At 68.7% G+C, this 227115-nt stretch carries 216 protein-coding genes, 1 tRNA gene and 5 pseudogenes (2 of these 222 running past the window's edge); 136 read left to right on the top strand and 86 right to left on the bottom strand.

All coding sequences use genetic code 11. From position 1 onward, the window contains the following. On the bottom strand, positions 1–472 hold the 5' portion of the coding sequence (locus F1C12_RS09995) for a Mu transposase C-terminal domain-containing protein (protein WP_185278582.1). It extends 1553 nt beyond the left edge of the window; only the first 472 of its 2025 coding nucleotides appear in the window; the start codon lies at positions 470–472; the stop codon falls past the left edge of the window. Continuing rightward, the gene (locus F1C12_RS09990) at positions 472–1227 is read right to left on the bottom strand and encodes a TnsA-like heteromeric transposase endonuclease subunit (protein WP_185278581.1); all 756 of its coding nucleotides are present in this window, start codon (positions 1225–1227) and stop codon (positions 472–474) included. Before F1C12_RS09990 ends, F1C12_RS09995 begins: the two co-directional genes overlap by 1 nt. 339 nt (positions 1228–1566) lie before the next feature. Between F1C12_RS09990 and F1C12_RS09985 the strand changes: the two genes are divergently transcribed. Beyond that, positions 1567–1902, top strand: a complete 336-nt coding sequence (locus tag F1C12_RS09985) for a helix-turn-helix domain-containing protein (RefSeq protein WP_185278580.1) — start codon at positions 1567–1569, stop codon at positions 1900–1902. 420 nt (positions 1903–2322) lie between these two features. Here F1C12_RS09985 and F1C12_RS09980 read toward each other — a convergent pair whose 3' ends face one another. Continuing rightward, positions 2323–2718: an ester cyclase gene (locus F1C12_RS09980; protein WP_185278579.1), complete on the bottom strand. Its 396-nt coding sequence runs from the start codon at positions 2716–2718 to the stop codon at positions 2323–2325. 81 nt (positions 2719–2799) lie between these two features. Then, positions 2800–3270, bottom strand: coding sequence for a DoxX family protein (locus F1C12_RS09975; RefSeq protein WP_185278578.1), 471 nt, complete (start codon positions 3268–3270; stop codon positions 2800–2802). Between the two features lie 267 nt (positions 3271–3537). On the opposite strand from F1C12_RS09975, the gene F1C12_RS09970 reads away from it, so the two are divergent. Then, the gene (locus F1C12_RS09970; protein ID WP_185278577.1) at positions 3538–5043 is read left to right on the top strand and encodes an MFS transporter; all 1506 of its coding nucleotides are present in this window, start codon (positions 3538–3540) and stop codon (positions 5041–5043) included. Between the two features lie 7 nt (positions 5044–5050). Here the strand turns inward: F1C12_RS09970 and F1C12_RS09965 are convergent, their stop codons facing one another. Continuing rightward, on the bottom strand, positions 5051–5986 hold the full coding sequence (locus F1C12_RS09965) for an AraC-like ligand-binding domain-containing protein (RefSeq protein ID WP_185278576.1): 936 nt from the start codon (positions 5984–5986) through the stop codon (positions 5051–5053). Positions 5987–6327: 341 nt separating this feature from the next. Between F1C12_RS09965 and F1C12_RS09960 the strand changes: the two genes are divergently transcribed. The 17 genes and pseudogenes from F1C12_RS09960 to F1C12_RS09880 all read left to right on the top strand — a co-directional run bounded on the left by F1C12_RS09960 (position 6328) and on the right by F1C12_RS09880 (position 21660). Further along, on the top strand, positions 6328–7080 hold the full coding sequence (locus F1C12_RS09960) for an SDR family NAD(P)-dependent oxidoreductase (protein WP_185278575.1): 753 nt from the start codon (positions 6328–6330) through the stop codon (positions 7078–7080). A gap of 37 nt (positions 7081–7117) precedes the next feature. Beyond that, positions 7118–7714 (top strand): cysteine hydrolase family protein, encoded by a 597-nt coding sequence (locus F1C12_RS09955; protein WP_185278574.1) that lies wholly within the window; start codon positions 7118–7120, stop codon positions 7712–7714. A gap of 20 nt (positions 7715–7734) precedes the next feature. Continuing rightward, positions 7735–8748, top strand: a complete 1014-nt coding sequence (locus F1C12_RS09950; protein WP_219732701.1) for an ABC transporter permease — start codon at positions 7735–7737, stop codon at positions 8746–8748. A 2-nt stretch (positions 8749–8750) separates the two neighbouring features. Next, positions 8751–9704 (top strand): ABC transporter permease, encoded by a 954-nt coding sequence (locus tag F1C12_RS09945; RefSeq protein ID WP_185278573.1) that lies wholly within the window; start codon positions 8751–8753, stop codon positions 9702–9704. Continuing rightward, on the top strand, positions 9704–11302 hold the full coding sequence (locus tag F1C12_RS09940; RefSeq protein WP_185278572.1) for an ABC transporter ATP-binding protein: 1599 nt from the start codon (positions 9704–9706) through the stop codon (positions 11300–11302). Before F1C12_RS09945 ends, F1C12_RS09940 begins: the two co-directional genes overlap by 1 nt. A 32-nt stretch (positions 11303–11334) precedes the next feature. Beyond that, positions 11335–12888 carry an ABC transporter substrate-binding protein gene (locus F1C12_RS09935; protein WP_185278571.1) on the top strand — a complete coding sequence of 518 codons (1554 nt, stop codon included), beginning with the start codon at positions 11335–11337 and terminating at the stop codon, positions 12886–12888. Beyond that, on the top strand, positions 12876–13736 hold the full coding sequence (locus F1C12_RS09930; protein ID WP_185278570.1) for an SMP-30/gluconolactonase/LRE family protein: 861 nt from the start codon (positions 12876–12878) through the stop codon (positions 13734–13736). The genes F1C12_RS09935 and F1C12_RS09930 overlap by 13 nt, the downstream gene beginning before the upstream one ends. Further along, entirely contained in the window at positions 13733–14647 is a 915-nt protein-coding gene (locus F1C12_RS09925) for an SMP-30/gluconolactonase/LRE family protein (protein ID WP_185278569.1), read from the top strand. The genes F1C12_RS09930 and F1C12_RS09925 overlap by 4 nt, the downstream gene beginning before the upstream one ends. After that, positions 14637–15569, top strand: coding sequence for an SMP-30/gluconolactonase/LRE family protein (locus F1C12_RS09920; RefSeq protein ID WP_185278568.1), 933 nt, complete (start codon positions 14637–14639; stop codon positions 15567–15569). The genes F1C12_RS09925 and F1C12_RS09920 overlap by 11 nt, the downstream gene beginning before the upstream one ends. 77 nt (positions 15570–15646) lie before the next feature. Beyond that, positions 15647–17209, top strand: a complete 1563-nt coding sequence (locus F1C12_RS09915; protein WP_185278567.1) for an ABC transporter substrate-binding protein — start codon at positions 15647–15649, stop codon at positions 17207–17209. 55 nt (positions 17210–17264) lie between these two features. Further along, positions 17265–18092, top strand: a complete 828-nt coding sequence (locus F1C12_RS09910; protein WP_185278566.1) for a MoaF C-terminal domain-containing protein — start codon at positions 17265–17267, stop codon at positions 18090–18092. Continuing rightward, positions 18089–18463, top strand: a complete 375-nt coding sequence (locus F1C12_RS09905) for a nuclear transport factor 2 family protein (RefSeq protein ID WP_185278565.1) — start codon at positions 18089–18091, stop codon at positions 18461–18463. The genes F1C12_RS09910 and F1C12_RS09905 overlap by 4 nt, the downstream gene beginning before the upstream one ends. Next, positions 18460–19743 carry an aminotransferase family protein gene (locus F1C12_RS09900; protein WP_185278564.1) on the top strand — a complete coding sequence of 428 codons (1284 nt, stop codon included), beginning with the start codon at positions 18460–18462 and terminating at the stop codon, positions 19741–19743. The genes F1C12_RS09905 and F1C12_RS09900 overlap by 4 nt, the downstream gene beginning before the upstream one ends. A 23-nt stretch (positions 19744–19766) precedes the next feature. Next, entirely contained in the window at positions 19767–20063 is a 297-nt protein-coding gene (locus F1C12_RS09895; RefSeq protein WP_185278563.1) for a twin-arginine translocase TatA/TatE family subunit, read from the top strand. A 2-nt stretch (positions 20064–20065) separates the two neighbouring features. Beyond that, a pseudogene (gene tatA, locus F1C12_RS09890) lies at positions 20066–20224 on the top strand (twin-arginine translocase TatA/TatE family subunit); the annotation flags it as partial. 16 nt (positions 20225–20240) lie between these two features. After that, complete coding sequence (tatC, locus tag F1C12_RS09885; RefSeq protein WP_308458008.1) at positions 20241–21038, top strand: twin-arginine translocase subunit TatC; 798 nt, start codon at positions 20241–20243, stop codon at positions 21036–21038. A 268-nt stretch (positions 21039–21306) separates the two neighbouring features. Then, positions 21307–21660, top strand: coding sequence for a hypothetical protein (locus tag F1C12_RS09880; protein ID WP_185278561.1), 354 nt, complete (start codon positions 21307–21309; stop codon positions 21658–21660). A 56-nt stretch (positions 21661–21716) separates the two neighbouring features. On the opposite strand, the gene F1C12_RS09875 is transcribed toward F1C12_RS09880, so the two are convergent. The 3 genes from F1C12_RS09875 to F1C12_RS09865 are packed head-to-tail and all read right to left on the bottom strand — an operon-like array spanning position 21717 to position 25605. Continuing rightward, positions 21717–23021, bottom strand: coding sequence for an aspartate aminotransferase family protein (locus F1C12_RS09875; protein ID WP_185278560.1), 1305 nt, complete (start codon positions 23019–23021; stop codon positions 21717–21719). A gap of 50 nt (positions 23022–23071) precedes the next feature. Beyond that, complete coding sequence (locus F1C12_RS09870; protein ID WP_185278559.1) at positions 23072–24109, bottom strand: phosphotransferase enzyme family protein; 1038 nt, start codon at positions 24107–24109, stop codon at positions 23072–23074. Next, entirely contained in the window at positions 24106–25605 is a 1500-nt protein-coding gene (locus F1C12_RS09865) for an APC family permease (RefSeq protein WP_185278558.1), read from the bottom strand. The genes F1C12_RS09870 and F1C12_RS09865 overlap by 4 nt, the downstream gene beginning before the upstream one ends. Before the next feature lie 137 nt (positions 25606–25742). Between F1C12_RS09865 and F1C12_RS09860 the strand changes: the two genes are divergently transcribed. Next, entirely contained in the window at positions 25743–26333 is a 591-nt protein-coding gene (locus tag F1C12_RS09860; RefSeq protein ID WP_185278557.1) for a TetR/AcrR family transcriptional regulator, read from the top strand. Positions 26334–26407: 74 nt separating this feature from the next. Here F1C12_RS09860 and F1C12_RS09855 read toward each other — a convergent pair whose 3' ends face one another. Continuing rightward, positions 26408–27817: an aldehyde dehydrogenase family protein gene (locus F1C12_RS09855; RefSeq protein WP_185278884.1), complete on the bottom strand. Its 1410-nt coding sequence runs from the start codon at positions 27815–27817 to the stop codon at positions 26408–26410. Between the two features lie 180 nt (positions 27818–27997). On the opposite strand from F1C12_RS09855, the gene F1C12_RS09850 reads away from it, so the two are divergent. Then, positions 27998–28969 (top strand): AraC-like ligand-binding domain-containing protein, encoded by a 972-nt coding sequence (locus tag F1C12_RS09850; RefSeq protein WP_445626112.1) that lies wholly within the window; start codon positions 27998–28000, stop codon positions 28967–28969. Between the two features lie 18 nt (positions 28970–28987). On the opposite strand, the gene F1C12_RS09845 is transcribed toward F1C12_RS09850, so the two are convergent. Continuing rightward, positions 28988–30433, bottom strand: coding sequence for an APC family permease (locus tag F1C12_RS09845; RefSeq protein WP_219732724.1), 1446 nt, complete (start codon positions 30431–30433; stop codon positions 28988–28990). A gap of 268 nt (positions 30434–30701) precedes the next feature. Between F1C12_RS09845 and F1C12_RS09840 the strand changes: the two genes are divergently transcribed. Further along, complete coding sequence (locus F1C12_RS09840; RefSeq protein ID WP_185278555.1) at positions 30702–32684, top strand: primary-amine oxidase; 1983 nt, start codon at positions 30702–30704, stop codon at positions 32682–32684. Between the two features lie 29 nt (positions 32685–32713). On the opposite strand, the gene F1C12_RS09835 is transcribed toward F1C12_RS09840, so the two are convergent. Then, complete coding sequence (locus F1C12_RS09835; protein ID WP_258046206.1) at positions 32714–33574, bottom strand: SDR family NAD(P)-dependent oxidoreductase; 861 nt, start codon at positions 33572–33574, stop codon at positions 32714–32716. Positions 33575–33693: 119 nt separating this feature from the next. Between F1C12_RS09835 and hpaH the strand changes: the two genes are divergently transcribed. The 10 genes and pseudogenes from hpaH to F1C12_RS09790 form a co-directional block, all read left to right on the top strand. Then, positions 33694–34479, top strand: a complete 786-nt coding sequence (gene hpaH, locus F1C12_RS09830) for a 2-oxo-hept-4-ene-1,7-dioate hydratase (RefSeq protein ID WP_185278554.1) — start codon at positions 33694–33696, stop codon at positions 34477–34479. Continuing rightward, positions 34464–35276 carry an HpcH/HpaI aldolase family protein gene (locus F1C12_RS09825; protein WP_185278553.1) on the top strand — a complete coding sequence of 271 codons (813 nt, stop codon included), beginning with the start codon at positions 34464–34466 and terminating at the stop codon, positions 35274–35276. Before hpaH ends, F1C12_RS09825 begins: the two co-directional genes overlap by 16 nt. 90 nt (positions 35277–35366) lie before the next feature. Continuing rightward, positions 35367–36803, top strand: a complete 1437-nt coding sequence (locus F1C12_RS09820; RefSeq protein WP_185278552.1) for a fumarylacetoacetate hydrolase family protein — start codon at positions 35367–35369, stop codon at positions 36801–36803. Further along, positions 36785–37501 (top strand): GntR family transcriptional regulator, encoded by a 717-nt coding sequence (locus F1C12_RS09815; protein WP_185278551.1) that lies wholly within the window; start codon positions 36785–36787, stop codon positions 37499–37501. The genes F1C12_RS09820 and F1C12_RS09815 overlap by 19 nt, the downstream gene beginning before the upstream one ends. 31 nt (positions 37502–37532) lie before the next feature. After that, positions 37533–39029 carry a 5-carboxymethyl-2-hydroxymuconate semialdehyde dehydrogenase gene (gene hpaE / locus F1C12_RS09810; protein WP_185278550.1) on the top strand — a complete coding sequence of 499 codons (1497 nt, stop codon included), beginning with the start codon at positions 37533–37535 and terminating at the stop codon, positions 39027–39029. 49 nt (positions 39030–39078) lie between these two features. Then, positions 39079–40212, top strand: a complete 1134-nt coding sequence (gene hpaD, locus F1C12_RS09805; protein WP_185278549.1) for a 3,4-dihydroxyphenylacetate 2,3-dioxygenase — start codon at positions 39079–39081, stop codon at positions 40210–40212. 2 nt (positions 40213–40214) lie between these two features. Beyond that, positions 40215–41651, top strand: a complete 1437-nt coding sequence (locus F1C12_RS09800) for an NAD-dependent succinate-semialdehyde dehydrogenase (protein ID WP_185278548.1) — start codon at positions 40215–40217, stop codon at positions 41649–41651. A gap of 201 nt (positions 41652–41852) precedes the next feature. Beyond that, positions 41853–42149, top strand: coding sequence for a LacI family DNA-binding transcriptional regulator (locus F1C12_RS22700; protein WP_308458006.1), 297 nt, complete (start codon positions 41853–41855; stop codon positions 42147–42149). 41 nt (positions 42150–42190) lie between these two features. Beyond that, on the top strand, positions 42191–42946 hold the full coding sequence (locus tag F1C12_RS09795) for a LacI family DNA-binding transcriptional regulator (RefSeq protein ID WP_258046204.1): 756 nt from the start codon (positions 42191–42193) through the stop codon (positions 42944–42946). A gap of 86 nt (positions 42947–43032) precedes the next feature. Further along, positions 43033–43680, top strand: a pseudogene (locus F1C12_RS09790) (Gfo/Idh/MocA family protein); the annotation flags it as partial. Between the two features lie 170 nt (positions 43681–43850). Here the strand turns inward: F1C12_RS09790 and F1C12_RS09785 are convergent. Further along, the gene (locus tag F1C12_RS09785) at positions 43851–44123 is read right to left on the bottom strand and encodes a winged helix-turn-helix transcriptional regulator (RefSeq protein WP_308458011.1); all 273 of its coding nucleotides are present in this window, start codon (positions 44121–44123) and stop codon (positions 43851–43853) included. Between the two features lie 242 nt (positions 44124–44365). Here F1C12_RS09785 and F1C12_RS09780 point away from each other — a divergent pair, with 242 nt between their 5' ends. The 3 genes from F1C12_RS09780 (at position 44366) to F1C12_RS09770 (ending at position 46436) form a co-directional block, all read left to right on the top strand. Further along, positions 44366–45169 (top strand): MBL fold metallo-hydrolase, encoded by an 804-nt coding sequence (locus F1C12_RS09780; RefSeq protein WP_185278546.1) that lies wholly within the window; start codon positions 44366–44368, stop codon positions 45167–45169. Further along, a complete protein-coding gene (locus F1C12_RS09775; RefSeq protein WP_185278545.1) occupies positions 45160–45573 on the top strand; it encodes a nuclear transport factor 2 family protein in 414 nt (137 codons plus the stop codon). The genes F1C12_RS09780 and F1C12_RS09775 overlap by 10 nt, the downstream gene beginning before the upstream one ends. A gap of 410 nt (positions 45574–45983) precedes the next feature. Next, positions 45984–46436 carry a hypothetical protein gene (locus F1C12_RS09770; RefSeq protein ID WP_185278544.1) on the top strand — a complete coding sequence of 151 codons (453 nt, stop codon included), beginning with the start codon at positions 45984–45986 and terminating at the stop codon, positions 46434–46436. A 57-nt stretch (positions 46437–46493) separates the two neighbouring features. Here F1C12_RS09770 and F1C12_RS09765 read toward each other — a convergent pair whose 3' ends face one another. From F1C12_RS09765 to F1C12_RS09755, 3 genes are all read right to left on the bottom strand, one after another. Further along, entirely contained in the window at positions 46494–47030 is a 537-nt protein-coding gene (locus F1C12_RS09765) for an ImmA/IrrE family metallo-endopeptidase (protein ID WP_185278543.1), read from the bottom strand. After that, positions 47027–47395 carry a helix-turn-helix domain-containing protein gene (locus tag F1C12_RS09760; RefSeq protein ID WP_185278542.1) on the bottom strand — a complete coding sequence of 123 codons (369 nt, stop codon included), beginning with the start codon at positions 47393–47395 and terminating at the stop codon, positions 47027–47029. The genes F1C12_RS09765 and F1C12_RS09760 overlap by 4 nt, the downstream gene beginning before the upstream one ends. 576 nt (positions 47396–47971) lie before the next feature. Then, positions 47972–48187, bottom strand: coding sequence for a hypothetical protein (locus tag F1C12_RS09755; RefSeq protein WP_185278541.1), 216 nt, complete (start codon positions 48185–48187; stop codon positions 47972–47974). 296 nt (positions 48188–48483) lie between these two features. On the opposite strand from F1C12_RS09755, the gene F1C12_RS09750 reads away from it, so the two are divergent. From F1C12_RS09750 to F1C12_RS09730, 5 genes are read left to right on the top strand one after another with little or no spacing between them, the layout of a single operon-like run. Next, the gene (locus tag F1C12_RS09750) at positions 48484–48705 is read left to right on the top strand and encodes a DUF2188 domain-containing protein (RefSeq protein ID WP_185278540.1); all 222 of its coding nucleotides are present in this window, start codon (positions 48484–48486) and stop codon (positions 48703–48705) included. A gap of 17 nt (positions 48706–48722) precedes the next feature. Next, entirely contained in the window at positions 48723–49382 is a 660-nt protein-coding gene (locus tag F1C12_RS09745) for a hypothetical protein (RefSeq protein ID WP_185278539.1), read from the top strand. Positions 49383–49394: 12 nt separating this feature from the next. Next, a complete protein-coding gene (locus F1C12_RS09740; protein ID WP_185278538.1) occupies positions 49395–49664 on the top strand; it encodes a multiubiquitin domain-containing protein in 270 nt (89 codons plus the stop codon). After that, positions 49661–50065, top strand: coding sequence for a hypothetical protein (locus F1C12_RS09735; protein ID WP_185278537.1), 405 nt, complete (start codon positions 49661–49663; stop codon positions 50063–50065). The genes F1C12_RS09740 and F1C12_RS09735 overlap by 4 nt, the downstream gene beginning before the upstream one ends. Continuing rightward, positions 50062–51474, top strand: coding sequence for a ThiF family adenylyltransferase (locus F1C12_RS09730; protein ID WP_185278536.1), 1413 nt, complete (start codon positions 50062–50064; stop codon positions 51472–51474). The genes F1C12_RS09735 and F1C12_RS09730 overlap by 4 nt, the downstream gene beginning before the upstream one ends. 306 nt (positions 51475–51780) lie before the next feature. On the opposite strand, the gene F1C12_RS09725 is transcribed toward F1C12_RS09730, so the two are convergent. Beyond that, positions 51781–52344: a hypothetical protein gene (locus F1C12_RS09725; protein WP_185278535.1), complete on the bottom strand. Its 564-nt coding sequence runs from the start codon at positions 52342–52344 to the stop codon at positions 51781–51783. A gap of 1498 nt (positions 52345–53842) precedes the next feature. Between F1C12_RS09725 and F1C12_RS09720 the strand changes: the two genes are divergently transcribed. The 5 genes from F1C12_RS09720 (at position 53843) to F1C12_RS09700 (ending at position 56486) form a co-directional block, all read left to right on the top strand. Further along, positions 53843–54340, top strand: a complete 498-nt coding sequence (locus F1C12_RS09720; protein WP_185278534.1) for a hypothetical protein — start codon at positions 53843–53845, stop codon at positions 54338–54340. A 97-nt stretch (positions 54341–54437) separates the two neighbouring features. Then, positions 54438–55283: an HIRAN domain-containing protein gene (locus F1C12_RS09715; protein ID WP_185278533.1), complete on the top strand. Its 846-nt coding sequence runs from the start codon at positions 54438–54440 to the stop codon at positions 55281–55283. Positions 55284–55378: 95 nt separating this feature from the next. After that, positions 55379–55648 (top strand): hypothetical protein, encoded by a 270-nt coding sequence (locus F1C12_RS09710; protein WP_185278532.1) that lies wholly within the window; start codon positions 55379–55381, stop codon positions 55646–55648. Then, positions 55648–55983: a hypothetical protein gene (locus tag F1C12_RS09705; RefSeq protein ID WP_185278531.1), complete on the top strand. Its 336-nt coding sequence runs from the start codon at positions 55648–55650 to the stop codon at positions 55981–55983. The genes F1C12_RS09710 and F1C12_RS09705 overlap by 1 nt, the downstream gene beginning before the upstream one ends. Positions 55984–56081: 98 nt before the next feature. Then, positions 56082–56486 carry a hypothetical protein gene (locus F1C12_RS09700; RefSeq protein ID WP_185278530.1) on the top strand — a complete coding sequence of 135 codons (405 nt, stop codon included), beginning with the start codon at positions 56082–56084 and terminating at the stop codon, positions 56484–56486. A 187-nt stretch (positions 56487–56673) separates the two neighbouring features. Here the strand turns inward: F1C12_RS09700 and F1C12_RS09695 are convergent, their stop codons facing one another. The 7 genes from F1C12_RS09695 to F1C12_RS09665 form a co-directional block, all read right to left on the bottom strand. After that, positions 56674–57198, bottom strand: coding sequence for a hypothetical protein (locus tag F1C12_RS09695; RefSeq protein ID WP_185278529.1), 525 nt, complete (start codon positions 57196–57198; stop codon positions 56674–56676). Continuing rightward, positions 57195–57764 carry a hypothetical protein gene (locus tag F1C12_RS09690; RefSeq protein WP_185278528.1) on the bottom strand — a complete coding sequence of 190 codons (570 nt, stop codon included), beginning with the start codon at positions 57762–57764 and terminating at the stop codon, positions 57195–57197. Before F1C12_RS09690 ends, F1C12_RS09695 begins: the two co-directional genes overlap by 4 nt. Next, entirely contained in the window at positions 57757–58152 is a 396-nt protein-coding gene (locus F1C12_RS09685) for a hypothetical protein (protein WP_185278527.1), read from the bottom strand. Before F1C12_RS09685 ends, F1C12_RS09690 begins: the two co-directional genes overlap by 8 nt. Beyond that, positions 58145–58540 carry a hypothetical protein gene (locus F1C12_RS09680; protein WP_185278526.1) on the bottom strand — a complete coding sequence of 132 codons (396 nt, stop codon included), beginning with the start codon at positions 58538–58540 and terminating at the stop codon, positions 58145–58147. Before F1C12_RS09680 ends, F1C12_RS09685 begins: the two co-directional genes overlap by 8 nt. Before the next feature lie 2 nt (positions 58541–58542). After that, positions 58543–59655, bottom strand: a complete 1113-nt coding sequence (locus F1C12_RS09675) for a hypothetical protein (RefSeq protein WP_185278525.1) — start codon at positions 59653–59655, stop codon at positions 58543–58545. Next, on the bottom strand, positions 59652–60524 hold the full coding sequence (locus F1C12_RS09670; RefSeq protein WP_185278524.1) for a hypothetical protein: 873 nt from the start codon (positions 60522–60524) through the stop codon (positions 59652–59654). The genes F1C12_RS09675 and F1C12_RS09670 overlap by 4 nt, the downstream gene beginning before the upstream one ends. A gap of 142 nt (positions 60525–60666) precedes the next feature. Continuing rightward, the gene (locus F1C12_RS09665; RefSeq protein WP_185278523.1) at positions 60667–61461 is read right to left on the bottom strand and encodes a FadR/GntR family transcriptional regulator; all 795 of its coding nucleotides are present in this window, start codon (positions 61459–61461) and stop codon (positions 60667–60669) included. A 112-nt stretch (positions 61462–61573) separates the two neighbouring features. Between F1C12_RS09665 and F1C12_RS09660 the strand changes: the two genes are divergently transcribed. The 6 genes from F1C12_RS09660 (at position 61574) to F1C12_RS09635 (ending at position 69793) form a co-directional block, all read left to right on the top strand. Continuing rightward, a complete protein-coding gene (locus tag F1C12_RS09660; RefSeq protein ID WP_185278522.1) occupies positions 61574–62662 on the top strand; it encodes a sugar ABC transporter substrate-binding protein in 1089 nt (362 codons plus the stop codon). Between the two features lie 2 nt (positions 62663–62664). Continuing rightward, on the top strand, positions 62665–64173 hold the full coding sequence (locus F1C12_RS09655) for a sugar ABC transporter ATP-binding protein (protein ID WP_185278521.1): 1509 nt from the start codon (positions 62665–62667) through the stop codon (positions 64171–64173). Then, on the top strand, positions 64170–65174 hold the full coding sequence (locus F1C12_RS09650; protein WP_185278520.1) for an ABC transporter permease: 1005 nt from the start codon (positions 64170–64172) through the stop codon (positions 65172–65174). Before F1C12_RS09655 ends, F1C12_RS09650 begins: the two co-directional genes overlap by 4 nt. Before the next feature lie 2 nt (positions 65175–65176). Continuing rightward, positions 65177–66661, top strand: coding sequence for an amidase (locus F1C12_RS09645; RefSeq protein WP_185278519.1), 1485 nt, complete (start codon positions 65177–65179; stop codon positions 66659–66661). A 2-nt stretch (positions 66662–66663) separates the two neighbouring features. Beyond that, a complete protein-coding gene (pxpA, locus tag F1C12_RS09640; RefSeq protein ID WP_185278518.1) occupies positions 66664–67437 on the top strand; it encodes a 5-oxoprolinase subunit PxpA in 774 nt (257 codons plus the stop codon). Positions 67438–69283: 1846 nt separating this feature from the next. Continuing rightward, entirely contained in the window at positions 69284–69793 is a 510-nt protein-coding gene (locus tag F1C12_RS09635; RefSeq protein ID WP_185278517.1) for a hypothetical protein, read from the top strand. 397 nt (positions 69794–70190) lie between these two features. On the opposite strand, the gene F1C12_RS09630 is transcribed toward F1C12_RS09635, so the two are convergent. Further along, on the bottom strand, positions 70191–70757 hold the full coding sequence (locus F1C12_RS09630) for a cysteine hydrolase family protein (RefSeq protein ID WP_185278516.1): 567 nt from the start codon (positions 70755–70757) through the stop codon (positions 70191–70193). Between the two features lie 205 nt (positions 70758–70962). Beyond that, positions 70963–71839: pseudogene (locus tag F1C12_RS09625) on the bottom strand (fumarylacetoacetate hydrolase family protein). 153 nt (positions 71840–71992) lie between these two features. On the opposite strand from F1C12_RS09625, the gene F1C12_RS09620 reads away from it, so the two are divergent. Then, positions 71993–73351, top strand: coding sequence for an NAD-dependent succinate-semialdehyde dehydrogenase (locus F1C12_RS09620; RefSeq protein WP_185278515.1), 1359 nt, complete (start codon positions 71993–71995; stop codon positions 73349–73351). Between the two features lie 57 nt (positions 73352–73408). Here F1C12_RS09620 and F1C12_RS09615 read toward each other — a convergent pair whose 3' ends face one another. Together F1C12_RS09615 and F1C12_RS09610 are read right to left on the bottom strand one after the other, a co-directional pair. Beyond that, the gene (locus F1C12_RS09615) at positions 73409–73762 is read right to left on the bottom strand and encodes a cupin domain-containing protein (protein WP_185278514.1); all 354 of its coding nucleotides are present in this window, start codon (positions 73760–73762) and stop codon (positions 73409–73411) included. A 20-nt stretch (positions 73763–73782) separates the two neighbouring features. Next, entirely contained in the window at positions 73783–75054 is a 1272-nt protein-coding gene (locus F1C12_RS09610) for a Glu/Leu/Phe/Val family dehydrogenase (RefSeq protein ID WP_185278513.1), read from the bottom strand. 175 nt (positions 75055–75229) lie between these two features. On the opposite strand from F1C12_RS09610, the gene speB reads away from it, so the two are divergent. From speB to F1C12_RS09585, 5 genes are all read left to right on the top strand, one after another. After that, a complete protein-coding gene (speB, locus tag F1C12_RS09605; protein ID WP_185278512.1) occupies positions 75230–76186 on the top strand; it encodes an agmatinase in 957 nt (318 codons plus the stop codon). Positions 76187–76196: 10 nt separating this feature from the next. Further along, on the top strand, positions 76197–77618 hold the full coding sequence (locus F1C12_RS09600; RefSeq protein WP_185278511.1) for an amidase: 1422 nt from the start codon (positions 76197–76199) through the stop codon (positions 77616–77618). Between the two features lie 39 nt (positions 77619–77657). Next, a complete protein-coding gene (locus tag F1C12_RS09595; protein ID WP_185278510.1) occupies positions 77658–78302 on the top strand; it encodes a TetR/AcrR family transcriptional regulator in 645 nt (214 codons plus the stop codon). 125 nt (positions 78303–78427) lie between these two features. After that, entirely contained in the window at positions 78428–79894 is a 1467-nt protein-coding gene (locus tag F1C12_RS09590) for a purine-cytosine permease family protein (RefSeq protein WP_185278509.1), read from the top strand. After that, complete coding sequence (locus F1C12_RS09585) at positions 79891–80670, top strand: MBL fold metallo-hydrolase (RefSeq protein ID WP_219732700.1); 780 nt, start codon at positions 79891–79893, stop codon at positions 80668–80670. Before F1C12_RS09590 ends, F1C12_RS09585 begins: the two co-directional genes overlap by 4 nt. Positions 80671–80753: 83 nt before the next feature. On the opposite strand, the gene F1C12_RS09580 is transcribed toward F1C12_RS09585, so the two are convergent. Then, complete coding sequence (locus F1C12_RS09580; RefSeq protein WP_185278508.1) at positions 80754–81332, bottom strand: helix-turn-helix domain-containing protein; 579 nt, start codon at positions 81330–81332, stop codon at positions 80754–80756. A gap of 242 nt (positions 81333–81574) precedes the next feature. Between F1C12_RS09580 and F1C12_RS09575 the strand changes: the two genes are divergently transcribed. Next, positions 81575–82837 (top strand): acyl-CoA dehydrogenase family protein, encoded by a 1263-nt coding sequence (locus F1C12_RS09575; RefSeq protein ID WP_185278507.1) that lies wholly within the window; start codon positions 81575–81577, stop codon positions 82835–82837. Between the two features lie 79 nt (positions 82838–82916). Next, positions 82917–84389, top strand: coding sequence for a purine-cytosine permease family protein (locus F1C12_RS09570; RefSeq protein ID WP_185278506.1), 1473 nt, complete (start codon positions 82917–82919; stop codon positions 84387–84389). Between the two features lie 61 nt (positions 84390–84450). Here the strand turns inward: F1C12_RS09570 and F1C12_RS09565 are convergent, their stop codons facing one another. Then, positions 84451–85419, bottom strand: a complete 969-nt coding sequence (locus F1C12_RS09565) for a carbon-nitrogen hydrolase family protein (RefSeq protein WP_185278505.1) — start codon at positions 85417–85419, stop codon at positions 84451–84453. Positions 85420–85685: 266 nt separating this feature from the next. Here F1C12_RS09565 and F1C12_RS09560 point away from each other — a divergent pair, with 266 nt between their 5' ends. Continuing rightward, positions 85686–86072 carry a hypothetical protein gene (locus F1C12_RS09560; RefSeq protein WP_185278504.1) on the top strand — a complete coding sequence of 129 codons (387 nt, stop codon included), beginning with the start codon at positions 85686–85688 and terminating at the stop codon, positions 86070–86072. Positions 86073–86489: 417 nt separating this feature from the next. Here the strand turns inward: F1C12_RS09560 and F1C12_RS09555 are convergent, their stop codons facing one another. Beyond that, the gene (locus F1C12_RS09555) at positions 86490–86879 is read right to left on the bottom strand and encodes a hypothetical protein (protein WP_185278503.1); all 390 of its coding nucleotides are present in this window, start codon (positions 86877–86879) and stop codon (positions 86490–86492) included. Between the two features lie 439 nt (positions 86880–87318). Here F1C12_RS09555 and F1C12_RS09550 point away from each other — a divergent pair. Together F1C12_RS09550 and F1C12_RS09545 are read left to right on the top strand one after the other, a co-directional pair. Further along, a pseudogene (locus tag F1C12_RS09550) lies at positions 87319–88492 on the top strand (IS3 family transposase). A gap of 511 nt (positions 88493–89003) precedes the next feature. Further along, a complete protein-coding gene (locus F1C12_RS09545) occupies positions 89004–89708 on the top strand; it encodes a hypothetical protein (protein ID WP_185278502.1) in 705 nt (234 codons plus the stop codon). 74 nt (positions 89709–89782) lie between these two features. Here F1C12_RS09545 and F1C12_RS22885 read toward each other — a convergent pair whose 3' ends face one another. Next, the gene (locus F1C12_RS22885) at positions 89783–90007 is read right to left on the bottom strand and encodes a hypothetical protein (protein WP_374939577.1); all 225 of its coding nucleotides are present in this window, start codon (positions 90005–90007) and stop codon (positions 89783–89785) included. 649 nt (positions 90008–90656) lie between these two features. On the opposite strand from F1C12_RS22885, the gene F1C12_RS09540 reads away from it, so the two are divergent. The 4 genes from F1C12_RS09540 to F1C12_RS09525 all read left to right on the top strand — a co-directional run bounded on the left by F1C12_RS09540 (position 90657) and on the right by F1C12_RS09525 (position 93980). Then, positions 90657–91193: a hypothetical protein gene (locus F1C12_RS09540; protein WP_185278501.1), complete on the top strand. Its 537-nt coding sequence runs from the start codon at positions 90657–90659 to the stop codon at positions 91191–91193. Between the two features lie 716 nt (positions 91194–91909). Further along, on the top strand, positions 91910–92356 hold the full coding sequence (locus F1C12_RS09535; RefSeq protein ID WP_185278500.1) for an FAS1-like dehydratase domain-containing protein: 447 nt from the start codon (positions 91910–91912) through the stop codon (positions 92354–92356). Then, entirely contained in the window at positions 92356–92781 is a 426-nt protein-coding gene (locus F1C12_RS09530; RefSeq protein ID WP_185278499.1) for a MaoC family dehydratase, read from the top strand. The genes F1C12_RS09535 and F1C12_RS09530 overlap by 1 nt, the downstream gene beginning before the upstream one ends. A gap of 47 nt (positions 92782–92828) precedes the next feature. Then, positions 92829–93980 (top strand): UDP-N-acetylmuramate dehydrogenase, encoded by a 1152-nt coding sequence (locus F1C12_RS09525; RefSeq protein WP_185278880.1) that lies wholly within the window; start codon positions 92829–92831, stop codon positions 93978–93980. A 608-nt stretch (positions 93981–94588) separates the two neighbouring features. Here the strand turns inward: F1C12_RS09525 and F1C12_RS09520 are convergent. Continuing rightward, positions 94589–96706, bottom strand: a complete 2118-nt coding sequence (locus tag F1C12_RS09520) for a RecQ family ATP-dependent DNA helicase (RefSeq protein ID WP_185278498.1) — start codon at positions 96704–96706, stop codon at positions 94589–94591. Between the two features lie 209 nt (positions 96707–96915). Here F1C12_RS09520 and F1C12_RS09515 point away from each other — a divergent pair, with 209 nt between their 5' ends. Genes F1C12_RS09515 through F1C12_RS09505 form a run of 3 tightly spaced genes read left to right on the top strand, consistent with a single transcriptional unit; the run spans position 96916 to position 99429 of the window. After that, positions 96916–97089: a hypothetical protein gene (locus F1C12_RS09515; protein ID WP_185278497.1), complete on the top strand. Its 174-nt coding sequence runs from the start codon at positions 96916–96918 to the stop codon at positions 97087–97089. Positions 97090–97099: 10 nt separating this feature from the next. Continuing rightward, on the top strand, positions 97100–98179 hold the full coding sequence (locus tag F1C12_RS09510; protein WP_185278496.1) for a glycosyltransferase: 1080 nt from the start codon (positions 97100–97102) through the stop codon (positions 98177–98179). Next, positions 98176–99429 carry a hypothetical protein gene (locus F1C12_RS09505; RefSeq protein WP_185278495.1) on the top strand — a complete coding sequence of 418 codons (1254 nt, stop codon included), beginning with the start codon at positions 98176–98178 and terminating at the stop codon, positions 99427–99429. Before F1C12_RS09510 ends, F1C12_RS09505 begins: the two co-directional genes overlap by 4 nt. 124 nt (positions 99430–99553) lie before the next feature. Here F1C12_RS09505 and F1C12_RS09500 read toward each other — a convergent pair whose 3' ends face one another. From F1C12_RS09500 to F1C12_RS09490, 3 genes are read right to left on the bottom strand one after another with little or no spacing between them, the layout of a single operon-like run. Continuing rightward, positions 99554–101101 carry a polysaccharide biosynthesis tyrosine autokinase gene (locus F1C12_RS09500; RefSeq protein ID WP_185278494.1) on the bottom strand — a complete coding sequence of 516 codons (1548 nt, stop codon included), beginning with the start codon at positions 101099–101101 and terminating at the stop codon, positions 99554–99556. Between the two features lies 1 nt (position 101102). Further along, the gene (locus F1C12_RS09495; RefSeq protein WP_185278493.1) at positions 101103–101420 is read right to left on the bottom strand and encodes a PqqD family protein; all 318 of its coding nucleotides are present in this window, start codon (positions 101418–101420) and stop codon (positions 101103–101105) included. 38 nt (positions 101421–101458) lie between these two features. Beyond that, a complete protein-coding gene (locus F1C12_RS09490; RefSeq protein ID WP_185278492.1) occupies positions 101459–102562 on the bottom strand; it encodes an ATP-binding protein in 1104 nt (367 codons plus the stop codon). Between the two features lie 278 nt (positions 102563–102840). Between F1C12_RS09490 and F1C12_RS09485 the strand changes: the two genes are divergently transcribed. Genes F1C12_RS09485 through F1C12_RS09475 form a run of 3 tightly spaced genes read left to right on the top strand, consistent with a single transcriptional unit; the run spans position 102841 to position 105910 of the window. Further along, positions 102841–103428, top strand: a complete 588-nt coding sequence (locus F1C12_RS09485; protein ID WP_185278491.1) for an arsenate reductase/protein-tyrosine-phosphatase family protein — start codon at positions 102841–102843, stop codon at positions 103426–103428. After that, entirely contained in the window at positions 103425–104507 is a 1083-nt protein-coding gene (locus F1C12_RS09480; RefSeq protein ID WP_185278490.1) for an LCP family protein, read from the top strand. Before F1C12_RS09485 ends, F1C12_RS09480 begins: the two co-directional genes overlap by 4 nt. Further along, entirely contained in the window at positions 104507–105910 is a 1404-nt protein-coding gene (locus F1C12_RS09475; RefSeq protein WP_185278489.1) for a sugar transferase, read from the top strand. Before F1C12_RS09480 ends, F1C12_RS09475 begins: the two co-directional genes overlap by 1 nt. Before the next feature lie 9 nt (positions 105911–105919). Here the strand turns inward: F1C12_RS09475 and F1C12_RS09470 are convergent, their stop codons facing one another. From F1C12_RS09470 to F1C12_RS09460, 3 genes are all read right to left on the bottom strand, one after another. Further along, positions 105920–106831: a nucleotidyltransferase family protein gene (locus F1C12_RS09470; RefSeq protein ID WP_185278488.1), complete on the bottom strand. Its 912-nt coding sequence runs from the start codon at positions 106829–106831 to the stop codon at positions 105920–105922. Between the two features lie 421 nt (positions 106832–107252). Then, a complete protein-coding gene (locus F1C12_RS09465) occupies positions 107253–107807 on the bottom strand; it encodes a hypothetical protein (RefSeq protein ID WP_258046203.1) in 555 nt (184 codons plus the stop codon). 17 nt (positions 107808–107824) lie between these two features. Then, complete coding sequence (locus F1C12_RS09460; protein WP_185278487.1) at positions 107825–109417, bottom strand: PspC domain-containing protein; 1593 nt, start codon at positions 109415–109417, stop codon at positions 107825–107827. Between the two features lie 115 nt (positions 109418–109532). Here F1C12_RS09460 and F1C12_RS09455 point away from each other — a divergent pair, with 115 nt between their 5' ends. The 9 genes from F1C12_RS09455 (at position 109533) to F1C12_RS09415 (ending at position 117090) form a co-directional block, all read left to right on the top strand. Further along, a complete protein-coding gene (locus tag F1C12_RS09455) occupies positions 109533–110753 on the top strand; it encodes an ATP-binding protein (RefSeq protein ID WP_185278486.1) in 1221 nt (406 codons plus the stop codon). Between the two features lie 4 nt (positions 110754–110757). Next, positions 110758–111429 (top strand): LuxR C-terminal-related transcriptional regulator, encoded by a 672-nt coding sequence (locus tag F1C12_RS09450; protein ID WP_185278485.1) that lies wholly within the window; start codon positions 110758–110760, stop codon positions 111427–111429. A 142-nt stretch (positions 111430–111571) separates the two neighbouring features. Next, positions 111572–111644, top strand: a tRNA-Trp gene (locus tag F1C12_RS09445). A 43-nt stretch (positions 111645–111687) separates the two neighbouring features. After that, complete coding sequence (gene secE / locus F1C12_RS09440; RefSeq protein ID WP_185278484.1) at positions 111688–111960, top strand: preprotein translocase subunit SecE; 273 nt, start codon at positions 111688–111690, stop codon at positions 111958–111960. 54 nt (positions 111961–112014) lie between these two features. Next, positions 112015–112935: a transcription termination/antitermination protein NusG gene (gene nusG, locus F1C12_RS09435; protein WP_185278483.1), complete on the top strand. Its 921-nt coding sequence runs from the start codon at positions 112015–112017 to the stop codon at positions 112933–112935. 119 nt (positions 112936–113054) lie between these two features. Beyond that, positions 113055–113486 carry a 50S ribosomal protein L11 gene (rplK, locus tag F1C12_RS09430; protein WP_185278482.1) on the top strand — a complete coding sequence of 144 codons (432 nt, stop codon included), beginning with the start codon at positions 113055–113057 and terminating at the stop codon, positions 113484–113486. An 80-nt stretch (positions 113487–113566) separates the two neighbouring features. After that, a complete protein-coding gene (gene rplA / locus F1C12_RS09425; RefSeq protein ID WP_185278481.1) occupies positions 113567–114256 on the top strand; it encodes a 50S ribosomal protein L1 in 690 nt (229 codons plus the stop codon). Positions 114257–114451: 195 nt separating this feature from the next. Then, on the top strand, positions 114452–116455 hold the full coding sequence (locus F1C12_RS09420) for a S53 family peptidase (protein ID WP_258046202.1): 2004 nt from the start codon (positions 114452–114454) through the stop codon (positions 116453–116455). A gap of 83 nt (positions 116456–116538) precedes the next feature. After that, positions 116539–117090: a GNAT family N-acetyltransferase gene (locus F1C12_RS09415; RefSeq protein ID WP_185278480.1), complete on the top strand. Its 552-nt coding sequence runs from the start codon at positions 116539–116541 to the stop codon at positions 117088–117090. On the opposite strand, the gene F1C12_RS09410 is transcribed toward F1C12_RS09415, so the two are convergent. After that, positions 117071–118042, bottom strand: coding sequence for an NADP-dependent oxidoreductase (locus F1C12_RS09410; protein ID WP_185278479.1), 972 nt, complete (start codon positions 118040–118042; stop codon positions 117071–117073). The two genes, F1C12_RS09415 and F1C12_RS09410, sit on opposite strands and share 20 nt — an antisense overlap. Positions 118043–118269: 227 nt before the next feature. On the opposite strand from F1C12_RS09410, the gene F1C12_RS09405 reads away from it, so the two are divergent. Then, a complete protein-coding gene (locus F1C12_RS09405; protein WP_185278478.1) occupies positions 118270–119028 on the top strand; it encodes a DUF998 domain-containing protein in 759 nt (252 codons plus the stop codon). Here F1C12_RS09405 and F1C12_RS09400 read toward each other — a convergent pair. The 5 genes from F1C12_RS09400 to F1C12_RS09380 form a co-directional block, all read right to left on the bottom strand. Beyond that, positions 119007–119738 carry a YqaJ viral recombinase family protein gene (locus tag F1C12_RS09400; protein WP_374939565.1) on the bottom strand — a complete coding sequence of 244 codons (732 nt, stop codon included), beginning with the start codon at positions 119736–119738 and terminating at the stop codon, positions 119007–119009. The genes F1C12_RS09405 and F1C12_RS09400 overlap by 22 nt on opposite strands. Positions 119739–119773: 35 nt before the next feature. Then, positions 119774–120805: a Gfo/Idh/MocA family protein gene (locus F1C12_RS09395; RefSeq protein WP_185278477.1), complete on the bottom strand. Its 1032-nt coding sequence runs from the start codon at positions 120803–120805 to the stop codon at positions 119774–119776. A gap of 36 nt (positions 120806–120841) precedes the next feature. Continuing rightward, positions 120842–121579 (bottom strand): ThuA domain-containing protein, encoded by a 738-nt coding sequence (locus F1C12_RS09390; RefSeq protein ID WP_185278476.1) that lies wholly within the window; start codon positions 121577–121579, stop codon positions 120842–120844. Next, positions 121576–122661 (bottom strand): Gfo/Idh/MocA family protein, encoded by a 1086-nt coding sequence (locus tag F1C12_RS09385; RefSeq protein WP_258046251.1) that lies wholly within the window; start codon positions 122659–122661, stop codon positions 121576–121578. Before F1C12_RS09385 ends, F1C12_RS09390 begins: the two co-directional genes overlap by 4 nt. A gap of 169 nt (positions 122662–122830) precedes the next feature. After that, a complete protein-coding gene (locus F1C12_RS09380) occupies positions 122831–124012 on the bottom strand; it encodes an ROK family transcriptional regulator (RefSeq protein WP_185278474.1) in 1182 nt (393 codons plus the stop codon). A 151-nt stretch (positions 124013–124163) separates the two neighbouring features. On the opposite strand from F1C12_RS09380, the gene F1C12_RS09375 reads away from it, so the two are divergent. From F1C12_RS09375 to F1C12_RS09355, 5 genes are read left to right on the top strand one after another with little or no spacing between them, the layout of a single operon-like run. Then, entirely contained in the window at positions 124164–124910 is a 747-nt protein-coding gene (locus F1C12_RS09375) for a sugar phosphate isomerase/epimerase family protein (protein WP_258046201.1), read from the top strand. Next, entirely contained in the window at positions 124907–126007 is a 1101-nt protein-coding gene (locus F1C12_RS09370; RefSeq protein ID WP_185278472.1) for a Gfo/Idh/MocA family protein, read from the top strand. The genes F1C12_RS09375 and F1C12_RS09370 overlap by 4 nt, the downstream gene beginning before the upstream one ends. A 28-nt stretch (positions 126008–126035) precedes the next feature. Further along, on the top strand, positions 126036–127163 hold the full coding sequence (locus F1C12_RS09365) for a Gfo/Idh/MocA family protein (RefSeq protein ID WP_374939564.1): 1128 nt from the start codon (positions 126036–126038) through the stop codon (positions 127161–127163). Beyond that, positions 127163–128191, top strand: coding sequence for a sugar phosphate isomerase/epimerase family protein (locus F1C12_RS09360; RefSeq protein WP_185278471.1), 1029 nt, complete (start codon positions 127163–127165; stop codon positions 128189–128191). The genes F1C12_RS09365 and F1C12_RS09360 overlap by 1 nt, the downstream gene beginning before the upstream one ends. A 41-nt stretch (positions 128192–128232) precedes the next feature. Then, a complete protein-coding gene (locus F1C12_RS09355; protein ID WP_185278470.1) occupies positions 128233–128820 on the top strand; it encodes a pentapeptide repeat-containing protein in 588 nt (195 codons plus the stop codon). A 149-nt stretch (positions 128821–128969) separates the two neighbouring features. Here F1C12_RS09355 and F1C12_RS09350 read toward each other — a convergent pair whose 3' ends face one another. Both F1C12_RS09350 and F1C12_RS09345 read right to left on the bottom strand, forming a co-directional pair. Beyond that, positions 128970–129641 carry an ABC transporter ATP-binding protein gene (locus F1C12_RS09350; protein WP_185278469.1) on the bottom strand — a complete coding sequence of 224 codons (672 nt, stop codon included), beginning with the start codon at positions 129639–129641 and terminating at the stop codon, positions 128970–128972. Positions 129642–129669: 28 nt separating this feature from the next. Then, on the bottom strand, positions 129670–131247 hold the full coding sequence (locus tag F1C12_RS09345; protein WP_185278468.1) for an ABC transporter permease: 1578 nt from the start codon (positions 131245–131247) through the stop codon (positions 129670–129672). A gap of 203 nt (positions 131248–131450) precedes the next feature. Between F1C12_RS09345 and F1C12_RS09340 the strand changes: the two genes are divergently transcribed. From F1C12_RS09340 to F1C12_RS09320, 5 genes are all read left to right on the top strand, one after another. Further along, entirely contained in the window at positions 131451–131747 is a 297-nt protein-coding gene (locus tag F1C12_RS09340) for a helix-turn-helix domain-containing protein (RefSeq protein ID WP_185278467.1), read from the top strand. Continuing rightward, a complete protein-coding gene (locus F1C12_RS09335) occupies positions 131744–132973 on the top strand; it encodes a type II toxin-antitoxin system HipA family toxin (RefSeq protein WP_185278466.1) in 1230 nt (409 codons plus the stop codon). Before F1C12_RS09340 ends, F1C12_RS09335 begins: the two co-directional genes overlap by 4 nt. 61 nt (positions 132974–133034) lie before the next feature. Next, complete coding sequence (locus F1C12_RS09330; RefSeq protein ID WP_308458005.1) at positions 133035–133805, top strand: response regulator transcription factor; 771 nt, start codon at positions 133035–133037, stop codon at positions 133803–133805. Then, a complete protein-coding gene (locus F1C12_RS09325) occupies positions 133802–135472 on the top strand; it encodes a sensor histidine kinase (RefSeq protein ID WP_185278465.1) in 1671 nt (556 codons plus the stop codon). The genes F1C12_RS09330 and F1C12_RS09325 overlap by 4 nt, the downstream gene beginning before the upstream one ends. Then, entirely contained in the window at positions 135469–136293 is an 825-nt protein-coding gene (locus tag F1C12_RS09320; protein ID WP_185278464.1) for an alpha/beta fold hydrolase, read from the top strand. Before F1C12_RS09325 ends, F1C12_RS09320 begins: the two co-directional genes overlap by 4 nt. On the opposite strand, the gene F1C12_RS09315 is transcribed toward F1C12_RS09320, so the two are convergent. The 8 genes from F1C12_RS09315 to F1C12_RS09280 form a co-directional block, all read right to left on the bottom strand. Continuing rightward, positions 136268–137452, bottom strand: coding sequence for a GDSL-type esterase/lipase family protein (locus tag F1C12_RS09315; protein WP_185278463.1), 1185 nt, complete (start codon positions 137450–137452; stop codon positions 136268–136270). The genes F1C12_RS09320 and F1C12_RS09315 overlap by 26 nt on opposite strands. Further along, positions 137449–139560 (bottom strand): hypothetical protein, encoded by a 2112-nt coding sequence (locus F1C12_RS09310; RefSeq protein WP_185278462.1) that lies wholly within the window; start codon positions 139558–139560, stop codon positions 137449–137451. Before F1C12_RS09310 ends, F1C12_RS09315 begins: the two co-directional genes overlap by 4 nt. A gap of 41 nt (positions 139561–139601) precedes the next feature. Next, positions 139602–140426, bottom strand: coding sequence for a carbohydrate ABC transporter permease (locus F1C12_RS09305; RefSeq protein ID WP_185278461.1), 825 nt, complete (start codon positions 140424–140426; stop codon positions 139602–139604). Positions 140427–140434: 8 nt separating this feature from the next. Beyond that, positions 140435–141310, bottom strand: coding sequence for a carbohydrate ABC transporter permease (locus F1C12_RS09300; RefSeq protein ID WP_219732699.1), 876 nt, complete (start codon positions 141308–141310; stop codon positions 140435–140437). Further along, on the bottom strand, positions 141310–142569 hold the full coding sequence (locus tag F1C12_RS09295) for an ABC transporter substrate-binding protein (RefSeq protein ID WP_185278460.1): 1260 nt from the start codon (positions 142567–142569) through the stop codon (positions 141310–141312). Before F1C12_RS09295 ends, F1C12_RS09300 begins: the two co-directional genes overlap by 1 nt. A gap of 146 nt (positions 142570–142715) precedes the next feature. After that, the gene (locus F1C12_RS09290; RefSeq protein ID WP_185278459.1) at positions 142716–144485 is read right to left on the bottom strand and encodes a class I mannose-6-phosphate isomerase; all 1770 of its coding nucleotides are present in this window, start codon (positions 144483–144485) and stop codon (positions 142716–142718) included. Next, positions 144482–145399 (bottom strand): ROK family protein, encoded by a 918-nt coding sequence (locus F1C12_RS09285; RefSeq protein WP_185278458.1) that lies wholly within the window; start codon positions 145397–145399, stop codon positions 144482–144484. The genes F1C12_RS09290 and F1C12_RS09285 overlap by 4 nt, the downstream gene beginning before the upstream one ends. A gap of 75 nt (positions 145400–145474) precedes the next feature. Beyond that, positions 145475–146506 carry a LacI family DNA-binding transcriptional regulator gene (locus F1C12_RS09280; protein WP_185278457.1) on the bottom strand — a complete coding sequence of 344 codons (1032 nt, stop codon included), beginning with the start codon at positions 146504–146506 and terminating at the stop codon, positions 145475–145477. Positions 146507–146658: 152 nt separating this feature from the next. Between F1C12_RS09280 and F1C12_RS09275 the strand changes: the two genes are divergently transcribed. From F1C12_RS09275 to F1C12_RS09255, 5 genes are all read left to right on the top strand, one after another. Continuing rightward, positions 146659–147846, top strand: a complete 1188-nt coding sequence (locus F1C12_RS09275; protein WP_219732698.1) for a DUF4185 domain-containing protein — start codon at positions 146659–146661, stop codon at positions 147844–147846. Positions 147847–148079: 233 nt separating this feature from the next. Continuing rightward, positions 148080–148595: a 50S ribosomal protein L10 gene (gene rplJ, locus F1C12_RS09270; protein ID WP_055917683.1), complete on the top strand. Its 516-nt coding sequence runs from the start codon at positions 148080–148082 to the stop codon at positions 148593–148595. Between the two features lie 52 nt (positions 148596–148647). Further along, a complete protein-coding gene (gene rplL / locus F1C12_RS09265; protein ID WP_185278456.1) occupies positions 148648–149037 on the top strand; it encodes a 50S ribosomal protein L7/L12 in 390 nt (129 codons plus the stop codon). Positions 149038–149278: 241 nt separating this feature from the next. Next, a complete protein-coding gene (locus F1C12_RS09260) occupies positions 149279–149416 on the top strand; it encodes a hypothetical protein (RefSeq protein WP_179607953.1) in 138 nt (45 codons plus the stop codon). A 70-nt stretch (positions 149417–149486) separates the two neighbouring features. Next, entirely contained in the window at positions 149487–150167 is a 681-nt protein-coding gene (locus tag F1C12_RS09255) for a class I SAM-dependent methyltransferase (protein ID WP_258046200.1), read from the top strand. On the opposite strand, the gene F1C12_RS09250 is transcribed toward F1C12_RS09255, so the two are convergent. Next, a complete protein-coding gene (locus F1C12_RS09250; protein WP_185278455.1) occupies positions 150122–151570 on the bottom strand; it encodes an amino acid permease in 1449 nt (482 codons plus the stop codon). The two genes, F1C12_RS09255 and F1C12_RS09250, sit on opposite strands and share 46 nt — an antisense overlap. A 77-nt stretch (positions 151571–151647) precedes the next feature. Here F1C12_RS09250 and F1C12_RS09245 point away from each other — a divergent pair, with 77 nt between their 5' ends. Beyond that, a complete protein-coding gene (locus tag F1C12_RS09245; protein WP_258046199.1) occupies positions 151648–152148 on the top strand; it encodes a MarR family winged helix-turn-helix transcriptional regulator in 501 nt (166 codons plus the stop codon). 59 nt (positions 152149–152207) lie between these two features. Beyond that, positions 152208–153446, top strand: a complete 1239-nt coding sequence (locus F1C12_RS09240) for an MFS transporter (protein ID WP_185278454.1) — start codon at positions 152208–152210, stop codon at positions 153444–153446. Positions 153447–153685: 239 nt separating this feature from the next. Here F1C12_RS09240 and F1C12_RS09235 read toward each other — a convergent pair whose 3' ends face one another. From F1C12_RS09235 to F1C12_RS09215, 5 genes are all read right to left on the bottom strand, one after another. After that, positions 153686–154693, bottom strand: a complete 1008-nt coding sequence (locus F1C12_RS09235) for a LacI family DNA-binding transcriptional regulator (protein ID WP_185278453.1) — start codon at positions 154691–154693, stop codon at positions 153686–153688. A gap of 10 nt (positions 154694–154703) precedes the next feature. Next, complete coding sequence (locus F1C12_RS09230) at positions 154704–154940, bottom strand: hypothetical protein (RefSeq protein ID WP_185278452.1); 237 nt, start codon at positions 154938–154940, stop codon at positions 154704–154706. Positions 154941–154944: 4 nt separating this feature from the next. Next, entirely contained in the window at positions 154945–155859 is a 915-nt protein-coding gene (locus tag F1C12_RS09225; RefSeq protein WP_185278451.1) for a carbohydrate ABC transporter permease, read from the bottom strand. Further along, on the bottom strand, positions 155856–156890 hold the full coding sequence (locus F1C12_RS09220) for a carbohydrate ABC transporter permease (protein ID WP_185278450.1): 1035 nt from the start codon (positions 156888–156890) through the stop codon (positions 155856–155858). The genes F1C12_RS09225 and F1C12_RS09220 overlap by 4 nt, the downstream gene beginning before the upstream one ends. An 81-nt stretch (positions 156891–156971) precedes the next feature. Further along, positions 156972–158258: an ABC transporter substrate-binding protein gene (locus F1C12_RS09215; protein ID WP_185278449.1), complete on the bottom strand. Its 1287-nt coding sequence runs from the start codon at positions 158256–158258 to the stop codon at positions 156972–156974. A 219-nt stretch (positions 158259–158477) separates the two neighbouring features. Here F1C12_RS09215 and F1C12_RS09210 point away from each other — a divergent pair, with 219 nt between their 5' ends. From F1C12_RS09210 to F1C12_RS09170, 9 genes are all read left to right on the top strand, one after another. Next, on the top strand, positions 158478–161036 hold the full coding sequence (locus F1C12_RS09210) for a helix-turn-helix transcriptional regulator (RefSeq protein ID WP_185278448.1): 2559 nt from the start codon (positions 158478–158480) through the stop codon (positions 161034–161036). Positions 161037–161161: 125 nt separating this feature from the next. Beyond that, complete coding sequence (locus tag F1C12_RS09205; protein WP_185278447.1) at positions 161162–161737, top strand: exosortase/archaeosortase family protein; 576 nt, start codon at positions 161162–161164, stop codon at positions 161735–161737. Continuing rightward, a complete protein-coding gene (locus F1C12_RS09200; RefSeq protein WP_185278446.1) occupies positions 161734–163101 on the top strand; it encodes a glycosyltransferase family 2 protein in 1368 nt (455 codons plus the stop codon). Before F1C12_RS09205 ends, F1C12_RS09200 begins: the two co-directional genes overlap by 4 nt. Before the next feature lie 290 nt (positions 163102–163391). Further along, on the top strand, positions 163392–164705 hold the full coding sequence (locus tag F1C12_RS09195) for an Ig-like domain-containing protein (protein ID WP_185278445.1): 1314 nt from the start codon (positions 163392–163394) through the stop codon (positions 164703–164705). A 229-nt stretch (positions 164706–164934) separates the two neighbouring features. Next, positions 164935–166044, top strand: coding sequence for a non-hydrolyzing UDP-N-acetylglucosamine 2-epimerase (gene wecB, locus F1C12_RS09190; RefSeq protein ID WP_185278444.1), 1110 nt, complete (start codon positions 164935–164937; stop codon positions 166042–166044). Positions 166045–166076: 32 nt separating this feature from the next. Next, positions 166077–167366 carry an Ig-like domain-containing protein gene (locus F1C12_RS09185; protein WP_185278443.1) on the top strand — a complete coding sequence of 430 codons (1290 nt, stop codon included), beginning with the start codon at positions 166077–166079 and terminating at the stop codon, positions 167364–167366. Positions 167367–167428: 62 nt separating this feature from the next. Next, positions 167429–167632 carry a hypothetical protein gene (locus tag F1C12_RS09180; protein ID WP_185278442.1) on the top strand — a complete coding sequence of 68 codons (204 nt, stop codon included), beginning with the start codon at positions 167429–167431 and terminating at the stop codon, positions 167630–167632. Between the two features lie 130 nt (positions 167633–167762). Continuing rightward, complete coding sequence (locus F1C12_RS09175) at positions 167763–169640, top strand: ABC transporter ATP-binding protein (RefSeq protein WP_219732721.1); 1878 nt, start codon at positions 167763–167765, stop codon at positions 169638–169640. 83 nt (positions 169641–169723) lie between these two features. After that, positions 169724–170980, top strand: a complete 1257-nt coding sequence (locus F1C12_RS09170) for an Nramp family divalent metal transporter (protein WP_185278441.1) — start codon at positions 169724–169726, stop codon at positions 170978–170980. Between the two features lie 7 nt (positions 170981–170987). Here the strand turns inward: F1C12_RS09170 and F1C12_RS09165 are convergent, their stop codons facing one another. Further along, on the bottom strand, positions 170988–171656 hold the full coding sequence (locus F1C12_RS09165; RefSeq protein ID WP_185278440.1) for a metal-dependent transcriptional regulator: 669 nt from the start codon (positions 171654–171656) through the stop codon (positions 170988–170990). A gap of 85 nt (positions 171657–171741) precedes the next feature. Here F1C12_RS09165 and F1C12_RS09160 point away from each other — a divergent pair, with 85 nt between their 5' ends. Both F1C12_RS09160 and F1C12_RS09155 read left to right on the top strand, forming a co-directional pair. Then, a complete protein-coding gene (locus tag F1C12_RS09160; protein WP_185278439.1) occupies positions 171742–173106 on the top strand; it encodes a cystathionine beta-synthase in 1365 nt (454 codons plus the stop codon). A gap of 39 nt (positions 173107–173145) precedes the next feature. Continuing rightward, a complete protein-coding gene (locus F1C12_RS09155) occupies positions 173146–174291 on the top strand; it encodes a cystathionine gamma-synthase (RefSeq protein WP_185278438.1) in 1146 nt (381 codons plus the stop codon). Here the strand turns inward: F1C12_RS09155 and F1C12_RS09150 are convergent. After that, the gene (locus tag F1C12_RS09150) at positions 174288–175097 is read right to left on the bottom strand and encodes a hypothetical protein (protein WP_185278437.1); all 810 of its coding nucleotides are present in this window, start codon (positions 175095–175097) and stop codon (positions 174288–174290) included. The genes F1C12_RS09155 and F1C12_RS09150 overlap by 4 nt on opposite strands. 38 nt (positions 175098–175135) lie before the next feature. Between F1C12_RS09150 and F1C12_RS09145 the strand changes: the two genes are divergently transcribed. From F1C12_RS09145 to F1C12_RS09135, 3 genes are all read left to right on the top strand, one after another. Further along, complete coding sequence (locus F1C12_RS09145) at positions 175136–175651, top strand: GNAT family N-acetyltransferase (protein WP_185278436.1); 516 nt, start codon at positions 175136–175138, stop codon at positions 175649–175651. A 102-nt stretch (positions 175652–175753) separates the two neighbouring features. Further along, positions 175754–176833, top strand: a complete 1080-nt coding sequence (locus F1C12_RS09140) for a carboxylate-amine ligase (protein WP_258046198.1) — start codon at positions 175754–175756, stop codon at positions 176831–176833. A 72-nt stretch (positions 176834–176905) separates the two neighbouring features. Then, the gene (locus F1C12_RS09135; RefSeq protein ID WP_185278434.1) at positions 176906–177175 is read left to right on the top strand and encodes a hypothetical protein; all 270 of its coding nucleotides are present in this window, start codon (positions 176906–176908) and stop codon (positions 177173–177175) included. A gap of 21 nt (positions 177176–177196) precedes the next feature. On the opposite strand, the gene F1C12_RS09130 is transcribed toward F1C12_RS09135, so the two are convergent. The 4 genes from F1C12_RS09130 to F1C12_RS09115 all read right to left on the bottom strand — a co-directional run bounded on the left by F1C12_RS09130 (position 177197) and on the right by F1C12_RS09115 (position 180686). Further along, entirely contained in the window at positions 177197–178567 is a 1371-nt protein-coding gene (locus F1C12_RS09130) for a sodium/glutamate symporter (protein ID WP_185278433.1), read from the bottom strand. 25 nt (positions 178568–178592) lie between these two features. Further along, a complete protein-coding gene (locus F1C12_RS09125; RefSeq protein WP_185278432.1) occupies positions 178593–180059 on the bottom strand; it encodes a DUF1254 domain-containing protein in 1467 nt (488 codons plus the stop codon). 92 nt (positions 180060–180151) lie between these two features. After that, positions 180152–180358 (bottom strand): hypothetical protein, encoded by a 207-nt coding sequence (locus F1C12_RS09120; protein WP_179607925.1) that lies wholly within the window; start codon positions 180356–180358, stop codon positions 180152–180154. A 166-nt stretch (positions 180359–180524) separates the two neighbouring features. Further along, positions 180525–180686: a hypothetical protein gene (locus F1C12_RS09115; protein WP_185278431.1), complete on the bottom strand. Its 162-nt coding sequence runs from the start codon at positions 180684–180686 to the stop codon at positions 180525–180527. Positions 180687–180789: 103 nt separating this feature from the next. Between F1C12_RS09115 and F1C12_RS09110 the strand changes: the two genes are divergently transcribed. From F1C12_RS09110 to F1C12_RS22595, 4 genes are all read left to right on the top strand, one after another. After that, entirely contained in the window at positions 180790–181758 is a 969-nt protein-coding gene (locus tag F1C12_RS09110; RefSeq protein WP_185278430.1) for an aldo/keto reductase, read from the top strand. Next, positions 181758–182078 (top strand): DUF2316 family protein, encoded by a 321-nt coding sequence (locus F1C12_RS09105; RefSeq protein WP_185278429.1) that lies wholly within the window; start codon positions 181758–181760, stop codon positions 182076–182078. Before F1C12_RS09110 ends, F1C12_RS09105 begins: the two co-directional genes overlap by 1 nt. Before the next feature lie 108 nt (positions 182079–182186). Then, on the top strand, positions 182187–182465 hold the full coding sequence (locus F1C12_RS09100; RefSeq protein ID WP_185278428.1) for a hypothetical protein: 279 nt from the start codon (positions 182187–182189) through the stop codon (positions 182463–182465). Then, positions 182458–182814: a hypothetical protein gene (locus tag F1C12_RS22595; protein ID WP_219732696.1), complete on the top strand. Its 357-nt coding sequence runs from the start codon at positions 182458–182460 to the stop codon at positions 182812–182814. The genes F1C12_RS09100 and F1C12_RS22595 overlap by 8 nt, the downstream gene beginning before the upstream one ends. A gap of 75 nt (positions 182815–182889) precedes the next feature. Here the strand turns inward: F1C12_RS22595 and trxA are convergent, their stop codons facing one another. Then, positions 182890–183273 carry a thioredoxin gene (gene trxA / locus F1C12_RS09090; protein ID WP_185278427.1) on the bottom strand — a complete coding sequence of 128 codons (384 nt, stop codon included), beginning with the start codon at positions 183271–183273 and terminating at the stop codon, positions 182890–182892. Positions 183274–183426: 153 nt separating this feature from the next. Here trxA and F1C12_RS09085 point away from each other — a divergent pair, with 153 nt between their 5' ends. The 6 genes from F1C12_RS09085 to F1C12_RS09060 all read left to right on the top strand — a co-directional run bounded on the left by F1C12_RS09085 (position 183427) and on the right by F1C12_RS09060 (position 191510). Then, positions 183427–184035 carry a glyoxalase gene (locus F1C12_RS09085; RefSeq protein ID WP_185278426.1) on the top strand — a complete coding sequence of 203 codons (609 nt, stop codon included), beginning with the start codon at positions 183427–183429 and terminating at the stop codon, positions 184033–184035. Positions 184036–184127: 92 nt separating this feature from the next. Beyond that, the gene (locus F1C12_RS09080) at positions 184128–185447 is read left to right on the top strand and encodes a glycosyltransferase (protein WP_185278425.1); all 1320 of its coding nucleotides are present in this window, start codon (positions 184128–184130) and stop codon (positions 185445–185447) included. A gap of 2 nt (positions 185448–185449) precedes the next feature. Then, positions 185450–187579 (top strand): glycosyltransferase family 39 protein, encoded by a 2130-nt coding sequence (locus F1C12_RS09075; RefSeq protein ID WP_185278424.1) that lies wholly within the window; start codon positions 185450–185452, stop codon positions 187577–187579. A gap of 165 nt (positions 187580–187744) precedes the next feature. After that, on the top strand, positions 187745–189049 hold the full coding sequence (locus F1C12_RS09070; RefSeq protein ID WP_258046197.1) for an APC family permease: 1305 nt from the start codon (positions 187745–187747) through the stop codon (positions 189047–189049). A gap of 7 nt (positions 189050–189056) precedes the next feature. Then, positions 189057–190076: a LacI family DNA-binding transcriptional regulator gene (locus F1C12_RS09065; RefSeq protein WP_219732695.1), complete on the top strand. Its 1020-nt coding sequence runs from the start codon at positions 189057–189059 to the stop codon at positions 190074–190076. A gap of 48 nt (positions 190077–190124) precedes the next feature. Continuing rightward, complete coding sequence (locus F1C12_RS09060) at positions 190125–191510, top strand: MFS transporter (protein WP_258046196.1); 1386 nt, start codon at positions 190125–190127, stop codon at positions 191508–191510. Between the two features lie 14 nt (positions 191511–191524). Here the strand turns inward: F1C12_RS09060 and F1C12_RS09055 are convergent, their stop codons facing one another. Next, complete coding sequence (locus F1C12_RS09055) at positions 191525–192817, bottom strand: MFS transporter (RefSeq protein ID WP_185278423.1); 1293 nt, start codon at positions 192815–192817, stop codon at positions 191525–191527. A 133-nt stretch (positions 192818–192950) separates the two neighbouring features. Between F1C12_RS09055 and F1C12_RS09050 the strand changes: the two genes are divergently transcribed. Beyond that, a complete protein-coding gene (locus F1C12_RS09050; RefSeq protein ID WP_185278422.1) occupies positions 192951–194054 on the top strand; it encodes a glycerate kinase in 1104 nt (367 codons plus the stop codon). Positions 194055–194299: 245 nt separating this feature from the next. On the opposite strand, the gene xylB is transcribed toward F1C12_RS09050, so the two are convergent. The 3 genes from xylB to F1C12_RS09035 form a co-directional block, all read right to left on the bottom strand. Continuing rightward, the gene (xylB, locus tag F1C12_RS09045; protein ID WP_185278421.1) at positions 194300–195733 is read right to left on the bottom strand and encodes a xylulokinase; all 1434 of its coding nucleotides are present in this window, start codon (positions 195731–195733) and stop codon (positions 194300–194302) included. Positions 195734–195824: 91 nt separating this feature from the next. Further along, positions 195825–197018, bottom strand: coding sequence for a xylose isomerase (gene xylA / locus F1C12_RS09040; RefSeq protein WP_185278420.1), 1194 nt, complete (start codon positions 197016–197018; stop codon positions 195825–195827). Positions 197019–197100: 82 nt separating this feature from the next. Then, positions 197101–198066, bottom strand: coding sequence for an acetylxylan esterase (locus F1C12_RS09035; protein WP_185278419.1), 966 nt, complete (start codon positions 198064–198066; stop codon positions 197101–197103). A gap of 140 nt (positions 198067–198206) precedes the next feature. Between F1C12_RS09035 and F1C12_RS09030 the strand changes: the two genes are divergently transcribed. The 8 genes and pseudogenes from F1C12_RS09030 to F1C12_RS08995 all read left to right on the top strand — a co-directional run bounded on the left by F1C12_RS09030 (position 198207) and on the right by F1C12_RS08995 (position 206761). Next, a complete protein-coding gene (locus F1C12_RS09030) occupies positions 198207–199166 on the top strand; it encodes a LacI family DNA-binding transcriptional regulator (RefSeq protein WP_258046248.1) in 960 nt (319 codons plus the stop codon). A 103-nt stretch (positions 199167–199269) separates the two neighbouring features. Then, complete coding sequence (locus F1C12_RS09025) at positions 199270–200457, top strand: Gfo/Idh/MocA family protein (protein ID WP_258046195.1); 1188 nt, start codon at positions 199270–199272, stop codon at positions 200455–200457. A 122-nt stretch (positions 200458–200579) separates the two neighbouring features. Continuing rightward, positions 200580–201890, top strand: coding sequence for an extracellular solute-binding protein (locus tag F1C12_RS09020; RefSeq protein WP_185278417.1), 1311 nt, complete (start codon positions 200580–200582; stop codon positions 201888–201890). 2 nt (positions 201891–201892) lie between these two features. Further along, entirely contained in the window at positions 201893–202804 is a 912-nt protein-coding gene (locus F1C12_RS09015) for a carbohydrate ABC transporter permease (protein WP_185278416.1), read from the top strand. Beyond that, positions 202804–203711, top strand: a pseudogene (locus F1C12_RS09010) (carbohydrate ABC transporter permease). The gene F1C12_RS09015 and the pseudogene F1C12_RS09010 overlap by 1 nt, the downstream one beginning before the upstream one ends. Before the next feature lie 23 nt (positions 203712–203734). Continuing rightward, positions 203735–204427 carry a ThuA domain-containing protein gene (locus F1C12_RS09005; protein WP_185278415.1) on the top strand — a complete coding sequence of 231 codons (693 nt, stop codon included), beginning with the start codon at positions 203735–203737 and terminating at the stop codon, positions 204425–204427. Further along, positions 204412–205527, top strand: coding sequence for a Gfo/Idh/MocA family protein (locus F1C12_RS09000; protein WP_258046194.1), 1116 nt, complete (start codon positions 204412–204414; stop codon positions 205525–205527). Before F1C12_RS09005 ends, F1C12_RS09000 begins: the two co-directional genes overlap by 16 nt. A 49-nt stretch (positions 205528–205576) precedes the next feature. Beyond that, positions 205577–206761, top strand: a complete 1185-nt coding sequence (locus tag F1C12_RS08995; protein ID WP_185278414.1) for an ROK family transcriptional regulator — start codon at positions 205577–205579, stop codon at positions 206759–206761. Between the two features lie 57 nt (positions 206762–206818). Here the strand turns inward: F1C12_RS08995 and F1C12_RS08990 are convergent, their stop codons facing one another. From F1C12_RS08990 to F1C12_RS08975, 4 genes are read right to left on the bottom strand one after another with little or no spacing between them, the layout of a single operon-like run. Next, positions 206819–208024: a Gfo/Idh/MocA family protein gene (locus F1C12_RS08990; RefSeq protein ID WP_185278413.1), complete on the bottom strand. Its 1206-nt coding sequence runs from the start codon at positions 208022–208024 to the stop codon at positions 206819–206821. 52 nt (positions 208025–208076) lie between these two features. Then, positions 208077–209465, bottom strand: coding sequence for an ABC transporter substrate-binding protein (locus tag F1C12_RS08985; RefSeq protein ID WP_185278412.1), 1389 nt, complete (start codon positions 209463–209465; stop codon positions 208077–208079). Positions 209466–209473: 8 nt separating this feature from the next. Next, entirely contained in the window at positions 209474–210412 is a 939-nt protein-coding gene (locus F1C12_RS08980; protein ID WP_185278411.1) for a carbohydrate ABC transporter permease, read from the bottom strand. 46 nt (positions 210413–210458) lie between these two features. After that, positions 210459–211412 (bottom strand): carbohydrate ABC transporter permease, encoded by a 954-nt coding sequence (locus F1C12_RS08975; RefSeq protein ID WP_185278410.1) that lies wholly within the window; start codon positions 211410–211412, stop codon positions 210459–210461. Between the two features lie 98 nt (positions 211413–211510). On the opposite strand from F1C12_RS08975, the gene F1C12_RS08970 reads away from it, so the two are divergent. After that, a complete protein-coding gene (locus F1C12_RS08970; RefSeq protein WP_185278409.1) occupies positions 211511–212644 on the top strand; it encodes an ROK family transcriptional regulator in 1134 nt (377 codons plus the stop codon). Positions 212645–212722: 78 nt separating this feature from the next. On the opposite strand, the gene F1C12_RS08965 is transcribed toward F1C12_RS08970, so the two are convergent. Next, positions 212723–214990 (bottom strand): alpha-galactosidase, encoded by a 2268-nt coding sequence (locus F1C12_RS08965; RefSeq protein WP_185278408.1) that lies wholly within the window; start codon positions 214988–214990, stop codon positions 212723–212725. Between the two features lie 264 nt (positions 214991–215254). On the opposite strand from F1C12_RS08965, the gene F1C12_RS08960 reads away from it, so the two are divergent. Together F1C12_RS08960 and F1C12_RS08955 are read left to right on the top strand one after the other, a co-directional pair. Continuing rightward, positions 215255–216484 (top strand): multidrug effflux MFS transporter, encoded by a 1230-nt coding sequence (locus F1C12_RS08960; protein WP_258046193.1) that lies wholly within the window; start codon positions 215255–215257, stop codon positions 216482–216484. A 41-nt stretch (positions 216485–216525) separates the two neighbouring features. Continuing rightward, the gene (locus F1C12_RS08955) at positions 216526–217200 is read left to right on the top strand and encodes a phosphatase PAP2 family protein (protein ID WP_185278406.1); all 675 of its coding nucleotides are present in this window, start codon (positions 216526–216528) and stop codon (positions 217198–217200) included. 60 nt (positions 217201–217260) lie between these two features. Here F1C12_RS08955 and F1C12_RS08950 read toward each other — a convergent pair whose 3' ends face one another. Together F1C12_RS08950 and F1C12_RS08945 are read right to left on the bottom strand one after the other, a co-directional pair. Beyond that, complete coding sequence (locus F1C12_RS08950; protein WP_185278863.1) at positions 217261–218106, bottom strand: aminoglycoside phosphotransferase family protein; 846 nt, start codon at positions 218104–218106, stop codon at positions 217261–217263. Then, positions 218106–218933 carry a helix-turn-helix domain-containing protein gene (locus F1C12_RS08945; protein WP_185278405.1) on the bottom strand — a complete coding sequence of 276 codons (828 nt, stop codon included), beginning with the start codon at positions 218931–218933 and terminating at the stop codon, positions 218106–218108. The genes F1C12_RS08950 and F1C12_RS08945 overlap by 1 nt, the downstream gene beginning before the upstream one ends. Before the next feature lie 17 nt (positions 218934–218950). On the opposite strand from F1C12_RS08945, the gene F1C12_RS08940 reads away from it, so the two are divergent. Continuing rightward, the gene (locus F1C12_RS08940) at positions 218951–219559 is read left to right on the top strand and encodes a GNAT family N-acetyltransferase (RefSeq protein ID WP_185278404.1); all 609 of its coding nucleotides are present in this window, start codon (positions 218951–218953) and stop codon (positions 219557–219559) included. 40 nt (positions 219560–219599) lie between these two features. Here F1C12_RS08940 and F1C12_RS08935 read toward each other — a convergent pair whose 3' ends face one another. From F1C12_RS08935 to F1C12_RS08900, 8 genes are all read right to left on the bottom strand, one after another. Beyond that, positions 219600–220166: a hypothetical protein gene (locus F1C12_RS08935; protein ID WP_185278403.1), complete on the bottom strand. Its 567-nt coding sequence runs from the start codon at positions 220164–220166 to the stop codon at positions 219600–219602. After that, a complete protein-coding gene (locus tag F1C12_RS08930) occupies positions 220166–220408 on the bottom strand; it encodes a hypothetical protein (RefSeq protein WP_185278402.1) in 243 nt (80 codons plus the stop codon). Before F1C12_RS08930 ends, F1C12_RS08935 begins: the two co-directional genes overlap by 1 nt. Before the next feature lie 151 nt (positions 220409–220559). Then, complete coding sequence (arfA, locus tag F1C12_RS08925; protein ID WP_185278401.1) at positions 220560–222065, bottom strand: arabinosylfuranosidase ArfA; 1506 nt, start codon at positions 222063–222065, stop codon at positions 220560–220562. Positions 222066–222128: 63 nt separating this feature from the next. Next, entirely contained in the window at positions 222129–223025 is an 897-nt protein-coding gene (locus F1C12_RS08920; protein WP_185278400.1) for a carbohydrate ABC transporter permease, read from the bottom strand. Further along, positions 223022–223984: a carbohydrate ABC transporter permease gene (locus tag F1C12_RS08915; protein WP_185278399.1), complete on the bottom strand. Its 963-nt coding sequence runs from the start codon at positions 223982–223984 to the stop codon at positions 223022–223024. The genes F1C12_RS08920 and F1C12_RS08915 overlap by 4 nt, the downstream gene beginning before the upstream one ends. A 94-nt stretch (positions 223985–224078) precedes the next feature. Continuing rightward, positions 224079–225404, bottom strand: coding sequence for an ABC transporter substrate-binding protein (locus F1C12_RS08910; protein WP_185278398.1), 1326 nt, complete (start codon positions 225402–225404; stop codon positions 224079–224081). Between the two features lie 116 nt (positions 225405–225520). Then, positions 225521–226543, bottom strand: a complete 1023-nt coding sequence (locus F1C12_RS08905; protein WP_185278397.1) for a LacI family DNA-binding transcriptional regulator — start codon at positions 226541–226543, stop codon at positions 225521–225523. A 70-nt stretch (positions 226544–226613) separates the two neighbouring features. After that, positions 226614–227115: the 3' portion of a TetR/AcrR family transcriptional regulator gene (locus F1C12_RS08900; RefSeq protein ID WP_185278396.1), read on the bottom strand. 146 nt of this gene lie beyond the right edge of the window; only the last 502 of its 648 coding nucleotides appear in the window; its start codon lies beyond the right edge, outside the window — the gene reads right to left on this strand; the stop codon is at positions 226614–226616.

Below are 227115 nucleotides of genomic sequence, written 5' to 3'. Positions count from 1 at the left end.
GGCTCTCAGTTCGGATGCTGCGGTTGTCGATGAGGGCGGCGAGGCCGCCGTCCAGGTACTTCTTCCGCTTCCGGTACAGCGTTGAGGGCGACACTTTCCGGCCGAGGGCAGTGAGCTCTTCGGACTTTCGCTCAACTCTCTGCTCGAGCTTCACCGTGCCTGGGTCGTAGTTCGGGTTGACCGGAGCGTCCGTCTCGGACAGGTCTTTCCGTCCGGTGTTCATCTCGTTGAGGTGACCGCCCCAGAACAGTAGTTCGTCGCGGTCATCGTCGGGGATGTTCTCCAACTGCCTCGGGTCGGAGGCGACGCGGGGCGCCGGCTCGGTGAGCCTGGGGACGATGTCGCTGATGTGGATGTTGCGGTACTCGCCGGTGTTGATGTTGCGGAGGGTGTACATGCTGCCGGCGATTTCGGTGATGGTGAAGTCACCGTCGGTGAGGCGGAGGGTGGCGTTGGGGTCGAGGTGGCGCATCAGATGCCTTTCTGGAGGGTGGTGGCGTCGTTGAGGGGTTTGGTGAGGTCGGCGGCAAGTTGGCCCGTCCAAAGCAGGTGGTACAGCTGGGACGTGGTGACGACGGGCGCGATGGGGTTGCGTCTGTCGAGGAGGTCCGTGAGGGTGAGCCCGGGTGCTGTTCTCAGGAGTTCGGCCGCGTCCTCGGGCGGTGGCGCCCAGCGCGGATGCCGGTAGAGGCTGAGCAGGAGGACGTTCTTGAGAAGCACCTGGTCGACGCCGGTGAAGGTCTCGTACTTCCATCCGATGGAGTCGCACACTCTCTTGGTGTTCTCGAACTGCCGTCGGACGCGGTCGTTGATGAGACCGTCGAAGTGGACGTCGAGGATGGCGCGGGTTCCGTCGGCGTGGAGGACGAAGTAGTCCGGCCAGTGGTGGGTTCCGTCCTCGAACTGCACGAGGCACGGTTGCGGGATTACGGCTTCGACGGGGCTGAGGAAGTCCAGGAAGACGAGAGCCCACTTCTCGAGCATTGACTCGTGCCAGACGTGCCGGTTCAGCTGCGCGAACCAGTAAAGGCCGGGTCGGTGACGCTGGCCCCTGTAGTGCACGGGCTCGCGGGCACGGCGGTTGAGCTCGAAGGGCTGGTGGACAATTGCTGGCCCAGCGGGTTCGGTGTGCTTGGTTCCGTGTTTGTCCAGCCATAACACGAGGTTGCGAGTCCGTGGCTCGATGGGCTGGATGGCCTTATAGACCTGCTTGTTCTTTCCTGGCATGACATCTCCTCTGGGGTGGTTACAGAGGTTCTATGCGAGTGGATTATCGGTGGTTGGGCGCTCAATCGGGGACGGGCATCGATGAGAAGATTGTGCTGATCAAGGGCACAATCACACACCCTCCGGTGACGCCGACGGAAACTCAGCGCCCGAGTGTGGTGCAATGTAGCACCGCAACACGCACTCGCGCCAGATGCGTTCGTCTCGGGGCGGCGAAGTGGTCTCACGCAGTTGACATCGGATCGCAGCTCACTCATACTGGTGTTTAGTTGCACCAGATGGGGAGTTGCAACTCGCGTTGCGCTGCCCGGATCCCCGCCACTCGTCTACGCTCGACGTATGCCTCGGCTCAAACGTCAGCGACCTCGTGAGATCGTTGACGATTGGCCGCGCTCACCGTCGTCACGGATCGACGATGCGAAATGGGAGAAAGTGCCCGACAAGCCCCTCGACGAGCGACTGATTGGCCCGGCCCATGCCGCACGGCAGTTCGCATCGAACCTGCGGGAGGCAATCGAAGGGTTCACGATGCGTGACGTCGCTGAACTCTGCCAGCTCGACCACGGACAGATCGTTCGAATCCTGAATGGCGACGTGTGGCCCGATATCGTCACAATCACCCTGCTGGAAGACGGACTCGGAGTCGACCTGTTTCCACGACGGTCCGAGCGATAGCCCATTCTTCACCGAGATTCGCCGACCGCCGGCTCCTCAGTCCCGCCCCAGCGGGCCGCACAACGCTCAGCTGACAAAGAAGGCATGTAGCGAGAGCGTCGTCGGGACCGGGAAGGGAGAAGAGCAAAACTCATCAGCGATGCACGGTCTGGCCCCGAAGTGCAGGGCGGGCTGAACGGTGTGGTTGGCTCGACGACCCCCGCAGCGGTTTGGTTGTGCAGAACAACCGACCACATAGCGACGACAACGGCCGGTCCGGCGCCGGAGCTCAGCCAGGTGTGCGCGTGGGCTTTGGGTGTTGACCAATATCGCCAGCCTGCGACTCGAGGTGAAAAGGAGGCAAGTGGGGCCCGGCTCAGTGGAGACTGTGGGACCGGTCGAGGAGACCGTATGACACCGGTACTCGTCGCGTCGGATCGTCTATTCGTCGGCCAGCTGCTCGGTGTGCTCGTAATGCCACGTCTCGACGATTCGGCCCGCGTGGAGGCGGTGCATGTCCATCGCGGAGAAGCTGCCTTCACGCCCGGTTGGGGGGACGCCCGCGAAAGGCCCGACGAAGCGACCCGTGACGCGTATCCGACACACGATGAGGGAGCCCTGCTCCACCGTCTCTTCGATGTCGACCCGGAGAGCGTTCAGCGCGGTGCGAAGATCCTGGATTCCGTCGAGGAACCCCGAGACGTCCGGAGACCGACCCTCGTCCGCCGGGTGGTTTGTCCACCCGGCGCCCAAAATATTATCGACACGATCCGGCCGTTCCGAGCTGAACAGGTCATAGAAGGCGCGCGTGAGCTCGCGTCCAACTGAGTCTGCCATGTCCCGATAATCCGTCCGTTGGTTGCGGTAAGGTCGGAATCCCCTTCTCGCCCGACTATTCACACACGAATCACTTTCCGGCTAGTCGCTGACGACTGCTGCGCTTCGGCTCCCCCGTCGCCGGGCGATCGGAGCGTCGAGTGAATAAGCGCCGGCTCCAGCGAATGCGAGAGCGAGGCACATCGCGATGATGAGCATGTTGATCTCCCAGCCGCCCGTCGCCGTCTCGGCAAAGAATCCGTGCGGCCAGTTGTACATGACTATCGCGGTGAACATGTCGATCGCAATGGCCGCCGCCGCGATGCGGGTGAAGAGGCCGACGCCAACACAGAGCGCGCCGACGAACTCGACCAAGCCAACCACGACCGCCCATAGCGGGCCAGGGTTCGCGCCGATGGAAGCGAGGAACGCCCCGGTTCCCGAGACACCACCTCCGCCGAAGGCGCCGAAGAGTTTCTGGGATCCGTGGACGACGAAGTCCACGAGCAAGCCGAGCCTCACAATGAGCAGGGAGATGTCGATTCGTGTGGCAGGGTTGAACGGCAGACGCATGGCGCATCCTTTCCGATGTCGAGCGAATGGGACATGAGACGCGGATGCGATGCGACGAGTCGGGGTACACGGCACACACACCGGGTGAGGGGAGTCTCCTCAGACCGATCGCGCCCGGTCAATGACCGAAGCGGCAGTCTGCGCGAAAATACAAGCTCGCTGCGCGGCTGGGCATCGTCTTGGCTCTGGGGCTCAGGTGTCTTGTCCCTCCGGGCAGTACCGCTCCCGTTGACAGAACGCTCGACGTATCCGCGACACGATGCAACCGTGGGCTTTCTCGTTGCAGTCTCGGGCAGGTATCATCGCCGCGGGGCGATGATAGCCGCGATCACGTTGCCTTCGATCGTGGTGTCGATGGACTTCTCGGTGCTGAATCTCGCACTGCCAAAGATCTCAACATCACTTGGCCTGGACGGCGTTCAACAGCTCTGGGTGGTCGACACCTACGGTTTGTTCATCGCGGCGCTCCTCGTACCGGCCGGATCGCTGGTCGACAGCATCGGGGCGAGGCGGACTCTCGTCTGGGGATGCTTCGCGTTCGCGCTGGTCTCCGCCGCGAGTGCGTTCTCGCCGTCCGGGGAGTTGCTGATCGCCTCGCGGGGACTGCTCGGGTGCGTCGGAGCGACCCTCATGCCGGCGACCCTCGCCTTAGTGCGGCAATCCTTCCCCGCGGGACGGGAACGCACGCGCGCGCTGGCCGCGTGGTCGGCAGGGTTCGCCGGCGGAGGGATAGCCGGTCCTCTTCTGGCGGGGGTCCTTCTTGCGAACATGTGGTGGGGAGCGGTGTTCCTGGTCAATGTGCCAGTGATGCTCGTTGTGGTCCTGATGGTCATGACCTCGTTCCGGGTCGTCGTCCGGGGCACCGCAAGGCCAGTGGATGCGGCGAGCGTGCTGCTTCTGATCGTGGGCGGAATCGCCATCCTGTTCAGCATCAAGCAGGTCTTCGCGGACCCCGGCAGCTGGCCAGTGTACGTTCCGACGTCGATGGTGGCCCTCAGCTCCCTCTGGATCCTGGTCCGGCGTCAACGACGGTTGGCGGTGCCCTTGGTGGACCTCCGCCTTCTGCGGCATCCACTTCTTCGATTCGGTGTCGGAGTGAACTCGGCTACTGTGTTCGCGGTTCTGGGAGTCGGGTTCTTCATCCCGCAGATCTTTGAGCTGGTGATGGGCTACGGCCCATTGCAGTCGGCGGGTCTGATGATCCCTGCCGCGTTCGCGCTGATCATCGGAACGAGCCTCGCTTCGCGCGTGCGAGAGCGTTGGACACTCGAAGCGCACATCCTCGTCGGCGCCGTCGGGGTCGTCGCTGGAGTACTACTGCTCCTGCTCGTTCGAGTCGACGGCACCGCATGGTTGATCTCGTCTGCCTATTCGCTGCAATCGTTCGGGTTCGGCGTGATCTCCGTCGTCACAGTGGACGCTGTTCTCGGAAGCGTCCCATCGGATGCCGCCGGCGTCGCATCCGGAGTATCTGAGACTGGTGGCGAACTGGGCGGCGCGCTGGGAACCAGCGTCCTGGGCAGTGTGGCGCTTGCCGTGTATCGATGGATCGGGACGGGAAGCTCGACGCTGCGATCCACCGCGTCGGAGCGGGCGCATGCCCGTGCTGGCCTAGCCGAGGCCCTCCTAGATCCTGGCCTCCTGGGCAGCCGCGCCGAACTCCAGAATGCGTATCTGACAGGTGTGCAGGCTGCTGCCCTCGCGGCCGTAGCCGTTATGCTGATCGTTGTGATAGCGGTCATCAGACGTCGCTGGCGACTCCGGAGGGTCTGACCTGGCGTCAGTGGGCCAGCCGGTAGTCGCGTGGTGAGATTCCATAGGCGGCCTTGAAGACGCGGCTGAACCGCGCTGCGTCCGGGAACCCCCAACGGGCGCCGATCGACCCCACCGGAACCATGTGATGCACCGGGTCGACCAAGTCGCGTCGACACCGCTCAAGGCGACGCTCCAGGATGTACCTGCTCACCGAGCGACCATCCTGTTTGAAAAGCTTGTGGAGATAGCTCACCGAGATATGAATGGTGGCGGCAACGAGCTCGGGACCAAGCTCGGCATCGTCCAGGTTGCGCTCGATGAGATCGTGCGCCCGAACGATGAGGGTCTGGTTAGGGCTGCGCATCACCGGCACCTGAAGGCGCTCGGCGAACAAGATCGCGACCAGGTCGAGAACGTTGCTCGCGAGTCTGCTATTGCTGCTCGGGTCGATCTCGTCGAAGTGCCGCACCAGATTGTTTAGAAGCGGCGAGACCAGAGTCCCGATCCCGGTCGTCCCCGAGTAATGCTCGAGGAGCACGTCCGGGAGCAGATCGCGCGAGAGATTGAGGGCCTGCGGCGGGAACATCATCACGAGCATCTTCGACGGTCCATCGAAGGAGAGCGTGAACGGCCGGTTGGTGTCGTACACCGTCAGATCACCCGGGTTGAGCAGAACCTGCTTCCCCTCCTGCTCGACGCGGCACATGCCGGTGAGCGGGGTGCTGAGCTTCAGATACTCGTTCTCCGCGGACGCGACATGCGCCGAGGTTCGTCGAGCCACGTGCGCGCCCGCCGAAACTGAAGAGATGAACGTCCCGCCGAGCGAATGCTCGAGGATCTCGCCCTGGAAAGTCTCATGTTCCGGCAGAACGGCCTGCATCGGAACGAAGGCATTAGAGAGGAGGTCTCGCCAAGTGTCGCGTCCGGAAGCCGCATCCAGACCCTGAGTGGAGATGAACATGTGCCACTTTCCCTTCGGCGGGCGTCGTCGCCCGTCCTCGGAGGGAGGCTAACGCGACGCTACAGCCGCCGGGCCCCTTTTTCGCGCATCGTGCGGTTGCGGACATGAGTCTTGCACGTGGCGACTAGGGCGTTCACCGCTGAAACAGAGGCTTCACAGAAACGAAACGATCGGGAAATACGGCGGAGCGGGCCGTCGCCGGCTGGCTGAAACGGCAAGGACACCGAGAGTCAAACCCAGGGTCGAGAAAGACAAACGATCGACGCTGTCGCGAATTTAGTGTCGTCCAACAGAACTGCGGACTCGGCGGAAGGCACCGAATGAATACGAGCGGCGCGCCGGTGGCGATCGTCACGGGTGGAGGCACAGGAATCGGCTATGCCACGGCCGAAGCGCTCGTCGGTCAAGGATGGACGACCGTCATCGCCGGTCGCCGAGCCGACCTGCTCTGGGATGCGGCGGAACGGCTGCGCGACGCCGCCGTCGATGGCGCAGAGGTCGCCGCGGTGCCGACGGACATCTCGGTCGAGTCCTCGGTGCGCGATCTAGTCGCCTCGACCGTCGAGTCGTTTGGTCGCATCAATGCCCTGGTGAGCAACGCCGGCATCCTCGACGTCCGACCGTTCGCCGAGATGACTCCTGACGCGTGGCGGACGATGTTCGACGTCGTGGTCACCGGGGCGGCCCTGGCCAGCATGGCCGTCGTCCCCCACATGCGAGCGCAAGGACAGGGCCGCATCGTCCTCGTCGGATCGGTGAGCGGGATCATCAGCGACGCCGGGCTGCCGCACTACAGCGCGGCGAAGGCTGCGCTGCATTCGCTGGCCCGCGGACTCACCGTGGATCTGGCACTGGATGGGATCGTCGCGAATGCGGTCGCCCCGGGCTGGATCAGAACGCCCATGAACGATGTGTTCATCGACGACGTGGACGCGGGTTTCATGCGCCGCCTCAATCCGCTTTCCCGCGCTGCAGATCCGGCGGAGGTCGCTGAGGTGATCCGGTACCTGGTGTCGGAGGCGCCGGCATTCCTCGCGGGCACCACCATCCCGATCGATGGCGGCCAGTCCGCGATGAACCACTACTACGGCTGACGCCGTACCACCTTTCACGACCCCCGAAGGAAGCCCTATGTCGCTCGAACCCCTCAACCCGGCCAGCACTGCGCTTCTCGTGCTCGACATGCACCAAAGCGTCGTCAGCGACGGCCCCGTCGCCGAACACCTCGCGGAGCAGGATCAGGTGAGCCACATCGTCGCCCTTCTCTCCACAGCCAGAGCGACCGGCGCCGAAGTGATCCACGTCCACCACAAGAGCGCGACGGGCATCCGCCCCGGGGGCATGATCACTCCGCTCTTCAAGGAGCTGGCCGAATACGACGACCTGCAGGACGGCGCCGACGGCATGGACGTCGTACCTGGGCTCGAGCCGCTCGACGGCGAGATCGTCGTGCACAAACAACGTGTCAGCGCGTTCACCGGAACCGACCTCGAACTCACTCTGCGCGCAGGAGCGATCGACAGCCTCATCCTCACCGGGACCTACACCAACCTCTCCGTCGAGAGCACCGCGCGTTACGCCGCCGACCTCGGCTACCGTGTCGTGCTCGCCTCGGACGCGCTGAGCTCCGTCAGCGCGGAGTGGCACGAGGGGGCGCTCGCGCACGGTCTCTCGATGCTGTGCGACGTGGCTACCACCGCCGATGTCGTCGAAGCGCTCGACCGCTAGGCGGAGAGAGCGAGTACCTCATGGCAGAGACGACGATCGCCGCAGCGCCCATGATCAAACGGACGAGCCGACGCAGAGGAGCGTCCTGGAACTGGGTCCTCCGGCGACTCGGGCTGGGTGTCCTCGTGCTCTGGGTCGTCTCGGTCATCGTATTCATGGCCACGCAGCTCCTGCCCTCCGATCCCGCGCGCGCGATCCTCGGAAAGTACGCGACACCTGAGCGGGTGGAGGCGCTGCGCGAGACGCTCGGCCTGAACCGGCCCGCGATCGTGCAGTACGGCGACTGGCTCTTCGGGGTGGTGCGCGGCGACTTCGGCACCTCGCTCGCCAGCCGGGGGCCGGTGAGCGACCTGTTGGGTGTACGGCTGACGAACTCGTTGTCGCTCATGCTCATCGTCGCCGTGCTGATGATCATCATCTCCATCGTCGTCGGAATCGTCCTCGCGATCCGCCGCGACGGGGCGACCGACCAAGTCGTGAACGGCAGCTTCCTCGCCATGATGGCGTTGCCGGACTTCGTCATCGGTTCTTTCGTGCTCCTCTTGCTCTCGACCGCCGTCTTCACCCTCTTCCCTGCGGCGTCGATCATTCCGACCGGCGACTCGCCGTTCCAGCATCCCGAGCTGATGGCTCTTCCGGTCATCACCCTTCTGCTGGCGACTGTGCCATTCCTGGCACGTCTGGTGCGCGCATCGATGATCGACATCCTCGATTCCGATTACGTCTCGATGGCTCGGCTTCGTGGGTTGCCGGAGCGCACGGTGATCTGGCGCCACGCCGTGCCGAACGCGGTGGTACCGGCAGCGCAGGGGACCGCGATGATGCTCGGCTACCTGCTCGGCGGAGTCGTGGTCGTCGAGTACGTCTTCAACTATCCGGGACTCGGTGGAGCCCTCAACGCTGCGGTCGCGCAGCGCGACCTCCCCGTGATCCAAGCGGTCACGCTCGTCTTCGCTGCCGGCGTGGTCCTCTTCAACCTGCTGGCCGACGTGGTGACAGTTCTGCTCACGCCGAAGCTGAGAACACGGAGCTGAACATGGCTGCTCGAGAAGCCCCTCCCGTCACCTCCTACACCGAGGTCGTGACCCCTCCTCCGAGCGGCCGGCAGCGGCCGCGATGGCTGAACCTCCAGTTCGTCATCGGGTCGATCGGCACACTCCTCATCGTGCTCGTCGCGGTCGTCGGCCCCTTCATCGCCCCGCACGATCCGACCGAGATCGTCGGGGGCCCCTTCCAAGCCCCAGGCGCCGGCTCCATCCTCGGGACCGACTACCTCGGCGCCGACGTCTACTCGCGCGTTCTGGCAGGCGGCTTCACTGTCGTCTGGATGTCAGCGGCAGCGACTCTCATCGGCGTCCTCCTCGGTGCCGTTCTCGGTCTGATCGCCGGCTACTCGTCGGGACGGGTCGACGCCGTCATCGTGTGGATCATGGACGTCCTGCTCGCGTTCCCCTCGATCGTGTTCGTGCTGCTCTTCGTCTCACTCCTCGGCCAGAGTCAGTTCCTCATCGTCGTGCTGGTCGCGATCGGCTGGAGTCCGGTCGTCGGCCGTCTGGTACGCAGTGTGACGCTCGACACGGTCACGCAGGAGTACGTCGAGGCGGTCGAGATGATGGGAGTACCCCGGTGGCGCATCCTGCTGCGGGACGTCCTCCCCAACATCGCCACCCCGCTCATCGTGCAGACCGGCGCCGTTCTCACCTGGTCGATCGGCGCTATCGCAGGGCTGAGCTTTCTGGGGTTCGGTGTCCAGGCCCCGCTCGCGGACTGGGGACTGATGGTCAACGAGAACCGTTCCGGGCTCACCCTTCAGCCGTGGGCTGCGCTGGCTCCCGTGCTGATGATCGCCCTCTTCACCCTGGCGACGAACACCCTCGGCGAGGGTGTCAGCCGCAGCGTCTCCGGCGTTCGCACAGGCCGGGCTCCCGGCCTGATCCGCAGAACCGGCTTCCGGCCGCCGCAGACCGCCCGCACCGACAAGGAGTCTTGATGAGCGCCGTCCTGGAAATCGACGACCTCCGAGTCGAACTCCTCTCGGGCAGGGAGATCCTGCACGGAGTCTCACTGACGGCCGACGCCGGCGAGATCGTCGCACTCGTCGGTGAATCCGGCAGCGGCAAGACCACCATCGGCACCACCGTGCTCGGACACCTTCGCCCGGGTGCGCAGGTCACCGGCGGCGAGATCCGCATTCGGGGCAGGAACATCTTCGATCTTTCGGACCGCGAGCTGCGGGCGCTCCGGGGGTCGGAGGTCGCGTTCGTCTCCCAAGACCCCGCCTCAGCACTCAGCCCGACCCGGCGCATCGGACGCCACTTCGAGGAGCTCGGCCAAACGCACCTCGCCGACCTCGACCGCGAACAGCTGACCGAACGGATCAGCACGGTTCTCGCGGACGTCAACCTGCCATCCAGCAAGGAATTCCTCCGCAAGTACCCGCACCAGCTCTCAGGCGGGCAGTTACAGCGCGTGATCATCGCCTTGGCCTTCCTCGTGCGCCCTTCGGTGGTCGTACTCGATGAGATCACCACCGGCCTCGACGTCTCGACGCAGTCGAAGGTGCTGGAGACCGTCCGTACGCTGTGCCACAGCAACCAGGTCGTCGCTCTGTATGTCACCCATGACCTCTCCGTCGTGCGTGAGCTCGCCGATCGCGTCATCGTCCTCGAAGAGGGAGACGTAGTCGAAGACCGCGATTCCGTCGAGCTCTTCGGTCAGCCCGCACACGACTACACCAAGCGGCTGCTGGGCGCGATCCCCGACATCGCTGGCCGCCGGCTGCTGACGTCGACGCGGGAGGCCACGGACGGTGCTCCCGCAGTCCTGGAGATCCGAGGCGTCGACGCGTGGTACGGAACTAAGCAGGTGCTGTTCGAAGTGGATCTGCGCGTCACGTCGGGGTCGTGTGTGGCCCTCGTCGGTGAATCCGGGTCAGGAAAATCGACGCTGTCGCGGTCGATCGTGGGTTTGAACTCCAACTGGTCGGGGGATATCGAGTTCGGCGGCGAGAAGCTCGCGACGAAGGTCCGGGCGAGAATCGCATCCGAACGACGCGAGATCCAATACATCTTCCAAAGCGCGGACCGCGCTCTCAATCCGCGCCTCAGCGTCATGGACAGCGTCCTGGTGCCGATTCAGCAGTTCTTCGGTCTGCGTGGTGCTGCAGCACGGGAGAAAGCCCTGGAGGCGTTCGAAAAGGTGGCGCTGTCCGCTTCGCTCGTCGATCGCCGTCCTCGCGAGCTCTCCGGCGGCGAACGCCAGCGGGCTGCCATCGCCCGGGCCATCGCGTGTGAACCGCGAATGCTGATCTGCGACGAGGTGACGAGCGCTCTGGACGTGTCGGTTCAGGCCGTCATCCTCTCGCTTCTCGACAGGCTTCGGGACGAGGAGAAGCTGAGCATGCTCTTCGTCACCCACAACCTCGCGGTGGTGCGCGAGATCGCAAACGATGTCGTCGTGCTCAAGGACGGTCGTGTGGTCGAGACGGGCAGCGTCGACGCGGTCCTGGATTCTCCTCGAGCCGACTACACGCGCCGGCTCCTCGCAGACACACCCTCGCTGTTCCGCACGCTACCCACCCGCCGCTGACCTATCCAGAAGGCACCACAGAACGGACTGACATGACGATCTCACGAAGGAATCTCCTCGTCGGCGCCGCGGCCGGCGGGCTGGCGATCGCCAGCGCCGCAGCCCTGGCCGCATGCACTCCACGAGGACTGGTGACCCCGACGAACGCCGCTACGGGAACTCCTCGGCGGGGCGGGCACTTCACCCACGGCATCTCGGGTGGCGGCTCCTCGGACACCCTCAGCGCGTTCCTCTTCTACTCCGTCCCCGACTACGGGCGATGGATGGCGCAGTACGACACCCTGTTCTATCCCGATCACAACTATGTGGTCCAGAAGCGGCTCGCCGACGAGTTCAGCACGAACAGCACCGCGGACGAGTGGACCATCCGGATCCGCTCCGGGGTGGAGTTCCACAACGGCAAGACTCTGACCGCCGACGATGTCCTCGCAACGCTACAGATGACGCTGGACCCGAAAACGGGTGCAAGCGCCGCCGGCATCATGTCGATCGTCGACCTGGCCAACTCGTCCAAAGTCGACGATCGCACCGTCAAGATCAAGCTGACGCGCGCAGCGGTCGACTTCCCGGAGATGCTCAGCGCCGTGGCGATCGTTCCCGCCGACTACACGGAGGCCAAGCCGATCGGTACCGGCCCGTTCATCTCGAAGAATTTCCAACCGGGCATCCGGTCGGACTTCTCGCGAAACCCCAACTATTGGCTCCCGGGCAAGCCGTACCTGGACGAGCTCAGCATCGTGGGGTTCAACGACGAGAACGCCCGGGTGAACGCCCTGCTGTCGGGCCAGATCTCCGGCGCCGACACGGTCGACTTCACGTTGGTGAAGCTGCTCGACAACCGCTCGGGCGTCACGTATCTGCACCAGCCAACGAACAGCTTCATCCCCCTCCAGATGCGCGTCGATCAGAAACCGTTCGACGACGTACGTGTGCGGCAGGCGTTCAAGCTGATCGCCGACCGACCGGCTCTGAATGCGGGAGCGTACGCGGGCCACGCCCGGCTCGCGAACGACCTTTACGCGCCGAGCGACCCCTTCTACGCGAAGGATCTTCCGCAGCGGCACCAGGACCTCGACAAGGCGAAGCACCTCCTGAAGCAGGCCGGAGCGGAGAACCTGGCGTTGACTCTGACCACCACCGATCTCGGCGCGGGAGTACTCTCGCTCTCGCAGCTGTTCGCCGCGCAGGCCAAGAAGGCCGGCGTGAACATCAGCGTGAACAAGCTGGACAGCACGACGTTCAACGGCCCCAACCTCGGCAGCTACACGTTCTCGCCGAACATCCTGTCGCCGGGCAGCTACCTCTACACCGCGCAACAGCTCGACGCGCCGGTCTCGGTCAACAACTACACCCATTTCAAGGACCCGGAGTTCGACTCCCTCTACCTTCAGGCGTCGGCGCAGACCGACCCCGCCAAACGCAAGGCCATCCAGCATCGGATGCAAGAGATCCAGTACGACCGCGGCGGGCTGATCATCGCCGGCTTCTACGACGCGTTCGACGGCCACACGACCAAGCTCGGCGGTCTGCTCCCGGACATCTCCGGGACGGGCCTGTACCGGTACGCGGACCTGTGGCTCTCGTGAGCCTCTACACCGTGGACGTCCTTGCGGACGGCTTGGGTCACCCCCAAGGTCCGGACCTGCTGCAGGACGGCTCCCTGATCTTCGCAGAGACCTACACGGGGGCGATCCGCAAACTGGCCCCCAATGGTGAACTCAGTACAGTCGCTCGCGTCGGGGGCGGCCCCAACGCTGTGTCGGCGGATCCCGATGGAAGCATCTGGTTCACTCAGAACGGCGGCCAGGCCGGGCAGTGGAGGTCGGCCCACTCCCGAACGCCCTCTCTTTCACGGCTCACTCCCGACCTCGAGATCGAGGTCGTCGCCACCCAGTCCGGAGGCGTGCCCTTCCTCGCACCGCATGACCTCGCCCGCGGAGCGGACGGCTCGATCTACATGACCGATTCCGGCACTTGGGACCCGGAGGATCGTAGCGAGCCGGGCCGTATCATCCGGCGCCGAGTGAACGGCGACGTCGAGACTGTCGCCGAGTTGGGCAACGTGTACCCGAGCGGAGTGGCTGTCGAACGGGACGGCGCGGTGGTCTGGGCCGAGTGCTACACGAATCGCCTCTACCGGAAGTACCCGGGCGAAGCACCTCAGCTGATCAGGACGCTGCCCGGAGACCACGTCCCGGAGTGCATCAAGTCCGGGCCGGAGGGAACCCTCTGGGTCGCAGGGCTCTTCACCGAGGGGATCGCGGTCCTCGATCGCTTCGGACGAGATCTCGACTTCATCCGCACGGGCGGTTTGCCGCTGAACTGCGCCCTGTCCGAGACCGACCTGTTCGTCACCGACCTCGGTCCGTTCGACGAAGAGCTCGACCCCGCCGTCGCCCAGATGGGCGGCCGAATCCTGAGGATCTCGTTATGACCCAGGCCACGCAAGCCCAGACGATCGTCGACCGGTTATGGCATCCGGAATCACCGATCATGCTCGACGACGGCGGGATCCTCTTCGTGGAGGCCGACACCGGACGGGTCGCCGTCCACTACCCCGATGGCCTGCTGGCGACGTTCGCTGTGACAGGAGGCCGGCCGTACGGGTGCCTGTTCGGTTCCGACGGGCGGCTCTACGTCGCCCAGAGCGGATCGGACGGCGTGAATCGCAGAGCTCCTCGCCGCGTTCCACCCTCGCTCCAGCGGGTCTCCTCCGACGGCGCACACGTGGAGACCCTCGCGACCGAAGCGGACGGCATCCCCTTCATCGCCCCGAACTCACTCGTCTGGGACACGGAAGGCCGGCTCTGGATGACAGACTCCGGACACTGGGATCCGGATGAGCGTGCCGATCCGGGCCGCATCTACCGCTTCGACCGTGCCGGACGCGCGCATGTCGCTCACGAGCCGGGCAACGTGTTCCCGAACGGGATCGCCGCAGAAGCGGACGGGTCGATGGTCTGGGTCGAGTCCTACACGCGCCGGATCGGAAGGATTCTTCCCGGGGGCGCGACCGAGATCATCACCACACTCGACGAGGGCCACACGCCGGAGGCGATCAAGCTCGACGCCCGCGGCCGGCTCTGGGTCGCCAACTTCGAAGCGGGCGGCATCGACGTGCTCGAACGCGATGGCACCCCGGTCGAGACCATCAGCACCGGTGGGGTACCGATCAACTTCCTGTGGCACGACGGACTCCTCGACGTGGTCGACTTCGGCACCGAGGACACCGATGTCAACGGGATCCGCCCCGGGCGGATCGTCCGACTCTCGACCTCGACGACCGGCGCCCCGACCTACGAGGGTCTTCTCCCTGAACAAGAAAGGCACACCCATGACAGCTGAACGCGACGCCGCGGTTACAGTGCTCTCGACTGACTTCGCAGAGATGCCGCAAGGCGCCGACACGCTCGAGGACGGCTCCCTCGTCTGTGTCGACGTCAACAACGGCGACCTGATCACCTGGTCACCAGGAAACGGGAAGCTCGTCGTCGCCCGCACATCATCGGGGCCGATCGGCCTGGTGATGGGTCGCGATGAGAACGCCTACCTCGCTCACACCGGCGGCCACATCGGGGACTTCTGGACAGCTCCTGATGCGATCGACCCGTGCATCCAGATCCTTCACCTCGGCACGACCCTGCCGCACACCGTGCTCACCGAGGTGGAGGGACGTCCGCTGATCGCTCCTCACGACATCTGCTGGGGTGCAGACGGCCGGCTCTGGTTCACCGATTCGAACATCTGGCGTTGGGATGAGGAGGAGCGCACCGAGCCTGGCGCGATCATCGCGATCGACCCGGACGGGACAGCATCGGTCGTCGTGGAGACAGGCCCGGACTTTCCCTGCGGAATCGTCGGAGACGCTGACGGGGCGGTCTACTGGGGCGAGTCCTATCGCGACAGGATCATGCGACGCGATCCCGACGGATCCGTCTCGCTGTACTACCAGCTCCCGGAGGGGCATGTACCCCATGCCCTTCGGTTCAGCGCCGACGGGTCGCTGTGGGTCGCATCATTCGGTTCATCGACGGTCGACGTGGTCGCGCCCGACGGTTCGTCGATCCGTGAGATCCCCTTGGGTGACGGCATCCACCCGATGTCGCTCAGCTTCGAGGGCACCACGCTGTACGTCACCGCGTTCCGCGAGATCGAAGGTGACGAGATGGTCGGAGACCTCTTCGCAATCGACGCGGGAATCGCTGGGGCGCCGGTGATCCGCGGATCGCTCATCCAGTCGACTCTTGGTCAAGAGCAGGCCGTCTAGCGCCAAACAGCAATTCCGAACAATCACAAGAATCGAACCAGCGGACGAACCGGGTCCGCATCACCGAGGAGGACGGCATGACGCTTTCACGACGGAGTCTGCTTCAGGCCGGAGCGCTGGGAGGCCTGGCCCTGGCCGCCACGAGCGTCCTGGCCGCGTGCACGCCGCAACACGCGAGCGGAATCGTCGACGTGCAACCGACGGGAACGCCTCGGCGAGGCGGCACGTTCATCCACGGTGCGATGGGTTCGGGATCCACGGGAAGTCTGAGCCCGTGGATCTCGAACACCTCCGCCGACTTCGCCCGCTACATGGCCATGTACGAGACGCTGTGGTACTCCACGGGTGACTACCGGATCAAACCGCGGCTCGTCGACACCTACTCGGTCAACGCGGCGGCCGACGAGTGGACGATCAAGCTCAAGAGCGGGATCACGTTCCACAACGGGAAACCCCTCACCGCGAACGATGTCTTCGCAACCTTCCGTTCCATCCAGGACCCGGCAACAGCGGCGAGCAGTTCAGGGGCGCTGTCGGTCATCGACCTCGGCGCCAGCACCATCGTCGATCCGCTCACGTTCAGACTGAAGCTGAAGACCGGCACGAGCAATCTCCCCGAGATCCTCTCGACGTTCGTCCCGATCGTCCCCGAAGGCTTCGACATCGCGAAGCCGGTGGGGACCGGGCCGTTCAAGCTGAAGAGCTTCGTCCCCGGACAGCAGACCCACTTCGTCCGCTACGAGAACTACTGGCAGATCGGTAAGCCGTACCTCGACGAGCTCGTGATCGTTGACTTCAACGAGGACGCTGCACGGGTCAACGCGCTCGCCAGCGGCCAGATCCTCGGAGCGGACACGATCGACTTCACTCTCAGCCAGACCCTCCGGAACAAGCCAGAGGTCGCGCTCCTGGTGCAGAAGACCAACAGCTTCTACCCGCTGCAGATGAGGATGGATCAGGCTCCGTTCGATGACGTCCGAGTGCGTCAGGCTTTCCGCCTCCTCGTGGATCGCGAGGAGTTGACGCGCGGAGCGTACAACGGATTCGCCCGGTCGGCCAACGACCTCTACTCTCCGAGCGACCCACTGTTCGATACCGGGCTTGCCCCGCGGCACCAGGACCTCGACAAGGCCAAGTATCTGCTCAAGCAGGCCGGCGCCGAGAAACTGCAGGTGACCCTGACCACCAGCGACTTCGGCGCAGGCGTAGTCAGCATGTCCCAACTCTTCGCCCAACAAGCGAAGGCCGCGGGGGTCACGGTGCACGTGAACAAGCTCGACTCCGCCACCTTCTTCGGGTCCAACTACGGGACATACCTGTTCTCGCCGAACGTCGCGCCGCCGTTCAACTACCTCTACACGGTGCAGACGACCGACGGGCCGACCTCCACGTCGAACTACAGCGCATTCAAGGACGAAGAGTTCACAAAGTTGTATGCGCAGCTGGCACCGGAACTCAACCCCACGCGGGCGAAAGAGATCGCCGCAGACATGCAGAAGATCCAGTACGACCGCGGCAGCCTGATCATCCCGAACTACTACGACGCGATCGACGGCCACAGCAAGAAGCTCGGCGGAATCGTCCCCGATGTCTCGGGGCTCGCTCTCTACCGCTATGCCAACCTGTGGCTCGCATCGTAGACGGCGCTGACACCGCCGGCGCACCACGACCGAACGCAACGACAAGGAACATCAGATGACATCATCAGAGCCCACGCCCGTTCTCGCGGCGGAGACATTGGGCCTCGGAACAGGCTTCGCCGCGAACAAAGCGGTGCCGACCGATGAGCTCGCGGGACTGCGGCTGTCGCTGACGGACGGCGATCGCACCACCGAGTACGTCTTCGACTCGGCCACCGAGTTGCGCTGGCGGTCGGGCGGGGATGGTGACCGCTACCACGCCGAAACGTACGAAGCGCTCAAGCCGGCGGTGGGGCTCTACGTCGTCGGCTTCTCCTCCTCGGAGGACAGCTCCTCCGCCGTTGAACTCGCCATCGACGTGACCCACGGGCGGGCGCTCGTCCTCCATCAGCGGCTCGAGGCGACCGCACCGGGAGTCCCTTCGGTGGTCCAGGTGACGGAGCTCCCCTCCGTGACGGGCGGCCCGGCAGGGACGACGACCGCCGAATTCGAGCCCATCGGCCGCTCTAGCGATCTCAACGGCGTGCGCGCACTGTGGGAGTACAGCGCGGACGACGTCTACGAGCACATCTACCTCAATGACGAGTGGTACGTCTGGCATTGTCTCGCCGGAGAGGAGTATCCGCTCGCCGACACCGATCCCTGCCGGGTCTACAAGCTCCGTGACGGCATCTACGCACTGACCTTCTCCGAGAAGGTCCTGAGCATGGGAGCGCTGATGGTGCTCGATTTCGACGGGCTGCGCTCCTACTGCGCCGCCTTCGGGAGCGAGAGCGACGGCAATCGGCCCAGCCACTTCCTCTTCGGCGCGTACGGCCGGATCCTGTCCCGGACGGTCTATCCGCAGCCGCTGTCAGCGCGCGAGGGCGGAGCTGCGGCATGAGCGCCGAGGATGTCACCGCCGTCGTCGCCGCCTACGTCCGAGCCGTGAGCACCGCCGATGTCCCGCTGCTGCAGTCGACTTTCCGCGACGACGCGCGGATGTGGGGATACCTCGGCGACCAGTTCGTCTCCGCTCCGATCCAGGAGTTCTTCGGAGTGGTGGATGCGACTTCCGCGGATCTCGACTGGGTGTCCGGCTACGTCACCCGGATCAGCGTGGTCCGCATCGCAGGCAGAACGGCGACCGCGGTGCTGGAGGAGGCCGGATACGCGGGGTCGTCGTTCGTGAACCTGTTCACCCTCGTGCACGAGGACGAAGGGTGGCGGATCGCGACCAAGACGTTCACGACGGTCGAGGAGGGCGTGCGATGACGTCCGAGCTGGCCGGACTGGCCTCTGACGACCTCCGCTACTTCGAGCACGGCGGGCCCGGTTCCGCTCCCACCGAGCCGTTCATCCTCGAACGCGGCGTAGGGTGCACCGTCTGGGACATCCACGGCCGGGCGTACCTCGATGCCCACGCGAGCGCTTGGCTCTGCCAGATCGGCCACGGGCGCGTCGAAATGGCCGAGGTGGCGGCCACGCAGATGGCCCGGCTAGAGCACTTCACCACGCACGAGGAGTACCGGAACCCGCACGCGGTTGAACTTGCGAGGCGGCTCGTCGAACTCTCTCCGCTCGAAAGCGGCAAGGTCCGATTCAGCACGAGCGGGTCGGAGGCCGACGACGACGCTCTCCAAGTCGTGCGCCGCTATCAGGCCAACCGCGGACTACCGCGGAAGACGACGATCCTCGCGCTGCGCGGCGCGTATCACGGTCACACGTACGGCGGCCTGGAGCTTGCCGGGCGGATTCGTCCGGTCCCGGGGCGCAAGACGATCGGGCTGACGATGCCATTGGAGGGCTCGCAACCGGTGGGCGCGAGTATCACCGACTATTGTCTGGCGGAGCTCGAAAGGGTCATCGCAGAAGAGGGCGCCGAGACGATCGCCGCCATGTTCGGTGAACCGGTGTTCGGACCCGCTGGGATGTTCGCGCCGCCGGCCGACTACTGGCCGCGAGTGCTTGAGGTGCTCCGCATGAACGACATCCTCTTCGTCGCGGACGAGGTGGTGACCGCGTTCGGACGCAGCGGAGCCTGGTTCGGGTGCGAACTGTGGGGGATCACACCGGACGTGATCGTGGTGGCGAAGGGGATCGCGAGCGGGTACGGCGTGCTCTCGGCCGTCATCATCTCCGACGCGATCGCCGACGGCCTGGCGGGCTACCATCACGGGGGATCGTACGCGGGCAATCCCGTGGCGTGCGCGCTCGCTGTGAGGAACCTCGAGATCATCGAACGCGAGTCCCTCATCGCGGCGGCACGGGAGCGGGGTGCGCAGCTCAGGCGAGAGCTCGATGTAGCCGCACTCCTGCAGCCCGCAGTGCTGGCTGTGCGTGGCATCGGCCTGATGGTCAGCGTCTGGCTGGATTCGACACGTGTCCGCGATCGGACGCTGCCGCTGGACCGCGCGATCCGTGAGACGGCGGGCGTCATCGTGATGGGGAACCACTCTCGTATCGTCATAACTCCACCCTTGACGGTCACCGCCGAGGAAGTCACCCGGATCGTCGACGGTCTCTTCGCGACGCTTGCCGAGGTGTTCGAGTAGGACACAGGACGGCGGGTTGAGCGATGTTCGATGGTTTCTCGTTCGAGAAGCTGGTTGTCGTGGCCGTGATCGCAGTGTTCGTGGTCGGGCCGTCGCGGTTGCCGGAGGCCGCTCGTCGCCTCGGGGCGCTGGTCCGTCAGGTCCGTGATCTGGGAGAGCGTGGGAAGTCGCGCCTCCGCGATGAGCTCGGCGAGGAGGTCACGGAGATCGAGTGGCGGCGGCTGGACCCGCGGCAGTACGACCCGCGCCGGATCATTCGTGATGCACTTCTCGACACCCCGGAAGACCGGTCCGGTGTCGACGCTATCGAAAGGAAGTAGTCATGTTCGCTGGACTCACGGGTTGGCATCTGCTGATCATTCTCGCGGTGATCCTTCTGCTGTTCGGTGCTCCGAAGCTGCCTGCACTCGCGAAGAGCATCGGTCAGTCGATGCGGATCTTCAAGGGCGAGGTCGACGGGCTCAAGCGTGACGGGACGGCGCCAAGGGTGTCGCAGGATGCCGGCTCGCGCGAGCCGTGACGGCCGGATGTCGCTGACGGAGCACGTCGCCGAATTCCGCCGGCGGCTGTTCCGTGCCGCCCTCGGCCTCCTCATCGGTTCGGTCATCGGTTTCGTGCTCGCGGGCACGGCGATGGACGCGCTTCGCGGGCCTATCACCGCGGTCGCGCGGCAGACCGGCAGAGCGGCGATGCTCAACTACGACAGCATCACCGGTGCCTTCGACCTCAAGATGCAGGTGGCGATGACCATCGGCGCCGTGATCTCGAGCCCGGTCTGGCTCTACGAGATCTGGGCCTACCTTGTTCCGGCGCTCACGCGGAAGGAACGCACGTACGCGTTCGGCTTCTTCTTCACGGCGGTGCCGCTGTTCCTGGTCGGGGGTTTCGTCGGCTGGCTGCTTGTGCCACATATCGTCAGCCTGCTCACGAGTTTCGCCTCCACACAGGATTCGGCGATCATCGCCGCGAAGGCCTATGTGGACTTCGTGGCCAAGTTGGTGCTCGCGGTGGGTGTCGCTTTCGTGCTGCCGGTCTTCCTGGTGCTCCTGAACTTCACGGGTGTCCTCCCTGCCAGGTCGATCATCGGTTCTTGGCGGACTGCTCTGATTCTCATCGCACTGTTCACCGCGATTGCCACCCCCGCCGCTGACGTGCTCGCGATGTTCCTGCTCGCCATCCCTATGATGGCGCTCTACTTCGCCGCCTTCAGCGTCGCCTGGCTTCACGACAAGCGAGTCATCGCCGCAATCGACTCCATCCAGAGAAGAGGAATCGCACGACCACCATCACCGTAATCGGCGCGTTTGGCTTCGCGGGCTCCGCGATCGTCGCCGACGCTCTGACCCGTGGGTTCACGGTGCGCGCATTCAGCCGGGGCGGCGTAGAGCCGCGTCCGGGACTGGACATCATCACCGGGAACGCGCTGCATCCCCAGGCTGTGGAGCGAGCGGTCTCGGAGAGCGATGTCCGTAATCGGGGCGTTGCCCCCCCCGTGCCGAGCTCGAAGACCGGCTTGCGGAGGCGTACATCGTCCTTCTCGATGCCGCCGTGCGGGCCGGCGCCATGCTCATCGTGGTCGGCGGCTTCAGTTCGCTGCGTGAGGCGCCGGGCGGACCTCGGTTCGCCGACGGCGATCGCGTTCCCCCCGAGTACGCCGGCGAAGCCCGTGAAGTGGTCCGCGTGCTCTCCGTCCTGCAGGGTGTGGCAGCGGACTGGGTGTTCGTCAGCCCGGCGGCCGAGTTCGGGGCGGATGGTCCCGACGACGTGCGCGGCGAGTACCGTCTGCACGGCGATGTCGCCGTGTTCAGCGAGGACGGCGAGTCCGTGATATCGGGAGCGGACTTCGCACAGGGGATCATGGGCATCGCGCTGAGCGATGAACGGCACAGTCGCGAACACCTGTCTCTCTCCTACTGAGGATTCATGCGAATGGGGGCGCGCCGACGGCGCGCCCCCATTCGCATGAATCCTGCTCAGCGTGCGAGCGCCACCGACTCGACGGTCTTCAACGAGTCGGAGAACCTGTCGAGGAGACCATCGAGCTCCGCCGAGTCGATGGCAAGCGGTGGGCGCATCTTAAGCACCGTGTCCGACCGTCCAATGCGGCTGATGAGCACCTGGCGTTCGCGCATCGCCTCCACCACCGCCTTCGTTCTTCGGGGATCCGGCGACGCCTCGTCGTCCAGGACAGAGCGATCGAAGACCTCCACGCCGAAGAAGAGCCCATCGCCCTTCGGCGCCCCGATCCAGGAGTGGTCCCGTCCGAGTTCGTGGAGCGCGGTTCGGATCTTCGCACCGTTGACCTGCGCCCGCTGAATCAGCTCCTCTTCGGCGAGGACGTCCAGGACGGCGTGACCTGCCGCCGCCGAAACCGGATTGCCTCCGAAGGTGTTGAAATACATATTGCGGGGGCCGAACTCGTCCAGCAGGGCTGCGGACAGCGCGACGCCGCCCACGGGATGCCCGTTGCCCATCGGCTTGCCCATCGTCACCAAATCCGGGACGATGCGGTGATTCTGGTGGCCCCAGAAGTTCCGGGCGGTGCGTCCGAATCCCGACTGGACCTCATCTGCGATGACGAGCCCACCGGCCGCGCGGACCAGAGCTGCGACCTGTCGCACGTAGCCGGCCGGGACGCGGTTGAGCCCCTCCGTCGAGAAGAGGGAGTCGAAGAGGATCGCGGCGACGCCGTGGCCGGTCTCCTGGAGGGACGCGATCGCCTCGGCGAGCTCGCGAAGAGCTCGCTCAAGGACCGCGGCCTCCGGGACGCCCGTGTCCGCACCGTCCAGATCGGGGACGCGGATCGTCCGCACGTGATCGCCGAGGCCCTCGTGAGCGGTGAGGCCGGTGGTGACGCGAGCGAGGGCCTGGGTGTGGCCGTGGTAGCTGAAGTCAGAGACGATGATTCCGCTGGAGCGGGAGTGCTGGGTCGCAATCCGGAATGCGAGGTCGTTGGACTCGGATCCGCTGTTGGTGAAGATGACACGGTCGATCTCCGCGTCGAAGGTGCTGAGCAGACGTTCCGCGTAATCCACGACCCGATCGTTGAGATAGCGGGTGTGGATGTTGAGGGTGGCTGCCTGGTCGGCGATGGCCTGGACGACGCGGGGATGCGCGTGCCCTACGTGGGGGACGTTGTTGTAACCGTCGAGGTAGCGGACGCCGTTTACGTCCGTCAGCCAGACGCCGCTCGCCGCGACGAACTCGATGGGGGTGTCGTAGAACAGCGGGCTGTATGGCCCGAGCGTTGCGAATCGGCGGGTGAGTAGATCAGTCATGTGTTGCTTCCATCTCGCGTTCAGTTTGTCGTTCCGGTGACGCGGGTCGGTCAGTTCATAGGGAGGTCGGTCCAGCCGGTGTGGCCAGTCGAAAGGTAGAGCAGGCTGGCGCGGAACGCATGGGGAAGAACACTGTCCAGGTGGAACTGCGTCGCTTCGACCTCCGGTCTGGCGACCGACCAGGCCAGATACGAGAGTGCGCGGGCGAGCAGGAGGGGATGCCACGCCTGTCTGTCCGCCACGCTCAGCGAGCGTTCGCTCTGGTATCCGCGCAGCACCGCGCCCACCATCTCGTCCGCCTCGCCGTGACCAGTGAGGAAGAAGCAAGCAGTCGCGAGGTCGAACAGGTACCAGCCCTCGCCGCAGTCGTCGAAGTCGATCACGGAGAGACCGCGTTCGGAGTCGAGGATGTTCTCGAGCGTGAGATCTCCGTGGATCGGGCCGTAGGTGCTCGGTGTCCGGGGGAGGACGGCGAGGTCCTGCGCCAGCCGCTGCTCAGCCTCCTCGAACGTCACGCGCTGCTCGGGGGTCAGGCCGTTCAGGCGGCTGGCGCGGCCCCACAGCGCGTCCGGGCCGCTCAGCCCGGCGGCGTCCCAGGCGAGGCGATCGTAACCGGCCGGCGTGCCGGTGCGTTCCCAGCAGCGGTGCAGGAGGGCGATGGTCCGCCCGAACTGCAGGAGCTGCGCGTCGGTCGGTCGTGCCTGTCCCGTGAAGGTCAGGGGAGAAGACCCCAGCGGGATCGCGGAGGCGAGCCACCGCTGCATGGTCACTTGGGTGCTGTTTCCGTCGGCATCGGCAACATGCGCCACGTGGCTGTCGTCCGAACGTCGAACGGGAGTCGGGACGGAGACTCCTGCGCCGGTGAGCGTCTCCAGGAGCGCCGACTCGGACTCGATCTCGCTGTCCGTGTGATATCCGGGCCGGTGGAGCTTCAGCGCCCAGTCGTTCCCGTCGGAGGTGACACGGAAGACGATGTTCTCCCGACGGTTGACGAACTCGATCCGGGCCCCGTCCTCGATGTCGAAGAGACGCAGCGAGCGTCGAGCCGTCTGCGCGGCGGGGTCGATGGCGGCGGCGCTGGACGTCATGGCAGCTCCTTCTGCGGCTCGGGGGAACGGGGCGCCTCCACCTCGGACTCCACTTCCGATTCGATGGTGATCCGTTCGATGTCGTCCGCGAGTCGCGCGTACTTTTCGGGGTCCCGCCTCTTGATCACCGCGGCGGCGATGAATCCCGCGATGAGGGCGACGGGCAGCAGGACGGGGAGCAAGGCGATCGCCGGAGCATCGGATCCCGCGAGCACCGGGAAGTTGACGATCGCCAGGATGACGATCGCGGCGAGTCCGATCGCGCCCAAGGACGGGGCGACGAAACTCGAGAGCACAGCCTTGTCGCGTCGACGGCGGAAGAAGACGACGATCGCGATCGCTGCGAGGAGCTGCAGGAAGAGGATGGCCAAGGTGCCGAAGCCGGTCATGCTAGGTACGAGCGAGGCGATCGGGTCGAGCCCGGCGACAGCGAAGATGGCCGCCACGAGCGTCGCGAACGCGAACTGCACGAGCGAGGCGAACTGCGGGAATCCGTTCTTCCGGGTGCGGCTGAGGCGGCGGGGGAGGATCCCGGCGCGGCCGAGGGAGAAGAGGTAGCGCGTTGCGGAGTTGTGCAGTGCCATCAGGGCGGCGAAGAGGCTCACGAGCAGCAGGACCATCATCAGGTCGGTCAGGACAGGGCCAAGATACTTCTCCGACAGTGAGAACACCAGGTCCCCGGTCGCCAGGTGCTTCTGCGCGACGGACTGGGCCTGGGCGGCGCCCGTTGCGCTCACGATGGCCCAGGTGGTGAACGCGGCGAACACTCCGATGAAGATGATCGCGGTGTAGGTGGCTCGCGGAATGGTGCGGAGGGGGTTCTTGGCCTCCTCGCTGAACAGGCCCGTCGCTTCGAATCCGACGAACGCGTTCGCCGCGAACAACAGGGCGACACCGACGGCGCCGGAGAACACGACGGTCGGGGCGAAGACTCCGAAGCTGAACCCGGTGGTGAACAGGACGGAGAAGTCGAAGACCAGCAGGATCGAGACCTCGAGCACGAGGGATACTCCGAGCACCTTGGAGCTGAAGTCGATGCCCTGACGGCTCAGGAGGAATGCAGCCACGACGGAGACGACCCCCCAGACGAGCCACGGGACATTCCAGCCGGTCAGGGTGGCGATGATGGTCTGCATGAAGAAGCCGCTGGTGCCGACCGCGCCCGCGACGAAGAAGTTGTAACCGAGCAGGGCGACGTAGCCCGCGGCGACGCCGGTCGGTCGGCCGAGGCCTTTGACGGTGTATGCGTAGAAACCGCCCGCGCTGACGACTTCCTTGGACATCCGGGCGTAGCCGACGGCGAAGAGCAGCAGTGCGATGGTCACCAGGACGAACGCGCCGACCATTCCGGCGCCGTTGCCGAGTGCGATGCCGATCGCGGCGACGACGACGATTCCGGTCAGGGGCGCCACCGCGGCGAGGACGAGGAAGACGACGCCGGGTACGCCGAGCGAGTTGTGTGCGAGCCGGGAGTGTCCGGCTTCGGTGTTGGTCATGTGAGCCCCTCACGTCGATGTGCGAACTAAACTGAACTGAGAGTATGGTAAATGACCTTGAAGTACAAGTAACGTAACAAGGATTTAATAATCGGCGAAGAAGGCCGAAATCGGGGCGCACGCATAGGGTGGTGGCAATGGCTGATGCGGTGATGACGCTGAGGGAGCGACAGCGAGAACGAACTCGCTCCGACATCCTGGACGCCGTCGTGGAAGTCGTCGCTTCGGACCAGGCGGATGGACCGCTCATCGAGCTGATCTCGACGAGGGCTGGCGTTTCGCGGGCGACGATCTACGCACATTTCCCGGGCGGTGTCGACGAGCTCGTGGAATCGGCGTACGTTCGCGCGGCGCACGACTTCATCGAACTCGTGCGCACCTACCCGAGCGGATCGTGGGAGGAGCGGATCCTCGCGCACGGCCTGGCAATGCTCGAACTGGCCGACCGGGGACCAGCGGGCCGCTTCTACAACGTGGCGGCCGCACAGTTCGGTGCGATCGTGCGTGTGCAGGGCGCGGGGTCGCGGCGCTCTCATGATGACTTCGTGCTGGCCTTGGCCGACGCCGAACGCGCCGGCGAACTCGTGGACATCGATCCGGAGGAAGCCGCATATCTGCTCGCCGGAATGGTCCGGGTGGTCGGCGTTCGAGCCACCGAGTCCCGTGAACGAGGCCGTTCGAGCCTGGCTGCGTTCCGGCGCCTCGTCGAAGGAATTCGCCGGGACTGACCGGCGGAGACTGCCTGGGCGGGCGGGATCCCTCTCGCCCGCCCAGGTGCCGCTGATGCCCCGGGGGGAAGGCCTCAGCCGTTGATGACCTGAGGGACTGCGACGGCCTTCAGGCCCTCGACACCGAATTCGAGGCCGTAGCCGGAACTCTTCACACCGCCGAAGGGGACGAGCGGGTGCAGTCCACCATGCGAGTTGATCCAGACGGTTCCCGCCTGGATTCGGGACGCCACCGCACGTGCCTCGTCGCGGCTGTTCGCCCAGACCGAACCGCCGAGGCCCACGTCGAGCCGGTTCGCCTTCTGGATAGCGTCCTCGACATCGGTGTACCGGATGATCGGCAGCGCCGGACCGAACTGCTCCTCTTCGACGAGCGGGGCGTCGTCCTCGATATCGGCGACGAGCGTGATCGGGTAGAACAGCTCGCCGAGCTCCCTCGCCGGAGAGCCGCCTGTCACGATGCGGGCGCCCCGGCTCTTCGCGTCTTCCACGAGCCGATTCACGATGTCGAACTGCTGTTTGTTCTGCAACGGACCGAGGACGTTTTCCTCATCGAGCCCGTTCCCCATCGGCGTCGTGCGAGCGACCTCCGCCAAGGCTTCGACCACGTCGTCGTAGACGGAGTCGTGGACATAGAGGCGTTTGAGCGCGGCGCAGGTCTGCCCCGTGTTGATGAAGGCCCCCCAGAACAGATCCTGTGCGATCGCCGTGGCGTCGGTGCCGGGCAGCACGATGCCGGCGTCGTTTCCGCCGAGCTCGAGCGTGAGCCGCGCCAAGTTGCCCGCGGAGCTCTCGATGATGCGTCGACCCGTTGCGGTCGAGCCGGTGAACATCACTTTGTCGATGTCGGGGTGGGAGGCCAGGCGGGCTCCGACGTCGCGGCCACCGGAGACGGCGAGGAGCACGTCCTCCGGCAGCACTTCATTCAGGACGTCGATGAGCGCGAGGACGCTGAGCGGGGTGTATTCACTGGGCTTGACGACGACGGTGTCGCCCATCCGCAGAGCGGGGGCGAGCTGCCAGATCCCGATCATCAACGGCCAGTTCCACGGGCCGATGGCGCCGACGACTCCCACGGCGCGGTAGTGGAGTTCGGCTCGCGTGTCGCCGTCGTTCACGAGCACCTGCGGCTCGAGCGCGACGCTGGCGGAGCTGCGAAGCCAGGCCGAGCACGCCCCGACCTCGAATCGTGCGTTCGGACCGTTCAGCGGCTTGCCCTGCTCGCGCGACAGAAGCCGGGCGAGCTCTTCCGCATGGGCGTCCACGGCGTCCGCCGCGGCGAGCAGATACTCGATCCTGCGGTCGTGGCCGAGCGCCTCCCAGGCCGGTTGGGCCGCACGGGCCCTGGCTACCGCATCGTCGAGCACGTCGACGCCGGACTCCGGAGCGTTGCCGATCACCTCCCCGGTGGCGGCATCGTGGATCGGACGACCCGATCCTTCTGGTGCGCTGACGCGAGCGAGCAGGTCGCGGACATCGGTCATCTCGGGCTCCTTCATCGGAATGGTTCCTCCGACACAGCTTCCCTCCGCAGTCTCCCGTCGGCGTTGACCAGACGCGCACCTCCAATGTCCAAAGGTGCACAGCGACAATGCGGAGCGCAGGGTGCTACCATCACCTTCCACGGATCGTATACAAAGTAGTCCCCGGTTCCAGTGAGGTCGATCGTGCTTACCCCCCAACAGCCGGCTCGTGGCGCTCACGGCGTCACCACCGACGCCTCTCATGACTTCAACGCGTTCCGAAACAGTGTGTCGAAGTCGTTTGTTCCCCTGCAGGTCACGAGCGACCGGCCGGAACCGTTCTGGGGCCGTATACGCTCTGCTCAGGCCGATGAGATCCACGTGTCCGAGGTGAGCGCGACGCAGCATGTCGTCGAGCGGACTCCGGAGCTGATCGCGCGGGCGGATCGGCACTATTTCAAGCTGAGCATGCTGTTGTCCGGAACGGGCCTGTTGATCCAGGACGGTCGCGAGGCTCTCTTGCATCCGGGCGATCTGGCCGTCTATGACACGCATCAGCCCTACTCGCTCGTCTTCGAGGACGATTTCCGGACGATGGTCGTGATGTTCCCGAAGCATCTGCTGGGGTTGCCTACGGACTTGGTGTCGCAGCTCACGGCGGTCAGGTTCGATGGCGGGTCCGGCATCTCCGGCATGATAGTTCCCTTTCTCAGGCAGCTCGTCGGCAATCTCGAGGAGCTCTCCGGGACGGCCGGCGGGAGGCTCGCCCATAGTGCGCTCGACCTCGTGTCGACGCTGTTCGCCCAGGAGCTAGATCTCACGACCGATCCCGCGGATACGCATCGCGCCCTGATGCGCCGGATTCAGGCGTACATCGAATCCAATCTTGGTTCCGCCGACCTCGGGCCCAACGAGATCGCGGCCGTCCACTTCATCTCGACCCGGCATCTTCAAGGTCTTTTCCAAGAGCACGGGACGACTGTGTCGTCCTGGATCCGCTCTCGTCGGCTCGAGCGTTGCCGCCGAGACCTGGTGGACCCGCTGCACGCGGCTCTCTCCGTGGCTGCGATCGCCTCGAAGTGGGGTTTCGCCGACGCGGCGCACTTCAGCCGGGTCTTCAAGGCGACGTACGGCCGATCCCCTTCGGACCTGCGGACCGCCGCCTGGTTGTGACCTCCACCGCGTTCCGAGTCACTCGTCGGCCCCGAGTTCCGGTGCGCCAGACTCCTCAGGACCGTGCCCGATCTGAGCGTATACGCGGGGGTTGGACCGTTTGAGGACGACTCCCCAGACGACACCGAGTATGCCGGGGATGATCACGATGGCAGGGAGGATGAAGGTCGTCGCGCTCGGCGGCGCAGTCGGGTCGCTGGTCAACAGCGTGTTGAAGTAGACCAGGATCAAGACGAAGACCACGAGGAGCCCGACGCCGGAGATGACAGGGGCGGAGGTGCGCTGCCAGGAACCGACGGCGTGATGGTTCCGGCGGAAGAACCCGATCACCGCGAACGAGACGATAGCCATCAGGAGAGTCAGGCCCATCGCCCCGGTGTTGGTCAACCACGAGAACAGCGTCAGCACAGGGAACAACGCGGCAGGAGCACCCTTCGGCGGTGTCCACCCCGCGCCGGCGATCGCGAACGCGACGATCACGATCGCCGCGAGAGCGGTCTGCGTCACCGAGCCCGCCCACGGCGCACCGCTGTGGTGCCGGATCCGCGCGAGCCAGGAGGGCATCACGCCCTCCCGCCCTAGCGAGAAAAAGTAGCGCGCGACGGCGTTGTGGAAGCTCACGAGTGACGCGAACAGGCTCGTCACGAACAGCAGCTGTGCGATGTCGCTCATGATCACGCCGACATGGGTCGCCAGGAACGAGAACATCAGGTCGGGGCCTTGCGTCCGCGAATCGGCGATAACCTTGCTCGGGCCAGAGCCGACGACCATCGCCCACGAGGAGAGGGCGTAGAACAGCGCGATGACACCGACGGCCGTGTAGGTAGCTCGCGCGATGGTGCGCTTGGGATCCTTCGACTCCTCGCCGTAGATCGCCGCCGACTCGAAGCCCATGAATGCCGCGATCCCGAATGCGAAGACGGCTCCGACTCCCGGGACGAACAGTGCCGACGGCGTCAGCGGGGCCGCGCTGACGCCTTCCGGCGACACGGCGAAAGCAGAGAAGTCGTACACGATCACGACCACGAACTCGAAGGCGACAAGAACGCCGAGCACCTTCGCCGACAGGTCGACCCGATTGACGCCGAGCAGGGCCACGATCGCGATGCAGCCGAGCACCGGGATCCACCACGGTACGTCCCACCCGAATTTGGTGTCGAGCAACGACGAGACTTGGAAGCCGAACAGTCCGTACACGCCGATCTGCATCGCGTTGTACGAGATCAGCGCGACGATCGAGACCCCCACCCCGGTGGGTCTGCCCAGACCGCGGGCGACGTACGAGTAGAACGCGCCGGCGTTGGTGATGAAGCGGCTCATGGCGGCGTAGCCCACTGCGAAGATCGCCAGCGTCACGCCGAGGATGAGGAACGAAAGCGGAACGCCCAGGACACCGGTAACGGCGAAGGTGGTCGTGACGCCGCCGGCGAGCACCGTGAGCGGTGCGGACGCGGCGACGATCATGAACGTGACGGCAGGGACGCCGAGCCTGCGATGGGCGGCGGTCCGGGTGCCGACCGGGTTGTCGGCGGATTCTGTGGAAGTCAACGGGTCCTCCTCGGCGGGTGCGCGAAACGGTGCACGATTTGACTCGATCCCACAGCCAACAGGAGCCGAGCGGCTTGGCTTCGCACGCACAGAGATTGTCTGAATCGGAACGGTCAGCCGCGACAGGCGGAAAGCGTGAAGGGAAGGTCGATACTGAGTCGACGACCCTGAAGTGAGGATCTCCATGTCCGGTCATGATCACACCACCAGGACGACGACACCCGAAGCCGTCGTCCATCCGCTCGATTCTCTCACCGCGAGTGAGATCGCCGTGGGGCGTCGCGTGCTGGAGGAGTCCGGCCTCGTGACGGTGTCGACCCGGTTCCCGAACGTTCTCCCGGTCGAACCGTCGAAAACAGCGGTCGCCGCGTTCCGGCCGGGCGATGCCATCGAACGCCGCATCCTGTTCGTGATCCTTGACACCACGACCGGGATGGCCGGCGAGGCGATCGTATCGGTGACCACGAGGGAGCTGGTCGCCTACACCGAGCTGGGCACCGCTGAGGCGCCCTACGGGCAGCCTCAGTACCTGTTCGAAGAGTACGAGCGTGCCGAGGAGATCGCCAAAGCCTCGCCCGCGTGGCAGGCTGCGATGACCAGGCGAGGATTGGCCGACCGGATGGAGTTGGCCTTCTGCGCGCCGCTCGCCCCCGGCTTCTTCAACCGTTCCGATGAGGTCGGCCGGCGCGTTATCCGCAGTCTCACGTTCCTGCGTTCGACGCCGGAGGACTCGCCGTGGTCGCATCCTGTTGAGGGCCTCATCGTGCACATCGACCTCACCCGCGGCGAGGTCATCCGCGTCGAGGACGAGGGCGATGTGCCGGTTCCAGCACTCGATGGCAACTACGACGCCGCCACGGTCGGTCCCGCGCGGACGAGCCTCAAGCCCATCGAGATTACCCAGCCGGAAGGCCCGAGCTTCCACGTGGACGGCCAGGCGGTCGAATGGGAGAACTGGTCGTTCCGTGTCGGCTTCAACGCGCGCGAGGGTCTCGTACTGCACGATGTCGGCTTCTGCGACGGCGACGATGTGCGGCCGGTGCTCGCCCGCGCGTCCGTGCCGGAGATGGTGGTGCCCTACGGCGACACCACGCCGACCCGGTTCTGGATCAGCTACTTCGATGCTGGCGAGTACCTGCTCGGCAAGAACGCGAACTCACTGACACTCGGCTGCGATTGCCTCGGCGTCATCCACTACTTCGACGGTGTGGTGGCCGACGATCACGGCAATCCGGTCACCATCCCGCAGGTGGTGTGCATGCACGAGGAGGACTACGGCGTGCTCTGGAAGCACACCGACCTGCTCGGAAAGTCCGAAGTCCGGCGATCCCGCCGGCTCGTGGTCTCGTACTTCTCGACGATCGGCAACTACGACTACGGATTCTTCTGGTATTTCTACCTGGACGGCACCATCCAGGTGGAGGCGAAGGCCACCGGAATCGTGTTCGCCGGTGCCGGTGTCCCGGGTGTGAGCGACCCGCACGCGCCCGAGATCGCGCCAGGCCTGTTCGCCCCCGTGCACCAGCACCTGTTCTGCGCGCGGCTCGACGTCGCCGTCGACGGCGAGCGGAACTCGCTCGCCGAATTGGACGTCGTGGGCATCCCGACCGGTGCGGACAACCCCCACGGCAACGCGTTCACCTGGACGACGACGCCGATCACGCGCGAATCCGAATCCGGCCGACTCGCGAACGCGCCGACCGCCCGGGTCTGGGAGGTCACCAGCTCGACCCGCACGAACGCGGTGGGCAAGCCGACCGCGTTCCACCTGATCCCGCAGCCGAGCGCCACGCTGATGGCACAGCCGGACTCGTCCGTGTACGCCCGCGCGACGTTCGCGACCAAGCACCTGTGGGCCACGCAGTACGACGCGGCCGAGCGCTTTCCCGCGGGCGACTACCCGAACGCGCACGCGGGGGGAGCGGGCATCCCGGCGTGGATCGCCGCCGACCGCTCGCTGGAGGACGAGGACATCGTCCTCTGGCATGTCTTCGGCCCGACCCACGTCCCGCGCCCGGAGGACTGGCCGATCATGCCGGTCGACTACTCCGGGTTCCTGTTCAAGCCGTACGGTTTCCTCGACCGCAACCCGGCGCTCGACCTGCCCGACGGCGCGGCGGCCTCCTCGTGCTGTGGTGGGGGAGACGGCTGCACCTGCCGCCACTAGGGCCCCCGCAGGGAAGCGTGCGCGGACGCTCAGGACATCGAGACGGTGGGCAGATCGACTATGTGGGCCCCACCGTCGACCACGAGTGTGGAGCCGGTGATGTAGCCGGCGTCGGGGGAGGCGAGGAAGCGGATCGCGGAGGCGATCTCCTCCGGTGCCGCGGGTCGCCCCAGCGGAACGTCGCGCGTCACGACGGCGTAGCCCTCCTCGCGACCGGGAAGTCCCGCCTCCGACGCGAACACATCCATCTCCTCGTCCGCCATCGGTGTCCGAACCCAGCCTGGACAGACCGCATTGACCCGAACTCCTCGTCGGCCGTAGTCGCGAGCGAGGCTGCGAGTCAGTCCCAGCAGCGCATGCTTGCCGACGGTGTACCCGGCGACGCCGGGCCCGGCGAACAACCCGGCGAGGGAGGATACGACGACGATGCTGCCTCGGGATTCGACGAGTTCGGGCAGCGCGGCGCGGGCGAGGACGAACGCGGTCGAGACGTTCGTCCGGAACGACAACTCCCACTGGTTGTCGTCGGTCTCCGCCACAGTGCCGACGCCGTGCCCGCCGGCATTCGCGATGACCGTATCCAGGCGCCCGTAGCGCTCGACCACTCGGCTTATCGTCTCTTCCGTCTGCGCACGATCGCTCGTGTCGCAGGGGATCGCAAGGGCGCCGATCTCGGCCGCGACGGTCTCCAACGGCTCACGGCGCCGTCCCAGCAGCACGACATCGGCTCCGTCCTGTGCGAATCGTCGCGCGGTGGCGGCGCCGATGCCGGTGCCCCCACCCGAGACGACGACGACGTGCTTGTTCACGTTTCTCCTCACGGTCCTGACCCCCGAGACACCGGTCGTTGGCCTCTCACGTCCGAGAATCCCGCACCAGGTGCGCGTCACGTAACCACTCGAGTCGAACCGTGCGCTCTCGCACTACCGTCGTTCGCTCTCCGGCAATCTGCGGGGGATGCCGAAACCTATGCTTGCAGGATCGGGCAGATCGACCTGAGGAGACTGCTGTGTTGAACACCTCCATCCACCGCGCGATCGCGGACGAGCTCGCCGACGCCGAGCGCGGGCGCACGACGGTCCCGCTGCTGACGGCCCGCCATCCCGGCATGACGGTGGACGACGCCTACGCCGTGCAGCGCGTCTGGGTCGAGCGCGGGCTCGCGGCCGGGCGTCGGCTGGTCGGCCGCAAGATCGGGCTGACCTCGAAGGTGATGCAGCAGGCGACGGGGATCACCGAGCCCGACTACGGCGCGATCTTCGCGGACATGGTCCACGAGACCGGGGCGGTCATCCCGTTCGACCGGTACTCGAATGTGCGGATCGAGGTGGAGCTGGCCTTCGTTCTCGCTGAGCCGTTGGAGGGGCCGGACGTCACGCTGTTCGACGTGCTCGACGCGACCCGGTACGTCGTGCCCGCCCTGGAGATCCTGAGCTCGCGCATCGAACTGCACGGCAGGACGATCGTCGACACCATCTCCGACAACGCCGCGATGGGCGGCATGGTCGTCGGCGGCCGGCCGGTCGCGGTAGATGCCGTCGACCTGCGCTGGGTGTCCGCGCTGCTGTACCGCAACGAGACCATCGAGGAGTCCGGCGTCGCCGCCGCGGTGCTCGACCATCCCGCCGCCGGCGTCGCCTGGCTCGCGAACAAGCTCGCGCAGCACGGGACACGCCTGGAGGCCGGGGACATCGTCCTCGCCGGCTCGTTCACCCGCCCGCTCTGGGTGGAGCGCGGCGACACCATCCACGCCGACTACGGGACCCTGGGAGCCGTGACATGCCGATTCGTCTAGACGCCACCCCGACCTTCGCCGGCCGCCTCCGCTCGGCCGACCGCACCCTGTACGGGATGTGGTCGTGCGCGGGCAGCCCGCTCGTCGCGGAGATCTGCGCGGGCAGCGGGCTCGACATCCTTCTGATCGACGGCGAGCACTCCCCTGTCGGGCTGGAGTCGATCCTGGCGCAGCTCCAGGCGGCGGCCGCCTATCCGGTCGTGCCGGTGGTGCGGGCGCCGATCGGGGACGCGGTGATCCTCAAGCAGCTCCTCGATCTGGGAGCGCAGAACGTGCTCGTGCCGATGATGTCCAGTGTGCTGGAGGCCGAGGAGATGGTGCGGGCGGTGCGGTATCCGCCGCTCGGGATCCGCGGGGTGGGCAGCGCACTGGCGCGGTCGTCGCGGTGGAGCCGCATCCCGGACTATCTGGCGCGCGCCCACGAGCTGGTGTCGCTGACGGTGCAGATTGAGACCGTCCAGGGGCTGAAGGCCGCGCGAAGCATCGCGGCCGTCGACGGCGTGGACGCCCTGCTCGTCGGCCCTGCAGACCTCGCGGCCTCGATGGGCCTCCTTGGCCAGCAGAACCACCCGGATGTGATGGCGGCGGTCGAGGTCGTCATCGCGGCAGGACGCGTCACGAACACCCCGGTGGGTGTGAACGCGTTCGACCCGGAGACGGCACGGCGGTATGCCGCCGCGGGGGCTGCTTACGTGCTGGTCGGCAGTGACGTGACGCTTCTCGCACGCGCCTCTGAGAGTTTGGCGAAGACGTACACGGGCGACGACTATTCGGGCGATGTGCCGGCCGCATACTGAAATCGCGCGTCCCCTTCCCGCTGGCTTCAAAAATCGTATACAATCTCAAATACGTTCAATCCATCCACCGAAGACGAGGAGCGTCAGCGCGTGAGCGCCATCAGCCTGCCAGGCAAGATCATCGCGGTGCACCTGAACTACCGCTCTCGTGCCGCGCAGCGCGGTCGCACCCCTGCTCAGCCCTCGTACTTCTTCAAGCCGGCCTCGTCGATCTCCGGCACCGGCGCCGAGCTCGAGCGTCCGGCGGGCACCGAGCTGCTCGCCTTCGAGGGCGAGGTCGCCCTGATCATCGGCCGGCCCACCCGCCGGGTCACGCCCGAGCAGGGCTGGGCGGCCGTCTCCGGCGTCACGGCCGCCAACGACTTCGGCCTCTACGACCTGCGTGCCGCCGACCGCGGCTCCAACGTCCGCTCGAAGGGCGGCGACGGCTTCACACCCCTGGGGCCCGCGATCATCCCCGCCGCGTCCGTGCAGCCCGACGCGCTGCGCGTGCGCACCTGGCTGAACGGCGAACTGGTGCAGGACGACACCACCGACGGGCTGCTGTTCCCGTTCGGGCAGCTGGTCGCCGACCTCTCGCAGCTGATGACCCTGGAGCCCGGGGATGTCATCCTCACCGGCACCCCGGCCGGCTCGTCGGTCACGGTGCCCGGCGACGTCGTCGAGGTGGAGGTGGACGCGCCGACCGTCGCAGGCGCCCCGAGCTCCGGCCGCCTGGTCACACGCATCACCGAGGGCACAGCGCCGTTCGGCGACTTCGGGTCGAAGCCGTCCGTGGACGACCTGCAGCGGTCGGAGGCGTGGGGGCGGCGGAGCTCGGGGGCAGCGTTCGAGCTCACCGCCGAGCTCCGCGCCAAGCTCGCCTCCGTCGCCACCGCGACGCTCAGCTCGCAGCTGCGCAAGCGCGGCCTCGACAACGTGAGCATCGACGGTCTCACCTCCACTCGCCCGGAAGCCCGTATCGTCGGCACCGCCAAGACGCTGCGCTACCTCCCGAACCGCGAGGACCTGTTCGCCTGGCGCGGCGGCGGGTACAACATCCAGAAGCGCTCGTTCGACGCCGTCGGCGCCGGCGAGGTGCTCGTGATCGAGGCCAGGGGCGAGCGCGGCAGCGGCACCGTCGGCGACGTGCTGGCCCTGCGCGCCCAGGTCAACGGAGCCGCCGGCATCGTCACCGACGGCGGCGTGCGCGACCTCGCGGTCGTGGCAGCGCTCGACATCCCCACCTACCACTCCGGCCCGCACCCGGCGGTGCTCGGCCGCAAGCATGTGCCGTGGGACGCGGACGTCGCGATCGCCTGCGGCGGAGCCACGGTGCTGCCGGGCGACGTGATCGTGGGCGACGCCGACGGGCTGCTCGTCATCCCGCCCGCCCTGGTCGAGGAGGTCGTGGCCGACGCGATCGAGCAGGAGCGCGAAGAGGAGTTCATCGCCGAGATGGTCGCGGCCGGCGAGCGCATCGAAGGCCTGTTCCCGATGAACGCCGCTTGGAAAGAGAGGTACGCCGCATGGCTGACACAGCGCTGAAGGCCGACACGACTGCGAAGGAGGTCGCGCCGAGCAAGTCGCAGCTCGCCTACGAGTTCATCCGCGAGCGGGTCGAGGACGGCCGGTACGTCTCGGGCTTCCGCCTGGTGCTCGGGTCGATCGCGGGCGAGCTCGGCATCAGCGTCGTGCCGGTGCGCGAGGCGATCCGCCGGCTGGAGGCCGAGGGCCTGGTGACGTTCGAGAAGAACGTCGGAGCCCAGGTCGCGTTCCTGCACCCCACCGAGTACACGTACACGATGGAGACGCTCGCGCTGGTGGAGGGCGCGGCCACGCAGCTCTCCGCCCCGCGACTCACCGCCGAGCACCTGCGCCGGGCGCGCCAGGTCAACGAGGCGATGATCGCGAGCCTCGACGGCTTCGACCCGCACCGCTTCACGCAGCTCAACCTGGAGTTCCACTCCGTGCTGTTCGAGGAGTGCCCGAACCCGCACATCCTCGACCTCGTGCACCGCGGCTGGAACCGCCTGGCCGTGCTGCGCGACTCCGTCTTCAGCTTCGTTCCCGGCCGCGCCCGCGAGTCGGTCGCCGAGCACGAGCACATCGTGTCCCTCATCGAGTCGGGCGCCGAGCCGCTCGAGATCGAGCTCGCCGCCCGCCGGCATCGGCTCGCCACCCTGGACGCCTTCCACGCTTATCAGCGCAGTCACGCGTATCAGGACGAGCACGCCCACCACTGACCACTCACTCCAGAGAAACAGGAGGCCGCGCATGGCGCAGCACTACGTTCCCGAGAACCTCCCCACCACCATCCAGCACTTCATCGACGGGACGTTCGTCGACAGTGTCTCGGGCGCGACCTTCGACGTGCTCGACCCGGTGTCGAACCAGACCTACGTGCAGGCCGCCGCCGGCCAGAAGGAGGACATCGACCTCGCCGTCGCCGCTGCGACCCGCGCGTTCAAGGAAGGTCCCTGGCCGCGGATGAAGCCGCGCGAGCGCGCCCGGGTGTTGAACCGCATCGCCGACGCCGTGGAGGCGCAGGACGCCCGGCTCGCCGAGCTCGAGACCTTCGACACCGGCCTCCCGATCACGCAGGCGCTCGGCCAGGCCCGCCGGGCCGCGGAGAACTTCCGGTTCTTCACCGACCTGATCGTGGCGCAGGCCGACGACGCCTACAAGGTGCCGGGCAGCCAGCTCAACTACGTCAACCGCAAGCCGATCGGCGTCGCGGGCCTGATCACGCCGTGGAACACGCCGTTCATGCTCGAGAGCTGGAAGCTCGCCCCGGCGCTGGCGACCGGCAACACGGTGGTGCTCAAGCCGGCCGAGTTCACGCCGCTGTCGGCCTCCCTGTGGGCGGAGATCTTCCGCGAGGCCGGCGTGCCCGACGGCGTCTTCAACCTGGTCAACGGCCTGGGCGAGGAGGCCGGCGACGCGCTGGTCAAGCACCCGGACGTACCGCTCATCTCGTTCACCGGCGAGAGCCGCACCGGCCAGCTGATCTTCGCCAACGCCGCCCCCTTCCTGAAGGGCCTCTCGATGGAGCTCGGCGGCAAGTCGCCCGCCGTCGTGTTTGCCGACGCCGACCTCGACGCCGCGATCGACTCGACCCTGTTCGGCGTCTTCTCGCTGAACGGCGAGCGCTGCACCGCCGGGTCCCGCATCCTCGTCGAGCGTGCGATCTACGACGAGTTCTGCGAGCGCTACGCCGCCCGCGCGAAGAACATCGTCGTCGGCGACCCGCACGACCCGGCCACCGAGGTCGGTGCGCTCGTGCACCCCGAGCACTTCGAGAAGGTGATGAGCTACGTCGAGATCGGCAAGGGCGAGGGCCGCCTGCTCGCCGGCGGCGGCCGCCCGGAGGGCCTGGAGCACGGCAACTACGTCGCGCCGACCGTGTTCGCCGACGTGAAGCCCGACGCGCGGATCTTCCAGGAGGAGATCTTCGGCCCGGTCGTCGCGATCACCCCGTTCGACTCCGACGCGGAGGCCCTGGAGCTCGCGAACGGCGTGCGCTACGGCCTCGCCGCCTACCTCTGGACCAACGACCTGGAGCGCGCGCACACCTTCGCCCAGAACGTGGAGGCCGGGATGGTGTGGTTGAACTCGCACAACGTCCGCGACCTCCGCACCCCGTTCGGCGGTGTGAAGGCGTCCGGTCTCGGCCACGAGGGCGGCTACCGTTCCATCGACTTCTACACCGACCAGCAGGCTGTGCACATCACGCTCGGCCCCGTCCACACCGCACGGTTCGGCGCCAACTGACGCCGCCGATCCACTGAGACCGCACTCGAAGAAGAGGAAGCACAGCACCATGAGCATCACCCCCGATGGCCCGGAGCCCGTGGTCGGCCTGACCGACCCGATCCCCGCACCGACCGACCGCATCCCGACGCCCCAGGCCGCCCCGCCGGACATCGTGCGCTGCGCGTACATGGAGATCGTGGTCACCGACCTCGAAGCGAGCCGCAACTTCTACGTCGACGTGCTCGACCTCCACATCACCGAGGAGGACGAGGACACCGTCTACCTGCGCAGCCTCGAGGAGTTCATCCACCACAACCTCGTGCTGCGCAAGGGCCCGATCGCCGCCGTCGCCGCATTCGCCTACCGGGTGCGCACCCCCGAAGACCTCGACCGCGCCGTCGCCTTCTATACCGAGCTCGGCTGCCGGGTCGAGCGCCGTGCGGAGGGCTTCACGAAGGGTGTCGGCGACAGCGTCCGCGTGGAGGACCCGCTCGGGTTCCCGTACGAGTTCTTCTACGAGGTCGAGCACGTCGAGCGCCTGGCCTGGCGCTACGACCTCTACACCCCGGGCGCGCTCGTCCGGCTCGACCACTTCAACCAGGTCACCCCCGACGTCCCGCGCGCCGTGAAGTACATGGAAGACCTCGGCTTCCGCGTCACGGAGGACATCCAGGACGAGGCCGGCACCACCTACGCCGCGTGGATGCGCCGCAAGCCCACCGTCCACGACACCGCCATGACCGGCGGCGACGGCCCGCGCATGCACCACGTCGCGTTCGCCACCCACGAGAAGCACAACATCATCGCCATCTGCGACAAGCTCGGCGCCCTCCGACGCAGCGACGCCATCGAGCGCGGCCCCGGCCGCCACGGCGTCTCCAACGCGTTCTACCTCTACCTGCGCGACCCCGACGGCCACCGCGTCGAGATCTACACGCAGGACTACTACACCGGCGACCCCGACAACCCCGTCGTCACCTGGGACGTCCACGACAACCAGCGCCGCGACTGGTGGGGCAACCCCGTCGTGCCCTCCTGGTACACCGATGCCTCCCTCGTGCTCGACCTCGACGGCAACCCGCAGCCGCTCACCACGCGCACCGACGACTCCGAGATGGCGGTCACGATCGGCGCCGACGGGTTCTCGTACACCCGCAAGGACGACGAGACCCACGGCTTCAAGCTGGGGGCGCAGGTTTAGAGATGACTGCATACGAAGGTCCGACTGACCTGTTCATCAACGGCGCGTGGCGCGCCGGCGCGGACGGTCGCCGCTTTCCCGTTCTCGACCCGGCCACCGGTAAACTCCTGGCCTCGTTCGCTGCGGCCGCACTGGAGGACTGCGAGGCCGCGGTCGATGCCGCCGGCGACGCGTTCCCGAGCTGGAGCGCGACGCCCCCCAGGGAACGGAGCGAACTGCTTCGACGAGTGTTCGAACTGATGACGGCGGAGGCTGAGACCCTCGCCGCGATCATTGTGGCTGAGAACGGTAAGGCGTGGCCGGACGCGATCGTCGAAGCCAAGTACTCCGCGGAGTTCTTCCGGTGGTTCGCCGAAGAGGCAGTGCGTATCCCCGGCGAGTATCGAGGTTCCCCCTCGGGTGACAAGCGGATCGTGGTCACTCACCAGTCGATCGGCGTCTCGCTGCTGATCACTCCGTGGAACTTCCCAGCGGCGATGGCGGCACGCAAGATCGCCCCCGCCCTAGCCGCCGGCTGCACCGTCGTCCTCAAGCCGGCCTCGGAGACACCCCTCACCGCCGCGTTCATCGTCGAGCTGCTGAACCGAGCGCGCGTGCCGGCCGGCGTGGTCAACCTCGTCACGCCCAAGCCAGTCGGCCCGGCCGTCGAATCGATGCTGGCGGACGCCCGGGTGAGGAAGCTCTCGTTCACGGGCTCGACGGAGGTCGGCCGCCAGCTGCTCGCCTCCTCCGCCCGTCGGGTCGTGAGCACATCGATGGAGCTGGGCGGTAACGCTCCGCTCGTCGTGCTGCCGGGCGCTGATCTGGACGTCGCCATCGCTGGCACGGTCGATGCGAAGATGCGCAACGGCGGCTCCGCGTGCACCGCAGCCAACCGCATCTACGTCCACGCCTCGTTGCATGAGGAGTTCCTTGCTCGACTCACGGACAGATTCTTGGCGTTCACGCTCGGGCCGGGAAGCACCCGATCGAACACGCTCGGTGCGCTGGTTTCGCAACGGGAACGCGACAAAGTCGCTGAACTCGTCGAGACCGCGGTCGGTGAGGGGGCGACCATCGTTCTCGGTGGCGCCGATGAGTCCAGCGGATGCTTCTATCCGGCGACGATCCTGAAGGGAGTAGCGCACGGTTCCACGATCAACTCGACAGAGATCTTCGGTCCCGTCGCTGCGATCGTGCGGTACGACGATGTTGAAGACGCACTCCTAATGGCGAACGATTCGGAGTTCGGACTGAGTGCGTACGTGTTCGGTCCGGAAGGCGACGCCGTGCGGTTCGCGTTTCGTCTCCAATCCGGGATGGTGGGTGTCAACCGAGGTGTCATCAGCGACCCGGCTGCCCCGTTCGGCGGTGTCAAGCAGAGCGGTCTCGGACGCGAAGGGGGTTTCGAAGGGATCCTGGAGTTTCTCGAAACGCAGTATCTTTCCCTTCCTGCCTAGCCCCAGATCCTGTCCAAAACGACGCGGCCGCCGCGCTTTCCGGTGCGGCGGACGCTGGCGTCGAAAGCGTCCAGCTTTCATTAGGTACTTGAAGCGCTGCTTGCGCGAGCAGGCAACCTGATCGTCGACGGGTTGCGTACACGCGGATCGGCTCACTCGGTCACAAACTGGTTACGGGGAAGCGCTTGCCCATCAAGTGGCGTGGCGAACGTGACTTCATCTTCCACCCCGACCCTGGCTGACGTCGCCGCCCGTGCCGGTGTCTCGTTGGCTACCGCGTCCTGGGCGCTACACCTGTCAGCGAGAACCGTCCTACCTGACCTCAATCAAAGGGTCCAAGATGCGGCAATCGAACTCGGATACAGCGTCAACGCGCAAGCTCAAGCAGTAGCCAGAGGTACGAACAACACCGTAGCCCTCGTAGTCGGCGACATCGCCGACCCCTACTTTGCGGCAATCGCTTCCGGGGGATCGCCGTCGCCAAAACGCAGGGACTGATCGTCACCATCGCGACACTTCCTTACGAGAACGACGAAGACGTGCTTCAGCTCGAAGCCGAAACGTTGACAGCGTTGCGCGCTCAGCGCCCTCGCGCGGTGCTATTTGCAACCAGCCGGCACTGGTCTGCGGATTGGTCGGCATTTGCCAACGTGAATCAACTGGCCGACATCGGTCCCGAACCATCTGGGCTCCGGAGCGTCGTTGTCCCCAACTATGACGGTGCCGCCGACCTAGCCTGCGCCCTCAAGGGGATCGGCTATTCCGACTTCGCGATAGTCGCAGGCCCGGCCGAGTTGTCCACGGTTCGCGACCGAGTCACCGGCTTCCAATCGGAGCTTCCCGGAGTTCCTGTCTATCACAACGCGTTCTCGCGCGATGGAGGCTACTCTGCCACCGCCAAGCTGCTGGCTAACGGGAGACTGCCCGACTGCATTTTCGCGGTCACCGATGTGATGGCGATCGGCGCGATCGCTGCGATTCGGGACGCCGGATTGACACCCGGTGCAGACGTGGCGGTTGCAGGGTTCGACGGTATTCCGCTACTTCGGGACGTCAGCCCTCAACTCACCACAGTGGCGCTGCCGCTTGATTGGATCGGCGCGTCCGCTCTCGAACTGCCCTGGCTGAAGCTGGCAATACGCCACCCACCAGCGCAGTGCAGCACCAGGTTCTCGTGCGCGAGTCGACCCCAGGTAGGGATCGCTGAACAAATCGGCGAAGCCGCGAGTTCTCCCGTAATCGCAGCCCAGGTCGCTCGGACATGGTCGCGAGAACTCACAAACTTGACCTCGTGATGCTGCGCCCTTTAGCACTGGTAAGGGCTTTCCCGTTTACGCAAACTCTAGGGGCACCAGTGTCAAAGTCGACGATCGGCATCATCATGAACGGCGTCTCCGGGCGCATAGGCTACCGGCAGCACCTGCTGCGCTCGATCCTCGCCATCCGCGAGCAGGGCGGCGTGCTGCTCTCCGACGGAACGGGCGTGCAGGTCGTCCCGCTGCTCGTCGGCCGCAACGAGGAGAAGCTCGCCGAGGTGGCCGCACGCCACGGCATCGCCGACTACACCACCGACCTCGACGCCGCCCTGGCCGACGACCGCTGGCAGATCTACGCCGACTTCCTGGTGACCAAGGCGCGGAGCGCGGCGATCCGGAAGGCCATCGCGGCGGGCAAGGCCATCTACACCGAGAAGCCCACGGCCGAGTCCTTCGAGGAGGCCCTGGAGCTCGCCCGGCTGGCCGAGGAGGCCGGCATCAAGAACGGTGTCGTGCACGACAAGCTCTACCTCCCCGGTCTCCGCAAGCTGCGGCGCCTGATCGGCTCCGGTTTCTTCGGCCGCATCCTCTCGGTGCGCGGCGAGTTCGGCTACTGGGTGTTCGAGGGCGACTGGCAGGCCGCCCAGCGCCCGAGCTGGAACTACCGGGCCGAGGACGGCGGCGGGATCGTCGTCGACATGTTCCCGCACTGGAGCTACGTGCTCGAGACCCTGCTCGGCCGCGTGGAGTCCGTCTACGCGGACGCGGCGTCGATCGACCCCTGGCATTCCCATCCGGTGACCCAGGCTGAGATTCCGGTGTCCAGTCGCCCGCCTTCGACGATGCCGTCGCTCGGCGGGCTCTCGCGAATGACTGCATCGAAACGCCAGAAGGCCGCTATGTGGGCGGCCGAATCGCAGCCGACTCTGCGCCTCGATGTGATCTAGACCTTGTCGTAATTTCCGTTCGACGCTTCTATATCGTCGAGGTGTTCGATCGACCAAAGCTCGAGTGCCCGAAGCGGTTCTCGCAAAGTGAGACCTGCGGCCGTGAGCGCATACTCGACTCGCACTGGCACTTCTGGGTACACAGTTCGGCTTACAAGACCGTCTCGCTCGAGAGCTCGAAGAGTTTGGGTCAGCATCTTCTGCGAGATTCCCTCAACGTGACGGCGAACGTCCGAAAAGCGGCGGGTTTCGGTTCCGAGCGCTCCCACGACAAGCACCGTCCAGCGATCTCCAATGCGATCGAGAATTCGACGAGTTGGGCAGCCCGCCAGGTAGGGGTTGCCTCGAAGATCCTTGGTTCCCAAAAAGTGCCTTCTTCCGACAAGAGGATTGGTCTCTTATCGTAACTCTGTCGCACCGATTCAGTAATCGTGGGTGTACTTGGCGCTTGAGCAAGGACCGCGCCACGGGGAACGGAGGCGACGTGGGATAGATACATAGGAGGCTCCACGTGAGTGAATTGACATATACGATCCTCGACTTCGCGGATTCGTCCCTGAACAAGACCAGCGTCTTCATCGCGGGGGAGCGTGAGGCTGTGATCGTCGACGCGGCTTTCACACTCGCGGACGCTCACCGAATCGTGGCGGCAGCGCTCGACTCCGGCAAAACCCCGACGGCGGTTCTGATCACAGCCGGTGACCCCGACTTCTATTTCGGCGCGGAAGTGATCGTTGACGCGTTCCCGGGGATCCGCGTCCTTGCCCCGCAGGATGTTATCGAGCACATCAACCACAGTTTCGAGGCCAAGCTGCAGGCATGGGCCCATCTGGGCGCCAATCTGCCGACGCGACTCGTCGAGATCGAGCCGTTCGAAGGTACCTTCGACCTCGAAGGGCACAGCCTCGAGCTCCGCCGTATCGCAGACGAGCTCGGGGACCGTGGCTGGCATGTCTGGGACCCGGAGTCTCGCTCGACAGTCGGCGGTATCCTTCTCTTCGACGGCCTCCATGTCTGGACCGCCGACACCGCGACGACAGAGTCCCGTGAGGCTTGGCTGAACGCCCTCGATGCTTTCGCGTCGCTGTATCCACAATTCGTCGCGGCCGGCCACCGCAAAGCAGGATCGTCGACTGACGACGCCGCCATTCGGCACACGAGCGAATATCTCCGGAACTTTGAGAAGACTATCGCTGAATCCAAGGACGCAGCCTCGGCTGAGCAGTCACTCCTCGGGCAGTACCCGGATGCAGGGCTCGCCATCGCGGTGAACCTGGGCACGAAGGTTGCGAAGGGAGAACTCTCATGGGGCTGATCTATGCAACGGGTGATGCACCCGCCGATGTCGTCCGCCGTCAGTACATCGCGTCAGCGAGCGGCGACCTCGAGGCGCTCCGCGCCACTCTGGCACCTGATGTCGAATGGAAGGAGATGGCTGGGTTCCCCCTCGCCGGAACCTACCGCACCCCCCAAGGAGTGACTGACAATGTGATGCAGATCCTCGGCCGCGACTGGGACGGTTGGACTGCGCACGACGACACCTACGTCGTGGACGGCGAGAACGTGGTAGTGCTGGCACGGTACACCGCCACCAATAAGGCCACGCAGAAAGCACTCGACGTCCGTGTAGCCCACCACTTCGTCGTGCGTGGCGGCGTCATCGTACGATTCGAGCAGTTCGTCGATACAGCACTGGTAAGAGACGCAGGACGCGCGTGAGCGATGCCGGAGCGGTCGGAGGCCATTGACCGCTCCGGCGTGAATTCGCCTCGGCGGGGCCGTCGCGATCGCTGAAACCGAAATGCAATAGATCGGCGATTTCCTCACTCTTGAGGAGACCGACAACGTCTTAAGTCTGGATCTTCTCGTCTCCGCGCAACACTGGTTGACGGTCGCGCGGATGGTCATCACCTAGCGGCGGTTGTTCACTTGTTGTCGGGTAGAACGCCGTCAGGCTCAATCGGTCGGATGTCCGTCACATATGTGGTCGTCCCCCGGGTGAAGGCAACAGCGGTGTTCTCGCTCAACGACTGGATGTCGAACAACGCTCGCTCCCCAACTTAAGACGAACCACTCGCAGCAGACGCACCGCCCGACGTGCGCCCGCGAAGGTTTCCGATTTCTGCGCCTTGGAGGCCGGCGCCGAATATGAGAGCAAGGAGCCGCGCGGCGTTGTTCTCGGCGATCGTTGCCGGCAGGGCCCGCGTCCAAACCCGGAGTTAGGTCTGTTCAGCTTCGGTGTACGGGGAGACGCGTTCGGATTTGCCGAGCGCGCGTTCCTGGGCGGCGTCGCGGAGATCAGGTACGAGGACTTCGCTGAGGCGGCGCAGCCGGGACGGCATGGTTCGTTTCCCGGCGCGCGTGTAATGGCGGAGCCCGAGCATCACGAACTGGTCGATCGTGTACGGGTCGAATGTGACATCGCGGTCGAGGGGCAGCCCTGCTTGTGTGTGCATCCATACGGCCAGTGGCGTGACGACGGCCTATGGTTGTCGATCCGTGTACGCGGTGAGGTCGGACGCATCGGCGATGACGCCTGTTACGAATGGGCGCAGCTGAGCCAGAAGTTCGGGTCGAGTTGAGGCACGCACGGTTCCATGCGCCGAAGTTGATCCCCACGTCGCTTGGAAGGCGACCGGTCAGCGGCGTCGTTTCCTGGATCGATTGACCAGCATTCGGGCGCCTGACGCGTTCATCCTCCAGGCGGCGGCGTGGACGCTGATCCCGTAGTCGCGGGCGACGACGGCGTCGGGCGTGTTCCGCCATGCGAGTTTCAGAGCGGCGTTGTAGGGGAGGACGAGTTCACCGGCGAGGAACGTCGCTTCGTCTTCTTGGTCGCCGATGGTTGTCCGGCACCCTTGTTCGTCGACGATCGCTGCCGGGAATTCGTGTTCGAGGACCACGTGGGACATTTCGTGGCTTGTGGTGAGTTTGCGGCGTCCTGGCGGTTCGGAGTCGTTGTCGATGATGATGGTGCCTGTCCCGGTTGGTACGAGTGCTCCGGAGATGGCGTCCTTGGGTGCTGTCGCCGGCAGGAGGACGCTGGTGGCCACGACTTCGATGCCGTACAGCTTTGCCAGTTCGTATGGGTCGAACGGGTCCATCAGGTCTAGGTTCAGTTCTTCCCGAACTTCGAGCGCTAGGGCTTTCGCCCGGGTCTTGAAACCACGGATCATCCGTTTGCTGCGGCCCGCGCTCGTCTCACGGTGGCGGAGATAACTTCTTCGATGTAAGCGACGTCTGCGTCGTTCAAGTCTTTCCGGGCTCGCAAAAGGGGCGCCAGTTGGACGACGAGTTCCGGCTCTTCGCGATCGGCGTCTTCGTCGCGATCGGTGAAGAACTGGCTGGCGTCAACTCGCAAATAGTCCACTAACTTGGCGAAGCTGTCTGCGTCTGGTTTGTATCCGTTCGCCATTCTGGAGAACAGCGACGGTCCAACGCCGGTGTCTTTTGCGAGTGTGCGCCATGATTTGTCTTCGGTTCTGCGGGCGGCGTCGAGTGCCGAGTACAGTCCGCGTACGTCGATGCGTGTCGTTTTCATGCTGTCTGCTCTGGTTTCTTCATCTGCTGGTGACGTGATGGTTTCGATGACCGGATTTACTGGATGGCTTCTTAGGCAGCTAATCGGCAGGTTTTATTAGTTATTTGGTTGTTTCAATTCTGCAACAGTATCCCGGTTTGATGGCAGAGGCGATGCTGCGAATTTTGTCAGCGCCAATGTTGGCGTCCTTATCGATCTTCATGTCGCGCGATGATGCGACCTTTTACTGATGCTCTGTTACGCGCGCTTATGCGCGGGATAAACGGCGTTGAGCGCATCCTGGAACCCGGGCACGCTTGCCTCGACGATGTCGGTTGCGATCGCGCGGACGGTCAATGTGGCAAAGTCGCCGAGGTGTCGGTGAACTATCGAGTAGACCGTCAAATGCACTATGCCCGGGCGGTCCTCCGCTTCTTCGAGTCCCACCAAGTCGTGTGGTTCAGGGGTCATTGTTGTGCTCTCCCTCAACCCGACGTGGACTACCTCACCTGCCGTGACGGAGATTCGTGCGACGAGTGACGAGTGTGTGGGGCGATTGCGGTAGTCCTTGATCTCGTTGAGTGATATGCGGAGTGCTCACCAATCTGCCCATGCGTTCATCTGTGGCAATTCCGCCAGCCGGATTACTTTCCCTCCGAAGGTCGTGGCTGGTTTGAGTGAAAGCTTGGTGAGGAGTTCTCCGAGAAGTTGGTCGAGGCCAGCGCTCGCCGCGGTGTAGAGGCCGATGTGCTCGTATATCCGTCTTTGATCTTCGCGGATCTTGTCTATCGACACGGTGGTGCTGGTGATCATGCTTTCACTGTGGCATCGCCGCGGGCTCATTGGCGAAATTCGGCTCGCTGTCCGCACGCTGTGTTCAGGCGTCGACGGGTGAGAACGAGGGCGCGCTCGTGGACTCTCCCGGCGGGCGCGCATCTACTCCACTGATCGCAATCGCGGGCCGGCCGACCGCGACACGCGCCAACGTGTTGCAGAAGTCAAACAATGACGCTAGTCTCGTACATATGTTGCAGAAGTGGAACGCTGATGCATCTAGCGTACGCATCACGCGACGCTCGACACGGGGAGATCCCCAAAAGGAGAAGATCATGGCACGCAAGCGTTTCGACGTCGTCCAGAACGGCGCACAGTGGCGAGTCACCCACGACGGGCGGACCCTGTCCAACCATCTGACGAAGCCGCCCGCGATCGCCGCCGGCGTCGCCGTCGCGAGTGCGAACCAGCCGAGCCAGCTGCTCATCCACAGGCAGGACGGCACCATCGAGGACGAGCGCACGTACGGGAACGACCCGTTCCCTCCGCGCGGCTGAACCGGACGGCGATCGACATGGGCGAGATGCTCGACAGGACGTTGCAGGTCCTCGCAGTGCTGGTACCGATCGTCGCGCTGATCCAGGCGCGCCGCACGCCGGGCCGTCGATACGCCGAACGGGCGCGCATCTCGTTGGAACTCGCCGCCGGGCTCGAGGCCGCCGGGAAAGGTGAACCACCGACATGGCAGGCAACGGACCGGAACGAGTCGGTGGCGCGGCTGCGCGACGACGCCCGGTTCAACGCCGCCCGTTACCTTCACGCGGGCACGTCGCTCGGGCTGCGAGCTCCGCTGATCATGACGGCATCGTTCTACACGGTCGCGTTCGGATGGATGGGGGTGAGCGACCTCGTCGGCACACCGACACGGTCGGATGTGTGGGCAGGCACTGTCCTCCTCGGCCTCAGCGGAGCCGCATTCATCACCTTCCTCATCGGCCTGCGCCGTCGCTACCTGGAGCACTCCGCACGCCGTGCAGCGGGACTGCCGGTGACGACAACGGTGTCGGAGATGCGAGACGCCGCCCGGATCATCCGAAACCGGCTGGTGATCGCCCAGCATCGACGACGCCCACAAGCCGAAACCAAGCCGCTGCTGACCGTCCGGCCTGCAGCACCTCAGAAAGCATCAGGTCGGCCCCGCCGCCGCCAGCGCGATACCGCAACCGCCTCATGAAAGGGGTACGAAATGACAACCACCGAGTCGATCGACGAGTTCGCGAAGGCGAAAAGCGTCGACGTGCTGTTCAACAAGCAGCAGATCGTTCTGCAGCAGCGTAAGTACACCGGTCTCGAACTGAAAGAAGCGGCGATCCGTCAGGGTGTCGCGATCCAGCTGACCTTCGTCCTGTTCGAGCTGAAACACAACGGACGCCGGACCCCGATCGGGGATCACGACACCGTCCAGGTCAACAAGGAATCCGAGTTCGCCGCGATGGACAACGACGACAACTCATGACGATCAACGCAGACGTCGCCCACGCGGTCGACGAGCTCCGCGCAACGTTCCCGGACGCCACCGTGTCAGTGGATGAGACCGGGGACGGCGGCGTCTGGGTGCTGGTCGACTCGATCCCGGTCGGAAATGCGTTCACCGTCCAGCACAGCTGGGTTCGGTTCAGGATCCCGTTCACCTACCCGGAAGCGGACATCTACCCCTTGTTCGTCCGCCCGGATCTGCGCCGCAACGACGGCGCCGAACTCCGGCCGGAGAACGGATTCCAGCAGCCGATCATGTGCGGGCCTCAAGGGGACATCGCATCAACCCAGCTGTCCCGGATCACCCGAAACGTCCGCAGCGAATGGAACAGCGCAGCAGGGAAGCTCCTGAAAGTGCAGCAATGGCTGGAGACACAATGAGCTGGACCGTCACCATCACCGGAGAACACTGGGAGCAGCTTCACGGCCACCTGTTCCCCGGCGACAACGACGAACACGGCGCCGTTCTCCGCTGTGGTCTCGCCGGCACCCGGCTGCTCGTCCGCGAAGTCATCCCCGCGATCGACAGCCGCGACTACGTCTCCGGGACACGCTCCTACCGGCAGTTGAAAGCTGACTTCGTGACCGAGCAGGCGTTACGGTTCGCAGACGACCATTCCATCTACCTCGCCGTTCACAATCACGGCGGCCGAGACCGGGTCGGCTTCTCCGACACCGACATGGCATCTCATGAACGCAGCTACCCGGCGATCCTGCAATTGACCGGCGCGCCCGCTGTCGGCGCGCTCGTATTCGCCGATAACGCTGTCGCCGGGGACATCTGGACCACCGATGGGAGACGTCACCCGATCGAGAAGCTGACCGTCACCGGGCCGGACCGACGCGAGCTTCGACCACAGCCGGAAGAGTCGATCGCAGCTGCACAGGCATATCACCGGCAGGCGCTGATGTTCGGAGACGCTGGCCAGGACATCCTCCGCCGGCAGAGGATCGCGATCATCGGTCTCGGCGGGGCGGGGTCGCTGATCAACGAAATGGTTGCCCGGCTCGGGGTCGGCAACCTGCTGCTGGTGGACCCGGACCGACTCGAGACCAGCAATCTCTCCCGCATCGTCGGTGCACGAAGGTTCGACGCGCACCCGTGGCTGACCGACTCACGCCGGCCCGGCTGGGTACGCCGAATTGGTGAACGGCTGGCGACCCCGAAAGTCCGCGTCGCGAAGCGGGTGGCGAAGCAGGCAGCGCGGGGCGCCCAAGTCGACACTGTGCTGGGGAGCGTCGAAGACCCCGGAGTGTGGAAGCAGCTCCTGGAATGTAACCACATCTTCCTCGCCGCGGACTCGCACACCGCCCGGCTGATCGTGAACGCGATCGCTCACCAGTATTTGATCCCGGTGACCCAGATCGGAGCGAAAGCGAGCATTGACCGTGGGAAGGGCGACGTGAACGCGGTTTTCAGCGTCATCCGGCTAGTCGAACCGGGAGCGACCTGCTTGCGCTGCAACGGGTTGATCACGCCGTCGAAACTCACGGAGGAAGCCACACCCGCAGCCGAACGAAAACGGCAACGCTACGTCGACGACGAAGACGTCCACGCGCCGAGTGTGATCAGCTTGAATGCCGTCGCGGCAAGCATCGCCGTCAACGAGTGGCTGCTACGAACAGTCGGGCTGGCAAAACGGAGCATCATCCCCGACTGGGTCACCGTTGACGCCCTGAACGGCGAGTACGACCTTGACGGGACACGGAAGGACCGGGACTGCCCGTGGTGCGGACCGGCGCGGTTCGGCCGTGGCGATACGGTTACCCTGCCGGTGAAGATCCGCTGACACTCCTTAGATGCCGCACGAGCGGCGACATAGCGAGTGATCAGATTATCGATCCCGCCAGGTCTCTCTGGTCGCGCGGGCGTATGGCGGCGCACCGCTGAAATCTGGCGTCAGGAGTCGCACCCGCGGGGACGCCGGCCGATGATCATCAGACCGCTAGAGCCGTCCGCGCCAGGAGGACAAGTGGAGTCCGAATGCTCACAATGCTTCCGCCGACGGAACAATTGTGAGTCGGTCGTTGACCTCCGCCGCGAGCTTGACGACAGCGGTCGCGAGTTCATTGCTGAAAATCAGGCGTCTGAGAGCCTATTCGCGCTGCTCGGCGGTCATCGCAGCAACCTCAACGAGATCCGGCTCGCCGACCACCTCGTACCACCAGGTCTCCAATGCGACCGCCGCGGCGGACAGGATCTCCTCCGGTGACGCATCCTCACCGCTGAGGTGGAGCTCGCATGTTACGCCGGGCGCCGACGGATGGCTCAGCACTACGGAGGCGTCGTCGAAGGTGTACCCGACGCTGGGTGCCGTAACGACAACCCCGGCCGGGAGGTACTCGCGAACGAACGAGCCGACACGCTTCGCCAGCGAGTCGAAGTCGATGTGCGGGTCGATGACGTTGATCAGCTGGTTGACGAAGTCCTCGAAGTCGTCGACCTCCGGCAGGGCGTCGAACTTCTCGGAAAAAGCCTCCCGCAGCAGCTTCGACTGGCGGAGGGCGGCGAACATGTGGACATCGCGTCGCTGGACGCCCCACTGCTCGCAGTACGTGGTTGCGTGGTCAGCCGCGTCGGTGTCGTGCTCCCAGGTGGTTTCGCTCGCGGTACGGATTTCGTCGGCGTGGGCGAGGAGGAGGTCGAAGGTGGAGGTCATGGTGTCTCTCGGGTTAGGGGTGGTCACTGTTTGCACGTGAACCTTTGCGAGCTTGGCCGAGCCGGTTGGGTGCTCAGATCGCGAGCTGGCGGTGGGCATTGCGCGTGAGGTGATTTCTGCTGACGTTTTCTGTCGTTCGACGGTGATGGGTAGCTGTCGTGTCCATCGGGTTCCTCCGGTGTGTGGGTGGGCGGCGGCGGTCGAGAAGGTAGATGCGGCAACCCTCACCGTGACTGTGTGCGGGGGCACGCGTGAAACCGTGGGTAGCCGCCGAATCGCAGACGTCACAGGCGACTGTGATCCACGAGCGGTTCATTCGAGGCTGTGAACGCATCCAAACGGTTGATGCGGTGGGTAGCCGCTCTCCCCACCCCTGAGCGGCGGTTGGCCGGGCGAGGAACGGGCGGGTCATGGTCATGGTGGCGCTCACTTCCTGTCGAGCGACTAGATGCGGCGGTCGACTGGGTGGGCAGCGATTGGATCATCTGCCCGGTGACAGCGACGACGGCGGAATGAAGCTTGGAGGCTAGCGACCCGCGATCCTGTAGTCCTGCGTGGGCTGGCTAACCCCATCCCGTGGCCATCGCTCAGGCTGGGCCCGCTGACAATCTCGGCGTGGGCGTCGATATCGCCCACCAACACCGGCGTCAGCTCGTCACGCCACGCGGTCGTCGAAGCGGACGGCACGATCGCGGACGTGCCGAAGACGTCGCGCGTCGCGCGGGGTTGGCGAGCCGTCTCCTGGTGGCGGCTGCGGCGTTCTGCCAGCTTTGGGGTCCCGGAGGCGTCGAGCGCTGCTGGGGACGGGCTTGCTGGCGCTGTGGGCGCTGTTGGCTGCGCAGAATGGGCGAGGCGGCGCCTGCGAGGCAGCGGCCTTCTGTGGGCGGTGAGCCTGCGTCTGGGGACGGTGGCGGTCTTCGGCGGGCCGGATCGACGCTTGCCCGGTGGGCGCACTGTGAGGCTGGATTCGTCTTTCGCGTCCCACGGTCGGAAGTAGTGTCGCAGGGTGCGGTGAGACGGGCTGCATCCCAGCGCCTGAAACGGGAGTGGGGGTGGCGGAGGTCGATTGTCTTATGGTTTTCGCCAGATTGGCCCCTATAGGGCTATTGGAGGGTATATATTTCCGGCCCCGGCCCCTTTATATATACTGATTCTTTCTTTTAAGTGATCTATTAAAGATTAAGGTAAGTACAGTAGGGGTTTTGGGGGAGAAAGCCCTGGTCTTTTGGGGTTTTTGTTTGTCTTATCCTGGCTTTGACACCGGATTTCCCTGGGACAGGACCCCGTTTTTGATCGCCGCCGGGGCCACGTCCAGACCCATTAGGTAGCTTTGGTCAACAATTACAATAGCGCAATCTTTGCATATGCGCAGCGATTTTCCCTATCGCAACCTTGATCGACGCCTAGGCCGGTGACGCGCTCGGTTCACCTGAATTCACCGATTGGGGCATAATCGACTTGTCGGTTCACGTGAATTTACCGATCGAGGAGAATACTGATGCTCAAAACAGCCCCGGCGTTGGTGGTTGACGTGCTATCTGCGTTGATTGTCGGTCGGAAGATTCGAGACAGACTGCCTTCCGCTACGGAATTGGAGGGTGCGACCGCAGCAAGTCGCGGGACGGTTGTGGCCGCCTTGGAGCAGTTGCGTCAGCAAGGTTTCGCCGTGAAGGACGAGAACGGGCGTGGGCACGCGATCGTTGTGCCCGCGCGCGTTCGCAACAGCCAACTGTTAGAGCAGGTCAATGAGCTCGCGGAGTTCGCGACGGCGCTTGGGGTCACGTTCCATGATGTGACCGCATTGCTTGCGAGCAGGATGGTCGTCAGCGGGGAGCGGGCAACGGATCGGCGGGGACAGCTCGCGTTGATCACAGAGACCACTGACAGGTTTCGCGACCTGGACCCGCGTGGCCAGAGGAGGACGCTCCCGCCGGCGGCAGCGCCCGAAGGTAACACGATTCGTGAGGAGCTCGAGGATCTCCACCCGGGCGGTTGAGCGTCCATGATCCCGTTGCAGCGGACGGGGCGCCGCAGGTGGATGAACGAGCCCGCTCGACGGCGGAAGGGCGCAAGCTGTCTGCCACAATTCCCGCATGGGCTTACTAGATAAGTTTCGACGGAAGGACGTCGCGGGGCCACCGCCTCGGTCAGCCGTCACCTTCACCACGTCGGCAGGCGCCGTCGGCCTGGAGAAGATCGCCTGCACCACAACGGTCGCGAAGGACTCGGCGAACGCGCTCGAAACCAGGATGGGTTTGGGTGAGAACGGGTACCTCGAGGTCGCCGCGACGCTGCAACGAGAACCGCAGAACCCAGCCGACCCGTATGCAGTGACGGTGAACGTCCACGGCGATCGCATCGGGTACGTGCCGTCTTACGTCGCGGTGACCCTGGACCTCTCCGAACATGCTGCAGTTGTCGCGCCCGTCCAGTTGTTCACTGCGATTACGCCGAAGGGTCTGCGTGTGGAGGGCTGGGTGTGGCTCGGTGGCGGCACGCCGCGATGGGAGTTCTCGTCGTCGCGCAGGCCGCCGATGACTCCGGATGAGAAGCGGAAAGCGGCGGCGCGGGGAACCGACGCGATGATCGCCGCTGCGGTTGCCGGCGGAGGTGCTCGAGCCGCACAGTTCCAGAACGCGAGCGTGAACGGCATCCACTACTTGCAGACCGTGGAGCCCATCAAGCAGCTGAAACGGGAGGGCCGGCTTGAGGAGGCGTTGCAGCTCTGCTATCTGGCGATCGAGGGGGCGGAACGGGATCGCAACGGCCGCGAACCGGCCCCGTGGTACACCGAGCAGGCGGCGATCATACTTCGGAAGCTCGGCCGCCGGGACGAAGAGATCGCAGTGTTGAAACGCTGGTTGGCCGCGTGTTCACCTGACCGCCGGGCGGGCACCGTTTCGGAACGGTTGGCGAAGCTTCAGGGGCTGAAACCCTAACGAGTTCAGCTCACATGGCGGAGGTCGTGGTGTTGCTTCCCCGCGTCGGAGACCTATCATTTACTCGAACATATGTTCGAGTAATGGAGGTAGTCATGAGCCTTGCCCACGCACCTGAGATCGTGTCGGTATGGACCGACGGCGACCGGCCGGCACGGCTCGTGTGGCGTGGAATTCGGTATCTTGTCACCGATGATCCGGAGCCACTCGTACAGGACGTCGTCCATGATGCGCTGACTCATCCAGGTACGCGCGTTGTCGGGTGGAGGTTCCAGGCGACGAGCGTCGTCGATGGTGACGCGCGCGTCTTCGATGTGCACCAGGTGGCCGGTACCCGCTGGCAGCTCACTGCTGTCTTCGTCTGATGGGGACCAACCATCGCTACGACGTCTACTCCCAGAAGCTCGCATCGGAGGCCACGAGTCGGGATCGTCGTCCCAGCCCGGTCAGCCTTCCGGAGGAACTAGTTCGGGCGACGGGCCGCCGCACGGACGAGAAACCGGGAGTTCCCGTCCGGGCGCTGGTCCCCATCCGCGTCGCCTACAACGACGTCGTCGAGATTGACGCGGAGGTGATCGCGTGGACACCTGGCGGAGCGGTTCTTGTGCGTTTCACCCCACCGGGGGAGCGGTTCGCCGAGCACGTGTGGCTGTGGGCGAATGCCGTGCGGCGGAAGGGCTATGACGGCCCAACTCCGTAACGATTTTCGCCGCGGTGACGGCTTGGTTCGAACTGTGCCTCCGATGCCACAGCGACTGAGAGTGGAGGGCTGCTCGTCCTTGCCGCATCTACTCGGACATGACCGAGCTCACTAGCGATCGCGAAGATTTCGACGGCACGAATGGCCGGGCGAAGCCAGTTTCAACTGACGAAGTCCTGTGGGTCATCGACTGGATCGAAGCGAACCTGCCACTTGAAACCACCTACGACGTCGACCGTCACGACGACAGCGCAAAACATGACGGCGGCTGGTACGTCGGAGGTCTGTTCAGGAACGGCGTCGAAGTCGTCGACGTCGTCGAAATCCCTGGATGGGAACGAGCGCGCAGAGCAATTGAACGGCTTGCGGGTTCATCTCTCGAGAACATTCCTCAGAACCCGCAGGGCGGGTACCGCCACGGGCCGTGGACCACATGGTTCATCCGAGTGCACGACATCTGCGCGAGGCGACCCGTGATCGAAGCGGAGCGAGACGCGCGCTGACTTTCGAGCCCGATTACATTCAGAGCCGCCCTCTTGCCAGATCAACTGCCCTATGACACACGTCGGCGGAGAGTACGACCGAAAGGAACCGTCGGCTGGAGGTGTCTGACGAGGCGCGGTGTAGCACCGACCTTCGGTGCGGCCCTCTTCGCGATTGGCGCCGCGGCCAGAACGGTGGTGCCGAGTTCTAGGGCGTGTCTTCGACGTCTGTGACGCGTCGGATCTCGACCAAAAACGTGGTAGTCCTGCGAGTCCAGAGCGCGTCGGGTCGCAGCGGCTCCACGTCGAACACCGCGGGCCGCCCTACTTCCAGCCGGATCACTCGTAGAAGCCGCAAGGTTTCGCCGTCGCGCCGCAGCGTCGACGCGGGAGCGACCTCCGGGTCTTCTTGATCATCTCGTCCGCGGACCCGCTGCAGCGTCCAGTCGATCGTGTCGATGACGTACCGGGATCCCGCCTCGGTGACGACTTCCAGCACCTGCCCGAGCCATTCTTCGGGAGCAACCTTCGTTGGCTGAGTCGTCCGCAGTACGGCGGCGACATGTGCCGTCGCGGCGCCGGCATCGGCTGCCTTCCCTTTCACCTCGGCGATGTGCTGCCGCATCGCTTCTGGTGGCAGCGTGAACGCCGCTGTGGCTTCGTCGTTGTCAGCGGCGGGGACAAGTGCCTCCCGGAGCCTCTGCTCGAGCTCCTCGTCGCGTTCATCGGTCATGAGTAGCCTCGGTTCTGATCTCTCCACGCCCACGCGGCTCTTCCGGCGGCGTTGACAACCCGTGCCTCTTCTCCGTCGCGGAGCAGCTCCCACGGCGCACGATCATCCGCCCATTCCGCTGGGATCGTCAGCCACCGCCAGTGCAACTTCGCGTCGTCGATCCCGTCGGCGAGCTCACCGAGGACGCTCCGCAACCCCGGCAGCAGCTGCCCGTCGACAACTTGGAACGCCGGGTACTTCGCTTCGGTGATGATCCGCAGAACAGTCCGGTCCTCTTCGAAGCCGCGAAGCGTCTCCGGGCCGATCACGAGACGCTCGAGGAGTTCCGCCTCGGTGAGGAGAGGGCCAAGGAACGGCTCTTCCGTGGACAGTTCAGGTTCCGGGACGCCGACCTCGATCGCGCTGATCGGTTTCAACTCCGTGCTCCCGTGCTCAAGGTCGTCGTCGAGGATCGTGACGGTCCCAGTGTGGAAGTCGAACACGAATGCCATGTTCACCCCGGTGGTCACACGCCATACGCCGTCGTCGGTGAGGGTCAGTTGGAGTCGGACGCCGTGCTCAGCCATCCTGAGTCTCCTCGTCGGTGGGAATGCATTTGGGGTCGCGGGTGCGGCCGGTAGGTGTGGGTGCGTCGTCAGTGCGGCCGGTCTCGGAGATTGCCGGTTCGATGCGTTTGACCTCGGACGACCACTGCCACACCTCATCCGGGTCGGTATAGCCGCCGGGGGTGTTGCGGACCCACCATTGGCCTCGCTCGCCAACGCGGAGGTTGATGATCCCGCGCAGCGACTGCAACGAATCGGACGGAGCAGCCACCGGGCGGCGCTCGCCTCCGACTCTCTCGACGGTGTTCTCGATCAGGTTGAACAGGTACTTGCTCTCGCTGCTCGTGGTGACAAGCCAGCACCCGACTGCATCATCGGTGAGTTCAAGCCGCGGCTCCCGGTCAGGCATCGGCCGACTGCCCGTTTCGGTGGTTGGAGGTCGCTGGTGCCTCCGCGCTCGGTGCCGGGGATGCGTGCCCAGCTGTGGTCTCGATGATCGACACGATTGCCGTCGTTCGTTGCCAGTACCAGTCGACATCGGGGTCGTTCGAGTGCATTGTCCAGAAGCCGGGCTCGCCGACAGTGCAGGACTCGACGGTCCGTATCCGGCGAACCCCGTCGTTGACGCTCGGGCTCGCACCGGGCGCCGGAATGCGGGTCACCGTGTAGTCAGCCCGATTAAAGAGGTACCGGGTCCCCGAACTCGTCGTGACGAGGTAGCAGCCGGGCTGATCCGGAAGTCTCAGGAAGCTGTTCCCCGGCTGGACGTTCGCCTCCGAGGTCTCCTTCAATGCCATAGTCAACCGCCCATCTCACCGGTGTGCGGTCGGCGACGCGCGTCCGCTTCGCGCCGGTCCGCTTCCGCCTGGCTGATGGAGTAGTCGACAGGTGTGGTGAGCTCCGCGTGACCCCAGTCGGCGAAGTCGGCGGCGGTGAACTTCGTCCAACCGTACGTCCGCCGATAGTAGAGCTCATCGACCCGCACCCAGCTGTCGGGTTGCTCACGTGGGTTTGCGTGGGTGAAGACGCTGCCGATCGGAAGGGCAGCCAGGAACGCGGGGACGTCCATCGTTTCCTTCCGGGTCTTCTCATTCGTCGGAGTTGAGTCCGGGAAGACGATGTGCCAGCCGCGCCGTTGGAGAGCGTCGCAGCCACCGCATCTGCCGACACGGTCGGAGCCGGCGGGAATGCGGCGCCCGCAATCGCGGCACGTTGCCGCTGTACGCGCGCCGAGGCTCTTCGCGATCGCCCGCCACCGGGACTCGTCGGTGGGAGATGAAAGCGCCGCAACGAGGTGCGATTCGGCACTCTCAAACGTCAGGTCGCCGGCGACGACGCCGATGCCGGCGAAATCAACCAAAGCGGTCAGAGCGGGGTCCGCCCACCCCTCCGGAACCCCCTCCACGTTCTTCCCGAATTCGACCGCGATCGTCACCAACGCCGCCGTCGCCGACCCTGCAATCGGGAGCCGGGGCGGGAACGTCATCTCCGACAGAGGAACACCGCGAACAGTCCGGTACGAGCGGTACAGGTGCCAGTCCACATCGCACAACGACATCAGTGTGTGCACCTGCAACGGGCGGCCTGGGCGGCCGCAGAGTTCGCAGAAAGAGTTCGCGAGACTGCTCGCATTCACCCGGGTGACATAGTCGGGCCCGTGCTTCGGGAGGTGGGTGCCACCAAATGTTCGAAGACGTAGAGCCCCGCCTCGGCTTTCGAATCGCAACGCTGCACCAGGACGGATGCTCAGCTGCTCGACAGCGAGAGCCAACACGGCCGGCGCCCACCCCGGAAAGCACAGCGCCTCAACACCCATCGCCTGCAACGCCTCCGCCGCGAGCTCGCACTCCGGCAACACATTCAGGTGCGGCCACCGGTAGACGCGCGACGTACGCGAAATCTGGCCCGTCATGAGATGGCACCATCAGGGGGTTCAGGTTCCCACGGCTCGTCAGCCGGGATCACATCCCAGCCAAGCGACTGCACCCACAAGCAGCCGGCGCAGATACCCGCCCGGTCAGTCCTGCCGTCGGGGATCGGTCGGCTGCAATGCTGGCACCGCGCTCGCGAATTCACGACCAGCCGCTCACTGAGAGCTTCAACCTCGGCAGGGAACGCACCCTCGAGCGGAACCAACGAGACGGCATCGCCGCGCACCCACAAACGGAAACGAGTCGTCGGCGCAACGTCGTTGAGGTCCCGCAGAGTCGAAGCGACCAGGCGAGACCACCCGATTGGGATTGCTGGCAACGATGCGTTAGCGGAAAGGAAGCGGTGCGCTTCCGCGGCTTGGTCGTCGATGAGGGGGAGGCGTGGCGGGAAGGGGAGTGCGATTGAACCGGTGTCACGCAGGTACCGGCACGCGTCGCACCAGACTCCGACAGGTTCAACGTGTCGCCGCCCGGGTCGGCCGCAGGTTTCGCAGGTGGAGCTTGCGCTGCTTTCAATGACTTCGCGCAAGGCGCGAGCAGTGATGTCGAGGAAGCTAAGATCGGTGCCGCCGGAAACCGTGTAGCGGAGAGTGCCGAACTTTTGCTTCAAAGTAAGACGGGCGCCCGGACGTGCGGCGGACACGACAGAGGCTACGGCCAAGCCGACCTCCGACCAGCCGATCCAGAACTCCGGCTCGATTCCGAGGCGGCGGAGTTGGACGGCGGCGGAGGCTGCTGAGGTGGTGGGCGTGAGGCGGGGCCAAGGAAAGCCGTTCACCGAGCCTCCTACTTTGGTGTGAAGTAACACCAGGATATCGGTATGTGTGCGAGCGCGGAAGACCTGATCCATGCTGTGACTTTCCGGTCTTGCGGAAGCCGCGGCCTGAGTGCGGCTTCCGCTCTCAGGCGATGTGATCCATCGCCAGTACAGGTGCTCGGCTGGGATCCCGACCGGGCACCTCTCTTAGGGGCTTGCACAACGCGGATGAGGTTCAGGCGAGTGGACGCTCCGCGGCCGAGTGGCGGACTGCGGGAAGCGTGGCGACGAGGACATCGGCGGCGCTGGTCTCGTCGAGGGCCTCGCGGCGAGTCTCGTCGAGGTAGCTGACGTGGCGCTGGAACGCCGCCTGGGCGCTTTCGGGGTCGCTTGCCGCGATCGCCTGATAGATCGCATCGTGCTGGTCGGTAACCGCGGCGCGGTCGAGGAACTCGACGAACACCGAGTTGGTCGCCGGCCGCGCCAGGTGGACCGACGTCATCGCGAGCTCCAGGATCTTGTTCTTCGCCGCCTTCGTCACGGCGGTGTGGAACTCGAGGTCGAGATCCAGCCAGTCCGCCATGTCCATCGTGAAGTCGCGGGAGGCTTCGACCGGTCGGCGGATCGCCTCGAGGTCGGCGTCGGTACGCCGTCGAGCCGCCAGGTCGACACAGTGCATCTCGAGCACCCAGCGTGCTTCGTCGACGTCGTGGACGGAGACGTTGCCGGCGCGGTACCAGAGCTGGATCGCGTCGCTGAGCTGCTCTGCGACCTCCTCTGCGTCGGGGATGGCGACGAATGTCCCGCCGTTGCTTCCCCGGGCCGAGACCACCATCCCGGTCGCGGACAGGAGTTTGAGTCCCTCGCGCGCGGTCGCGCGGGCGACGTCGAAGGTCTCGGCGAGCTCCTGCTCGGTGGGCAGTCGCTCGCCGGGCTGCCAGACGCCCTGCGAGATCGCATTCCGCAGCTGTCGGGCGATCTGGCCCGACGCATCCTTTCGGCCCAACTGCTCCGGCTCGAACCCCGTCATGACGGCCCCCTCTCGGACTCAATGGAAACACACTCTTTACAAAGTACAAACACCAAGGTAATAATTCGGATGTTGAATGTTGGACAATGACGTTCGCATGAGGAGAAAATCAATGACCCGAATCAGTGTGCTGTCCGCAGCTACCGTCGCTGCAGCAGCGATCACGCTCGTCGCGCTTGCCGGCTGCTCCGCCCCCACAACGGCGACCACGTCGACGGCGACCGCCGCGGCGGCCAGCTCAAGCGCGATGAAAGATACGCTCGCTTACCTCGATGGGGGGCTCCCCGACCTCGGCGGCGCCCGCATCGCCTACATCGCCGAGTGCGCTGCAGCCAACGCCTACTGCCAGTCCCGGCTGAAGGGCGCAGAGGAGACCGCCGCGAAGGCCGGAGCGAAGCTCACCGTCTTCGACGCGAACTTCGACCCGAACACCCAGCTGAGCCAGGTCCAGGACGCGGTCCAGCGCGGCTTCGACGGCTACGTGTTCTCACCCGTGGCATCCGCCACCGGCTGCTCCGACCTCAAACTGCTCCAGGCGAGCGGCAAGCCCGTCGCGACAATCAACAGCCCGATGTGCGGTAACCCCGACTACACGCCAGGCACCGTCGGCTTCGTCGGGATGCAGACCGAGTCGTTCTTCCAGGAGCACGCCGAGAACGCGTTCAAGAGCTGCACCTCGGCCTGTGAGGCCGTCGCCGTCGGCGGTTACGTCGGCAGCGATCTGTTCACCCGATGGGAAGACGCGATCAAGGCGGCCGCCAAGAAGTACCCGAACGTCACGGTCGTGTCGGACCAGCCTGGCAGCTTTGATCCGAAGGCCGCCCTCGCCGTGGTCCAGGACGCGCTCGCCGCACACCCGAAGGTCAGTCTCGTGCTGTCCTCCTGGGACGACATGACCCGAGGTGTCGAGCAGGCGATCACCGCCGCGGGCAAGACGCCTGGAAAGGACGTGCGCATCTACTCCGTGGGTGGCACGAAGGACGGTATCGCCAGGGTGAAGGCTGGAGCCTGGACCGAGACGAGCGTCCTCCTGCCGTACGAGGAGTCGTCCTACGGGGTCGTCCAGCTGGCCCGCAAGCTGAAGACCGGCAAGGACACCCCCGGCTTCGCCTACCTTGCCGAAGCCCCGAGCGTCGTGAAGGGGCCGGGATCGATCTTCGTCACCGCGAAGAACGCCTCCTCCTTCTCGCCGGAGTACTGACCATGACCGAGACCACAGCCGGAGGCCTCCTCGTGGAAGGCTTGTCGAAGAGCTACCCCGGCGTCGTCGCGCTGGACGCGGTGGATCTGCGCGTGCCCGCCGGAACGATCCACGGACTCGTCGGCGAGAACGGAGCGGGCAAATCGACCCTGCTCAAGTGCGTCGCCGGCGCCATCACCCCGGACGGCGGGACGGTCTCAGTCGACGGCACAGCCATCACCGCGGACCTCCACGCAGCCGAGTTGGCTGGCGTCGCGATGATCTATCAGGAGTTGACGATCGTCCCTGAGCTGACCGCCCTCGAGAACGTATTCCTCGGAGCAATGCCGACCCGGTTCGGCGTCGTCGATCGGAAGGCGGCCAGAGCTCGCTACCGCGAACTCGCGGAGCGCATCGGCGCCAGCGTCCGTCCCGGCACCCGCGCACGCCTGCTCTCAACGAGCGTCCAGCAACAACTCGAGATCATGCGTGCGCTGGCCGGTGAGCGGCGAGTCCTCATCCTCGACGAGCCGACCGCCTCACTCGGGCCGGCGGACATCGCCCGCCTCCACGAGGTGATCCGCCGCCTCCGCGACGACGGCCTCGCCGTCGTCTACGTGTCCCACGACCTGGACGCGGTGCTCGACGTCTGCGACGACGTGACGGTCATGCGAGAGGGAAGCGTCGTGAACCACCGCCCCGCCGACCGATGGACGTCGCGGGAGCTGGTCACGGCGATGGTCGGCCGGGTGCCCCTGGCGACGGCCGGAGCCGAACGGCACCGCCACGACCCGACCCCGATGTTCCTGGTCCAGGACCTGAGGGCACCTGGCGTCGACGTACCGCAGCTCCGGATCGACGCCGGGGAGGTGCTCGGCGTCGCCGGACTCGTCGGCTCGGGACGCACCCGCTTCCTGCGCGCCCTCGCGGGAGCCGATCCGGTCATTAGCGGCACGCTGACACGTGGAGACACCCGGATCGCCTGGCCTCGCACGACCGGAGCAGCCAGGCGGCAGGGGGTGATGCTCGCACCGGAGGACCGCAAACGACAGGGGCTCGTCCTAGATCGGGCAGCCGGCTGGAATGTCTCGCTCGGCCGCTTCGGCCGTGTGGGCGTCATCACACGTTCGCGGCTCAAAGAACAGGCCGGCGCCTCTGCGAGGTCGGTCGGATTCGACACGGACAGGCTGACGGCGGCCGCTGGGACGTTCAGCGGAGGCAACCAGCAGAAGCTGCTCCTGGCCCGCCTCCTCATCAACCGCACGAGGTGCCTGTTGCTGGATGAACCGACCCGCGGCATCGACGTCGGAGCCAAAGCCCAGATCTTCGAGACCATCCGCGGGCTGGTCGACGACGGTCACGCCGTCGTCTGGTCGAGCAGCGACCTCACCGAAGTCGCTCAGCACAGCGACCGCATCCTCGTCATCGCCGGCGGGCGTCTGGTCGCGGAGCTCCCGAAGGGGTCGAGCGTGCAGGACATCCTCGAGCACGCCTTCGCAACCGAATCCGAAGGAACGGAGGCCGTCGCATGACCACCACGCTCGTCCCCCGGCGGCGATCCGCCGACGCCCCGGTTGGAGCACGACTCCGCTCGATCGGTGTCGTCGTGGCCCTGGCGGTGCTGGTCGCGGCCGTGGCCATCGCACAGCCCGACTTCCTAGCCTTCGGCAACCTGATGAACATCCTGAGCCAGTGGGCGCCGGTCGCGATCATGGGCGTCGGGATGACGTATGTCGTCATCACCGGAGGCTTCGACCTCTCCGTGGCTGCGATCTACTCGCTCAGCGCGGTCGTCGCCGCAGCCCTGGGTCAGACGCAGGCCCCGATCCTCGCGTTCGCGGTGGCGATCCTGGTGGGAGGGCTCGCGGGAGCCTTCAACGGCGGTATCGTGACCGTCCTGAAGGTCAACCCGTTTATCGCGACGCTCGGCAGCTCCCTCATCCTGTCGGGTCTTGCTCTCGTGCTCACCGGCAACCGCCCGTTCGTCGTCGACTTCGCGCCCTTCGGCGTGCTCGGCGCCGGACGCCTCGCGGGCGTCCCGTACTCCGGGATGGTCGCCGTGCTGCTCATGGTCGTCGGCGGCCTCGCGCTCGCCTACACCGCCTACGGACACTCGATCTACGCGGTCGGCGGCAACGCCGAGGCCAGCCGACTGGCCGGCATCCGCGTCGGCGCCGTCACCGCCAGCGCGTACACGCTCTCCGGCCTCTGTGCAGGTCTCGCAGGAGTGATCAGCGCCTCGCAGTTGAGCTCCGCCCAGGCGAACATGAATCCCAACCTCGTGTTCGACGTCCTCACGGTCGTCATCGTCGGCGGAACGTCGCTCACCGGCGGCAAGGGCGCGATCTGGCGGACGGCCGTCGGGGTCGGCATCCTGGCGACCCTGCAGAACGGCTTCAACCTGCTCGACATCGACGCCTACTACCAGAACATCATCAAAGGCGTGATCATCATCGCAGCGCTCGCTGCGGTCAAGCTGCCCCGCCTGCGGCGCACGCCGAAGGCTCAGACCACCACGAACAAGGAACACTGAACATGACCATCCAGCGCCCCCTCGACGAGCTCACCATCGCCGACGCCCACGCGGCCTTCCAGAGCGGCGAGTTCACCGCGGAAGACCTCGTCGTCGCCTACCTTGACCGGATCGAACGGATCGACCGGACGGGTCCTGCGCTCAACTCGTTGATCTCGGTGTCGGACACCGCCGTCGACCAGGCCAGACGCCTCGACCGGGAACTGGCCGATACCGGGAAGCTGACCGGGCCCCTGCACGGCATCCCGGTTGTCGTGAAGGACCAGATCGAGACGGCCGACCTCCCCACCACGTTCGGCAGCATCGCATCGGGCGAGTTCCGACCCGATCGGGACGCGACGGCGATCGCCAAGCTCCGCCAGGCCGGTGCGATCATCCTCGGCAAGACGACGCTGCCGGACTTCGCGACCTCGTGGTTCTCGACCTCCTCGCGCAGCGGGGTCACGAAGAACCCGTACGACCTGGCCCGCGACCCGGGCGGTTCCTCGAGCGGGACGGCCGCGGCCGTCGCCGCAGGGCTCGCCCTCGTCGGCGTCGGAGAGGACACGGGCGGCTCCATCCGCCTGCCCGCCTCGTTCTGCGGCCTCGTCGGCCTGCGCGTCACGCCCGGCCTGATCAGCCGCGCCGGGATGTCGTCCCTGGTGAAACCTCAGGACACCGCGGGACCGATGACGCGGACGGTCGCGGACGCCGCGCGCATGCTCGACGTCATGGTCGGCTACGACCCGGCGGACGAGTACACCGCCGCGGCGGTCGTCGCCGGGAGCGGAAGCTCGTACGCGCAGTCGCTTGCAGGGGCGTCGCTCGCCGGTGTGCGGATCGGTGTGCTCCGCCAGGCGTTCCCCGACGGCACCGATCCCGACGGCGCGCGCGTCGCGGAGACGGTGGAGGCCGCCCTGACCTCGTTGCGGGGTGCGGGAGCGGAGCTGGTGGAGGTGACCATCGACGATCTCGACGAGCAGGTCGGGTTCACCTCCCTGTACACGACGCGATCGCAGGCCGACATGGACGAGTTCGTGAGCGCCCGGCCGGCTGCAGGCATCCCCTCGATGCGCTTCCTGATCGATACCGGGCAGTACCACGAGAAGCTCGACCTGCTCGAAGCCATCGTCGCCGGCCCCCAGGACCCGCAGGACGACCCCGAGTACGTCCGGCGCGTGCTCGCGCAGAGCGCGTTCCAACGCCAGGTGCTCGGCGTCATGGCGCAGAACTCGATCGACGTCGTCGTGTTCCCCGACGCGAAGCTGCCCGCGCCCACCCGCCACGACATCTTCGCCGACCGCTGGACCTGCCTGACCTACCCGACCAACACCGTGATCGCCTCGCAGCTGCTGTTCCCCGCCATCACGCTACCCGCCGGCCAGACCTCGGACGGACTGCCGGTCGGACTCGAGCTGATGGCCGCGCCGTACGCGGAGCACGAATTGCTCCGCCTCGCGGCAGCCGCCGAAGCAGCCCTGCCCGCCCGGCGCGCGCCCGTCCTGTAGCCATGACGCCCTCGAACATCACCATCAACTCCGACCTCGGCGAGGCCATCGGCCTCCACTCCTTCGGAAACGACGAAGGACTCCTCGCCATCGTGGACACCGTCAACGTCGCCTGCGGCTTCCACGCCGGAGACCCGGGCACCATGCAACGGACAGTCCGCGCCGCCAGAGCCGCCGGAGTCACCATCGGCGCGCACCCCGGGCTGCCCGACGTAGCAGGCTTCGGCCGGCGTGCGATGGCGCTCACGCCGGCGGAGGCCCGCGACCTCGTCCGCTACCAAGTGGGTGCACTCGTCGGATTCCTCGACGCCCAGGACGTGCCGCTCGACCACATCAAACCGCACGGCGCGCTGTTCGGAATGGCCGCGGCGGACGAAGCCTTGATGCTCGCCATCTGCGAGGTGGCGGTGCAGTACTCCGTCCCGATCTTCGGATTGGCGGGCACCGCGCACGAGACAGCCTGCGCGTCCGCCGGGGTGGAGTTCGTCCCCGAGCTGTACGTGGACCTCGACTATCGCGACGACGGAATGATCATCGTCGAACGCGAGCCGCGCGCGCGCCCCCTCGAAGCTGTTCGCCGCCGCGTCGAAGACGCCGTCGGACGGGGACACGTCGTCTCCCTCAGCGGCTCGACGGTCCCCGTGCACCCGCGCTCGATCTGCGTCCACTCCGACCTGCCGACCGCCGTCGACGTCGCCCGCGAAGTCCGGCGAGTGCTGTCGCAGAGACCCAGCGCGGACGGCGTGCACGCGAACGCTGGCTCCGCGCGGAGCTAGCGCGGAGTCGCCGTGGTCTTTGCTCGGCCGTCGAGACCTCGAAAATCGACCGCGAGGCGCACCCGGTACAAGGGGTGATGCCATACCGGACGACCGTGTGCTCTCAGTGGTCAAGGTCGTGCCTTTCAAACGATGGAGAATAGTGGCAGAACGTTCCCGAGCAGTCACGCCTGATAGGTCTATGCACGCCCGCAGCGAACGGCTGGGCGCTACCACTGGGTCATGCTCACTCGCCGCCGTCCGAGATGACACCCGACCATGTCCGCGCCCACCCTCCAGGGGCGGCCAGGGCACTAGCAGTAGCCGAATCGTTAGACATCTCGGGAAAGCTCATCAGGGTTCCTCCACTTCTGGACGGTCAAACCGTTGGTCGAATCAGTACATGCGGCAACGACAGCCACCTTGTGTGCGGCGCCTCAACGAAAACGCGGGCCAGTCCGGCCCGCAGAAGCCACTCCCGCAGCCCAAAGGCGCGCGGCACGCAAGTGAAGAACGGCGGGCCATCCGGAGCCACCAGCGATTACCTTCATCGGATCGCTACATGCGACCGACAAGCCACCCGACGAAGCCCCACGCCGGATCACGCCCGCTCGGGCACGCAACGGAATGGGAGACTGCGACCGAGGGAACGGCCAAACAACCGCCAACAATCCGATGACGGCTCGTCACAGCGCGCCACCGTCCCGCACCCGCGGCGCGATCTCCGTCACGTCCACGCGAAGTAGGCGTGCTGCTGCTGCGAGCCGTCGTCGACATGAGCGTGACGCTGCCAGATGCCGCCAGGAGGCGGTGCTGGTGGGAGCCGTCGTCCGGATGATGCCGGCTGTTACCAGCCGCGATGGGTGGAGCCTCTGCCGGGGTGAAGTGTGGCGCAGCCAGCTGGGTCCCGATGCGATGCGCTGTCGCGCTGGACTAGGGCGACGTGGTGGCCCGGACCGCGCCCGGGACGAGGCGTGCCCAGGAGCCCGTCACCGGGTGATGAGGTGGCTGGGCGACCCCAAAGTCGCTGAGGCGCTGCTGAGGGTTGTCAGGGCGTTCCAGACCCGAAGGGGGATCAACGCTTCAGAGCTCGGCTCGTCGCGAGGAGCGGCCGTCCAGGGCCCGGGTCGAGGTCTGCGATCCGGTACGGGACGGCGGGCGTGTTGCAGCGAGCCGGTGGTGGTGCGCGTTCGTGGGGTTTGGTTCCCAGCTGGCACTCGGGCAGGGCGGTTTGTTCGGCGCGATCGGGCTGCTGTGATTTGACCAGTTCGGGAGGCGCTCGCGTTGTGGGACTGCGGGCGTGATGGGTGGTGTCGAAGCTGCCTGGTCGTGTCTGTGAGGCGCGTTGAGACAGGTGCTTCCCCAGTCCCTGGCTGGGGTTCGTCCAGTCCGATTCTGGATTGTCTTAGCTTTTTCGCCCAGGAGCCCGCTATAGGGAAAGTTGGGGATGTATATTTCTCTGCCCCCGGCCCCTTATATATACCTTTCTCTTTCTTTAAGAGATCTATATCAAGTTAAGTTAAGTACAGTAGAGGCTTTGGGGCTGGGGGCCCCGGTTTTCCGGGGTTTTTGTTGTCTCATCTCCGCTCTGACACCGCAGTTTTCCCGGGTACAAAGCCCACGTTCAGACCCCGAGCAGACCCAGGTCGGGGTTTGTTGGACTGAGTCCACATATGGGGCAGGGGGCCAGGTTGGCCCAATTCAGCTGGCCCACAAAAATGTCGTCCTGCCTGCGCAGGACGATCGGATGACCGACCCGCGTTCTCTCGCAAACTCGTCCTGCGCAGACAGTACGATCAAGCCTCCGCGATGTCAGAATAGGGGAGCGTTCGCTGGCCCTTCAGCGTCCCGATTTTGAGGAGTGCTGGTGCCAGGATCATCGCCGCAGCTAGTTTTTGACACCCTTGCTGCGCTGATCGCGGGTCGCAAGATTCGTGGTGATCTTCCCTCGTTTTCTGAACTCGCTCGCGCAACCGATGCCGCGGCGAGGTCAACGGTCCCGGCTGGTGTGGAAATGCTTCGCGCTCGGGGCTTCGTCGTGAAGTGGGACAACGGCCGAGGCCACACCATCGTTACCCCACCGCGGCTACAGCACCCACCGCTCCTGGACCTCATCGACGAGCTTGAGCGTTACGCGGCCACCATGAAGGTCGACTACGAAGAGTTGATCGCCCTCCTTGCGAGCAGGATGTTGGTCGAAGGCGACTGGGCCGACGACCGGGACGAGAAGCTTGAACTCATCCGCGCCACGGCGGACAAGTATCGAGCTCGTGAACGCCGGGCGCCCGCGAAGACCTCGAACCGTCCGCCGTCGAGACGAGAGCACGCCGCCGCGGCACGGGAAGAACTCGAAGGAATCCACTCGACGGGGGAGTGACGGAAGCCTTAACCCCGTTCATTCGCGACCGCGGCGACGATCGCTCAGGATGCTGCCGGCGGACTTGTCGGCGCCCTCCACCGTTGCATTCATGGCGCAGGCATCCAGCACCTCGCGGCAGTAAGGAGGACACGAGACCTTGCCGCTCTGTGATCGGGGCGCCTCGGATGGCAGAACATATCGAGGCGCCCTGCCGGTCAGACCTGAGCCCTCGCTCTCACGGCTTCGGCGCTCTCGTCGGCGATCAGCGAGCCAGCTAACTGAGAAGGGCCATTCGCCGCTACCCCAACGCGGGAAGCACCGGAACTACACGTGAACGCAGACCCAGCTGGCTCCGATCGCACCCTGTGAATCCGGGCGCCCCACGTCGATGAGCGGCAAGCAATGCATGAGCCGATCAGTACAGAGCGAGAATCTCGCTGACTGACCGCACGGCAGCGTATCCGTCGGCCAACGACGCCATGTAGGCGGCATGAACATCTGCGGCATCGACCGACCTGTCGTTGAATTGGAGGTTGGAGGAATCGCATGCATCGTGGGCGACGGTGACGTTGTAGCCGAAGTCGGCTGCGGCTCGAACCGTCGCGTCGACGCACATGTTTGACATCATCCCGCAAATCACCAGTGCGCTGGGATGCAGGACTTCCAGCACGGTGGAGAGGCGAGTCTCCAGGAACGCGTTGGGGAACTCCTTGACGACCACTTCTTCCTCGTCGAGTGGGGCGACGAGAGGGTGATGCTCGATTCCGGGCGTGCCCGGACGTAGGTAGGTGGCTTCTGGGGAGTCCCAGACGTGTTTGATGTGGATGACAGGCCAGTTGTTGGAGCGGAAATGGTTAAGGAGTTGCCGTGCCTGCTCGGCTGCGGCAAGCGGCGCTCGCAGGGGCATCTCCCCATCTGGGAAGTAGTCCCGCTGGATATCGATCACGATCAGCGCAGGCGTCGAGCGCTCACTATCAGTCAACTGGCACCCCTTTGCGTCGCAGATGAGCTTGACGGCGCCCGAAGGCGCTCGACATTGGTAGCTTTATGGTAATCAACAGATGCCTGACGGGCAACAGTGAGGGTCTAGCCGCCTTCCGATGGTCGGTGATCGGGTCGCCACCTCATGGATTCGGTATATGACCGCTGCCCGCGGGCGGTCAGAAAGGCAGCGCGTCACGCCCCGTTCAGCGGACCTCGCAGTGGGTGGTGAGGTATCCGATGCCACCGATTGTCACGGTGACGGTAGAGCGATCCCGCAGGAACACGCGCGGATCTCGTGAGTAGCCGGCACCGCCGGGGCTTCCGGTTGAAATCAATGTCCCGGGCTGCAGAGTCGCACTCCGCGAAAGGAATTCGATGATCTCGGCGACCGTGCGAACCATCTCCGCGGTTGACGCGTCTTGAAGGATAGTTCCGTCCAGATTCGTAGTCAGCCAGAGGTCTTGCGGGTCAGCGATTTCGTCCGCTGTGACGACAACCGGTCCGGTGGGAGTGAAGCCGTCAAAGGATTTCGACCTGGACCATTGCGCCTCTGAGAACTGTAGGTCACGGGCGGTGATGTCATTGACGATGGTGTAGCCGAACACATAGTCGAGCGCGTCTTTCGCCGAGACGTCCCGGGTGGGCTGACCAATGACTACGCCGAGTTCAGCTTCGTAGTCAACCGCAGCGCTGAGATCCGCCGGCCAGACCGTGGTGCCTCGATGGCCGGCCAGAGAGTTCGGCCACAGTGAGAACACGGTGGCCGCCGTTTCTGTCCGAAGCTTCAACTCGGAGGCGTGGGCGGCATAATTCGCCCCGACCGCAAATCACCTGAGGTGGGCGGAGCACGGCGGAAGCGTGACGCAGGTCATAGACCGGATGAAGCGCAGCTCCGCCCGTGACGGCGTCTGCGACTGTCGTTCGCACATGTGCGAGTTCGGAGGGGCCCCGTTCAATGAATTCTTGCAGATCGCGAGGAGCGCCCGCCATCACGTCGTCGACGAAAAGGGCACCGTCGCCGATGACAGCTGCGAGTCGAGGCGACTGGCCCGGATTGTTGCTGAGGTGTGAAAATCTCACGCGAATTCCTGAAACGAGTTATCTAAACGCCTGCCAGATCAAGGTCTAAGCAGTGCGCGCGGCATGGTAGCGTGCGCACACCCATAGTATCTCTTTAGTAAACAAATGTAGCCTGAAAGGCGACTCTCGCTCTTACAAGGAAGTGATCACCCGATGCGATATGCAGTTACCAATCCCGCCACCGGTAAAGCAGGTCTGTCATTCGACACGCTGACCGATGCTGAACTCCACTCGAAGATTGCCGCGTCCAACGCCGCCTTCGCTGACTGGGCGCGCACCCCTCTTCGTGAGCGGGCGTCGATTGTGCGAAGGGTAGGCGACCTGCACATCGAACGTCGGGACGAGCTGGCAGACATCATCGTGCGGGAGATGGGCAAACCGCTTGAACAGGCGCTCATCGAGGTCGACTTCGCCGGTGCGATCTACCACTACTACGCGGACAACGCCGAAGAGTTCACGCGAGACGCCCCGATCGACATCGCCGGAGAAGGTAGCGCGTTCATGCGGAAGTCCGCGCTTGGCGTCCTGCTGGGCATAATGCCGTGGAACTTCCCGTACTACCAGGTCGCCCGTTTTGCTGGCCCGAACGCCGTCATCGGGAACACCATCCTGCTCAAACACGCAGAGCAGTGCCCTGAATCTGCGGCAGCGATCGAGGCAATCTTCCAGGCAGCAGGCGCCCCCGACGGTGTCTACCTGAACCTCTACGCATCCCACGATCAGCTGCGCGATGCCGTCGCCGACCCCCGGATCCAAGGAGTGTCGCTCACAGGATCAGAACGCGCAGGCGCGGCCGTAGCCGAAAACGCCGGTAGGCACCTAAAGAAGGTCGTACTCGAACTCGGAGGTTCCGACCCGTTCATCCTGCTGTCAACCAACGACCTGGACGCGACCGTGAGGGATGCCGTCGACGCGCGCGTCGACAACAACGGGCAAGCCTGCAATGCGGCGAAGAGATTCGTCGTTATCGACGCGCTCTACGACGCCTTCCTCACCAAGTTCGTCGAGCAGCTCTCGTCGATCAAAACCGCAGACCCGGCTAAGGCTGACACAATTCTTGGCCCGCTCTCGTCAGTGAAGGCAGCGGAGGGCTTGGAAGACCAGGTTCGGCGTGCAGTGGAGAACGGGGCGACACTGACGTACGGTGGGCAGCGGGACGGCGCCTACTTCGCAGCAACTGTCCTCACCGACATCGAACTGTCGAACCCGGCCGCGCACGAAGAGTTCTTCGGGCCCGTAGCGCAGGTGTTCCGCGCGCGTGACGAAGCCGACGCGATTCGCATCGCCAACGACACCCCGTACGGGTTGGGATCCTACGTGTACAGCACCGACCCGGAGCAGGCCCTCCGCGTAGCCGATCAGGTTCAGGCGGGCATGGTGTTCGTCAACGTGATCCGGGCAGACAGCCCAGAGCTGCCCTTCGGCGGCATCAAACGTTCCGGCTCGGGTCGCGAGCTCGGGGCATACGGTGCGGACGAGTTCGTCAACAAGAAACTGATCCGCATCGGCTGAACGCGCAATGAGAACGGGGCCGTCGCATCGGCTGCGGCGGCCCCGTTCCCGATTGGTCTACTCGTCGAAAACGCCGACGAACACTTTTCGGACGGGTTCAAGGACGTACAGGTAGCCGTTGAAGCCCTTCGGGATCAGGAACGCCCGACCCTCTCCGAACTCGGATCGTTCACCGTCGAGTGACTCAACGGCGATGCGGCCGCTTAGAATGACGCACACCTGGTGGTAAGGCCAGTCTTTGATGTACGCCCAACCAGATTCAGCTTCCCAGACGCCGCCAACGGCACGGTCGGCAGGAAGGGTAACCCGGTGCTCCTTTACGGACCACCACGGTGAACTCGTCGTGAAATGCTCCGGTCTCGCCGTCAAACCGTTGGTTGAAGTGATTTCGGTAACCGTAAGCTTCTCCATCCTCTTATCCCTCCGCTCGATTACGGGTACAGACCGCGGAGCCGATGTGCTTCAGCGACGCGCTCGACAGCAAGGGCGGTAGCCGCCGACCTGAGCGACAGATTCCGGGAGTCGGCATAGCTGTTCACAGCCTGCCAAGACGCGAGCATCCGGTCAGCGAGACGAGATTCAACATCCGCGACGTCCCACCGATAAGCCTGATTCGCCTGCGCCCATTCGAAGTACGAGACGACGACGCCGCCGGCATTCGCAAGAATGTCGGGCACCACGAGGATGTCGTTGGCCTCGAAAACCTCGTCCGCAGCAGTTGTCGTTGGGCCGTTCGCGCCTTCGACGATGACCCGTGCCTGCACCCAGGCCGCGTTCTTCTCGTTGAGCACTCCTTCCACGGCTGCAGGGACAAGCAAGTCCACCGGCAGTTCGAGCACCGACTCGCCCAGAAGGTCGTCTCCACCGTCAAAGCCGGGGACACGACCCGTGGAAGAGACATGCTCGGACAGGTTTGCAATGTTTAGGCCACCCCAGTTGACGACAGCGCCGTACTGGTCGGCGATCGCAACAACCCGAACGCCAGCCTGGCTCAGGAAAAGTGCCGCGTCCCGGCCAACCTTTCCGAACCCCTGCACGACCGCCGTAGCCCCATCAGGATTGATGCCCTTCTTCCGCAACGCTGCGAGGGCGATATGGGTGACACCTCGAGAGGTCGCGGTGGACCGGCCAAGGGAACCGCCAAGGCTGACCGGCTTCCCAGTGACGACCGCGGGAACCGTAAACCCGATAGCTGACGAGTACGTGTCCATGATCCAACTCATCGTGCGCTCGTCAGTTCCGATATCCGGAGCGGGAATGTCACGCTCCGGTCCGAGAATCGGCAGAATCTCGCTGGTGTAGCGGCGGGTGACCCGCTCCAACTCACCGATCGAATACCGGCGAGGGTCGATAGTCACACCGCCCTTGGCGCCGCCGTAGGGCACGTCGACGAGAGCACACTTCCAGGTCATCCACATCGAAAGAGCGCGGACCTCGTCCAATGTCACATCCGGGCTGAAACGCAGTCCACCCTTGGCCGGACCGCGGGACAAATTGTGCTGGACGCGGTGGCCGGTGAAAACGGCAACCGTACCGTCATCGCGGCGAAGCGGGACGGCGACTGTCATCTCGCGACGTGGAGTCGCGAGCATACGGTGCATGCCCGAGTCGAATCCCAACTGGTCGATCGCCGCGGTCAACTGCCGCTGCGCCTCTTCCCAAGCCTTGGACCCGGCGTGGGTCTGCGGCAGCGTCGTTTCCATCAAGCCTCCTTGGTTGTGTGGTAATGCAGACAAGATAGGCGCGCAGCCGGCACCGCCGAACCAGCCATCTCGTCGAAAACGATGCTGTCAATCCGACACGCTGTCGAGTGTGCCATGATTACTATAGGTAACTGTTTGATTCACCACGAGAAACATCTGCACGAGGAGGTCGCCGATGGTCTCACGCATCGGACCCATCGATTCATCCAAGACTCCGCGCTATGCCGGCCCCGCCGGATTCGCGAGGCTCCCGCGCCTGGACCAGGTGGGCCACGCCGACATCGTCGTCGCTGGAATCCCCTTCGACTCCGGTGTCTCCTACCGTTCCGGCGCCCGATTTGGGCCGACACACATCCGAGAAGCCTCCCGCCTCCTGCGCCCATATAACCCGGCGCTCGACATCTCACCGTTCGAAGCCGCCCAAGTGGCCGACGCTGGCGACATCTCAGTCAATCCCTTCGACATTCACGAAGCGATCGAAACCGTCCAGGCGGCCGCATACGACCTCACATCCGACGGAACCCGGCTGGTCACCCTCGGAGGTGACCACACGATCTCGCTGCCGCTGCTACGCGCGGCAGCCGAACGGCACGGACCGGTCGCGCTCCTGCACTTCGACGCGCACCTCGACACCTGGGACACCTACTTCGGCGCCGAATACACGCACGGCACCCCATTCCGTCGGGCGTTCGAAGAAGGCATCATCGACACTGAGGCGCTCAGCCACGTCGGCACCCGCGGGCCCCTCTACGGCAAGAAAGACCTCGAAGACGACCGCCGCTTCGGATTCGGTATCGTCACCAGCGCCGACGTCTACCGGCAAGGCGTCGACGAAGTCGTCGCCAAACTGCGGGACCGAATCGGAAACCGCCCGCTCTACATTTCAATCGACGTGGACGTCATGGACCCCGCGCACGCACCCGGAACCGGGACGCCCGAAGCCGGCGGGATCACCAGCAGAGAACTCCTGGAAGTCCTCCGCGGATTCGACGGTCTCAACCTCATCGGCGCCGATGTCGTAGAGGTCGCCCCCGCCTACGACCACGCGGAAATCACCGGCGTCGCAGCCTCCCACCTCGCCTACGACCTTGTCTCACTTCTCGCCCGCAAACACCAGAACTCGGGGGAGTAAGGCCGAGCAGATGGTAAACGGCGTTGCAACCACGCTTCCTGAACTCACCCCCGGAATAGAATCCGGGGTCCTGCGGCGCCTGATCGACGACGTTCGGTTCGGGCGCGTAACGTCCCGAGAACTCGTCGAACGGTGCGTCACCCGGATCGACCAATCGCATCACCTCGGCGCGGTCGTCGCGGACCGCCGCACCGACGCTATTAAGGAAGCGGAACAGATCGACTCCGCACGGCTGATAGGGGAGCCGCTGCCCCTGCTGGCTGGAATACCGTTGCTCGCAAAAGACAACACTGACGTGCGCGGCCTACCAACATCACACGGCTCGCGATGGCACGCGGACGCTAAGCTCGCCATCAAAGACGGCGACGTCATACACATCCTCCGCGACGCCGGCGCTATACCGATCGGCAAAACCAACGTCCCCGAGTTCTGCATCGAGGGGTTTACCGACAACCTCCTGTTCGGACCAACACTGAACCCGTGGAACCCTGACTACTCCCCAGGCGGGTCGAGCGGCGGCTCCGCCGCCGCGCTCGCAGCCGGAATCGCACCGATCGCCACTGGAACCGACGGTGGCGGATCAGTGCGCATCCCCGCAGCGTTCTGCGGACTACTCGGATTCAAACCAACTAACGGTCTGATCGTCAACCAAGAAACCCCAGACTGGATCGACTTCTCAACCGACGGTGTGATGGCAACATCAGCCGACGACCTTCGGCTGATCACCAACCTGCTCACCAGCCCCAACACCAGACCGCTCCTATGGTCGATGACACCGAAGCGGATCATCATCGCAGAGCGAACCGACGACCTCGGGCCGCTGCCCCCAGAGATACGCGACACATTCCACCAGTCTGCAGACCGCCTAACGCAACTACTCGGCGTGCCAGCACACCACCTAGAGCCGGGCGCGCTAAGCCCAGGGTGGAGCCCAGACCAGGACTGGTTCGTCATCGCCTCCGCCGAACACTCACAAGCCATCGGAGCCGCACGGATCACCTGGCAGGCGGACACGCTCCACCCGAACACGCGTGACTTCTTATCCCGCGGGATCGAGATCTCCATCGACGACTACATCGCGGCGAGATGGAGACGCTACCAACTGATCACCCGCCTCGAAGGGCTGCTCGGAAACACCGGCCTCCTCGTCACACCGACAGTCGCCGTCCCCGGGTTCACCCCAGATGGACGAAACGCCGACGGCGAAGGCGGCCTGCTCGGCGCAGACGTCTACTCCACAGCGCTCCAAAACATGACCGGGCTACCCGCAATCAGCCTTCCCGCAGGTCGCCTCCCAAATGGGATGCCATACGGCCTGCAAGTCACCGCACCGCGATGGGCGGACACAGCGCTCATCAAACTAGCCGAAGCGTGGGAGCGCCAGTTCCCGTGGCCACGGGTTGCCGACGGCTGGTCAGCCTTCGACGCGTAAACCCACGCGCTCCGCTGTGAAGCTACATAGAGTGAGCACATGGCACAGACCACAGCTGCCGCTACCCAGGTGCGACGAAAAGAACGCGAAGACCGCCGCCAAGAGATCCTCGAAACCTCAGCCGCCATCGCACTATCCGAAGGACTCGGACGCGTCACAGCGCGACGCGTCGCCGAACGCGTCGGAGTCCGGCCGGGGCTCGTTACTCACTACTTCGCCGCGGTGGATGAGCTTCTCGCGTCTGCGTTCTCCCTGCTCGTGATAGCGGACCGTGAAGCACTCAATGAACGTGCGAGCGAGCATTCGACGCCGATCGCTCAGATGAAGGCGATACTCGCCGCATACACCAGTTCAGATCGGGACCGGATGGGGCTGCTCTGGCTGGACGCGTGGCGTCAAGCCGCCGACCGTCAGCAGTTGCGCGAAGCGGTAATCGCTCAGATGGAGCTCGACAACGTCAACCTTGCGGGCGTCATCGACGCGGGTATTACAAGCGGCGACTTCAATGTCTCAGGATCCCGGGTCGCGGCGATGCGAATCCTCGCGCTTCTCGACGGTCAAGTCGCGGCATCAGCGGTCCGGGTCGCTCTCGCTGGCTCGTCGCTTGACTACCCGGCGGTCGAAGAAATGGTCGTTGCCGGTGCTGAACGTGAACTCGGGCTCGCTCCAGGAACACTCGCATGAACTCGATGCCAGCGAACTGAACTTTGTTGTCAGCTCCCAGTTGTACTTGAGACCAATAAGAGCTATTGTTCCCTCAGGTTTGGCCTATTGGTCTCTAGACCAATCAACTCGCAAGGGAGCGAACGATGTCCTCAATAGAGGTGTTAGACAAAGACCGTGCCGGTCGGATCGAATCGCACGGCACCGATTACGTCAACGACACTGAGCGTCGCGGGAAGCCGCGCGAGCTTTTCGGCGTGTGGGCCGGATCCAACGTCGCGTATCTGTACTTCGTGCTCGGTAGCCTCCTGATCATCTTCGGACTCAATGTCTGGGAAGCGATCGCGGTCGTCCTGGCAGGCAACCTCCTCTGGGTTGGCGTCGGCTATCTCGCAACCAGCGGGCCAGCAGCTGGAAGCCCCAGCGAGGTCATCGCTCGAGCATTCTTCGGTGTGAACGGGAACCGAATCGTCGCGTTCATCAGCGGTTGGATGGTGGGCGTCCTTTACGAAGCGATCAACCTCAGTGTCGGCGCGCTCGCCGGATTCGCGTTCGTCCAACAGTTCGTTGGAACCGCGCCCGCCTTCGTCAAGATCAGCATCGTCGTCGCACTGGCCATCGCCACGTTCACCATCAGCGTCTTTGGACACGGAACCATCATCAAGCTCGGTCCGTGGTTCACCTGGATTCTTCTGACCGCCCTGATCGTCCTCGCTTGGTTTGTCATCACTCACGCCAACTTCGGCTACGTCCCCAAGGGTGGTGGCCTCTCCGGCGGCGCCTTGTGGGCAACGGCCGCTGCTGGCTTCGCGATCATCGCATCCGCCCCACTCTCGTGGCCGGTCGGCGCCGACTACTCCCGTTACCTTCCTCGGACGACGAGTGCGAAGAGCGTCGCGTTCTGGACCGCATTCGGCGGCTTCATCCCCGCCACTGGTATCGCAATCCTCGGCGTTCTCGCTGCGACCGTCGTGGACATGAGCAACCCGGAAACCGCAATCGCTGGCCTGGTCCCGTCCTGGTTCTACGTGATCTTCCTGCTCGTGATTATCCTCGGTTCCGTCTTCAACAATGCGCTCACCGCATACAGCACCGGGCTTGCGCTGCTCGCGGCGGGAATCCCGTGGCGCCGTTCCCGGACGGTCATCTTCGACGCCGTCGTTGCCGTCGGAGTGACACTGTACGCACTCTTCATCTCCAACTTCCTGGATACGCTGAGCGGCCTGCTCGAAGTCAGCATCACCGTGCTCGCACCGTACATGGCGATCTACGCGGTTGACATTTACCTTCGCCGCAACCGCTACGACGGCCCAGGGCTCCAAGACATGACCAGAAAGAGTGCCCACTGGCACACCGGCGGATTCAACCTCGCAGGCTTCATCGCTCTGCTCGTCGGTGCTGTCGGTTCCCTCATGTTTGTGAACACCACCTTCTGGGTGGGGCCGCTTGCGTCCGCACTCGGGGGAGCTGACCTGTCGGTGTTCGTCGGAGGCATCCTCGGCGGCGGCATTTACGCTGCGGCAACCGCTCGGAAGCTGCGCGCGCACTCCGACGCTGCTCTGCACGCCACCGTTCGACCGCAGCCGGCCGGGGATGGCCAGGTGACCCTGTGAGCCGTCTCCAGCCCGCCCGCGACGCCTGGTTCCGCGCGACCGCCATCAAACCGGGCATGACGCTCATCGAAGAACCGCATGTGCACGAGTTCGTTCGTGCCAACATCTGGCACGTCAAAGGAACCGCCCGCGACCTCGTGGTTGACGCGGGCATGGGTATCGCATCATTGCGCGAACGAGTGCCCGAGATTTTCGACAACGACCCGATCCTTGTGGTCACGCACGCCCACCTGGACCATGCTGGCTCTGCATACGAGTTCACCGACCGGCGAGCATACGGTGAGCACTCGCTGTCCGTCGCCCCGAAAGCGTCACTGTACGGGGCGGAGCTCGCGCAACTGCTCGGGTTTCACGACTTCGAGCTGCCCCACCTCCTTATCGATGCACTTCCCGAACCTGGCTACCAACCAGCGCTCTACCGGGTCTCATCCGCGCCGGTAACCACCGCTCTGAACGACGGGGATGTGATCGACCTGGGCAACCGCCAATTCCGAGCGCTCCACCTGCCAGGGCACACCGGCGGATGCATCGGGCTCTTCGACGAGGAAAGTGGGGAGCTCTTCAGCGGGGATGTCCTCTATGACGACGTTCTACTTGACGATCTGCCCGAGTCGGACGTCACCCAGTACATCGCCAGCCTCCGACGGCTTGCTGCCCTGCCGGTCACCACCGTGTACCCAGGGCACCGTGACATCTTCGACGGTATTCGCCTCCGTGAACTCGTTGACGAGTACGTCGCTTCACGGACGGCACCGCAAGGAGTCGGAGCCCACTAGACCTCGGCGGCTCTCTCACGACGACGTGGGCGCGACTCGTGGGAGAGCTGCCGAGCACCACCAAGTCTCGGCGGTCAGGGATCTCAGCTCGACCAGAGCGCTGGGACCAGAACCCAGATCACCTCGGCGACCTCATCGCCCAACACCCGCCAGTTATGCGGTTCGTGTCCGCTGAACGTCAGCGTGTCCCCTGGGCCCAAATCCCAGACGTTGTCGGAAAACTGAACCTGAACCTGCCCGGCAAGCACATGGAGAACGTCGACGTCGGCTGCGACCGCATAGAGATCGTTGCCCCCGTTGCCTTCGGGGTTGATGGTCGAACGAATGACTTGAAGTCTGCCCTCACCGCGAGGCGAAACCAGCCGCTCCACGGTATCCACGCCCCCGAGATTGACCTTCGGACCGTCGCCGTCCCGCACCAGTTGCACGTCCGGCTGCTCAAAGAGGGTGCCGATCTGTATGGAGAGGACATCGCAGATGCTCACCAGGCTTGAAACGCTCGGTGAAGTCATGTCCCGCTCTACACGGGAGAGAAAGCCCTTGGTCAGATCGGTTGTTCTCGCCAACTCCTCGATGGTCATCCCGCGTGCTTGACGCGCAGCGCGAAGCCGGGGCCCCAGCGGGACCTTACGTTCGGAAGGCTCGAGCGGCATTGGTCGCATAGCAGTAAAGGTATCCGATTGGGCAACCGAATTTGCCGAACGGAACAAAAAGTAGATAAGGGAGCAAAAAAGATTGCATATAGAGAAACAGGGAACTATCGTTGGCACATCGCAGTTCCTAACGGGGCGTGAGCGCAACGACGGCTCCTGGCCCGCCCGACGCGATGTAGGACAGAACCGGTAACGGTGGCGACGGTGCAGTAACCGCAGGCCGCCCTAAGCACGCGAAGAGTGACTTTCATATGACCATCGATTTCACCCTCACTGACGAGCAGCGAAAGGCCCGACAAGAAACCCGAGACTTCGCTGCCAAGCACCTCAGCGGTGTCGAAGCGCTGATCGCTCCGTATCAGACACCTGAGGAGAGGCTTCTCGCCACCAAGCCCATCTACGAGGAAATGGTCAAGGCGGGCCTGCTGCGCAGCCTGATCCCCCAGCGTGACGGTGGCACCATGACCTCGCTCTTGGAGACGGTAGTGACGGGCGAGGAACTCTCCACCGGTGACGTCAGCGTCACCTGCGGCCTGTTCTCGACCGGACTCGGTCTCTACCCGATTGCGATCGGAGGCAACGCAGAGCAGCGTAGGAAATTCCTCACCCCGTTCCTCACCGATGAAGGCGCTCCGATGGCGTCACTCGCCTTCAGCGAAGCGGGTGGCTCCGCAAACTTCGACGACCCGAACCCCGACGCCGGTGTTCGCACCATTGCACGCCGCGAAGGCGACGAATGGGTCATCTCCGGCCACAAGGCATTCACGACAAACGGATACGGATGGCAGGGTGAGGGGCCGGACCTCTTCACCGTCGCGTGCCGAGTCGACGCGTCCCTGCCGCCCGCGCAATCGCTCGCGCTGATCGTCGTGCCTCGTCCGACGAGCGGGCTCAGCTTCGGCACTTCGCTCGACACGATGGGGCACCGCGCGTGCCTGTCGCCGCGGGTCAACTTCGACGAGGTTCGGGTGCCTGTCTCGAACGTCCTCGGTAAGCCGGGCGACGCCGAAAGTCTCCTCTCACGCACGTTCACCTGGTCCGGTGTCACCGTCGGTGCTGAAGCGGTCTGCATCATGCAGCAGGCGTTCGACGCCGCGCTCGAGTTCACCAAGACCAACAATCGCAACGGTTCGGTGCCGATCATCGAGCACCAGAACGTCGGGTTCATGCTCGCCGATATCAAAATGCGTCTCGAAGCGGCCCGCTATCTTGTCTGGAAAGCCGCCCAGATCTTCGACGACAGCCAGGGCGCAGATCTCGAACTTCCCAACATGGCGAAGATCTACTGTTCCGAGCTCGCAGTCCAAGTCGTCTATGACGCGATGCGGGTCGTCGGCGTCGAAAGCTACGCGAACGAGCTTCCCTTCACTCGACTGCTCCAGGACGTGCTCGCACTTCCCCTCTATGACGGTGGAAACCTCGGCATGCGCCGCCGGCTGCTGCACGACATCCTCAAAGACCCGGACTACGACTCGCGCGCTGCCGCGGAGAACAAACTGCGAACCACTCGCTGATCCGGCGGTGCGGGCTGTCGTCGTGGGCGGCCCGCACCATTCGCTCGACCCCCACCCCCCCCCGAAAAAAGAGGCGCCCATGTCGACGAAGACAACCTCCCCAGCTCCATCTACGCAATCGATCCTGATCGAGCGACGCTCGATCGACTATGTCCCCTTGTCGGAACGACGCGGAAAGGTTTGGCATCAGGGGCCGTTCTGGTTCACCGGCAACTTCGTGTTTCAGACTCTCGTTGTCGGCTTCGTCGGTCCGAGCCTCGGCCTCGGGATGCTCTGGAGCGTTCTCGCGGTGACCATCGGTGCAGCATTCGGCACCTTCTTCATGGCGTTCCACGCCAACCAGGGCCCGCGCATGGGTCTACCGCAGATGATTCAGTCCCGCGCCCAGTTCGGACGTAAAGGCGCGATCATCCCCTTTATTGCGACGATCTTCGTCTACGTTGGATTCATCGCCTTCGGCATCATCCTTGTTACCCAGGTGATCGACCTCTACGTGCCGGCATCGAAATGGGTTTGGTACCCAATCGTCGTTGCGATCGCCATCATCATCGCAATCGTCGGATACGACCTGCTGCACTTCATCCAACGATGGCTGTCCTACATCCTGGTCCTGACGTTCGGACTGCTGACGATCACCGCGTTCATCGCGCTTCCAACGAGCGCTCACGTGATCGTCCCTGGTGGATCCTGGAACGCCGCGGCCTTCCTGATCCAGCTGTCCGTCGCGGCAGGCTACAACATCAGCTACGCGGTGTATGTGTCCGATTACTCCCGGTACCTCCCGGCTGACGCCTCCGCGCCGAAGCTCATCTTCTGGACCTACCTTGGCGCTGCACTGTCAGCGATCTGGCTGATGTCTCTCGGTTCCGTCCTCGGCAGCTACATCGCCGGCGGCGACGCGATCAAATCGTTGCAGCAAGCTGGCGATCTCTGGTTCCCCGGCTTCGGACTGATCGTCGTCACTGTCGGAGCAGTCGCTCAGCTCACAATCACTGCCGTCAACTGCTATGGGACCATGCTCACCGGTGTCAGCGCCGTCGACGGATTCAAACCTCTCGCACCGACCCGGCGGCTCCGCATCACGGGCCTGATCATCGTCGGGATCTTCTCCACTGGCATCGCGTTGTCCATTCCCGACTCGTACCTTTCGACCTTCAACGGTTTCGTGCTGCTGATGCTGTACTTCCTCGTGCCGTGGACCGCGGTCAATCTCGTCGACTTCTACTTCGTCCGCCACGGAAAGTACGCAATCACCCATATCTTCAAGCCCAACGGTGTGTACGGAATCTGGGCATGGAGAGGCATGGTTTCCTACGTTGCCGGCTTCGTCGCGATGGTCCCGTTTTTCTCGCTGCCGTTCTACGTCGGACCCGTCGCCCAAGCGCTCGGAGGCGCGGACATCTCATTCATCCCGGGACTGATCGTCTCCGGCGGTGTCTACCTGATCCTCGCCCGGTCGATCGACCACCAAGCGGAGGCGGAAGCGCGCCTGCGCAGCGAACGTGACCTCGGAAACATTCCAACCGAGAACCCGGAGATCCCTCTGGTGTAACAAACACAGCAAGAAGCGCCCGCCCAATCAGATTGGGCGGGCGCTTCCGTTTGTGGACTAATCAGACTCGCGTCACCGACCGGCGGCGCTCCGTGTCGATGAACAGCTCGAACACGTCCGACCGGGAGTAATGGCCGGCGACGTCCACGTCGTGCTTGTAAGCGATGGTGTCCTTGATCGGGACATCGGCGATGATCGTCGTCGCCCGACCGTACACAGGCTCCGTCAGCCACGTCCCATCTGGCGCCAGGACTCCCGAACCACCGGCGAAGAGAACGTCTGATTCCAGGTCGACGTTGCCAAGCCCAGTGCGGAACACGTCCACCAGCTCTTCAGGGACGTCATCCTCGGTCAGATACTGGGCGGCGACAACGACAAAGCACCGACCTTCGATCGCGTACGACCGTGACATCGTCTCGTGCTGCGACGACATGTCCGGCCACGACGCGATGTGGATCTGCTCGTACTGATCATGCAGCGCATGGCGGGCGAGCGGGTGGAAATGCTCCCAGCAGATTAGCCCACCGATACGAACACCGTCGGCGTCCACAGCCTGCAAACCGGCGGCGTCACCCTGCCCCCAAATGATCCTCTCCGTGTGGGTCGGTGTGAGCTTCCGGTGAACGTTTATGACCTCGCCGCTGCTGGCGATAGTGACCTGGCTGTTGAACAAGGATCCGCCGAACCCGCCGTCACGCTCATTGAGACCGATCACGATCGTCGTACCGGTTTCGCGAGCTGCCGTACGCAGGGGAGCGAGGTCGTCGTTGAAGTCGTCCGGTGCGCCGATGACGATGCTGTCCTCCACCAGGAGGCGATACCAACTCCGAGCGACCGCATCATCCCACCCGGCCATCCCGAAGAACCACGCCGGATAACAGGAAAGCCACGACTCGGGAAACGCGACGATCCTTGCGCCCTCCGCCGCTGCGTCAGCGACATGCTGGACAGCTCGACGAAGCGACTCGTCCTTATCGAGCACACGTGACGGTTGCTGCACGATCGCGACACGAACCGTGTCAGGGGACATATGAATACCTCCTTGGATTCTGAAGTTATTCCAAGGTAAACACATGATCCCTAAAAGTAAACTATCAATCTGAATCCTACGAGTGTCTTTGGTGACGATTTGGGCGCGGGCGCTTCGACTGGTCAATGCCACCGGAACTCGATCGCTCGCGTCCTCGTCGTGGAACCACACCCCACCTTCGCTGGCGGCTCGGCGCGAAGGCCAGAGATTCACCTATGCTGAACTGAGTTTGCTGAAAAGAAACACAAGTTGCGTGGAGGAAATCAGTGTCGAGCCTCATTGTGGCGGTCGGATTGGTATCTGTGACCGTGGGAGCAATCTCCGGGTTCGCACTCATGCTGGCTGTAGAACGGCCCCAGATGCTTCGAAAGTTTGGCATCGTTGATCCGGTGCGAGTGCGACAGGCGCACCTCGACTGGATAATGATGGGCGTCGTCCTGATCGCCGTCGGACTCGCAGTTCCCGGTCTGAACCCACTCGCCGCAGTCCTCATCGCCTTCGGCGGCATCGTCAACCCGGCTAGCTTCGTCCCGATGGCCTTCTCGAAGGCTGTCGCCGATACGGTTTGGTTCCGCGTCATATCGTACGTGTCGTTCACGGCGCTCTCTGCCGGCCTGTTAATCGGCGCGGTTCAATTCTTCACCCAGCTCTGAAATGTCAACAGATACCTCTGCGCAGACCTCTGTCGGGACAGGGCAGAAGATCAGGCAGCGGTAACCAGGGTGCGGATGCGCCGTGACCGCCTTTCGCGTCGCCGGTACAAAGGCGAAGTAGCCCGTGATAGAACACGCGACGCGCGTTGGCGATCGCAAATGAAGCCACAGCAAGTCCGTGAGAAGCCGCACTTAGCGGAGAGCGCCTAGTCTCCGCAAGCGTCCGGAAGCAGGTCAAGAGCGGTGTCCGCCGATACAGGATTTCGGTCGCGCGAATGAACACCGCCGGCAGTGGCCAACCGTTGTTCGGTCCTACTAGAAGTGTCACAGCGCATGGTGTGGGTCGGCTTTGTCTCCTCGCCACCCCGTTTCCATAGCTCGTGCCATACCTGATCGACCCAGTTGAACGTCGACGGGTCACAGCTGACGTATCTCCAGCACATACGTCGACGTTCCGCGCGTGAATCCAACAAGCGGGTTCGCACTCAGCGATTCAATGTCGAACACTGCTCGATCGCCGACTTTCAGATGCGCCACCCGAAGCAGCCGAACCGCGCCTCTGTCGTGGTCGCGCAGCTTCGACGGGAACGCCACTTCCTGGTCGGCTGGCTGTTCCGTCCCTCGGATTCGAGTCAGCAGTTCGAGGTCCAGGTCGAGGATGTAACGCGACCAATTCAGCCTGACGCCAAGGATGGGAGATCCAGCGCTACCACGCTCCTCGAGATCGCCGGCACCCAGGGCACACCAGCAGTCCCAGTCGATTGCAGTCGCAGGCTGGATGTCGCCTCGAGCCACTGCGTAGTGCACGGGGTTGAAGGGTGCGGCTCGTCCCCATCGATCAGCTGTAGCACGGCACCGAAACCCCAACCGACCGGGAGCACTATTGATCGCCGATATCATCGCCATGCTCACCGAAGTGCTCGCCGACCCGAACAGGCGAGCGCCGAAGAGACTCCAGCCCCTATCACGCTGCGACGGCCCTCAACTGGGCCGCCGCCGCCCGAGCAGACGACTGCCGCTACGCGGAGGTGGCCGCAACTGCCCGGCGGGCAGGAACAATGCTCCAACTCTTGTTGAAATCCGGGAGCCGGTCGCGGCGCGTATGTGGGCGTGTGGCTGTTGTCTGCCGGTAACGGATACATGACGGTCTCGGGATTGGCGTGCGCTGATTGGTCGGCGGGTCTGCTGAACGGATAGGTGACACCTGATCTGTGGTGCCGTGTGGCATCGCTGGGAGGATGTCATCATGCCCAAGCCTTATCCCCGCGAGTTCCGTGAGGACGTTGTCGCGGTTGCTCGTGATCGTGGTCCGGGGGTGCCGTTGCGGAAGATCGCGGCGGACTTCGGGATCAGCGAGACCTGTTTGCAGAACTGGATGCGTCAAGCCGATGTCGAGGCCGGCGCCCGGCCCGGGGTCACGAAGGCGGAAGCCGACGAGTTGCGGGAGGCGAAGAAGCGGATCCGTTTGCTGGAGCAGGAGAACGAGGTGTTGCGGAAGGCGGCGGCGTATTTGTCGCAGGCGAACCTCAAACTCGGCGGCTCCCCAAAATGATCTACCCGCTCGTCCGCGAGCTGGCCGCGGGCGGCATCGCCGTCGCGGTGACGTGCCGGGTGTTGAAGATCGCGCGCCAACCGTATTACCGCTGGGTGGCCTCGCCTGTTTCCGAGCGGGCGTGGGATCAGGCCCACCTGGTCAACGCGCTGCGCGACGCGCATGATGAGGACCCGGAGTTCGGGCACCGCTTCCTCGCTGACGAGGTCCGGGATGCGGGGTTCGTCGTGTCGGACCGGACGGTGTGGAGACGATGCTCGGAGAACGGTGTGTTCTCGGTGTTCGGGAAGAAGCGCGGGAAGAACGGCAAGGCCGGCCCGCCCGTGTTCGATGACCGAGTCCAACGCTCCTTCTCCGCCTCCGCGGTCAACGAGTTGTGGTTGACGGACATCACCGAGCACCACACCGCCGAGGGCAAGCTCTATCTCTGCGCCGTCAAAACGTCTGCTCCAACCGGATCGTCGGCTACTCGATCAGCGACCGGATGCGCTCGAGCCTGGCTGTTCAAGCGATCGAGAACGCCGTCGCCCGCCGCGGCGAGGTCGCCGGATGTGTGGTTCACAGCGATCGAGGCAGCCAATTTCGCAGCCGGCGTTTCGCCAGCGCACTTCACCGGCACGGCCTGATCGGATCGATGGGTCGCGTCGGCGCAGCCGGCGACAACGCGGCGATGGAATCCTTCTTCGCCCTGCTTCAGAAGAACGTCCTGAACCGGCGCTCGTGGCGCAGCCGGCAAGAACTGCGCATCGCGATCATCACCTGGATCGAACGCACCTACCACCGACGCCGCCGACAAGCCCGCCTGGGCCGTTTGACCCCGATCGAGTTCGAGACCATCATGAACCAGAACCTGGCCCTCGCGGCCTAACCGAAACTGTCACCTAAACGCTCAGCAGACCCGGTCGTCGCTAACGTGGGCTGAAGTCGAGTGGAAGGCGTACGCATGCTTCGCGTAAACGGTGCGTGGACGGGCTGGGATGGGAAGACCGTTGTAACCCTCACCAACGGATCCAAATGGGAACAGGCCGAGTACTTCTACCAGTACCGCTACGCGTACCGACCCGAGGTGAGCGTAGTAGACGGGAAGATGCTGGTAGCCGGAATGCGCAAAGCAGTTCGGGTTCGCCGCATCCACTAAATGCCAGCAGGCCCGGCGTCGATTGGAGCGGATCGATGTCAGAAGAAGTGTAAAGCCGCAACGCGAACGCAGAAGGTAAGCGTCTTCGCGCCCACCGCCCGTCGCCGCGAGCCCCCGACGTTGAAGGACCTCGCTCCAAAGCCTCATACGATTTGAAAGAGGCAGCGCCCCCGCAGATCGCGTCAGCTATTTCACCCTATATAGTCAGGTTCCATTCCGATTCGGCTGACGGAGGGAAGCGATGCGCGCTCTAATCAATGCACCCGTTGTCGATATTGAGACGAAGCAGCAATTGATCGACTTGCTTGAGCCGACTGGGTGGCTCGTACGGCCATCGTCGGACGAAGGCGTCGATGACGCACTTACCCAGTCGCTTCTGGAGAAGTTTTCACCGCATGCGAGAACCCGCCTTCAGCTCGCGGACCGAGTCCTTATCGATGTCGGAAACAATGAGTACGGCATGGCGTCGTTGGAGAACGTGGGAGCCATTCATTTCCGTGTGGTGAAGGACAACGCTCGGCACGAGGAGATGCAGCATCTGGTTGAAGGAGTCTGCAAGACTCTCATTCCGGTGCTTGAGCCCAAAACGCCCGTCAGCCAGCCTGTGTTCACTCGCATTGAACTTCTTGAGGCCAACTCGTCTAGCCCTGCAGCGTCGGGGACGATGCAGAACATTCACTCCTATGGGTTTAGGCAGTTCGTCCGATTCGAGCGGGTTACCGAGTATCGCCTGTTCTGGTTTCTCTTGGTCGCATTCGCACTCACCTTCGCCGTCAGCATCGGACTCGCGTTCTTCGGAGGAGCGGACGCCACCGTTGTTGAAATTAAGGGATGGGTTGAACGGATTTCGTCCGCGTTTCTCGTTTCCACATTGACCTCGATCATTACCTTGGCCATCCAGTACCAGCGTTGGAGAAGCGTCGACGTGCGGATCGAATGGTCGTAGTAGCCATATGCGCTAGCGCCATTTCCCGGCACGCTGCGGCAACGGAGCGCACCCGCAACCAGAGTCACCTTGAGTTAGCGGCAAACGCGGCCATCAGGGCATGAGTTTCTTTGCCGGCCACAGCCCGACGCTGTGTCGTAATTTGAACGCTTCGGTTTCGTCAGCGAACTCCGGCAAGCTATCTCCTTTCTCAGGAGAACTTCGCGGACCTCGGTGGGAGTCGCGACGACGGACTCCTTTGGCGGGTTCGCCCGGTTCAGAGCCCGGTCAGCGAAGTGCTGGTGGAACTCGGCCTCCAGAGCGACGGCATCGTTCGAGAAGTGGAAGGTATGGAAGTCGAACCGGAACTGGGCGGAGGCTCCGCTGAGCTACACGCCGGAACGGCGGGACGAGGAGTCCCTCGATCGTGATCAGCGTGCTGGTCTCGCCCGCGCCGTTCGGCCCGAATGTCTCACTGCGCTCGATCCGCAGCGCGATGCAAGCGACCCCGCCGGCGACACGGCTGCCGTAGGCGAATACGAGGTCGTCGACGCTCAACGTCGGCGGCAGTGCCGGCACGACCGGATCGCTCGTCACCACCCGCATCCGACATCACGGCAGGCGGCCCGCGGCGTTTCTGAAGGCTGAGCGGATTGGCCGAGAGCAGCGCGACGGATTTCGCGACGTCCGCCGCATCTATGCCCTCATGACCTGGTGGTTCGTGAAAGCCGTTAAGATGAGTTCTGTGAGGCTGCTTCAGGTGGGACGTGCGCAAAGCCACAAACTCTTGCGCCTACGATCGCCGCGCGTTCGCGAGCCTCGGAAGCTCCGGCGTCGTCATCAAGGAATCGTGCTCCGCCGGGTTCGGAACCATCGCGAGTACCTCGCGGATCTGCATGCTGCGATGAACGATCCTCGAATCGTCGCTCGGACGCTAGAGCTCTGGCCCGAGTTGTCATCAGATTCGCGTTGACGGAGTGGGTATCGGCGTCCCGGGAGGATCGGCGCCTGCTGAATGAATTTGTCTGCCAGCCGGAACTGCCGCCTGTGGCGGTAGTCAAAAAATGGCGTAGGCCGGAATCAGCGCCGTGGCTGAAGACCGTCGAGGGGATGGTGCGCGACTTGCGGCCACCGCTCCGGCGGCCTGACTGCGCGATCTTGGCCAAGTCCGGCAACGAAAATGCCATCGAGGCGATCTTCGTTCTGGAGCTGGAGACAAAACGCGTTGCGGGTGTAGGAACGCGGCTGGCGCTTTCCCTTGCCGCACGACATCTCGGCTCCCGTGGGGCTGGTTGGGGTGACCGGATTCTTGAGGAATTCACGCACGAATGTCGACTGGTCATCCGTGAACGCGGTGAAGCGAATGCGTTGGCTGTCGCTTCGGTCCACGTACGGAATGAGCCAATGCGGTCACTGCTGAACAGAAACGGATGGCGCGAAGATCGAGGCGACGTCGGCCAGCAGTACACGCAGTGGAGCCTCGCGATATTCGCCAGGACAAGCTGAGCGCTGGCAACAGTTTGCACCGCGCAAAGCAATGGAAGGATGTTCCGCGAAACCTGATGCGTCAGCAACCGCGAAAACTGCCTCCTCGTGAAACCGCCGATGCCGTAGATGACCAGGCAAGCGAGGTTGAAAATGACCTTGCATCTGCCGGCCTAGCTGCTCCTGAAGACACAAACACGTCTGGGTCGCCCCCGTCTGGATCAATCAGCGGACGACACGCCGCGGCACGCCGATCGAGACGTCGTAGAGAGGGCGGACGTATCTCAAAGTGCGAGGAGTGTGGCTTGAACACTCGAAAGCGTGAGAAACGGGCAAAAAGTGCAGCTGACCTGCGACAACGGACCGGTACCGTGAGACAACTTGCACGGAAGCTGAGACCTATCATGCCGCGTAAATTCAGGGGTGTGGGAGAAGGTCCCGAAAAAATCCCCCAAACACTACATGTAGTGGAATGACAATCGTGTCATTCGGGTTATATAGTGGGTAAACACCGCGAGACGCGCTGGTGACAAGACTTCAGGGGAGGCCATCATGGACTACGAAAACGACACTGTCGGCGGCTACGCAGTTCCCGTCGACCCGATGGACCTGCTGCAGTGCGACAGCTGCCAGTAGTCCGCTGACGACAGCTTCGAGAACCCCGGCGCCGCGTGCGCCGGGGTTCTCCTTTTTGTGCGGCGACCGGGCCAGAACAACCGCTTGCGTAGAATCGACGGGTGCCAGTGAATCCAGAGCTCGTGGGGCGCAGCTTCCCGCCCACCCCTCCGTATCTCGTCGGGCGTGAGAAGGTGCGCGAGTTCGCCGCCGCCGTGCTCGCGACGGATCCGATCAGCTTCGATGTGGCCGCCGCGCGCGCCGCGGGTCACGCCGACATCGTCGCGCCGCCGACCTTCCCCGTCGTGGTCCAGCAGCTCACGCTCGACCAGCTGCTCGCCGATCCGGAGGCCGGCATCGACTTCAGCCGCGTGGTCCACGGCGACCAGCGGTTCACGTTCACGCGGCCCGTCGTCGCGGGCGACGAGCTGACGGCGACCCTGACCGTGACCGCGGTCAAGTCGCTCGGCGCGCACTCCATGGTCACCGCCGAGACGGTGATCGTGGACGACGCCGGCGAGCACGTCGTCACCTCCGTTTCCACCCTGGTCGTGCGAGGAGACGAGTGATGGCCGCCCCCGATTTCGCAACCCTGACCGTCGGGGACGTCGTCGCCGAGCGTTCGTTCGACCTCAGCCGCGACACGCTCGTCCGGTACGCGGGCGCTTCGGGCGACTTCAACCCCATCCACTACCGCGACGACATCGCGACGTCGGTGGGCCTGCCGGGCGTGATCGCGCACGGGATGCTCACCATGGGGCTCGCCGTCCAGCCGGTGGTCGACTGGGCGGGCGACCCGGCACGCGTCGTCGACTATCAGGTGCGGTTCACCCGACCCGTGGTCGTGGACCCGGCGGAGGGCGCGACCGTCCAGGTGACCGCCAAGGTCGGACAGCTCGACGCGGATGCCCGGGTCGCGCGCATCGACCTCACGACGACGTTCAACTCCGAGACCGTGCTCGGCAAGGCGCAGGTGCGCGTCTCGCTCGCGTGAACGACGAGATGACCCCGGGCGACGGCCTGACAGCAGGCGACGGGCTGATGGGCGCCGATGGGCGCGCCGCGACGCCGGCGCTGTCGGAGCTCACGACGATGCGCGTCGGCGGCGTCCCGGAGACCCTGATCGCGCCGGCCGACACCGATGCGCTCGTGGCTGCGGCCCGGGAGGTCTGGGCGTCGGGCGAGGACTGGCTGCTCCTGGGCGGCGGGTCCAACACGGTCGCGAGCGACGAGGGATTCGACGGCACGGTGATCCGGGTGGTCACCCGCGGCGTCGAGCGTCTCGAGGCGCCGGACGGCCGCGTGCGCCTGCGCGTGCAGGCCGGCGAGCCGTGGGACGACGTGGTGGCGCTGACCGTGCGGAACGGCTGGTCGGGGATCGAGGCGCTGTCCGGCATCCCGGGTTCGACCGGCGCTGCTCCCGTGCAGAACATCGGCGCGTACGGCCAGGAGCTCGAGTCGGCGCTGCTCGGGGTGGAGTTCCTCGACGCCGGCAGCGGGGAGGTCCGCGGCCTGTCCCGCGCGGACCTGGACCTCGGCTATCGGACCTCCATCCTGAAGCGCGGCCTGCTCGGCGTGGTGCTCTCGGTGGACCTGGAGCTCGCGGACAACTCCGTGCCCGGTGGCTTCGGGGCGCCGCTCAGCGCCCCCGTGGCGTACGCCCAGCTCGCCGACTCGCTCGGTGTGGCGCTGGGGTCGCGGGTGCCGGTGGCGGAGCTCCGCCGGGCCGTGCTCGCGCTGCGCGCCTCGAAGGGGATGGTGCTCGACCCGGCCGACCCCGACTCGGTCAGCGCCGGAAGCTTCTTCACGAACCCGATCGTCTCGGAGTCGTTCGCCCGCAGCCTCCCAGCGAACGCGCCCCGCTGGCCGGTCACCCCTCCGGAGCCGGACATCGTGATCGGCCTCCCGGCCGGCGGCGTGCACCCGCTGGACATCCCGCCGCTCGCCGACGGCCCCTACGATGTCAAGCTCTCCGCGGCCTGGCTGATCGAGAACGCCGGAATCCGCCGGGGCTTCTCGCTCCCGGGCTCGGGCGCCGCCATCTCGTCCAAGCACACGCTCGCGATCGTCAACCGCGGCCACGCGACCGCGGCGGACATCGGCCAGCTCGCCTCCTTCATCCAGTCACGCGTCCAGGCGGAGTTCGGAGTGCTGCTGCGCCCGGAGCCGATCCTGGTCGGGCTGGTGCTGTAGCCGCGCGCGGAGTCGCGGCGCGGGGCCCTGGGGCCCCGGCGTGGGTGGCCTGGTATGCCACGCGGGTCGGACCCGGCGGCTGCTGCCGCCCGGCGCGCGGTGTCCCTCGCGATCTTGTCGCTTCCGGCGGCTGGCGGCACGGATATCCGATCCCATCCGGCAGCCGATGGTCCTGGCGATCTGGACGCACCCGACAGCCGGTGGTTCTCGCGGTCTCGGCCCGCCGCCGGTTGGTGGCCCCACGGATCTGGTTGCACCGCCGGCCAGTCGTCCTCGCGATCTCATCCCCACCGGCGGCCGGTGGCCCCACCGATCTGGTCACACCGCCGGCAGGTGGCTCGTACTGCCCGGCGACGCCCGGCCAGCCGATTCGTCCGGCGAACCGCTCACACCACCCGCCTCCCAATCCGGTCGGGCCGGTGATGCTTCACGCCCCGCCAACCGACAAGGCCCGGCACACGAGCGAACCGGTCATGCCGTAATCCGATCACGCCCCCCAGCCTTCAGGACGGCCTACCACTCACCCCGGCCGCCGCCCCACGCCCTTCACATCCTTCACCCCCGACCACCTGACCACACCCGCAGAATCCGCCCGGCCGACCCACCGATCACGCCCTCAGCGCCGCCGCGAACGGCAGCACGGCCCCCGCACCCGCCAGGCGCAGCTCGCGCCCGGCCACGGTGACCGTCCAGCGGCTGTCGATCAGGTCGTCCACGAGCAGCACCGGCGCCCCTGCAGGGACATCGAGCGCCGTCGCGTCGAATCGGTTCCAGACGCCCGCGAGGCGGTACGTGCTGTTGCCGCCGGGGCCGCCGGACGGGCCGCCGCCGCGGAGCCCGAGGGGGCCGAGGTGCGGGAGGCGGCCGATCTGGGCGAGCCCGCGGGCCAGGCTCTCCGTGAAGCGGGGCCGGCCGCGCGACGGCATGGCGACCACCGCTGCGGGGCGGCTCGCCCAGTCCCAGTCGGCGAGGACCGTGACGCACGCCGCGAGAATCTCCGGGGGACACTCGGCGTCGGGCACGTCGGCGTCGAGCAGCTGGCGCAGGCGCCCGCCCCAGCCGAGGTCGGTGAGTCGGGCGAGCACGCGGCCGGTCTCGACCTGCTCGGCCGGCGCGATCTTGCCGCGGACGGGCACACCGAGACTGTCGGCGCCTGTCGGCCACAGCTTGCGGGGTTCGACGGGGACGCCGACCCGGTCGAGTTCGGCCGCGATCGACTGGCGGGTATCCGGCGCCACCGCCGCCGGATACCATTCGCCCGCACACCGGTCGCAGCGGCCGCACGGACCGGCGTCCGGGTCGTCCAGCTGCCGTTGCAGGAACTCCATGCGGCAGCCCGCCGTCGCCTCGTAGTCGAGCATCGCCCGCTGCTCGGCCTCGCGCGCGGCCGCGATGCGCTCGTAGCGATCGCGGTCGTACACCCACGGCTGTCCGGTCGACACCCAGCCGCCCGGGACCCGCCGGACCGCGCCGTCGACATCGAGCACCTTGAGCAGCAGTTCGAGCGTGGACGAACGCAGGTCGACACGGCTCTCCAGCACCCGCGTGGACTGCGTCTGCTCGCTCAGCGCCACGAGCAGCGCCGTCGCCTTCTCTTCCGTGGGCATGGCCGCCGTCGCGAAGTAGCGCCAGATCGCGCGGTCCTCCGGCCCCGGCAGCAGAAGCACGTCCGCCGACTCGGTGGCGCGCCCGGCCCGGCCGACCTGCTGGTAGTACGCGACAGGGGAGGACGGCGCTCCGAGGTGCACCACGAATCCCAGGTCGGGCTTGTCGAAGCCCATTCCGAGCGCGCTGGTCGCGATCAGCGCCTTGACCTCGTTGCGTTTCAGCCGGCCCTCGAGCTCCTCCCGTTCGGCCGGATCGGTCTGGCCGGTGTAGGAGGCGACATCGTGGCCTGCTCGGCGCAGGACCCGGGCCGTGTCGTCCGCAGCCGACGCGGTCAGCGCGTACACGATCCCGCTGCCGGGCAGGTCGGCGAGGTGGCCGGCGAGCCAGGCCAGGCGTGCGGTGGCGTCCTCGAGCGCGAGGACGCCGAGCCGCAGGGAGCGGCGCGCCAGCGGACCGCGGATGGTGCGCACCGCCGCCGGGAGGGTCGAGCCGCCGAGCTGCTCCTCGACGTCGGCGACCACCCGCTGGTTCGCGGTCGCCGTCGTCGCCAGCACCGGGATGCCCTCCGGCAGCGCGGCGACGAGGTCGCGCAGGCGGCGGTAGTCCGGCCGGAAGTCGTGACCCCAGTCGGAGATGCAGTGGGCCTCGTCGATGACGAGCAGGCCGCATCGTTCGACCAGGGCCGGGAGCTGCTGGTCGCGGAAGTCCGGATTGTTGAGGCGCTCCGGCGACACCAGGAGGACGTCCACCGTGTCCTCGCGCAGCCGCGCGGCCACCTCGTCCCACTCGTGCCGGTTGGCGGAGTTGATCGACAGGGCGCGGACGCCCGCCCGCGCCGCGGCCTCCACCTGGTCGCGCATGAGCGCGAGGAGCGGGGACACGAGGATGGTCGGCCCGGCGCCCCGCTCGCGCAGCAGCATCGTCGCCACGAAGTACACGGCGGACTTGCCCCACCCGGTGCGCTGCACGACGAGCGCCCTGCTCCGGTCGTCGACGAGTGCCGACACGGCCTCGTACTGGCCGTCGTGGAACTCCGCGTCCGGTCGGCCGACCAGCGCGCGGAGGCGGCTCAGGGCTCGATCACGGGTGGTCTCGGGGGCGGTGTCGGTGGTGCTCATGCAGCCATCGTTCCAGACGGCGCCGACGTCGGAAGCGCCGCACGCGAATCTGTGGAAAGGTCGCCGGAATCGCGTTCTGTGGAGGACTTCGCGCGCACTACTGCGCGGCCCGGTGCCGGGTGATCGCGGAGATGAAAAGTCCGCGCCGACCCGCGAGCCTGACGCGGATCGCGCCTGACGGACGCCGAACGCGCACCTACAGTTTCCGGGTGTCCTCTCGTACCCGAACCCGCGCACAGGCTCCGCTCCGCCCGTTCGAGCTGCGGCTCCGCCTGCCGAACGGCTCGTCCGCCGTCGTCGTGATGGACGCGCGCAACGTCGGCGAGGCGCTCGACATGGCCCGCAACGCGCTCGGCGACGTCCAGGTCATCGAGTCGCGGTGAGCCGTCGTCCGTGACAGCCGACTCCACGGGCCGCGGCCCGCTCCGCGTGATGCACGTGGTCGACAGCATGGGGCACGGCGGAGCTCAGCAGGTGGTGGTCGACCTCTCCAATTGGCTGGCCGTCGGCCAGGGTCTGAACGTGTCGGTGTTCGGCGCCGGAGGTGACGCGACCGCCCGGTTGACGCCGCCGGTCCGCTTCATCGAGCACGAGGGAGGCGGGTTCCTCGGTCGGACGCGAGGGCTCCTGCGTGCCGCGCGAGAGGCGCGAGCGCAGGTGCTCCACGCCCACCAGCGCAGGGAGGCGCTGCAATCGCTGGTGGTGGGGCGGCTGCTCGGGATCCCGGTCGTCGAGCACGCGCACACGCGGCTGCCGAGCGTGCGGCCCCGGATCCTGTCGTTCCGCAGCCGGGTCGTCTTCGCGGTCGGCCCCGCCGTCGCCGAGATGGTCGTGCTCGACGCCGGGCGCCCGGCCGAGCGCGTCGTGATCGTCGGGAACGCTCCCGCTCAGCGTGCCGGCGCGGCCGACCCCGTCGCGAACGACGTCACTTCCCCGCTCCGTCTGCTCGCGCTCGGCCGGATGGCCGAGCAGAAGAACCCGCTGAGATTCGTCCGGGTGGTCGCGCATCTCGCCGCTCAGCGCCCGGTCGAGGCGACATGGGCGGGCGACGGCGGACTGCGCGACGCCGCGCGCGCTCTGGCGAGCGAGCTCGGCGCGCCGATCGACTTCCCCGGCCAGGTCGACGACGTACCCGCACGTCTGGACGCCGCGCACTTCCTCGTGATGACCTCCCGGTGGGAGGGCACTCCGCTCGTGCTGCTGGAGGCCTTCGACCGCCGCCGCCCGGTCGTCGCCACGGCGTCCGCCGCGAACGGCCTGCTCTCCGATGGCCGCGGTTTCGAGGTCCCGGACGACGCGGCCGACGCGGAGTTCGCGGCCGCCATCGCCGGAGCGGCGGACGACGCCGCCAGGCGGGCCGCCGCCGTCGCGACCGCCAAGCGCTGGGCCGACGCCGAGGCGTCTCCCGACCGCGTCTTCGGCCCGGTGCTCGGCGCCTATCGCCGCCTCACGGGTCCGGCCGCCCGATCGTGAACCCGCTGCTGCTCTTCGGCGGCGCGATCGCGATCCTCGCGGTCGTCCTGCTCATGATCGCCGTGCCCGCCCGGCTCATCCGTGGTGTCGCGGTGTCTGCCGCGGTCGTCTCCGCAGCGTTCGGACTCACCACGTTCGCCGAGGACGCCAACATGCCGGCCTACTCGCTGGCCACGATGGGAATCCTTCTCCTCGCACTCGTACGCTCCCGAGCGAGTCGGTCCGGAGGCGTCGGATTCGGCGCGGTGGCGGCCTGGTGGACGTTCGTCTCGCTCGGAGTGCTGATGGGCAGCTACTACGGCTCCGTCCGCGTCATTCTGTACTTCGGCCTCGCAACCCTCGTGGCGTACGTCGCGTCGTCGCTCGCCACCGAGGAACTGCGGATGGTGTACGGGACCATCGCGGGGGTCGCAGCTGCCCAGGTGGCGATCGCAGTCGTCGAGATCCTCGTGCTCCCCGAGCCGATCCACGGGTACAAGGGCGGGATCCGATTCAATCCGTTCGTCGGCGACCTCTACGCGCGCGCCCAGGGCACGTTCGAGCATCCGATCGTCTTCGCGGTGTTCTGCGGCATCGCCGTGGTCGTCGCGTGGTCGAATCCCGCACAGTGGTCTCAGAAATGGCGGATCATGAACCTGTCCGTCGCGACGGCCGGCCTCGCGCTCTCCGGGACACGGAGCGCGATCGCCGCGGTCGCCGCTGCGCTGCTCGTCCACATGATGCTCAACCGTTCGTTCACCGGGTGGATCAGGTCGGCGCTGGCGGTCGGAGCAATGATCGTCGTGATGCTGAACATCGACATCGGAATCGCGACCCTCGTCACCAACCTGATCCAGTCCGGGTCCTGGTCGCACCGGCTCGGTGCGCTCGAATCGCTGCCTCAACTGCTCTCCCGCCCGCCGCTGGAAGCGTGGTTCGGTTACGGGTTCGGAAGCCAGAACGCGCTCTATGACCGTGGCCTCATGCAGCAGACCTACATGCGCGCGGTGGACAACATGTTCGTCTACGCGCTCGGGACCATGGGCATCGTCGGATTGGGCGCGCTCCTCGCGTTCTGGGCCGTGGCGTTCGTCGTCGCCGACCGTCTGCGCAGGGCGCTTCTCGCGCTGCTGTTCGCGATGTTCTTCTCGTTCGACCTCTTCACCTGGATCAGCATGGGCGTTCTCGCGAGCATGATGATCGCGCTTCCGCGCACCGACTCCCGGAGCCCGGTCGTGTCTGTGCGGCAGCAGCCCGCGCTGGCGCCCTGACACAGCGAGGCGAGCGGCCCTTCCGAGCGCGCCCCCCAGGCGTCCAGCCCCTCAGCGGTGCCCGGCAACTCAGCGGTGTCCGGCAACTCAGCGGTGCCCGGCAACTCAGCGGCGTCCGGCAGCCTCAGCGGCGATCGGAACGGCTCCGGCCACGGCTCGGCTGCGCGGACCGGCGGGTCGGGACGACGTCCTCGGCCACCGGCTCCGGCGCCGCCTCGTTCGCGGGCGCTTCGATCGCTGCCGCCTCGTTCGACGTGTAGTAATCGTTGCGGTAGTAGCCGTAGTCGTGCGAGTCGACGCCGTTCGGCGGGATCTTGTTCAGCACGGCGCCCAGGACCTTGCCGTTGACTCGGCTGACCGAGCGGTACGCCTTCTGGAGCTGCTCGGCGGTGACCTGCTTGGCGCCGACCGTGATCACGACGCCGTCCGCGATGGTGCCCAGGATGGCCGCGTCCGTCACCGAGAGCAGCGGGGGAGCGTCGAGGATCACGGTGGCCACGCCGGACAGTGCGTCGATCAGCTCGCGCATCGTCCGCGAGCCGAGGAGCTCGCTCGGGTTCGGCGGCACCCGGCCGGCGCCGAGCACGCGCAGGTGGGTGCTCTCCGACGGCGCCTGGAGGGCGTCGCCGAGGGCGACCCGACCGCTCAGCACATCGGTCAGGCCCACGCCGCCGCGCAGGTTGTACAGGGTCGACTGCATCGGACGCCGGAGGTCGCAGTCGATGATGACCACATTCGCATTGCCCGAGGCGATGGCGTCGGCGAGGTTGGCCGTCAGAGTGGACTTGCCCTCACCCGGGATCGAACTGGTCACCACGATGACCTTCGGCGGGTTGTCGACGTCGATGTAGCTCAGGTTCGTGCGCAGCTCGCGGAGGGATTCGGAGATCGCGAAGAGCTGCACGGAGTCCGCCGAGCCGTCCTGCTCGACGACGCGTCTGCGGTCGGAGAGCGCGGGACTGGCCGGGACGGTGCCGATCACGGGCGCGTCGAGCAGGCGCTCGATCTGGTCGACCGACCGGATCCGCCGGTCGAAGTACTGGCGGAGCAACGCGTAGACCAGGGCGAGCGCGCAGCCGGCGAGCAGCGCGAGCACGAGCGCCGTCTGGATGTCGGGCGACGACGGGAAGTACGGCGCGCGTGCGTTCGCCAGCGGGACGAACGAGATGGCCGGGTCGCCCACCGAGCCCTCCGGCGACTCCAGCGCCTTCACCTGGTCGGTGAGCGCGGTCGACCAGGCATTGGCCAGCTTCGCGGCGCCGTCGGGCGTGCCCGCTCTCGCAGTGATCTCGATGATCGCGGTGTCCGCGGGAAGGGTGGTGGTGATGTGCCCGAGCAGATCGGAGATGGAGCGGTCCGTGTTGAGGATGTCCTGCGCGCGCTTGGCCACCGCATCCGACTTCGCGACGCGGACATACGACTCCGCGCGCGACTTGGCGAGGCTCTCACCCGCGAACGCCATGGAGAGGCTCTCGCCGGTCGCCGCCTGGGTGAGACCGGTCGCTGTGGACTGGTAGACCCGTGGCTGCAGGGCGGTGAACCCGGCCACGAGGCCGATGGTGGCCAGCACGATGATCGCCTCGCCGAGCCAGTAGCGCCTGATCATCCGCACGAAGTCGCGGAGATCCCTGCCCTTCGACTGGTTCTCCGTGTTGTCCGTCGGCGTGGTCATCTCACAGCTCCATTCCGGCGTCGTCTGCCAGGTCGTGGTCGGGTTCGGGGTGTGCGGGTTCGAGCAGCCGGAGCCGCACCAGCTCGTCGATCAGGGCTCGGCAGTCGGCTCGGGCAGTGTCCGGATGCCCGGGGAACGCCGCGAGCACGTGCTCGACGATCCCGCCGTCGCTCGTGTGCCCATCGAACGACCGCCAGAGCAGCCCGGACGTGCCATTGAGGACGAACTGCCGGAAATCGGCGACGTCGGCCACCGCCCAGCGGGCCGCCGTCGTCTCCACCCACACGACCGAACGGGCGTGACGGTGCACTCGGCGCATCGGTTCACCTTCGATGTCACCCGCCCGGTCGGCGCACATCACGTCCGCCACTCGAGCACACCCGCGTTCAGGAGGACGTCGACCGTCTCGCACAGGGCCGACTCGTCGCCGGGTGCTGCGCCGTAGGCGTCGCGCAGGAGCTCGAGGAGGTCGGCCTCGGAGCGGGCTTCCGCGGTCGCCAGCCAGATCGTCTTCGCGACGCCCGCGAGCACGCGGACGTCGTTCCCGTGGGCGAGCACGAGCAGGTCGCCGGCGACGAGGGCGTCGCCGGCGGGTGTGCGGAGCAGGCCGGAGGCCGCGGAGGCGTGATCCGAGCGGCCGCAGTCGACCGCGGTGAAAGCGAGCTCCTCGGCGGACAGCCGCGGCGGCTCGGGCGGTCCTGCGATCGGGTCGAGGTCTCGTGCGTCTGGATAGCCGAGGAGCTCGATGCCGCCCACGCGCCGGATCAGCTCCGCGATGGCGCGAAGCGGCGACGGGTGGTGCTGCAGCGACGAGATCTGCGGCACGAGCGCGCGCAGGCTCTCCACGAGATCGAGACGCCGGGACCGTGGCCGTCCGGGGGTTCCTGCGTCGCGGTCCAGGACGATCACGCGCGCCACCTCGTGCGGGCCCTCGGCGTCGCGGAGGCCGAGCCCGGCAGGTGTGAGCTGCGCCTTGGCGGGTCCGCCCCGGTCGACGGAGAGCGGCTTGGGGTACGGCAGCACGATTCCGTCGGCGTCCACGAAGGCGGTCTCGTCGGTCAGGTATCCGTGGGCTCCTGCAAGACGCGTGATCGCGGTGGTCTTGCCGGCGCCGGACGGGCCGACCAGGAGGATCGCGCGGCCGTCGGGGCCGACGGCCGCGCCCGCGTGCAGCATCAGTCTCCGCCCGGTGTTCAGGTCGATCAGCGCCCGCGTGATCAGAGCGCTCGCGTTCGCGAGTGCGACGGCGATCGTGTCGGCGTCGGCCGTCGCGGCTCCGACCGTGACCTCGGTGTCGGATCCGCCGTCCGGGCCCAGCAGCAGGTGCGCCCAGGCGCCGGCGAACGCGGCGGCGAAGGTGTCGGCGCCCGCCCCGCTGATGCGGACCCGCACGCGTCGGCCGAGCGCGCCGACGACGAAGCCGCCGTCTGTCTCGTGCGGGGCAGGCGGGTGGGCAGGCATGATCTCCTCCGGGGCGATCGGGTGGGGGAAAGACCCAGTATCGGAGCCCTCCCCGCCCCGGTGTCGCGCGCGGTCTCCTGCGTGGCCGACCCGTGCACGGGTGATGTTTTACCCGCGACCAGGTGATACTCGGTCGATTTCCCGGGTGAAGAACGGTTCCCGGTACCGCTCCTCGGCGTCCGAGGTGTCCGCGTGCCGACCTGCGTCAGGCGATCCTGTCCGTCTGCATCTTCGGCCGCGGCGTCCCCCACCGTGGCTTCGACCGAAGGGAGTCCTCTATGCCAGGGAGCGGGTTCTCCGTCCTGTTCGTGTGCACCGGCAACATCTGCCGGTCCGCGATGGCCGAACGGCTCCTGACGGCGCGAATCGGCGACTCCGCGTCCGGCCGCCGCGCGGGCGAGGGGGAGGTCGTGGTCCGGAGCGCGGGAACCCGCGCGGTGGTCGGCCGGTCGATGTCGTCGCAGACGCGTCCTCGGGTGCGCGCGTTCGGCGGCGATCCGGACGGCTTCGTCGCGACCCAGCTCACCGAGTCCTCGATCGCCGCGGCCGACCTCGTCCTCGGCCTGACGCAGGACCACACGACGCGCGTCACAGCGCTCGACCCTGGCGCGTTCTCCCGCACGTTCACACTGCGGGAGTTCGCCCGCGCGGTCGAGGGGTTCGCCGAGGGCGATCCCCGCGATCCCGCCCGGTGGCGCGAGCTCACCGACCGCGCCGTGGACGCCCGGCGCCACGGCCGGCTCCCGCCGCGCGCGGACGATGACATCGACGACCCGTACGGCCGGCCGGACGAGGCCTTCGACGAGATGGCCCGCCGGCTCGTCCCGGCGATCGACATCCTGGCCGGGCAGCGGGCGACCGCATGACCGTGTCCGACAGCGACGGCGACGACGGCTCCCCGGTTGCTGCACGGTCCTCGCGACGGCAGGAGCGGCGTCGCGCGGAGCGCAAGCGACGGCGCCGGGTCTGGATCTGGATCACCGCAGCCGCGCTCGTCATCGTGCTGCCGGTCGCGATCATCGGCGGGTACCTGCTCTGGCTCGGGTCGTCGTTCGACGACACGGTGGGACGCATCAGGAACGCCTTCCCGAAGGACGCCGGCCGCCCGGCCGCAGTGGCCGGCGCGACCAACTTCCTGCTCATCGGATCGGACTCCCGCAGCGGTCTCCACGACTCGCTGTCGGGTGCGCCGACGGGCGAGCGGTCCGACACGCTCATGCTGGTCCACATCCCGGCGGACCGCTCCGGGATCGTCATCGTCTCGCTGATGCGCGATCTGTGGGTCCCCATCCCCGGCCACGGCGAGGCCAAGCTCAACGCCGCCTTCAGCTGGGGAGGAGTCCCGCTGACCGTGCAGACGGTCGAGGGGCTGCTCGGCGCGCGGATCGATCACGTGATGGTCGCGGACTTCGGAGGGTTCGGCGCGATCTCCACAGCGCTCGGCGGCGTGAAGGTCTGGTCCGACAAGGCGTTCACGTCCAAGAACATGCCGGGCTACAGCTTCGAGAAGGGCGAGAACCGGCTCGAAGGATCGGCCGCTCTCGCGTTCGTCCGCGAGCGGTACTCATTCGCCGACGCCGACTATCAGCGCGTCCGCAACCAGCAGGCCTTCGTGCGCGGCACGCTCCAGGGCTTCATCAGCGCCGGGACCCTGACGAACCCGGGCCGGACGCAGTCCTCGATCTCGACCCTCGCGCGGTATCTGGCGGTCGACGAGGGGATGACCGCGTCGGTCGCCGGGTCGCTCGCGCTCGGCTTCCGTGGCCTGACATCCGACGCGATCCACACGCTCACGCTGCCCACGGCCGGAACGGGCACGTCCCCGGACGGGCAGTCGATCGTCTACGTCGACGAGGCGCGCGCCGTGACCCTCAGGAAGGCGCTCGCCTCCGACGACGTCATACCGGCGATCACGAGCGGCGCGCTCGGCGACGGAAGGAACTGATGGCCCGGCCGGACTCACAACGCCCGCAGACGCTGACGGGCCGCCTGCGCGCCGCGCGCGTCCTCGTCCTCGCGGACGCGCTCGTCGTCGGAGGCGTGCTCGCCACCGCGCACCTCGTCCGCTTCGGCAGCCGCAACGACGCCTTCTGGATCGGTCCGCTCGACACGTCGTATGTGGTGGTCTCGATCCTGATCGGGGTGATCTGGCTCGCCATGGTCGCCACGCTCAACGGGTACGTGTCGTGGCCGAAGCGGCTCAACGGCCCCTCCTACTGGCCCCCGGTCAGGGCGACGGTCTGGCTCGTCGCCCTCCTCGCGGTCGGCTCCCTCGTCATCCAGCTCGACCTGTCGCGGGTCTACCTGGCGTTCGCCATGCCGCTCGGGATGCTCGGCCTGCTCGCCGTCCGCTTCGTCTGCCGGTCCTGGATCTACGCGCACCGCGCACGCGGACGCTACATCCGGCGCGCGCTCGTCGTCGGCACGCCGGAGCGCGTCGCGGAGCTCGCGGCGGTCTTCGCCGAGCGCGCGGCGCGGGTCGCGGTCGATGTCGTCGCGACGACCGGCATCGAGAACGCCCGCGGGCCGTACCTGCGCCGGCTGGTCGAGCGGTACCGGGTCGACATCATCGTCCTGACCGAGGAGCGCGACGGGGCGAACGTCCGCCAGCTGCTCTGGGACGTGGAGGGCGCAGGCGCCGTGGTCTGGCTCTCCATCGACGTGCCGGAGCTCGCCGCGCCGCGCGCCGAGTACTTCCCGATCGACCGGCTCCCCATCGTGGAGGTCGCGCCCGCCGATCGCTCCATCACGCGGCGGCGGGCGAAACGCGTGTTCGACGTCGTGCTGAGCGGTGTCGCGCTGACGCTGCTGCTGCCGGTCATCGCCGTCTGCGCCGTGGTGATCCGGCTCGACAGCCCCGGCCCCGCCTTCTTCCGCCAGGCGCGGGTCGGACGCGACGGCACGCAGTTCGGCATCGTGAAGCTCAGGACCATGCGGATGAACGCCGAGAAGGAAGTCGCGGACCTTCTGCACAGGAACGAGGCCGCAGGCCCCCTGTTCAAGATCAAGGACGACCCACGCGTGACCCGCGTCGGCACGTTCCTGCGCCGCACCTCCATCGACGAGCTCCCGCAGCTCTGGAACGTGCTCAGGGGCGAGATGAGCCTCGTCGGTCCCCGTCCGCCGCTGCCGTCCGAGGTGGCGGAGTACGACCGGGACAGCCACCGCCGGCTCATCGTCAAGCCGGGCATGACCGGGCTCTGGCAGGTGAGCGGGCGCTCCGACCTGTCCTGGGAGCAGGGCGTGCGGCTGGACCTCTTCTACGTGGAGAACTGGTCGGTGGCCGGGGACCTCCAGATCCTGTTCCAGACGGTCGGCGTGGTGCTCCGTCCGAACGGGGCGTACTGAGGGCCGGCGTCAGCCGTCGCGCCGGCCGCTCGCCCGCATCACGGCCAGCGCCTTCGGGAGCGCTCTCGCTCCGCGGATCCAGCGCCGGACGTACCGCCCGACGAGCTGCGGGAGCCCGAGCCTCTGCTGCGTGGTCTCCTTGATGAGCGCGGAGGGCGGCGGGAAGAGCGCGAGACGCAGCTTGCCGAGCCGCTCGCGCGGCGACGCCTGTTTCCACAGCAGCGCTCGCCGCTGCGACGACTCGGGGAACTCGGTGCGCAGCCGCCACTCGGCGGAGGCCTCGCCCCAGTCGTAATCCGCCTCCCACGGCTTGAGGCGCTCCAGGAACGGCCGGGCGGTGGCGAGCGCGCCGAGCTCCTCCGCACGTTCCAGGAGGAGCGTGACGTCCATGGCGGAGCAGCGCCCGACGAGGAATTCGAGCTCCTCGCGGTGCCGCCGGAAGAAGCGCGACCGGATCGCGTGGACCGCGCCGATCATGATCGCGTCGGCCAGGCTGGGGAGGCAGACCGGCTGGTTGCCGCACCACACGGTCGTGCGCTGTGCCCAGACCCGTTCGAAGACGCCGGCGGCCTCCAGGCCCGGATAGCGGAAGTGCGCGTCGATGTCGGCCGCCCACTCGGGGTGGAACATGCTCGCGCTGTGGAGCGGAAAGGTGTCGACGTCCGGGTCGTGGGGCCGCCGGCGCCAACCGCGGGCCTCCAGCGTCGCGAGCAGAGTGACGTGGTCGTCGGGGGATACGAGCACGTCGACGTCGCTGCTGACGTGCCGGGGGCGGAGACCGTACTCGTCGGCGGCGATCCCTTTGATGACGATCAGCCGGACGCCGATCGAGGCCGCCAGCCGCGCGACGGCGGCGGTGAGCAGCAGGGTCGGATCGGGAACCGCCGGAGGGGCGGACGGGACGCCGGCCTCTTTCACCATGCTTTTCACTCCAGGTCGTCCGATCGGCGAGGGCGGAGGCGCGTCGTCATGGTCGACCCCGTCCCGTCTCGCCGGGATTCCGCGGGGATCGCGCGCGATCGCGCCGGCCGCCCGCGGCTGTTCACCACCCATAGTCACCCGCGGAGTCACGGGTGTCCGCGTGCCACGACTCGACGGTCGCGCCAGGTGAGCGTGCAGGTGATCCTGCCGGACGGCTGCCGCGGGATTCCGCGGGCGTCCCCTGACCGGGCCTCGCCGCGTCCGCCTTACTGGAGTCCTGCGGTCGCCGCTTCCGGTACGGGTACCCGGAGCCGCGCCGCCAGCGGGTGGTCGAGCGTCGTCGCGTCCCATTGCGTGACGCCACCCACCCCAGGTGCCGGCTCGCTCATTCGGGTTGAGCGGCCGGCACCTTCTCCTTCGGTCAGGTCGCGCGCCGCCGGCGGTTGCGCTGGGCGGCGCTGATCGCGCCGAGCAGCGCCGAGACGACGATCACGAGGCCGAGCGCCGCGATCCACACGGCGAGGGCCGCGCCCGGCGTCAGCGTCGCGAGCCACACGGTGACCCCGGCGACGCGCGCTGGCGAGGAGACGATCACCAGCATGGCGAGGGCGAGCAGGATCATCAGCGTGCCCCACACGATCCCGCCCCAGCGCACGGACGGCCGCCCGGACGGCACGGGGCGCGCCGGGATCGTATAGGCCGGCTCGGCGAGCCACGGCTCGGCCGGCGCGGCGGGCGGAGCCGCGGCCGTCGTGGGCGCAGCGGTCGACGGGGTCGATGCCGTCGACGTCGTGGGCTCCTCCGCAGCCGGGATCACGAGCGTGTCGGCGGCGTCCGCATCGTCGGCCGCTGTGGGGATCACCAGCGTCTCCGCGTCGTCGGATCCGGCGTCGGCCGCCGGCGCCGGCATGGGCGTCGCGGAGGCAGCGTCGTGCTTCGTGGTCTCGTCGTCCGGCTGGTCGGCGTTCGTGGTCATGTCGTTCTCGCTCTCGTTCACTGCTGGACTCGCTCGACGTGGATGGCGTCGATCTGCGCGACGCGGACGATGGCCTCCGGAGCGCCGGCCGGCCCGACCACCAGGTTCGTGGAGCAGCCGCCGAAGGGCGCGGCTTCGCACTGGTGCACCTGGGTGTCGCCGGAGGGGTCCGTCACGGTCACCGCGGAGACCGTCGCGGCCTCCAGGCGCACGGTGGCGTCCGCGGGGACGATCACGGTGGTCCGCCCAGGACCCTTGGCGAGGTTCACTTCCGGCGTCCCGGAGGCCGTCACGGCCTTCGAGAGGTCGAGGGTGGTGTCGCCGACGGCCTGGAGGTAGCTCGCGCTCGCGGTGGGGGTCGCGGAGAGCGTGCTCCCGGTGGCGACGCTCGCGTCCACCCTGGCTGCCCGGGAGGTCGGCAGCAGCGCGGCCAGCACGGTGAGCGCTGCGAGCAGGATGCCGAGGAAGATCAGGAACCCGCTGCGCCGGCGGGCGATCCCGGCGATGAGGACGGTGAGCCCGAAGACCAGCGTCGCGGCGGCCAGGGCGGCGGTCAGGCCGTAACCGGGAAGGCCGGTGAGCGGGCCCCAGAGCGCCCACGTGAGGGCCCCGGCGACCAGCGCCAGCCCGACCGACAGCCAGCCGATCGCGGCGCCGACCCTCGGGTTGGCGGCGCGGTAGGCCACGCGCCGGGAGGCCGCCTGGGCGTTGGCCGCGGACGCCTGCGCCCGGAGCTGGGCCGATCGCTGCGCCTTCACGGCGCGCATGTCCTCGGAGAGGCGCTGCTTCCACTGGTCGTGCTCGGCCTTCCACTGCGCCTGGCGGGCACGCCAGTCGGTGACCTCCTGCTCGCTCGCGCCGGCGGCCGGGGCGGGAGGCGCGGTCGGCTCGGCGACCGTGGCGACGGCGGGCGCCGGGGGGACGGCAGGGGCCGCCGGGGCCGCGGCCGTGTCCGGCACGGTCGCCGCGGCCGCGGCCGACGGTGCGCCGGATGCGGGCGTCGTCCCCGATGCCGTCCCGGCGGACGGCGAGGTCGCGCCTCCAGCGCTCCCGCTCCACGACCGGCGGTCGGCCTGGCGTCCGGCGAACACGACCACCGCGACGGCGGCCGCGAGGACGATCAGCGTCCAGACGATCCGCCCGACCGCGTCGCCCCATCCCGGGTCGTGCCCGAACGAGGCCCCGAACCACCAGATCCCGTCGGACCACGGCAGCAGCGAGAGGACCACGAGCACCCCGATCGCGACCATCGGGGGCTCGAACTCGCCCTCGAACAGCCGCTGCAGGTGGATGCGGCCGTCGCGGTCCGGCAGCAGCGCCCAGGCGAGGGCGTAGAAGAGGATGGCGGGCGCGCCGAGCAGTGCGGCCACGACCAGGATGCCGCGGACGATCAGCGGGTCGATCCCGATGCGGTACGCGATGCCAGCGCAGACGCCGCCGATCCAGCCGTCCGTGCGCGTGACGCCGAGGCTGCGCATCCAGTCGAAGAAGCGGGTGCCGCGGCCGGAGAGCCCGGACTGCGGGCCGCCGTACGGCGCCTGCGCGCCGGCGGCGGAGCCGTGCGGCGGGACGCCGTCGGACGGAGGAGGGGTCGTGCTGTCGTTCACCATGACTCGATCGTGGCGTGCGGCGACATCCGGCCGCTATCGGGGGACACCCTGACCGCACCCTGATTCCCGCCGCATGCGCTGTGCGGGAGGGGCCGGGTCTGCTTGGATTCCAGGTATGGCCAGCACTCCCGCGACCCCCTCCGGCGCGGTGAACCCGGGGCGCACCCCGCGCCCTCCGCTCGCGCGCCCGCGCGACTGCCTGGTCGGCGGCGTGAGCGTGGCGCTGGCCGACCACCTCGGCTGGCCGGTCACCGCCGTGCGCTGGATCTTCGTCGGCACCGCCCTGCTCAGCGGCGCCGGCGTTCTGCTCTACCTCTGGCTCTGGGCGCTGACGCCGCTGCGGGAGGCGGCCCCCGGCGACCCGGACGAGCCCGTCACCCGGCGCGTGAACGTGCCGTGGGTGCTCGCCGCGATCGGTGCGGCCGCGGGGGTCGCGGCGATCGTCCTGGTCTCCGCCGGCGCTCCCGGCTCGGCGTTCGGCGCCGTCCTCACCTCGATCCTGCTGGTGGTCGCCGCGGTGGTCTGGGACCAGCTCGTGGACGACCAGAACCTCGTGCCGTCGCCGCTCGCGCCCGCGACCTTCCGGCTCGCGGCGGGCGGTTTCCTGGTCGCGCTGGCCCTGGTGCTCAGCGGGATGCAGGCCGGCCGTTCGTCGGGATACCTGTGGCTCGCCATCATCGGCGCCACCTTCGCGGGCGCGGCCGTGCTCGTCGCGCCCTGGGCGCTGCGGCTCTGGCGCGAGCTGATCGCCGAGCGGACGGCGCGCGTCCGCGAGGAGCAGCGCGCCGAGATGGCGGCGCACCTCCACGACTCCGTGCTGCAGACGCTCGCGCTCATCCAGAACCGGGCGGGGGCCTCCAGCGAGGTCGGCCGGATCGCGCGTGCCCAGGAGCGCGAGCTGCGCGACTGGCTGTATGCGGAGGGCGCGGACGGCGTGGCGCAGGAGGCCTCCGACCTCGCGACGGAGCTCCGCGAGGTGGCCGCGGCGCTGGAGGTCGACCACGCCGTCCACTTCGACGTGGTGAGCGTGGGGGAGCCGGTGCTCCGTGCTCCGGCCGAGCTGGCGGCGGCGGCCAGGGAGGCGATGCTCAACGCGGCCAGGCACGCCGGAGGCGATGTCTCGGTGTACGTGGAGTCCGGCGCCGGCGCCGCCGACGTGTTCGTCCGCGACCGCGGTCCCGGCTTCGACATCGCCGCGCTCCCGGAGGGCCGGCTGGGCGTGCGCGAGTCGATCGTCGGCCGGATGCGCCGGGCGGGAGGCCACGCCACCGTGACGTCCCGGGAGACCGGCACCGAGATCCACCTGACCGTCGAGCTGCCGGCCGAGCGAGAATGAGACCATGACCGACGCCACCGCACCGCGCCCGATCACGGTCGTGATCGTCGACGACCACTCGATCTTCCGCTCCGGCCTGCGGTCCGACCTCGACGACCGCCTCCACGTCGTCGCGGAGGCGCAGGACGTCGACGGCGCTGTCGAGGCGATCCTGCGGACGCAACCGGACGTCGTGCTCCTCGACGTCCACCTGCCGGGCGGCGCGGGTGGAGGCGGCGCGGAGGTGCTCCGCCGCACCGCCGCAGAGCACCACGGCACCCGGTTCCTGGCGCTCAGCGTCTCCGACGCGGCGGAGGACGTCGTCGGCGTGATCCGCGGCGGCGCCCGCGGCTACCTGACCAAGGGCAGCTCCGGGCGGCAGGTCAGCGACGCGGTCGTGGCTGTGGCGGGAGGCGACGCGGTCTTCTCGCCGAAGCTCGCCGGCTTCGTGCTCGACGCGTTCGGCGCGGCCGCGGGGGAGCAGGCGGAGAGCACCGACGAGCTCGACCGGCTCTCCGCGCGCGAGCGGGAGGTCATGCGGCTGATCGCGCGCGGCTACGCGTACAAGGAGGTCGCCGCCGAGCTCTTCATCTCGGTGAAGACCGTCGAGACCCACGTCTCGGCCGTGCTCCGCAAGCTCCAGTTGTCCTCCCGGCACGAGCTCACCGCGTGGGCGCTCGAGCGCAAGCTGCTCTGAGCCGGGCATTTCGCTCGGGGCGCCGCGTTTTTGCGAGGCGCTGTGGCGTCCCGTACACTTGGTGGCGGTGGTTGAATCCGCCAAGCTTTTCTGCGCCTATTTTTCGCGAATGCCAGGAGGGTTCCCCGGGTTCACGATCCCTAGGGCGGTAGCTCAATTGGCAGAGCAGCGGTCTCCAAAACCGCAGGTTGCAGGTTCGATTCCTGTCCGCCCTGCAAACCGGCATCCCGGATGCCGGTCCACGAAAGGTGTAACGAGGTGGCCCGAAAGGTAATCGACGAGCCGAGCGAGGAAGTCGTCGCCAACGCCAAGAAGGAGCGTGCCGCGAGGCGCAACCCCTTCGCGCGGATCGCCCTGTTCATCCGGCAGGTCATCGGCGAACTCAAGAAGGTCGTCACGCCGACGCGCAAGGAGCTCCTGAGCTACACCGGCGTCGTGCTCGTCTTCGTGGTGATCATGATGGCGATCGTGTCCCTGCTCGACTGGGTGTTCGGCCTCGGCGTGGTGTGGGTCTTCGGGAATCCGAAGTAATCCGCGCATCCCGACCGGCCGCACGGCCATACCGACAGAAATGGAATGAATTCAGTGTCTGAGACGAACCGCGACGACGTCGACTGGGCGACCGCTGCCGAGCAGTCCTCCGAAGACGACGAGGCGCAGACGGGCAACGTCCTGGAGCGCGACGAGGAGTCGTCCGACGCCGCCGAGCACGAGGCGCTGCACATCGTCGCCGAAGACGGCACCGAGATCGACCTGGACGCGGTCCTCGACGCGATGGCCGAGGCCGTCGACCCCGAGGCCGACCGCGCCGTCGACGAGGCCCTCGAGGTCGACTCCGCCGAAGAGGCCGAGGCCGCTCAGGAGGCCGTCGAGGACGAGGACGAAGTCGCCGCCGACCCGTACGAGGAGTTCCGCGCCGAGCTGCGCGCGAAGTTCGGCAAGTGGTACGTCATCCACTCCTACGCCGGCTTCGAGCGCCGCGTGAAGTCCAACATCGAGAACCGCATGGTCTCGATGAACATGGAGGACTTCATCTTCGAGGTCCAGGTCCCCATGGAGGACGTGGTCGAGATCAAGAACGGCCAGCGCAAGATGGTCAACCGCGTGCGCATCCCCGGCTACGTGCTGGTGCGCATGGACCTCAACGAGGACAGCTGGTCGGTCGTCCGTCACACCCCGGGTGTGACCGGCTTCGTGGGCAACGCCCACAACCCGACCCCGCTGCGCTTCGAAGAGGCCTTCTCGATGCTCAAGAGCCTCGTGCAGGTCGAGCAGGCTCCGGCCAAGGGCGCCGCGAAGGGCCAGAAGGCCGCCGCGCGCGTCATCCCCGCCGAGGTCGACTTCGAGATCGGCGAGACCATCACCATCAAGGAAGGCTCGTTCGCTGGCCTGCCTGGCTCGATCAGCGAGATCAAGCCGGAGAGCGGCAAGCTCACCGTGCTCGTGTCGCTCTTCGAGCGCGAGACCCCGGTCGAGCTCAGCTTCGACCAGGTCACGAAGCTCTAGGGAACATCCAGAGCCTCCCCACTGTTTTTCAGGACACCGGGTCTCGGAAGGGCCGAGAAACCGGGAGAGCGACGCGGGTTTGACACCCACGTGCTCGAATACACAAAGAAGGAAGAGACATGGCACCGAAGAAGAAGGTCACCGGTCTGATCAAGCTTCAGATCAAGGCCGGCGCCGCCAACCCGGCCCCGCCGATCGGCCCGGCCCTGGGTCAGCACGGCGTGAACATCATGGAGTTCTGCAAGGCGTACAACGCCGCGACCGAGGCCCAGCGCGGCAACGTCATCCCGGTGGAGATCACCGTCTACGAGGACCGTTCGTTCACGTTCATCCTCAAGACCCCGCCGGCCGCCGAGCTGATCAAGAAGGCCGCGGGCGTCCCCAAGGGCTCCGGCGTGCCGCACACCACCAAGGTCGGCAAGCTGACCAAGGACCAGGTGCGCGAGATCGCCGAGCAGAAGATGGTCGACCTCAACGCCAACGACATCGACGCGGCGTCGAAGATCATCGCAGGCACCGCCCGTTCGATGGGCATCACGGTCGAGGCGTAAGCCCGACCTCCCCGTCACCCCAGACATCACCGTGGCAGAGCCGGCCAGGCTCGCACCACATTCTCGTTAGGAGAAATCTCATGGCACAGAAGTCCAAGGCCTACCGGGCCGCGGCCGACAAGATCGAGGCCGGCAAGTTCTACACCCCCACCGAGGCCGTCACCCTCGCGAAGGAGACCGGCTCCGCCAAGTTCAACTCGACCGTCGAGGTCGCGCTGAAGCTCGGCGTGGACCCGCGCAAGGCGGACCAGATGGTCCGAGGTACCGTCATCCTTCCTCACGGTACCGGCAAGACCGCGCGCGTCATCGTGTTCGCGACCGGCCCGGCCGCTGAGGCCGCCATCGCCGCGGGCGCCGACGAGGTCGGCGGCTCCGACCTGATCGAGAAGGTCGCCGGCGGTTACACCGACTTCGACTCGGCCGTCTCCACCCCGGAGCTCATGGGCCAGGTCGGCCGTCTCGGCAAGGTGCTCGGCCCGCGCGGCCTGATGCCGAACCCGAAGACCGGCACGGTCACCCCGGACGTCGCGAAGGCCGTCTCCGACATCAAGGGCGGAAAGATCGAGTTCCGCGTCGACAAGCACGCCAACGTCCACTTCGTGGTCGGCAAGGCGGGCTTCACCGCCGAGCAGCTCGACGAGAACATCAAGGCCGCCCTCGACGAGGTCGTCCGTCTCAAGCCGTCCGCCGCGAAGGGCCGCTACATCCAGAAGGGCGCCGTGTCGACCACGTTCGGCCCGGGCATCCCGCTGGACGTCAACGCGATCTGATCGCGTCACGCTCTCGAAGGGCCGGCGCCGCGCACGCGGCGACCGGCCCTTCGTCATGCGCGGGCGCGGACGGGTCTCGTGCGACGGACCTGTCTACCCCATCTTGCGGGAGGTAGAACGCTTGGGCTACGTTCGCTTCTGTCGCGCGTCGCGCGTCGGCTCGATGCAGAGCCAGTCTCAGCGAAGGGGAACGTTGTGAAGCAACCTCGCACCATCCGAATCCTCCACAAGAGGGCCATCGGCATCATCGCCACCACGTCAGCCGTGGTGGCGTTGTCATTGGCGGGAGCATCCGCGGCGAACGCCGACGGCACGGTCACCTACTCCGGGTCCGTCCCGTCGTGGGCCACCGCCCAGAACGACGCGGGCGCGGCGCCGGCCGACGAGACCGTGCAGGGTGAGATCTACCTCCCGCTGCGCGATCGGAAGGGCGCGGAGAACCTGGCGAAGCAGGTCTCGAACCCGTCGCAGTCCGGCTACCGCAGGGCGCTGAGCCCGGCGCAGTGGATCGCGCGGTTCTCGCCGTCCCAGGCCGACTACGCGGCGGTGCTGTCGTTCCTCAAGACGGCCGGCCTCACCATCCAGGGCACGCCGGACAGCCGGCAGTACGTGGTGTTCCGCGGGACGCCGCAGCAGCTCGGCTCGGTGTTCGGGACGTCGCTGCACGCGTACGACTACGCCGGGCACCGGCTCGTGGCGCCGTCGTCCGCGCCGTCCCTTCCTGCCGCCATCGGCGCGAAGGTCTCCGCGATCAGCATTGAGCAGTCCCGCTCTCTGACACGGCCAGACTCGATCAAGCAGGGGGATATCGGCGCTTCGGCGACTCCGCAGATCTCCCGCAAAGCCGCGGCAGCGCCCGTGGTCCAGACCCCGTGCTCGCACTACATCGGCGAGAACACCGTGACGGTGCCGGCCGCGTACAACGGGCAGACGACCTACAGCACCTACAACTGCGGCTACACGCCTCAGCAGCTGCGGAGCGCGTACGGACTGACCGACCTGAGCCGCCGCGGGATCAACGGCTCCGGCCAGACCGTCGCGATCATCGACGCCTACGCGAGCCCGAGCATCCTGCAGGACGCGAACGGCCTCGCTCAGCAGAACGGCGAGCCCCAGCTGACGGCGTCGAGCTACCAGCAGCTCGTCCCGCCGGCGTCGCAGTTCACCGATCAGGCCGCGTGCCAGTACCCGAGCGGATGGCAGGGCGAGCAGACCCTCGACGTCGAGTCCGTCCACTCGGTCGCTCCCGGCGCCCGGATCCTCTACGTGGGCGGCACCGACTGCAGCGGCGGTCTCGACATCGCGATGTCGAAGATCCTGGACAACAAGCTGGCGAACATCGTGAGCAACAGCTACGGCAACGTCGGCGAGGCGGTCCCCGCCGACGTCATCCAGGGCGAGGTGAACCTCCAGCTCCAGGCCGCGGGCGAGGGGATCGGCCTGTACTTCTCGAGCGGCGACAACGGCGACGAGGCGGCGCCCAACGAGGTCGGGCACCCGTCGCCGGACTTCCCGGCATCCTCCCCGTGGGTGACTTCGGTCGGCGGCACCAGCCTCGGCATCGGCAAGAACGGCGCGATCGCGTGGGAGACCGGGTGGGGCGACCAGCTCGACAAGATCGTGAAGAACGCCGATGGGACGCTGGCGTACGACTCCGCGCTGCCCGGGAACATCTTCGCCGGCGGTGCGGGCGGCGGTGTCAGCGCCGTCTTCGCGGCGCCCGACTACCAGCGCGGGATCGTGCCGCAGGCGTTGAGCAACGGCTTCCGGGTCTCGCCCGACGTCTCGGCGCTGGCCGACCCCTACACCGGTTTCCAGATCGGCATCCGGCCCATCGTGGACGACACGACGCTGGCGACGGGCGACTACGTCAACGAGACCTACGGCGGAACATCGCTGGCCTCGCCGATCGTCGCTGCCCAGATCGCGATCGTGCAGCAGGCGACCGGGAAGACGATCGGGTTCGCCAACCCGACGCTCTACGCGGTCGACCGGGTGCTGCCGAGCGCGTTCCGCGACGTCACGCCGCAGAACCCGCCGCAGGCGCTGGTGTACACCAGCCGGAACAGTGGGAACAGCTACTTCATCACCCTCGATCAGGACACCTCGCTGAAGACGGGGAGGGGCTACGACGACGTCACCGGTCTCGGCGGCGTCTCCTTCACCCTGCTCAACCTGGTGGCGCAGGGAAGGCACTGAGCCGTCTGATCGCCACGGACGAGAGCGCCCCCGTGCCTGTCACGGGGGCGCTCCCGCGTGCGCAGCGACGCTACGCTGGCGGGATGACCGTCGTGATCCGTCCCGCGACCGCCGCGGACGCGCCGGCCCTCGCGGCCGTCGCCGCCGTGACCTTCCCGCTCGCCTGCCCGCCGCACACGACGGAGGAGGCCAAGGCCGCGTTCATCGCCGAGGTGCTGTCCGAGGCCCGCTTCGGGGAGTACACCGTCGATCCTGCGCGGCGGCTGCTCGTGGCGGAGGACGCCGGCCGCGCGGTCATCGGGTACACGATGGTGAACCTCGGCGAGCCGGCCGACGCCGACGTGCGCGCCGCGGTCCGGGTGCGCCCGACCGCCGAGCTGAGCAAGTGCTACGTGCTGCCCGGCCACCACGGCGAGGGCGTCGCCGGCCGCCTGATGGAGGCCAGCCTGGCGGCGGCGGCGGCGGCCGGCGCCGCGGGGATCTGGCTCGGCGTGAACGAGGAGAACGCGCGGGCGCAGCGCTTCTACGGCAAGCACGGCTTCGAGCGTGTCGGCTCCAAGCGCTTCCTGGTCGGCGATCGGCTGGAGGACGACTGGGTGATGGAGCGCGGACTGGTCAGCCTTCCGCGACCTTGAGCACGATCGCGCCCCTGGTCTGCTCGTGCTCGAGCGCCCGGTGGGCGTCCGCGATCTCGTCGAGCGGGAAGATCCGGTCGACGTGCACGCGCACGCTCCCCGTCTCCAGCAGGCGGGCGATGACGGCGAGCGTGCTCCCGTCCGGCGCGCCGGTGTAGCCGGTCGCCCGCACTCCCGCGGCGGAGGCGGCCTCGGCGAGCCCCGGGTCCACTCCGGCCGGGACGTGCAGCACGAGCAGGCCGCCCGGCCGGATGAGCGCCAGCGCACGGGTGGCGCGCTCCAGGTCGGAGGACGGGTCGATCACGACGTCCACGGTGTCCCCGAGCCCGGTGGGGTCGTATCCGGTGGCGGCCTCGTCCACCACCTCGGCCGCGCCCAGCGCGCGCAGCCAGGCGTGGTTCGCGTTCGGCGTGGTGGCGATCACGTGGGCGCCGAAGTACGCGGCGAACTGGATGGCGAAGTGGCCGACCGCGCCGGTTCCGGCGTGCACGAGCAGCCGCTGACCGTCGTGCGCCTTCGCGAGCTCGACCACCATGCCCCACGCGGTCAGCGCGGCGTGCGGGGCCGCGGCGGCCTCGATGTGCGAGAGTGTCGCGGGTTTGCGGACGAGGCTCATGCTCGGCACCGAGACGTACTCGGCGTAGCTGCCTCCGAACCGGGGCACCATCACCATCCCGAACACCTCGTCGCCCGGGCGCAGTGGATGGGCGGCGAACGGCGACTCCACGACGACGCCGCTGAAGTCCTGGCCGAGCACGGCGGGGAAGCTGTGGATCGCGCCGAACGCACCGCTGCCGGAGCGGGTGGAGGCGTCGAGCGGGTTCACGCCCGCCGCGACCACCTTGACCAGGAACTCCGCGTTCACCCGGTCGGGCGTCGGGGCCTCGCCGATCCGGAGGGCGGCCGGGTCGCCTGCCGCGTCGAGGAGTGCGGCGCGCATCGTGTTCGGCATTCGTGATCCCCTCGTGGCCCCGCCGCGACCGGTGCGGCTGATCCCAGTCAAACGCGCGGAGGCGCCGCGGGTGTTTCCGGCGGGTGACCACGTGTGAACAGTCTGTTTCCCGGTCCGCTCAGGCTGCTCCGGGATGGCTCAGGACGTTCGCAGGGATGCGCCGGTTAGAATCCCTCGACCCGAAATCACGCGAACCCCCGAATCATCCGAGCCCCGAGGAGCCGCCCGTGCGACGACTGCTGCGTATCGTGCGCCAGCCGTTCGCCGTGCCCGTGCTCGCCGGCGGCTGGCAGCGGGCCGTGCCGGTGCTCCTCGCGATCGGCACGGTCAGCGTGCTGAGCGGGCTGACCGTGATCTGGGCCGCCCGGCTCACCGTGCCGTACCCGGTGTACGTGAGCGAGCTCGGCGCGGTCGGCGCCCCGACCGCGGTCCCGTTCCGGGTCGCCCTGCTGCTCATCGCGGTCGGCGGATTCTCGGTCGCGCTGGCGAGCGGGCACGTGCGGTCGTCGGTCCGCGGACTCGACCGCTGGGCGCCCGCCGCGAGCCTCGGCTTCGCGGCGCTGTGCTTCGTCCTGGCCTCCCAGATCACCTGCACGGCCTACTGCCCGGTGCCGCTGGCCGATCCCAAGTCGACGCCGCAGGACCTGATCCACACCGTCTCGGCCGTGCTCGGCTTCGCGGCGGCGTGCTTCGCGATGCTGCAGGTGGCGTTCGCATCGCAGTTCCCGCGCGTCGCGCGGTTCTCGCTGACGAGCTGCGTCGCCGTCGCGCTCATCACGATCGTCGGGGGACTGCTCGCGATCGTGCACGTCGCGACCGACATCGGCGCGTGGCTGGAGCTGGTCGGCACGACCGTCGCGATCGCCTGGATGGCGGTCTACGCCCTCGCGCTGGTCCGGTTGCCCGTCGCCCCCGGTGAGGCGGCCATGGAGCCGGCCGAGGCGGACGCCGAGACGATGACGGGCTACGACGCGACGGTCGGCTGAACCTGGGCGACCGGCCGGGCCGTCGCCTCCCGGAGGAGGTCGATCAGGTCGCCGGCCAGCGCCACCAGCCGGGCGATCTCCCGGTCGTCGCGGTCGACCCACTGGCACTGCGGCTCGTCGTGGATGGGAACGAACCGGTCGTGCTGCTCCCAGACGAACAGCGTCCGCTCGGCGCCCAGCACGTACTGCTGCCACCAGATCTGCCGGAGGTAGTGCCGGGGGATGCTGTTGAACGGCTTGTTCGTGGTCTTGATCTCGGCGAGCTCGATGCGGCCGCCGGTCCGGAGGACCAGACCGTCCGGCGTCGCCAGGTGCCGGCGGTCGCGCTCGGCGTGGAAGAGCAGGTCGGACGGCTGGATGCCGTGCGTCGCGGCCACCCAGGCGGCGATCTCCGGCTCCCGGCTGCGGCCGTGCTGGGTGAAGACGTTGCCGGAGAACCCGGAGCCGTTCAGCTTGTCGTAGACGGCGGCGCGCAGCGACTGCTGCGTCGACAGCTTGGCGACGTCGGTCGCGGTGATGCCGCGGCTGCGCGCGCGGAGCCAGCCGACCCGGTCGCTGGAGGACGCGACGACGCGCGCCAGATGGCCGGTGGCCCCGGGGACCGCCGGCACGACCGGCCGAGGGGCCGGAGCCGACGAGCTGGGGCCGAGGTCCGCCAGGACGCCGGGCCGGTAAAGGTCGGCGGTGCGGGTGGCGGAGCGGTCGAACACCTGTCCATTCTGCCTCGGCCGGAGGACGCGCGCTGTCAGCCCACGCCCGCGGCGCCGAGCTGGCGGCGCGCCTCGTCGATCGTGGCGAGTGTGGACACGGCCTCGTCGAGCGAGTGCAGCGGCGACTCGGTGCGGCCCTCCGCGACGTAGCGGGCGAGCGCGGCCGCCTCGTATGACATCCCCTGCCGGTAGGGCCGCCCGTACGGGTCGCGCCACTCGCCGGCGACGCGGCCGTCCGCTCCGACGAGACGCAGGCCGCTCGGGCCCCAGAACGGGCTGTCCAGCTCGATCCGGCCGTCCGAGCCGCAGATGGTCGCGAGCGACGGAGTGCCGGCGCGCAGACCCGTGCTGAGGAGTGCCTGGGCGCCGCGGGCGGAGCTGAGGATCAGGGCCGCCTGCTCGTCCACCCCGGTCGGCGCCAGCGTCCCTGCCGCGATGATCCCGGCGGGGGCGCCGAGCACGAAGGACGCCCACGATACCACGTAGACCCCGAGGTCGAGGAGGGCGCCGCCGGCCAGCGCCGGATCCCACAGCCGGCCGGCCGGGTCGAACGCGGCGTTGCCGCCGAAGTCCGCGGTGACGACGCGCACTTCGCCCAGCGCGCCGGCGTCGAGGAGCTGCCGGACGACATCGGTCTGCGGGAGGTAGCGGGTCCACATCGCCTCCATCGCGAAGACGCCGGCCTCCCGTGCGGCCTCGGCGATCCGCCTGGCCTGCTCGGCGCTCGCGGCGAGCGGCTTCTCGACCAGGATGTGCTTTCCCGCCGCGATCGCCAGGAGGGCGTGCTCGGAGTGCTCGCTGTGCGGCGTGGCCACGTAGACGACGTCCACCTCCGGGTCCGCGACCAGCGCCTCGTACGAGTCGTGCGCCCGCTCGACGCCGTGCTCGGAGGCGAACCGGGCGGCGCGCTCGGCCGACCGGGAGCCGCAGGCGACCATCCGCTGGGCCGTGTGCGCGTGCAGCGCGTCGGTGAAGTCGCCGGCGATCACGCCGGGGCCGATCACGCCCCAGCGCAGCGCGGGAGCGTCGGCCGGGTCGGGGAAACGGGGAGAGGGGAGGCTGACCATGCGACTAGTCTGCCTCCCCTCGCCCCGGAGACCGGATCAGACCGGCTGCGGGTTGGAGACCTCCGGGGCCTGGCGCACGCCCGCGATCGGAGCCGCCCAGCGCACGCCGTTCGCGAGGACGCGGCGCACCTGCGGGTGGAAGTACACCGGGTACTCCTGGTCGCCCGGCGAGAAGTAGAAGATCTTGCCGCGGCCGCGTGTGAACGTCACGCCGGAGCGGAAGACCTCGCCGCCGGTGAACGAGCTGATGAACACCAGGTCGTCCGGCGTCGGGATGTCGAAGAACTCCCCGTACATCTCCTGCGCCTCGATCACGATGGGCTGATCGACGCCCTGGGCGATCGGGTGGGTGGGGTTGACGTTCCAGACCAGCTCGCGCTCGCCGCCCTCCGGGTTGCGCCAGCGCAGCGAGCAGGTGGTGCCGAGCATCCGGATGAAGATCTTCGAGAAGTGCCCGGAGTGCAGCACGATGAGTCCCATCCCGCCGAGGACGTGCTGACGTACGCGCTCCACGACCTCGTCGGAGACCTGGTCGTGCGCGATGTGACCCCACCAGAGCAGCACGTCGGTCTCGGCGAGCTGCTGCTCGCTCAGGCCGTGCTCGGGGTCGGCGAGCGTCGCGGTGCGCACGTCGACCTCCTCGCCGAGCAGCTCGGCGAGGCCGGAGGCGATGGCGCCGTGGATGCCGTCGGGGTAGATCGCGGCGATCGCGGGCTGGGTGGTCTCGTGGACGCCTTCGTTCCAGACGGTGACGCGCAGTGCGGTCATGGTCATGCCTCCTGGGTCTCGGTGGTGGTCTCGGTGGCGGTCTCGTCGTCCGCGTCGAGGCCGGCCGTCGCCGGGCTCAGGCGCACCTCGGCGCCGATGCGGGCCGACTCGTACGCGGCGTCGATGACGCGCGCGCGGTCGAGGGCGAGCGAGCCGTCCCAGTGCGCCCAGTTCGCCGTGTCGGCGACGTGCTCAAGGAACGTCTCGACCACAGCGAGGTGGCCGCGGCCGGCGTCGGCGGTGACCTCCACGTCCTCGACCTCCTCGCCCTCCCCGGTGAAGATGGTCAGCTCGCCGGCGGGGGCGTAGTCGACGACGCGGAGGTCGGCGCCGCCCTCGGTGCCGTAGAGGGTGATGCCGAACTCGTCGCCGGCCGGGCGGTAGGCGGCCCAGCTCGTCTCCAGGACGATGGAGCCGCCGCCCTCCAGGCGCAGCAGCAGGCTGGCCAGGTCCTCCACCTCGTAGGCGGAGCCGACGTGCTGCTTGTCGCTCTTCGCGCCGCCGCGGCCGCGCGCGCCGAGCTCGGAGTGGGTGACGGCGGAGACCGCGGTCACCTGCGGCTCGCCGAACAGGTGCAGCGCGTAGTCGAGCACGTGCACGCCGATGTCGATCAGCGGGCCGCCGCCGGCCATCTCGCGGTTGGTGAACCAGCTGCCGAGCGCCGGGATGCCGGCGCGCCGGAGCCAGATCGCCCGCGCGTGGTAGGGCCGGCCGATCTGGCCGGCGTCGATCGCGGCCTTGAGCGCCTCGATGTCGCCGCGGCGGCGGTGGTTGAAGGCGACCTCCAGCACGCGGCCGGAGCGGTGCGCGGCGTCCACCATCGTCTGGGCCTCGACTGCGGTGCGGGCGATCGGCTTCTCGCTGAGAACGTGGATGCCGGCCTCCAGCGCACCGACGGCGATCGGGGCGTGCAGGAAGGTGGGGACGGCGACGCTGACGACGTCGAGGTCGCCGTCGGCGACGAGGTCGCGCCAGTCGCTGTACAGGCGGGTGACGCCGTACTTCTCGCCGAGCTCGGCGCGCGGGCCGTCCTCCATGCCGGCGATGGCGACGAGCTCGACGCCGGGGAGGTCGGAGTAGGCGGCCATGTGCTGCTGGCCTGCCCAGCCGAGGCCGACGACGCCGGCGCGGAGCGGGGTGGATGCGGTGGTCACTGCGTTCCTTTCACGGGGTTGATGGTGGTGGAGCGGGTCCGGAGCCCCAGTCGAATCGATTCGACCTTCCCGGGGCGCGGAAGTGGACGGTGGACGGGGCGGCTCAGCGGGGGAGCGGACGGGAGGCGACGCCGAGCGTGTCCTGGATGACCATGGTGGCCGCCCCGATGACGCCGCCGGTCTCGCCGGAGCGGGACTGGGTGATGGTGAGATGCTGGGTCGCGAGCGGGGTCGAGCGCTGGTAGACGACCTCCCGCACCCCGGCGAGCAGCTGCTCCCCGACCTGCGACAGGCTGCCCCCGACGACGACGAGAGACGGGTTCAGGAGGTTGACGCAGGTCGCGAGGACCTCCCCGAGGTCGCGTCCCGCCTGGCGGATGGCCTGCAGCACCTCGGCGTTGCCGGTCCGGGCGAGCGCGACGACGTCGTCGCTCGTCTCGGCGGGGATGCCGGCCGCGGTGAGCGCCCGCGCGATGGCGGGACCGCTCGCGAGGGCCTCCAGGTCGGCGTCGCGGGCGCCGTGGCTCGGGGTCTCGCTGGTGAACGGCACGCGCACGTGGCCGAGGTCGCCCGCGGAGCCCTGCGCGCCGCGCTGGAGCCGGCCTCCGCTGATGATGCCGGCGCCGATGCCGGTCGCGACCTTGACGAAGAGCATCTCGGACTGGTCGGGCCAGGCGAGGGCGTGCTCGCCGAGGGCGAGCAGGTTCACGTCGTTGTCGACCAGCACGGGCACGTCGAAGACGCGCCGCACGTACGCCGGGATGTCGAAGCGGTCCCAGCCGGGCATGATCGGCGGGTTCACCGGCAGGCCCGTCGAGTGCTCGACCGGCCCCGGCACGCCGACGCCGACGCCGACCAGGTCGCCGAGCGGTCGCCCGGTCGCGGCGTACAGGCGCTCCGCGGTCTCCAGCGCCCAGCCGAGCACGGCCTCCGGCCCGTCGGAGATGCGGAGGCGGCGGGACTCGCTGCTCGTGATCGTGCCGGCGAGGTCGGCCAGCGCCACCACGCCGTGCGTGGCGCCGAGGTCGACGGCCAGCACCACGCGCGAGTCGGGATTGAACCGGATGCGGGCGGGCGGGCGGCCTCCGGTCGAGACGTCGTCCCCGGCGGGCGCGACCAGTCCGGACTCGGTCAGCGTGTCGATGCGCACCGCGATGGTGGAACGGGCGAGGCCGGTCAGCTCGGCGAGCTGCGCGCGGGTACGCGGAACGCCGTCGCGCAGGATCGCCAGGAGGTCCGAGGCGTCAGCGGCGACGATGCCGGACTCCCGGACACTGTCGGTCATGCACGTATTGAACCACAGGGCTGGCCGGCGATCCAAAGGCCGCCGACGAAACGACGACTTTTGATTGACAATCGACAGAAGTCTCGCTTGAATGGAACCCGGCGCCGTCTCGTGCGCCGACATCCCCCAGCGAACTCGACGAGGAGAACCAGTGTCGACGTCAAAACTCTCCGTGCAGCTCTATACGGTCCGTGAGCTTCTGACCGAAGACACGGTCGGGACCCTCCGCCGCATCGCGGACATCGGATTCACCCAGGTCGAGCCCTTCGGCTTCCTCGACTTCGCGGACGGCCTCCGCCAGGGCTTCGCCGAGACCGGCCTGACCGCGCCCACCACGCACCAGGGCTTCATCGGCCGCGACGACCTGGACACCGTGTTCGCCGCCGCCGCCGATCTCGGCATCCAGACGGTCATCGACCCGCACGTGCCGGCCGAGCGCTGGCAGACCGCCGAGGACGTGGAGGCCACGGCCGCCGCCCTCAACGCCGCCGCCCAGGTCGCGGCGAAGCACGGGGTCCGCGTCGGATACCACAACCACGCGCACGAGCTCGAGAGCACCATCGAGGGCGTCACCGCGCTCGAGTACTTCGCGAGCAAGCTCGCGCCCGAGGTCGTCCTGGAGGTCGACACCTACTGGGTGATCGTCGGCGGCAAGGACCCGGTCGAGCTCCTGACGAAGCTCGGCGACCGCGTCGTCGCCCTGCACATCAAGGACGGCCCCGGCACCACCGAGACCAAGGACCAGGTGGCCGTCGGCCAGGGCTCCGTGCCCGTCGCCGAGATCATCGCAGCCGCTCCGGACGCCCTCCGCGTCATCGAGCTGGACGACTCGCGCGGCGACCGCTTCCAGGCCGTCGCCGACAGCTACGCCTTCCTCACCACCGAGGCCTTCGCATGACCGGCACCGGGAAGGTCGGCGTCGGCCTCATCGGCGCCGGCGTCATCAGCAACCAGTACCTGGAGAACCTGACCGCGTTCCCGGACCTCGACGTGCGCTTCGTCGCCGACATCGACCTGGACCGCGCGAAGGCCCAGGCCGAGAAGTACGGCGTCCCCGGCTCCGGGACGGTGGAGGAGCTGCTGGCGGACGACGCGATCGAGATCGTCGTCAACCTCACCATCCCCAAGGTGCACGTCGAGGTGGCGCTGCAGGCGCTCGCTGCCGGCAAGCACGTCTGGAGCGAGAAGCCGTTCGCGCTCGACCGCGCCAGCGGCGTGCAGCTGCTGGAGGCCGCCCACGAGAAGGGGCTGCGCGTCGCGACGGCGCCCGACACCTTCCTCGGCGCCGGCATCCAGTCGTCGCGCCGGCTGGTCGAGAGCGGCGCCATCGGCGCTCCGCTGACCGCGCTCACCCTGATGCAGAGCGCCGGCCCGGAGTCGTGGCACCCGAACCCGGACTTCCTGTTCCAGGAGGGCGCCGGTCCGCTGTTCGACATCGGCCCGTACTACCTCACCGCGCTGGTGCAGCTGTTCGGCCCGGTCAAGCGCGTGAGCGCCGTCGCCTCCAAGGCCAAGGAGTCGCGCGTCATCGGCTCCGGCCCGCGCGCGGGCGAGTCGTTCGAGGTCACCGTGCCGACGCACGTCAGCGCGCTCTACGAGTTCGAGAGCGGCCAGACGGCGCAGTCGATCTTCAGCTTCGACTCCAAGCTCGGCCGCACCCAGTTCGAGGTCGCCGGCCTGGAAGCGACGCTCGTCGTCCCCGACCCGAACACCTTCGAGGGCGACCTCCTGGTGCACGGCGCCGACGGCATCGAGACGCTGCCGTCGACCGGCACCACGAGCAGCCGCGGCATCGGTGTCGTCGAGCTGGCGCGGGCCATCCGGGCGGGAGTCCCGGAGCGCGCCTCGGGTGAGCAGGCCTTCCACGTCCTCGACATCATGGTCGCGACCATCGAGGCCGGCGAGTCCGGCGCCCCGGTGGACGTGAAGAGCACCGTCACGGTCGCCCCGGCCCTGCCGGAGGACTGGGACCCGCGCGCGGCGACCCTCGCCTGACGCGCGATCGACGGACGGACGGAGCAGAGTGAGCAGTGAGTCGGGCGGACTGAGCCGGCGGGACGAGAGCACGGCCGGAGCCCGGCTGCGCGTCGCGATCGTCGGCGGCGGATTCATGGCGGAGGTGCACTCGCGCGCCGCGCGGGCCGCGCGCGCCGAGCTGGCGGGCATCGTCTCGTCGTCGCCGGAGCGCTCGGCCGCCGCGGCCGACCGCCTCGGGATCGGCCGGGCGTACGGCTCGCTGGAGGACGTGCTCGCGGACGACACGATCGACGTCGTCCACGTGACCACGCCGAACGCGTTGCACGCGTCCCAGGCCGCGGCCGTGCTGGCCTCCGGCAAGGACGTCGTCTGCGAGAAGCCGCTCGCGACGACGGTCGGCGACGCGGAGGCGCTGGTCGCCGCCGCTGCCGGGCGCACCGCGACCGTTCCGTTCGTCTACCGGTTCCACCCGCTGGTCCGGGAGGCCAGGGCGCGGTTCGCGTCCGGCGCTGCCGGGCAGGTGCTCACCGTGAACGCCTCCTACCTCCAGGACTGGCTGCTGGCCTCCGGCAACGACAACTGGCGCGTCGACTCCGAGCAGGGCGGCCGCTCGCGTGCGTTCGCGGACATCGGCTCGCACCTGGTCGACCTGGTGGAGTACGTGAGCGGCGACCGGGTCGCGCGCCTCTCGGCGAAGAAGCGCACGGTGTTCGCCGAGCGCGCCTCCCACGCCGGCATCACGACGGAGGACGCCGCCGCGGTCGTCATCGAGACTTCTTCGGGCGCCATCGGAACGCTGCTGGTGTCACAGGTCGCCCCCGGCCGCAAGAACCGGCTGTGGCTGGAGATCGCGGGCAGCGCAGAGAGCGTGGCCTTCGACCAGGAGCAGCCGGAGACGCTCTGGGTGGGCCGCCGCTCGGGCAGCCTCCTCGTCCCGCGCGACGCCGACCAGCTCAGCGCCGACGCCGCCCGCCTCTGCGTGGTCCCGTCCGGGCACCCGCAGGGCTACCAGGACGCGTTCAACGCGTTCGTCGCCGACAGCTACGCCGCGGTCGCGGGGGAGACCCCCGACGGCCTGCCGCGCTTCGAGGACGGCCTGCGCGCCGTCCGGATCACCGACGCCGTGATCGACTCCGCCGAGTCGGGCACCTGGATCGAGATGGGAACCAACTGATGACTGACGTCGAGTCGGGCCGCACGCACCCGGTCACCCTGTTCACCGGCCAGTGGGCCGACCTGACCCTGGAGGAGGTCGCCAAGCACGCCTCCGAGTGGGGCTACGACGGCCTGGAGATCGCCTGTTCGGGCGAGCACCTCGACGTCTGGCGCGCCGCGGAGGACGACGCCTACCTCCAGGGCCGCCTCGACATCCTCGACAAGTACGGTCTGAAGGTCTGGGCCATCTCCAACCACCTCAAGGGCCAGGCCGTCTGCGACGACCCGATCGACTTCCGCCACCAGGCGATCGTCGGCTCCAAGGTGTGGGGCGACGGTGAGCCGGAAGGCGTGCGTCAGCGCGCCGCGGAGGAGCTGAAGCTGACCGCGAAGGTCGCCCGCAAGCTCGGCGTGGACACGGTCGTCGGCTTCACCGGCTCCAGCATCTGGCCGTACGTCGCGCAGTTCCCGCCGGTGCCCGCGTCCGTCATCGACGCCGGCTACCAGGACTTCGCCGACCGCTGGAACCCGATCCTCGACGTGTTCGACGGCGAGGGCGTGCGGTTCGCGCACGAGGTGCACCCGTCGGAGATCGCGTACGACTACTGGACCAGCGTCCGCTCGCTGGAGGCCATCGACCACCGCGAGGCGTTCGGGTTCAACTGGGACCCGTCGCACATGATGTGGCAGGACATCGACCCGGTCGGCTTCATCGTCGACTTCCAGGACCGCATCTACCACGTGGACTGCAAGGACACCCGCCTGCGCCCGAAGAACGGCCGCGCCGGCGTGCTCGGCTCGCACCTGCCCTGGGGCGACCCGCGCCGCGGCTGGGACTTCGTCTCGACCGGGCACGGCGACGTGCCGTGGGAGGACTCGTTCCGCGCCCTGGAGTCGATCGGCTACACCGGCCCGATCTCCATCGAGTGGGAGGATGCCGGCATGGACCGCCTGCACGGCGCCAAGGAGGCCGTGGGCTACATCCGCTCGCTGCTCTGGAAGCTCCCGACGGCGTCGTTCGACGCGGCGTTCAGCAACCAGGACTGAGGTTGGCGCGAGGTTCCGCGCCCGCCGGTAGGCTCACGCAGGTGGACATCATCCGGGGTGAGGACTGGTACGGGCGCGACCTCGACGGGCTCGAGTTCGACGGCGTCGAGTTCATCGACGTCGACCTGACCGAGGTGCGCTCGAGCGGCACCACGTTCACCGCGTGCACGTTCCGGTCGGTGCGGTTCAACGTCAGCGAGCACACCGACAGCGCCTTCGTGAACTGCACGTTCGTCGGCTGCAACTTCTTCGACTCCACCTTCCGGCGGTGCAAGGTCACCGGCAGCAGCTTCAGCGGCTGCGAGTTCGCGCTCCTGAAGGTGGAGGGCGGCAACTGGTCGTTCGTGGACCTCGGCCGTGCCGAGCTGCGCGGCGCCGAGTTCACCGGAGTGAAGCTGCGGGAGGCCGACCTCAGCCGGGCGCGCTGCGCCGAGGCCGTCTTCTCCGGCTGCGACCTGTCGGCCGCGGTGCTCGCCGGAGCCGACTTCTCGGCGGCGAACCTGGTCGGCAGCGACCTGACCGGGGTCGACCCGGCCGCGGTCGGCCTCCGCGGCGCCACGATCGACGAGCGCCAGGCCGTTCTCCTCGCCGAGGCCGCCGGCATGACCGTCGTCGCCACTCCGTCCTGACCCCGCGACATTCGTCACGAATGTCGCGTTTGACGCGCACAAAGGCGACATTCGTGACGAATGTCGCCTTCGGCCAAGATGACGCATTCGTGACGAATGTCGACAATGCGAGGCGCAGAGTCGACATTCGTCACGAATGTGCGTGTGGGCTACGCGACCTCTTTGACCTGGCCGTGCTTGATGTGGAGGCGGCGCTGGGCGCGCTTGGCCACCGCCGTGTCGTGCGTGACGACGATGACGGTCAGCCCGCGGTCGCGCCAGAGGCCCTCCAGGAGGTCCATGATCTCGTCGCGGGTCTCCTCGTCCAGGTTGCCGGTGGGCTCGTCGGCCAGCAGCACGTCCGGGTTCTTCACCAGGGCGCGGGCGATCGCGACGCGCTGCTGCTGACCTCCGGAGAGCTCCGACGGGAGGTGGCTGCCGCGGTCGGCCAGGCCCACCGAGGCGAGCGCCTCGGCAGCGCGGCGCTTGCGCTCCTCCGCGCTGACCTTGAGCGGGGCGAGCGCGGTCTCGACGTTCTCCTGCGCCGTCAGCGTCGGGATCAGGTTGAAGCCCTGGAAGACGAAGCCGATCTCGTTGGCGCGGATGCCGGTGAGCTTGCCGTCGCCGAGCTTCGACAGGCTGGCAGGTCCCAGCTCCACCGATCCGGAGGTGGGCCGGTCGAGCGCGCCGAGCATCTGCAGCAGCGTCGACTTGCCGCCTCCGGTCGGCCCCTGGATGGCGACGAGCTGGCCGTCGGGGATCTCCAGGGTGACGTCGTCGAGGGCGATGACCTCGCGGCTGGACTGGCGGTACTTCTTGGTGACGTTCGTGAGGGTGTACACGATGACTCCTTCTGGCCGGACGGCCGGGTCAGGCGACCGAGCGCAGGGCGGCGGCGGGACGGAGACGGGAGGCGCGCCAGCCGCCGATCGCACCGGCGATGAGACCGCCGAGGATGGCGAGCGCGACGGCGCCGACGATGATCCACACGGTGATCGGCGCGTGCAGGGCGATGTCGGCCGTGGTCTGCGAGGCGGCCCGGCGGACGCCGGCGAACGCGCCGCCGCCCCCGGTCCCGCCGCCGAAGCCGCCGCCGCCGAAGCCGCCGCCGGTCCCGGCGCCCTCGGTGCCGGTACCGCCGGTGCCGACTCCACCCGTGCCCCGACCGGCAGCATTGGCGAAGCCGGAGCCGATGCTGCCGGTCAGGGTCGGGGAGACGATGTTGACGATCCACACGCCGATGAGTCCGACGGCGACGCCGATGATGCCGCCGATCAGGCCCTGCACGATCGACTCGCCGGCGACCTGGCCGGTGATGCGGCGGTTGGACCAGCCGATCGCCTTGAGGGTGCCGAACTCGCGGGTGCGGCGGGTGACGCCGGAGATGGTGAACAGGATGGCGATCAGGAACGCCGCCGCCAGCACGATCACCGAGAGCCAGGTGCCGAGGTTGGCGATGAGCTGGCCGGCGCTGCCGAGCGAGCCGGAGACGCTGGAGGCCAGGTCGGCCTGCGTGCTGACGGTCGCGCCGGGGATGGCCTTGGTCAGGTCGGCCTTGATCTGGTCGATGTCGCTGGAGGACGCCGCCGTGATGTAGACCGAGGAGACCTTCGAGGTCTGTCCGGAGAGCGTCTGGGCGACGCCGAGCGGGATGTACGCGTTCGCGGCGGTGGTGGAGTCGGCGCCGGTCGCGGAGACGATGCCGATCACCTTGAAGTCGGTGCCGCCGATCGTGACGGTGTCACCGACCGCCTTGGACGCGGTCTTGGCGTACGCGGCGTCGAGCACGACGACGTCGGCCGCCTTGTCCGCTGCGGTGAAGGTGCGGCCGCTGGACAGCGTCACGGAGGAGAGCGGTCCGACCGACTTGCCGGCCGGGTCGAGACCCATCACCGAGAACGAGTCGACCGTGAACGAGCTGCCGCCCGCGCCGTCCGCACCACCGGTGGGCGGAGGGGTGGAGGCGGTCGAGCCGCCACCGGCCTCACGCTGCTGGCGCAGCTGCTGGAAGTTCGGGAGCGTGCCGCTGAAGCTGGTGTTGGTCAGCGACAGCACGGCGGCCGCGGACTGCACGTTCTGGACCTTCTTGGCCGTGGTCAGCGTCGCCGCGTCCATCACCGTCGCGCCACGGGTGGGCTCCAGCCGGGAGGTGTTCACCTGGCGGCCGCTGCCGGTGTCAGTGCCCTGGTTGGCGCCGAAGTCGAAGCGGGGCCCGCCGCCTGCGCCCTGCTGGGCGGTCGCGTTCTGCGCGGTGGCCGGCTGCGTGATGGTGATGTCGGTCCCGACGCCGTAGACGGACTGCAGCACGCTCGCCTGCGCGTCCTTGACCCCGGCGGAGACCGCGTTGACGATGATGACGAGCGCGATCGCGAGGGCCATGCCGATCGCGATGATGACCGTCTGCTTGCGGCGATTGAGGAGCTCGCGCCGCAGATATGTCCCGAACATTGGCTTCCATATCTCTGGGTCGGAAAGAGTGATTCAACGGGACGGTAGGTTCGGGGGTTTGTCGAGAACTATGGCAAGGCTATGGATCTGCCGAGTGCCGCTCCACGCGCACTGGACAGGTGGTCTCGTTGCACCTCTTAAGGGTTGTTATCGCATGCGTAAAGGAGCATAATGTCTGCGTACGCAAACCTATGGAGTGCATCATGAGTAGGCCGACCCCTCCCGTCGTGGCACGCGCGGCTGCCGATATCGGCGAGCAGTTCGCGGCGTGGCGCAAGCTGCTCGGCCTCACGTCGCTCCAGGTGGCCGAGCGCGCGGGAATCGGGCGAAGCACCCTCATCAAGATCGAGGCCGGCGACCCCTCCGTCAACTTCGGAGCAGTGCTGCGCGTCGCGCGGGCGCTGGGGTTCCTGGAGGCCGTGGTGTCGGCGACGGATCCGTATGAGACCGACCTCGGCCGCGCGCGGGCGGACCAGACGCTGCCGAAGCGGGTGCGATGACCTCCATCGATGCGTACGTCGACCTGGCCGGGACCGCATTGCCGGCTGGGCGGCTCCATACCTCGCTCCGGCGTGGCCGGGTGAGCTCCACCTTCACGTACGACGCGGCATTCCTGGCCGACGGATCCGCGTACGCGATCGATCCCGCCCTGCCGCTCACGCGAGGCGCGTGGCCGGTTCGAGGCAGTCTGCCTGGGTCGTTTCTCGATGCGGCTCCCGACCGCTGGGGCCGGAACCTGATCAGCCGGCGGGCCCGGGCGGCGGCGGCGGCCGAGGGACGTCCGGCCCCTCAGCTGGATGACCGCGACTTCCTCCTCGGCGTGAGCGATCTGACCAGGCAAGGCGCGCTGCGCTTCCGGACGCCGGACGACGAGGCGTTCCAGCATCCGTCGCCGGACGTGCCCGCGCTGATCCAACTGCCACGGCTTCTCCGTGCGTCGGAGACGGTGGTGCGTGACGGCGATCGAGATCTCGCCGCGGTCAAGGCGCTGCTCGACGCTGGCACCGGGTCGCTCGGCGGCGCCCGACCGAAAGCCTCGGTTCGCGACGGCGCAGAGCTCGCCATCGCCAAGTTCCCCCACCAGGACGACTCGTGGGATGTGATGGCGTGGGAGAAGACCGCACTCGACCTGGCCGCGTCCGCCGGCGTCACGGTCGCGGCCTCCGAGCTTCTCGAGATCGAGGGCCGTTCGGTCCTGGTCGTCCGCAGATTCGATCGCGCCGGCGAGGAACGCGTCGGATACATCAGTGCGATGACGCTCGTCCAGGGAGCGGACGGCGACGCGCGCGACTATCTGGAGGTCGCCGACGCGATGACGACGGTCAGCGACCGGACGGCCGACGACCTCGCTCAGCTGTGGCGCCGCATCGCGTTCTCGGCCGCCATCCACAACACGGACGACCATCTTCGCAACCTCGGATACGTGCGGCACCGGGCCGGGTGGCGACTGTCGCCCGCCTTCGATCTGAATCCCAATCCGAACATCGCCGCCCGACGGGTGACGTCGATCGCCGGCAGAAGCGAGCTCGGAACGGAACGGGCCGGTCTGCTGCAGGCCGCCCCGGATTTCGGCCTCACGGAGGACGCGGCCCGGCGCATCCTTGTCGAGGTGATCGACGCCGTGCGTGGCTGGCGCCAGACTGCGCGTGCGAATCGCATCGCGCTGTCCGAAATCGAGACGTTCACTCCGGTGTTCGAGTCCGCACTCACGTCGCTCGCGGCGTGATCCGCACCCTCACAGACTCCCCATAGCTTTCACAAAGACACCATCAATCCCGCTCCTCATAATGGGAAAGGTGACCATCAACGCCCGTGCCGCCTCCGGCCCCTCCAGCCAGCCTCGTACCCTCCTGCGCCGTGCCGACGGCAGCTCGATCCGCGTGCTCGTCGTCGACGACGAGGCGACGCTGACCGATCTGCTCGCCATGGCGCTGCACTACGAGGACTGGGAGGTGAAGACCGCGTCCAACGGGCAGCAGGCGCTGCAGCTGTCGCGCGAGTTCAAGCCGGACGTGGTCGTGCTGGACATCATGCTGCCGGACATCGACGGCCTCCAGGTGCTGTCCCGGATGCGTGCGGACGGCAACGAGGCGCCCGTGTTGTTCCTCACCGCCAAGGACTCCCTCGACGACCGGATCGCCGGGCTCACCGCCGGCGGCGACGACTACGTCACGAAGCCCTTCAGCCTGGAGGAGCTCGTCGCCCGCCTCCGTGGGCTGCTGCGCCGGTCACGCGCAGCGGTCGCCGACCAGGACGACCCGGTGCTGATCGTGGGCGACCTCGTGCTGGACGAGGACAGCTACGAGGTGCACCGCGACGGCGACCCCATCCAGCTCACTGCCACCGAGTTCGAGCTGCTGCGCTTCCTGATGCGCAATCCGCGCCGCGTGCTCAGCAAGGCGCAGATCCTGGACCGCGTGTGGTCGTACGACTTCGGCGGCTCCTCCAGCGTGGTCGAGCTCTACATCTCCTACCTGCGCAAGAAGATCGACGCCGGCCGCCCGGCGATGATCCACACCGTGCGCGGCGCCGGCTACATGGTGAAGGCCGCGCAATGACAGCTGCCCGCACTGCGGGCGCCCCGACCCCCGGCCGTGAGCGCGCCCGGCGCCTCGGTCTCCGTCCGTTCCGCACCTGGACGCTGCGCAGCCGCGTGGTGCTCGTCGTCGTGGCGATGCTGGCGGTGCTCGGCGCGGTGATCGGGACGATCAGCGTGCTCGCCCTGCAGCACTACCTGATGGATCGGCTCGACCAGCAGCTGACCAGCGCCCTCGCGCGCGGTCAGCACGCGGCGGACCGGATCTACGGGGACCAGCCGACCGGCCCCGATGTGATCGGCATCGTGCAGACCCCCGGCCAGCAGACCGGGACCTTCGGCGTGATCAGGAGCGGGACCGAACTCCTTTACCCGGTGATCCTCTCCGATCGGCCGCCCACATCGTCCGACAACCAGCCGGTGGCTCCTCAGCGTGTCCCGATCACGACCTCCGCTCTGCTCACGCTCCCGGCGGACCAGCAGCCCCGCACCATCGACCTCGGGCCGACGCTCGGTTCGTACCGGATCGCAGCGGCCCAGCTCGACAACGGTGACAGCGTGATCATCGGCCTGCCCCTCAGCGACGTCAACGCGACCACGCAGCAGCTCACGATCGTGATCGCGCTGGTCACCCTCGCGGGCCTGATCTTCGCGTTCCTCATCGCCAGCTTCGTCGTGCGCCTCGCCATGAAGCCGCTTGCGCGCGTCACCGAGACCGCCGAGCAGGTGGCGCACATGCCGCTCGACCGCGGCGACGTCGCGCTGTCGGTGCGCGTCCCCGAGGAGGACACCGACCAGCACACGGAGGTCGGCAAGGTCGGCTCGGCCCTCAACCGGATGCTCGGCCACGTCGCGTCCGCGCTGACCGCCCGCCAGGCGAGCGAGCAGAAGGTCCGGCAGTTCGTCGCAGACGCCAGCCACGAGCTGCGCACGCCGCTCGCCTCCATCCGCGGCTACGCCGAGCTCACCCGGCGCTCTCCGCACGAGCTGCCGCAGGATGTCACCCGCTCGCTCGGCCGCATCGAGTCGGAGGCCACCCGGATGACCTCGCTCGTGGAGGACCTGCTGCTGCTGGCCCGCCTCGACGAGGGCCGCGAGCTCGACCGCGACCCGGTCGACCTGTCCCTGCTGCTGATCGACGCTCTGAGCGACGCGCACGCCGCCGGCCCCGACCACACCTGGAGCATCGACCTCCCCGAGGAGCCGGTGGAGGTGCTGGGCGACGCCCCGCGCCTGCACCAGGTGGTGATGAACCTGCTGGCGAACGCCCGCGTCCACACGCCGGAGGGCACCAAGGTCGTCGCGGCGCTCGCCGTGGACCTCGCGACCCGGGAGGCCGTGGTCACGGTCTCCGACGACGGCCCCGGCATCCCCGACGGCCTCCAGTCGACGCTGTTCGAGCGCTTCGCCCGTGGCGACAGCAGCCGCAACCGCGCGACCGGATCGACGGGGCTCGGCCTCGCGATCGTGTCGGCGGTGGTGGAGGCGCACGGCGGTACGGTCACTGTGGCCAGTGAACCGGGGAGCACGGTGTTCACGGTGCGGCTGCCGCTGGCGGTCGAGGCGTCGCCCGTCCCCGCGCCGACGGAGGCGGAGCCGTACGCACCCGCTGAGCCCACCGCTTTCGAGAACCCGGCGCCCGCGGTGCCCGCAGAGTCCATCGCCCCAGAGGGAGCGGACCGGGAGTGACCGGGACCGCGCTGCCCATCGTCGCCTACGGCGACCCCGCCGCCCCTCCGCTGGTCTTCCTGCGCGGGCTGCCGTCCGAGCCCGGCCGCGCCCGCGGCCTGGACGCTCTGACCGAGCGCGTCATCGTCAGCGGCCCGGCGCGCAGCCACCGCGTGCACGCCGTCGGCCGGCCCGCGCGGCTCCAGCCGGGCGCCACGATGGCGGAGGTCGCCGACCTCTATGCTGCGATGCTGCGCCGGCGGTTTCGGACCCCCGCCGCCATCATGGGCGTGTCGACGGGGGCGAGCATCGCCCTTCAGCTGGCCGTCGACCACCCCGACCTGGTGGGCTCGCTCGTCGTCGCCGCAGGGGCTGCGGCGCTCGGCGCCAACGGGCGGGCCGTGCAGCGCCGCTACGCCGACCTCCTGAGCGCGGGCGACCCCGGCGCCACCACAGAGCTCGCCCTGGCGACGATGGACGCGCCGCTGCTGGCCCCGGCCGTCCGGATCGCCACCCGCCTGCTGCCCGGCCCCGCCGACCCGGACGGGCTCCGTGCCCTGGTGGAGGCCGAGGACGGCTTCGACGTCCGCGACCGGCTGTCGCGGGTCTCCGCGCCGGCGCTCGTCGTCTCGGGCGGCCGGGACTTCTTCTACCCGCTGCAGCTCGCGGCGGAGACCGTGCGCGGACTCCCTCAGGCCACGCACGTCGTCTACCTGAACCGCTCGCACGCGGGCGTCCCGCTGCACCCGCGGTTCGGGCGCGACGTGGGTGACTTCCTCCGCCGGCACGCCCGGCCGGCTGCCGAGCGGGAGCGCGTCAGGCCGGAGCCGCGCCGGGCCTGAGCGCGAACGGGCCACCCGGCCCGAAGACGATCCGTGCGAACCGCCCGGCCATGAGCTCCTGCACATCGTCACCCGGGTGGAGGTTGTCCGGCAGCGGCATCCGCTCGGCGTCGGACGGCCCATAGAGCCGGTGGCCGTGCAGGTAGAACAGCGCGGGGTCCTCCGCTGACCGCTGCCGGACGATCCGCTCCAGCTCGTCGCGGATGACGCTCAGGCTGAGCTTGCCCTCCGCGAGCTCGCCCGCGTGCCCGAGCGAGATGGTCCACAGGTCGGTGCGGAACGGGTCCTGCGCCGTCGGCCCCGGCAGCTGTTCGACCGGCTCGCAGAAGATCGGCGAGACCACGAGGAGCGGTGTGTCCGGGTGGCCGTCCCGGATGGTGTCGAGGAAGCCGTGGACGGCGGAGCGGAAGATCCGCGCCCGCATGAGGTCGCCGTTGACGACGTTGATGCCGAGCTTCACGCTGATCAGGTCGGCCGGGGTGTCGCGCATGGTGCGCGCGGTGAGCTGGTCGAGGACGGCGTTGCCGGAGAAGGCAGCGCTCGTCAGCTCGACGCCGGCGGACCGGGCGGCGGCCACCGGCCAGGTACGGCTCGTCCGGGTGGCGATGAAGCCGTGGCTGATGGAGCTGCCGTGGTGCAGCCAGCGCCGGCCCGCGGGCACGGAGGGCGGCAGGACCGGCGCGTCGGCGCGCAGCCCGACCAGCTCCACCTCGTCGGAGTACGGCAGCCACAGCTCGACTTCCTTCTCGCCGGGCGGGAGGCCGTCGAACCGCAGGGTCTCCGGCTCGCCCGCGACCCGGTAGGCGTCCGGGCGCTCGAACGTGAACACGAACCGGGCGCCGCCGGCCGACTCCGCGGTGCGCTCCAGCCGGCCGTCCACCACGAGCTCGTACAGGCTCACCGGCAGCGGCGCCTTCTCATCCGGCACCATCTTGGTGCCGACGACGTCCAGCTCGATCGCGGTGCCCGCGGTGCGGAACGCCAGCCGCACGCCGGCGCACTCCGACACCGACGCGAGCATGAAGTCGTCCGGGATGCGCGACCACTGGTCCGGCCGGACGCGCCGGGGGAGGATGCCGCGCTCGCCGTGCTCCAGGTGCACGGCGCCGCGGATCGCCACCGGTGAGCCCTGGGCGGGGTCGAGCCCGACGTCGATCACCGCGCGGCCGCCGCCACCGAGTGCTCGACGCCCGCGACGCGGAGGCCGGACAGGACGGCCCCGCGGTCGAGGCGGTCCACGCAGCCGTCGACCCGCAGCGCGCCGTCGACGCCGGCCTGCGCGCCGAACACGCCCTCGATCACGAGAGCGACCCAGGCTCCGGCCGACGAGCAGGCCCAGTCGTTGATGTAGGGGAGCTGCGGCGGCGCCTTCCTGGCTCCGCCGTGGATGCCGGGAAGGGCCTCCTCCACGAAGTGCGCCTGACCGGGAGGGCCCTGATTGGCCGTGCGGGCGAGCCCGGCGAGCCAGGGCAGCGCGACGTCGGCCGCTCCGAGGGCGATGAGCGCGCGTGCAGCGTCGGCCGGCCACGCCGGGTAGGCGCCGTTCCACTGGTGGTCGGGACGGACGCTGAAGCTCGCGTCCGGGTCCCACGGCGACAGTGCGCGCATCCAGTTCTCGGTCTGCAGGTCGTGGCGGAAGAAGGCGACCATCTCGTCGCGCACCCGCGGGTCGAGGTCGCCCGCGATCGTGGTCCCGACGATGTTGAAGTCGTAGCAGTGCTTCACCGGGATGCGGCCGCCGTCGGGCTGGCCGGCGGCGAAGTGTCCCGTGCCGTCCAGGTACAGCGCACGGACGTGGGGGAGGAGGGCGTCCGCGGCCGCGCGCAGCCCCGCCGCACGCTCCGCGTCGCCCGTCAGCTCCACGAGCCCGGCCGCGGTGCGGAGATTCCAGACGTTCGCGGCGTTGAGGCTCGCGACCTCGTGGGTGTACGAGCTGACGCACTCGAGGAGGTTGTCGATCTCGCCGTAGTCGGCCAGCTCGCCCGCGACCCGGAGGCCCTGCCAGGCCTGCGCCCACTCGACCACGTGGTCGAGCACGGTGCGCCCGGCGACGGCGACGCCCAGGAAGCCGGTGTCGCCGCTGAACCGCACGTAGTCTGCGACCATCCGCGTCATGGCGTAGTCGTTGACCGAGTACCAGCGCCCGACCGGGCCGCCGGTCAGGGCCGAGGTGCCGAAGTGGGTGTGGATGTCGCTCTCGATCCAGTGCAGCAGCTGCGCGCGCATCTCCGCGGGGTCGAGGAGGGCGTGGACGACGGAGCTCAGCGAGTAGTCCCAGATGAACGTCGTCGTGGCCCAGTAGTTCGGCATCAGGGTGTCGTAGCTGCGGCCCAGCACGCTGCCCGGGTATTCGCGGCGGAACCAGATCACTCCGAGTGCGCCCCACCAGTACAGCCGGCGCAGCTCGTCGGAGCCGGTCTCCAGCACCGGGAGGTGGCCGGAGAACACGGCGTTGCCCGGCGTGAAGGCCGCCCGGAGCTGGCCGTTCCAGAACTCCTCTGCCGCTACGACCGCGCCCGGGACGTCCGCGGCCACCCGGTCGAAGGCCGCGTGCGCCTCCGCGCTGTCCACCGCCACGGCCTGGAGGTAGCCGACCCGGCCTGTCGCGCCGGGGGCCAGGTCGAGCACGGCCTCCACCTCGCCGCCGCGTCCGGCTCCGCCGATCCCGACCTCGAACCCGTCGACGGGCGACGGCGGCACCGCGCTGACCCGGGCGGTCCCGGCCAGGTCGAGCCCCTGGACGCTGGTGGCGGTGCCCTCGGTGTCGGTGAACTCCAGCCGGCCTGCGGGGTCCGCGACGCTCACCGTGTTGTGCAGGTTCGGGGACTCCGCGTCGCCCCACGCCGCACCGGAGCGCGTGACGCGCGCCGCCAGGGCGAGGCCGAGCCGCACGCTGCGCGCCTCCGCGGAGGTGTTGCGCACCTCGATGTCGACCGCGACGACCGGCTCGCCGGGCACGCAGACCGTGGTGGTGCGCAGGTCGAGGCCGTCGAGGCCGGCCTCCCGGACGACCCGGTCCGGCCGCCAGGAGTGCGTGACCGGGACGCCGTAGGACTCGAACACGCGGCCGTCGACGAAGAGGGCGGCGGTCTTCGCCAGGCCCTGCGACACGGGAGGGAAGGTGACCGAGGACAGACCGACGAGGTCGTGGCCGACCGTCACCGTGCCGATCGTGTTGGTCAGGCCGGAAGGCGCGACCAGGTCGTCGTAGTGGTGGGTGATCGGGTCGGCGGCGAGGTCGTCGACAGTGGGGATCGTGCGGGGCATCGGCGCTCCAGGTCGGGGTGGACGGCGGGTCGGGCGGGCGGTCAGTACTGGCCGAGCGCGAGGCCGCGGGAGAAGAACTTCTGCGTGAACAGGAAGAGCACGACGGTCGGGAGCGAGACGAGGATGCCGGCGGCCAGGACCGTCGAGAGCTGGGCTCCGCCGTAGGTGCTCTGCATCCCGCTCAGCGTCGTGACGATCGGCCGGACGTTGTCCGACTGCGCGAGCGTGAGGCCGAGCAGCAGGTCGTTCCAGATGAAGGTCGCCTGCAGGATGAAGACCGCGACCAAGGCGCTGGAGGCCATCGGCAGGTAGATCCGGGTGAAGATCCGCCAGGTGGACGCGCCGTCCATCACCGCGGCCTCGAACACGTTGTGCGCGATCCCGGTGAAGAAGTTGCGCATCACGAACGCGCTGAACGGGATGGAGATCGCCGTGTAGACGATGATCATGCCGATCTGCGTGTCGAACAGCCCGACCCGCGAGTACCCGTCGAACAGCGGGAGCAGGATCATCTGCAGCGGGAAGACGGTGCCGCCGAAGATGAACACGAATGCGAGGAAGCCGCGCTTGAGGCCCAGCGCGACGATCGCGAAGCCGGCCGCCGCTCCGACGACCACCGCGATCAGCGGCGAGACGACCGCGTAGAGCACGGTGCTGGCGATGCTGTCGCCGAGGTTGCTGAGCTGCCAGGCCTGCGCCATGTTCGACAACAGGTCGGCCCCGTTCGGGATCCAGGACTGGTTGGAGTCGTAGTTCTGCGGCGACTTGCTCGCGTTGATGACGAGCAGGTAGACCGGCAGCAGCCAGATGAGGCCGAACAGCACGAGCACGGTCGTGCGGGTGATGCGGGACGCTGTGGACGCCATGGGTTCTCCTAGAGCTCGTTCTTCTTCGAGAGCTGCTGACGCAGGTACAGGATGGACGCCAGCAGGGTGACGACGGTCAGGAAGACCGCGATCGCCGAGCCGAGCCCGTACTGGCTGTTCACGAACGTGTCGTTGTACATGGTCAGGGCGAGCGTCTCGGACACCCGGCCGGGGCCGCCCTTGGTCATGCCGAGGACGATGTCGAACGTCTTGAGGCTGGCCACGATCGAGAGGCCGATGACCACCGTCGTGAGGGGCCGCAGCATCGGCCAGAGGATGCTGCCGAACAGCCGGAAGCCGCGCGCACCGTCGAGCCGTGCGGCCTCCAGCGGTTCCTTCGGGATGGACTGCAGCCCGATCGTGAACAGCAGCGCGTTGACGCCGACGCCCTGCCAGGCGGCCGCGACGATCATCACGATGGTGTTGAGCGGCGCGTCCAGCAGCCAGCGCGGGGTGTGCGCAACACCGAAGAAGTGCAGCGCCTGGTCCAGGGCGCCGTTGCTCTGCAGCACGAACGACCAGATCAGGCCGACGCCGATCCCGGAGATCGCGTAGGGGATCAGGAACGGGAGGCGCAGCCAGACGCCGCCGCGCAGGTTGAAGGTCAGCAGTGCGAGGCCGAGACCGAGGCCGACCGGGACGATCAGGGTTCCGACGACCCACAGCAGCGTGTTGAAGACCGAGTTGAGGAAGTCGGGGTCCTCGAACATCGTCTGGTAGTTCGAGAGGCCGGCCCAGGTGGGGTCGCCCAGGCCGTTGTAGTCGGTGAAGCTCAGGAAGACGGTCCAGAGCAGGGGCAGGTAGAGCAGGACGGACACCAGGAGCACGCCCGGGGCGATGAAGCCCCGGGCGGCCCAGCGGTACTGCGGTCGGGCGTCGCTCACTACTTCTTGCTCGCCCAGTACTTGTCAGCGGCGTCCTGGATCTTCTGCAGGAACGGCTTCGGGTCTCCCGGGTTGGCCGAGAAGGCGCCGAACTCCTCGAGCGCGACGTTGAGGATCGGCGTCGGGGCCGCCTCGAAGTAGCGCGTGACGAGCTGGTAGTTCCCGCCGGAGACGTCCTGGCCGAGCTTCTTGAGCCCCGCGTCCTTGACCTGCGCCTTGGGGTTGAACGGAACGTCGCCGCGCGCGTTGCTCCACGCGGTCTGAGCGCCCGGCGTCATCCACCACTTCGAGTAGGCGAGGCCGAGGTCCTTCTGCTTCGAGCTCTGCGCGACGCACATCGGGCCCGTCTCGACCGGCACGGGGGTCTTGCTCAGGCTCGGGTCGACGGACGGGATGATGAAGTAGTCGTAGTCCGAGCCCGCCTTCATGCCGACGCCGTCGAGCGACGCGCCGAAGAACGTGCCGAAGTTGATCATCGCCATGTCGCCCTGCTTGAGCATCTGGGCGGGGTCGGTCTTGCTGCCGGGGTCGCTGAACCAGCCCTTCTTCTCCTGGGCCAGCCACTCGTTCATGATCGCGACGATGCGCGGGTCGGTGTACTTGACCGAGCCGTCGGCGAGCCCGTTGTAGAGCTTGGGGTCGGTGCCGGCGACGAGGGTCTCGAACCACGGGAAGGTGAACAGCGTGCTGGTCTGGTAGAACGGCGTCACCCCGTTCTGCTTGAGCTTCGCGGCGTCGTCCATCAGCTCCTTCCACGTGGTGGGCTTCTGGATGCCGTACTTGTCGAAGATCTTCTTGTTGTAGTACATGACCCAGTACGCGATGTTCATCGGGACGCAGTACTGCTTGCCGTCGAACGTGTAGTACTTCTCGAGGTCCTTGCTGACCGAGCCGTCGGCGATCGCGCCCTTCCAGATGGAGGACGTGTCGGCGACCAGCTTCTGGTCGACGAGCTGGGTGAGCTGGTCGCCGGTCGCCCAGGTGAACAGTCCGGGGCTCTGCTGGGTGCGGAACGACTGCTTGACGAAGGCCTGGTACTGGTTCTCGTCGGAGTAGCCGGTCGTGCTCAGCGAGATCTTGACGTCCTTCTGCGACGTCGGGTTCAGCGACTGGAACTGCGGCTTCCAGGCGGCCTTGTCCGTGTAGAACTTCAGCGTGCCTGTGCTGCCGCCGCCCGAGCCGCTGCCCGAGCATCCGGCCAGCAGGAGGCCGGCCGCGACGACCGACGCCGCAAGCGCCAGAGTGCGTTTCTTGAACATGTGAACTCCCTTGTTCGGGTCCGGCGATCGGCCGGGTACTGTGGTCCCTCGCTGCCCGAGATGCATTGGTATCGTTACCAAGCCAGGTGACAAAACTATCAGTCGCATCCGGGCGCTGCAAGGAGAGGGGGTGGGTTGGTGCGTATTCAGTTGTCGGTGGTGACGGTGCCGCGCACGGAGGCCTTCACGGTGGCGAAGGTCCCGCTGGTGGAGCCCGCCGCGCGGCGGACGATGTAGGGGCCGACGGCCGCCGGGACGATGAACGTCTCGGCGTAGTGGACCCGGAAGGGCGCGAAGGCGCCGGACGGGCTGACCACGTCGACGGCGTCGCCCTCGACGAGGTTGAGCACGTTGACGGTGCCCTCGGTGTCGTGGGCGGCCTCCTCCTCGAACCAGTGCCTGCGCACCTCGAGGAACTCGAGCGCGTGCAGGCCGGTGCGCTCCTCGCGCACCCCGCCCTCGTCGGAGACGGGCTCGACCTGGTCGAGGAGGTTGTCCTGCACCCAGGCCGTGTCGCGGTCCCACTGGATGTTGCGCGCGCCGTGCTCCAGGTGCACGGGCCGCGGGATGCCGTCGAGGCCGACGCGGCCCCAGTCCCAGAGCTTGAAGGTGAAGATGAACGGCGTCGCCGAGATCTCCAGCACCATCGAGTTCGCACCGGAGGCGTGCACCGTGCCGGCGGGGATCGAGAAGTGGTCGTGCTTGCGGGCGGGGAGCACGTTGACGAAGCGCTCCGCCTCGAACGGCGTCTCGGGGTCGGCCGCGGCGTCCAGGGCGCCGAGCATCTCGTCGCGGTCGACGCCCTCCTTCAGGCCGAGGTACACCACGGCGTCGTCGCCGGCGTCGAGCAGGTAGTAGCTCTCGTCCTGCGTGTAGTGCATGCCGAAGGTGTCGAGGATGTAGTCGGTCAGCGGGTGCACTTGAAGGCTCAGGTTGCCGCCCTCCATCGTGTCGAGGAAGTCGAAGCGGATCGGGAACTCGGCGCCGAACCGCGCGAACGTCTTGGCGCCGAGCAGCGCGCGCGGCTGGGTCAGCACCAGGTCCATCGCCGGGACCTCGACCACGCGCCCGTCCGCCGCCAGCAGGAGCGAGTTCTCCTCGGGGACGCAGTCGAAGCACCAGGCGTAGTTGTCGGCCGACGGGTCCAGGTCGAGCCGGTCCTTCATCCACTGGCCGCCCCAGACGCCCGGGTCGAAGAACGGGACGACCCGGAACGGCGCGGTCACCGCGTGCCGCAGCGCGCCGCGGAACGCGTCGCCGGTGATCAGCCCCGCCTCGGAGACGCTCGAGTTCGTGTCGAGCACGAAGTCGACGCGGTCGAACAGGTCGCGCTTGTGGCGGTCGGCCGTGCGCCACTCCACGAAGAAGCCGCGCTTGTACTTGCGGAGGTTGTCCTCGCCGGGGTTCGGGGTGCGCCAGTTGGTCGCCCCCGCGCGCTGCCGGCGCTGGATCTCCCAGCGCGCCAGGTCGGCCAGCACCAGCGTGCTGTGCGGGATCGGCACGAGCGCTGCGCCCCAGCCGACGAGCACGGTCGGCCGGTGCGAGGCCGCCATGGCCGCGCCGAGCGCGTCGAGCTCGGCCGCGATGTAGAACTCGTCCAGCGTGAAGTGGCTCATCACCCCGAAGACGCGGTCGTCCGTGAGGTTCCGCGCGATCATCGCCTCGAGCTGCTCTGCCGGCTTGGCGGCGTCCTCCATGTCGATGACGGTGTACTCCGGCAGTGCCTCGCGCAGCTCGGCGACCAGAGCGGGCACGTCCACGCCGGGGTAGCTGTCGATCGCGATCACCGGCGCGCCCTGTGCGGCGCGCCGGGCGGACTCGTCGAGCTGCCGCCAGGCCGCGCCGCCGTTCCAGATGGTGCTGCCCTCGGGGAGCGGGATGGTCGGCTGCGGGTCGTAGCTGGAGCGGGAGGTCACGGGAGATCCTTTCTGGGTCGGCCGGAGGCCGCGGAGAGGCCGAGCAGCACCGAGTGCTCGGGTTCCGGTGGGGTGAGCAGGGGCGGACGGAACGACGAGGACCAGAGGTGCGCGTGCACGAGGGCGGTCAGGCGGGGGAGCAGCACGTCGGCCGCGCGGAGCGCGCCGCCGGAGACCACGACGACCTCGGGGTCGTAGGCGTGGCACATCGCGACGACGGCCGCGCTCCAGGCGCGGACGTACCGGTCGAAGACCGGTGCGACGGCCGCCGCTGTGCGCCGCTCGATCAGCTCGCGAAGGCCGGGGGCGGAGCCGTCCTCGCGGCGCAGCGCGTCAGCCAGTGCCGGGTCGGCCGCCGCGTCGCGCTGGAGGGCCCAGGTGCTGGCGGCCGCCTCGGCGCAGCCCACGTTGCCGCAGGTGCAGGCCGGGCCGTCGAGGTCCACGGTGACGTGGCCGCCGAGGATGCCCGCGTGGTCGTGCGGGCCGCGCAGCAGCTCGCCGCCGGCGAGGGCGGCGGTGCCGATCCCCGTGCCGAGGGTGACCAGGACCGCGTCCTGCGCTCCCGCGGCGCAGCCGTGGACGACCTCGCCGAGCAGCGCGGCGCGGGCGTCGTTCTCGACCGCCGCAGGGACGCCGAACGCGCGGCGGGACCAGGCGTCGAGGTCGAGCCCGTGCGCCCAGGCGTACTTGCCGTGCGCGGCGACGAGGGAGGCGGTCGAGCGGTCGGCCACGCCGGGAACGGCGATGGCCACCGCGTCGAACGCGGCGCCCATCGCCGCCGACGCCGCCCGAACGGCGTCGAGGTCGCCGCTGCCGCCCGAGTTGGGCAGGGCGGTGGCGGCGAGCACGCGGGAGCCGTCGAGGACGCCGAGCTTGATCTCGGTGCCGCCGAAGTCGATGCACAGGGTGTTCATCGTGGCTCCTCTCGTCGTTGGTATCGTTACCATGGCACACGCCGACGACGGACGTCAACTCGGCGCGGGCCGCGGTCAGGCCCGGGCGACCCGCAGGGGCGTCGGCATCTCGATCGACCGCGGCGGGCCGTCGGGGTGCTCCAGAAGGCGGTCGAACAGCAGGCGCGCCGCCTGCCGACCGAGCTCGCGGGGGTCGTGCATCACGACCGTGACCGGCATCGGCATCAATTCCGCCAGCTCGAAGTCGTCGAAGCTCACGATCGCGGGCAGCGCGCTGCGGTCGCCCTGAGCCATCCGGCCGGAGAGGGCGCGGATCGCGCCGATGGTGTTCCGGTTGTTCGCCGAGAACACCGCGGTCGGCGGGTCGTCCACCGCCAGGAGCTCCACCATCGCCGCGGACGCCGTCTCGACGTCCTGCTGGCCGCGACGGACGAGGGCGGGGTCGACCGGGATGCCGGCCTCCTCGAGCGCCTGCCCGTACCCCTCGAACCGGCGCTGTCCGGTGAAGACGCTGGAGACGTTGCCGAGGTACGCGATCCGCCGGTGGCCGGCGTCGATCAGGGCGGCGGTGCCGCGCCTGGCGCCTCCGACGTCGTCGAGGACGACGGAGTCGGCGGGGACGCCGTCGACCGTACGCGAGGCGAGGACGAGCGGCGCGTCGCGCAGCGACTCCTGCTGCAGGTGTGCGGAGTCGTCGCCGGACGGCACCACGATCAGGCCCTCCACCTGCCGCCCGATGAAGTCGGTGACGAGCTGCCGCTCGCGCCCGATGTCCTCACCGGTGTTGCCGAGCAGGATGCGCCGGCCGTACTGCGCCGCGACCTCCTCGACGCCGAGCGCGAAGTTGCCGTAGTAGGGGTTGCCCAGGTTGGTGATCGCCACGCCGACGAGGCCGCTGGTGTGGCCGGGCCGGAGGCTGCGCGCATTCTCGTTGCGGTGGTAGCCGAGCGCGCGCACGGCCTCCAGCACGCGGTCCTGGACGTCGGGCCGGACGTTCTTCCCGCCGGCGAGCGTGCGCGACACCGTCATGGGACTGACGCCGGCGCGGAGCGCGACCTCGCGCACGGTCGGCTGCTTGGCCGGCCCGTCCGGCAGCGTCTCGGTCATCTCGCTCCTTCGGCGGGGCTGTTCGAACCAACCTATCCAAGCTCTCCCGTCGCGGGCGCCTCGGTGCTACGGTGTCGGTCATTGGTAACGATATCAACACGATATCAGGACAACGCCGTCCTCGCCGAGGCGAGCCGACCGAATGGAGACCCATGCCGTCCCACCCGCTCCACGCCCCCCTGCGCCGCCCCCGCCGCGGCATGCTCCCGACGATCGCCCTTACGGCGGCGGTGGCGGGCGCGCTCTCCGTCGGACTTCTGGGCGCTCCCGCGCTCGCCGCCCAGCCCCCGGCGACGTCGCCCGGCGGCGCCCCCGTCTCGACCCCCGGCAGCGCCCCCGTCTCCGCCCCCATCTCCGCCACCGTCGACCAGCCCCTCACCGACCGGTTCGAGCACTACGGCGACACCGCCGGCCGCTGGACAGGCGCCGACTCCGCCTACAGCGTCCAGCTCCCCGGCGGCGCCGTCGCCTGGCTGTACTCCGACACCTTCCTCGGCGCCGTGAACCCCGACCACTCCCGGCCGGCCGACTCCCCGTTCGTCCACAACTCGATCGTCGTGGACCGCGGCGGCTCGCTCACCACCTACACCGGCGGCACCGCTGCCGCTCCCGCCTCCCTGGTCACGGTGGCCGGCGGCGACGAGCAGCAGGACTGGTACTGGTTCGGCGACGGCACGGTGGAGGGCTCGCACCTGCGGGTCTCGCTACTGCACTTCCGCAAGACCGGGACGGGCTCCTTCGACTTCGCCTACGCGGGCAGCGCCGTCGCGTCCTTCGACCTCCGGTCGATGCGGCTCGAGGGCGTCACCACCCGCCCCGCCGGAACCGTCGAGTGGGGGTCGGCCATCCTCGAGGACGGACCGTGGACGTACGTCTACGGCGTGGAGGACCTCGGGTCGACCAAGTACCTGCATGTCGCCCGCGTCCGCACGAACGGACTGATCCGCGCTCCGTGGCAGTTCTGGGACGGCTCCGGCTGGACGGCCGACGAGACGGCCTCCTCGCGCGTCATGGACGGCGTCGCCAACGAGTTCAGCGTGTCGAAGTTCCAGGGCGGCTACGCGCTCGTCACCAGCGACACCACCGAGATCCTCAGCCCGCACATCGTCCTGTACCGCTCCTCGTCGCCGGTCGGTCCATTCACCGGGAAGACCCCGCTCTACACGACGCCGGAGACCGCGGGCAACGTCTTCACCTACAACGCGAAGGCCCACCCGGAGCTCGGCGACGCGAACACGCTCGTCGTCACGTACAACGTGAACAGCTTCGACACCGCCGACGTGTACCGGAACGTCGACGATTACCGTCCGCGGTACATCGACGTGCGCTTCGCGCACTGATTTGCGGTCTTCGGCTCCGTCCCGTACCCTTGACGGAGCCGAAGACCGCTGGTCGACATGTTCGCATGTTGAGAAGATCCACTCAGGTGGGCGCCCGCGCAGGTGTGTGAAGTGATTCCCGCAGTTCTCTGCGAGTCGAGCTCCGTGCGTCTGCGCCGGAGCTTTTTTCTTTGCCCGCGGTCGAGGACGCACGTCGCTCCCGCGATGTGCGAGAAGACAACCGAGGAGTAGCCATGGCGAACAAGGAAGCCACGGTCGCCGAGCTCGAAGGACTGTTCGAGAGCTCGACCGCCGTTCTGCTGACCGAGTACCGCGGTCTCACTGTTGCTCAGCTCAAGACGCTGCGCAAGTCCATCAGTGAGCACGCGACGTACGCCGTGGTGAAGAACACGCTGACCAAGATCGCGGCCAACAACCAGGGCATCTCGTCGTTCGACGACGAGCTGGTCGGGCCGTCCGCGATCGCGTTCGTGCACGGCGACCCCGTCGCCGTCGCGAAGGCTCTGCGCGACTTCACCAAGGCAAACCCTCTGCTGGTGGTCAAGGGCGGTTACTTCGACGGTAACCCGCTGACCGCAGAAGAGGTAGGCAAGCTCGCCGACCTCGAGTCCCGTGAGGTTCTGCTGGCCAAGCTGGCCGGCGCCTTCAAGGCCTCGCTGTTCGGAGCCGCATATCTGTTCAACGCACCGCTGTCGAAGGCCGTTCGCACGGTCGACGCGCTGCGTGAGAAGCAGGAGTCCGCTGCCTGATCCTCCCCGGATCAGAACGCGGTGAGTAACCACACACACTAAGGAGAAAATCATGGCAAAGCTGTCGACTGACGAGCTGCTCGACGCCTTCAAGGAGCTCACGCTCATTGAGCTCAGCGAGTTCGTGAAGAAGTTCGAGGAGACCTTCGAGGTCACCGCCGCCGCCCCCGTCGCCGTGGCCGCCCCGGCCGCCGGTGGTGCGGGCGCCGCCGCCGAAGAGGTCGAGGAGAAGGACTCCTTCGACGTCGTCCTCGAGGCCGCCGGTGACAAGAAGATCCAGGTCATCAAGGAGGTGCGCGCCCTCACCAGCCTCGGCCTCGGTGAGGCGAAGGCCCTCGTTGACGGCGCGCCGAGCACCGTGCTCGAGGGCGCCAACAAGGAGACCGCCGAGAAGGCGAAGGCTCAGCTCGAAGAGGCTGGCGCCACCATCACCCTCAAGTAGCCGACGCCCCGTCGGGGCTTCTTCTACCGCAGGCTGATACAGCCGATCGCGACGCGGACTCCTTCTGTAACAGAGTGTTCCGCGTTGTGGAGGGCGTCGCCCCCGTAACGGGGCGGCGCCCTCCGTGGTTTAACGGACCGCGGCAGGCCGCAGCGCGGACGCTCACCCCACCAGAGCGTCCGATCGCGCCTGCCCGCGTGCATCGGTGTGCAAGGACGCACAACCGGAAGAAGAAACCACGATGAATACCTGGCGCACGTTCGCCTCCACCCTGCGCGGACTCGGGGCCGCGCTCCTGCACGGTGACGACCGCGACAGCGGCGCCCACCCGCCGGATCTGTACCGCAGGACCCTCCTGTACGACCGGTACCTGCGGTAACCCGAAACCCATCCGAAGCGCCCCCGTCCTCCACGGACGGGGGCGCTTCGCCGTCCGCTAGGGTCGACGGGTGGACAGTGAGCACGAGGCGCGCGTCGCCTACGACCTGGTGGCCGAGGACTACGCGGCCCTGCTGGAGGGCGAGCTGGAGAACCTGCCGCTCGAGCGAGCGATGCTGACCGCGTTCGCCGAGCAGGTCGCAGCCGACGGCGGGGGAGCGGTGGCCGACCTCGGCTGCGGCCCCGGCCGCGTGTCCGGCTTCCTCGCGGGCATCGGCGCGGACGTGCGCGGCGTCGACCTGTCGCCCGGGATGATCGAGGTCGCCCGGCGCGACCACCCCGGCATCCCGTTCGAGGTTGGCTCGATGGCGGCCCTGCCGTTCCGGGACGGCGAACTCGCCGGCGCTCTGGCCTGGTACTCGATCATCCACATCCCGCAGGACCGCCAGGACGCCGTGTTCGCCGAGTTCGCCCGCGTCGTCCGCCCGGGAGGCCGGCTGCTGCTCGGCTTCCAGGTGAGCGAGCGGGGCGACGAGGACATCGTGCACCTGACGCAGGCCTATGGGCACGAGCTCGACCTGCGCACCCGGCGGCAGTCGCCCGCGCGGGTGAAGGCCCGCCTGGCGACGGCCGGCTTCACGCCCCTGGCGGAGCTCGTCCGGGAGCCGCTGACGCCGGAGAAGTCCCGGCAGGCCTTCCTGCTGGCTCAGCGCAGGGCGGACTCGGCCTCGGAGGCGGCGGCCTCTTCCTGAGCCGAGTGCGCGCGCACCCGCCCGCGCACCAGGAACCAGCCGCCGACGAGCAGCGGCACGACGACCACGACGGCCGTTCCGACCGTGATCGTGCCCATCGGCCAGTCGAGCAGGATCAGCACCCCGACCACCCCGAGGAAGCCGAGCGTCAGGTAGCTGGTGAACGGCGCCCCCGGCATGTGGAAGGACGGTCGCGCGACCTTCCCGGCCTTCGCCAGTGACCGCAGCTTGAGCTGGCAGACCACGATGATCGCCCAGGTCCAGAGCAGCCCGATGGAGGTCAGGTTGATCCCGACCTCGAACGCGTCGCCCGGCATGACCAGGTTCAGGCCGACGCCGACCAGTGCGACCGCGCCGGTGATGAGGATTCCGCCGTACGGCACGCCTGCCGTGTTCATCCGGAGCGCGAACCGGGGCGCCGCGCCGCGCAGGGCCAGCGACCGGGCGATGCGGCCCGTGGAGTAGAGGCCCGCGTTGAGGGATGACAGTGCGGCGGTCAGCACGACGAGGTTCATGACCGCGTCGGCGCCGTCCACGCCGATCGAGGAGAAGAACGTCACGAACGGGCTCTCGTCCTTCTTGAACGCGGTGTAGGGCAGCAGCAGCGAGAGCAGCAGCACGGATCCCACGTAGAAGAGCACGATCCGCACCAGGATGGTGTTGATCGCGCGCGGCATCGTCTTCTCCGGGTTCTCGGTCTCGCCCGCGGCGGTCCCGATCAGCTCGATCGCGCCGTACGCGAAGACCACGCCCTGGACGACGAGGATCAATGGCAGGAATCCTTGCGGGAAGAGCCCGCCGTTGTCGGCCAGCAGCGCGAAGCCGGGCGTGCGGCCGTCGACCGGGGTTCCGAAGACGACGAACGCGATGCCGATCACGAGGAAGGCGACGAGCGCGACGACCTTGATCAGGGCGAACCAGAACTCCAGCTCGCCGAACACCTTCACCGAGAGCAGGTTGAGCAGGAGCACCACGGTCAGGGCGATCAGCGCGAACACCCACTGCGGGATCTCGGCCAGGACCGGGACGTACTTGCCGAAGAAGTGCATGTAGAGGGCGACGGCCGTGACGTCGACGATGCCGATCATGCCCCAGTACATCCAGTACATCCAGCCGGTCACGTAGGCGAGCTTCTCGCCGAAGAACTCGCGGGCGTAGGAGACGAACGACCCCGAGTCCGGGCGGTGCAGCACGAGCTCGCCGAGCGCCCGGAGGATGAGGTAGGCGAAGACGCCGCAGATCGCGTAGACCACCAGGAGGCCGGGGCCGCCGTCGTGCAGGCGCCCGCCGGCTCCGAGGAAGAGCCCGGTCCCGATCGCGCCGCCGATGGCGATCATCTGGATGTGCCGCCGCTTGAGGCCCTTGTGGTACGCGCCGTCGCCGGCCGGATCGGAGGAGGTCATCCGGCGATTCAACCAGGTGAGGTGTCAGATTCCGGACGGCCTTGATTTATATAGTCCAGCTATATATAATTGTCTGCGTGACCAAGACCCTGCCCACCGAACCCAGCACCGACGTCAATACCGACACCACCCGTCTCCGCCAGACCCTCGGCGACCTCGTCGTCGCGAGCCACCGCCTCACCCGGCTGGCCGCGCGCGTCACCGGGAGCACCGAGTCTCCGGCGACCTGGCGCACGCTGAGCGTGCTGCAGTCGGTCGGTGCGATGCGGCTCGGCGAGCTGGCCTCGCAGAGCCGGGTGTCGCAGCCGACGATGACCAAGCTCGTGCGCAACCTCGTGGAGTCGGAGTGGGTGAAGCGCATCGCCGACGTCGACGACGCCCGCGCCTGGCAGATCGCGATCACCCCGAAGGGCGCCGCGGCGCTGCAGGACTGGCGCGACACCCTGTCCGAGGCCCTCGTGCCGATGTTCGCGGACCTCCGCGACGACGAGCTGGCCGCCATGCGGGCCACCGTCGAGATCATCGCGTCCCGTGTGGACCTGTCGGCCGCGGCGTCGGCCGCGATCGACGGCCGCTGACGACTTCATCCAATCGTTCACTCTTCTCTCCCCACAGACCTAGGAGGCCTCACCCGTCCATGTCCCATCAGAAGCCGGACAACATCCTCAAGCAGCCGACCGCCGTCTGGGCCGTCGCGTTCGCCTCGGTCATCGCCTTCATGGGCATCGGCCTGGTCGACCCGATCCTCCCGGCCATCGCCGCGAGCCTGCAGGCGACCCCGACGCAGACCGAGATGCTCTTCACGAGCTACCTGCTGATCACGGGTGTCGCGATGTTCTTCACCAGCTGGATCTCCAGCCGCATCGGCGCCAAGCGCACCCTCCTGATCGGCCTCGCGCTGATCGTGGTGTTCGCGCTCGCGGCCGGGCTGTCGCAGAACGTGGCCTCGATCATCGGGTTCCGCGCGGGCTGGGGCCTGGGCAACGCGCTGTTCATCTCCACCGCACTGGCGACCATCGTCGGCGCGGCGGCGGGCGGGACGTCGGCGGCGATCATCCTCTACGAGGCCGCGCTGGGCCTCGGCATCGCGATCGGCCCGCTGCTCGGCGGCCTGCTCGGCAGCTGGAGCTGGCGCGGACCGTTCTTCGGCACCGCGACCCTGATGGCCATCGGCTTCATCGCCATCGTGGTGATGCTCAAGAAGAACCCCGAGAAGCCGGTTCCGACGAAGCTCTCGGCGCCGTTCCGCGCTCTCGGCCGGCCCGCGCTCGGCTTCCTCGCCGCGGCCGCGCTGTTCTACAACATCGGCTTCTTCGTCCTGCTGGCCTACACGCCGTTCGCCCTGGCCGACCTCGGCATCAAGGACGCGATCACGCTCGGCCTGATCTTCTTCGGCTGGGGCGTCGCGCTCGCGGTCACCTCGGTCTGGGTGGCGCCGCTGCTGACCGCGCGGATGCCGCGGACCCGCGTGCTCTGGCTGATCATGCCGCTGCTGGCGATCGACCTCGCCGCCGCCGGGCTCTTCGTCGCCTCGATGGCTGCGCTGATCGTGTGCGTGATCGTTGGCGGTCTGCTGCTCGGCATCCTGAACACGGTGCTCACGGAGTGCGTGATGGAGGCCACCGACCTGCCTCGCTCGGTGGCGTCGAGCGCCTACTCCGGCGTCCGGTTCCTCGGCGGCGCCATCGCCCCGCCCGCGGCCACGCTGCTGGCGGGCCTGTTCGCCCGGTCCACCCCGTTCTATGCCGGCGCGATCTCGGTCCTGATCGCCGCCGCCCTGGTGATGATCGGCCACAAGCACCTCAAGCGCGTCGACGCCCCGCACGAGACCCTGGAGCAGGAGGCCGAAGTCCTGGCGCTGGCCGACGCGGATTGACCTGAACCGGTTCAAACGACGAAGAGCCGCCCTGTCCTAGTCAGGGCGGCTCTTCCCGTACGCGCCGGAGCGTCGGTACGGACGGACTGTCGGCGGTCGATCGTGCCTACCCGAAAGGCGCGATCGGCCAACGGCCGCATGACCCATTGTTTCAGATCAGCGGACGAGGATCGTACATATCCGACCGATTCGTGCAAATCCGCAACGATTTCTCCGCCGCGTGTGTGAACTCGCAGGAGTCAGCGCGGCGGCGCGGTCGACGTGCGCAACACCAGGTGCGCGGCCGAGCGCACCGAACCGGCCCGCGGTTCCCCACCGCCGAGCTCGTCCAGGAGGATGCGCGTCGCCGCGGCGCCCTGCTCGAACGGGCTCTGCGCCATCGTCGTGAGCCCGAAGCACTCCGAGAAGTCGTGGTCGTCGATGCCGATGACGGACAGGTCGTCCGGCACGCGCAGCCCGTGGTCGCCCGCCGCGAGGATGGCGCCCATCGCCATCTCGTCGGAGCCGGCGAAGACCGCCGTCGGCCGCGGGCCCGGCCGGTCGAGCAGCCGGTTCATCGCCGCGCGGCCCTCCGGCAAGGAGAACCCGCCGGGGATGACCCACTCCGGGCGTACCGGCAGGTGCGCCGACCGCATGGCCTTCTCGAAGCCGCGCAGCCTCCCGAGCGGCACGTTGCTGTTGAGGCCTTCCTCGTCCTCGCCGCCCAGGTGGGCGATCTCGGTGTGGCCGAGCGCGATGAGGTGGTTCGTCGCCTCCTTGGCCGTGGCCTTCTCGTCGATCCCCACGCTGCGCAGCCCCTTGACCGGGCCGCCGACCACGATCGTCGGGTGTCCGAGCGAGGCCAGCTGCTCGCGCTCGTCCGGCGTGAAGTCCAGGCACAGCGCCAGCAGCGCGTCCGTGCGCTTGCGCAGGATGCTGCGGTGGAAGACCCGCTCCCGGTCGCCGCGATGGCCGCCCAGGTTGAACAGGATCATGTCGTAGCTGGCCGACCGCAGTTCCGCGTCGACGCCCTCCAGGACCTGTGTGTAGAACCAGCGGCTGACCGACGGCACGACCACCCCGAGCGCCAGGGTGCGCCCGCTGGCGAGCCCCGACGCGCTGGACGACGCGACGTAGCCGAGCTCGTCCGCGGCGCGGCGCACCGCAGCGCGCGTCGTGTCCGACACGTTCGGGAGCCCCCGTAGCGCCCGCGAGACCGTCGCCGTGGAGACTCCGGTCGCGCGCGCGACCTCCTCGATGCCTGCCATGCTCCCCCCGTCAGGAGTTCTGGCCCGCTCGCGCCTCCTCCGCCCGCAGGCGCGCCGCCGCGATACGGCGCCGCGCCTGCAGCAGAGCGATGAAGACGACCACGAGCACGAGCGACACCAGCGCCCACGCGAGGGCGGGCTGGCCGGTGAGCTCGCAGACGGCCGTGATGATCACGAACGCCACCCCGAAGAAGCCGACGAACCCCAGACCGAGGTCGACGAACTCCTGCGGGTCGTTCCTGCGCATCCGATCAGCCCTTCACTCCACCTGCCGTGAGGCCCGCGACGATCCGGCGCTGGAAGATCAGCACCAGGATGATGAGCGGGACGGTCACGATCGTACCGGCCGCCATGATGGCCGTGTACGGCTCCTGGTGCGGCTGGCTCCCGGTGAACGAGGCGATGGCGACCGTCACCGGCTGCGTCGCGTCGCTGGAGAGCTGGCTGGAGATCAGGAACTCGTTCCAGGACGAGATGAACGCCAGGATCGCGGTCGTGAACACGGCCGGCGCCGCCAGCGGCAGGATGATCTTCCGGAACGCCTGCGCCTGCGTGCAGCCGTCGATCCGCGCCGCCTCCTCCAGGTCCCACGGCATCTCGCGGAAGAACGAGACGAGCGTGTAGACCGTCAGCGGCAGGGCGAAGGAGATCTCCGGGATGATCAGCGCCTGGTACGTGCCCATCCAGCCGATGTTCGTGAACAGCTGGAACAGCGGGGTGATGAGCGCGACGCCCGGGAACATCGATGCGGCGAGGATGATGCCGAGGATGATGCCCTTGAACTTGAACTCCAGGCGGGCGAGCGCGTACGAGGCGAAGATGCCGACGACCAGGGAGATCACCGTGACGCAGACGCCGATGAACAGCGAGTTCAGCAGCGCCTGGCCGAGGTGGTTGCCGAGGTTGGTGGACAGCGCGGTCACGTAGTTGTCGAACGTGACGTGGGTGAACCAGGGCGTGTTGTCGCTGGTGTACCCGACGTCGCGGAACGACGTCACGACCATCCAGTAGAACGGCAGCAGGCACCACAGCACGATCACCAGCGCCTGCACGAGCGTGCGGGTCATCTGGTTGCGGTTGCGGGACTTGGTGCGGTTCTTGGTGCGCGTGCGCGGGAGGGCGTTCGCCTCCGCGGTGGCCGATGCGGGCCCGGCGACGGTGGTCATCCCTTCGCTCCCTTCGCTTGCGTCTCCTGCGTTCGGACCACGTTCGTGCCGAGGAACCGCACGAAGATGAACGCGACCAGGAAGATCAGGATGAACGTGATCGTGGAGAGGGCGGCAGCGCTGTTGAAGCCCTGCCTGATCTGATCGACCACGAGGATGGACAGCGTCGTCGTCGCATGGCCTGTGCCGCCGCCGCCGCCTGTCAGGATCTGCGGCAGGTCGTAGATGCGGAGCGCGTCGAGCACGCGGAACAGGACCGCGACCATCAGCGCCGGCTTCAGCAGCGGCATCGTCACGCGCCAGAATCGCTGCCACGTGCTCGCGCCGTCCATCTTCGCCGCCTCGTAGACGTCCTCCGGGATGATCTGGAGGCCGGCCAGGATGAGCAGCGCCATGAACGGCGTCGTCTTCCAGGTGTCGGCGATGATGACCGCGAACCGCGACGCCCATTCGTCGCTCGTCCAGAGGATGTGCGCGTTGAGCACGGCGTTGGCGACGCCGGCGACCGAGAAGATGAAGAACCACAGCTTCGCGGTGACGGCGGTGGGGATCGCCCACGGGATCAGGATGGCCGCGCGGACGAAGCCGCGGCCGCGGAAGGCGCGGTTCATGATGAGCGCGAACCAGAGGCCGAGGACGGTCTCGAGGACCACGGTGGTGATGGTGAAGAAGAAGGTGACCCCGACGGCGCTCCAGAAGGTGGAGCCGAGGTTTCCGGGCGGGCACGAGACGGTGGTCCCGTTCGGGCCGGCGCACTGCTGGAACAGCCAGTGGGCGTAGTTCTGGAATCCGGCGAAGCCGCCCTGGACGAAGAGGCCCGTCGCGGGGTCGAGGCCCGCGTCCTTCTGGAAGGACATCACGACCGCGCTGACGATCGGGTAGCCGATGACGATGGCCAGCAGGATCAGCGTGGGGATGATGAGGTAGAAGGCCCAGCGGCTCTGCTGGCGGCGGTTGTGCTTGACTCCGGCGCGCTGCTCAGGCGGCCTGTTCTTCGTTGATGAGGGGGCGACGACGTTCGACGTTGACATGTGCGGCCTCCGGGGAGAAAGCGATGTGTGGGGGAGCCGGGCGGCGGGAAGGATCCCGCCGCCCGGCGACCGTGATGGGCCTTACTGGCCCGAGCTCGCGGTCTTGATGGCCGCGGACATGTCCTTCAGCGCCTGGTCGACCGACTTGTCGCCCTTCAGGGCGGCGTAGGCGTTGTCCTGAACGGCCTTGGTGATGGCCGGGTAGAACGGCGAGACGGGACGCGGGACCGCGTTCTCGATCGACGTCTTCAGGGTGGACAGGTAGGGCAGCTGGCTGTTCAGGCCGGCGTCGTCGTACAGCGAGCTGAGGACCGGTGCGAGCGAGCCCTGCGTCACGAAGAACTTCTGGGTCTCTTCGCTCTGCAGGAACTGCAGGAACGCGAACGCGGTCGCCTTGTGCTTGCTGTAGACGCTGATGGCGGCGTTGTGACCGCCCAGGCTGGAGACGCCCGGCTTGTCAGCGGTCACACCCGGCAGCGGGGCGATGCCGAAGGTGTCCTTCACCGTCGACGAGCCGTCGGTCTTGGCCAGGTTGTAGACGTACGGCCAGTTGCGCAGGAACATCAGCTTGCCGGCCTCGAACGCCTGGCGGCCCTGCTCCTCCTGGTAGGTGATGGCCTCGGCCGGGATCTGGCCGTTCTTGAAGCCGTCCACCAGGCGGGTCAGACCCGCGTTGGCCTGCGAGCTGTCGACGGTGACGGTCTTGCCGTCGTCGCCGACGATGGTGCCGCCGTTGGTGTTGATGGCCTCGGCCACGTTCACCGTCAGGCCCTCGTACTGGGCGAACTGACCGGCGTAGCAGCCGATGCCCTTCGCCTTGGCGACGTCGCAGTCCTTGAGCATCTCATCCCACGTCTTGGGCGGGCTGGAGACCAGGTCCTTGCGGTAGTACAGGATGCCGCCGTCGGAGGTCTGCGGCGCCGCGTACTGCGTGCCGTTGTAGGTTCCCGACTTGACCGTCGGAGCCAGCAGCTTCGAGTTGTCCATCTTGAAGTTGCCGGTCAGCGGCTGGAGCCAGCCCTTCGCGGCGAACTCACCGGTCCACACGACGTCGACATCGACCACGTCGTAGTTCGGGTCCTTCGCCTGGAAGTGCTGCACGAGGTCGTCGTGCTGCTGGTCGGCCTGGTCGGTCTGCTCCTTGAAGGTGACCTTCTCGCTGGGGTGTGCTGCGTTCCACTTGTCGATCAGGGGGCGGACGACGTTGGAGTTGTCCTTGCCCTGCACGTAGGTGATGGGGCCCTTGCTGTCGAGGTTCGCGTTGGCGTCTCCGCCCCCGCTGCCTCCTGAACCGCCGCCGGTGCATCCCGCAAGTGCGAGGCCGGCGAGGGCGACTCCTGCGATCACGGAGAGACGTGCTGCTTTCATTTCACTCCTCGTTGAGCTCTTGGTGCAGGCGCGGGTGCGCCCGGGCTCAACGTACTCCGGGGATTCATTCTGTGCAAGCGTTTACGTCAAGCGCTTGCATTGCGATTCGGTCACGGTCGCTTCTACCCACGAGCGGGGGGACGCAGCGCCTGAGCGTGACGTGTGGCGCACGGTGTCTGACCGTGGAGTATCATGCGCTGGAATGAAACGGAGCCAGCCATGCCGGAATCCACGATCGACGCCGCGCTGACCCTGCTCGCGCAGGGCAGGGACGTCCTCCTCGTCGGCGACGACGGGTCGGGCAAGACCTGGTGCCTGGGCCAGCTCGCCGGCGCGCTGCGCACGCGCGGGAACGACGCGGTCCTGGTGTCCGCCCGCTCCGGGTCGGCCGCCGACCCGCTCGCGCCCTTCGCGACCACGACGGTCCCGGTGGGAGCACCGGCCGGCGCCGCGGACGGCGCGGCGGTGGAGCGCCTCGTCGCCGCGTTCGCCGACGAGCTGAGCGGGCCGCGGAGCCGGGTCCTGGTCGATGACCTGGACGTCCTGGAGGCGCCGGCCGTCGCGGTGCTGCGCGCCGTCCTCGACCGCTCCGGCGCCCGGCTGGTGGCGACGGCGGGGCGCTGCAGCGTCGCGATCGGGGGAGCGCAGCGTCCCTTCGCCTGGCTGCTCGCCGAGCGCGCGCCCGCTGACGTGGCCGTCCCCCCGCTGTCGTTCGAGGCGATGTCCCGGTTCGTCGCGGCCCGGCTGCGTGGCCGGCCGGACGCCGAGCTGGTCGTCTCGCTCAGCGCGCACTCCGGCAGCAACCCGCGCGTCGCCGCCGCACTGGTCGACGTCGCGGTCGCCACCGGCGCCGTCGGGCAGCGCGACGGGCTCTGGTCGGAAGTGGGATCGCTCGAGGAGGCGTCGGCCGCCTCCGTCGTCCACGCCCTCACCGGGCGGCTCAGCCCCGAGGAGCAGAGCGCCCTCGAGCTGCTCGCCTGGGCCGGCCCGCTGCCCCCGCGCGAGCTCGACCGGCTCGTGGACCCCGCGGTCCTGCTGAGCCTGAACCAGCGCGGGCGGCTGTCCTGGAGCTACGCGGAGGTCGGCCACGACGCCAGGGTCAGCCCTCCCGCGCTGTCCCGCGGCCTGCGCGAGCAGCTCACGCCCGAGCGCCGCTATCGCCTGGTCGAGACCGTGGAGCGCACCTTCGGCGCCGACTTCGTGCCCGACCGTGCGGCGAGCTCGATCGACCCGTTCGTGGTGAGCGGGCTGGACAGCGACGACTACTGGCGCTGGTCGGCGGAGTTCGCCGGCCAGGTGAAGGAGCGGGTGGCCGTGCGCGAGGCGGCGGCCCGCGCGCTGTGGCTCGAGCTCCCCACGGTGGAGAACGCCTGCGCGTACTTCCGGACGCTGACGGTCCAGCGGCCCGGCGAGACGCTGGGGCGGATCTTCGCGGACACGGTCCTCGGCGACAGGGACTCGGTCACCGCCCGCCTCCAGTTCTCCCTGTACGAGCTGCAGTGGCGGATCTGGAGCGGCGAGGGCGACGGGATCCCGGCGTGGCTGGACGGCCTCGGCGCGCGCCTCGGCGCGAAGGCCTCGTTCGTCCGCAAGGTGTACGAGACCATCCACCTCCACACCGACAAGGTCCCGCTCACGCCCGAGCTCATCGCGCGGCTGAGCGAGCCGGGGACGAGCGACTACGAGAACACCTGGGCGACCCTCCTCGGCGTCGCGCTGCTGCTGGAGTCCGGCAACCCGGAGGACGCGCTCGAGCGGATCGACACCCGCAGCGGGCTGGTCGAGGGCACGATCGCGTCGATCCACGTCGACTTCCTCCGCACGGAGGCCCTGCTCGCCCTCGGCCGGCTGGAGGACGCGGAGGAGTGGTCCCGGCGCTGCGCCGAGCACGCCTACGACCAGCTCAGCCCGCTCGGCTTCCAGTTCCACGCCCTCGGCGTCGCGCAGACGCTGGTCCAGCGCGGCCGCCTCGAGGCGGGCTGGCGCGCGCTGAGCACCGGGCTGCGGCTCGGCAGCGGTGGCCCGTTCGCCATCCCGCAGCCCCCGCTGCTGCTGCTCGGCGCGATCATCCAGGCGCAGTTCGGCGACCTGGAGCTGGCCAGGGCGCTGATGGCGGAGGGCGAGCGGGCGAGCACCCTGCACCTCCCGCCTCACCCCTCGCGGGTCGAGCTGGCGCACGCCGCGATCCGCAGGGCGGAGGGCGACCTCGCCGGGAGCGACACCCTGCTCTGGGAGGTCGGAGCGGCGGAGGCGGCGCTCGGCCACCTGGCGACGGCGTGCATGTTCTGGGCCGACCTGACGGAGGTCACGGCGGAGCAGGCGGTCGAGATCGCCGCGGTGATGGACCGCATCGACAGCCCGCTCCACCACGCGGTCTTCGACGTGAAGGTGGCGATGGGGTCGGGCGACGAGCAGCGGATCGCGACCGCGCTGGACCGCTCGGGCGAGCTGATCTCCCCGCAGCTGGCGGCCGCGGCCGTGGAGGCGATCGACCGGCTGCGCGCCGCCTCCGGCCGGGAACCCCTGGACGACGGGGCGCGCACCGCCCTGATCGGGGACCATCGGCACCGCTTCGACCAGGACAGGGGCGGCGAGCTCCTCTCGGACCGGGAGCGGGAGGTCGCCATCCTCGCGAAGGCCGGGCTCAGCAACCGCGACATCGCGCACCGGCTGTTCGTGAGCGTCCGCACGGTCGAGAACCACATGCACCGCCTCCTGAAGAAGCTGGGCTACGCCAACCGCCGGCAGCTCCGCGACGAGTGGAACCCCGACCTGTAGGGCTCCGACCGCTCACCCGGCACTCAAACCGGGGAGCGGCCCCCGCATCCTGACAGCTCCGCTGGTTCCATCGAAGTACTCCCGCACACCCGGCAGGAGTACAGCCACCCGGCAGGAGCACGAACATGTCAGACACACCACTCGCACCCACCCCATCCGCCCGGCGGACCGCACGCCGCCGCCGGGCCTCCGTCCCGCAGCTCGTCCTGGCGGCGCTGCTCACCGGCCTCGCCGTCGCGCTCGTCGTGCTGCTCGAGCGGGCCGTCCAGCTGGAGGCGCACCTCTTCGCGCAGGCCATCCCGACCGTGCTCGGGGCGTCAGCCGCGCTCGGCGAGCACGCCACCATCACGGTCGGCGCCGGCGGCCCGATGCTCTTCTCGATGAGCATCGGCCTCGCCTGCAGCATCGTCCTGCTGCTCGTGCCGTTCCTGCTCATCGCCGCCGCGCTGCTGGCCACCGGCCGGATCAGCGTGCTGCGCGCCCTGTTCGCCGTCGCAATCGGCGCCGTGCTGCTGGAGGTCGTCAACACCGTCCGCGTCCTCGTCATCGCCGCGCTGACCCTCGGCGACGGCGTCAGCGGGTTCGGCTGGGGCCACACGCTGGTCGGCTCCGTGATCGTGCTGGCCGGCCTGCTGCTGACCACCGCGGGGATGCTCTGGATCGCCGCCCGCGGCCGCAAGGGACAGGCGGTGACCGCGTGAACCACCAGCTCCTCCTCGACATCTCGATCATCTTCTCGCTGGTGGCCGGCACGGTCTTCCTCGGCTACGTCGTCACGATCATCCTGCCGTTCGTCCGGCGCAAGCCGGAGGAGATGGGCGACCCGGCGGCCTACGACTGGCACTTCGTCGTGCCGTGCCGCGACGAGGAGGCCGTGATCGGCGAGACCATCGCCTACCTCCGCGAGACCTTCCCCGCAGCCACCGTCTGGGTCGTCGACGACGACTCGGAGGACGCGACCGCCGCGATCGTGCGCGAGGCCGCCGCGGAGCTCGGCGGCGTCGAGCTGATCCAGCGCCGACGCCCGAACGCCCGCATCGGCAAGGCCCACGCCCTGAACCACGCCTGGTCGATCATCCGGGAGACCATCCCGGCCGACGAGCGCGACAGCACGATCCTCGCCGTCGTGGACGCCGACGGGCGCCCCTCCGCGAACCTCCTCGAGGTCGCGGCCGGCCCCGAGCTGTTCGGCACGCCGAAGATCGGCGCCGTCCAGGTCGAGGTGCGGATGTCCAACCGCGTCGAGGCGACGCCGCTGCCGAACCGCGGCCGGCTGGCGAACCTGCTGGCGCGCACCTTCGTGCGGATGCAGGATCTGGAGTTCCGCGGCCCGATCTCCGCCATCCAGATGAGCCGCCGCTACACCGGAACGGTCAACGTCGGAGGCAACGGCCAGCTGACCCGGCTCTCCGCGCTGGACGACATCGCCGAGGGTGAGGGCCCGTGGCGCGGATCGCTGCTGGAGGACTTCGAGCTCGGACTGCACTTCCTCCTCGGCGGCTGGAAGAACGCGTACACGACGGCGGCCTGGGTCGACCAGGAGGCGCTGTACTCGCTGCGCCGGTACATCGTCCAGCGCGCCCGCTGGTCGCAGGGCACCATGCAGTGCTTCCGCTACCTCCCGAAGATCTGGGGCAGCTCACGCCTCGGCAACCTCGGCGCGATGGAGCTCAGCTACTTCCTGATGCAGCCCTGGGTGCAGGTGCTCGGCACGATCCTGTACCCGGTCCCGCTGATCGCGATGATCGTCAACGCCGCCTCCGACCCGTACGGCATGGTGGACTGGCTCGCCCACGGCGGCGCCTGGCTGCTGGCCGTGTACCTCGTCGTCGGCGTCGGCGAGTTCGCGATCTGGGGAGTCCTCTACCGGCTGCGCTGCGAGCCGGAGGCCACCTGGCGCGCCGCCCTCGGCTGGGGCCTGGGCTACCTCGTGTACGTCTACCTGATCTATGTGATCGCGTGGCGCGCGGTCATCCAGCTGGTCCGCCGGCAGACCGGCTGGGCGAAGACCATCCGCAACGCGGAGACGGTGGAGGCGGGACAGCTCGTCTCGCGCACCAGCTGACAGAGTTCCGGCGGCGTGCTCGGGTGCCGCCGCCGGCACCGGCCCCTCCGGGTGGGGGCCGACCCGAGAGCCCCGGTCGTCGTTCGGGTACGACGGCCGGGGCTTCTTCGCGCGCTCGGAGCGCCTGCGGGCGGGCCGGCCGAGGACCACTCAACCGCCGCTCAGCAAGACATCCCAGACCCACAATGTCCAATTTCAGACGGGAGGATCGAGTCATCGCACTTCCGTGCGACTCATCCGAAAAGCCCGGTCACCCGCCGGAACACCCGACCTGTGAAAGGACCTTCCCCATGAAGACCACCAGAAGACTGCTCGCCGGAACCGGCGCGCTCGTCGCGACCGCCGCGATGACCATCCTGACCCCGCTCGCCGCCCAGGCCGCGGACCCGGCCGCGAACGGCACGGTCGTCCTGAACGGCGACTTCGCCGGCACGGCGGCCCCGCTGAAGGCGCCCTATGCCGGAAAGGTCACCGCGAGCGCGTCGAACGGCGTCAAACTCACCGGGTCCGCGCAGAGCATGATGGCCGAGCTGACCGCTCAGGCGAACTGCATGCCGGCCGTCTCCGCGATCGGAAGGATCGTCGACTGCGGGACCTTCACCGAGACCCTCACCTTCGACGCGCCGGTGACGGAGCCCATCCTGAAGCTGATCAGCTTCGGCTGGGGCGTCAAGAACGCGGACGGTCTCGAGGTGAGGGGCTGGGCCGAGCCGCGTATCGCCCAGATCGACGGCAAGCCCGCGCCGGCCGTCGCGCCGCTCGCGGCGGCCTCCGGCACGGGAGCCGGCTGGAAGGACAACACCCTGACGACCGACGGCGCGGGCCTGGTCGGAGCGCCCGCCAACGCAGGCACCATGGCCGACGTCCAGCTCCCCGGAGCCGTCACCTCGGTGACCTTCGTCCACGACCTCAAGGCGGTCAAGACGGCGGGCCCGGTGAACTCGACCGCGACGTCGCCGCAGAGCTCGGCCGTGTCCATCGGCCTGTCGCGGGAGATCACCCCGGTGACGGCGACGATCTCGGCGAAGGACGACGACGCGAAGACCGCGACGCTCACCGGAAAGGGTGAGCCGGGCGCGACGATCACCGTCGGCACGCCGAACGGCCCGAAGACCGCCACCGTCGCCGCCGACGGCACGTGGTCGGTGGACCTCGACGGCCTCGCCGAGGGGAAGAACGACCTGACGGTGTCCCAGCCGGTGAAGGACCAGAACGGCACGACCGTGACCTCCACCGCCGATGTCGCCGTGACGATCGACGTGCCGGCCCCGGCCGAGCCGCTGACCGCTCAGGTCGACTCGAAGGACGACGACGCCAGGACCGCGGTGATCTCGGGCACCGGCACGCCGGGCGCGACCGTGACCGTCACGACGCCGACCGGTCCGGCGGACACCACTGTGCAGGAGGACGGCACCTGGTCGCTGGAGGTCTCGGGCCTCGCCGAGGGCCAGAACGACCTCACCGTGACCTCGGGCGACGAGTCCGCCGACGTGAGCGTGATCATCGCGGTGCAGGAGGTCCCGGTGCTGCTGGGCCTGGCCGGCGCCGGCGTGCTCGGCGCGACCGGCGCGGTGATCGGCCGCCGCAAGCGCGCGCGGAAGTAACGCCTCCCGCTCGAAGCAAGGCCCCGGCCGTCGCCGCCACGTCGACGACCGGGGCCTTCGCCCCGCCGACCGCAGCCGGGTCCCCGGCAGCACTCATCGGTCACTCACCGGGGCGGCTCGGCCCCGCAATCTGAAATCTCGGCCGAAAGAATTGCAGTGTCGTGGCCCGCAGGACGACACCACCCGCACCCGGAACCACCCGCACCACCGCACCCGAGAAGGAGTACACATGACCACCCGCACCCGTTCCGTCGCCGCCCGCTCCGGCGACATCGCCGTCGTCCTCGGCACCCGCCCCGAGATCATCAAGCTCGCGAGCGTCGTCCGCGCCCTCGGCCCCCGTGCCCGCGTCGTGCACACCGGCCAGCACTGGGACGACAGCATGGCCGGGCGGTTCTTCACGGACCTCGGCATCGGCGAGCCGCACATCCGCCTGTCCGGCATGAGCGGCAAGGGCCGTCCCGAGCAGGTCGCCGAAGGGATCGCGGAGCTCACCGCGCACTTCCGCGCGGACCGTCCCGCCGCCGTGATCGTGCAGGGCGACACCAACTCGACCTCGGTCGGCGCCCAGGCGGCGTCCTACCTCGACATCCCGGTCATCCACGTCGAGGCCGGGCTGCGCTCCCACGACCGCGCGATGCCCGAAGAGCTCAACCGGCTCGTGGTCGGCGCGCTCGCCGAGCTGCACTGCGCGGCGACCGCCGCCAACCGGGACAACCTGCTCCGCGAGGGCGTGCCGGCCGAGCGGATCGCGGTCACCGGCAACACGGTCGTCGAGGCCACCATCGCCTCCCTGGAGGCTGCGGCGCCCGCCCAACGTGCGGAGACCGGACGGCCACTGGTGCTCGCCACCGTCCACCGCCCGGAGAACACCGACGACCCGGAGGCGCTGCGCCGCGTCCTCGAGGGGCTGCGCCGGATCGAGGCGGACGTCGTCCTCGCCCTCCACCCGCGCACCGAGGCCGCCGCGAACCGCTGGGGCCTCGCAGGACTGCTGGACGCCTTCGACGTGCGCCGCGGCCTCGGCCACGGCGACTTCCTCGCCCTCGCGAGCGTCGCCGACCTGATCGTCTCCGACTCCGGCGGCGTGCAGGAGGAGGTCACGGTGCTGGGGAAGCCGCTCCTCGTCGTCCGGCGCTCCACCGAGCGCCCCGAATCCATCGACGCCGGGTTCGCCCGGCTCGTGACGCCGGGGGAGGACATCGCCGCCGCGGCGGCCGGCGTCCTCTCCCAGCCCGGTCTGCGTTCGCGCCTGGCCGCGACCCCGTCGCCGTACGGCGACGGACGCGCCGGCGCGCAGATCGCCCAGGCGGCCCTGCGGCTCGCGGACGCCGCCTGAGACAACCGACCGTCCCAGAAAGGACACAGCACATGAAGAAGACCCGTCTGACCATCGGCGGCGCGGGGATCACCGCCGCCGCCCTGGCCCTCCTGGTCCCGTCGGCCGCCAACGCGGTGGTACCCACGCCCGACGGCACCGTCGCTGCGACCAGCGCCTTCACCGGGACGAGCGCGTCGCTCGCCGCCCCGCTCAGCGGGACCCTGACCGTCGACGCGCCCGGCGCCCAGAAGGTCTCCCCGAGCGGGAACTCCCTCCGGAGCATCCCCGACCCGGTCGCGAACTGCGTGACGTCGGGCACGAAGGTCGGTGAGGTCGTCCGCTGCGGCACCTACACGCAGACGTTCACGTTCTCCACGCCCGTCAGCGACCCGGTGCTCCGATTCGGGACCGGCAGCGGCAACAGCTCGACCGTCCGCACGTGGGTGCAGCCGAAGGTCACCGGGGTGAACGGCTCGCCCGCGCCCGCGCTGTCCCTCGTGAACGGCTCGGATCCGGCGTGGAGCTGGGCGGCCAACACGCTGAGCGTCGATGTCGCGGCCGTCCTCGCAGCGCCGGACACCGCGATGCTCAACACGACGGCGAACGTGCAGCTCAACGGCGCGGTGTCCTCCGTCACCGTCAGCTACGACTGGGACGCGACCCGGCTGACCGCCGGCACGGTCGTCAACCCGGACGTCGGCGGCCTCACCGCGCGTTTCCTCCGCGCGATCGAGCCGGTCACCGTCACCGTCTCGGCGAAGGACGACGACGCGAAGGCCGCGACGCTCACCGGAAAGGGTGAGCCGGGCGCCACGATCACCGTCAGCACGCCGAACGGCCCGAAGACCGCCACTGTCGGCCCGGACGGCACCTGGTCGGTGGACGTCGACGGCCTCGCCGAGGGCGCCAACGCGTTCACGGCCGTGCAGGAGAAGACCGACAGCACCGGAGCCACGGTCACCTCGTCCGCCGACACGTCGGTGACGATCGACGCGGCCGACGTGCCCACGCCGCTGACCGCGCAGGTCGACTCGAAGGACGACGACGCCAAGACCGCGGTGATCTCGGGCAACGGGACGCCGGGCGCGACCGTGACCGTGACCACTCCGACCGGTCCCGCGGACACCACCGTGAAGGAGGACGGCACCTGGTCGCTGGAGGTCTCCGGGCTGGCCGAGGGCCAGAACGACCTCCCGGTCACCTCGGGCGACGAGTCCGCCGACGTGACGGTGATCATCGCCGCGCAGGAGGTCCCGGTGCTGCTGGGGCTCGCCGGAGCGGGTGTGCTCGGCGCCGGCGGCGTCGTGATCGGCCGCCGCAAGCGCTCCGCGCAGAAGTAGTCCGCCTCCCGGCCCCCACTCGACAACGATCCGACTCGCCAACGAACCTCAGGAGAAACGACATGTACGGAACCGGCAACCCCTTCGGCCCCCTCGGTGGCGGCGGCGCCCTGCTCGGCGGCGGCGCGCTCGCCTCGACGGGCTTCGACAGCGTGACCCCGATGGTGATCGCAGCGATCGCGGTCGTCGCCGGGCTGTTCCTGCTCCGCTCCCAGTGGGTGCGGAGGGCGCAGCACGCCGAGGCCGCCGCGCTCGACGCGGCGTGATCGGCGGCTAGCCACCAGACCGGAGGCGGGCGGAAGGGCATGGGGCCTGCCGCCCGCCTCCTTCGCGCACGGCGTACCGGGAGCGGCATGAGAGCGGTCGGCGCGGACGTAGGCTTTCCCTGTGAGCGGGATGCGCGGCATGGTCGGTGGCGGCGGTGGCATGCGCTCGCGCGTCAGCGGCGGCGACGCGGCGGCGCAGCGGGCGATGAACGCGGAGGCGCCCCGGATCCCGCATTTGTTCCGCCGGATCGTGTCGCTGTTCTCCGCGCACAAGGTCGCGATCGTCACCACCATGGTGCTGGTGCTGATCGGCGCGGCGCTGTCGGTGGTGCCTCCGCTGCTCACCCAGCGCGCCTTCGACCACGGGCTCTTCCCGAAGTCCGGCACGCCGGACATGCCCGTGCTGATCGAGATCGTCGTGGTGATGATCGTGGTGTTCGTCGGGTCGGCGCTCCTCGGCGTCTGGCAGACCTACCTGACCTCGTCCGTCGGCAACAAGGTGATGGGGGCGCTGCGGGTGCGGCTCTTCTCGCACCTGCAGTCGATGGAGCTGAGCTTCTTCACCAAGACCAAGACCGGCATCATCCAGTCGCGGCTGCAGAACGATGTCGGCGGCGTCGCGAACGTGCTCACCAACACGATGTCGAGCATCCTCGGCAACACCGTGACGGTGATCGCCGCCCTGGTGGCGATGCTGCTGCTCAACTGGCAGCTGACCATCGTCGCGGTCATCCTGATGCCGATCCTGGTGATCGCCCAGCGCCGGGTCGGCCAGGTGCGGGCGCGGATCGCGACCCGGACGCAGGAGTCGCTGTCGGACATGACCGCGATCACGCAGGAGACGCTGAGCGTGTCCGGCATCCTGCTCTCGAAGAGCTTCAACCGCCAGCAGGCCGAGATCGAGCGCTACTCGGACGAGAATCGCACCCAGATCCGGCTGCAGGTGTCGCAGTCGATGAGCGGCCAGTGGTTCTTCGCGATGGTCAACATCTTCTTGTCGTCCATCCCGGCGATCGTCTACCTGGTCTCCGGCTGGCTGATCCTCGGCGGGGCCACGGACATCACGGCCGGCACCATCGTCGCGTTCACGACGGTGCAGGCGCGGCTGCTGTTCCCGCTGCTCGCGCTCATGCGGGTGGCGCTCGACCTGCAGACCTCCGGCGCCCTGTTCGCCCGGATCTTCGAATACCTCGACCTGAAGCCGGCCATCGCCGACCGCCCGGACGCGGTGCCCGTCGACCCGGGCCGCGACCTCGGCCGCATCGAGTTCGACCACGTGGTGTTCCGCTACCCGGACGCCCGGCCGGGGGAGCGCAACACCCTGGACGACGTGTCGTTCACCATCGAGCCGGGCGAGTTCGCCGCGTTCGTCGGGCCGAGCGGCGCGGGCAAGACCACGGTGAGCTACCTCATCCCGCGGTTCTACGACACGACCTCCGGGCGGATCCTGTTCGGCGACACCGACCTCCGCGAGCTGCAGCAGGACTCGCTGGTCTCGCACATCGGCGTCGTCAGCCAGGAGACGTACCTCTTCCACGCGACCATCGCCGAGAACCTCCGCTATGCCCGGCCCGACGCGACGCAGGAGGCGCTGGAGGCCGCGGCGAAGCGGGCGAACATCCACGACACGATCGTCGGCTTCCCCGACGGCTACGAGACGGTCGTCGGGGAGCGCGGCTACCGCCTGTCGGGCGGCGAGAAGCAGCGCATCGCGATCGCGCGCGTGCTGCTGAAGGACCCCGAGGTGCTCATCCTCGACGAGGCGACGAGCGCCCTCGACACGATCTCGGAGCGGGTGGTGCAGCAGGCGCTCGACACGGCCTCCCGCGGCCGGACCACCATCGCGATCGCGCACCGGCTGTCCACGATCGTCGCCGCCGACGTCATCTTCGTGATCGACCACGGCCAGGTGGTCGAGCGCGGCACGCACCGCGAGCTCCTGGACCTGGGCGGCATCTACGCCCGCCTCTACCGCGAGCAGACCGAGACCGCGATCCTCGATCAGTGACGCCGAGGGGCACGTAAACGCCCCTAAAACAGCGTTTTGGGGGCGTTTACGTGCCCTTCGATCGTTGTTAGGCTGGGCTAACAATGGAGTCAGGAGAGACGAAAACTGCGGAGGTCGCGGAGCGGCCCGCGCGCTCGCGCCTGCGTCTGTGGTTCCTGCTCGGGCCGGCCTTCGTGGCCGCGATCGCGTACGTCGATCCCGGCAACGTCGCGGCCAACCTGACGGCGGGCGCGCGTTACGGCTACCTCCTCGTCTGGGTGCTGGTCGCCGCCAACGCCATCGCCGTCTTCGTGCAATACCAGTCCGCGAAGCTCGGGATCGTCACCGGGCGAAGCCTTCCGGAGCTGCTGGGGGCACGGCTCGGCGCGGGCGCCCGGCGCGCGTACTGGGCGCAGGCCGAGCTGGTCGCCGCGGCGACCGACATCGCCGAGGTCATCGGCGGGGCCATCGCGCTGAACCTGCTGTTCGGCCTTCCGCTGCCGCTCGGCGGGCTGATCGTCGGCGTCGCCGCCATCGCGTTGCTGGCGGTGCAGACGCGGCGCGGACAGCGGCCGTTCGAGGCGGTCATCCTGGTGCTGCTCGGCGTGATCGCCGCGGGCTTCCTGGCCGGGCTCTTCGTCAGCCCGGTCGACTGGGGGGCCGCCGCCGCGGGTCTGGTGCCGCGCTTCGACGGGGCGCCGACGGTGCTGCTCGCCGCGAGCATGCTCGGCGCGACGGTGATGCCGCACGCGATCTACCTGCACTCGGCGCTCGCGCGCGACCGGCACGGCGCCGGCGGCGACGAGGGGCGTACGCGCACGCTGCTGCGGGCGACCCGGCTGGATGTCGTGCTCGCTCTCGTGCTCGCGGGGGCCGTCAACATCGCGATGCTGCTGCTGGCGGCGTCGGCGCTGCCCGGGGTGGCGGGGACCGACACCATCGAGGGAGCGCACGCCGCGATCAGCGCGGCGCTCGGCCCGGCGATCGGCGCGATCTTCGCGGTCGGGCTGCTGGCCTCCGGGCTGGCGTCGACCTCCGTCGGGAGCTACGCGGGCGCCACCATCATGAGCGGCCTCCTGCGCGTGCGCGTGCCGCTGCTCGCCCGCCGCGTCGTGACGCTGATCCCGGCCGTGATCATCCTCGCGCTCGGCGTGGACCCCACCTGGGCTCTGGTGATCTCGCAGGTGTTCCTGAGCCTCGGCATCCCGTTCGCGATGATCCCGCTGCTTCGGCTGACCGGGTCGCGCGCGGTGATGGGGGAACGGGCGGACGCGGGCTGGGTGCGGGTCGTCGGCTGGGGCGTCGCGGGGTTGGTGGTGGCGTTGAACCTGGCGCTGGTGGTGCTGACGGTGGTGGCGTAGGGCGCGGTCACCCGCCGGCGACCCACACCGCCCCGGCCGCCGTCGCGCCCAGCACGATCGCGGCGTCGCCCACGTGCACGGTCACGTCGCCCGCGAACGCGCGGTGCTCGTCCACCGTCAGCACCGCATCCAGCCCGATGCCGCGCTCGGCGAGGTAGCGGAGGACGGCAGGGTCGGCGTCCGAGATGCGCACGACGCTGAGCGGGACGCCGGAGGGCGCGGTCAGCAGCGGGACGGCCTCCGGTCGACGGGGCGTGCCGTCCGCGGTCGGGATGGGGTCGCCGTGCGGGTCGCGCGCCGGGTAGCCGAGCCGGCGGTCGATGCGGTCGACCAGGCCGTCGGAGACCGCGTGCTCCAGCACCTCGGCCTCGTCGTGCACCTCGTCCCAGCCGTAGCCGAGCTCCTCGACGAGGAAGGTCTCGATCAGCCGATGCCTGCGCACCATCGCGACCGCGCCGCGGCGGCCGTCCTCGGTCAGCTCGATCGCGCCGTACGGCTCGTGCACCACCAGGCCCTGGTCGGCGAGCCTCCGGATGCCGTCCGACACCGTCGCGGCGCGCACGCCCATCCGCTCCGAGAGCTGCTTGACCGTGATCGGGTCGCCCGCCCACTCGGTCGCCGACCAGATCAGCTTCAGGTAGTCCTGGGCCACGGGCGAGAGATCGGACACGGGCATGGCAGAAGTCTAGGCGGGGAGCCCCGGCGCGGATGAGCGGGTAATACGGCGGCGGCCGCGCATCCGCCCTGTTACGGTGGACGGCGTGAAGTACGCAGAGACCATCATCGACTTGGTCGGCGACACTCCGCTCGTGAAGCTCAACAGGCTGACCGACGGAATCGCGGCGACGGTGCTCGTCAAACTCGAGTACCTGAACCCCGGAGGTTCGTCGAAGGACCGCATCGCCTCCCGCATCCTCGACGCGGCGGAGGCGGACGGGCAGCTCAAGCCCGGCGGCACCATCGTGGAACCGACGAGCGGCAACACCGGCGTGGGCCTGGCGCTCGTCGCCCAGCAGCGCGGCTACCGGTGCGTGTTCGTCCTCCCCGACAAGGTGGGCGAGGACAAGCGCAACGTCCTCACCGCCTACGGCGCGGAGATCGTGGTGACGCCCACCTCGGTGCCGCCCGACCACCCGGACTCCTACTATTCGGTGTCCGACCGGCTGGCGGCGGAGATCCCCGGGGCGTTCAAGCCCAACCAGTACTTCAACCCGAACGGGCCGCGCAGCCACTACGAGACCACCGGTCCGGAGATCTGGCGCGACACCGACGGCCGGATCACCCATCTGGTGGCCGGCGTCGGCACCGGCGGCACCATCACCGGCACCGGGCGCTACCTCAAGGAGATCTCCGAGGGCCGCGTCCGCATCGTCGGCGCCGACCCGGAGGGCTCGGTCTACTCCGGCGGCACCGGCCGCCCGTACCTCGTGGAGGGCGTGGGCGAGGACTTCTGGCCCGGCGCGTACGACCCGAGCGTGGTCGACGAGGTCATCCCGGTCAGCGACGCCGACTCCTTCCACATGACCAGGCGGCTCGCCCGCGAGGAGGGCATCCTCGTCGGCGGCTCCAGCGGCATGGCCGTGGTGGCCGCCCTGCGCGCCGCGAAGGACCTGACCGCCGACGACGTCGTGGTCGTCATCCTCCCGGACGGCGGCCGCGGCTACCTGGCGAAGATCTTCAACGACAAGTGGATGCGCTCCTACGGCTTCAGCGAGGTGCCCGACGAGGCCACTGTGCACGACGTCATCCGCACCAAGCGCGGCGACCTGCCCGACCTCGTGCACGCGCACCCGTCCGACACCGTCCACGACGCCATCGAGATCATGAACACGTACGGCGTCTCGCAGCTGCCGGTGCTGACGGCGGAGCCGCCGGTCGTCATGGGCGAGGTGGCCGGAGCGCTCGACGAGCGCTCGCTGGTCGACGACGTCTTCGGCGGGCGCGCCAAGATGAACGACCCCGTCGGGGCGCACCTCGGCGAGCCGCTGCCGCTGATCGGCGTCAACGAGCCGGTGACCGCCGCGCGGGCGGCGCTCGCCGTCGCGAACGCGCTGCTGGTCACCGAGGACGGCAAGCCCGTCGCAGTGCTGACCCGGCAGGACCTGCTCACGTACCTGAGCGAATAGCCGCTCCTCCACACATCCCGCATCGAAGTAAGGATCCCGATGACCCACGGTTTCGCCACGCGCGCCATCCACGTCGGCCAGGAGTTCGACCCCACCACCGGCGCGATCATCCCGCCGATCTACCAGACCTCGACCTTCGTCCAGGACGGCGTCGGCGGCCTCCGCGGCGGGTACGAGTACGGCCGCGCCGGCAACCCGACGCGCACCTCGCTCGAGGAGCTGCTGGCCTCCCTGGAGGGCGGCGTGCGCGCGCTGTCGTTCGCGTCGGGGCTCGCGGCCGAGGACGCCCTGCTGCGCGCGGTGCTGCGCCCGGGCGACCACGTTGTCCTCGGCAACGACGTCTACGGCGGCACCCACCGGCTCATCAACCGCATCCACGGCGCCTGGGAGGTGCGCAACACGACGGTCGACCTCGGCGACCTGGACGCCGTCCGCAGCGCGCTCACGACCGACCGCACCCGGGTGCTCTGGATCGAGACCCCGAGCAACCCGCTGATGAAGATCAGCGACCTCGCGGCACTCGTCGAGCTGGGCCACGCGGCCGGCGCGCTGGTCGTCGTGGACAACACGTTCGCGTCGCCCGCCCTCCAGCAGCCGCTGTCGTTCGGCGCGGACGTGGTGGTGCACTCCACGACCAAGTACCTCGGCGGCCATTCCGACGTGATCGGCGGCGCCCTGGTGTTCGCGGACGCCGAGCTCGCCGAGAAGGCGCAGTTCATCCAGTTCGCCGCCGGTGCCGTGTCGTCGCCGATGGACGCGTGGCTCACCGTCCGCGGCATCAAGACGCTCGACGTGCGGATGAAGCGGCACAGCGAGAACGCGCAGGCCATCGCGGAGGCGCTGGTCGGCCGTCCCGGCATCGACGCGGTCTACTACCCCGGGCTCCCCGACCACCCCGGCCACGACCTCGCCGCCCGGCAGATGAGCGGCTTCGGCGGGATGCTGTCCGTCGCGCTCAGCGGGGGAGCGGCGGCCGCCCGGACGTTTGCGGAGTCGACAGAGGTCTTCCAGCTCGCGGAGTCGCTCGGCGGCGTGGAGTCGCTGATCGGCTACCCGTCGGAGATGACCCACGCGTCGGTGCGCGGCACCGAGCTGGAGGTCCCGGACAACGTCATCCGGCTGTCGGTCGGCATCGAGGACGTCGCGGACCTGCTGGCCGATGTGGAGCAGGCGCTGGGCCGCTAGTCTTTCGGCGCCCTCAGCGCGGCGAGGCGTTCGGCGTAGGGCTTCAGGCGCGCCTTCGTGAGGTTCTCGCGCACGAGCCAGGCGGCGTCGGGATCGGTGGAGGCCGCGAGACGCTCCAGGAGCGGAAGACCGTCCTCCGGGTCCGCGGCGGCGACCACGCTGATCGCGTAGCCGAGGGCTTTGCGGAGGACGCGGACGTCGTCGTCCCTGCGGCGCGCGGCGGGCAGGTCGAGCAGGGCCTCCACGGCCTCCCGGACGACGGCCACTGCGTCGGCGGCGTGCTGCGGGTCGCGGAGGAGAGGAGGCTCGGCCACCGCCGCGACGGCGGCGCGCATCGGCAGGGGCTCGGCAGAGTCCAGCCAGCCGCGGACTTGCCGGAGGCCGGTCGCCCAGTCGGCGGCCAGGACGCGCTGCATCCCCGTCGCGGCCAGCTCGCGGACGCGCCAGCGCGCGTCCCCGGCCGCGGTCGTGAGGAGACCGACGGCGTCGCCGGGGAGCCTCCCGCCGTCCGCCGCCGCCCGCGCCGCCACAGCGCCGGCCGCGAGCGCCGCGCAGGCGGGAAGGAACTCCTCGGTGCCCTCGGGCAGGGAGGCGGCCAGGCGCGGCGGGGTCACGAGCCAGCCGGCCAGCACGGCGAGATCTGTCGCCCGGTCCGCCGCCACCGTGTCCGCGAACCGCGCCGCCAGTTCGAGGTTGGCGCGCGGTCCGGGCAACCGGCTGTCCTCCGCGAGGGCGAGCTCGACCGGGGCCGGGTCGCCGGACAGGGCGGCGCTCCAGAGCGCGGCGAGGTCGGGGAGGATGGCCATTCCGCGATTCTAGGCAGCGCATCCAGCAGGATGGGAGCATGACCACCATCCGCCCGGCGCGGCCCGGCGACGCCGACGCCGTCCTCCGCCTGTTCGACGACGCGATCGCCTGGTTCGTCACCATCGGCAACACCGGCCAGTGGGGCACGCAGCCGTTCTCCTCCCGTCCCGAGCAGGTGACCCGGGTGCAGGGCTGGGTCGCCGAGCCGGGGACCTGGATCGCCGAGCACCCGGAGGCGGGCGTCGTCGGCTTCCTGGCTCTGGGGGAGGCGACCGAGTACGTGCCGGCGGCGACCGATCCCGAGCTGTACGTCCGGGTCCTCATCGGCTCCCGTGACCCGCGCGCCAAGGGCACGGGGCGCCGGTTGCTGGACTTCGCGCACGACGAAGCGCTCGCCGCGGGGGTCGGGAAGCTGCGGGTCGACTGCTACGCGGGCGGCACCGGCGACCTGGTCCGGTTCTACGAGTCGTGCGGATACACGCCCACCGACCCGTTCCTGGTCGGAGAGTGGCCGGGGCAGGTGCTCGAACGGGCGGTCGTCCTCCCGGCGTAGGCCGCGCTGGGCGGATTCACGGGCAACGGGGTATTGCTCCCTGAGGACCCCTCACCGATAGTGGTTGTCGTGAGGACTTTCGGGGTGGAGGAAGAACTCCTCTTGGTCGACGAACGCGGGATCGCGACTCCGGTCGCCCCGTTCGCGCTGGCGGACGCGCCCGCCGGCGCCGAGCAGCGGCTCGGCGCCGAGATCCAGCAGGAGATGATCGAGACCCAGACGCTGCCGCGCCTGACGACCGACGAGCTGTACGCCGACATCGTGGAGGGCCGTACGCTCGCCGACACGCTCGCCCGCCGCCACGGCGCACGGGCCGTGGCCGTGGCCATGTCGCCCCTGCCGCTGCGCCCGCACGCGACGCCCGACCCGCGCTACGACCAGATGATGTCTCGGTACGGGCTCACGGCCAGGGGGACGCTCGTCTGCGGCTGCCACGTGCACGTCGCCATCCACTCGCGCGAGGAGGGCGTCGCCGTCCTCGACCGGATCCGCACTTGGCTTCCCGCGCTCCTGGCGCTGACGGCGAACTCGCCGTTCGTCGGCGGCGTCGACACTGGGCACGCCAGCTACCGCTTCGTCGCCTGGCACCAGTGGCAGAGCGCAGGGCCGACCGACGTCTTCGGGTCGGTGGAGGCCTACGACCGCTTCGAGCGGCTGCTCGTGGAGACGGGCGTGATCCTCGACAAGGCCATGCTCTACCTCGACGCGCGGGTCTCGCACAAGCAGCCGACCGTCGAAGTGAGGGTCGCGGACGTCTGCCTCGACGCGCGCGACACGGTCGTGCTGGCCGCACTGGTGCGCGCCCTCGTCGACACCGCGGTCGCCGAGTGGCGCTCGGGCGTCGCACCGCTCGCGACGCCCTCCGCGGCCCTCCGGCTGGCCGAGTGGCAGGCGGCGCTGACCGGCGTGGGCGGGATGCTGCCCCACCCGGTGACCGGACGGGAGGGCACGGCGGTCTCCGCCCTCGACGCCCTGCTCGTCCACACTGCGCGTGCGCTGGAGAGCTACGGCGACCTGGAGCTGGTGCGCACCGGGGTGGACCGGATCCTGCGCAGCGGAGGCGGCGCCGGCCGGCAGCGGTCCGCCCTCGCGCGCCGCGGGCGGATGCGGGACGTCGTCGCCGAGGCGGTGGCGGCGACCCACGACGCCGGCGACGAGGGCGACGGCCGTTTCGTGGCGTAGCAATCCCTTCCGCCGGAGGCTGGACGCGCTTACGCTCGGACATGAGTGGAGGGGTGGATCGTGGAGGCGGACATGACGGGGAAGGAACTGGCCCACCAGCACGCCGTTTACACCTACGGCACGCTCCCGCTGACACTCATGTACAGCCCGACGGCGACCGCCGCGTGGGAGGTCTACTTCGGCGGCGACTACCTCGGCCTGGTCGAGGAGTCGCACATCCCCGGCGACCCGTGGCCGTCGTTCGTCGCCCGGCCCCCCGGCGAGGAGGAGACCGGGGACGGGATCCCGGCGCGCGACTGGCGGGTGGCCGTGGAGCTGCTGGCGGCGCGGGCGGGGTTGTGAGGCCGTCGCCGCGATCGCGCCCTAGCTCCGCCGCCCCCGCAGCGTCCCCCACAGGATGAGCCCCGCCGTCACGACCAGGCTCGCGACCCCGAACCACAGCGACCCGATCTGCAGGATGATCGGTACGCTGAGGGCCGTCAGCACGCCGCCGCCGAGGATCGGCTCGTACGTGAGCTGCTTGTAGCCGTAGGCGCGGGCGGCCGCCGTCGCGCGTGCGGGGTCGGCCATGTCGGCGAGGACGAAGCCGGTGGCGACGTTGCCCTGCGACTGGCCGTAGTCGGCGATCGCGTGCTCGAACCAGTCCACCGGGTGGATGCGCGGGCCGAGCCACAGCATCCCGACGACGCTCCAGGCGAACGCGATCACCGTCAGGATGACCAGGCTCGGGATGTTCGCTCCGAGTGCAGCCAGGGACATCGTGCCGATCGCGGCGGCGATCAGGATGTCCAGCGCCAGGGTCGTGATGTCGTTGACCGTCCGCCGCTCGACCAGCTCCTCCGTGCCGGTCAGCGTCAGCACGAGCTGCACCACGAAGCCGCCGATGACGGTGAACGGGAACAGCGGGAAGTCGTCGAACAGGCCGGAGCCCAGGGCGTTCGTCCCGAACCGGAGCAGCTCCAGGATGAGCAGGCCGAGCGCGATCGCGAGGGCGATCGCGCCGAAGCTGCGGCTGATCGAGCCGAGGCCGACGTCGGCGGAGTCGGTGTCGCCGCTGTTCGGCGGGATGTAGTGCTCGGCGTCCGTCGCCGGGTGCACGCGGGCGGTGCGTGCGACGGCGATCCGCGGGCTGCGGATGGCGTAGTTCACCAGGATCGAGCCGCCGACCACGCCGGTGATCATGCTGATGGTGGCGAGCCCGAGCCCGATGTCGACGACCTCCGGGGCCCCCGCCGTCTTCAGGATGTCGCCCATCCCGGCAATCGTGCCGTGCCCGCCGGCGAACGACAGCTCCAGCACCGATCCGGCGGCGTCGGGCAGGCCGAAGAACGGCTTCAGCAGGAGGGCGACCGCGAGCGCTCCGAGCGCGAACTGCCCGAACGAGAAGACGCTGCCCAGGATGAAGTGCGGCGCCGACTCCCGCCAGAACGTCCGCACGCTCGGCAGCCGCTTGCCGAGCATCACTCCGGCGAAGACGACGTTGATCATCAGGCCGGGCAGCCGTGCCAGCACGTCCGCGACCGGCGCGGGCACCAGCCCGGACGCGTGGGTCAGCGCGCCCAGCACCTGCGGGCCGAGCAGCAGGATCAGGAACCCGGCGATGACGCTGACCGGGATGTAGAGCCGGCGGAGGAACCCGGTGTACCGCCGCACGAGGGTGGCGAGCACCAGCGCGATCCCGAGGAACACGAAAGCGAGTGCGGCCCACTGGGTGTCGGTGTAGCCACCGAACATGCGTCCTCCTCGGCCGTGCGTGTGCTCAGTCGGCGGGCACCGGCTCCGTGACGCGCTCGAGCTCGGGGAGCCGCCACGACCCATCGAACCACGGCTCCAGCGGCCCGTAGAGGCGCACCATCGGGAACCACGACTTGCTCGGCACGGTGCCGATCCAGTTCGTCTCGTGTCCCGCCGGCGGCTTCGGCCCGAACCAGAGCAGGAAGGAGCCGTCGGCGTCCGGACGCACGGCGCCCTCCAGGCTGGAGAGCGCGGGGTACGGGTTGTCCGGCAGCTGGAGCAGCGACCGCGTCTGGGTGTCGTAGAGGTCGACCGACCAGAAGTTCTTCGCCGGCGGGTCGGCGGGGATGCGGAGGGTGTAGGTTGCGCCGCCGTCGAGCACGTGACCGTCGGCGTCCTCCGCCGTATAGGCGTACGCGGAGCCCGCGCCGACCTGCGCGTGCGCCATCGCGGGCGTGATGACGGTGGCGAAGTAGTGGAACAGCGTGCGCGCGTCGAGCAGGCGGGCGCCGGCGCGCAGGAAGTCGGAGCTCCCGCCGACGAAGGCGTTCTTCCACGACGACCCCGGCCAGTAGTACGCGGCGGGGTCGCGCGGTGCGAACACGATGGCGCGGGAGATCGCGGCCCCGAGTCGCGCGCCGGCGTCGAGGAGGCGCGCGCGGCGCTCGTCGGGGGCGAACGGCTGATCGTGGACGACGCCCAGCGCCGCGAAGACGCCGGCGCGCTCCGGGTCGAGCGATTCGACGGGCTCCTCCTGGATGATCTGGGCGATCTCCCGGAAGAAGTCGAGGTCGTTGGAGTGCACGGTGTTCTGCGGAACATCCGCGATGTTGACGAAGGTGTTCTCCCGCGGCGCCCCGGCCTCCGCCAACGGGTAGATGCGCGTCGTCTTCATCGCCGGGACGCCGCCGAGCGTGCGGAGCACGACCCAGTTGCTGTACGTCGGCGGCCGGAGCGTGAAGTAGCCGTCCGGCACGGCGCCGTCGTAGCCGGGCGGCAGGAAGAGGTACTTCCCGCCTGCGCCGTGGTCCGGCCCCGCGATGCCCATGTCCGTGACGTACCGGAACCAGAAGTCGTCCACGACGCAGAGCGACTGCGGCGGCGCCTCGATGACGGTCGGTCCCCACGCCTTCAGATCGAGGAAGGTCGTCCCGTACGTGGTCTCGGTGTTCGGGGTGAGGTAGAGGCCGCCGGAGTTCGCGCGCGGGTCGGTGTAGCCGATGATGTCGGGCGAGGTGACTCCCGCACTGCGCAGGCCGCTGCGCATCGCGACGAGCGACGCTCCGGGGATCCCGATCAGGAACGCCTCGGCGGCGCGCATGACGTCGAGCGCGTCGAAGACGGCGTCGACGGACCCGCTGCGCGGCACCCCGTCGAAGAACTCGAACGCGCCGAACGCCGTGGCCAGCTCGTCCGGCATCGAGATGCGCTGCACCGCCTCCCGCATCCGCTCCGCGGTCAGCCCCGTACCCGGCGTCCCCTCGATCGGCATCGCACGTCCTCCCCGTGGCCGGTCGGTCCGGCCGATGGCGGGAAAATAACGCGCGACGCCTCGGGGCGTCTAGACCGCGGTGGCGCGACCGGTCAGAAGGCGAACTGCGCCCACTCCGCACGGTCGAGGCTCACGCGCTCGCCGTGCCGTTCGACCACCCAGTGCGAGGGCGTCCCCGCCAGATATGTGCAGAGCACTGTCTCGCTGCTCCAGCCGTCCGCGGACCGGATCCATCTCACCAGATGGATGTCCTGGCCCGGTTTCGGCGCGTTCCCGATCGGCGTCTCATAGGTCGTCACGCTGCACCCCTCCCCAGTTGTGCAGCCGGTCCCCGGCCACCTGCGGCGCACCTGACATGACATCCGCCGGTGAGGGACTGGCTCCTAGGACTAGACCCTAGTGGGGTACAAGCCCGGGGGACAAGAGGATTCAGGTGAACGGGAGGGCACAGCTTTCGAACGGGTGTCAGACGCCGGGGTCGTCCTCGTCGTCCGCAGCGGCGTCATCCTCCGGCTCGAACACGCCGTCGGCGTCGTACGGGCCACCGCCTTCGCCCTCCGCGAGGGCGTCGGTGTCGATGGGCTCGCCGGAGGGCGTTTCCGGCCAGTTCTCTCGTTCATCGGTCATGCCGTGATGGTAAGCCGTTCGCGGTACTCGCAGTACCTCCCATCCGGCGGCGAGCGGCGCGTAACGTCGGAGGCGACGCACGAGGACACGAGGAGAGCGAACGATGGAATACACCCGACTGGGGTCGACGGGACTGCCGATCAGCCGCATCGCACTGGGCTGCATGAGCTTCGGCGACCGGACGCGCGGCTTCAACGAGTGGGCGCTGGACGACGAGGGCGGCGCCCCGATCTTCCGGCAGGCCGTGGAGGCCGGGATCACCTTCTGGGACACCGCGAACGTCTACGGCTTCGGCAGCTCGGAGGAGATCGTCGGCCGCGCCATCCGCGAGTACACGAAGCGCGAGGACATCGTGCTGGCCACCAAGGTGAACTTCAAGGTAGGCGACGGACCCGGCGGCGCCGGGCTGTCGCGCCGCGCGATCCTGGAGCAGATCGACGCGTCGCTCACCCGGCTGGGCACGGACTTCGTGGACCTCTACCAGATCCACCGCTTCGACCCGCTGACGCCGGTCGAGGAGACGATGGAAGCGCTGCACGACGTGGTCAAGGCCGGCAAAGCGCGCTACCTCGGCGCATCCTCGATGTGGGCGTGGCAGTTCGCCAAGCTCCAGCACGCGGCCGACCTCGGCGGCTGGACGCGCTTCGTGAGCATGCAGGACCAGTACAGCCTGATGATGCGCGAGGAGGAGCGGGAGATGTTCCCGCAGCTGGCGGACCAGGGCGTGGGCAGCCTCCCGTGGAGCCCGCTCGCGAAGGGCCGACTGACGCGGCCGTGGGGCGAGCAGACGCTGCGCGGGGACACCGACCCGCTGCAGGCGCGCTTCACTGAAGCGCACGACCGGCCGATCGCGGAGGCCGTGCAGCGCGTGGCCGAGGCGCGCGGCGTCCCGATGGCGCAGGTCGCGCTGGCGTGGGTGCTGCGCAACCCGGTCGTGGACGCGCCGATCGTCGGGGCGACGAAGCCGCACCACCTCCCGGACGCGGTCGCGGCCGTGCACCTGGAGCTGACCGACGACGAGGTGCGGCAGCTGGAGGAGCCGTACACCGTGACGACGCCGACGGGATACTGATGTCGCTCGACGGCGAACAGCGGGAGCGGACGCGCGGCGAGCTGGCCACGGCGTACGAGCGGGCGGGCTGGCCGGTGTCCCGGCTGGCGTCGGCGCTGAACGTCGGGGAGGACCGGGTGCTGGCGGCGCTCGCCGTCGACGGCGCGCAGCCGGCCGACGTATGGCTGGTGCGCGACGCGCTCGACGCGGTGCTGCGCAGCCGCGGCGAGGAGCCGGGGACGTGGACGGAGCTGCCGGAGTCGGCGCGTGCCAGCGCGGAGGGGTGGTTCGGGCTGCGGGATGCGGGGGAGGTGGCGCGGGCGGTCGCGGCGGCGGACTAGGGACGCGGCTGAGGGCTCCGCGCCTTACGCTTCCGTACCTTGCTCCGGCAGTGAGGCCAGTGATCGAAAAAGCGTAGCCGTAAAAGTGTAGCCATGATAAAGTGGCGCATGGCACCACGTTGGACCGAGTCGGCCCGCAAGCATGGAATCCCGCAGGCCGACCAGATCCGGGCGATGGTGCACGCGAACTACCACGCCGAGCTACCCGGTCAATCGATCGACGATGGCACGGTGTGGCTCTACATCGGTCACCCGCACCCGCAGACCGATCGAGAGGTTGAGATCCTGGTGAACGTCTACCCGGACGGCCGTGAGGCCGTCGTGTTCCACGCGATGGAGCTCGGCCCGAAGCTCCGACGGTACAGGGAGGAGAACCCGAATGGCTGACACGAGCGACGCGGATTTCGAGGCACTGGCGGAACGCCTACTCGACCCGGCGACCACGCTGCCACCCGCGGCGAACGTCTCGGTAGGCGAGAAGGCGGCTGCTGCCGGCAGTGACTTCCTACTGTCGGAGTACGGGTCGGAGGCCGCGCTCGACGCGGCTCTGCGACCTGCGGGCCGCCCGCGGCTCGGCGAGCGGCCCAAGGGGGCGTCGCCGACGGTAAGGGGCAGGATCCCCGAGGCTGAACGCGCAGCATTCGACCAGCTGATGCGTCAAACCGGAAAGCGTGAGAGCGAGCTCGTGCGCGAGGCGGTGCACCTTCTGCTCGAGCGGCACAAGCTCGCGAGCTGATCGAAGCCCTCCACCTGACAGAGCACGGCGCCTCGCGTGCCCGCGAGGCGGCGTGTCCGGCGGTTCGTCGGCGGCCTATGCCTCGGCCGCGCCCTCGCCCGCCTGGGCCTCCGCGATGGACGCACGCACGGCGTCCATGTCGAGCGCCTTCACCTGGCCGATGAGGTCCTCGAAGGTCGGCGCGGGGAGCGCGCCGGGCTGGGAGAAGACCAGGATGCCGTCGCGGAACGCCATCAGCGTCGGGATGGAGGTGATGCCGGCGGAGGCGGCGAGCGCCTGCTCGGCCTCGGTGTCCACCTTGCCGAACACGACGTCGGCGTGCTCCTGCGACGCCTTCTCGAAGATGGGGCCGAACATGCGGCACGGGCCGCACCATTCCGCCCAGAAGTCGACGAACACGATGCCGTTCTCGGTGATCTGGGACTCGATGTTCTGAGCGGTGAGCTCGACGGTTGCCATGAGGGTCTCCTGCTGGTCGAGGGAAGTGTGGGGGCGGCTCGGTGAGGATGGCCGCACTGAGTGGAACGGTACGCCCGGGTGCGGCATTCCCGCGCGCCCATCGAGCAGGAATGGAGAAGCCTCCCGCCCGCGCCCGCTCCTACCGTGGTTCCCATGACCTCCATCGACCACATCACCCTCGAGGTGGCGGACGCCTCCGCCGCCCAGCAGTTCTACGACGCCGCCTTCGGGCTCGGCGACCGGGTGCGCGTGCGCGCCTCCGACACCCCCAGCTCCGGTTTCCGCGGCTACACCCTGTCCATCACGGTCACCCAGCCGGCCGACGTGAACGCCTTCGTGGAGGCCGCGCTCGCCGCGGGCGCGACCACGATCAAGCCGGTCGCCAAGTCGCTCTGGGGCGTCGGCGGCACCGTGCAGGCTCCGGACGGCGCCATCTGGAAGATCGCCACCTCGGCCAAGAAGGACACCGGCCCGGCCAGGCGCGAGCCGGAGTCCATCGTGCTACTGCTCGGCGTCGACGACGTCGGCGCGAGCAAGCAGTTCTACACGGCCCGCGGCCTCCCGGTCGGCAAGAGCTTCGGCTCCTACGTGCAGTTCGACCTGAAGGACAGCCCCGTGCAGCTCGGCCTGTACAAGCGGCGCGCGCTCGCGAAGGACGCGGGCGTCCCGGAGGACGGCACCGGCTCGCACCGGATCGTCATCGGCGGCGACAGCGCGGCGACCGACCCGGACGGCTTCGCCTGGGAGGCAGCAGCCCGCTGATCGGCGCCGCATAGGAACCCCGCAGAACCTCCATCGACCGGGCATAACGGCGCGAAAGGTCACAGTTAGGTAACGGCGGCAGGGTTGCTGCCATGTCCCAGCCAACGACCCTCTCGCTCGACATCGTCGTGCCCGTGTACAACGAGCAGGCGACGCTCGACACGTCCCTCCGCCGGCTGCACGCCTACCTGACCGACGCGGTGCAGGCGAGCTGGCGGATCACGATCGCCGACAACGCCAGCACCGACGCCACGCCCGCCCTCGCGGACGCGCTCGCCGCGGAGCTGGGCGGGGTCGTCGCCGTGCACCTCCCGCTGAAGGGGCGCGGACGCGCCCTCAAGGCGGTGTGGGGCTCCTCGCCCGCCGAGGTCCTCGTCTACCTGGACGAGGACCTCTCCACCGACCTCGCCGCCCTGCCGCCGCTGGTGGCGCCGCTGCTCTCCGGCCACTCCGACCTCGCGATCGGCACCCGGCTGGGCAGGAGCGCGCGCGTCACCCGCGGCGGCAAGCGCGAGTTCATCTCCCGCAGCTACAACCTGCTGCTGCGCCGCACGATGTCGGTCGGGTTCTCCGACGCGCAGTGCGGCTTCAAGGCCATCCGCCGGGACGTCGCCCAGCGCCTCCTCCCGCTCGTGGAGGACGACGGCTGGTTCTTCGACACCGAGCTGCTGATCCTCGCCGAGCGCGCGGGCATGCGCATCCACGAGATCCCCGTCGACTGGGTGGACGACCCGCACAGCTCGGTGGACATCGTGCGCACCGCGCGCGAGGACCTCAAGGGGATGCTGCGCGTCGGCACCAACATCGCGCGCGGCCGCATCCCCATCGAGGCCGTCTACGCCGAGCTCGGAAGGCGGCCGTTCGCGCCGCCGACGCCGCCGAGCTTCTTCGGGCAGGTGGTCCGGTTCGCGATCGTCGGGGTGCTCTCGACCGCCGCGTACGCGCTGCTGTACCTGCTGCTGTCCGGGGTGCTGGGCGGCCAGGCGGCGAACTTCGCCGCCCTCCTGCTGACGGCGGTCGCCAACACCTGGGCCAACCGGCGGTTCACGTTCGGCGTGCGCGGCCGGCCCGGGTTGGTGCGGCACCAGTTCCAGGGGCTGGTCGTGTTCGGGATCGCGTGGGCGCTGACCAGCGGCTCGCTCGCGGTGCTGCACGCGACGGCGCCGAGGGCGGGGCCGCGCGTGGAGCTGATCGTGCTGACGGCGGCGAACCTGTTCGCGACGCTGGTGCGGTTCGTGCTGCTGCGGCTGTGGGTGTTCCGGGCGGGGAGGCGGAAGGCGGTGGCGGAGGCCGCGTCGTCGGCATCCCCGGGGACGTCGTCCGTAACCGCGGCGCCCGGGTCCGCGCCGCCCGTGTCCGAGCCCACGGAAGGCACCGCACTCGTACTCGTTCCGACCGAAACGGAGAACTGACCATGTCCGTCACCACCGCGCCCAGCCGCACCGTCTCACCCGACACCCCCACCGCGACCGCGCCGCCCGGGCGCCTCGCGGCCTGGCTGCGCAGCCTCGTGCGCGGCCGGGACGACGCCGCGGCGTGGGAGCGCCCGGCGCTCCTCGGCCTCCTGGCCGTCACCGCGCTCCTCTACCTCTGGGACCTCGCCGCCAGCGCCTGGGCCAACTCGTTCTACTCCGCCGCGGTCCAGGCGGGGTCGGTGAACTGGGAGGCCTTCTTCTACGGATCCAGCGACGCCGCGAACTCGATCACGGTCGACAAGCCTCCGGCGAGCCTGTGGATCATGGCGCTGTCGGTGCGGATGTTCGGCCTCAGCTCGTGGAGCATCCTCGTGCCGGAGGCGCTGATGGGCGTCGCGACCGTGTGGCTCGTGTACCTGATCGTGCGCCGCAACTTCAGCGCGCGGACGGCTCTGCTCGCGGGCGGCGTGCTGGCGGTGACCCCGGTGGCGGCGCTGATGTTCCGGTTCAACAACCCGGACGCGCTGCTCGTGCTGCTCCTGACCCTGGCGACCTACCTGACCTTGCGCGGCATCGAGTCCGGCCGCATCCGCTGGGTGGTCTGGGCGGGCGTCGCCGTCGGCTTCGGGTTCCTGACCAAGCAGCTGCAGGCGTTCCTCATCCTGCCAGTACTGGCGGGTGTCTACCTGGCGGCGGCCCGCGTCTCGTGGGCGAAGCGCTTCGGCCACCTGTTCGCCGCGCTCGGCGCTGTCGTGGTCGCCGCCGGCTGGTGGGTCGCGATCGTCGAGCTCGTCCCGGCGTCGCTTCGGCCGTACATCGGCGGCTCGCAGACCAACAGCTTCCTGGAGCTGACCTTCGGCTACAACGGCCTCGGCCGGCTCACCGGCAACGAGACCGGCAGCGTCACGGGCGCGGGAGGCGGCGCGACGGGAGGCGGGATGTGGGGATCCACCGGCATCCTCCGCCTGTTCGAGAACGAGATCGGCGGGCAGATCACCTGGCTGCTCCCGGCGGCGCTCGTGCTGTTCGTCGTGGCGCTCGTGCTCGGCCGCCGGCTGGCCCGGACCGACGCACGCCGCGCGACGCTGCTCCTGTTCGGCGGCTGGCTGATCGTGACGGCCCTGGCGTTCTCCTTCATGGCCGGCATCTTCCACGCGTACTACACGGTCGCCCTGGCCCCGGCGCTCGCCGGCGTCGTCGCGATCGGCGCCTCGGCGGTGTGGGGAGCCCGCGATCGGCTCTGGGTGCGCATCCTCTCCGCCGTGACCCTGCTCGGCACCGCGGTATGGGCGTGGGTGCTGCTGGACCGCGCGACCTCCTGGCTCCCGTGGCTGAAGGTGGTCGTCCTGATCGTCGCGCTCGCGGCGTCCGTGCTGCTGCTCCTTCCCCCGCGCAGCCGGGCGCTGTCGGGCGCGACCATCGCCGCGACGCTGGTGGCGGCGTTGCTCGCGCCGACTGCGTACACGCTGCAGACCGTGACGACGGGCCACAGCGGGTCGATCGTGACCGCCGGGCCAACCGTGGCGTCGGCGATGGGCGGACCGGGCGGAGGCCGCGGGTTCGGGGGAGCGCCGAACGGCGGCGGGCAGGGGACGCCGGGCGGCGGGTTCGGTGGCCAGGGCGGGTTCCCGGGTGGGAACGGCGGTCCTGGTGGGACCGGTGGCACCGGCGGGACTGGCGGGACTGGCGGCACCGGCGGCACGACCGGCGGCACCACCGGCACCCAGGGCGGCGCGACAGGCGCTCCCGGCACCGCGGGCGGCGGCGGGATGGGCGGCCTCCTCGGCTCCAGCACCGTCAGCTCCCAGCTCAGCGCCCTCCTGAAGGCCAACGCTTCGTCCTACACCTGGGTGGCGGCCGCGATCGGCTCCAACTCGGCCGCGGGCTACCAGCTGGCGACGCAGGAGGCGGTGATGCCAATCGGCGGCTTCAACGGCTCCGATCCATCGCCCACCCTGGCGCAGTTCGAGCAGTACGTGAAGGAGGGGAAGATCCACTTCTTCATCGCCGGCGGCGTCGGACAGGCGAACGGCGGGAGCAGCGCCTCCAGCGCCATCGCCTCCTGGGTCGAGAAGAACTTCACCGCGACGACCGTGGGAGGTGTCACCCTCTACGACCTGACGAAGTGACGCAGAGCTCGAAGGGCACGTAAACGCCCCTATCCAGCCCGGGTAGGGGCGTTTACGTGCCCTTCGACGGTGAATTCGTGCGTCCGGGGGCGGATTGGCGGCGGATACGCGATCGCTGGCCGCGGATGGACGGCGGATGTCGGCGGTCCACGCCAGGATGGTCCAGTGACGGATAGCGCCCCCTCGACCATGCGCGTGCCCGCGCCGGACGCCGTCGAGCACCGCGGACACCTCGGCGTCGCCGGCGGCACGGCGCTCTACGTCGCGGCCGTTCTGGGCACCGGCATCCTGGTCCTCCCCGCGCTCGCGGCGGCGGCGGCCGGGCCTGGTGCCATCCTGGCGGTCGCCGCCCTCGCGCTCATCTCCATCCCGCTGGCCGCGACGTTCGCAGCCCTGGCCCGCCGTCACCCCGACGCCGGCGGCGTCGCGACGTTCGCCCGCCGCGCGTTCGGCCCGACCTCCGCGCGGATCGTCAGCTACTGGTTCTTCTTCGGCACCCCGATCGGCGCGCCCATCGCCGCGCTGATGACCGCGCGCTACGTCGTGGCCGTGATCGGCGGCGACGCCGTGCAGACGGTCCTGATCGCGATCGCCCTGATGGTCGTGCCCGTCGCGGTGACCGCGTTCGGCGTCCGGTTCGCCGCGTCCGTCCAGCTGGTGCTCTCCGGGGCGCTCATCGCCGTGCTCGTCTTCGTCCTCGCCGCCGCCGCGCCGCACGCGCGAGCAGGGAACCTGCAGCCCCTGCTCCCGCACGGCTGGTCGGGCGTCGGGCTCGCGATGAGCCTCTACATCTGGGCCTTCGCCGGGTGGGAGGCCGTGGCCGGGATCGGCGGCGAGTTCCGCAACCCGCGGCGTGACATCCCGCGCGCCACGGCGCTCGCGCTGGTGATCGTGTCGGTCGCCTACCTCGCGATCCAGACCGTCACCGTCGCCGTGCTGGGAGGCCGCGCCTCCACGTCGGCCGTCCCGCTGCTCGACCTGGTCTCGGTGGCGACCGGCTCCGGAGGCGGCGTCGTCGTCGCGGTGATCGCCGCGATCGTCGTCACGGGCGTCTTCAACGCCTACCTCGCCGCGTTCAGCAAGCTGGGCGCCGCGATGGGCCGCGACGGCGACCTGCCCGCCTGGTTCGGCCGCGGCGCCGAGAACGGCGCGGTCGCCCGGCGCGGACTGCTGCTGTCGGCCGTGGTGATGGCGCTGTACTCGGTGGTGGTGCTGGCCAGCGGCGACCTGCAGCCGTTCATCCTCGTGCACACCAGCATCGCCGCCGCCGTCTACGGCCTGGGCGTCGCCAGCGCGATCGTCCTGCTGCCGACGCGCTCGCCGGGCTGGTGGATGGCGGTGCTGTCGGTCGTGTTCGCCGCGGGGCTCCTCGTGCTGGCGGGCTGGCACCTGGTGTTCCCGGTAGGGATCGCGGTGATCGCGGTGCTGGTGGGAGCGGCGGCCCGGTGGAGGTCGCGGCGTCCCGGATAATGGCCAGGTGACCCACGACCCCGCGCAACGCGCCGCGAGCATCCGCGACGTCGCGCAGCTCGCCGGTGTCTCGCACCAGACCGTCTCCCGGGTCATCAACGACCACCCGAGCATCCGGGAGTCCACGCGCCAGCGGGTCCTGGACGCGATGGAGCAGCTCCAGTACCGGCCCAACCGCGCCGCGCGGGCCCTCGTGACCGCGCGCTCGCGCACCCTCGGCGTGCTCTCCACCACCGCCGCCGCCCTCTACGGTCCGGTGTCCAGCATCAACGCCGTGCAGGGCGCCGCGCGCGCGGCCGGCTACTACCTCGCGGTCGCACAGATCCCCGAGCTGACCGACGCCGGGATCGCGGCCGCCCTCGATCATCTGCTCGCCCAGGCGGTCGAGGGCATCATCGTGATCGCGCCGCAGGACCCGGTCCTCGAGCGGATCGCGAGCGCCCGGCTCGCCGTCCCGTACGTCACCCTGCAGGGCGGCTCCGAGTACGTGGCGCGCGAGCTCACCGTCGACCAGGAGGCCGGCGCCCGCGCCGCGACCGCGCACCTGATCGGCCTCGGCCACCGCCGGATCCTCCACCTCACCGGCCCGCTGGCCTGGTTCGAGGCGCAGGCCCGTGCGGCGGGCTACGCCGGCGAGCTGGAGGCCGCCGGCCTCCCGGTGCCCGCGCTGCTGGAGGGCGACTGGTCGGCCGAGTCGGGGTACCGCGCTGCGCAGTCGTTCGTCCGCGACCCGGGCACCACCGCCGTGTTCGCGTCCAACGACCAGATGGCGCTCGGGGTCTACCACGCCGCACGGGAGGCCGGGCGGCGCATCCCGGAGGACCTGAGCGTGGTCGGCTTCGACGACATCCCGGAGGCCGCCCACTTCTGGCCGCCGCTGACCACCGTCCTCCAGGACTTCACCGAGCTCGGCCGCCGCAGCGTCGAACGCCTGGTCGCCGAGATCGAGGGCGGCGAGGAGCCGGTGCCGGCGAGCCTGGTTCCGGAGCTGATCGTGCGGGGATCGACGGCGGCGGCGCCCGCGTAGGCCGGCGCCGTCTGCGCAGCCGCCTCCCGCACGCCGTAGGCTCGGAGGATGAGCACGGACGGGGGACCCACAGTCGCGCCAGGGCGCCTCGCCAAGCCGGAGGGGGTGCTCGCGCCGCGCTACCGCTGGGTGAGCATCGGCATGTGCCTGCTCGTCACCCTGGCCGCCTTCGAGGCTCTGGCCGTGACGACGATCATGCCGACCGTCAGCCGGCAGCTGGACGGGGCCGGGCTGTACGCGTTCGCGTTCGCCGGTCCGCTCGCCGTCGGCGTCGTCGGGATGGTCGTCGCCGGGACCTGGTGCGACCGCGGCAACCCGCGCACCGTCCTGTTCGCGTCGGTCGGCCTGTTCGCCACCGGCCTCATCCTGGCGGGCCTCGCACCGACGATGGGGCTGTTCGTCACGGGTCGCCTGGTCCACGGGCTCGGCGGGGGCGCACTCACGGTGGCGCTCTACGTGATCGTCGCTCGCGTCTACCCGCCGCGGCTGCACGCCCGCATCTTCGCCGGCTTCGCCGCCGCGTGGGTCATCCCATCGCTGATCGGACCGGTGATCGCGGGCGCCGTCGCCGAGACCGTCGGCTGGCGCTGGGTGTTCCTCGGCGTCGTCGCGCTGGTCGTGCTCGCCATGCTGATGGTGGTGCCCGCGATGCGCGCCGTCCACGGACCCGACCACCGGCCCGCGGGAGGCCGCGGGGAGCTCGCGCGCGCCGGCCTCGCCACCCTCGTGGCGGTCGCCGTCCTCGCCCTGACCCTCGCCGCGGAGGCGCGCGGACCCGTCCAGTGGCTGGTGCCGGTGTTCGCCGCCGCGGGCGCGATCGCCGCGCTGCGGCCGCTGATCCCCGCGGGCACGCTGCTCGCGCGCCGCGGCCTCCCGAGCGTGATCCTGCTGCGGGCGATCGTCGCGGGGACGTTCTTCTCCGCGGAGGTCTACGTCCCGCTGCTGATGGTCACGCAGTACGGCGCGTCGCCGGCCGTCGCCGGCCTTGCCCTGACCGCCGCGGGCCTCAGCTGGGCGGCGGCGTCGTGGGCGCAAGGCCGGTTCCCGGCGATCGGCCACCGCCTCGCCGCCCGCCTCGGCGCCCTCGGCCTGACCGTCGCGATCGCGTCGCTGCTGGTGACCGCGCTGACCGGCGCATCGCCGGCGATCGTCGTGGTCGGCTGGGCGTTCGCCGGCGGCGGGATGGGCATCCTGTACCCGCGCCTCGGCGTCCTCACCCTGGAGTACTCGACCCCCGCCGACCAGGGCTTCAACAGCTCGGCGCTGTCGATCGCGGACTCCACCGGCTCGGCCATCGCACTGGCGACGACGGCGATCGCGTTCTCGGCGCTGGGCGGGGCGACGTCACCGGCGGCGTTCGCTGGGGTGTTCTGCGTGAACGGGGTGCTGTGCCTGGCGGCGTGGCTGTGCGGCGGCCGGATCGTGCGGGACTGAACGCGCCCCGGCACTCACGTCGCGGTCGGCGCGGCGTCGCCTGCCTCGCCGGCTTCCCCTGCCACGCTGCGGCCTCCCGACGTGTCCGCGGGATCGCCCTGCCGCCGGCTGGCCAGTAGGAACGGGATCCCGATCAGCTCGATCGCCCCGCCGATCACGAGCGACGTCCCGTACCCCCAAAGGTCCGCCGCGCGGCCGAGCCCCGGCTGGATGAACACGCCGCCCAGGCTCCCGAACAGCGAGTCGAACGACAGCACCGTCGCGCGCTGCTTGGACGGGATCATGTCGTTCAGGTACGCCGACCGCACCGGTCCGGCCACCGCGTAGACGAAGCCCCAGATGACCAGCAGGACCACCGCGAACCAGAAGAACGCGGTGAGTCCGAGCAGCACCAGCACCACGATGCTGCTGAGGGAGGCGCCGATCACCGTCGTCGTCCGCTTGGCGAACAAGCGCCGCAGCCGCGGGGCCAGGATCCCGCCTGCCACCTGCGCCAGCGACAGAATCGCCGCCGCGAGCCCCGCGATCGAGTACGCCTTCGGGTCGCCGTACAGTTCCAGCAGGTAGGGCTGGAGGGCGTAGAACGCGTAGATCCCGACGCCCGACGCGAACGGCGCCGACAGGATGACGTAGCGCACCGAGCGCTTCTTCATCCCGTGCTCGATCGACTGGTCGAGGATGTTCCTGGTCGCCTTCAGCGGTCCCATCGACTTGTCGGGGGTGAAGCCGAGGTCGCGCATAGCGAAGAACGCGAATACGAACATGATCACCAGCACGACGGCGCGCAGGATGAACGGGACGCCGAGGTTCGTCACCTGCGCGATCACCCCGCCGAGCACCGACCCCACGAACATCGCCACGCCGGTGACGACGAGGCCGCGCCCGAAGACGGACTCCAGGCTCCCCGTGTAGCCGGTCACCGCGAGCGCGTCGACCAGCCAGGCGTCCACGGCGCCGGAGAAGAAGGTGAACCCGAGCCCGAGCAGGATGGAGGCCACCGCCCACCAGCCGAACGGCGCGTGCCACAGCCAGAGCAGCCAGTAGAACGCGGTCGACAGCGAGAGGGTGATGGTGCCGAGCAGGTAGGAGGCGCGGCGCCCGATCGTGTCGGCCACGACGCCGGTCGGGATCTCGAAGATCACCATCCCGGCGGTGAAGAAGGCATTGGCGGCGAACGCCTCGAAGTTGGTGAGGCCGGCGTCCAGCAGGAACAGAGTGTTGATGCCCCAGATGAAGGACGCGGCCAGGGTGTTGCCGAGCAGGAGCGTGAGGTAGACGGCTTGAACCCGGCCGGGCGAGGTGGTCATGGCCGGGGTCCGAGTGGTGCGTTCATGCGCGACATCATCGTCCGGTCTGGGGTGCGGTGCCAGAGGCGTGTGCGGGGCGCGTCCCCCTCGTGCGCGAACCGCGGCGCGTCGCGATCTGTGCCAGCCTGTGGGGATGAGCACCGTCGTCTTCGCCCCCGACTCCTTCAAGGGCTCCGCGACCGCGGCGGAGGTCGCGTCGGCGCTCGCCGCGGGCTGGTCGTCGGTGCGTTCGGGCGACCGGGTGGTCCTGGCGCCGATGGCGGACGGCGGTGAGGGCACGCTCGACGCGTTCGAGGTCGCGGTGCCCGGGGCTGAGCGCCGCCCCGTGCGTGTGACCGGCCCCGACGGCGAAGCACGGGACGCGAGCTGGCTCCTGCTCCCCGACGGGACCGCGGTCGTCGAGCTGGCCGACACCAGCGGGATCGTCCTGATGCCGCGGCTCGCCCCCTACGACGCGCAGACGACCGGGTTCGGCCAGGCGATTGCCGCCGCACTGGACGCCGGCGCGACCGGGCTGCTGCTCGCGATCGGCGGCAGCGCGTCCACCGACGGGGGAGCAGGGATGCTGAGCGCGCTGGGTGCGCGCCTCCTCGACGCGGACGGCGCGGTGATCGGGCCGGGGAACCGCGGCCTCGCCGAGCTCCACCGGGCGGAGACCGGCCCGCTGCGGACGCTTCCGGCGGGAGGGGCGCGGATTCTGAGCGACGTGACGAGCCCGCTGCTCGGGCCGGCGGGCGCCGCCGCCGTGTTCGGTCCGCAGAAGGGTGCGACGGCGGCGGACGTGCCTGTGCTGGAGGCGGGGCTGGCGCGGCTGGCGCGGGTGCTGCGGGAGGCCGGGGTCGATGTCGATCCGGCGGCGCCGGGCGCGGGAGCGGCGGGCGGAACCGGCTTCGGTCTCCTCGCCTGGGGAGCCACGATGGCGCCGGGCTCGGCCGCGGTCGGGGAGGCGCTGGGCCTCGCCGCGGCCCTGACCTCCGCGGACGCCGTCGTCACCGGTGAGGGGCGCTACGACGACCAGTCGGCGGCGGGGAAGGTGCCGGAGTACGTCGCGGGGCTCGCGCGGGATGCGGGCATCCCGGCGTTCCTGGCGGCGGGCTCGATCGCTGCGGAGCCTCGCGGATTCGCGGGGGCGGCGTCGCTGTCCGACCTCGCGGGAGGCTCGGCGGCCGCCATCACGGACCCGCTGCGCTGGGCCGCGGCGGCCGGCGCCGAGCTGGCGCGCCGCTGGCCCGGCTGAGCGGCGTCGGCAACGGAGGACATCGCCCCGCCACCCACCCCCACGACAGTTAACGGAGGAGATCGGCCCGCCGCACGCGCCGAACTCCTCCGTTAGCTGTCGTGGGGGCCGGTTTCGGTCGGGATGTCCTCCGCAGGCCGCGCGCACCCCACAACCGGTAACGGAGGAGGTCGGGCCTCCGTGTGCGCCGATCTCCTCCGCTGACTGTTCTTGGGGCCGGTTTCGGCAGGGATGTCCTCCGCGGACTACAGGTACTGCGCCCGCTGCTCGCGGATGACCGGCCGCGTGTCCACGGCCAGCGGCGGCGCCGCCTCCACCGTCCACGACGGCCGCGCCCCGGTCAGCGCCCACGCCGCCTGCACGGCCCCGCCGTCGGCCACGTACTCGCCCGGCGCCGGCACGACGACCGGCGCGTCGAACACCTGCGCGGCGATCGCGGCGACGGCGCGGTTCTGCGCCGCGCCGCCGATCAGGAGGATGCGCTTCTCGCGCACGCCGACCGCTCGCACGGCGTCGAGTCCGTCCGCGAGGCCGCACAGCATCCCCTCGACGGCCGCGCGCGCGAAGGTTGCGGGGCGCGTGCTCGCGATCGTGAGCCCGTGCAGGCTGGCCTTCGCGTCGGGGAGGTTCGGGGTGCGCTCGCCCTCGAAGTACGGGACGAGCACGACGCCCTCCGCGCCCGGCTCCACTGACAGGGCGAGCTCGGCGAGAGTGTCGAAGTCGACCGAGAGGAGGTCCGCGACGGAGCTCAGCACACGGGCCGCGTTCAGCGTCGCGATCAGGGGGAGGTTGAGACCGCCCGCGTCGGCGAAGCCCGCGACGGTGCCCGACGGGTCCGCGACCGGGGCGTCGGTCACGGCGAACACCGTGCCGGAGGTGCCGATGGACACCACCACGTCGCCGTCGGCGGCGCCGAGGCCGAGCGCTGCGCCCGCGTTGTCGCCCGCGCCGGGGCCCACGAGGACGCCGGACGGAGTGCGGCCGGCGGAGTCCGCGGGGCCGAGCACGCGGGGGAGGACGACGGCGCCGGCGGACGAAGACGCAGACCCGGCCTCCCGCCCCGCTCGCCCGAGCGCGCGCTCGAACAGGTCGAAGTCGTAGGCTCCTGTCCCGGCGCTCCAGTACGCCGTCCCGCTCGCGTCCGACCGGTCGGTGGTCAGCGCCTCCAGGTCGGGCCCGAGCGTGCTCTCATCCGCCGGGCCGTAGCCGAGCAGCCGCCAGGTCAGCCAGTCGTGCGGGAGTGCGACCGCGGCGACGCGCGCGGCGTTGACGGGCTCGGCGTCGCGCAGCCAGCGCAGCTTGGTCGCGGTGAAGGAGGCCACCGGCACGACGCCGACCCGCGCGGCGTACGCCTCCGCGCCGACCTCCGCGATCAGTTCGCGGGCGGCCTGCGCGCTGCGGGTGTCGTTCCAGAGCAGGGCGTCGCGGATGACGCGGCCGTCGGCGTCCAGCACAACCATGCCGTGCTGCTGACCCGCGATGGAGATCGCGGCGACGTCGGACAGCCCGCCAGCGGCCTCCAGCGCCGACTGCAGCGCGGACCACCACGCGGCCGGGTCCACCTCCGTGCCGTCCGGGTGCGTGGCCCGGCCCGAGCGCATCAGCGCCCCGGTCTCCAGGTCGCGAACGACCACCTTGCAGCTCTGCGTCGACGAGTCGACTCCGGCGACCAGCGTCACGTGCGGGTCCTCACTTCTTGTTTCGGGTGTGGATGGTGCGAGGGGGCACGCGGACGGCGTCCACGTGCCCCCTCGCCGAAGGACGGTCGGCTCAGCCGCGGGCGCCGATCAGGTGCTCCAGGGCGAGCTGCTGCAGGCGCACGAAGCCGAAGCCCTTGCCGCCGAAGTAGGCGCTCGGGTCGAAGTCCTCGTAGGCGCTGGGGTCGGCGAGCAGGTCGTCGTAGCTCTCGCCCGCGCCGAGCGTTGGCTGGGACAGCTCGGTGACCCGCGACGCCTCCAGGGCAGCCTGCACCTCGGGGTCGGCGCGGAAGGCGGCCGCGCGTTCCTTGAGCAGCAGGTAGGTGCGCATGTTCGCGGCGGCCGAGTCCCAGACGCCGGTGATGTCCTCGGTGCGCGACGGCTTGTAGTCGAAGTGGCGCGGACCGTCGTAGGCCTGGCCGCCGTTGGGGCCGCCGTTCTCCAGCAGGTCGACCAGGGCGAACGCGTTCTGGAGGTCGCCGTGGCCGAACACGAGGTCCTGGTCGTACTTGATGCCGCGCTGGCCGTTGAGGTCGATGTGGTAGAGCTTGCCGTGGTAGAGCGCCTGGGCGATGCCGGCGGCGAAGTTCAGGCCCGCCATCTGCTCGTGGCCGACCTCCGGGTTGAGGCCGACGAGCTCCGGGCGCTCCAGCGAGTTGATGAACGCGAGGGCGTGGCCCACGGTCGGCAGCAGGATGTCGCCGCGCGGCTCGTTCGGCTTCGGCTCGATCGCGAAGCGGATGTCGTAGCCCTTGTCGGTGACGTAGTCGCCGAGCAGGTTGACGGCCTCCCGGTAGCGCTCCAGCGCCGCCTGGATGTTCTTGGCCGAGTCGTACTCGGCGCCCTCGCGGCCGCCCCACATCACGAACGTCTTGGCGCCGAGCTCGGCGGCCAGGTCGAGGTTGCGGAGCACCTTGCGCAGCGCGAAGCGGCGGACGGCGCGGTCGTTGGAGGTGAAGCCGCCGTCCTTGAAGACCGGCGCGCTGAACAGGTTGGTGGTGACCATCGGCACGATGACGCCGGTGTCGGCGAGCACCTGCTTGAGGCGGTTGATCTGCTTCTGGCGCTCGGCGTCGGTCGAGCCGAAGGCGAACAGGTCGTCGTCGTGGAAGGTGAGGCCGTAGGCGCCGAGCTCGCTGAGCTTGGTCACCGCCTCCACCACGTCGAGCTGGGGCCGGGTCGGGCCGCCGAACGGGTCGGTGCCGTTGTAGCCGATGGTCCACAGACCGAACGAGAACTTGTCGGCGCGGGTGGGGGTGAGGCTCATGGAAGTTTCCTTCAACGTCGTCGGTGATTTGTTGGTTCGATAAACTTATACCAGGCCCGACGCCCGAGCGCCACTCCGCGCATCACATCCGCGACGCCAGCCAGGCCGCCTGCTTGTGCCAGTGCGCCGCCTGGCCGCCCTCGTGGTCGTTGAACGGATACACCTCGATCGCGCGGTCCGCCGCGGCCAGGTGGTTGTAGGCCGCGAACGTCGTAGAGGGCGGCACGACCGCGTCCATCAGCGCCACCGAGAACAGCACGGGCGCGTGGATGCGGCGGGCGAAGTTCACGCCGTCGAGGTACGAGAGCGTGCGGAACGCCGCGTCCACCTCGTCGCGGTGCACCGACAGGTAGGTCGCCAGCTCCTGGAACGGGCCGCCGACGGCGACCTCCGCGCCACGGCGGTACGCGCACAGGAACGCCACGTCCGGCAGCACGGCCTGGACGTCCGCAAGCGCGCCGGCGGCCAGCGCGATCCCGCCGCCCTGGCTGCCGCCGGTCACCGCGATCCGGGCCGGGTCGACGAACGGCAGCGTCCGGGCCGCGTCGACCGCGCGCACCGCGTCGGTGAACACGCGGCGGTAGTAGTGCTCGTGCGGGTCGTGGATGCCGCGGGTCATGAAGCCCGGAGTCGCAGGCCCCGACCCGTGCGGGTCGGCGGTGTCGCCGCCCGTGCCCCAGCCGCTGCCCTGGCCGCGGGTGTCCATGAAGACGTGGACGTAGCCGGCGAGCGCCCAGTCCACGTTCTCGCCGGCGAGGCCGCGGCCGCCGCCATAGCCCTGGTACTGCACGACCGCGGGGAGCGGGCCGTTCGCGTGCAGCGGGCGCGAGACCCACGCCCGCACCGGCTCGCCGCCGAACCCGGGGAAGGTCAGGTCCTCCACGATCAGCTGCGTGACCGGGGTCGTCGCCGGCGCCAGCACCACCTCGCCGCCCGCCGCGCGGGACTCCGCGAGCGTCGACTCCCAGAAGGCGTCGAAGTCGGCGGGCTCCTCGACCTCCGGACGGAAGGCGGCCAGTTCGGCGAGGGTGAGGTCGGTGAGCGGCATGGGTCTCCTCGGGAGGGCGGGTGGATGTTTCGCGGGACGGCGCGAAAGCCTGGCCGACATTGTGGCACAGTGACTCCATGCCCGAACCGACCGCTGCGTCGAGCCGCCCGACGCTGGACGCCATCGCGCGCCAGGCCGCGGTGTCGCTCTCCACGGTGTCCAAGGTCCTCAATGGCCGGCCCGGCGTGTCCGCGCCCACCCGGGCGCGCGTCGAGGAGCTGCTGCACGACTCCGGCTACGCGCGCCGCGGACCCGATCCGGAGCGCGGCGGGCTGGTCGAGCTGGTCGTGACGGACCTGGTCAGCGAGTGGTCGGTGGAGATCATCCGCGGCGTCGAGCGGATCACGCGCGAGGCCGGCTTCGTGCTCGCGCTGTCCGCCCTCGACGCCCATCACGAGCCGGGACGCGACTGGATCACCGGCGTGCTCAGCCGGAAGCCCGTCGCGGTGGTCCTGCAGTTCTCGAACCTGACCGCGGAGCACCGGCAGCAGCTGCGCACCCGCAACATCCCGTTCGTCGTCGTGGACCCGGCCGGGGACCCGCCGCCGGACGTTCCGGCGATCGGCGCGACCAACTGGGCCGGCGGCGTCGCGGCGACCCGGCACCTGCTCGGCCTCGGCCACACCCGCATCGCGGTGATCTCCGGGCCGCTGGACTTGATGTGCTCGCGCGCCCGCGTCGCCGGGTACCAGTCGGCGCTGGCGGAGGCGGGCCTCCCGTTCGACACGCGGCTGGCCGGTGTCGGCGACTTCCGGCGCGCAGACGGGGAGCGCGAGGCGCGCCGCCTGCTCGAGAAGGCCGACCGTCCCACCGCGATCGTCTGCGGCAACGACATGCAGGCGCTCGGGGCGATGGACGCGGCCTTCGCGCTCGGGCTGGACGTGCCGGGGGATGTGTCGGTCGTCGGCTTCGATGACGTCCCGCCCGCTTCGTGGGCGCGGCCGGCGCTCACGACGGTCCGCCAGCCGATGCAGGAGATGGCGGAGGCGGCGACGCGCACCGCGCTGCGCCTGCGCGCCGGGGCCGTCGAGAACCCGCGGCTGGAGCTCGCCACCTCGCTCGTCGTGCGCGATTCCACGGCCGCTCCGCGCGTGCGCTGACGCGCCCGACTCCACGAAAGTTTTCCAAGCTTCGCGAGAAACTTGCGTGCCGAAAATCCCGTTCGTTAGCGTCACGCAGGACAGACGCGAAGGAGCGGGACGGATGACTTCAGCGGCACGCGAGCTGCGGGTGGCGATGGTCGGCTACGGGTTCATGGGCGCGGCCCACTCCCAGGGCTGGCGGGTGGCTCCGCGGTTCTTCGACCTGGCCGCCGAGCCGGTCATGGCCACGATCGTGGGCCGCGACGCCGGCCGGGTGGAGGCCGCCCGCGCGAAGTTCGGCTGGCAGCGCGCCGAGACCGACTGGCGCCGCGTGGTCGAGGACCCGGACATCGACATCGTCGACATCTGCTCGCCCGGCTCCTCGCGCGCCGAGATCGCGATCGCGGCGCTCGACGCCGGCAAGCACGTGCTGTGCGAGAAGCCGCTCGCCAACACCGTGGCCGAGGCGGAGGCGATGGTCGCCGCCGCCGAGCGCGCGACTTCCCGCGGCGTGCGCTCCATGGTGGGCTTCAGCTACCGGCGCGTCCCGGCGATCGGCTACGCGCGCCGGCTCGTGCAGGAGGGCCGGCTCGGTGCGATCCGCCAGGTGCGCGCGCTCTACCTGCAGGACTGGCTGAGCGACGAGAACGGCCCGATGACCTGGCGACTCGACAAGGAGGCCGCGGGCTCCGGCTCGCTCGGCGACATCGGCGCTCACGCGATCGACCTGGTCGAGCACCTGACCGGCTCCCGGCTGTCGACGGTCTCCGGCACTCTCGCCACCTTCGTGGAGGAGCGGCCGCTGCTCGGCGAGACGGTCGGCCTGTCCGGCACGGCCTCCGCCGAGCGCGGCCGGGTGACCGTGGACGACGCCGCCTGGTTCACCGCGCGCCTCGCCGGCGGCGCGGCGGCGGGCGCGATCGGCGCCTTCGAGGCGACCCGCTACGCGACCGGCCGCAAGAACGCGCTGCGGATCGAACTGAGTGGCTCCCGCGGCGCCATCGCCTTCGACCTGGAGGCGATGAACGAGCTCCAGTTCTACGACGCCACCGCGCCGGCGGGGGAGCAGGGCTTCACCCGGATCATCGTGACAGAGCCCGAGCATCCCTACATGGCCAACTGGTGGCCCACCGGCCACGCGATCGGCTACGAGCACGCGTTCAGCCACCAGATCACCGACTTCGTCGACGCCGTCACGAGCGGCGCCGACCCCGAGCCGTCCTTCGCGGACGGCCTGCACATCCAGCGCGTGCTGGCGGCTGTCGAACACAGCGCCGCCGCCGGCAGTGCGTGGACGGCCGCCGAGTAGCGCCACGCCGTCGCACCGCCGCCGCGCCCCTGCGCGCGGCGGCCCATCACCGACCGACGAACCACGACCGAACCACCACCTGACCACCACCTGACCACCACACACTGAGGAGAAAGACCGCAATGACGCACCCTTCGCCCTCCCGCCGCGGCGCCAGGCTCGCCGCCGTCGCGCTCGGCGTCGCCGCCCTGCTGGCCGGCGCCACCGCCTGCTCGTCCGGCTCCGGCTCCGCCGGCGGCCAGGCCACGCTCTGGGGCCTCTCCAGCGCCGACGAGGACACCGTGATCGGCCCGTCGCTGAAGGACTGGAACGCCGCCAACGCCAAGGACCAGGTCGCGGCGACCTACTTCCAGAACGACGCGTACAAGACCAAGATCCGCACCGCCGTCGGGGCCGGCTCCGCTCCGACCATCCTCTACAGCTGGGCCGGCGGGACGCTCGCCCAGTACGTGAAGGCGAACAAGGTCGCCGACCTGACCGCCGACACCGCCGACGCGAAGTCCAAGTACCTCGAATCGGTCTGGAACCAGGGCGTGGTCGACGGCAAGGTGTACGCGGTGCCGATGAACGCCACGACGCCGATCATGTTCTATTACAACAAGGACGTGCTCAAGAAGGCCGGCGTCGCCGTCCCGAAGACCTGGGACGACATCCTCGCCGCCGTGCCCAAGCTGAAGGCCGCGGGCGTCGCGCCGTTCTCGCTCGCCGGAGCCTCCAAGTGGCCGTCGCTGATGTGGGAGGAGTACCTGGTCGACCGCGTCGCAGGTCCCGGGGCGTTCGCGAAGGTCATGGCCGGCGAGAAGGGCGCCTGGAGCGATCCCGGCATCGTCAAAGCCAACGAGATGATCCAGCAGCTCGTCGACGCCGGTGCGTTCGTGGACGGCTTCTCGTCGGTGACTGCCGACTCCAACGCCGATGTCGCGCTCCTCTACACCGGCAAGGCCGCGATGATGCTGCAGGGCGCGTGGGTGATGACCACCTTCCAGCAGCAGGCCCCCGACTTCGTGAAGTCCGGACTCGGCTTCGGCACCTTCCCGTCGGTCGACGGCGGCGCGGGCGACCCGTCGGACATCGTGGGCAACCCCTCCGGCTACTTCTCCGTCTCGGCCAACGCCTCGGCCGCGCAGAAGGCCACGGCCGTGAAGTACCTGACGCAGGGCGTCTTCGACACCGCATACACCGACCGGATGGTGAAGAACGGCCAGGTGCCGCCGATCACGGACATCGACGCGAAGATCCAGGCGACCGGAGGCGACTTCGGCTCGACGGTCTACGGGATGACGAAGAACGCGAAGAGCTTCCAGCAGTCCTGGGACCAGGCGCTACCGCCGGCGCAGGCCACCGCGCTGCTGACGAACCTCGACCAGCTGTTCAACAAGCAGATCACGCCCCAGCAGTTCAGCGACAACATGAACAAGACGATCGGCCAGTAGCGATGACCTCCGTCGTCCGCGACACGGGCGCCACCGTCCGCCCGGCCCGCACCGGGCCGGGCGGGTGGATGGTCCTGCCCGCGCTGTTCTTCTTCGTCGTCTTCGCGATCGTCCCGCTCGCGGTGGCGCTCTGGCTGAGCTTCACCCGCTGGGATGCGATCAGCGACCCGGTCTGGGTGGGCCTGTCCAACTGGACGAGCGTCCTCGCGGATCCGGTGACCATCGACGCGCTCGTGCTGAGCCTCAAGGTGATCGTCATCTCCTGGATCGTGCAGACCCCGATCAGCCTGCTGCTCGGGGCCTGGACCGCCGGCCGACAGCGCAGCCGTGCCGTCCTCGCCGCGATCTTCTTCCTGCCGCTGATTCTGTCGTCGGCGGCGATCGCGATCGCGTTCAAGGCGATCCTCGACCCGAACTTCGGCCTCGCCGCCTCGACCGGCATCCCGTTCCTCAAGCAGGACTGGCTGGGCAACCAGCAGCTCATCCTGTACGTGGTGATCTTCATCATCGCGTGGCAGTTCGTGCCGTTCCACACGCTGCTGTACCAGGGCGGCGTGCGGCAGATCCCGGCGTCCCTGTACGAGGCGGCGGAGATCGACGGCGCCGGCCGGGTGAAGCAGTTCTTCCACATCACGGTGCCCCAGCTGCGGTACACGATCGTGACCTCCTCGACGCTCATGGTGGTCGGCTCGCTGACCTACTTCGACGTGGTGTTCGTGCTGACCGGAGGCGTGCCGAGCTCGGGCGTGCGGATCCTGCCGATCCTCATGTACGTCACCGGCTTCTCCGCCAACCAGTTCGGCCAGGCGAGCGTGATGGCGATGATCCTCGTCGTGATCGGCCTGGTGATCGCGCTGCTGATGACGAAGCTGAGCGGCTTCACGAAGATGACGAGCCAGCAGGAGGGTGTGTGATGACGCAGCTCATCGACGAGGTCGAGCGGGATGTCGCGGTCGCGCTGGACGAGCGGCCTCCCGCATCGCGCTCGCGCCGCTCCCGCCGTCCCGGCAGCCGCCCCAACTGGCTCGGCGGAATCGGCGCCTGGGTCTGGCTGGCCGTGATCGTGGTCCCGATCTACTACATCGTGATCACGAGCGTGCGCCCGCAGGCCGGGTTCTTCGCCAGCAACCAGCTGCTCCCGCCCGCCGATCCCACGCTCGAGGGCTACGCGCTCGTGCTGCAGAGCGACTTCTTCCTCTACCTGGCGAACTCGGTGATCGTCACCGTCGCGAGCGTCGCGGTGACCGTGTTCGTCTGCGTCATGGCCGCCTACGCGATCGTGCGGACCAACTCCCGGTTCACGCGCGCGACGTTCTCGTTCTTCCTGCTCGGGCTCGCGATCCCGCTGCAGGCGACGATCATCCCGCTGTTCTACATGCTCTCGAAGGCCGGCCTGTACGACTCGCTCGCGGCGCTCATCCTGCCCTCGATCGGCTTCGCGGTGCCGGTGACGGTGCTCATCCTCGCCAACTTCATCCGGGACATCCCGAAGGAGCTGTTCGAGTCGATGCGCGTCGACGGCTCCGGGCACTGGCGGGTGCTGTTCTCGCTTGTGCTGCCGCTGTCGCGCCCCGCGGTCGTGACCGTCGCGCTCTACAACGCGCTCAACGTCTGGAACGGCTTCCTCTTCCCGCTCGTGCTCACGCAGAGCCCGGAGACCCGGGTCCTCCCTTTGTCGCTGTGGACGTTCATGGGATCGTTCACCGTGAACGTTCCGGCGATCCTGGCGGCGGTCGTGCTCTCCACGCTGCCGATCTTCCTGCTCTAGTGTTCGGCCGCCGCCAGCTCATCAGCGGGATGACGGCCGGCTTCTCCAAGTGACCCGCACCACCCGGAAGGAACCCATGACCAGACAAGCCCTCGTCGTCCGCGGCGGCTGGGACGGGCACATGCCCGTCGAGACCACGAACCTCTTCATCCCGTTCCTGGAGGAGAACGGCTTCGCGGTGCGGGTGGAGGAGAGCCCGGCCGTCTACACGGACGAGGCGTTCATGGACACGGTCGACCTCGTCCTCCAGATCAACACCATGAGCACCATCGAGCCGGAGGAGTTCGCCGGCCTGCAGCGCGCGGTCCTGAACGGCACGGGGATGGCCGGCTGGCACGGCGGCATCGCGGACTCCTACCGGAACAACGCCGACTACCTGCACATGATCGGCGGCCAGTTCGCCCACCACGCGGGCAAAGACCCGGCCGAGCGCACCGGCGAGCAGTCGGACAACTACATTCCGTACACGGTGAACATCACCTCGTACGGGGCCTCGCATCCGATCACCGAGGGGATCGCGGACTTTGACCTGGAGACCGAGCAGTACTGGGTGCTGAGCGACGAGTACAACGACGTCCTGGCAACGACGACGCAGGGCGTCCGGCCGTGGGATGCCTGGAACCGTCCGGTCACGGCGCCCGCGATCTGGACGCGGCAGTGGGGCGAGGGCCGCATCTTCGTCTCCGCTCCCGGCCACCGGCTGGAGATCGTGGAGTCCCGTCCGGTGCGCACCATCATCGAGAGGGGCCTGCTGTGGGCGGCGCGCTGAACGACAGCGCCCCTCTGAACGTCGGAGTGATCGGTGTCGGTGTCATCTCAGCGCAGTACTTCGCCGAGTTCCCGAAGCTGCCGAACCTGCACCTGCGCGCGGTCGCCGACCTCGACCTCGACCGGGCGCGCGCCGTCGCTGCAGAGCAGCGCGTCGAGGCGATGACCGTGGACGAGCTGCTCGCGCATCCCGAGGTGGATGTCGTGCTCAACCTGACCATCCCGCTCGCCCACGCGGACGTCGCGCTGCGCGCCCTCGCTGCGGGCAAGCATGTCTACGGCGAGAAGCCGCTGGCGCTCACGACCGCCGAGGCCGCGCCCGTGCTCTCGCGGGCGGGCGAGCTCGGGCTGCGGGTCGGCTGCGCCCCGGACACCGTGCTCGGGACCGGCATCCAGACCGCGCGCGCCGTGCTGGACGCGGGCCGGATCGGCGTGCCGCTCGGCGCCGCGGTGGCGTGGACCGCCCCGGGGCACGAGCTGTGGCATCCGGCGCCCGCGTTCTACTACCAGCCGGGCGGCGGCCCGCTGTTCGACATGGGCCCGTACTACCTGACCTCGCTCGTGACCTTCTTCGGCCCCGTCGTGCGGGTCTCCGGGGCGACCCGGCGTTCGGACCGCGCGCGCACCGTCGCCACGGGACCCCAGGCGGGAGCCGCCGTACCGGTGGACGTGGACACGCACGTCACCGCCATCCTGGAGCACGCCTCCGGAGTGGTGTCGACCGTGACGGTCTCGTTCGAGGTGTGGGCCTCCCGGGTGCCGCTGTTCGAGGTCTACGGGACCGCGGGGACGCTCTCGGTTCCGGACCCCAACCGGTTCTCCGATCCGGTGCTCGTCGCGACCGCGGACGACCGCGAGTTCCGCCAGGTGGCGACGGCGGGCGGCTACGCGGAGGCCGGCCGCGGCTACGGCCTGGCCGACCTGGCCCGCGCGCTCGGGACCGGCCGGCCGCACCGGGCGTCGGGGGAGCTGGCGTTCCACGTGCTGGAGATCATGGAGGCCGTGCTGGCGGCCGGCGCGCGGCACGAGGTCGTCACGCTGGCCTCCACGGTCGAGCGCCCGGAGGCGGTGCCGCAGGGGGCGCGACCCGAGGCGTGGTGAGGCCGCGCGTCCGCCGCACCCCGCGACCTGTAATACAGTGACCGGGATCATGAACGGCAGGACGACGGCGGGGACGAACCTCGACACGGTGCGGCGGCACAACCTCGCCACGGTGCTCGGCATGGTGCACCGCGAGGGGCCACTGGCGCGCTCCGCGCTCACCCAGGCGACCGGCCTGAACCGCTCGACCATCGGCGCGCTGGTCGCCGAGCTGGCCGAGCTCGGACTGGTGCTGGAGCGCGAGCCGGAGACGAGCAACCGGGTCGGGAGGCCGTCCCCGGTCATCGCCGCCGACGGCCGGGTCGTCGCGCTCGCCGTGAACCCCGAGGTCGACGCGGTGACGGTCGGCGTGGTCGGGCTCGACGCGCGCGTGCACCGCCGCGTCCGCTATCCCACCGGCCACGTGCCGACCGCCGCGGAGGCCGCCGCCATCGCCTCCGCCGTGATCGACGGGCTGCGGCCCGAGCTGTCCGCGGCCTCCCGGGTCGTCGGCGTCGGCGTGGCGGTGCCGGGGCTCGTGCGCGAGGAGGACGGCGTCGTGCGCCTGGCCCCGCACCTGGAGTGGGCGGAGGAGCCCTTCGCCGCCCAGCTCGCGGAGGCGACCGGCTACCCGGTGGTCGCGGCGAACGACGCCAGCCTGGGCGCGAACGCCGAGCGGTTGTTCGGCGCCGGCCAGGGTGCGGCCGACCTCGTGTACGTCAACGGCGGCGCGTCCGGCATCGGCGCGGGCGTGATCGTCGGCGGGAGGCCGCTGACCGGCATCAGCGGTTACGCCGGCGAGCTCGGCCACACACTGGTGAACTCGGCGGGCGTGCGCTGCCACTGCGGCGCGGTCGGCTGCCTGGAGACCGAGGTCAGCCAGCGCGCGCTGCTGCAGGTGCTCGGACTGGCCTCCGCCGACCCGGACGAGCTCTCCCGGGCGCTGGCCGCGGCTGTCGCGTCGGGCGACGCGGCCGTGCTCGCCGAAGTGGACCGGCAGCTCGGCTTCCTCGCGACCGCGCTGCGCAACGCGACCAACGTCTTCGACCCCGAGCGGATCGTGCTCGGCGGGTTCCTCGGCGCGCTGCACGAGCTGGCCCCGGAGCGGCTGCCTGCGCTCGTCGCGTCGCAGGCGCTCGCCGCGTCCGCGGAGACGCTGACCATCACGCGCGCGGCGCTCGGGAGCGACATCCTCATGATCGGCGCCGCCGAGCTCGCCTTCGCGCCGCTGCTCGCATCCCCGTCCGCCCCCTGACGAGAACCGCCGGGCACGCGCGGATCCGCGGTGCCCGGCGGCCGGGTGGGACGTCCCTCAGAGCGCGTCCGGCGCGTCCCCGAAGTCCGGGATGGCCAACCGCACGCCACCCTGCAGCGCGCTTTCGTGCGCCACGATCCCGGGCAGTGTGTACCGCGCCGCCTGCCACGCGTTCACCGGCGGCAGCGTGCGCCCGTTCACCGCGCGCACGAAGTCGTCGGCCAGGAAGTGGTGGCTGCCCTCGTGCCCGTTCGTCACGTGGTCGAACTCGCGCGGCAGCCGCGAGCGGTCGTGGATGGGCGCGCTGCCCGAGGTGAACGCGTCGCGGAGCGCGGGCGAGACGTGCGCCAGCGACGGATCGTCCGGGGACAGCGTCGGCTTGGGCTGCAGCAGCTCGGTGACGTCCTGCACGCCCTCCTTGTCTGTGCGGTGCGAGACGGTCGCCAGCTGCTCGAAGCTGCCCTCGGTGCCGAAGAAGCGGAAGCGCGACTCCCGGATGTGCGACGGGTAGCCGACCCGGCGGAACTCGTTCGTGCGGAACGATCCGCCGCCCGCGACCCCGAACAGCGCCGTAGCGTTCGAGAAGTCGTTGCTGAACATGCTCACCTCGCGGTCGAAGACGCCGTCGCCGCGGTCGTCGGTCACGCCGATCGCCGAGACGCTGACCGCGTGCGTGCCCCAGGCGCCGAGGATGCCGCCGATGGAGTGCGTCGGGTACAGCAGGGGCGGATAACTGGCCGTCGCCTTCCACTGCTCGCCGCCGGAGTAGCGGTAGGCGTCGTAGAAGCCGAGGTCCATGTCGTGGACGTAGTCGCCCTCCGCATAGAAGACGCGGCCGAAGGCGCCCTCCGCGATCTGCGACCGCGCGTAGACCGTGGCCGGGTTGTAGTGGCTGGTCTCGCCCATCATGTACGTGAGTCCGGTGCGGCGCACGGCGTCGATGATCGCGGCGATCTCGTCGGCGCTGATCGCCATCGGGACCGCCGAGTAGACGTGCTTGCCGGCCTCCAGGGCGCGGACGACCAGCGGGCCGTGCGTCCAGCGCTGGGTGAAGATCGCGACGGCGTCCACGCGCGGGTCGTCGAGGGCAGCCTCGAAGGACGGGAGGGCGCCGTCGAGGCCGTACTCGGCGACCAGTCGCTCGGCGCGCTCGGGCAGCAGGTCGGCGGCGTACACCGCGCTCACGCCGGGGTGCAGCGCGAAGAGCTTGGCGAACTGCCCGGCGAACTGGCCGGCGCCGATCATGGCGATGGAGAAGGACATGTCACTCGCTTTCAGGGTGGTGGTACTGCGGGATGTCGGGAGGGCAGGCCGGTCAGCCGCCCTGCTGGAACAGCTGGTCGATCTGCTTGTTCGTGGTCGTGAGGGTGGAGACCGGCGCGCCGTTCGCGTAGACGTTCTGCATCGCCGGCACCATCAGCGCGGCCACATCCGCCGCATAGTTGGTGATCGGGAACGAGAACGTCGTCTTGTCGGCGACCTGCTTCGTGAACGGGGTGACGTCGATCCCGCGCGCCTTGTACGCGGCGATCGCGTTCAGCGTCCCGCTCTTGGCAGCCGGGAAGACGATGCCCTGCTGGCCGACGACGTTCTGGCAGGCGGGGGAGGCGAGGTACGCGACCCACTTCGCGGCGCCGGGCTTGTTGGCGGCGTTCTTGGTGATGGAGTCCGCGAGCCCGTTGAGCATGGACGCCCGCTTGCCCGTCGGCCCGGTCGGCGTGAGCGCGATCCCGAGATCGACGCCCTTCAGCTTGGCGTAGGTGCTGATCATCCACGAGCCGTTCATCGACAGTGCGGCCTTGCCGCTGCCGAGCTGGACCTCCGGACCGTTGGAGGCCGAGAAGTCGGTGAACGGGGCGAGGTAGCCCTTCTTGGCGAGGCCGAAGTACCAGGAGATGGTGTCCTGGAACCGCTTGTCGTCGTAGTTGTAGTGGGTGCCCCACGGGTTCTTGTCGGTGTAGTTCCAGCCGGTGGAGCCGGTGAACGAGCTCCACTGGGTCTGGCCGTCGAAGCCTCCCGCGTCGTTGGTGGCCAGGCCGTAGGTGGCGACGTGGTTCTTGTCGAAGCCGGGCTGGTCGCCGCGCACGCCGTTCTTGTCGATGGTGAGGTGCGCCAGCGTCTTCTCGAAGCTGCCGCCGTCGGTGGGGTTCCAGCTCAGGTCGTTGAGCTGCGCGTCGGAGACGCCGGCCGCCGTGGTGACCTTCTTGTTGTAGAACACCGAGATGGTGTCCCAGTCCTTCGGGGTGCCGTAGCGGTGGCCGTCCGGCCCCATCCAGCTGCCGGCGAGCCCCGGCTGGTAGATGCTGTCGTCGATGCCCTTGGTGGCGTCCAGTTCGTCGAGCGGCTGGAGGACGCCGAGGTCGACGAACTGCGCGAACTTCGAGATGTGGTCGGTGAAGACGTCCGGCTGGGTGCCGGCGATGAAGCCGGCCGTCAGCTTCGTCCAGTAGTCGTTCCAGCCGAGCTGCGTGATCGTGATGGTGAGCCCGGGGTTCTCCTTCTCGAAGCCGGCGGCGCACTTCTCGTAGGCGGGGAGCTGGTTGGAGTCCCACAGCCAGTAGCTGACCGTGTTCTTCGGCTCGGACGGCGAGCCGGCGGCGCAGCCGGAGAGCAGGAGCGCGGACGCGGTTGCGACGGCGGTCGCGGCGGCGGCCAGGCGCCGGGAACGGGTGCGGGTGCGGGTGCGGGTGCGGGGGAGTCTCATGAGGCGGCTCATTTCAGTCCGGTGAAGCCGATGGAGTTGACGATGCGGCGCGCGAAGACGCCGAACAGGATGAGCATCGGCAGCGCGGCCACGAGGGTCGCCGCCATCAGCCCGGACCAGTCCGTGCCGCTCTGCGGTGTCTGCGAGCGGAAGATGCTCAACGCGACCGTGAGCACGCGCGACTGGTCGGTGTAGCTGACCATGAGCGGCCAGAAGTAGTCGTTCCAGGCGGTGATGTAGGTGAGGATGCCGAGCGTGACGATCGGCGCGGCCGACATCGGCAGCATCACCCGGAAGAACACGCGGACCTTGCCGGCGCCGTCGAGCAGGGCGGCCTCCTCCACCTCCCGCGGCACGTTCAGGAAGAACTGGCGCAGGAAGAACACCGCGAACGGCGTCATGAACAGGCTCGGAAGGGTGATGCCGAGCAGCGTGTCCACGAGCCCGAGCTGCTTGATGAGGACGAAGTTCGGCAGCAGCGTGAAGATGCTCGGCACCATCAGCCCGGCGAGGAACACCGCGAACAGGATGTTCCTGCCACGGAACCGCAGCCGGGCGAACGCGTACGCGGCCATCGCCGAGAAGAACGTCTGGCAGACGGCGATCGTCGTGGCGACGACCACCGAGTTGAGCAGGTAGCGCCAGAAGTCGACGGAGGCCCCGGACCCGCCCTCCGCCAGCGCCTCCTGGGTGCTCTGCAGGCCGAAGACGCGGGCGAAGCCGCCGAGGCTGAGGTCGACAGGCAGCAGGCTGGCCGGGTCGGACGCGAGGGCGGTGTTCGTGGAGAGGGCGGTCCGCAGCATCCAGTAGAACGGGAACAGCGTCACCAGGATGATGAGGACCATCACGATCCAGGAGATCGTGCGGCCGATCGGGAGGCGGCGGCCGGCGCGCGGCGCGTCGGTGCGCCCCGGCGCCTGCGGCAGCGTCGTGTCGAGGGTGGTCATGTGCGTGGCTCCTTCGCCGGTCTGTGTGGGGGTGGCGGCTGGCGCGTCAGTCGAGGTCGGTGCGGCCGGCGCGGGTGATGCGGTACTGGATCACCGTGATGACGCTGAGCGCCACCAGCAGAGCGACCGAGAGGGCCGAGGCGTAGCCGAACTGGAACCGGCCGAAGGCGAGGTCGTAGATGTACTTCTGCAGCACGTTCGTCGCGTTCGCCGGGCCGCCGTTGGTCGTCACCGAGACGGTGTCGAACACCTGGAAGGAGCCGATCACGGTGATGATCAGCACCACGGCGAGCACCGGGCGCAGCAGCGGCATGGTGACGCTCCAGAACATCCGCCACTCGCTCGCGCCGTCCACCCGCGCCGCCTCGTAGACGTGGCTCGGGATGGCCTGCAGCCCGGCGAAGAGCAGCAGCGCGGTGTAGCCGACGTGCCGCCAGACGTTGACGAGCGCGATGGTCGGGATGGACCAGGTCTCGCTCGCGAAGAACGGGATGTGCTCCAACCCGAGCGCGCCGAGCAGCTGGTTGCCGATCCCGAGCTGCGTGTCCAGGATCCACAGCCAGACGATGCCGGCGACGACGTTGGACACCAGGTAAGGCGTCAGCACGATCCCGCGCACGAACGTGGAACGGGTCAGGCGCTGCATGAGCACCGCGATCAGGAGGGCCACGACCGTCTGCACGCCGATGTTGATGACGACGTACTCCACCGTGACGCCGAGCGAGTGCCAGAAGATCGGGTCGCCGGCCATCCGGATGTAGTTGCCGAAGCCGATCCACTTCTCGGGGGTGAGCAGGTTGTAGCTGGTGAAGCTGAGGTAGATACCGCGCAGGGTCGGCCACGCGAGGAACACCAGGAAGCCGATCGCGGCGGGCGCGATGAACAGCAGTGCGACGAGGCCGTCGCCGCCGGAGCGGCCGCGGCGGGCGGACGGGGTGCTGCGGGAGGCCGGCGTGGCCGAGGTGCGGGCCGGTGCGGGCCGGGAGGTGGTGATGGCCATCGAGACTCCTTCGTCTGACTGGAATGGCATTAATGTTGCTGCAAAACTAAATAGCTGTCAATACCCGATTCACCGGCCGGGAGCCGTAGCATGTCCTCATGGCAGAGAGTGTCGTGGCGGAAGAAGGCCCCGCCAGCGCCGAGCGGGTGATGCTGGAGATCCTCATCCACGGGCCGCTCTCGCGCGTCGAGCTGGCCGAGCGGCTCGGCCTGTCCGGGCCCAGCCTGACCCGCCTCACCAAGCCGCTCCTGGCCTCCGGGCGCCTGTCGGAGGGCGCGCCGCTCGCGCGCGCCGCCGGCCGTCCGATCCTCCCGCTGGAGCTGGACCCGTCGGCCGAGCACTTCGCCGGGGCGAAGATCACGGCGACCACCGTGTACGCCGTCGTGACCGACCTCCGCGGCGTCATCCGGGCCGAAGTGGAGCTGCCGCTGGCGGGGCACGGGCCGGAGGTCGTCGCCGACGCGGTCGTGGGCGCCGTGCGCGCCCTCCCGGACGAGTTCGCCCCGCTCTCCGGCGTCGGCATCAGCCTCGGCGGCACCTCCGCGGACGGGCGAACGGTGCGGGCGTCGCACTTCCTGGAGTGGACGGACGTGCCGCTCGCCGACCTGGTCGAGGAGCGCATCGGCCTCCCGGTCACCGTGGCGAACGACGTCAACGCGCTGACCCAGGCCCAGCACTGGTTCGGCGCCGGGCGCGGGCTGGACTCTTTCGTCGTCGTGACGATCGGCGCGGGCATCGGCATGGGCGTCGTCGCGGGCGGCAACGTCGTCGCCGGGGCCAACGGCGCGGCCGGCAGCATCGGCCACCAGTTGCTCGCCTGGTCGGACGCGGTCTGCTGGCGCGGGCACCACGGCTGCGCCAGCGCGCTGCTCAGCACCGCGGCCGTCGAGGCGGCTGCCGCGCGAGCGACCGGCGCCGCGATGGACTACGACGCGGTGCTGCTCGGCGCGTCCCGCGGAGACCCGGCGCTGCGCGCGGTCGTCGACGAGGCCGCCGCCGCGCTCGGCCTCTTGCTGGCGAGCGTGACGAACACCCTCGATCCGCAGCGGATCCTCCTCGCCGGCGAGGGCGCCCGCCTGGGCGAGGTGGGCGAGCACGCGATGCTCGCGTCGCTGACCGACGGCACGGACTGGGAGGGCGTGCGCGCACCGGTGGAAGTGCAGCCGTTCGCGTTCAACGAGTGGGCGCGCGGCGCGGCCGCCACGGCCATCCGCGCGCGGATGCTGCGCTGATGCGTGCCGGCGGTCACTAACTCCGGAGTTCCCGGCCGACGCGCCGCGTGGCGGCCGGGGGCTCCGGAGTTGGCGACGTCACACTGCGGTGACGTCCAGGAGCCACACCCGGTCGGGATACGACAGCGGGGCGGCCAGCCCCGCCGTCGCGAGGGCGCGGCCGGAGAGCACGACGCCCTCCACGTCGTCCGGGGCCAGCGCACGGGACAGCGGGGTGACCCCGTCCGTCCCGGTCGGGACGGTCGCGGCGCCGGCGAACCACGGCGGCACCCGGTACCCGCCGGCCGGGTCGCCGAGCGCGAGCGGGCGCACCCGGTAGCGGCGGTCCGGGTCGAGGCCGCGCAGTGTGATGCGGCCGAGCGGGCCCTCGGCCGAGCGGCCCAGGTAGGCGAGCGAGTAGAGCGCCCGCGTGCGGTCCGGGGCGACGACGCCGCTGACCCACAGCGTCGGGTCGACGTCGTCCATCCGGACCAGGTCCCCGCCGTGGAGGAGGTCGCGGCGCTCCCGGTAGAACGCGATCCACTCGGCCAGTCCGGCGAGCTCCGACTCGGTCGCCTGCCCCAGGTCCCACTCGATCCCGAGGTGACCGATCAGCGCGGTGGCCGCGCGGAACGCGAGGTCGTGCGAGCGGTGCGTCGTGTGCGAGCGGCCGGAGGCGATGTGCGCTCCGAGGAGTTCCGGCGGGAGGAGCTGCTGAGTCCAGCGGTGCATCTCCTGCCGTTCCAGCGGGTCGATGCAGTCGGACACCCAGACCCGGTCGGTGCGCTCGATCACGCCGAGGTCGACGCGGGCGCCGCCCGAGGAGCACGACTCGATCTCCAGGCCGGGGAAGCGCTCCTTCAGCTCGTCCATCAGCCGGTACGTGGCGAGGGTCTGCGCGTGCACGCCCGGCTCGCCGCCGGGCGCGGTGCCGGCGTCGACCAGGTCGCGGTTGTGGTCCCACTTGATGTAAGCGATGTCGTTGTGGGCGAGGATGTCCGCCATCCGGTCCCGCACGTACGCGTAGGCCTCCGGGATGCCCAGGTTCAGCACCTGCTGGTGCCGCGACTCGACGGGCAGCCGGCCGCCGGTCTGCATGATCCACTCGGGATGGGCGCGCGCAAGATCGGAGTCGACGTTCACCATCTCGGGCTCGAACCAGAGCCCGAACTCCATCCCGAGCGCACGGACCCGCTCGATCAGCGGGGTGAGCCCGTCGGGCCAGACGGTCTCGTCCACGAACCAGTCGCCGAGGCCGGCGCGGTCGTCCCTGCGGTGCCGGAACCAGCCGTCGTCCAGCACGTAACGTTCGACGCCGATCGCCGCGGCCCGCTCGGCCAGGTCGACCAGGCGGCTCAGGTCGTGGTCGAAGTACACGGCCTCCCACACGTTGAGGGTCACCGGGCGCGGGGTCCGTGGATGCTGCGGCCGCGCACGCAGGTGCCGGTGGAGGCGGCGCGCCTGGTCGTCCAGTCCGTCGCCGTAGACCCCGAACAGCCACGGCGTGCGGTAGCTCTCGCCGCTGCCGAGGACGATTTCGCCGGGAAGCAGCAGCTCCCCGCCGCCGGCGACCTGCTCGCCGGTGGAGAGCCGTTCGGCGTAGTGCCGGTGGTTGCCGCTGAAGCCGACGTGGACGCCCCACACCTCGCCGCGGGCGAAGCCGAAGCCGGGCTCGCCGACGGTCAGCAGGGTGGCGGCGTCGGCGCCGGTGCGGCCGCGGCGGCCCTCGCGCAGGTGCGTGCCGACGCGGAGGTCGCCGCGCTGCGGGGTGCGCTCCTTGCCCCAGCGGCCCGCGAAGTCGAGGATCTCGCGCGCCCGGGCGGGCAGTGGGAGGGCGAGGGAGAGCTCGTCCAGCCGGTAGTCGGCCCCGAGGTTGGTCAGCGTGGCGGCGGCGCGGAGGACGCCGGCGGGGGAGAGCCGGAGGTCGACGGTGAGCTCGAGCTCGGCGATGTCGTCGCGGGCGGTGACTGTGACGGAGCCGGCGGGGAGGGTGACGTGGGCCGACGGTGAGGGCGCTTCGGCGGTGGCCGCCGCCGGCTCGGCCCCGGTCGACTCATCCACCCGCACCTCCACCACCCGGAACCACGGCGACCACGCGGTCCCGTCCCTGCTCCCGCTGAGGCCCGGCCTCCCGAGCCAGCCCGTGCGCTGCTCGGGGAGCACGGCGACGCGCACCGGCTCGTCCACCGTGTTGTTCGCCTGCGGCGGCACCCCGGCGAGCACGAGCGCGCCCGCTTCCGCCGCGTCCAGGTCGCCGAGCGCCGCGCCCCAGTGCGCGATCGCCGGCAGCAGCCCGCCGCGGAGGTCGAGCAGCACGCTCACGCCGCCCGCGGTCAGGTGGATGGTCTCGACGCCGTCGACTCTCATCCGCAGCCCCTCTCTACTTAATTCCTCGACAAAACTATCGCACAGGAGGCGCTGCGCGGTAAAAACGCCTGTCCCGCGAATTCGGGGTCATGCGCACGTTCACATTTCGCCGCGAATGGCTATAAGATGGTCACGCGCCCACAATCGAATCGATTCGAACGGGCGGCCTCCCAGCACCGCGACCCGTCGCGGTGCTGTCGTTTTGCGTCCAGCGCCGGGCGCGTGCCCTCCTCCCCACACGCCTCCAGCAGAAGGACTCTTTTCGTGACCACCGTCGTCCATCCCGGCGATTCGCTGACCGGCCGCCAGCGCCTGTCGTACATCCTGATCCTCGGCGCGCTCACCGCGCTCGGGCCGTTCACGATCGACATGTACCTCCCGGCGCTGCCGACGCTGGAGTCCGACTTCAACGTCTCCACCGCGATGATCCAGCTCACGCTCACGGCGACGACGATCGGCTTCGGACTCGGCCAGCTCCTGGTCGGGCCGTGGTCGGACAAGGTCGGCCGCCGGGTCCCGCTCATCGCGGCGACCGGCGTCCACATCTTCGCGTGCCTCGCCGCCGCCATCGCGCCGAACGTCGAGCTGCTGGGGATCGCCCGCGCGCTGATGGGCATCGGCGCGGCGGCCGGCGGCGTGGTCGCGATGGCGATGGTGCGCGACCTGTTCGGCGGCCGCCCGCTGGTCCGGATGCTGAGCCGCCTCGCGCTCGTCAACGGCCTCGCGCCGGTGCTCGCCCCGGTCATCGGGTCGTGGCTGCTGCTGGTGATGCCGTGGCGCGGCATCTTCGTCGTGCTCGCCTGCTACGGCGTGTTCGTGATCACCTGCGTGTCGCTGTGGATCGCCGAGACGCTCCCGAAGGCGCGCCGCCACGACGCCGGCCACTCGACCGTCGGCCAGCGCTACCGTTCGGTCCTGAGCGACCGTGTCTTCGTCGGCATCGCGATCGTGGGAGCCGCGAACTTCACCGGCCTGTTCTCCTACCTGTCGGCGAGCCCGTTCATCTTCCAGGGCCTCTACGCCTTCACGCCGCAGGAGTACGGCCTCCTGTTCGCGGTCAACTCCATCGGCATCATCATCGGTGTGCAGTCGGCGTCGCGGCTGACCAAGTACTTCGGCCCGCAGTGGATCCTCGCCGTCTCGACGGCCGTGATGTTCCTGGCGTCGATCGCGATCGTGGTGCTCGACCAGGCCCACGTCGGGCTCTGGGGCGTGGCGATCCCGCTGTGGTTCTTCATCGCGGCCTGCGGGTTCGGCTTCCCGTGCGTGCAGGTGCTGGCGCTCAACAACCACGGCCACGAGGCGGGGACGGCGGCCAGCCTCCTCGGCGCGCTCAACTTCGGCTCGGCGGGTGTGTTCTCGCCGATCGTCGGCCTCCTCGGCACGGGGAGCGCGGCGCCGATGGGCGCGATGATGGCGGTCTGCGCTGCGGTGTCCATCGCGGCGCTGTGGCTGATCGTGCGCCCGCGGACGGTGCCGGAGCTCGCGCACTGACGGTGACGGCGGCGGGCGGCCCCGCGCGGTAGCGTGATCCCATGACCGCGACGCCGCCGCTCCACACCGCCGCGCACATCCAGCGGCGCTGGCCGCTGATCTCGGCGTCCGTCGCCGTCGGCCTGGTGCTGGTGCTCGGCGCGATCATCGCGTTCCGGCCGAACGAGCCGTTCGCGCTCGACCTCAAGTGGATGGCCGAGGTCATCGAGCACCGCTCGCCGGTGTGGACCGTGCCTGCGCTGTTCTTCAACTACGTCGGCGGCGGGATCCTCGGCTCGGTCGTGATCCCGGTGGTGATCGTCCTCGTGCTGCTGGCGTTCCGGAGGCCGTGGGGCGCCACCTTCTTCGCGATCGCCAGCGTCGTGTCGGTGATCTGCGTCCAGGTGCTCAAGCACACGGTCGGGAGGGCGCGGCCGTCGGAGATCCTCGTGGTCGCCGATCCCGGCTCATTCCCGTCCGGGCATACGGCGAACGCGGCGACCATGGTGGTCGTGTTCGGCATCCTGTTCCCGCGCGTCTGGGTGTGGTGCGTGGGAGGGGCCTGGGCGATCCTGATGGCGATCAGCCGCACCTACCTCGGCGCGCACTGGCTGAGCGACACGATCGGCGGGCTCCTCCTCGGCGCCGGCGTCGCCGTCATCGTGTGGGCTCCGCTGGCGTACAAGCTCGCGGAGGAGAGCACCCGGCCGCACCCGTTCGTGCTCAGGAGGGCGTAGCTCCGCGCCTGCGGAGCGGGAGCCACTGCGCACCCAGTCGCGCGTGGTGAGCCGGGCCGGCTAACCGTCCCTGGCGTCGAGCGCACGCATCGCACGAAGCCCGACGCCGACCGCGTTCGACCCGTCTCCGGCGCTGCGCTCGGACCACGCCGCCGACAGGCCGGCCCAGGCGAGGGCCCAGCGCAGCATCCGCCGTTCGGGGATCCCGGTCTCCGCCGCGATCACCGCCACCGTGCGCTCGAACCGTCCCGGCGCCAGCGCCACCTCCGCCGACGGGTTGCACAGGATGTTCGCGAAGTCGAAGGCCGGATCGCCGTGGATATGCTTCGGGTCGATCGCCAGCCAGCCGTCGTCCGCGAAGTCGAGCACGTTGCCGTGGTGGATGTCGCCGTGCAGCACCACATCGCCCTCCGGCGCGGCGAGCAGGCCCCGCGCCGTCGCGGCCGCCCGGGCGAACATGCCGCCATGGGCATGCGGGTGCGCCTGGGCGTGCTCGAACAGCTCGGCGAACCACCGCGGGAGTCCGACCAGGACGTGCGGTCGCGGGCGATCGGTCACGGCGTGCAGGCGCAGCGCGGCGCGGCAGAGGATCCGGGTCGCCGCGTCGTCCCCGTCCGGACCGGAGGCGGCCAGCGCCGCGAGGTCGCCAGAGCCGGTCGCGCGCTCGAGCACCAGCGCGTCGCCCTCCGCCGCGAGGACCGGGGCCGCCCCGCGCCCATTCCACCAGCGCAGGACACGCCCGCCCGCGGCCTCCTCGGCAACGGTGGCCAGCTTGAGATATGCCGCACGACCCTCCGACGTGACCGGCTGGAGCACGCTCGACGGCGTCGCGAAGGCGGGGCCGTCCGGTGTCAGCGACCAGCGTGCCCGCCACGGCGCGAGCCGGGAGTCGGCGGTGGGATCCATCACGTCTCGCGCCTGCTCTCGGACGCGTACGCGCCCGGTGTCACGCCGACCACGGCCTTGAACTCCCGGTTGAAGTGCGCCTGATCCGCATAGCCCAGCTCGGCCGCAAGCCGGGCGAACGTCGGAGGCTCCGGCTCGCGCAGCGCCGCGGCGGCCTCCTGCAGCCGGTAGCGCTGGATGAGCCATTTCGGGCCGAACCCGATGTGCCCGGCGACGAGTCGCTGGAGCCGGCGCACGCCGAGCCCGAACCGGTCGGCGAGCTGCTCCACGCGGCGCAGGTCGCGGTCCGACTCGACCGCGGCGACGATCGCGTCCACGAGCCGCGCGTCGGCGTCCGGGGCCGGGAGGCCGCGCAGCGCGTCCTCGAAGGCCGCCACGGCGCCCTCCGCGTCGCCGTCGGCCAGCCGCTCGCGCACCGCGCCGGTCACCCGCGCAAGGTCAGGCGCCGCGAGCGCGTTGAGCGGGATCGCCGGGGGAGCGCTGCGCAGCGAGCCGCCCACCCACTGCCGCGCCGTGCCCGGCAGCAGCATCGCGCCGAACGCCCAGCCGTCGCCGGTCAGCGTCCTCCCGGACAGCCCCCGGCTCGCCCGGTGCAGCAGCGCGGCGCCCGCCTCGATCACCACGTTCGCGGTCGGGTACTCCAGGACCGCCTCGCGCACGCTCCCGCCGCCCGGGATGGACCATCGCGGCAGCCAGTAGTGCCGCACGAACGCCGCGGCCTCCTCGCCGGGCGCGCGCCGGTCGATCCGCACGGGCGCCGCGATGGCGTCGGCGCCGGGTGTCAGCCGGCCCTTGCTCAGCGGCCCGGCGGCGGTGGACGAGGTCACGCTGCCATACTTTCACGGTGAGTTCGATTCGCCCGTACCGTCCGGCCGACCGCGACGACGTCTACGACATCTGCGTCAGGACAGGGGCGAGCGGGTCCGATGCGCGCGGCCTGTACTCCAGCGACGACCTGATCCCCGACGTGTTCGCCGGACCCTACGTCGAGTACCAGCCCGACCTCGCGTTCGTGGTCGACACCGGCGACCGGGTCGCGGGCTACGTGATCGCGGTGGCCGACAGCCAGGCCTTCGCCGACTGGTACGACGAGCACTGGCTGCCCGGATTCCGCGAACGCTACCCGCTCGACGCGGCCCCCACCGCGAAGGAGCGCGAGGCCATCGGCTTCGGGCTCGACCAGCACGAGGCGATCGTCCCGGAGGCCGACCGGTATCCGGCGCACCTGCACATCGACCTGCTGCCCGAGCTGCAGGGCCAGGGCTTCGGCCGCCGTCTCATCCGCGAGCTCCTCGCCGCGCTGCACGAGCGCGGGGTGCCGGGCGTCTTCCTGCGGATGTCGCCGGCGAACACGGGCGCGATGGCGTTCTACCGGCGGCTCGGCTTCCGGGAGCTGCCCTCCAGCCGCCCCGACGCGCCCGCGCTCGCGATCGCGACGGACGCAGAAGTGTGAGCGCCGCGGAGGTCTGAACGCCGCAGAACTCTGAACGCTTCTAGCGGAACCGCGGCATCCGCTCGAACCAGTACAGCAGCTCGGGCGACCGGCGCCGCAGCTGGGTCATGGTCATGAAGTCCTCCGGACGTGTGACCGGCACATCGAACTCCTCAGCGACGCGCTCCATGTCCTCCACCGACCAGAACTGCCCGCGCATCCGGATGAGCACCCGGCCGTCGTGGTCCGTGATGAACAACTGGGGCAGCGTGTCGAGCGTGCTGCCGTCGTAGAGCCGGACGAGCACGATGGAGCCGACGTCGATAGGGCGGACGAACCGGGTCCGGCCGAAGAATCCGCGCTCCCGGACGCCGTCGGGCCGAAGCGTGATCGTGGCGCTGAGGAACGCGTACACCCCGAGGAGCGTCGCCAGCACGACCAGCACGTGCACGACGAGGACGTACGTCCAGTCGCCGTCCGGGATGGTGAGCCAGTAGAGCACGGCGAACACCGGTGTGGTCAGGGCGAGGACGGCGGTGAGGCCGCGCGCGAACAGGTCCCGGTACGGGCGCAGCACAGTATCGCTCGCCACCACCGTGCCGACCCCCGATTGCTGCTGCCTGCTCATCACACTGAGCCTGACGGATTCCTCCGGTCGTTTGTAGCGGCATTTTGGGGGACACGGCGTTCTACCTCTGCGCGATGCCGGAGGCGCAGCGAACGCACCCGGAACGCGGACAGGATGGTCGCCAGCACGCCGACCGCGAACAGGATCACGGTGCCGAGGTCGTGCATCGAGCGGCCGATCAGCAGGGTCAGCAGAGCGAGCGCCACGGTGGCGCAGAGCTGCGAGAACATCCGGCCGGTCATCGTATATATCTAACATGCGGCAGGGTCCTCCCGCCAATCCGCCCTGCGTGTAAGCGCCGAGGGGCACGTAAACGCCCCTATCCACGCGGGATAAGGGCGTTTACGTGCCCCTCGACGGAGGGAGCGGGCGGCCGAGGGCTCGCCGAGGGGGTCAGCCGAGCGCGACCGCCGTCCAGGAGACCGGAGGCAGCTGCAGCGTGAGCACGCCGTCAGCGAGGGTCGCGGTGCCGTTGGCGCGCAGGCCGACGCGCTCCGGGTCGGCGAGCGTGTTCTTCGCGTACACGTCGTCGTCGGACAGGCTCAGCGCCTCCCGCACCGCCGTCGCGCACAGGTCGCGGACGTCGATCGTGACCGTCTCGGTCTCGGTGAGGCTGCGGTTGACCAGGAACACCGCCGACTCTCCGGTCGACGCGTCGTGCGTCGCGACCGCGTCCACGACCTCCGCCGTCCCGTGCGCCGCAGTCTCGTAGCTGCCGGTGCGCACGGCCGGGCGCAGCACCTCGCCGCGCGCGAGCCGGCTGGTGACCGAGAACGGGAAGAACGTGGTCTGCCGCCAGGCCGCGCCGCCGGGCTCGGTCATGATCGGGGCGATGACGTTGACGAGCTGGGCGAGGGAGGCGCTGCGCACCCGGTCGTGGTTCTTCAGCAGCGTGATCAGGAGGTTGCCGACGACCACCGCGTCGGCGACCGAGTAGACGTCCTCCAGCTGGCGCGGGGCGACGCGCCACTCGTCGTTGACCTCCTCGGACTCCTTGTGCTCGTCCAGGTACCAGACGTTCCACTCGTCGAACGAGATCGAGATCTTCTTGGCGCTCTTGCGCTTGCTGCCGACGTGGTCCGCCGCGGCGACGACCGTGTCGATGAAGTACTGCATGTCCACGGAGGAGGCGAGGAACGAGCCGAGGTCGCCGCCGCGCTCCTGGTAGTAGGCGTGCGCGGAGATGAAGTCGACGTGGTCGTAGGCGTGCTCGAGCACCGTGCGCTCCCAGTCGCCGAAGGTCGGCATCCCGGAGCCGGAGGACCCGCACGCGACGAGCTCCAGGTCCTTGTCGGCCATCTTCATGGCGGCCGCGGTGCGCGCGGCGAGCTTGCCGTAGTCGTCGGCGGTCATGTAGCCGGTCTGCCAGGGGCCGTCCATCTCGTTGCCGAGGCACCACATCCGGATGCCGTGCGGCTGAGGCGTGCCGTTGGCGATCCGCTGGTCGCTGAGCGCGGTGCCGGACGGGTGGTTGGCGTACTCGAGCAGGTCGAGGGCCTGGTCGATCCCGCGGGTGCCGAGATTGACCGCGAGCATCAGCTCGGAGCCGGTCAGCTTCAGCCAGCGCGAGAACTCGTCCAGCCCGACCTGGTTCGTCTCCAGCGAGTGCCAGGCGAGGTCGCGCCGCACCGGGCGCTGCTCGCGCGGTCCGACGCTGTCCTCCCAGCGGAACCCGGAGACGAAGTTGCCGCCGGGGTAGCGGATGGTGGTCGAGCCGAGCTCCTTCACCAGCTCCACCACGTCGAGGCGGAAGCCGTCCTCGTTCGCGGTCGGGTGACCCGGCTCGTAGATGCCGTCGTAGACGCACCGGCCGAGGTGCTCCACGAACGAGCCGAAGATGCGGCGGTCGATCGTGGCGACCCGGGCGGAGCGGTCGAGGGCGATGTGGGTGTCAGGCATGTCTGCTTCCTAGTTGTTGCGATTCGTGATTCGGGTCGAGCGGGTACTGCTGCTGCACAGCGCTTACTTCACACTGCCGATCGAGAGCCCGCCCTGCCAGTAGCGCTGCAGGGTCAGGAACGACACGATCAGCGGGATGATCGAGATGAGCGCGCCGGTGATGACGAGGTTCCACAGCGATTGCCCTCCGGTGTTGACCTGCGCCTGCGACTGCAGGGCGCCGAGGCCGACGGTGACGGGGAAGAGCTGCGGGTTGGAGAACATCACCAGCGGCAGGAAGAAGTTGTTCCAGGTGCCGACGACCGACAGCAGCAGAACCGTCACCACGGCCGGCCGCATCAGAGGGAGCGCGACGCGGGAGAAGATCCGGATTTCACCCGCGCCGTCGACCCGGGCGGCGTCCACCATCTCCAGCGGGATGGCCTCGTCCGTGTACACCTTCATCAAGTACACGGCGAACGGATTGAGCATCGACGGCAGGATCATCGCCCAGACGGTGTTGGTCAGGTGCGCGCCGCTCATCAGCACGAACAGCGGGATGACGAGCACGGTCGCCGGGACCATCACCGAGCCGAGCACGACGGCGAAGAACAGCCTCCGGCCGCGGAACCCGTACATCGAGAACCCGTAGCCGGCGAGCACCGACAGCACGGTGGCGCCGACGCCGCCCGCGATCGCGTAGAGGAACGAGTTGCCGAGCCAGTGCGCGTAGAGGCCGCCGGAGTAGGAGAACAGCGAGCTCAGATTCTCGAACAGGTCGAAGTGCGAGAACCAGAGCGGGGAGGTCGTCCCGTCGAACAGCGTCTGCTGGCTCTTCGTGCTGGCGACGATCAGCCACCAGAACGGCAGCGCGAAGTAGACGATGAACGCGGCGAGCACGATGTGCGGGATGACCTGGCGGCCGGTGCGGCGAGGACGGGAAGCGCGGAGGGCGCGGGGTGCGCGGAGGGTCGTGGTCATTTCATCATTCCGCTCTTCTTGCGGGTGGCGAACATGAACACGTACGAGCCCACGAAGATCACCAGGCCGAGTGCGAAGGCGATCGCCGACGCGTAGTTGAACTGGTGGTACGAGAACGCGACCGTGTACGCGTAGATGTTCGGCGTGTAGTTCGAGGTGATCGAGCCGGAGGCCATCCCGCGCAGCATCTGCGGTTCGTTGAAGAACTGCAGTGTGCCGATCAGGGCGAAGACGAGCACGAGCAGGAGCGAGGAGGCCACCATCGGCACCTTGATCCGCAGCGCGATCTGCCAGGCGCTCGCGCCGTCCACGCGGGCCGCCTCGTAGATCGACGGATCGACCCCCTGCAGCGCCGCGTAGAGGATGATCATGTAGTAGCCGGCCCACTGCCAAGTGACGATGTTCACCAGCGACCCGAACACGTTCTGGTCGGAGAAGAAGTCCGGCGCCTTCAGGCCGACGAGCCCGAACAGCTCCTGCGCCGGCCCGAAGCTCGGGCTGTACAGGAATCCCCACATCAGCGCGCCGATCACGACCGGAACGGCGTACGGGACGAAGATCAGCAGCCGCGAGATCTTCGCGAACCGCGTGGTCAGCGCGTCGATCAACAGTGCCGCGACCAGCGCGACGAGCATCTGCGCCGGGATCATCACGAGAGCGAACAGGACGACGCGCCAGACGCCCTCCAGGAACAGCGGATCGGTGAAGGCCTTCGCGTAGTTGGCGAAGCCGACCCACGACGTGCCGCCGGCGAGGGTGGTGTTCTGGAGGCTGAGCACGAACGCGTAGATCAGCGGGACGATCAGGAACACGACGAGGAAGACGGCGAACGGCGCGGTGAACGCCCAGCCCCAGCGTGCGCGGCGGGCGGCGACGAGGTCGCGCCGCCTCGGTGTGGACGGCAGCGGCGGTGTGCCGCTGGTGCGCTGCCGCGGCGGTGCGACGGCGGTTTCGGTCATCGTAACGAGGCCCTTCCGATGGGGAGCTGGGGCCGGGAGGCGGAGCCCGCGAGCGGTCATCGCGGTCACGGGTTCCGCCTCCCGGCGGGGTGGGTCACTTGACGGTGTAGCCCTGCTGCTTGGCGTAGGAGACGACCGAGTCCTGGTAGGTCTTCAGCGCGTCGGCCGGGCTCTTCTTGCCCTTGTTGGTGGCGTTGACCGCGTCGGTCAGCTTGTCGTAGACGAGGTTCTGGAACGGGCTGAACTGGAAACCCGTGTAGTCCGTCGCCGCCGTGAGGAACACGTCCTTGTTGATCTGCTGGCCGCCGAAGAACGGGTATGCCTTCGACTGGAAGTAGTCGGACTCGAGGATCGGCTTCCAGAGCGGGAACAGCGCCGCCTTCTCGATGCCGAGCTTCCAGGCCGCCTCCGTGCCGAAGATCTCCTGCGCGACCTTCGCCGCCGCCTTCTGGTCCGAGGCCTGCTTGCTCACCGCGAAGGCCGAGCCGCCGATGTTGATCTGGGTGGGGTTCGCGGTGTCCCACTGCGGGACCGGCGCGACGGCCCATTGCGCGGTCTTGTCGGCGCCGGTGAAGCCCTGCAGGTAGCCGGGCAGCCAGGCCGCCGCGATGACGGAGGCGTACGTGCCGTTCACGAGGTGCGTGTTGTAGTCGGTGGTGGAGGCGTCCTCCGTGCCGACGAGCTTCTTCTGGACGAGGTCGTTCCAGTAGCCGAGGACCTTGTTGCTCGACGAGTCGTTCAGGTCGATCGACATCGACTGCGCGCCGGTGAGCTCGAACGGCTTGGCGCCGGCCTGCGCGAACAGCGCGGTCTGGTACGCGCGGCCGTTGCCAGGGAAGTCGGTCATCAGCGTCTTGCCGCCCGTGGCCTGCTTGAGCTTCTCGGCGTCGGCGGCGTACTCGTCCCAGGTGGTCGGGACGCTCAGGCCGTACTTGTCGAAGAGGTCCTTGCGGTAGAGGAGGCCGACCGGGCCGCCGTCGACCGGGATGGCGTACGAGGAGCCGCTGTTGCTGACGTCGCTCCAGGCGCCGGCGGAGTAGTTGTCCTTGACGGAGTCGGCGCCGAGCTTGCTGAGGTTCACGATCGAGCCGTCGGCGATGTAGCTGGGGACGACCTCGCTCTCCAGCATGACGACGTCGGGCGCGCCGGAGCCGGCCTGGATGGCGGTGGAGAACTTCGTGTACTCGTCGTTGCCCGCACCCGCGTTCGTCCAGCAGATCTGGACGTCCTTGTGGTTCTTGTTGAACAGGTCGACGACCGGCTCGAAGTTGGGGTACCAGGCCCACATGGTGACCTGCTTGGCGTCGGAGTTCACGATCTTGTTCTGGCAGCTTGCCGCGGCGCCGCCGCCGCCCGAACACCCGGTGAGCGCTGCGACCGCGACCGCGATCACGCCGCCCGCTGCGAGGAGCTTCTTCATTGGATTCCCTTTCGCGGTGTGGAGACACCCTTGTCCTACAACGTTGTACTACAACGTTGTAGAGACATGATCGCGGGAGAATGTGACCGTGTCAAATGGAATCTCGCCGAGGGGCCTCAGCCGGCGGCGGATCCCGAGGATTCGCGGGGGATGAGGCGGTAGGGGACGAGGATCTCCTCGGGGGTGAACGGGGCGGAGCCGCCCTCGATCCGGCGCACCAGCAGGTCGACCGCGGTGCGTGCGATCTCCTCGCGGCCGGGGTCGATCGTGGAGAGCGTCGGCATCGAGTACTGCGTCTCGTCGATGTCGTCGAACCCGACCACCGCGACGTCCTCCGGCACCCGGAGGCCGGCCTCCTGCAGCACGCGCAGCGCGCCGAGGGCGATCGCGTCGTTGAAGGCGACGAGCGCGTCGAACCGCACGCCGCGCGCCAGCAGACCGCGCATCGCGTCTGCGCCGTTGCGCCGGTGCCACGAGCCGACCGGCACCACCAGCTCCTCATCGAAGGGGAGGCCCGCCGCCGCGAGCGCCTCCCGGTAGCCCTCCAGCCGGAGCGCCGCCGAGCCGATCACCTCGCCGGGATGCGCGCCGAGCGCGACGATGCGGCGCCGGCCGAGCCCGAGCAGGTGCTCGGTGGCCGCCCGGGCGCCCTCGCCGTTGCGCATGGTGACGTGGTCGCGAGGCCCGTTGAAGATCCGCTCGCCCAGCAGCACGACGGGCACGGGCATGCCGGCGATGATGTCGACGTCGCTCTGGTCGAGGGCGAGGACGCTGTAGAGCACGCCGTCCACCATCTGCGACCGCGGTTGGCGGAGCACGTCGATCTCACGATCCCGCTCGTCGCCGAACTGCTCGATCAGCACGGACAGGCCGCGCTCGGCCGCCGCCCGCATGACGGAGTCGGCGAGCTCTGCGAAGTACGCGTTCCGGAGGTCGGGGATCATCAGCGAGATGACGTTGGTGCGTCCCGATCGCAGGCTCCGCGCGGACAGATTGGGCGTGTACCCGAGCGTCGCGATGGCGTCGAGCACCCGCTGCCTGGTCTCCTCCCGGACATACGGGTAGTCGTTGATGACGTTCGACACCGTCTTGATCGACACCCCGGCGAGCCGGCTGACGTCGTGCATCGTCGCGGCCACGCGCGCTCCTGTCTGTTGCCTGTCCGGTCGACTTTACAACGTTGGAAGCCCGGCGGCCCGACACTGCAGCTCAGGCGTCGCGCACGTACGACCCCAGCGCCGGCCCGGCGTGCAGCACGCCGTTGACGATCGCCTCGATGGCGAACTCGCTGGCGCCGGCCAGGTCGACCGCGGTGGGGTCCAGCAGCCACTGGAGCTGGAGGCCGTCCATGACGGCGAGGATGGAGGCCGCCGCCTTGTCGATCGTGTCCGGGTCGGTCACGCCCTCCTGGGCGCAGAGCGCGCGGAACGCCGCGTCCACCTCGTGCCGGAGGTTGCGGTAGCGCTCCTGGAAGTATGCCGTCGCCGGGTGGTCCTCGGTGACCGACTCCGCGGAGAGCACGGTGAAGACCTGGACGATCCCGGGTCGCAGCGCGTTGCGCTGCGCCGTCCCGACGAGGTGGGCGAACAGCGCTGGGCCACCGGGGATGTGCTGGTCGGCCAGGTGCGCGACATCGTCCCAGTCGCGGAACTCCAGCACCTCCAGGAGCAGGTTGTTCTTGGACCCGAAGTGGTGCAGCACGCCCGCGTGC

Origin of the sequence: Leifsonia shinshuensis (assembly GCF_014217625.1) — a bacterium.
Classification (GTDB): Bacteria; Actinomycetota; Actinomycetes; order Actinomycetales; family Microbacteriaceae; genus Leifsonia; species Leifsonia shinshuensis_A.
Note: the sequence above shows the minus strand (reverse complement) of the source record. Positions and strands in the feature narration are given on the sequence as shown.

What these genes read in the sequence shown, in the direction of transcription:
- F1C12_RS09905 (WP_185278565.1), top strand. Translation starts at nt 18,089, where the DNA reads ATGAGCGCCGAGGATGTCACCGCCGTCGTCGCCGCCTACGTCCGAGCC.
- hpaD (WP_185278549.1), top strand. Translation starts at nt 39,079, where the DNA reads ATGAGCATCACCCCCGATGGCCCGGAGCCCGTGGTCGGCCTGACCGAC.
- F1C12_RS08980 (WP_185278411.1), bottom strand. Translation starts at nt 210,412, where the DNA reads ATGACCACCCTCGACACGACGCTGCCGCAGGCGCCGGGGCGCACCGAC.
- F1C12_RS09985 (WP_185278580.1), top strand. Translation starts at nt 1,567, where the DNA reads ATGCCTCGGCTCAAACGTCAGCGACCTCGTGAGATCGTTGACGATTGG.
- F1C12_RS09100 (WP_185278428.1), top strand. Translation starts at nt 182,187, where the DNA reads ATGGCACCACGTTGGACCGAGTCGGCCCGCAAGCATGGAATCCCGCAG.
- F1C12_RS22595 (WP_219732696.1), top strand. Translation starts at nt 182,458, where the DNA reads ATGGCTGACACGAGCGACGCGGATTTCGAGGCACTGGCGGAACGCCTA.
- wecB (WP_185278444.1), top strand. Translation starts at nt 164,935, where the DNA reads ATGACCACCCGCACCCGTTCCGTCGCCGCCCGCTCCGGCGACATCGCC.
- F1C12_RS09965 (WP_185278576.1), bottom strand. Translation starts at nt 5,986, where the DNA reads ATGTTCATCTCCACTCAGGGTCTGGATGCGGCTTCCGGACGCGACACT.
- tatC (WP_308458008.1), top strand. Translation starts at nt 20,241, where the DNA reads ATGCCGGCTCGCGCGAGCCGTGACGGCCGGATGTCGCTGACGGAGCAC.
- pxpA (WP_185278518.1), top strand. Translation starts at nt 66,664, where the DNA reads ATGACGCCCTCGAACATCACCATCAACTCCGACCTCGGCGAGGCCATC.
- F1C12_RS09690 (WP_185278528.1), bottom strand. Translation starts at nt 57,764, where the DNA reads ATGGCTGAGCACGGCGTCCGACTCCAACTGACCCTCACCGACGACGGC.
- F1C12_RS09135 (WP_185278434.1), top strand. Translation starts at nt 176,906, where the DNA reads ATGACGGGGAAGGAACTGGCCCACCAGCACGCCGTTTACACCTACGGC.
- speB (WP_185278512.1), top strand. Translation starts at nt 75,230, where the DNA reads ATGGTCTCACGCATCGGACCCATCGATTCATCCAAGACTCCGCGCTAT.
- F1C12_RS09250 (WP_185278455.1), bottom strand. Translation starts at nt 151,570, where the DNA reads ATGACCTCCTCCGATCCGGCCGGCGACGGCGCGTACCACAAGGGCCTC.
- F1C12_RS09655 (WP_185278521.1), top strand. Translation starts at nt 62,665, where the DNA reads ATGACCGAGACCACAGCCGGAGGCCTCCTCGTGGAAGGCTTGTCGAAG.
- F1C12_RS09130 (WP_185278433.1), bottom strand. Translation starts at nt 178,567, where the DNA reads ATGTTCGGTGGCTACACCGACACCCAGTGGGCCGCACTCGCTTTCGTG.
- F1C12_RS09710 (WP_185278532.1), top strand. Translation starts at nt 55,379, where the DNA reads ATGAGCCTTGCCCACGCACCTGAGATCGTGTCGGTATGGACCGACGGC.
- F1C12_RS09410 (WP_185278479.1), bottom strand. Translation starts at nt 118,042, where the DNA reads ATGCCGAACACGATGCGCGCCGCACTCCTCGACGCGGCAGGCGACCCG.
- F1C12_RS09340 (WP_185278467.1), top strand. Translation starts at nt 131,451, where the DNA reads ATGAGTAGGCCGACCCCTCCCGTCGTGGCACGCGCGGCTGCCGATATC.
- F1C12_RS09230 (WP_185278452.1), bottom strand. Translation starts at nt 154,940, where the DNA reads ATGCGCAGGAACGACCCGCAGGAGTTCGTCGACCTCGGTCTGGGGTTC.
- F1C12_RS09450 (WP_185278485.1), top strand. Translation starts at nt 110,758, where the DNA reads ATGACCGACGCCACCGCACCGCGCCCGATCACGGTCGTGATCGTCGAC.
- F1C12_RS08985 (WP_185278412.1), bottom strand. Translation starts at nt 209,465, where the DNA reads ATGAGACTCCCCCGCACCCGCACCCGCACCCGCACCCGTTCCCGGCGC.
- F1C12_RS08970 (WP_185278409.1), top strand. Translation starts at nt 211,511, where the DNA reads ATGGCAGAGAGTGTCGTGGCGGAAGAAGGCCCCGCCAGCGCCGAGCGG.
- F1C12_RS09210 (WP_185278448.1), top strand. Translation starts at nt 158,478, where the DNA reads ATGCCGGAATCCACGATCGACGCCGCGCTGACCCTGCTCGCGCAGGGC.
- F1C12_RS08950 (WP_185278863.1), bottom strand. Translation starts at nt 218,106, where the DNA reads ATGGATCCCACCGCCGACTCCCGGCTCGCGCCGTGGCGGGCACGCTGG.
- F1C12_RS09390 (WP_185278476.1), bottom strand. Translation starts at nt 121,579, where the DNA reads ATGACCATGACCGCACTGCGCGTCACCGTCTGGAACGAAGGCGTCCAC.
- F1C12_RS09185 (WP_185278443.1), top strand. Translation starts at nt 166,077, where the DNA reads ATGAAGAAGACCCGTCTGACCATCGGCGGCGCGGGGATCACCGCCGCC.
- F1C12_RS09170 (WP_185278441.1), top strand. Translation starts at nt 169,724, where the DNA reads ATGGAGTCAGGAGAGACGAAAACTGCGGAGGTCGCGGAGCGGCCCGCG.
- F1C12_RS09980 (WP_185278579.1), bottom strand. Translation starts at nt 2,718, where the DNA reads ATGGCAGACTCAGTTGGACGCGAGCTCACGCGCGCCTTCTATGACCTG.
- F1C12_RS09665 (WP_185278523.1), bottom strand. Translation starts at nt 61,461, where the DNA reads ATGACGGGGTTCGAGCCGGAGCAGTTGGGCCGAAAGGATGCGTCGGGC.
- F1C12_RS09955 (WP_185278574.1), top strand. Translation starts at nt 7,118, where the DNA reads ATGTCGCTCGAACCCCTCAACCCGGCCAGCACTGCGCTTCTCGTGCTC.
- F1C12_RS09015 (WP_185278416.1), top strand. Translation starts at nt 201,893, where the DNA reads ATGACCTCCGTCGTCCGCGACACGGGCGCCACCGTCCGCCCGGCCCGC.
- F1C12_RS09240 (WP_185278454.1), top strand. Translation starts at nt 152,208, where the DNA reads ATGTCCCATCAGAAGCCGGACAACATCCTCAAGCAGCCGACCGCCGTC.
- F1C12_RS09235 (WP_185278453.1), bottom strand. Translation starts at nt 154,693, where the DNA reads ATGGCAGGCATCGAGGAGGTCGCGCGCGCGACCGGAGTCTCCACGGCG.
- F1C12_RS09530 (WP_185278499.1), top strand. Translation starts at nt 92,356, where the DNA reads ATGGCCGCCCCCGATTTCGCAACCCTGACCGTCGGGGACGTCGTCGCC.
- rplL (WP_185278456.1), top strand. Translation starts at nt 148,648, where the DNA reads ATGGCAAAGCTGTCGACTGACGAGCTGCTCGACGCCTTCAAGGAGCTC.
- F1C12_RS09600 (WP_185278511.1), top strand. Translation starts at nt 76,197, where the DNA reads ATGGTAAACGGCGTTGCAACCACGCTTCCTGAACTCACCCCCGGAATA.
- F1C12_RS09475 (WP_185278489.1), top strand. Translation starts at nt 104,507, where the DNA reads ATGGCCCGGCCGGACTCACAACGCCCGCAGACGCTGACGGGCCGCCTG.
- F1C12_RS09580 (WP_185278508.1), bottom strand. Translation starts at nt 81,332, where the DNA reads ATGCGACCAATGCCGCTCGAGCCTTCCGAACGTAAGGTCCCGCTGGGG.
- F1C12_RS09715 (WP_185278533.1), top strand. Translation starts at nt 54,438, where the DNA reads ATGGGCTTACTAGATAAGTTTCGACGGAAGGACGTCGCGGGGCCACCG.
- F1C12_RS09180 (WP_185278442.1), top strand. Translation starts at nt 167,429, where the DNA reads ATGTACGGAACCGGCAACCCCTTCGGCCCCCTCGGTGGCGGCGGCGCC.
- F1C12_RS09940 (WP_185278572.1), top strand. Translation starts at nt 9,704, where the DNA reads ATGAGCGCCGTCCTGGAAATCGACGACCTCCGAGTCGAACTCCTCTCG.
- F1C12_RS09060 (WP_258046196.1), top strand. Translation starts at nt 190,125, where the DNA reads ATGAGCACGGACGGGGGACCCACAGTCGCGCCAGGGCGCCTCGCCAAG.
- F1C12_RS09855 (WP_185278884.1), bottom strand. Translation starts at nt 27,817, where the DNA reads ATGACCGATGTCCGCGACCTGCTCGCTCGCGTCAGCGCACCAGAAGGA.
- rplA (WP_185278481.1), top strand. Translation starts at nt 113,567, where the DNA reads ATGGCACAGAAGTCCAAGGCCTACCGGGCCGCGGCCGACAAGATCGAG.
- F1C12_RS09700 (WP_185278530.1), top strand. Translation starts at nt 56,082, where the DNA reads ATGACCGAGCTCACTAGCGATCGCGAAGATTTCGACGGCACGAATGGC.
- rplJ (WP_055917683.1), top strand. Translation starts at nt 148,080, where the DNA reads ATGGCGAACAAGGAAGCCACGGTCGCCGAGCTCGAAGGACTGTTCGAG.
- F1C12_RS09085 (WP_185278426.1), top strand. Translation starts at nt 183,427, where the DNA reads ATGACCTCCATCGACCACATCACCCTCGAGGTGGCGGACGCCTCCGCC.
- F1C12_RS09570 (WP_185278506.1), top strand. Translation starts at nt 82,917, where the DNA reads ATGTCGACGAAGACAACCTCCCCAGCTCCATCTACGCAATCGATCCTG.
- F1C12_RS09950 (WP_219732701.1), top strand. Translation starts at nt 7,735, where the DNA reads ATGGCAGAGACGACGATCGCCGCAGCGCCCATGATCAAACGGACGAGC.
- F1C12_RS09395 (WP_185278477.1), bottom strand. Translation starts at nt 120,805, where the DNA reads ATGGTCAGCCTCCCCTCTCCCCGTTTCCCCGACCCGGCCGACGCTCCC.
- F1C12_RS09415 (WP_185278480.1), top strand. Translation starts at nt 116,539, where the DNA reads ATGACCGTCGTGATCCGTCCCGCGACCGCCGCGGACGCGCCGGCCCTC.
- F1C12_RS09335 (WP_185278466.1), top strand. Translation starts at nt 131,744, where the DNA reads ATGACCTCCATCGATGCGTACGTCGACCTGGCCGGGACCGCATTGCCG.
- F1C12_RS09105 (WP_185278429.1), top strand. Translation starts at nt 181,758, where the DNA reads ATGTCGCTCGACGGCGAACAGCGGGAGCGGACGCGCGGCGAGCTGGCC.
- F1C12_RS09620 (WP_185278515.1), top strand. Translation starts at nt 71,993, where the DNA reads ATGCGATATGCAGTTACCAATCCCGCCACCGGTAAAGCAGGTCTGTCA.
- F1C12_RS09380 (WP_185278474.1), bottom strand. Translation starts at nt 124,012, where the DNA reads ATGACCGACAGTGTCCGGGAGTCCGGCATCGTCGCCGCTGACGCCTCG.
- F1C12_RS09815 (WP_185278551.1), top strand. Translation starts at nt 36,785, where the DNA reads ATGGCTGACACAGCGCTGAAGGCCGACACGACTGCGAAGGAGGTCGCG.
- F1C12_RS09500 (WP_185278494.1), bottom strand. Translation starts at nt 101,101, where the DNA reads ATGACCACGCCGACGGACAACACGGAGAACCAGTCGAAGGGCAGGGAT.
- F1C12_RS09525 (WP_185278880.1), top strand. Translation starts at nt 92,829, where the DNA reads ATGGGCGCCGATGGGCGCGCCGCGACGCCGGCGCTGTCGGAGCTCACG.
- F1C12_RS09990 (WP_185278581.1), bottom strand. Translation starts at nt 1,227, where the DNA reads ATGCCAGGAAAGAACAAGCAGGTCTATAAGGCCATCCAGCCCATCGAG.
- F1C12_RS08915 (WP_185278399.1), bottom strand. Translation starts at nt 223,984, where the DNA reads ATGACCGAAACCGCCGTCGCACCGCCGCGGCAGCGCACCAGCGGCACA.
- F1C12_RS09845 (WP_219732724.1), bottom strand. Translation starts at nt 30,433, where the DNA reads ATGATCGTCGCCGCGTCCGCACCGCTCACGGTGCTCGCCGGCGGCGTC.
- F1C12_RS08990 (WP_185278413.1), bottom strand. Translation starts at nt 208,024, where the DNA reads ATGTCCTTCTCCATCGCCATGATCGGCGCCGGCCAGTTCGCCGGGCAG.
- F1C12_RS09920 (WP_185278568.1), top strand. Translation starts at nt 14,637, where the DNA reads ATGACAGCTGAACGCGACGCCGCGGTTACAGTGCTCTCGACTGACTTC.
- hpaE (WP_185278550.1), top strand. Translation starts at nt 37,533, where the DNA reads ATGGCGCAGCACTACGTTCCCGAGAACCTCCCCACCACCATCCAGCAC.
- F1C12_RS09860 (WP_185278557.1), top strand. Translation starts at nt 25,743, where the DNA reads ATGGCTGATGCGGTGATGACGCTGAGGGAGCGACAGCGAGAACGAACT.
- F1C12_RS09490 (WP_185278492.1), bottom strand. Translation starts at nt 102,562, where the DNA reads ATGCCTGCCCACCCGCCTGCCCCGCACGAGACAGACGGCGGCTTCGTC.
- F1C12_RS09325 (WP_185278465.1), top strand. Translation starts at nt 133,802, where the DNA reads ATGACAGCTGCCCGCACTGCGGGCGCCCCGACCCCCGGCCGTGAGCGC.
- F1C12_RS09460 (WP_185278487.1), bottom strand. Translation starts at nt 109,417, where the DNA reads ATGGTGAACGACAGCACGACCCCTCCTCCGTCCGACGGCGTCCCGCCG.
- F1C12_RS09800 (WP_185278548.1), top strand. Translation starts at nt 40,215, where the DNA reads ATGACTGCATACGAAGGTCCGACTGACCTGTTCATCAACGGCGCGTGG.
- F1C12_RS09880 (WP_185278561.1), top strand. Translation starts at nt 21,307, where the DNA reads ATGCTCATCGTGGTCGGCGGCTTCAGTTCGCTGCGTGAGGCGCCGGGC.
- F1C12_RS09370 (WP_185278472.1), top strand. Translation starts at nt 124,907, where the DNA reads ATGACCGGCACCGGGAAGGTCGGCGTCGGCCTCATCGGCGCCGGCGTC.
- F1C12_RS09745 (WP_185278539.1), top strand. Translation starts at nt 48,723, where the DNA reads ATGGGCGAGATGCTCGACAGGACGTTGCAGGTCCTCGCAGTGCTGGTA.
- F1C12_RS09165 (WP_185278440.1), bottom strand. Translation starts at nt 171,656, where the DNA reads ATGCCCGTGTCCGATCTCTCGCCCGTGGCCCAGGACTACCTGAAGCTG.
- F1C12_RS09310 (WP_185278462.1), bottom strand. Translation starts at nt 139,560, where the DNA reads ATGCCCCGCACGATCCCCACTGTCGACGACCTCGCCGCCGACCCGATC.
- F1C12_RS09705 (WP_185278531.1), top strand. Translation starts at nt 55,648, where the DNA reads ATGGGGACCAACCATCGCTACGACGTCTACTCCCAGAAGCTCGCATCG.
- F1C12_RS09295 (WP_185278460.1), bottom strand. Translation starts at nt 142,569, where the DNA reads ATGTTCAAGAAACGCACTCTGGCGCTTGCGGCGTCGGTCGTCGCGGCC.
- F1C12_RS09685 (WP_185278527.1), bottom strand. Translation starts at nt 58,152, where the DNA reads ATGCCTGACCGGGAGCCGCGGCTTGAACTCACCGATGATGCAGTCGGG.
- F1C12_RS09330 (WP_308458005.1), top strand. Translation starts at nt 133,035, where the DNA reads ATGGGAAAGGTGACCATCAACGCCCGTGCCGCCTCCGGCCCCTCCAGC.
- F1C12_RS09305 (WP_185278461.1), bottom strand. Translation starts at nt 140,426, where the DNA reads ATGGCGTCCACAGCGTCCCGCATCACCCGCACGACCGTGCTCGTGCTG.
- F1C12_RS09285 (WP_185278458.1), bottom strand. Translation starts at nt 145,399, where the DNA reads ATGAACACCCTGTGCATCGACTTCGGCGGCACCGAGATCAAGCTCGGC.
- F1C12_RS09750 (WP_185278540.1), top strand. Translation starts at nt 48,484, where the DNA reads ATGGCACGCAAGCGTTTCGACGTCGTCCAGAACGGCGCACAGTGGCGA.
- F1C12_RS09935 (WP_185278571.1), top strand. Translation starts at nt 11,335, where the DNA reads ATGACGATCTCACGAAGGAATCTCCTCGTCGGCGCCGCGGCCGGCGGG.
- F1C12_RS09145 (WP_185278436.1), top strand. Translation starts at nt 175,136, where the DNA reads ATGACCACCATCCGCCCGGCGCGGCCCGGCGACGCCGACGCCGTCCTC.
- F1C12_RS09050 (WP_185278422.1), top strand. Translation starts at nt 192,951, where the DNA reads ATGAGCACCGTCGTCTTCGCCCCCGACTCCTTCAAGGGCTCCGCGACC.
- F1C12_RS09495 (WP_185278493.1), bottom strand. Translation starts at nt 101,420, where the DNA reads ATGCGCCGAGTGCACCGTCACGCCCGTTCGGTCGTGTGGGTGGAGACG.
- F1C12_RS09175 (WP_219732721.1), top strand. Translation starts at nt 167,763, where the DNA reads ATGCGCGGCATGGTCGGTGGCGGCGGTGGCATGCGCTCGCGCGTCAGC.
- F1C12_RS09480 (WP_185278490.1), top strand. Translation starts at nt 103,425, where the DNA reads ATGACCGTGTCCGACAGCGACGGCGACGACGGCTCCCCGGTTGCTGCA.
- F1C12_RS09125 (WP_185278432.1), bottom strand. Translation starts at nt 180,059, where the DNA reads ATGCCGATCGAGGGGACGCCGGGTACGGGGCTGACCGCGGAGCGGATG.
- F1C12_RS08910 (WP_185278398.1), bottom strand. Translation starts at nt 225,404, where the DNA reads ATGAAGAAGCTCCTCGCAGCGGGCGGCGTGATCGCGGTCGCGGTCGCA.
- F1C12_RS09595 (WP_185278510.1), top strand. Translation starts at nt 77,658, where the DNA reads ATGGCACAGACCACAGCTGCCGCTACCCAGGTGCGACGAAAAGAACGC.
- F1C12_RS08930 (WP_185278402.1), bottom strand. Translation starts at nt 220,408, where the DNA reads ATGACCGGCCGGATGTTCTCGCAGCTCTGCGCCACCGTGGCGCTCGCT.
- F1C12_RS09910 (WP_185278566.1), top strand. Translation starts at nt 17,265, where the DNA reads ATGACATCATCAGAGCCCACGCCCGTTCTCGCGGCGGAGACATTGGGC.
- F1C12_RS09075 (WP_185278424.1), top strand. Translation starts at nt 185,450, where the DNA reads ATGTCCGTCACCACCGCGCCCAGCCGCACCGTCTCACCCGACACCCCC.
- F1C12_RS09055 (WP_185278423.1), bottom strand. Translation starts at nt 192,817, where the DNA reads ATGACCACCTCGCCCGGCCGGGTTCAAGCCGTCTACCTCACGCTCCTG.
- arfA (WP_185278401.1), bottom strand. Translation starts at nt 222,065, where the DNA reads ATGCCTGACACCCACATCGCCCTCGACCGCTCCGCCCGGGTCGCCACG.
- F1C12_RS09115 (WP_185278431.1), bottom strand. Translation starts at nt 180,686, where the DNA reads ATGACCGATGAACGAGAGAACTGGCCGGAAACGCCCTCCGGCGAGCCC.
- F1C12_RS08935 (WP_185278403.1), bottom strand. Translation starts at nt 220,166, where the DNA reads ATGAGCAGGCAGCAGCAATCGGGGGTCGGCACGGTGGTGGCGAGCGAT.
- F1C12_RS09565 (WP_185278505.1), bottom strand. Translation starts at nt 85,419, where the DNA reads ATGTCCCCTGACACGGTTCGTGTCGCGATCGTGCAGCAACCGTCACGT.
- F1C12_RS09590 (WP_185278509.1), top strand. Translation starts at nt 78,428, where the DNA reads ATGTCCTCAATAGAGGTGTTAGACAAAGACCGTGCCGGTCGGATCGAA.
- F1C12_RS09025 (WP_258046195.1), top strand. Translation starts at nt 199,270, where the DNA reads ATGACTTCAGCGGCACGCGAGCTGCGGGTGGCGATGGTCGGCTACGGG.
- F1C12_RS09765 (WP_185278543.1), bottom strand. Translation starts at nt 47,030, where the DNA reads ATGATCCGTGGTTTCAAGACCCGGGCGAAAGCCCTAGCGCTCGAAGTT.
- F1C12_RS09215 (WP_185278449.1), bottom strand. Translation starts at nt 158,258, where the DNA reads ATGAAAGCAGCACGTCTCTCCGTGATCGCAGGAGTCGCCCTCGCCGGC.
- F1C12_RS09280 (WP_185278457.1), bottom strand. Translation starts at nt 146,506, where the DNA reads ATGACCGAGACGCTGCCGGACGGGCCGGCCAAGCAGCCGACCGTGCGC.
- F1C12_RS09520 (WP_185278498.1), bottom strand. Translation starts at nt 96,706, where the DNA reads ATGAGCACCACCGACACCGCCCCCGAGACCACCCGTGATCGAGCCCTG.
- F1C12_RS09205 (WP_185278447.1), top strand. Translation starts at nt 161,162, where the DNA reads ATGTCAGACACACCACTCGCACCCACCCCATCCGCCCGGCGGACCGCA.
- F1C12_RS09735 (WP_185278537.1), top strand. Translation starts at nt 49,661, where the DNA reads ATGACGATCAACGCAGACGTCGCCCACGCGGTCGACGAGCTCCGCGCA.
- F1C12_RS09760 (WP_185278542.1), bottom strand. Translation starts at nt 47,395, where the DNA reads ATGAAAACGACACGCATCGACGTACGCGGACTGTACTCGGCACTCGAC.
- F1C12_RS08975 (WP_185278410.1), bottom strand. Translation starts at nt 211,412, where the DNA reads ATGGCCATCACCACCTCCCGGCCCGCACCGGCCCGCACCTCGGCCACG.
- F1C12_RS09110 (WP_185278430.1), top strand. Translation starts at nt 180,790, where the DNA reads ATGGAATACACCCGACTGGGGTCGACGGGACTGCCGATCAGCCGCATC.
- F1C12_RS09345 (WP_185278468.1), bottom strand. Translation starts at nt 131,247, where the DNA reads ATGTTCGGGACATATCTGCGGCGCGAGCTCCTCAATCGCCGCAAGCAG.
- F1C12_RS09925 (WP_185278569.1), top strand. Translation starts at nt 13,733, where the DNA reads ATGACCCAGGCCACGCAAGCCCAGACGATCGTCGACCGGTTATGGCAT.
- F1C12_RS09385 (WP_258046251.1), bottom strand. Translation starts at nt 122,661, where the DNA reads ATGGCCGCCTACTCCGACCTCCCCGGCGTCGAGCTCGTCGCCATCGCC.
- rplK (WP_185278482.1), top strand. Translation starts at nt 113,055, where the DNA reads ATGGCACCGAAGAAGAAGGTCACCGGTCTGATCAAGCTTCAGATCAAG.
- F1C12_RS09865 (WP_185278558.1), bottom strand. Translation starts at nt 25,605, where the DNA reads ATGACCAACACCGAAGCCGGACACTCCCGGCTCGCACACAACTCGCTC.
- F1C12_RS09545 (WP_185278502.1), top strand. Translation starts at nt 89,004, where the DNA reads ATGCGCGCTCTAATCAATGCACCCGTTGTCGATATTGAGACGAAGCAG.
- F1C12_RS09260 (WP_179607953.1), top strand. Translation starts at nt 149,279, where the DNA reads ATGAATACCTGGCGCACGTTCGCCTCCACCCTGCGCGGACTCGGGGCC.
- F1C12_RS09875 (WP_185278560.1), bottom strand. Translation starts at nt 23,021, where the DNA reads ATGACTGATCTACTCACCCGCCGATTCGCAACGCTCGGGCCATACAGC.
- F1C12_RS09005 (WP_185278415.1), top strand. Translation starts at nt 203,735, where the DNA reads ATGACCAGACAAGCCCTCGTCGTCCGCGGCGGCTGGGACGGGCACATG.
- F1C12_RS09080 (WP_185278425.1), top strand. Translation starts at nt 184,128, where the DNA reads ATGTCCCAGCCAACGACCCTCTCGCTCGACATCGTCGTGCCCGTGTAC.
- F1C12_RS09915 (WP_185278567.1), top strand. Translation starts at nt 15,647, where the DNA reads ATGACGCTTTCACGACGGAGTCTGCTTCAGGCCGGAGCGCTGGGAGGC.
- F1C12_RS09035 (WP_185278419.1), bottom strand. Translation starts at nt 198,066, where the DNA reads ATGCCGCTCACCGACCTCACCCTCGCCGAACTGGCCGCCTTCCGTCCG.
- F1C12_RS09360 (WP_185278471.1), top strand. Translation starts at nt 127,163, where the DNA reads ATGACTGACGTCGAGTCGGGCCGCACGCACCCGGTCACCCTGTTCACC.
- F1C12_RS09150 (WP_185278437.1), bottom strand. Translation starts at nt 175,097, where the DNA reads ATGGCCATCCTCCCCGACCTCGCCGCGCTCTGGAGCGCCGCCCTGTCC.
- F1C12_RS08920 (WP_185278400.1), bottom strand. Translation starts at nt 223,025, where the DNA reads ATGACCACGACCCTCCGCGCACCCCGCGCCCTCCGCGCTTCCCGTCCT.
- F1C12_RS09730 (WP_185278536.1), top strand. Translation starts at nt 50,062, where the DNA reads ATGAGCTGGACCGTCACCATCACCGGAGAACACTGGGAGCAGCTTCAC.
- F1C12_RS09740 (WP_185278538.1), top strand. Translation starts at nt 49,395, where the DNA reads ATGACAACCACCGAGTCGATCGACGAGTTCGCGAAGGCGAAAAGCGTC.
- F1C12_RS09895 (WP_185278563.1), top strand. Translation starts at nt 19,767, where the DNA reads ATGTTCGATGGTTTCTCGTTCGAGAAGCTGGTTGTCGTGGCCGTGATC.
- F1C12_RS09870 (WP_185278559.1), bottom strand. Translation starts at nt 24,109, where the DNA reads ATGACGTCCAGCGCCGCCGCCATCGACCCCGCCGCGCAGACGGCTCGA.
- F1C12_RS09220 (WP_185278450.1), bottom strand. Translation starts at nt 156,890, where the DNA reads ATGTCAACGTCGAACGTCGTCGCCCCCTCATCAACGAAGAACAGGCCG.
- F1C12_RS09575 (WP_185278507.1), top strand. Translation starts at nt 81,575, where the DNA reads ATGACCATCGATTTCACCCTCACTGACGAGCAGCGAAAGGCCCGACAA.
- F1C12_RS09275 (WP_219732698.1), top strand. Translation starts at nt 146,659, where the DNA reads ATGCCGTCCCACCCGCTCCACGCCCCCCTGCGCCGCCCCCGCCGCGGC.
- F1C12_RS09670 (WP_185278524.1), bottom strand. Translation starts at nt 60,524, where the DNA reads ATGGATCAGGTCTTCCGCGCTCGCACACATACCGATATCCTGGTGTTA.
- F1C12_RS09645 (WP_185278519.1), top strand. Translation starts at nt 65,177, where the DNA reads ATGACCATCCAGCGCCCCCTCGACGAGCTCACCATCGCCGACGCCCAC.
- F1C12_RS08965 (WP_185278408.1), bottom strand. Translation starts at nt 214,990, where the DNA reads ATGAGAGTCGACGGCGTCGAGACCATCCACCTGACCGCGGGCGGCGTG.
- F1C12_RS09900 (WP_185278564.1), top strand. Translation starts at nt 18,460, where the DNA reads ATGACGTCCGAGCTGGCCGGACTGGCCTCTGACGACCTCCGCTACTTC.
- xylA (WP_185278420.1), bottom strand. Translation starts at nt 197,018, where the DNA reads ATGAGCCTCACCCCCACCCGCGCCGACAAGTTCTCGTTCGGTCTGTGG.
- F1C12_RS09455 (WP_185278486.1), top strand. Translation starts at nt 109,533, where the DNA reads ATGGCCAGCACTCCCGCGACCCCCTCCGGCGCGGTGAACCCGGGGCGC.
- F1C12_RS09650 (WP_185278520.1), top strand. Translation starts at nt 64,170, where the DNA reads ATGACCACCACGCTCGTCCCCCGGCGGCGATCCGCCGACGCCCCGGTT.
- F1C12_RS09155 (WP_185278438.1), top strand. Translation starts at nt 173,146, where the DNA reads ATGACCCACGGTTTCGCCACGCGCGCCATCCACGTCGGCCAGGAGTTC.
- F1C12_RS09975 (WP_185278578.1), bottom strand. Translation starts at nt 3,270, where the DNA reads ATGCGTCTGCCGTTCAACCCTGCCACACGAATCGACATCTCCCTGCTC.
- F1C12_RS09195 (WP_185278445.1), top strand. Translation starts at nt 163,392, where the DNA reads ATGAAGACCACCAGAAGACTGCTCGCCGGAACCGGCGCGCTCGTCGCG.
- trxA (WP_185278427.1), bottom strand. Translation starts at nt 183,273, where the DNA reads ATGGCAACCGTCGAGCTCACCGCTCAGAACATCGAGTCCCAGATCACC.
- F1C12_RS09945 (WP_185278573.1), top strand. Translation starts at nt 8,751, where the DNA reads ATGGCTGCTCGAGAAGCCCCTCCCGTCACCTCCTACACCGAGGTCGTG.
- F1C12_RS09720 (WP_185278534.1), top strand. Translation starts at nt 53,843, where the DNA reads ATGCTCAAAACAGCCCCGGCGTTGGTGGTTGACGTGCTATCTGCGTTG.
- F1C12_RS09755 (WP_185278541.1), bottom strand. Translation starts at nt 48,187, where the DNA reads ATGATCACCAGCACCACCGTGTCGATAGACAAGATCCGCGAAGATCAA.
- F1C12_RS09675 (WP_185278525.1), bottom strand. Translation starts at nt 59,655, where the DNA reads ATGACGGGCCAGATTTCGCGTACGTCGCGCGTCTACCGGTGGCCGCAC.
- F1C12_RS09775 (WP_185278545.1), top strand. Translation starts at nt 45,160, where the DNA reads ATGGGGCTGATCTATGCAACGGGTGATGCACCCGCCGATGTCGTCCGC.
- F1C12_RS08995 (WP_185278414.1), top strand. Translation starts at nt 205,577, where the DNA reads ATGAACGGCAGGACGACGGCGGGGACGAACCTCGACACGGTGCGGCGG.
- F1C12_RS09660 (WP_185278522.1), top strand. Translation starts at nt 61,574, where the DNA reads ATGACCCGAATCAGTGTGCTGTCCGCAGCTACCGTCGCTGCAGCAGCG.
- F1C12_RS09610 (WP_185278513.1), bottom strand. Translation starts at nt 75,054, where the DNA reads ATGGAAACGACGCTGCCGCAGACCCACGCCGGGTCCAAGGCTTGGGAA.
- F1C12_RS09465 (WP_258046203.1), bottom strand. Translation starts at nt 107,807, where the DNA reads ATGACCACGAACGCCGACCAGCCGGACGACGAGACCACGAAGCACGAC.
- F1C12_RS09695 (WP_185278529.1), bottom strand. Translation starts at nt 57,198, where the DNA reads ATGACCGATGAACGCGACGAGGAGCTCGAGCAGAGGCTCCGGGAGGCA.
- F1C12_RS09225 (WP_185278451.1), bottom strand. Translation starts at nt 155,859, where the DNA reads ATGACCACCGTCGCCGGGCCCGCATCGGCCACCGCGGAGGCGAACGCC.
- F1C12_RS09725 (WP_185278535.1), bottom strand. Translation starts at nt 52,344, where the DNA reads ATGACCTCCACCTTCGACCTCCTCCTCGCCCACGCCGACGAAATCCGT.
- F1C12_RS09020 (WP_185278417.1), top strand. Translation starts at nt 200,580, where the DNA reads ATGACGCACCCTTCGCCCTCCCGCCGCGGCGCCAGGCTCGCCGCCGTC.
- F1C12_RS09825 (WP_185278553.1), top strand. Translation starts at nt 34,464, where the DNA reads ATGCCGATTCGTCTAGACGCCACCCCGACCTTCGCCGGCCGCCTCCGC.
- F1C12_RS09485 (WP_185278491.1), top strand. Translation starts at nt 102,841, where the DNA reads ATGCCAGGGAGCGGGTTCTCCGTCCTGTTCGTGTGCACCGGCAACATC.
- F1C12_RS09840 (WP_185278555.1), top strand. Translation starts at nt 30,702, where the DNA reads ATGTCCGGTCATGATCACACCACCAGGACGACGACACCCGAAGCCGTC.
- F1C12_RS08955 (WP_185278406.1), top strand. Translation starts at nt 216,526, where the DNA reads ATGACCGCGACGCCGCCGCTCCACACCGCCGCGCACATCCAGCGGCGC.
- F1C12_RS09615 (WP_185278514.1), bottom strand. Translation starts at nt 73,762, where the DNA reads ATGGAGAAGCTTACGGTTACCGAAATCACTTCAACCAACGGTTTGACG.
- F1C12_RS09680 (WP_185278526.1), bottom strand. Translation starts at nt 58,540, where the DNA reads ATGGCATTGAAGGAGACCTCGGAGGCGAACGTCCAGCCGGGGAACAGC.
- F1C12_RS09470 (WP_185278488.1), bottom strand. Translation starts at nt 106,831, where the DNA reads ATGGTGAAAGAGGCCGGCGTCCCGTCCGCCCCTCCGGCGGTTCCCGAT.